166 protein-coding genes, 2 tRNA genes, 1 pseudogene and 1 riboswitch are annotated in these 190649 nt (G+C 36.9%); of the genes and pseudogenes, 84 read left to right on the plus strand and 85 right to left on the minus strand.

The genetic code is table 11. From position 1 onward, the window contains the following. Positions 1 to 630 precede the first annotated feature (630 nt). Both CRT24_RS19705 and CRT24_RS19710 read right to left on the minus strand, forming a co-directional pair. Positions 631 to 703 (minus strand) — tRNA-Phe (locus tag CRT24_RS19705). Positions 704 to 1012: 309 nt separating this feature from the next. Further along, positions 1013 to 1085: transfer RNA gene (locus CRT24_RS19710), tRNA-Phe, on the minus strand. Positions 1086 to 1270: 185 nt separating this feature from the next. Here CRT24_RS19710 and mnmA point away from each other — a divergent pair. Further along, a complete protein-coding gene (mnmA, locus tag CRT24_RS19715; protein ID WP_099372815.1) occupies positions 1271 to 2371 on the plus strand; it encodes a tRNA 2-thiouridine(34) synthase MnmA in 1101 nt (366 codons plus the stop codon). Between the two features lie 64 nt (positions 2372 to 2435). Here mnmA and gap read toward each other — a convergent pair whose 3' ends face one another. From gap to pfkA, 3 genes are read right to left on the minus strand one after another with little or no spacing between them, the layout of a single operon-like run. After that, a complete protein-coding gene (gene gap / locus CRT24_RS19720; protein ID WP_099372816.1) occupies positions 2436 to 3434 on the minus strand; it encodes a type I glyceraldehyde-3-phosphate dehydrogenase in 999 nt (332 codons plus the stop codon). Between the two features lie 5 nt (positions 3435 to 3439). Then, complete coding sequence (locus CRT24_RS19725; protein ID WP_099372817.1) at positions 3440 to 4288, minus strand: BadF/BadG/BcrA/BcrD ATPase family protein; 849 nt, start codon at positions 4286 to 4288, stop codon at positions 3440 to 3442. Positions 4289 to 4292: 4 nt separating this feature from the next. Then, complete coding sequence (gene pfkA / locus CRT24_RS19730; protein WP_099372818.1) at positions 4293 to 5276, minus strand: 6-phosphofructokinase; 984 nt, start codon at positions 5274 to 5276, stop codon at positions 4293 to 4295. 139 nt (positions 5277 to 5415) lie between these two features. Between pfkA and CRT24_RS19735 the strand changes: the two genes are divergently transcribed. From CRT24_RS19735 to CRT24_RS19755, 5 genes are all read left to right on the plus strand, one after another. After that, positions 5416 to 6078 carry an NUDIX domain-containing protein gene (locus CRT24_RS19735; protein ID WP_099372819.1) on the plus strand — a complete coding sequence of 221 codons (663 nt, stop codon included), beginning with the start codon at positions 5416 to 5418 and terminating at the stop codon, positions 6076 to 6078. Between the two features lie 150 nt (positions 6079 to 6228). Beyond that, positions 6229 to 6834 carry a TetR/AcrR family transcriptional regulator gene (locus tag CRT24_RS19740; RefSeq protein ID WP_099372820.1) on the plus strand — a complete coding sequence of 202 codons (606 nt, stop codon included), beginning with the start codon at positions 6229 to 6231 and terminating at the stop codon, positions 6832 to 6834. Next, on the plus strand, positions 6835 to 8157 hold the full coding sequence (locus CRT24_RS19745; protein WP_099372821.1) for a TolC family protein: 1323 nt from the start codon (positions 6835 to 6837) through the stop codon (positions 8155 to 8157). A gap of 14 nt (positions 8158 to 8171) precedes the next feature. Beyond that, positions 8172 to 9230: an efflux RND transporter periplasmic adaptor subunit gene (locus CRT24_RS19750; protein WP_099372822.1), complete on the plus strand. Its 1059-nt coding sequence runs from the start codon at positions 8172 to 8174 to the stop codon at positions 9228 to 9230. 25 nt (positions 9231 to 9255) lie between these two features. Then, a complete protein-coding gene (locus CRT24_RS19755; protein ID WP_099372823.1) occupies positions 9256 to 12426 on the plus strand; it encodes an efflux RND transporter permease subunit in 3171 nt (1056 codons plus the stop codon). Positions 12427 to 12902: 476 nt separating this feature from the next. Here the strand turns inward: CRT24_RS19755 and CRT24_RS20970 are convergent, their stop codons facing one another. Then, positions 12903 to 13070, minus strand: a complete 168-nt coding sequence (locus CRT24_RS20970; RefSeq protein ID WP_180269176.1) for a hypothetical protein — start codon at positions 13068 to 13070, stop codon at positions 12903 to 12905. A 143-nt stretch (positions 13071 to 13213) separates the two neighbouring features. Between CRT24_RS20970 and CRT24_RS19760 the strand changes: the two genes are divergently transcribed. Next, entirely contained in the window at positions 13214 to 14188 is a 975-nt protein-coding gene (locus tag CRT24_RS19760; protein WP_099372824.1) for a YihY/virulence factor BrkB family protein, read from the plus strand. Positions 14189 to 14278: 90 nt separating this feature from the next. Here CRT24_RS19760 and CRT24_RS19765 read toward each other — a convergent pair whose 3' ends face one another. The 3 genes from CRT24_RS19765 to CRT24_RS19775 all read right to left on the minus strand — a co-directional run bounded on the left by CRT24_RS19765 (position 14279) and on the right by CRT24_RS19775 (position 17913). Continuing rightward, entirely contained in the window at positions 14279 to 15286 is a 1008-nt protein-coding gene (locus CRT24_RS19765) for a glutathione synthetase (protein WP_099372825.1), read from the minus strand. Between the two features lie 19 nt (positions 15287 to 15305). After that, a complete protein-coding gene (locus CRT24_RS19770) occupies positions 15306 to 16979 on the minus strand; it encodes a flavohemoglobin expression-modulating QEGLA motif protein (RefSeq protein ID WP_180269177.1) in 1674 nt (557 codons plus the stop codon). Between the two features lie 148 nt (positions 16980 to 17127). Next, complete coding sequence (locus CRT24_RS19775) at positions 17128 to 17913, minus strand: N-formylglutamate amidohydrolase (RefSeq protein ID WP_099372827.1); 786 nt, start codon at positions 17911 to 17913, stop codon at positions 17128 to 17130. A gap of 153 nt (positions 17914 to 18066) precedes the next feature. On the opposite strand from CRT24_RS19775, the gene CRT24_RS19780 reads away from it, so the two are divergent. Both CRT24_RS19780 and CRT24_RS19785 read left to right on the plus strand, forming a co-directional pair. After that, complete coding sequence (locus tag CRT24_RS19780) at positions 18067 to 18513, plus strand: DoxX family protein (protein WP_099372828.1); 447 nt, start codon at positions 18067 to 18069, stop codon at positions 18511 to 18513. Between the two features lie 161 nt (positions 18514 to 18674). Beyond that, positions 18675 to 19544, plus strand: coding sequence for a pirin family protein (locus tag CRT24_RS19785; RefSeq protein ID WP_099372829.1), 870 nt, complete (start codon positions 18675 to 18677; stop codon positions 19542 to 19544). A gap of 73 nt (positions 19545 to 19617) precedes the next feature. Here the strand turns inward: CRT24_RS19785 and CRT24_RS19790 are convergent, their stop codons facing one another. The 9 genes from CRT24_RS19790 to CRT24_RS19830 form a co-directional block, all read right to left on the minus strand. Next, positions 19618 to 21915 carry a multicopper oxidase domain-containing protein gene (locus CRT24_RS19790; RefSeq protein ID WP_099372969.1) on the minus strand — a complete coding sequence of 766 codons (2298 nt, stop codon included), beginning with the start codon at positions 21913 to 21915 and terminating at the stop codon, positions 19618 to 19620. Positions 21916 to 21950: 35 nt separating this feature from the next. Next, positions 21951 to 22793, minus strand: a complete 843-nt coding sequence (locus CRT24_RS19795) for a DUF3347 domain-containing protein (protein WP_099372830.1) — start codon at positions 22791 to 22793, stop codon at positions 21951 to 21953. 94 nt (positions 22794 to 22887) lie between these two features. Further along, positions 22888 to 23259, minus strand: coding sequence for a hypothetical protein (locus CRT24_RS19800; protein ID WP_144034623.1), 372 nt, complete (start codon positions 23257 to 23259; stop codon positions 22888 to 22890). A 166-nt stretch (positions 23260 to 23425) separates the two neighbouring features. Continuing rightward, complete coding sequence (locus CRT24_RS19805) at positions 23426 to 23629, minus strand: hypothetical protein (RefSeq protein ID WP_099372832.1); 204 nt, start codon at positions 23627 to 23629, stop codon at positions 23426 to 23428. Between the two features lies 1 nt (position 23630). Further along, on the minus strand, positions 23631 to 24221 hold the full coding sequence (locus tag CRT24_RS19810; protein WP_099372833.1) for a methyltransferase domain-containing protein: 591 nt from the start codon (positions 24219 to 24221) through the stop codon (positions 23631 to 23633). A gap of 91 nt (positions 24222 to 24312) precedes the next feature. Continuing rightward, on the minus strand, positions 24313 to 24765 hold the full coding sequence (locus CRT24_RS19815) for a GNAT family N-acetyltransferase (RefSeq protein WP_099372834.1): 453 nt from the start codon (positions 24763 to 24765) through the stop codon (positions 24313 to 24315). A gap of 15 nt (positions 24766 to 24780) precedes the next feature. Then, positions 24781 to 25875 carry a DUF695 domain-containing protein gene (locus CRT24_RS19820; RefSeq protein WP_099372835.1) on the minus strand — a complete coding sequence of 365 codons (1095 nt, stop codon included), beginning with the start codon at positions 25873 to 25875 and terminating at the stop codon, positions 24781 to 24783. Between the two features lie 105 nt (positions 25876 to 25980). Continuing rightward, entirely contained in the window at positions 25981 to 26385 is a 405-nt protein-coding gene (locus CRT24_RS19825) for a DUF5606 domain-containing protein (protein WP_099372836.1), read from the minus strand. A gap of 21 nt (positions 26386 to 26406) precedes the next feature. Beyond that, positions 26407 to 26865, minus strand: coding sequence for a peptidylprolyl isomerase (locus CRT24_RS19830; RefSeq protein ID WP_099372837.1), 459 nt, complete (start codon positions 26863 to 26865; stop codon positions 26407 to 26409). A 146-nt stretch (positions 26866 to 27011) separates the two neighbouring features. On the opposite strand from CRT24_RS19830, the gene radC reads away from it, so the two are divergent. Together radC and CRT24_RS19840 are read left to right on the plus strand one after the other, a co-directional pair. Beyond that, entirely contained in the window at positions 27012 to 27707 is a 696-nt protein-coding gene (gene radC / locus CRT24_RS19835) for a DNA repair protein RadC (RefSeq protein WP_099372838.1), read from the plus strand. Positions 27708 to 27782: 75 nt separating this feature from the next. Continuing rightward, positions 27783 to 28496 carry a pirin family protein gene (locus tag CRT24_RS19840; protein WP_099372839.1) on the plus strand — a complete coding sequence of 238 codons (714 nt, stop codon included), beginning with the start codon at positions 27783 to 27785 and terminating at the stop codon, positions 28494 to 28496. A 57-nt stretch (positions 28497 to 28553) separates the two neighbouring features. Here CRT24_RS19840 and CRT24_RS19845 read toward each other — a convergent pair whose 3' ends face one another. Continuing rightward, entirely contained in the window at positions 28554 to 28931 is a 378-nt protein-coding gene (locus tag CRT24_RS19845) for a hypothetical protein (RefSeq protein WP_218962669.1), read from the minus strand. 154 nt (positions 28932 to 29085) lie between these two features. Between CRT24_RS19845 and CRT24_RS19850 the strand changes: the two genes are divergently transcribed. Beyond that, positions 29086 to 29460: a single-stranded DNA-binding protein gene (locus CRT24_RS19850; protein ID WP_099372841.1), complete on the plus strand. Its 375-nt coding sequence runs from the start codon at positions 29086 to 29088 to the stop codon at positions 29458 to 29460. Positions 29461 to 29524: 64 nt separating this feature from the next. Here the strand turns inward: CRT24_RS19850 and CRT24_RS19855 are convergent, their stop codons facing one another. Beyond that, complete coding sequence (locus CRT24_RS19855; protein WP_099372842.1) at positions 29525 to 30934, minus strand: alkaline phosphatase; 1410 nt, start codon at positions 30932 to 30934, stop codon at positions 29525 to 29527. 129 nt (positions 30935 to 31063) lie between these two features. Between CRT24_RS19855 and CRT24_RS19860 the strand changes: the two genes are divergently transcribed. Next, on the plus strand, positions 31064 to 32392 hold the full coding sequence (locus CRT24_RS19860; RefSeq protein WP_099372843.1) for an OmpA family protein: 1329 nt from the start codon (positions 31064 to 31066) through the stop codon (positions 32390 to 32392). 106 nt (positions 32393 to 32498) lie between these two features. Then, positions 32499 to 32786, plus strand: coding sequence for a hypothetical protein (locus tag CRT24_RS19865; RefSeq protein WP_218962670.1), 288 nt, complete (start codon positions 32499 to 32501; stop codon positions 32784 to 32786). Here the strand turns inward: CRT24_RS19865 and CRT24_RS19870 are convergent, their stop codons facing one another. Beyond that, positions 32787 to 33323 carry a lipocalin family protein gene (locus CRT24_RS19870; RefSeq protein ID WP_099372845.1) on the minus strand — a complete coding sequence of 179 codons (537 nt, stop codon included), beginning with the start codon at positions 33321 to 33323 and terminating at the stop codon, positions 32787 to 32789. A gap of 60 nt (positions 33324 to 33383) precedes the next feature. Between CRT24_RS19870 and CRT24_RS19875 the strand changes: the two genes are divergently transcribed. Beyond that, on the plus strand, positions 33384 to 33863 hold the full coding sequence (locus CRT24_RS19875) for a DUF4268 domain-containing protein (RefSeq protein ID WP_257214106.1): 480 nt from the start codon (positions 33384 to 33386) through the stop codon (positions 33861 to 33863). Positions 33864 to 33874: 11 nt separating this feature from the next. Continuing rightward, a complete protein-coding gene (locus tag CRT24_RS19880; protein WP_099372847.1) occupies positions 33875 to 34666 on the plus strand; it encodes a S1/P1 nuclease in 792 nt (263 codons plus the stop codon). A 343-nt stretch (positions 34667 to 35009) separates the two neighbouring features. Here the strand turns inward: CRT24_RS19880 and CRT24_RS19890 are convergent, their stop codons facing one another. Together CRT24_RS19890 and CRT24_RS19895 are read right to left on the minus strand one after the other, a co-directional pair. Next, on the minus strand, positions 35010 to 35378 hold the full coding sequence (locus CRT24_RS19890; protein ID WP_099372849.1) for a hypothetical protein: 369 nt from the start codon (positions 35376 to 35378) through the stop codon (positions 35010 to 35012). Then, positions 35368 to 36009, minus strand: a complete 642-nt coding sequence (locus CRT24_RS19895; protein WP_099372850.1) for a hypothetical protein — start codon at positions 36007 to 36009, stop codon at positions 35368 to 35370. The genes CRT24_RS19890 and CRT24_RS19895 overlap by 11 nt, the downstream gene beginning before the upstream one ends. 135 nt (positions 36010 to 36144) lie before the next feature. On the opposite strand from CRT24_RS19895, the gene CRT24_RS19900 reads away from it, so the two are divergent. Continuing rightward, the gene (locus CRT24_RS19900; protein WP_180269179.1) at positions 36145 to 38148 is read left to right on the plus strand and encodes a M13 family metallopeptidase; all 2004 of its coding nucleotides are present in this window, start codon (positions 36145 to 36147) and stop codon (positions 38146 to 38148) included. 51 nt (positions 38149 to 38199) lie between these two features. Here the strand turns inward: CRT24_RS19900 and CRT24_RS19905 are convergent, their stop codons facing one another. Further along, positions 38200 to 38532: a YegP family protein gene (locus CRT24_RS19905; RefSeq protein WP_099372852.1), complete on the minus strand. Its 333-nt coding sequence runs from the start codon at positions 38530 to 38532 to the stop codon at positions 38200 to 38202. 75 nt (positions 38533 to 38607) lie between these two features. Next, positions 38608 to 38937 carry a YchJ family protein gene (locus CRT24_RS19910; protein WP_257214107.1) on the minus strand — a complete coding sequence of 110 codons (330 nt, stop codon included), beginning with the start codon at positions 38935 to 38937 and terminating at the stop codon, positions 38608 to 38610. 212 nt (positions 38938 to 39149) lie between these two features. Between CRT24_RS19910 and CRT24_RS19915 the strand changes: the two genes are divergently transcribed. Then, on the plus strand, positions 39150 to 39677 hold the full coding sequence (locus CRT24_RS19915; RefSeq protein WP_099372853.1) for a lipocalin-like domain-containing protein: 528 nt from the start codon (positions 39150 to 39152) through the stop codon (positions 39675 to 39677). 88 nt (positions 39678 to 39765) lie between these two features. Continuing rightward, on the plus strand, positions 39766 to 41676 hold the full coding sequence (locus tag CRT24_RS19920) for a class II glutamine amidotransferase (protein WP_099372854.1): 1911 nt from the start codon (positions 39766 to 39768) through the stop codon (positions 41674 to 41676). A 217-nt stretch (positions 41677 to 41893) separates the two neighbouring features. Here CRT24_RS19920 and CRT24_RS19925 read toward each other — a convergent pair whose 3' ends face one another. Then, positions 41894 to 42679, minus strand: a complete 786-nt coding sequence (locus CRT24_RS19925; protein ID WP_257214108.1) for a murein L,D-transpeptidase catalytic domain family protein — start codon at positions 42677 to 42679, stop codon at positions 41894 to 41896. A 73-nt stretch (positions 42680 to 42752) separates the two neighbouring features. Then, positions 42753 to 43793 (minus strand): L,D-transpeptidase, encoded by a 1041-nt coding sequence (locus tag CRT24_RS19930; protein ID WP_099372855.1) that lies wholly within the window; start codon positions 43791 to 43793, stop codon positions 42753 to 42755. A gap of 96 nt (positions 43794 to 43889) precedes the next feature. Between CRT24_RS19930 and CRT24_RS19935 the strand changes: the two genes are divergently transcribed. Together CRT24_RS19935 and CRT24_RS19940 are read left to right on the plus strand one after the other, a co-directional pair. Next, positions 43890 to 44303 carry an NUDIX domain-containing protein gene (locus tag CRT24_RS19935; protein ID WP_099372856.1) on the plus strand — a complete coding sequence of 138 codons (414 nt, stop codon included), beginning with the start codon at positions 43890 to 43892 and terminating at the stop codon, positions 44301 to 44303. Between the two features lie 122 nt (positions 44304 to 44425). Then, positions 44426 to 44857, plus strand: a complete 432-nt coding sequence (locus CRT24_RS19940) for a hypothetical protein (RefSeq protein WP_099372857.1) — start codon at positions 44426 to 44428, stop codon at positions 44855 to 44857. 64 nt (positions 44858 to 44921) lie between these two features. Here CRT24_RS19940 and CRT24_RS19945 read toward each other — a convergent pair whose 3' ends face one another. Together CRT24_RS19945 and CRT24_RS19950 are read right to left on the minus strand one after the other, a co-directional pair. Beyond that, positions 44922 to 45515, minus strand: coding sequence for an outer membrane beta-barrel protein (locus CRT24_RS19945; RefSeq protein WP_099372972.1), 594 nt, complete (start codon positions 45513 to 45515; stop codon positions 44922 to 44924). Positions 45516 to 45826: 311 nt separating this feature from the next. Next, entirely contained in the window at positions 45827 to 46402 is a 576-nt protein-coding gene (locus CRT24_RS19950) for a Crp/Fnr family transcriptional regulator (RefSeq protein ID WP_099372858.1), read from the minus strand. Positions 46403 to 46485: 83 nt separating this feature from the next. On the opposite strand from CRT24_RS19950, the gene CRT24_RS19955 reads away from it, so the two are divergent. Continuing rightward, positions 46486 to 47697, plus strand: coding sequence for an MFS transporter (locus CRT24_RS19955; protein WP_099372859.1), 1212 nt, complete (start codon positions 46486 to 46488; stop codon positions 47695 to 47697). 86 nt (positions 47698 to 47783) lie between these two features. Here CRT24_RS19955 and CRT24_RS19960 read toward each other — a convergent pair whose 3' ends face one another. Continuing rightward, the gene (locus tag CRT24_RS19960; RefSeq protein ID WP_099372860.1) at positions 47784 to 50447 is read right to left on the minus strand and encodes a heavy metal translocating P-type ATPase; all 2664 of its coding nucleotides are present in this window, start codon (positions 50445 to 50447) and stop codon (positions 47784 to 47786) included. 134 nt (positions 50448 to 50581) lie between these two features. Here CRT24_RS19960 and CRT24_RS19965 point away from each other — a divergent pair, with 134 nt between their 5' ends. After that, positions 50582 to 51871: a Gfo/Idh/MocA family protein gene (locus tag CRT24_RS19965; RefSeq protein WP_099372861.1), complete on the plus strand. Its 1290-nt coding sequence runs from the start codon at positions 50582 to 50584 to the stop codon at positions 51869 to 51871. Here CRT24_RS19965 and CRT24_RS19970 read toward each other — a convergent pair. Then, positions 51868 to 52470, minus strand: a complete 603-nt coding sequence (locus tag CRT24_RS19970; protein ID WP_099372862.1) for a hypothetical protein — start codon at positions 52468 to 52470, stop codon at positions 51868 to 51870. The genes CRT24_RS19965 and CRT24_RS19970 overlap by 4 nt on opposite strands. Before the next feature lie 2 nt (positions 52471 to 52472). Continuing rightward, on the minus strand, positions 52473 to 53288 hold the full coding sequence (gene panB / locus CRT24_RS19975) for a 3-methyl-2-oxobutanoate hydroxymethyltransferase (RefSeq protein ID WP_099372863.1): 816 nt from the start codon (positions 53286 to 53288) through the stop codon (positions 52473 to 52475). 119 nt (positions 53289 to 53407) lie between these two features. On the opposite strand from panB, the gene CRT24_RS19980 reads away from it, so the two are divergent. From CRT24_RS19980 to CRT24_RS20000, 5 genes are all read left to right on the plus strand, one after another. Beyond that, positions 53408 to 54151 carry an RluA family pseudouridine synthase gene (locus CRT24_RS19980; protein ID WP_099372864.1) on the plus strand — a complete coding sequence of 248 codons (744 nt, stop codon included), beginning with the start codon at positions 53408 to 53410 and terminating at the stop codon, positions 54149 to 54151. 2 nt (positions 54152 to 54153) lie between these two features. Further along, on the plus strand, positions 54154 to 54771 hold the full coding sequence (locus CRT24_RS19985) for a TlpA disulfide reductase family protein (protein WP_099372865.1): 618 nt from the start codon (positions 54154 to 54156) through the stop codon (positions 54769 to 54771). Positions 54772 to 54776: 5 nt separating this feature from the next. After that, positions 54777 to 55610 (plus strand): orotidine-5'-phosphate decarboxylase, encoded by an 834-nt coding sequence (gene pyrF / locus CRT24_RS19990; RefSeq protein ID WP_099372866.1) that lies wholly within the window; start codon positions 54777 to 54779, stop codon positions 55608 to 55610. 84 nt (positions 55611 to 55694) lie between these two features. Then, positions 55695 to 56441 carry a hypothetical protein gene (locus tag CRT24_RS19995; RefSeq protein WP_257214109.1) on the plus strand — a complete coding sequence of 249 codons (747 nt, stop codon included), beginning with the start codon at positions 55695 to 55697 and terminating at the stop codon, positions 56439 to 56441. Positions 56442 to 56447: 6 nt separating this feature from the next. Further along, positions 56448 to 57047: a hypothetical protein gene (locus tag CRT24_RS20000; RefSeq protein WP_099372867.1), complete on the plus strand. Its 600-nt coding sequence runs from the start codon at positions 56448 to 56450 to the stop codon at positions 57045 to 57047. Positions 57048 to 57178: 131 nt separating this feature from the next. Here the strand turns inward: CRT24_RS20000 and CRT24_RS20005 are convergent, their stop codons facing one another. From CRT24_RS20005 to CRT24_RS20030, 6 genes are all read right to left on the minus strand, one after another. Continuing rightward, the gene (locus CRT24_RS20005; protein WP_099372868.1) at positions 57179 to 58354 is read right to left on the minus strand and encodes a metallophosphoesterase; all 1176 of its coding nucleotides are present in this window, start codon (positions 58352 to 58354) and stop codon (positions 57179 to 57181) included. Between the two features lie 97 nt (positions 58355 to 58451). Further along, entirely contained in the window at positions 58452 to 59723 is a 1272-nt protein-coding gene (locus CRT24_RS20010) for a chloride channel protein (RefSeq protein ID WP_099372869.1), read from the minus strand. A gap of 136 nt (positions 59724 to 59859) precedes the next feature. Continuing rightward, positions 59860 to 60072 (minus strand): DUF2945 domain-containing protein, encoded by a 213-nt coding sequence (locus CRT24_RS20015; RefSeq protein WP_099372870.1) that lies wholly within the window; start codon positions 60070 to 60072, stop codon positions 59860 to 59862. 3 nt (positions 60073 to 60075) lie between these two features. Further along, the gene (locus CRT24_RS20020; RefSeq protein ID WP_257214110.1) at positions 60076 to 60612 is read right to left on the minus strand and encodes a DUF488 family protein; all 537 of its coding nucleotides are present in this window, start codon (positions 60610 to 60612) and stop codon (positions 60076 to 60078) included. After that, positions 60593 to 61300, minus strand: a complete 708-nt coding sequence (locus tag CRT24_RS20025) for an SMUG2 DNA glycosylase family protein (RefSeq protein ID WP_099372872.1) — start codon at positions 61298 to 61300, stop codon at positions 60593 to 60595. The genes CRT24_RS20020 and CRT24_RS20025 overlap by 20 nt, the downstream gene beginning before the upstream one ends. Positions 61301 to 61346: 46 nt before the next feature. Beyond that, the gene (locus CRT24_RS20030; RefSeq protein ID WP_257214111.1) at positions 61347 to 62405 is read right to left on the minus strand and encodes an acyloxyacyl hydrolase; all 1059 of its coding nucleotides are present in this window, start codon (positions 62403 to 62405) and stop codon (positions 61347 to 61349) included. A 203-nt stretch (positions 62406 to 62608) separates the two neighbouring features. Here CRT24_RS20030 and CRT24_RS20035 point away from each other — a divergent pair, with 203 nt between their 5' ends. The 9 genes from CRT24_RS20035 (at position 62609) to CRT24_RS20075 (ending at position 72990) form a co-directional block, all read left to right on the plus strand. Next, the gene (locus CRT24_RS20035; RefSeq protein ID WP_099372873.1) at positions 62609 to 63523 is read left to right on the plus strand and encodes an AEC family transporter; all 915 of its coding nucleotides are present in this window, start codon (positions 62609 to 62611) and stop codon (positions 63521 to 63523) included. Between the two features lie 100 nt (positions 63524 to 63623). After that, the gene (locus CRT24_RS20040) at positions 63624 to 64589 is read left to right on the plus strand and encodes a formylglycine-generating enzyme family protein (protein WP_099372874.1); all 966 of its coding nucleotides are present in this window, start codon (positions 63624 to 63626) and stop codon (positions 64587 to 64589) included. Positions 64590 to 64630: 41 nt separating this feature from the next. Next, the gene (locus tag CRT24_RS20045) at positions 64631 to 65944 is read left to right on the plus strand and encodes a Gfo/Idh/MocA family protein (RefSeq protein ID WP_099372875.1); all 1314 of its coding nucleotides are present in this window, start codon (positions 64631 to 64633) and stop codon (positions 65942 to 65944) included. Positions 65945 to 65946: 2 nt separating this feature from the next. Next, complete coding sequence (locus tag CRT24_RS20050) at positions 65947 to 66954, plus strand: FAD:protein FMN transferase (protein WP_257214113.1); 1008 nt, start codon at positions 65947 to 65949, stop codon at positions 66952 to 66954. A 28-nt stretch (positions 66955 to 66982) separates the two neighbouring features. Continuing rightward, positions 66983 to 67909, plus strand: coding sequence for a hydroxypyruvate isomerase family protein (locus CRT24_RS20055; protein ID WP_099372877.1), 927 nt, complete (start codon positions 66983 to 66985; stop codon positions 67907 to 67909). Between the two features lie 105 nt (positions 67910 to 68014). Continuing rightward, a complete protein-coding gene (locus CRT24_RS20060; protein ID WP_099372878.1) occupies positions 68015 to 69268 on the plus strand; it encodes a nucleoside permease in 1254 nt (417 codons plus the stop codon). 13 nt (positions 69269 to 69281) lie between these two features. Continuing rightward, on the plus strand, positions 69282 to 70967 hold the full coding sequence (locus tag CRT24_RS20065; RefSeq protein WP_099372879.1) for a GMC oxidoreductase: 1686 nt from the start codon (positions 69282 to 69284) through the stop codon (positions 70965 to 70967). A gap of 18 nt (positions 70968 to 70985) precedes the next feature. Then, the gene (locus CRT24_RS20070; RefSeq protein ID WP_099372880.1) at positions 70986 to 72410 is read left to right on the plus strand and encodes a Gfo/Idh/MocA family protein; all 1425 of its coding nucleotides are present in this window, start codon (positions 70986 to 70988) and stop codon (positions 72408 to 72410) included. A gap of 10 nt (positions 72411 to 72420) precedes the next feature. Then, a complete protein-coding gene (locus CRT24_RS20075) occupies positions 72421 to 72990 on the plus strand; it encodes a gluconate 2-dehydrogenase subunit 3 family protein (RefSeq protein ID WP_099372881.1) in 570 nt (189 codons plus the stop codon). Positions 72991 to 73033: 43 nt separating this feature from the next. Here the strand turns inward: CRT24_RS20075 and CRT24_RS20080 are convergent, their stop codons facing one another. Then, a complete protein-coding gene (locus CRT24_RS20080) occupies positions 73034 to 73741 on the minus strand; it encodes an acyl-[acyl-carrier-protein] thioesterase (protein ID WP_099372882.1) in 708 nt (235 codons plus the stop codon). Between the two features lie 74 nt (positions 73742 to 73815). On the opposite strand from CRT24_RS20080, the gene CRT24_RS20085 reads away from it, so the two are divergent. Further along, entirely contained in the window at positions 73816 to 74130 is a 315-nt protein-coding gene (locus CRT24_RS20085; protein ID WP_257214114.1) for a hypothetical protein, read from the plus strand. Positions 74131 to 74233: 103 nt separating this feature from the next. Here the strand turns inward: CRT24_RS20085 and CRT24_RS20090 are convergent, their stop codons facing one another. Next, positions 74234 to 75382, minus strand: coding sequence for a calcium:proton antiporter (locus tag CRT24_RS20090; RefSeq protein ID WP_099372883.1), 1149 nt, complete (start codon positions 75380 to 75382; stop codon positions 74234 to 74236). 412 nt (positions 75383 to 75794) lie between these two features. Between CRT24_RS20090 and CRT24_RS20095 the strand changes: the two genes are divergently transcribed. Both CRT24_RS20095 and CRT24_RS20100 read left to right on the plus strand, forming a co-directional pair. Then, the gene (locus CRT24_RS20095) at positions 75795 to 76082 is read left to right on the plus strand and encodes an antibiotic biosynthesis monooxygenase (RefSeq protein WP_099372884.1); all 288 of its coding nucleotides are present in this window, start codon (positions 75795 to 75797) and stop codon (positions 76080 to 76082) included. Between the two features lie 21 nt (positions 76083 to 76103). Then, entirely contained in the window at positions 76104 to 77579 is a 1476-nt protein-coding gene (locus CRT24_RS20100) for a hypothetical protein (RefSeq protein WP_099372885.1), read from the plus strand. Between the two features lie 10 nt (positions 77580 to 77589). Here the strand turns inward: CRT24_RS20100 and CRT24_RS20105 are convergent, their stop codons facing one another. Genes CRT24_RS20105 through CRT24_RS20125 form a run of 5 tightly spaced genes read right to left on the minus strand, consistent with a single transcriptional unit; the run spans position 77590 to position 82011 of the window. After that, positions 77590 to 78774 (minus strand): class I SAM-dependent methyltransferase, encoded by a 1185-nt coding sequence (locus CRT24_RS20105; RefSeq protein WP_099372886.1) that lies wholly within the window; start codon positions 78772 to 78774, stop codon positions 77590 to 77592. Further along, the gene (locus CRT24_RS20110; RefSeq protein WP_099372887.1) at positions 78767 to 80035 is read right to left on the minus strand and encodes an aspartate kinase; all 1269 of its coding nucleotides are present in this window, start codon (positions 80033 to 80035) and stop codon (positions 78767 to 78769) included. Before CRT24_RS20110 ends, CRT24_RS20105 begins: the two co-directional genes overlap by 8 nt. Positions 80036 to 80040: 5 nt before the next feature. After that, positions 80041 to 80892, minus strand: coding sequence for a DUF3298 and DUF4163 domain-containing protein (locus CRT24_RS20115; RefSeq protein ID WP_099372888.1), 852 nt, complete (start codon positions 80890 to 80892; stop codon positions 80041 to 80043). Further along, complete coding sequence (locus tag CRT24_RS20120) at positions 80873 to 81322, minus strand: GNAT family N-acetyltransferase (RefSeq protein ID WP_180269180.1); 450 nt, start codon at positions 81320 to 81322, stop codon at positions 80873 to 80875. Before CRT24_RS20120 ends, CRT24_RS20115 begins: the two co-directional genes overlap by 20 nt. Further along, on the minus strand, positions 81322 to 82011 hold the full coding sequence (locus CRT24_RS20125) for a YggS family pyridoxal phosphate-dependent enzyme (RefSeq protein ID WP_099372890.1): 690 nt from the start codon (positions 82009 to 82011) through the stop codon (positions 81322 to 81324). Before CRT24_RS20125 ends, CRT24_RS20120 begins: the two co-directional genes overlap by 1 nt. 76 nt (positions 82012 to 82087) lie before the next feature. On the opposite strand from CRT24_RS20125, the gene CRT24_RS20130 reads away from it, so the two are divergent. The 3 genes from CRT24_RS20130 (at position 82088) to CRT24_RS20145 (ending at position 89596) form a co-directional block, all read left to right on the plus strand. Beyond that, positions 82088 to 82819: a DUF4296 domain-containing protein gene (locus CRT24_RS20130; RefSeq protein ID WP_180269181.1), complete on the plus strand. Its 732-nt coding sequence runs from the start codon at positions 82088 to 82090 to the stop codon at positions 82817 to 82819. 3 nt (positions 82820 to 82822) lie between these two features. Beyond that, complete coding sequence (locus tag CRT24_RS20135; protein WP_099372891.1) at positions 82823 to 85201, plus strand: endonuclease MutS2; 2379 nt, start codon at positions 82823 to 82825, stop codon at positions 85199 to 85201. A 1176-nt stretch (positions 85202 to 86377) separates the two neighbouring features. Further along, positions 86378 to 89596 carry a carboxypeptidase regulatory-like domain-containing protein gene (locus CRT24_RS20145; RefSeq protein ID WP_180269182.1) on the plus strand — a complete coding sequence of 1073 codons (3219 nt, stop codon included), beginning with the start codon at positions 86378 to 86380 and terminating at the stop codon, positions 89594 to 89596. Between the two features lie 86 nt (positions 89597 to 89682). Here the strand turns inward: CRT24_RS20145 and CRT24_RS20150 are convergent, their stop codons facing one another. Next, on the minus strand, positions 89683 to 90312 hold the full coding sequence (locus CRT24_RS20150) for a hypothetical protein (RefSeq protein ID WP_099372894.1): 630 nt from the start codon (positions 90310 to 90312) through the stop codon (positions 89683 to 89685). Positions 90313 to 91079: 767 nt separating this feature from the next. After that, positions 91080 to 91784 (minus strand): TIGR00730 family Rossman fold protein, encoded by a 705-nt coding sequence (locus tag CRT24_RS20155; protein ID WP_099372895.1) that lies wholly within the window; start codon positions 91782 to 91784, stop codon positions 91080 to 91082. Between the two features lie 211 nt (positions 91785 to 91995). On the opposite strand from CRT24_RS20155, the gene CRT24_RS20160 reads away from it, so the two are divergent. Both CRT24_RS20160 and recR read left to right on the plus strand, forming a co-directional pair. Beyond that, positions 91996 to 93273: a Gfo/Idh/MocA family protein gene (locus CRT24_RS20160; protein ID WP_099372896.1), complete on the plus strand. Its 1278-nt coding sequence runs from the start codon at positions 91996 to 91998 to the stop codon at positions 93271 to 93273. Positions 93274 to 93370: 97 nt separating this feature from the next. Next, positions 93371 to 93985: a recombination mediator RecR gene (gene recR, locus CRT24_RS20165; protein WP_099372897.1), complete on the plus strand. Its 615-nt coding sequence runs from the start codon at positions 93371 to 93373 to the stop codon at positions 93983 to 93985. On the opposite strand, the gene CRT24_RS20170 is transcribed toward recR, so the two are convergent. The 6 genes from CRT24_RS20170 to CRT24_RS20195 all read right to left on the minus strand — a co-directional run bounded on the left by CRT24_RS20170 (position 93982) and on the right by CRT24_RS20195 (position 100365). Continuing rightward, positions 93982 to 95202 (minus strand): MFS transporter, encoded by a 1221-nt coding sequence (locus tag CRT24_RS20170; protein WP_099372898.1) that lies wholly within the window; start codon positions 95200 to 95202, stop codon positions 93982 to 93984. The genes recR and CRT24_RS20170 overlap by 4 nt on opposite strands. 21 nt (positions 95203 to 95223) lie before the next feature. Beyond that, entirely contained in the window at positions 95224 to 96189 is a 966-nt protein-coding gene (locus tag CRT24_RS20175) for a metallophosphoesterase (protein WP_099372899.1), read from the minus strand. Next, the gene (locus tag CRT24_RS20180) at positions 96164 to 96928 is read right to left on the minus strand and encodes a 5'-nucleotidase C-terminal domain-containing protein (RefSeq protein WP_257214116.1); all 765 of its coding nucleotides are present in this window, start codon (positions 96926 to 96928) and stop codon (positions 96164 to 96166) included. The genes CRT24_RS20175 and CRT24_RS20180 overlap by 26 nt, the downstream gene beginning before the upstream one ends. A 104-nt stretch (positions 96929 to 97032) precedes the next feature. Then, positions 97033 to 98268 carry an ROK family protein gene (locus tag CRT24_RS20185; RefSeq protein WP_099372900.1) on the minus strand — a complete coding sequence of 412 codons (1236 nt, stop codon included), beginning with the start codon at positions 98266 to 98268 and terminating at the stop codon, positions 97033 to 97035. Positions 98269 to 98565: 297 nt separating this feature from the next. After that, positions 98566 to 99825 (minus strand): PQQ-dependent sugar dehydrogenase, encoded by a 1260-nt coding sequence (locus CRT24_RS20190; protein WP_099372901.1) that lies wholly within the window; start codon positions 99823 to 99825, stop codon positions 98566 to 98568. 27 nt (positions 99826 to 99852) lie between these two features. Then, positions 99853 to 100365, minus strand: a complete 513-nt coding sequence (locus CRT24_RS20195; RefSeq protein ID WP_257214117.1) for a YqgE/AlgH family protein — start codon at positions 100363 to 100365, stop codon at positions 99853 to 99855. Positions 100366 to 100553: 188 nt separating this feature from the next. Here CRT24_RS20195 and pdxH point away from each other — a divergent pair, with 188 nt between their 5' ends. From pdxH to CRT24_RS20210, 3 genes are read left to right on the plus strand one after another with little or no spacing between them, the layout of a single operon-like run. Then, a complete protein-coding gene (pdxH, locus tag CRT24_RS20200) occupies positions 100554 to 101204 on the plus strand; it encodes a pyridoxamine 5'-phosphate oxidase (protein ID WP_099372903.1) in 651 nt (216 codons plus the stop codon). Between the two features lie 2 nt (positions 101205 to 101206). Next, positions 101207 to 101698 carry an NADH-quinone oxidoreductase subunit C gene (locus tag CRT24_RS20205; RefSeq protein WP_099372904.1) on the plus strand — a complete coding sequence of 164 codons (492 nt, stop codon included), beginning with the start codon at positions 101207 to 101209 and terminating at the stop codon, positions 101696 to 101698. A 5-nt stretch (positions 101699 to 101703) separates the two neighbouring features. Then, positions 101704 to 102897 (plus strand): NADH-quinone oxidoreductase subunit D, encoded by a 1194-nt coding sequence (locus CRT24_RS20210; protein WP_099372905.1) that lies wholly within the window; start codon positions 101704 to 101706, stop codon positions 102895 to 102897. Between the two features lie 609 nt (positions 102898 to 103506). Here the strand turns inward: CRT24_RS20210 and CRT24_RS20215 are convergent. From CRT24_RS20215 to CRT24_RS20230, 4 genes are all read right to left on the minus strand, one after another. Next, a complete protein-coding gene (locus tag CRT24_RS20215) occupies positions 103507 to 103824 on the minus strand; it encodes a GNAT family N-acetyltransferase (protein WP_099372906.1) in 318 nt (105 codons plus the stop codon). Positions 103825 to 104045: 221 nt separating this feature from the next. Then, the gene (locus CRT24_RS20220) at positions 104046 to 104903 is read right to left on the minus strand and encodes a hypothetical protein (RefSeq protein ID WP_099372907.1); all 858 of its coding nucleotides are present in this window, start codon (positions 104901 to 104903) and stop codon (positions 104046 to 104048) included. Positions 104904 to 104905: 2 nt separating this feature from the next. Beyond that, a complete protein-coding gene (locus tag CRT24_RS20225) occupies positions 104906 to 105517 on the minus strand; it encodes a hypothetical protein (RefSeq protein ID WP_144034624.1) in 612 nt (203 codons plus the stop codon). 916 nt (positions 105518 to 106433) lie between these two features. Then, positions 106434 to 108206: a long-chain fatty acid--CoA ligase gene (locus CRT24_RS20230; RefSeq protein ID WP_099372909.1), complete on the minus strand. Its 1773-nt coding sequence runs from the start codon at positions 108204 to 108206 to the stop codon at positions 106434 to 106436. A 245-nt stretch (positions 108207 to 108451) separates the two neighbouring features. Here CRT24_RS20230 and CRT24_RS20235 point away from each other — a divergent pair, with 245 nt between their 5' ends. Continuing rightward, positions 108452 to 110227, plus strand: coding sequence for an aromatic amino acid hydroxylase (locus CRT24_RS20235; RefSeq protein WP_306473193.1), 1776 nt, complete (start codon positions 108452 to 108454; stop codon positions 110225 to 110227). On the opposite strand, the gene CRT24_RS20240 is transcribed toward CRT24_RS20235, so the two are convergent. Further along, positions 110213 to 111109, minus strand: a complete 897-nt coding sequence (locus CRT24_RS20240) for a flavin reductase family protein (protein WP_099372910.1) — start codon at positions 111107 to 111109, stop codon at positions 110213 to 110215. The two genes, CRT24_RS20235 and CRT24_RS20240, sit on opposite strands and share 15 nt — an antisense overlap. A gap of 20 nt (positions 111110 to 111129) precedes the next feature. Continuing rightward, entirely contained in the window at positions 111130 to 112116 is a 987-nt protein-coding gene (locus tag CRT24_RS20245) for a fumarylacetoacetate hydrolase family protein (RefSeq protein WP_099372911.1), read from the minus strand. Between the two features lie 336 nt (positions 112117 to 112452). On the opposite strand from CRT24_RS20245, the gene CRT24_RS20250 reads away from it, so the two are divergent. Genes CRT24_RS20250 through CRT24_RS20260 form a run of 3 tightly spaced genes read left to right on the plus strand, consistent with a single transcriptional unit; the run spans position 112453 to position 116011 of the window. Further along, entirely contained in the window at positions 112453 to 113616 is a 1164-nt protein-coding gene (locus tag CRT24_RS20250; protein ID WP_099372912.1) for a homogentisate 1,2-dioxygenase, read from the plus strand. Between the two features lie 13 nt (positions 113617 to 113629). Beyond that, positions 113630 to 114757 (plus strand): 4-hydroxyphenylpyruvate dioxygenase, encoded by a 1128-nt coding sequence (hppD, locus tag CRT24_RS20255; RefSeq protein WP_218962671.1) that lies wholly within the window; start codon positions 113630 to 113632, stop codon positions 114755 to 114757. 24 nt (positions 114758 to 114781) lie between these two features. Beyond that, entirely contained in the window at positions 114782 to 116011 is a 1230-nt protein-coding gene (locus CRT24_RS20260) for a Glu/Leu/Phe/Val dehydrogenase dimerization domain-containing protein (RefSeq protein WP_099372914.1), read from the plus strand. A 59-nt stretch (positions 116012 to 116070) separates the two neighbouring features. Here the strand turns inward: CRT24_RS20260 and CRT24_RS20265 are convergent, their stop codons facing one another. Then, positions 116071 to 116466, minus strand: coding sequence for a (deoxy)nucleoside triphosphate pyrophosphohydrolase (locus CRT24_RS20265; protein WP_099372915.1), 396 nt, complete (start codon positions 116464 to 116466; stop codon positions 116071 to 116073). Positions 116467 to 116504: 38 nt separating this feature from the next. Next, positions 116505 to 117830: a DUF3472 domain-containing protein gene (locus CRT24_RS20270; protein WP_099372916.1), complete on the minus strand. Its 1326-nt coding sequence runs from the start codon at positions 117828 to 117830 to the stop codon at positions 116505 to 116507. A gap of 211 nt (positions 117831 to 118041) precedes the next feature. On the opposite strand from CRT24_RS20270, the gene CRT24_RS20275 reads away from it, so the two are divergent. The 5 genes from CRT24_RS20275 to CRT24_RS20295 all read left to right on the plus strand — a co-directional run bounded on the left by CRT24_RS20275 (position 118042) and on the right by CRT24_RS20295 (position 124776). Then, a complete protein-coding gene (locus CRT24_RS20275) occupies positions 118042 to 120639 on the plus strand; it encodes a phosphatidylglycerol lysyltransferase domain-containing protein (RefSeq protein WP_099372917.1) in 2598 nt (865 codons plus the stop codon). Positions 120640 to 120833: 194 nt separating this feature from the next. Then, entirely contained in the window at positions 120834 to 122579 is a 1746-nt protein-coding gene (locus CRT24_RS20280) for a helix-turn-helix domain-containing protein (protein WP_099372918.1), read from the plus strand. Positions 122580 to 122694: 115 nt separating this feature from the next. Then, positions 122695 to 123483, plus strand: coding sequence for a DUF695 domain-containing protein (locus tag CRT24_RS20285; protein ID WP_099372919.1), 789 nt, complete (start codon positions 122695 to 122697; stop codon positions 123481 to 123483). Between the two features lie 30 nt (positions 123484 to 123513). Beyond that, entirely contained in the window at positions 123514 to 124197 is a 684-nt protein-coding gene (locus CRT24_RS20290; RefSeq protein ID WP_099372920.1) for a hypothetical protein, read from the plus strand. Between the two features lie 3 nt (positions 124198 to 124200). Continuing rightward, entirely contained in the window at positions 124201 to 124776 is a 576-nt protein-coding gene (locus CRT24_RS20295) for a hypothetical protein (RefSeq protein WP_099372921.1), read from the plus strand. A gap of 90 nt (positions 124777 to 124866) precedes the next feature. Here CRT24_RS20295 and idi read toward each other — a convergent pair whose 3' ends face one another. The 3 genes from idi to CRT24_RS20310 form a co-directional block, all read right to left on the minus strand. After that, positions 124867 to 125391 carry an isopentenyl-diphosphate Delta-isomerase gene (idi, locus tag CRT24_RS20300; protein WP_099372922.1) on the minus strand — a complete coding sequence of 175 codons (525 nt, stop codon included), beginning with the start codon at positions 125389 to 125391 and terminating at the stop codon, positions 124867 to 124869. Positions 125392 to 125447: 56 nt separating this feature from the next. Continuing rightward, a complete protein-coding gene (locus CRT24_RS20305) occupies positions 125448 to 126473 on the minus strand; it encodes a low specificity L-threonine aldolase (protein ID WP_099372923.1) in 1026 nt (341 codons plus the stop codon). Between the two features lie 100 nt (positions 126474 to 126573). Further along, positions 126574 to 127269, minus strand: a complete 696-nt coding sequence (locus tag CRT24_RS20310; RefSeq protein WP_099372924.1) for a DUF937 domain-containing protein — start codon at positions 127267 to 127269, stop codon at positions 126574 to 126576. Positions 127270 to 127335: 66 nt separating this feature from the next. Here CRT24_RS20310 and CRT24_RS20315 point away from each other — a divergent pair, with 66 nt between their 5' ends. After that, positions 127336 to 128439 (plus strand): DUF2891 domain-containing protein, encoded by a 1104-nt coding sequence (locus CRT24_RS20315; protein WP_099372979.1) that lies wholly within the window; start codon positions 127336 to 127338, stop codon positions 128437 to 128439. Between the two features lie 184 nt (positions 128440 to 128623). Here the strand turns inward: CRT24_RS20315 and CRT24_RS20320 are convergent, their stop codons facing one another. Further along, on the minus strand, positions 128624 to 128881 hold the full coding sequence (locus CRT24_RS20320; RefSeq protein ID WP_099372980.1) for a 5-oxoprolinase: 258 nt from the start codon (positions 128879 to 128881) through the stop codon (positions 128624 to 128626). Between the two features lie 63 nt (positions 128882 to 128944). Further along, positions 128945 to 129039, minus strand: a riboswitch (SAM-I-IV-variant riboswitch). 44 nt (positions 129040 to 129083) lie between these two features. Continuing rightward, positions 129084 to 130547 carry an RNA polymerase factor sigma-54 gene (rpoN, locus tag CRT24_RS20325; RefSeq protein WP_099372925.1) on the minus strand — a complete coding sequence of 488 codons (1464 nt, stop codon included), beginning with the start codon at positions 130545 to 130547 and terminating at the stop codon, positions 129084 to 129086. Positions 130548 to 130773: 226 nt separating this feature from the next. Between rpoN and CRT24_RS20330 the strand changes: the two genes are divergently transcribed. Together CRT24_RS20330 and CRT24_RS20335 are read left to right on the plus strand one after the other, a co-directional pair. Next, entirely contained in the window at positions 130774 to 133113 is a 2340-nt protein-coding gene (locus CRT24_RS20330; RefSeq protein WP_099372926.1) for a transglycosylase domain-containing protein, read from the plus strand. A gap of 163 nt (positions 133114 to 133276) precedes the next feature. Beyond that, positions 133277 to 136285 carry a DPP IV N-terminal domain-containing protein gene (locus CRT24_RS20335; RefSeq protein ID WP_257214118.1) on the plus strand — a complete coding sequence of 1003 codons (3009 nt, stop codon included), beginning with the start codon at positions 133277 to 133279 and terminating at the stop codon, positions 136283 to 136285. Positions 136286 to 136345: 60 nt separating this feature from the next. On the opposite strand, the gene CRT24_RS20340 is transcribed toward CRT24_RS20335, so the two are convergent. Then, complete coding sequence (locus CRT24_RS20340) at positions 136346 to 136669, minus strand: hypothetical protein (protein ID WP_099372927.1); 324 nt, start codon at positions 136667 to 136669, stop codon at positions 136346 to 136348. A gap of 111 nt (positions 136670 to 136780) precedes the next feature. On the opposite strand from CRT24_RS20340, the gene CRT24_RS20345 reads away from it, so the two are divergent. From CRT24_RS20345 to CRT24_RS20370, 6 genes are all read left to right on the plus strand, one after another. Further along, entirely contained in the window at positions 136781 to 137554 is a 774-nt protein-coding gene (locus CRT24_RS20345; protein ID WP_099372928.1) for a LexA family transcriptional regulator, read from the plus strand. 106 nt (positions 137555 to 137660) lie between these two features. Next, positions 137661 to 138125: a ribosome assembly cofactor RimP gene (rimP, locus tag CRT24_RS20350; protein ID WP_099372929.1), complete on the plus strand. Its 465-nt coding sequence runs from the start codon at positions 137661 to 137663 to the stop codon at positions 138123 to 138125. Between the two features lie 2 nt (positions 138126 to 138127). Further along, entirely contained in the window at positions 138128 to 139366 is a 1239-nt protein-coding gene (gene nusA / locus CRT24_RS20355; RefSeq protein WP_099372930.1) for a transcription termination factor NusA, read from the plus strand. 102 nt (positions 139367 to 139468) lie between these two features. Beyond that, entirely contained in the window at positions 139469 to 142588 is a 3120-nt protein-coding gene (infB, locus tag CRT24_RS20360; protein WP_099372931.1) for a translation initiation factor IF-2, read from the plus strand. Between the two features lie 92 nt (positions 142589 to 142680). Next, positions 142681 to 143760: a ferredoxin--NADP reductase gene (locus CRT24_RS20365; protein WP_257214120.1), complete on the plus strand. Its 1080-nt coding sequence runs from the start codon at positions 142681 to 142683 to the stop codon at positions 143758 to 143760. Between the two features lie 27 nt (positions 143761 to 143787). Beyond that, the gene (locus tag CRT24_RS20370) at positions 143788 to 145425 is read left to right on the plus strand and encodes a PNGase F N-terminal domain-containing protein (RefSeq protein WP_218962672.1); all 1638 of its coding nucleotides are present in this window, start codon (positions 143788 to 143790) and stop codon (positions 145423 to 145425) included. 24 nt (positions 145426 to 145449) lie between these two features. On the opposite strand, the gene CRT24_RS20375 is transcribed toward CRT24_RS20370, so the two are convergent. From CRT24_RS20375 to CRT24_RS20395, 5 genes are all read right to left on the minus strand, one after another. Continuing rightward, positions 145450 to 146325: a DUF72 domain-containing protein gene (locus CRT24_RS20375; RefSeq protein WP_099372934.1), complete on the minus strand. Its 876-nt coding sequence runs from the start codon at positions 146323 to 146325 to the stop codon at positions 145450 to 145452. Between the two features lie 90 nt (positions 146326 to 146415). Continuing rightward, positions 146416 to 147375 (minus strand): glycoside hydrolase family 43 protein, encoded by a 960-nt coding sequence (locus tag CRT24_RS20380; protein WP_099372935.1) that lies wholly within the window; start codon positions 147373 to 147375, stop codon positions 146416 to 146418. Positions 147376 to 147530: 155 nt separating this feature from the next. Beyond that, positions 147531 to 147968: a nuclear transport factor 2 family protein gene (locus tag CRT24_RS20385; protein WP_099372936.1), complete on the minus strand. Its 438-nt coding sequence runs from the start codon at positions 147966 to 147968 to the stop codon at positions 147531 to 147533. Between the two features lie 311 nt (positions 147969 to 148279). After that, the gene (ygiD, locus tag CRT24_RS20390; protein ID WP_099372982.1) at positions 148280 to 149164 is read right to left on the minus strand and encodes a 4,5-DOPA dioxygenase extradiol; all 885 of its coding nucleotides are present in this window, start codon (positions 149162 to 149164) and stop codon (positions 148280 to 148282) included. Positions 149165 to 149261: 97 nt separating this feature from the next. Beyond that, complete coding sequence (locus CRT24_RS20395) at positions 149262 to 150092, minus strand: helix-turn-helix transcriptional regulator (RefSeq protein WP_099372937.1); 831 nt, start codon at positions 150090 to 150092, stop codon at positions 149262 to 149264. 451 nt (positions 150093 to 150543) lie between these two features. Here CRT24_RS20395 and CRT24_RS20400 point away from each other — a divergent pair, with 451 nt between their 5' ends. The 6 genes from CRT24_RS20400 to CRT24_RS20425 all read left to right on the plus strand — a co-directional run bounded on the left by CRT24_RS20400 (position 150544) and on the right by CRT24_RS20425 (position 159382). After that, on the plus strand, positions 150544 to 153615 hold the full coding sequence (locus CRT24_RS20400; RefSeq protein WP_099372938.1) for a TonB-dependent receptor: 3072 nt from the start codon (positions 150544 to 150546) through the stop codon (positions 153613 to 153615). An 11-nt stretch (positions 153616 to 153626) separates the two neighbouring features. Next, positions 153627 to 155162: a RagB/SusD family nutrient uptake outer membrane protein gene (locus tag CRT24_RS20405; protein WP_099372939.1), complete on the plus strand. Its 1536-nt coding sequence runs from the start codon at positions 153627 to 153629 to the stop codon at positions 155160 to 155162. A gap of 339 nt (positions 155163 to 155501) precedes the next feature. Further along, positions 155502 to 156821 (plus strand): ammonium transporter, encoded by a 1320-nt coding sequence (locus CRT24_RS20410; RefSeq protein ID WP_099372940.1) that lies wholly within the window; start codon positions 155502 to 155504, stop codon positions 156819 to 156821. Positions 156822 to 156949: 128 nt separating this feature from the next. Next, on the plus strand, positions 156950 to 157180 hold the full coding sequence (locus tag CRT24_RS20415; protein WP_099372941.1) for a hypothetical protein: 231 nt from the start codon (positions 156950 to 156952) through the stop codon (positions 157178 to 157180). 102 nt (positions 157181 to 157282) lie between these two features. Next, complete coding sequence (locus CRT24_RS20420; RefSeq protein ID WP_099372942.1) at positions 157283 to 158494, plus strand: carboxypeptidase-like regulatory domain-containing protein; 1212 nt, start codon at positions 157283 to 157285, stop codon at positions 158492 to 158494. 90 nt (positions 158495 to 158584) lie between these two features. Next, a complete protein-coding gene (locus CRT24_RS20425; protein WP_099372943.1) occupies positions 158585 to 159382 on the plus strand; it encodes a sulfite exporter TauE/SafE family protein in 798 nt (265 codons plus the stop codon). Here the strand turns inward: CRT24_RS20425 and CRT24_RS20430 are convergent. From CRT24_RS20430 to CRT24_RS20450, 3 genes are all read right to left on the minus strand, one after another. Further along, the gene (locus tag CRT24_RS20430; RefSeq protein WP_099372944.1) at positions 159379 to 161025 is read right to left on the minus strand and encodes a PepSY domain-containing protein; all 1647 of its coding nucleotides are present in this window, start codon (positions 161023 to 161025) and stop codon (positions 159379 to 159381) included. The two genes, CRT24_RS20425 and CRT24_RS20430, sit on opposite strands and share 4 nt — an antisense overlap. Positions 161026 to 161714: 689 nt before the next feature. After that, a complete protein-coding gene (locus tag CRT24_RS20445) occupies positions 161715 to 162416 on the minus strand; it encodes a hypothetical protein (RefSeq protein ID WP_099372947.1) in 702 nt (233 codons plus the stop codon). A gap of 3 nt (positions 162417 to 162419) precedes the next feature. Beyond that, positions 162420 to 164849, minus strand: a complete 2430-nt coding sequence (locus tag CRT24_RS20450; protein WP_099372948.1) for a TonB-dependent receptor — start codon at positions 164847 to 164849, stop codon at positions 162420 to 162422. Between the two features lie 478 nt (positions 164850 to 165327). Between CRT24_RS20450 and CRT24_RS20455 the strand changes: the two genes are divergently transcribed. Continuing rightward, entirely contained in the window at positions 165328 to 167109 is a 1782-nt protein-coding gene (locus tag CRT24_RS20455; RefSeq protein WP_099372949.1) for a DUF4091 domain-containing protein, read from the plus strand. Between the two features lie 108 nt (positions 167110 to 167217). On the opposite strand, the gene CRT24_RS20460 is transcribed toward CRT24_RS20455, so the two are convergent. Beyond that, complete coding sequence (locus tag CRT24_RS20460) at positions 167218 to 167631, minus strand: hypothetical protein (protein WP_144034625.1); 414 nt, start codon at positions 167629 to 167631, stop codon at positions 167218 to 167220. A 206-nt stretch (positions 167632 to 167837) separates the two neighbouring features. Here CRT24_RS20460 and CRT24_RS20465 point away from each other — a divergent pair, with 206 nt between their 5' ends. Both CRT24_RS20465 and CRT24_RS20470 read left to right on the plus strand, forming a co-directional pair. Then, positions 167838 to 168554 carry a basic secretory protein-like protein gene (locus tag CRT24_RS20465; protein WP_099372983.1) on the plus strand — a complete coding sequence of 239 codons (717 nt, stop codon included), beginning with the start codon at positions 167838 to 167840 and terminating at the stop codon, positions 168552 to 168554. Between the two features lie 4 nt (positions 168555 to 168558). Then, on the plus strand, positions 168559 to 170865 hold the full coding sequence (locus CRT24_RS20470) for a GH92 family glycosyl hydrolase (protein ID WP_099372951.1): 2307 nt from the start codon (positions 168559 to 168561) through the stop codon (positions 170863 to 170865). A 72-nt stretch (positions 170866 to 170937) separates the two neighbouring features. On the opposite strand, the gene CRT24_RS20475 is transcribed toward CRT24_RS20470, so the two are convergent. The 6 genes from CRT24_RS20475 to CRT24_RS20500 all read right to left on the minus strand — a co-directional run bounded on the left by CRT24_RS20475 (position 170938) and on the right by CRT24_RS20500 (position 176121). Then, positions 170938 to 171594: a hypothetical protein gene (locus CRT24_RS20475; protein WP_099372952.1), complete on the minus strand. Its 657-nt coding sequence runs from the start codon at positions 171592 to 171594 to the stop codon at positions 170938 to 170940. Positions 171595 to 171687: 93 nt separating this feature from the next. Then, complete coding sequence (locus CRT24_RS20480; RefSeq protein WP_099372953.1) at positions 171688 to 172197, minus strand: STM3941 family protein; 510 nt, start codon at positions 172195 to 172197, stop codon at positions 171688 to 171690. A gap of 106 nt (positions 172198 to 172303) precedes the next feature. Then, positions 172304 to 172690 (minus strand): DoxX family protein, encoded by a 387-nt coding sequence (locus tag CRT24_RS20485; RefSeq protein WP_099372954.1) that lies wholly within the window; start codon positions 172688 to 172690, stop codon positions 172304 to 172306. 67 nt (positions 172691 to 172757) lie between these two features. Continuing rightward, a complete protein-coding gene (locus CRT24_RS20490; protein WP_099372955.1) occupies positions 172758 to 174101 on the minus strand; it encodes an ankyrin repeat domain-containing protein in 1344 nt (447 codons plus the stop codon). Positions 174102 to 174106: 5 nt separating this feature from the next. Then, positions 174107 to 175300, minus strand: coding sequence for an ankyrin repeat domain-containing protein (locus CRT24_RS20495; RefSeq protein ID WP_099372956.1), 1194 nt, complete (start codon positions 175298 to 175300; stop codon positions 174107 to 174109). Positions 175301 to 175317: 17 nt separating this feature from the next. After that, positions 175318 to 176121, minus strand: coding sequence for a hypothetical protein (locus CRT24_RS20500; RefSeq protein ID WP_144034626.1), 804 nt, complete (start codon positions 176119 to 176121; stop codon positions 175318 to 175320). A gap of 371 nt (positions 176122 to 176492) precedes the next feature. Between CRT24_RS20500 and CRT24_RS20505 the strand changes: the two genes are divergently transcribed. Further along, the gene (locus CRT24_RS20505; protein WP_180269184.1) at positions 176493 to 177206 is read left to right on the plus strand and encodes a phosphatase PAP2 family protein; all 714 of its coding nucleotides are present in this window, start codon (positions 176493 to 176495) and stop codon (positions 177204 to 177206) included. Between the two features lie 2 nt (positions 177207 to 177208). Here CRT24_RS20505 and CRT24_RS20510 read toward each other — a convergent pair whose 3' ends face one another. Both CRT24_RS20510 and CRT24_RS20515 read right to left on the minus strand, forming a co-directional pair. Next, positions 177209 to 177715 (minus strand): hypothetical protein, encoded by a 507-nt coding sequence (locus CRT24_RS20510; RefSeq protein WP_099372959.1) that lies wholly within the window; start codon positions 177713 to 177715, stop codon positions 177209 to 177211. Positions 177716 to 177762: 47 nt separating this feature from the next. After that, positions 177763 to 178452, minus strand: coding sequence for a prolyl oligopeptidase family serine peptidase (locus CRT24_RS20515; RefSeq protein WP_099372960.1), 690 nt, complete (start codon positions 178450 to 178452; stop codon positions 177763 to 177765). A 208-nt stretch (positions 178453 to 178660) separates the two neighbouring features. Between CRT24_RS20515 and CRT24_RS20520 the strand changes: the two genes are divergently transcribed. The 4 genes from CRT24_RS20520 (at position 178661) to CRT24_RS20535 (ending at position 183720) form a co-directional block, all read left to right on the plus strand. After that, complete coding sequence (locus tag CRT24_RS20520) at positions 178661 to 179059, plus strand: c-type cytochrome (protein ID WP_099372961.1); 399 nt, start codon at positions 178661 to 178663, stop codon at positions 179057 to 179059. Positions 179060 to 179067: 8 nt separating this feature from the next. Continuing rightward, entirely contained in the window at positions 179068 to 179343 is a 276-nt protein-coding gene (locus CRT24_RS20525; RefSeq protein ID WP_099372962.1) for a SelT/SelW/SelH family protein, read from the plus strand. Positions 179344 to 179446: 103 nt separating this feature from the next. Beyond that, a complete protein-coding gene (locus CRT24_RS20530) occupies positions 179447 to 180673 on the plus strand; it encodes an exonuclease subunit SbcD (RefSeq protein WP_099372963.1) in 1227 nt (408 codons plus the stop codon). Positions 180674 to 180675: 2 nt separating this feature from the next. Beyond that, a complete protein-coding gene (locus CRT24_RS20535) occupies positions 180676 to 183720 on the plus strand; it encodes an AAA family ATPase (RefSeq protein ID WP_099372964.1) in 3045 nt (1014 codons plus the stop codon). 104 nt (positions 183721 to 183824) lie between these two features. Here CRT24_RS20535 and CRT24_RS20540 read toward each other — a convergent pair whose 3' ends face one another. Beyond that, positions 183825 to 184355: a DUF4148 domain-containing protein gene (locus tag CRT24_RS20540; protein ID WP_099372965.1), complete on the minus strand. Its 531-nt coding sequence runs from the start codon at positions 184353 to 184355 to the stop codon at positions 183825 to 183827. A gap of 359 nt (positions 184356 to 184714) precedes the next feature. Here CRT24_RS20540 and CRT24_RS20545 point away from each other — a divergent pair, with 359 nt between their 5' ends. The 4 genes and pseudogenes from CRT24_RS20545 to CRT24_RS20560 all read left to right on the plus strand — a co-directional run. Then, positions 184715 to 187807, plus strand: coding sequence for a TonB-dependent receptor (locus tag CRT24_RS20545; protein WP_099372966.1), 3093 nt, complete (start codon positions 184715 to 184717; stop codon positions 187805 to 187807). 2 nt (positions 187808 to 187809) lie between these two features. Next, positions 187810 to 189600 carry a RagB/SusD family nutrient uptake outer membrane protein gene (locus CRT24_RS20550; RefSeq protein ID WP_099372967.1) on the plus strand — a complete coding sequence of 597 codons (1791 nt, stop codon included), beginning with the start codon at positions 187810 to 187812 and terminating at the stop codon, positions 189598 to 189600. Between the two features lie 170 nt (positions 189601 to 189770). Further along, a complete protein-coding gene (locus CRT24_RS20555) occupies positions 189771 to 190235 on the plus strand; it encodes a hypothetical protein (RefSeq protein WP_144034627.1) in 465 nt (154 codons plus the stop codon). A gap of 185 nt (positions 190236 to 190420) precedes the next feature. Next, positions 190421 to 190649: pseudogene (locus CRT24_RS20560) on the plus strand (transposase); the annotation flags it as partial.

Below are 190649 nucleotides of genomic sequence, written 5' to 3' on the forward strand. Positions count from 1 at the left end.
AATGCCAACGACCTGCTTGAGTGTTTTCATGTTAATTTTTTGATGTGAAACTGAAAAATCAATAGTGAAACTTCCCTTGGACTTGTCTCCTGATGGATATTCAAGCTGGACTGTAATTCCGCCTTACATTCTGTTCTGTCTTAGGAAGCGAAAAAGAGGAAGGCCATCTCTAAAAATCAGTATGCTAAAAAAGCTACTAAGACAGCCCTAGGCTCTCCCTCTTTTCACTAAATACAGCAAATCTATAAAACAAAAAATGTCTCCTACATTTGCTTGACACAAACATAGGAGACAGCCCCATACTTGTTTAACAAAAGCCAGAACGGCTCAGATGAAGATTTTGTGTAGGGAACACAGCACTTCCATTATGATAAAAATTTTGAAACGTCTTTAGTGAAATTCGGTTAATTAATTTCTTGGTTTTATTTGTCTAATTTATACATGAAAATTGAAATAATGTATACCTATTTTGTGGTATTTTAAGAAATTGTTAATGACTTAAGTTAATCAATTGGAATTCAGTGTGATAAATTTTATTTAAGCGGTTTTGTGGGAAATTCAAGGAGTGATAATAGGATCTATTTATAGAAATCAGCAATAAAAAAGCCCATCGTTTGATGGGCTTTTTTGTGGTGCCAGCTGGATTCGAACCAGCGACACAAGGATTTTCAGTCCTTTGCTCTACCAACTGAGCTATGGCACCTTTTAAGATTTTATTCTGTTCTTATCAGGTCAGTTATCTCGCTATTTGCTTGACAACGGTACAAAGGTAAGAAAACAATATTCATATGCAAATAAAACTTTGTTTAGAGCTTGTAAAGAGGTTATTTTCACGGGAATAAAATTTAAATTGTATTTGTGTGTATGTGTTGTGCTTTTAGAAATTTTAATAAACTAAAAAAATTTGAATTTAGAGAATTCTTATAAAAACGATAAGTTTGAGAATTTATAACGTAGATATGAATGGAAATCGTTTAAACAAAAAAACTCAGCGATTACTGAGTTTTTTTTGTGGTGCCAGCTGGATTCGAACCAGCGACACAAGGATTTTCAGTCCTTTGCTCTACCAACTGAGCTATGGCACCTTATTTTACAGACCCGTTACCGAACTTGCGATGCAAATATACCGTCCTTTTTCGAATTCTAAAACTTTTGCAGGAATTATTTTTGAGGTTTTATTCAAAGTCTTGATTTTGATTGAGATAAAATTACATCAAATAAACATTGGGAATGGGCAAATAACGGTATCTTTGCACTTCAATAAAATACTATGAGTAAAAAAGGAAGAGTTTTGGTAGCGATGAGTGGGGGAGTTGATAGCTCCGTTGCTGCTGTCATGCTACACGAACAAGGATATGAGGTCATCGGCATCACGATGAAAACATGGGATTATGCTAGTTCCGGCGGCTCTTCAAAGGAAACGGGATGTTGTAGTTTGGACAGTATCAATGACGCAAGAACATTGGCTGTGAACTATGGTTTTCCGCATTATATCCTAGATATTCGTTCTGAGTTTGGAGATTATGTGATCGATAATTTTGTGGATGAATATATTGCCGGAAGAACTCCGAATCCATGTGTTCTGTGCAATACCCATATCAAGTGGGAGGCATTGATGAAACGCGCTGATAAGTTGGATTGTGAATTTATTGCAACCGGTCATTATGCTAATATTAGATTGCATGATAATGGTCGTCACGTCATTTCTAAAGGGAAGGACGAAAATAAGGATCAGTCTTATGTACTATGGGGAGTGTCACAAGAAAATTTAGCTAGGACACAATTTCCTTTGGGAAGTTTCACCAAGAAGGAAATCCGCCAAATGGCCTTGGATATGGGTCAGAAAGAATTGGCAAATAAATCAGAGAGCTATGAAATCTGTTTTGTGCCTGATAACGATTATCGTTCATTCTTAAGACATAAACGTCCTTCGCTTGATGAGGAGATCGGACCAGGGAACTTTATCCTTTCAGATGGAACAGTAGTAGGTCAACATATCGGGTATCCATACTTTACGATTGGACAGCGCAGAGGTTTGGGTGTAGCTTTAGGAAAGCCCATGTTTGTGATCCAAATTCTACCTGAGTCAAATTCAGTAGTGTTGGGAGAAGAGCACGAATTGGAACGCAGTAAGGCATTAGTAAAAAATATCAATTTGGTTAAATATGCTTCTCTGGAAAAACCTATGGAAGCAATTACCAAGATCCGCTATAAAGATTCTGGGGCTATTTCTACCTTGACTCAACACGGAGATATTATGCAAGTGGATTTCGTACATAATGTAAAAGGTATTGCTCCAGGTCAATCTGCCGTTTTTTATGAAGGTGATGATTTGATAGGTGGTGGTTTCTTAATGAAAGAAGAGAAATAGAAAATTAAATATATAAAAAGGCGATGTAAAAATACATCGCCTTTTTTTATGAATTGAATATCAATTAAGATAATTTACCAACTTCTTGAGCTAAGTCAATGATTTTGTTTGAGTAACCCCATTCGTTGTCATACCAAGATACAACTTTCACGAAGTTATCATTCAATGAAATACCAGCTTTAGCATCGAAGATAGATGTACGAGCATCTCCTAAGAAATCTGTAGAAACTACGTCATCTTCAGTATATCCTAAGATACCTTTCAATTCACCTTCTGAAGCTTCTTTCATAGCTTTTTTGATTTCTTCGTAAGAAGCACCTTTTTCAAGACGTACAGTTAAGTCAACTACTGAAACGTCAGCTGTAGGAACACGTAGAGACATACCAGTCAATTTACCTTTTAATTCAGGTAATACTAGACCTACTGCTTTTGCAGCACCAGTAGAAGAAGGGATGATGTTTTGGTAAGCACCACGACCACCTCTCCAGTCTTTTACTGAAGGACCGTCAACAGTTTTTTGTGTTGCAGTAACAGCATGTACTGTAGTCATCAATCCTTCTACGATTCCGAATTTGTCATTCAAAACTTTAGCAATAGGAGCAAGACAGTTTGTAGTACAAGAAGCGTTAGAAACGATATTGTATTCTGGTTTTAATTCTTTGTTGTTTACACCCATTACGAATGTAGGAGTATCATCTTTAGCAGGAGCAGACATGATTACTTTTTTCGCACCAGCATCGATATGTTTTTGAGCTAATTCTTGAGTCAAGAAGAAACCTGTAGATTCGATAACTACTTCAGCACCTACTTCATCCCATTTTAGGTTTGCAGGGTCTTTTTCAGCTGTTACGCGAATTGTTTTGCCATTTACGATTAAGTTTCCGTCTTTAACTTCAACTGTACCGTCAAATTGACCGTGAGTTGAATCGTATTTTAACATATAAGCTAAGTAATCAGGCTCAACTAAGTCATTGATCCCTACTACCTCAATATCACTGCGTTTTACAGCAGCTCTGAATGCTAAACGGCCAATACGGCCAAATCCGTTAATTCCAATTTTCATTTTTACTAATTTTTATTTATAAAATATTTTACAAGATTCTGTACAGGTTCTCTTATAATGGTTCCCACTGCCAAATGGTTCTCTTTTGCAATTTCCCGGAGCCAATCAGCATAGTTGTTTGCCACAGAACCTGTGAAATTCAATGTTGAGTCCGGATAGGTTTCTGAAAGCGGTATAAGATAAGTTTTAACATATGTTTCCAGTCCTTTCCTGATAATCCCTTCCATATACGGATCATCTTTGTTTTCAAGGATAAAGTCCGCAAAAGAAGTTAAAAAGATGTTCGGGTTCGGGGTATTATAAGTTTTGTCTAATATGGTTTTTCGATCCATATTATGTTTGTGCAAGAGTTTTTCCCGAAATCCCTGCGGCATTGATTCAGTCAGGAAGTCTTTCAATATCTGGCGTGCTTGCCAATTTGTTGAAGCTTCATCAGCTAAAATGTATCCCAATCCATAATTGTTATCGACAATCTTTCTGCCATTGTAATAGGCGGCATTTGAGCCACTGCCTATAATTCCGATGATGCCTTTTTCATTTCCAAAAGTTGAAATTGCGGAAGCCAGCATATCATGTGATACTTTGACTTTTGCATTTTTAAAGAATTGAGAAAATACTTTTTCAATTTTTTCTTGTCTTTCTTTGGATGATGCTCCGGCTCCGAAAAAATAAATTTTACGGATCCTTTCGGCATTATTGATGAGTTGGGTGTTTTTGTTCAGGAGTTGAAAGATAAATCTTTCATCTTGTATATAGGGGTTTATGCCGGAAGTTCTGAATCCATGTAGGACTCTTCCTTTTTCGGCAAGTCGCCAATCGGCGTATCTTGATCCACTAAATACGACTGCAATCATAAGTTTAAATGTTCATTACTTCTGCAATAGTGACCAACTCCTCGTCCAGTTTGAATTCTTTGCCACGCAAAGCTTCTTCTAGACTTGTAGCTACCATTTTGCTTCCACGGATACCCACAGTTGCACTTCTATTGCCTTTTACTAGTTCATTGACCGCGAAGTATCCCATACGGGTTGCAAGTACTCGGTCAAAGCTACTTGGGGACCCTCCACGCTGTAAATGTCCTAATATACTAACTTTTGTGTCATAAAAATCAAATTTTTCTTCCACACGTTTAGCGACATTGTAAGCACCACCATTTTTATCCCCTTCAGCGATGATTACGATCATTGAAGTTTTGTTTCTATCTTTCGCTACTTCAAGCATTTCGATCAATTCATCGATAGCAGTTTCTTTCTCCGGCAGCATGATAGCTTCAGCACCACCCGCAACTCCAGCATTCAAGGCTATACATCCTGAATCTCTTCCCATTACTTCGACAAAGAAAAGTCGATTGTGAGAAGCTGCTGTATCTTTGATTTTATCAATGGCGTCAATAACTGTATTGTTGGCCGTGTCAAATCCTAGTGTATAGTCGGTTCCATAGAGGTCATTGTCGATTGTACCTGGAATACACATCACTGGGATATCATATTCTTGGGAGAAGATTTCTGCACCTGTGAAGGTACCATCTCCGCCAATAGCAACTAAAGCGTCAATTCCTGCTTTTCTAACATTTTCATAGGCTTTTTTACGGCCTTCGGGAGTTCTGAATTCGGGACAGCGAGCTGATTTTAGGATGGTTCCACCTTTTTGTAGGATGGAACTTACCGATCGACTTACCATTTCGGTAAAATCACCCTCGATCATTCCTTCATATCCTCTAAATATACCGGTTACTTTTAAGTCATTAAACAGTGCTGTACGAACTACTGCGCGAATGGCAGCATTCATCCCTGGGGCATCGCCACCTGATGTATAAACGCCAATCCTTCGTATCTTGTTCATTAGGTCTTTCGTATTTTTGTTTTACGAATATAATGTGTATTTCTTACACTATTAAATTTTTTTGGTAATTTGTTTGTGTAATTGTTATTATTGTTGAGGTTTTCACGAAACAATTGATCAATATAAATAAATTTAAATTTTGCAGACACATTTTACAATAGATTGCGTCATTCTAACATTTGATGAGGGCCAATTAAAAGTATTATTGGCAGAAAGGAATGAATATCCTTATAAGGATTGGTGGGCTCTGCCCGGCTATTTTGTGAATAAGTATGAAGAAATGGAAGATGCCGTTGCTCGTATCTTATTTGAAATGACAGGGTTAAAAGATATTTATATGGATCAGCTGGCAGCCTTTGCCGGGGTGAAAAGACATCCAGAAGGAAGGATCTTAACTGTTGCTTATCTTGCTCTTGTGCAGATGGAAGAGGTGAAAAATAAAATCTTTTCAGGGTCCAATTATATGCGGCAATTGAAATGGTTTCCTGTAACAGACTTGCCAGATCTTGCATTTGACCATAAGGATATTATAGAGCTGAGTCTTGACAGGCTCAAAAAAACAGTTACATATTCGACAACACCTTATGAATTATTGCCTGCAAAGTTCACTCTTACCCAATTGCAGCAAGTGTACGAAGCTCTGCTGAACAAGCAACTCGATAAAAGAAATTTCCGGAAGAAAATCAACAACCTAGGCTACCTTAAGGAATTGAATGAATTTCAAAAAGGAGTATCATACCGTGCAGCCAAATTATATTCTTTCGATAAGAAGAAATTCCACAAAACTTTCAGTCAAGAATAAAATACCTTCTTTTTTGATTATCTAACTGATATCATTCCGTTAAAAAAGTGTTAAGCGTCACTTTTTTGACAAAGGGATGATATTATTTAATTTCTATTCTTTACTTTTGAACAATTTTTAGAAAAAGTCAAAAATAAAAAAAGGTAAAAAATGGAGAATCGTAAGGATCAAATCATTGACGCAGCGCTAAAGCGCTTCTCACATTTTGGTTTTCACAAAACCACGATGAATGAGATTGCGGATGATCTGCGAATTACTAAAGCAAATTTATATTACTACTATCCAGATAAGTCAACATTTATTGTTGATGTATTAATAAAACTTGCCAATGATGTTTATGCAGGAGAGAAGGAAATTGTGGAGAATTATTCTGGTGATCTCATGAAAACTATGTATGAGATTTTGGAATACCGTTCGGAGTATACTCGTAAATATTATGTTCTGCATATCTGTGAAAATCTGGATTGGATAAAAGGCTTAGATATCAATGAAGTTATGCAGGATTTTTATAAGCGTGATGTTTCCTTAATGAAGGTTTTATATCAAAAATCTGTTGATCGAGGTGAGTTAATGATGGATGATATTGAATCATGTGCCTGTACCATTGTTGAGATCCAAAAGGGATTGGGCATTATTCACACCATCTCAGATGTAATCACTGGTATTCCGAATGAGTCCAATGTGGATATGATTCTAGAGAGTCAAAAAAGAGCGTTAAAATTAATTTTCGAAGCACGAATAGCTAGCAATAAATAAATGAATAGAACTAAACTTATGGCCCTTATGGTGGCAGGTATGCTGTCAGGATCATTGTTACATGCACAAGAAACCTTAACTCTTCAGGAGGCGGTGAAATTTGCATTAGAGAATAAAGCGGAAGCCAAAAAGGCAAAGCTTGACCTTGAAAATTCTGAATATCAAATTGACGAGGTTAGGGCAGGAGCATTACCACAAGTCAATGCTTCAGCAAATGTCAAATATAACGCGATCATTCCAAGTATGCCAATTGATTTTGGTGGCGAGACACAGTATATTAAAATGGGTCAGCCTTGGAACTCAACCGCAGGAATTTCCGTAAACCAGCAAATTTTCAATCAATCTTTATTTACAGGATTGAAAGCAGCAAAAACTACACGTGAATTCTATCAGATCAATTCACAGTTGACTGATGAGTCTTTGATTGAAAAAGTAGCGAATGCATATTATGATGTATACACAACACAATTACAATTAGAGACCATCGATAATAACCTGGAGAACACAAATAAAACAAAAAGTGTTATCGAAGGGTTAGTTACGGCGGGAATTGCTCGTCAGATAGATTTGGACAGGATCATTGTTAATATAAATAATCTTCAGGCACAAAGACAGATTGTTGTCAATGCCCTAGAATTAAAGGAAAATGCTTTGAAATTTGCAATCGGGATGCCGATTGAAACTGACATTGAATTGCCAGCTGAGACTTTTAATATCAAAGCTGAAATGGCAGCTGCAACTACAATGGATCTGTCTGGTAGAACTGAAATCAAAGTATTGGAAAAACAAGCTGAGTTACTAGAGTTAAATCGCAAAAGTATGAAAGCAGCTTATTATCCTTCACTATCGTTTGGCGGTGATTTAGGTTACCAAGGTTTTGGTAGTGGAATCCCGGGATCAAATGATTTCAATTGGTTTGCTACTTCAGGTTTGGGATTAAACTTAAGCATTCCAATTTTTAATGGTGGTTCTACTAAAGCTAAAATAAACCAGGCTACCATTCAGATTAAACAATTAGAAGTTGATATCGAAGATGCACGCCTAGGATTGAACTTAGCAAATGAGAACGCTAAGGCTCAGATAAAAAACAGTTTGTTGACTGTAGATGCTAACCGCAGAAATGTTCAGTTGTCTAGAGATGTTTTGGATGATACCCAAAATAACTACAGAAATGGTTTAGCAACTTTAACAGAACTATTGGACGCTGAGAATGCATTGGCTACGGCAGAAAATAACCTGAACACATCTTTATTAAACTATAAGATTGCTGAGATTCAGTTGATCAAAGCAAATGGAGAATTAAAATCATTAGTAAACGAATAATAACAACCACATAAATGAAACGTACAATAATTACCCTAATTGTTATCCTTGCTGCAGGAGCTGGTATCTACCTTATTCTACAGAAAAATAAGGCTAAGAATGATGCAGATACTGCTGCGGTAGCTGAGAAAAATGCTGCTGTTGCTGTTCGTATCGATACTGCTATCAATAGTGATTTAAATTTAGATTATTTAGCTAACGGTACCTTTATGCCTAAGCAAGAAGTAACTGTTGCAGCTGAGACAGGAGGCCGAGTAGTTCGCGTATTAGTGGATGAGGGTTCGAGAGTTTCTCCAGGACAGACCTTGGCTGTCGTAGAAGGAGACAAATTAAATGTAAATGTTGCAAATGCTCAAGCATCTTATGATAATGCACAAGCGAATTTACAACGTTATGAGAATGCGCTTTCAACAGGTGGTGTTACGCAACAACAAGTTGATCAAATGCGTCTTCAATTTGAAAGTGCCAAAAACAACTTGAAAAGTGCGAAACTAACTGCAGGAGATGTTACTATCAAGACTTCTGTCGGTGGTATCGTGAATTCACGTAAAATTGAGCCAGGAGCATATGTTAGTCCAGGTACGCCTGCATTCGATATAGTCAATGTAAGTACTTTAAAATTAAGAGTAAATGTTGATGAGAAAAACGTTGCTTCTTTGCGAGTAGGTCAATCTGTTAAAGTTCAAGTGAGTGTATATCCAGACAAAGAATTTTCAGGTAGAATCACTTTTATTGCTCCAAAGTCTGATGGTAGTTTGAATTTCCCGGTTGAGATTGAAATTGCAAACAATCCTAACAATGAGCTTCGTGCTGGTATGTATGGCACAGCAGTATTTGGAGGCCAAGGCACTTCAAGCGTATTGGTAGTTCCAAGAACAGCATTCGTAGGAAGTATTTCAGACAATAAAGTTTTCGTATTGAAAAATGGTAAAGCGGTAGAGTCGGAAGTAGTTGCAGGTAGAAGCTTTGGTGATAACATTGAGGTTATCAGTGGCTTGCAAGCTGGAGATCAAGTGATCGTTTCTGGTCAAATCAACCTGTACAACAATTCTCCTGTAGAGATCATCAAATAATATTTGCTAAGAACGAAATTATAAAATGAAGATTACTGAAATATCGATAAAACGCCCAAGTCTAATTATAGTATTATTTATACTATTGACTTTAGGCGGGATATTCTCATATTCTCAATTAGGATATGAGCTGATACCAAAGTTTGAGGTAAACGTAATTACCATTCAAACAGTGTATCCTGGTGCCTCACCTTCAGAGGTTGAGAGTACTGTAACGAAAAAAATCGAGGATGCTGTATCCTCTTTGGAAAATATTAAAAAGCTTGAGTCAACATCGTTAGAGAACGTTTCGATTGTAATGGTAACCTTAAATGATGGTGCCGATGTCAATTTCTTGCTCACCGATGCGCAACGGAAGATCAACGCTGTGTTGAATGACCTTCCGGATGACGTTGAAGCGCCATCTCTTAATAAATTCTCATTGGATGATATTGCTATCATGAGTCTAGCGGTTACATCCAACCAATCAGAGAAAGAATTATATGATCTATTGGACAATAAAATCCAACCTATTTTCGCACGTATAAGCGGTGTTGCGAAAGTTGATATGGTTGGTGGTGAAGAACGTGAAATCCAGGTTTCTGTTGACCCTGAAAAGGCTGAAGGATATGGTATTTCTATTTCTCAAATACAGAATGTAATTGCTCAGTCCAATTTAGATTTCCCTACAGGTAATGTGAGCACTAGGGAAAATAGAACTACGATCCGTTTGGCAGGTAAGGTAGTAGATGTAGAAGAGTTAAGAAACCTTCCTATTACGACTCCTGCAGGTATTACAATCTTTTTAAGAGATGTTGCTGATGTTCAGGATGGTATCAAAGAGATTGAAAAAATCGCTCGTTTAGATCGTAAGAATACAATCTTATTGCAGGTATTCAAACAATCAGATGCCAATGCAGTAGAAGTTTCAAAATTAGTAAAAGAAACAATTGAAACGGTTCAAACAGATTATAAAGACGATGACGTAAAAATCTTGGTAGCAAACGATTCAACAGATTATACCTTGAATGCGGCAAATAACGTTATGCATGACTTGATCATTGCGATTGCTCTTGTAGGTTTTATCATGTTGTTCTTCTTACACAGTTTGAGAAATGCGGCCATTACCATGGTAGCAATTCCACTTTCCTTGATTGCAACTTTTATTGGTCTATTGTTGATGGGTTATACCTTAAACTTGATGTCTTTGTTGGGATTATCATTGGTTGTGGGTATCCTTGTCGATGATGCTATCGTTGTAATTGAGAATATTCACCGTCACATGGAGATGGGTAAGAATAAAGTTCGTGCGGCCTATGATGGAGCAAAAGAAATTGGATTTACAGTATCAGCGATTACTTTGGTAATTGTCGTTGTATTCTTGCCAATTGCTATGTCAACAGGATTGGTTGCCAATATCCTTGCACAGTTCTGTGTTACGGTTATTATCTCGACTTTATTGTCTTTATTAGTATCCTTTACTGTTGTTCCTTGGTTATATTCTCGTTTCGGTAAAATAGAACATATCAATCCAAAATCATTTATTGGAAAAATCGTTCATGGTTTTGAGGCAGGTTTGACCAAGTTTACTCACTGGATTACTGGAATATTAGAGTGGTGTTTGAAAAACTGGAAGACTAAGCTTTCGACACTTTTGATTGCATTAGCACTTTTCATAGGTTCATTCTTCTTAGTTGGCTTAGGATTTATTGGAACCGATTTCTTCCCAGCTTCAGATAAAGGTGAATTTATGATTCAGTTGGAATTAGAGAAGGATGCTTCTTTAGAGAAAACAAACTTCTTAACTCAAAAAGCAGAGTCTGTAATTGAATCAAAACCTGAAGTTGAGAGAATCATTACTACTGTAGGTCAATCCTCAGATGGGGTAATGTCTACTGCTGGTTCCAGATATAAATCAGAGATTCACGTAATCTTAAAAGATACATATACTGAAAGTTCGAAAGTTTACTCGGCGAGGTTGAAACGCGAATTGGAAAATAAACTAGTAGGAGCTAAGGTTACTGCGGTGAACATGGGTCTAATGGGTGCAGAACAGGCTCCATTAAAATTAACAGTGATAGGTTCAGATATTGAAGATGCTCGTCAATTTGCTATTAAAGCAGAGGAGCAATTGCGCAATATTCCTGGAGCTACAGGTGTAAAGCTTACATCTGAAGATGGTAACCCTGAGATCCGTGTACAAGTTGACCGTGATAAGATGACTTCTTTGGGACTTAATGTAGCAACTGTTGGTATGACTATGCAGACTGCATTCTCAGGAAATACAGATAATAAATTCCGTGCCGGTGATAATGAGTACGATATTAATATCCGTTTCTCAGAAAGCGGTAGAGCTGATATCAATAATGTAAGAAACCTTAAGTTTATCAATAATCAAGGGGCAACAATTTCATTGGATCAATTTGCTACTGTATCTTACGGTTCAGGACCAACCCTATTGGAACGTCGTGACAAATCACCAGCTGTTTCGGTTCAAGGTTCGGTGGTTGGTAGGCCAATGGGTACTGTAGCTCAGGAATGGGAAGCAGAATTCTCAAAACTTGAGCGTAAACCAGGAGTTGTTTATATCTGGGGTGGTAATATGGAAAGTCAACAAGAAGGTTTTGGTACCTTGGGTATCGCCTTGATCGCTTCAGTATTATTAGTGTACTTGGTTATGGTGGCATTATATGATAGTTTCTCGACTCCATTTGTCGTGTTATTCTCAATTCCACTATCATTTATCGGAGCCTTGTTGTTATTGGCATTGACAAACCAGACTTTGAATATCTTTACAATTCTAGGTATTATCATGTTGATTGGTTTGGTTGCGAAAAATGCAATCTTATTGGTTGACTTTGCTAATCATAGGAAAGAACATGGTGATAGCACACATGATGCCTTGGTAGCTGCCAACCATGCTCGTTTGCGTCCAATCTTGATGACTACGATTGCCATGGTGTTTGGTATGATTCCTATTGCAATGGCATCGGGAGATGGTGCGGATACCAACAGAGGTTTGGCAATTGTAATTATTGGAGGTCTATTATCGTCATTATTGTTGACATTAGTAGTGGTACCAGTGGTTTATTCAATCTTCGACAGTTTTGGACGTCGTTGGGGTAAGAAACAAAAAACTGATTACGCTACAATGATGGAGGCAGACTACGTTCCGAATGAACATTACATTGATGAAATGGATGTGAAACATAATTAACAAAGAACAATTAATTTTCTAAATATAAAAGGTCTGGGATTCTTCTCAGGCCTTTTTTTATTGTGTAAAGTTCTACGAAATTCACACGAAAAAAATCTGAGAGACCATTATTTTATGTCTTTTTATAAAATGATCGGGAAAAATTTATGCCTTAATCTGATAATAAAACTAAGAAATTAATGGAAATTTAATTAAAAATTGTTGGTTAAACATTTATTGAAATTATGTTAAAATCGATGTTTAAACTTAGATAACGCATGTTTGTAGATATGTTGTATACAGATTTATAATTTACTTTTTTGAAATATAGATTCAACATAAGTGAATTTTCCCGTACTTAGTAATTAAGAAAATCATCGAAACCAAAGGATAAAATTATACAGGTTTTTATGATTTCAATGAGCCACGTATCACACACTAACTATTATATAAATTGGCCTGGAAGTAAAATATTCCAGGCCATTTTAATGTTATGATTAATCTTCGTGATCATCGACTTTGTTAGGATTTGGAGGTAGAGGATTAGTATCTTCTTCAGGACGTTTACCAGTGTCAGATTGAACTTTTTCATTTTCTTCTCTCGGTTTTCCAGTTTCGTCTTTTTCTAAATCTTCATTTTTGATATCTTTTTGTTTACTCATCATAGTTAGTTTTGAATTTAAAATTTCTTTTAGTTACTGTTGTAAGAACAATATTATAAGAAGAAAGTTCAATGGGATTGTTAAATGCTATTCCAAACATTTTTAGGAAGTCTATGTTAATTACACAACAGTGATTTAATATTTATATGGAAAAACAAGAAAGCAAAGGATTTTTTAAGGACACCTTCAATATTTTAAAAAATACCGTGATGGGCTTCATGAATGAAGACAGCATGAAATATAGTGCTTCATTAGCTTATTATACTATATTTTCACTTGGCCCAATTCTGGTCCTTATGATTTCCTTAGCAGGTATTTTCTATGGGGAAGATGCAATCAAAGGGAAATTGTTTGGTGAGTTAAACGAACTGGTAGGTCTTACAGCAGCTAGACAAATCCAAGATGTTATTAAAAACTTGAGTTTATCCGGAAAGTCCAATCTGGCAATGATAGTGAGTATCATCACATTGATAATTGGTGCCACAACGGTTTTCGGAGATATGCAGAATTCTATCAACAAGATATGGCATGTCAAAGCGAAACCTAAGAAAGGCTGGTTAAAAATGATTATGGATCGGCTATTATCTTCTTCATTGATTATAGGACTTGGTTTCTTATTAGTTGTAACCTTGGTGGTGAATGGTATTATCCTAGCAATGACTGATAGACTACTGCGTTTCTTTCCTGACATGACAGTTTATGTGATGGATGGCATAAATTTCTTATTAACATTTGGAATTACATTTATTTTGTTTGCAGTGATTTTTAAGGTTTTACCAGATGTTAATATCAATTGGAGACCAGTAAAAGCTGGAGCTTTATTTACAGCTATTCTTTTTGCAATTGGTCGATTTGGAATAGGTTTTTATCTTCAATCTTCAGATACAGAAAGTACTTATGGTGCTGCCGCATCTATAGTTTTGATTCTTTTGTGGGTTTACTATACCGCTGCAATTTTATATCTAGGAGCTATCTTTACTAGAGAATATGCTACTTATCATGGTATCAGCATTGAGCCTTCGGAATATGCTGTTCATGTTGAACTCAAAGAAATCGAAAGGAATGTAAATGAGATCCCTCCAGCTCCTCTAACTGAGGAAGAAAAGGTAATAGAAAAATAACAACATTGAAAAGGTCTACTTTTGAATAACATTAATTTTCAAAATTAGACCTTATTCATAAATTGATTTTAATCAACCCGTGATCAAATTCTATTTATTGTAATATGCTTTGACTTTGTTTTCGAGATCAATAATAATAGCATTTGCAAAATCTTTACCTGTTATTTTGGTTGCATGAAATAATGCCCCAGGGCTGAAAACATTTACTTCCATGATTTTATCCCCAACTATATCCAGCCCAACAAGATACATATTATCATCTTTAAGTTGTTGAGATACCTTTTTTACAAGTGAAAGGATTTGATCATCAATGATCGCTTCTTCAGGTTTTGCTCCTTGATGAATATTACTTCTAATTTCATCTTCTTTCTGAACCCTACGGACAGCAGCATATTTACCATCTACAATTAGTGGTTCTCCATCCATCATAAAAAAGCGAATATCACCCTTTTTAGCTTCAGGTAAATATTCTTGAGCAATTACATACCCATCTCTCGAAATAGCTTCCACTGTTTGTTTTAGGTTTTGCCTTTCTTTGTAATCGATCATAAAAACATTTTTACCACCTGATCCTTTCAACGGTTTCAATATGATCTTATCTTTCTGTTCTTCCAAGAATCTAAGGACATCTTCGTGGCTTCTTGTCACCAAAGTCTTTGGTCTTACAGATTTTGGGAAATTTTCGAGATACAGTTTGTTGTTGGCTTGTACGAGGTAGTCCGGGTCATTGATTACTAATCGGCCATTCTTTTTGACCAGTTGTGCAAACTGAATCCCAGCTGCTGCTGCCCAAGGTCTATTTATCATATCTAGTGTAGGGTCAAACCTCAACCAAAGTATGTCCACCTCATTTAGATCTACTAATGTTTTTTCGGCATCTTTGAGATATTTGACAAAGTCAGCTCCATTGGTTAATCCATGGCCTGGAGTAATGACTCTGCAATGGGCAGAGACAGATTGCTCATCTTCATAGACAAAATCTGCCAAACCGATGTACAGAACAGTATGACCTCGCTCAAGGGCTTTTAAAGCGAGCATAGTAGTGGTAAATCTTTCCTCTTCTTTATGAGATTGATTGATTAAGATTGCGATTTTCATATATCTATCTTGTAATATTTTATTGTATTAATTTGAAGATGCTTCCTTTTCTCTTGACGTCTTTCCACTGAGGACTAAATTCTGGAAATAAATAGCGTGGAGTGACAGCAGGAGGGATTAGGATTTCTTTTTGCAAGAGATCTTTAATAATTGGTAGGTAGTCTTTTCTGATTTTTCCCATCATTAATAGATGTACATTGTTGCCATCTTTTAGATAAGTGATAAGTTCCATCAATCCTTTGAGGTATAAAGCATCCTTCGTAAGACCTCCACCTCTATAAACTCTCATGACAATCGTAAATGCTGTTTCAGGCAAGAAATTATATTGGTCTACGAGCATAGAAAACGTGTCAATGAATGAGTTTCCCAAAAGCATATTTTGAACGGCGATGACACGGGCAGCAATGATTCTTAAACGATCATTATTTAATCCGCCCACAATATATTCAGCCAGTACCGCCAAACCTTCTTGCAATTCTTCGTACCCCGGAACTCCTAGGCTGAAAATGCTCAATGGTTGTTGTCTCCCATTAAAGTAAGTGACTACGTGTGTACCTATTTCGTGTTGTATCAATGCTTCTGCTCTTTTTCTGGTGACCTTATATTCCTTACTGATATTCAGAACGCCTCGATTGACCATGACGCCTGAGATATCTTCACGAACGCGGACAGGGCTGTTAAATTCAGCATTTTGCCTCTGTAAAAACTTAACCTCGTCACGTGCCATTTTTGCAAATTCGTTCGCAGAAATATAGTCATCAGCTTTTTTTATAGGTTCTTCAGGTTCGGTAACCATCAAAATAGCCATCGCAGATTTATAAAGTTTCTCAGATACATTCCCGAATACCTGGAGGCTTCCATGTAAAAAATCATCTTTTCCACGATCAGCTATCATGCTGACCATATTATCTAACTCGGTCCTTTTGTCCCTAAAGATATAGGCCATAGTAGGGTCATAAATATCTTCGATCCGAAGGTTATATAATCTTCGTTTTACAAGATCAGGGTCAACATGAAGTGGACGATAAAGAAACTTCGGAGTTTTCCAATATTTATCTTTTTTAAATTGGAGCCAAGCTTCATGAGCATTCAAAGGAGTAACCATCAACAGAAAATCAAATTTGGTGCTTTCCTGAGCTAATGATTTATCTATTTCATTCATCAATGGGGTTAACTCTTGATGAAAGTTCAATCTTTGAGCGGTTGCATTTAAATGGGTATAAACTCTTAAAAACTCAAAGAATAACCTTGAAAGACATTTTGCTAGAGTTTCCCGATATAACCTAATCAGCATGGGCAAGACTAGATCGTCAGAATCAACATAGTTTTGTTTGATGGATATTCCCATCAATAGGATCTGTTTATTCTGTAATTCCTTTTTACTATATAAAATAGGAACACCAATAGGTTGTGGAATATTAAGATCCTTTGCAATGGAAACAAAAATTTCCCTAGCTTCTTTTTTAATGTTTTTTTGGAAATATTCGGCTAGTGGGAGGAGGTCTTTTTGACCTACATGGATCATAATATCTTCTTTTTGATTATGATCAGCTACCCACGCTTCTACCAAAAGGCATGCGCCAAACTCTTCAGCTAATTTTTGAGCAATAGGCTTCAGCCATTCTTCTAAATTGAAGTCATATGATTTACATACAATACTGGCATTCTCTGTCTTTGCCAAATCAGCAAGCATTTTATCCCGTTTATCAGGACTCGGAACCCTATAAATAAATATATAAGGAACTATTTTATTGAATATGAATTTTCCAATATTTGGAATTTGGTAGTGTACAGGACTCCGCTTATTAATAGCGCTTAATATTTTTTGAAGTGCTTTATTTTTATCCGGCGTCATAATGGAAATAATGGTTTAAAACCTGTATTGAATTCATTAAAAGTTGTTTGCAAGCGACAATTTTATGTAAATCTGGAGTTCCGGTCCATTCGTCCATAAAGTCTTTTCGGAATTCAAATGATATTACACATCCATGCGCTGCAAGTTTTTTATTTATCAATTGAGATAAATATCCTCCCTTAAATTTAATATTTTCTTGAATATCAATCGGTTCACCATATAGATTTTCTTTTCGTATATATGCGACAAGCTCTTGCACGAGAGGTTTCCATTTTTCAGAAATATAGGCTGTTCCTAGATTTATTTGGGGATTTTTAATAGTGTCAACCACCTCTTCTGGTCCTTCTCTTTTCGCATTATAACTATGGATGTCAAGAATTACGAAAAAACCAAATCTGTCGATTGTTGCCTGAATTAGTTCTTCAATCTCTTTATAAATATTTTCATGGTCTAAATACAGTTCTGTAACAATATCCTCAGGCAAATCCAATTTCCAAACATTCAATCCCCAAGCTTGTTCAGGTCTCAGGTAAACTGAATCATTAATTGTTCTATTAAGATCTAATTGAAATCTAGATGAACCAACAATAAATTGATTCATCGGAAGTTCTGCCATTACAGAGGTAAAAGGATCCTCTTCACGCAATCTTTCAGTATCGTTTAAGTTCAAGAATGGGGCGATTTGTTCATCAATCTGGTGCCCGTCATGAATTGCAAATGCCCAAAATGGACTATTGTTTTCCTTAATGAAATATTTGGTGAATTTTGCCATAAAACTTGATTTCTAATCTAAAGAACAAAGATTTAGAGAATTAGTTTTGGTGAGAACCAATTCCAAGATTAATTGTTTTTATTTTATAAATGTAATACTATCAGAGTGTTTTACAACGTTGTGAAAGTATAACCAGTTAAAAAGGAGGTCATTATGAACCTAATTCAACGCATTGAGCATTGGGGAGATGCCCATCATCCTAGATGGATTGATTTCATCAGAATAGTTCTCGGAATTCTGATTTTTGCAAAAGGTATAAGTTTTATTATGGATCGGGATTCTGTCGCTGCATTGATAGAGCGGACGCATTTTCAATTATCCATTTGGGGTGCTGTTCACTATGTAGTATTTGCACACTTGGTAGGCGGAATATTCATCGCTTTAGGGCTATGCACCCGTCTGGCTGTAGCACTGCAAATACCTATTCTGATTGGAGCTGTTTTCTTTGTAAACATCACAAATGGATTTAGTTTTTTGAATTCAGAATTTTGGTTATCCCTAGTGGTTTTGCTGTTGCTTATTTATTTTTTGATTGTCGGTTCAGGACCGATGTCACTAGATAAGGAAATGAATAAGCCTGGATATAAGAGACAGATTTAGTAGGTGATTCCTACTCAAATTTCTTTTTATTATGTGGAAAGGCCTTGCAACGCAAGGCCTTATTTAATATACGTTAGCAAAATTGAGGAACAGTTCTTACCATACATCAATGCTATCCGAATTGCTGTAGTATACCTTTGTATTATAAAAAGGAACATACCATGAAAACAAAACAAATTGAAAGAATTATAAAACCTGGTACTCCACATTTTGTAGGAGATGGTTTTAGAGTACATAGTTTTATTCCATCTGCTATATCGATGCAACGAATGGATCCATTTTTAGTATTTGATTACAATTCAACATATAATTTTCCTGCAAGTGAAATTCCTAAAGGTGTTGGTGTCCATCCGCATAGAGGATTTGAAACTGTGACTTTGGCTTATAAAGGCAGAGTAGAACATGGCGACAGTAGTGGTGGCGGAGGTATAATTTCTGAGGGTGATGTGCAATGGATGACTGCAGCCTCTGGTATTTTGCATAAAGAATTTCATGAAACTGAGTGGAGCAAAAAAGGTGGCGAGTTTCAAATGGTACAGCTTTGGGTCAATTTGCCAGCACAATACAAAATGTCAAATCCAAAATATCAGGCCTTGGAAAATAAATCAATCCCTAAAGTGAATATTGCTGAAGATAAAGGATTTGTAGAAATTGTGGCAGGGGAATATAAAGGAATAAAAGGTGCAGCATCTACTTTTACTCCTGTAAATATGTACAATGCTAAATTGAAAGCAGGTGGTAGAGCTGAGTTTGATTTTCCTGAGAATTTTAATACAGCCATGTTGGTGCTTGAGGGTACTGTAAAAATCAACGGTACTGAGATTTCTACTGATTATTTTGTACTATTTGAAAACAGTGGTGAGCAAATAGCGGTTGAAGCAAATGAAGATTCTGTAGTTTTAGTTTTGAGCGGACAGCCGATAAATGAACCCATTGCAGCTTATGGTCCATTTGTTATGAACACAGAGGATGAAATAAAACAAGCATTTAGAGATTTTCAAACTGGCAAATTTGGATACCTTCAAGATTAACTAGATTTGAAATATCTAAAATAAAAATGCGCCTTCGCAGATCTACGATGGCGCATTTTTATTTTTAAAAGGATTAATAATTTACAGATAAACCAACGCCGAATCCCATATCGGAATCATAATGAGTTCTGATACCAAAATTTTTGGTAAGGATATACCTCAGATCACCCATATATTCCATATCTGAATTTACCATTACTCCAGCTCTTAACCGTCTTGTAATAGGAATATCTTCTCGCATTAATTGCAAACGAACATTCCCATCATGGTAAACCTCAGCTTGAAAACGCACCAACATAGGTAGCATATAGGCAAATCCAGCAGAAAATAATGCTCTTTCATTTTTGCTGTTTCGCTGGCCAAAAATATTCTTTTCCGGACCATGTTTTTCCATGTTTCGATATCTATAATCAAAACCTATAAAAGGCATAAACCATTGCATTTTCCCAATATAACGACCAAGGTGGGTTTCAACTTCGTAGCCATGCATATCATGATAACCTAATCGCCATTCAGTGGTTAAGCTATAACGAGTATTATGGAACATCATTTCGCCATCGTTACCATTGCTGGCAAAATCATTCTGGAACATAAAATGAATCTGATTGCTTTCTTTTTGTAGTTCACGGTATCCCCAAGCTTTATCAGGTAAATAGGGGTTGGGTTCTTGCTGGTCCGTACTAAAAACTCTATTCATCCCTGCCATCATGTGATAGAGAATATGACAGTGGAAGAACCAATCTCCTTCTACATTAGAAACAAATTCAATTGTATCCGTTTCCATTGGCATAATGTCAAGTACATTTTTCAATGGCGCGTAATCTCCCTGTCCATTGATAACCCTAAAATCATGGCCGTGCAAATGCATGGGGTGTCGCATCATGGAATTGTTATACAAAATTATCCTAAGTGCTTCACCTTGCTTTATTAGAATCTTATCACTCTCTGCAAGAACTCTATTATCCAAACTCCAAACATATCGATTCATATTACCCGTCAGCTCAAATTTCATCTCCCTTACCTTGACGTTTTCAGGGAAATTAGTTTTGGTTGGAGATTTGAGCATAGCATAATTTAAAGTAACAATATCACTTGAACCATGTTGGCTATGATCCATTCCATTGTCCATATTATGGCTTTGATGTTCCATATTATGGCCTTGATGGTTCTCATTCTCCATTTTATGTGATGAATGATTTTCTTTTTTGTCAGGCATATTATGGTTAACCTCTGGATACATAACAGTATTCATGTCCATTTTTTGAAGACTCATTTTCATGCCCATATCGTCTAGGTCACCATTCATCTTCATCATGTCGTTCATCATTTTCATGCCCTCAAAATATTTTAATTTTGGAAGCGGACTGATCAGTTGTTTTATTCCTGAACCTAAATACATAGATACATTTTTGGTTCTGTCTTCTGGGGTTGCCATAAATTCATAGGAAAATCCATCTTCAGGAATTGTTAATACGATATCGTAAGTTTCAGATACGCCTACAATTAACCGATCTACTTCAACAGGATCCACATCATTACCGTCATTAGCAACAACTGTGATTTTACCTCCGGCATAAGTAAGCCAGAAATAAGAAGATGCACCAGCATTGATTACCCTTAATCTGACTTTATCACCAGCTTTAAATTCAGGAAATGTTTGCTCTGAAGTTCCATTCATTAGAAATCGATCATAATACACATCAGATACGTCCATTGCGAGCATTCTTTTCCATTCATTGGTGATCTTGGTCTTGAAATGACCTTCTTTGATTGCTTCTCCATAACTTTGGACAGCATTTTTTTTAATAGCAAACCAATCATTTGCATTGTGAAGCATCCTGTGGACATTGTCAGGATTTAGATTAGTCCACTCACTCAGCACTACAGGGATGCTCGGTAAATCGTCAATTCCTTTCCTGAACTTTGGATCATCGGGTCGTTTGTTTAGGATCATCGCACCATACATCCCAATTTGTTCCTGCATTCCAGAATGACTGTGATACCAATGGGTCCCGTCCTGAATTATCGGAAATCTATACGTAAATGTGCTATTTGGTGCAATAGGTTTCTGAGTTAAAAAGGGTACCCCATCTTCCTTGTTCGGAAGATAAACACCATGCCAATGGAGCGAAGTCCCTTCCTTTAATTTATTGTGAACATGTAATTCAGCCGTATCTCCTTCTGTGAAATTTAAGATAGGCATTGGAATCATTCCGTTCACAGCAATTGCCCTTCTTTCCTTTCCAGCATAATTTACCATGCTGTCAGTAACATATAAATCATATCGGACTACCTTCTGTGAAAAACCTAGGTTCGCTTGAAATACGATGAGACTGAATAAAAGTAATTTTATGATTTTCTTCATATTCATCATTACGTGTGAAATAATTTAATCGCCTTTTTGTTTCAGATTTTTTCTTTTACTTCTCCGCAAGTCATCATTTTAGACCCGTAATAAGGATTTTTCACTGAATTTTCTTTGCTGATCCAATAGGCGCCCTTGTTGTTGTTAGCCATAGGGCAGAACTGATAATACAATTCAATCTCTGTTTCAGAATCTTTTGCTAATTTGTAAATCAGGTCAGATAATCCAATAAATGAGGATCTTTGATTTTCGATGTTTGAATCAGAGGATATTTGTAATGCAGATTTTTCCAGATCTGTCTTTACTTTCATCCAAGTTTTATGTTCAGTTTCGCCTAACCCTGCCATATCAACCTTCTTAATCTCGCTAGCTAGCTTCTTTGCAGCATCAGCTGCTAATTTTGAATCCGTAGCCACCAAAGCATCTTTAATAGATAAGTAATTGGTGAGAACTGCATCCAGTCCATTTTTCTGAACTTCATGTTTGCCATGATTCATATCTTTATGATCCTTGGAATTCGCGTGAGGTCCCTTATTTGCTATTTGGTGTTCTCTGTCATATTTACAGCATTCATGTAAATTTTCATAAACATCATCTGGTGCACGAAACTTAGCATTGTCATAACCTGCTAATGCAATTTTTTTTAAAATTGTTTCTTCGGAAGTTTTGGTGCTATCATAGGTGATTTCAGCCTTTTTAGTATCGATATCCCAATTTACATTTGAAATTTTTGGCTCTGAACCATTGCTATCGATGGTTTTTTTGCACATTCCACAATTACCATTTATTGCTACGGTAATTGTTTTTTCGTTCTTTATTTGTGCTATAGTTGTATTTAATCCCAAACCCAAGATAAGGGTTAAGAAAAATGATATCTTTTTCATTTTTTTTTAATTTTTATAAATAGTAAAATCATAGCAAAACATCATTCTGCTATTAACGAATTGAAAAGCTCCATGGAGCAATATTAGAATACGATTAAACTATTTTGGGAGGGATAAAAATCGATGAGAAACCAGTGGTTTCATGGAAAACCATCAATGTAGAAATTTCATCTTTAGGATGTACAGCACTGAATTTAAATTCGAAAAAGGATGTGCTGAAAAAGCAACAACTATGGTTTGCCATCATTGGGCAATTACAGTTGCTAGATTCTCCACATGAATCGTTACCATCATGAGATTGATCTTTGAAATCTTCATTACAGCAACTATGTGGATCTTCAGAATGATGTTCTTTATGACATGATGTTTCTGCCGGTTGCTCCTGATGCTCTGAACATGCCAGACCTAGCTTTGGACTGACCATAGCTAGAAAGGTGAAACATAATATATAGATAAATCTCATCATAAATGTTAACTACAAAACTATAGAAAATGTTCTAGTAAATCTAAAATAATGCTATTAAAGAAGTAATTATGACAATTCAATAAACAAGAAGGCCCAAGTTGAGGACTTGAGCCATTCTTCACTAACTATTATTAATTATACCTATCTAATTTTAAAAAAGCAGAAATTAATCTTTTCTACCTTTAGGTTGAACCTGGCAAGATCCATTTGCCGAGCAACCCATATTGAATAAGGGCATGATTGAAAATAAAATCCCGAGAGCAACGATCAACCACATTTCTGCCTTAACACCTTGGACAATTATTATTATTCCCATAATTAAACGCAATAAGCGCATGATATTCCATTGAGCTAAATAATGCTTAATCATTTCAATTTATCCTTCTTAATTTTATAAATAATTCAGACCCTTCCCTAGGAGCGATGCTATTATAGCATGGTTCCATTATCTCGATCACAAAAAGTTTGTCAAACAATAACCTGTAATTATTAATAGATCCACCAAATGGGGGTCCCTCACTCTCAAATTCTTTTCCAAACAACAATCCCATAATTTCACCGCCGTCGGCAAGTAACGAACTTGCTTGGTTGACATAATCAGAGCGTAATTTGGGTTCTAATGCACAAAAAAAAGTTTGTTCAATCAATAAATCATACTCACCTTTATGTTCAAAAAAATCACCATGAACAATGTTGATCTGTGGATTATTTTTAAACTTTTCTTTCACATTCTGAATAGCAATAGGAGCTATGTCAATTAATGTCAGATTCGTAAATCCATTCTCCAAGAGAAAAGCAGCTTCGTAAGCATTTCCGCAACCTGGTATCAGAATTCGAGCATCTTTATTTGGATACTTATCCATAAAAGTAACAATGGGAGTAGAAGCATAGCCAATATCCCAACCAGTTTGTTGGTTCTTCCAACGCTGGTTCCAGAAGTTTTGATCGAGTGATGTTTCCATCGCAGTGATTTCCTTTAGAAGTGTGTTACTCTTATCTTTCGAAGAATAACACAAAATTGAAAATTAAAATTTTTTTCCTGTGTATCTTTTGTTACACTCCCTGATATTCCATTAAAACCATATCATATCCTTTAGACCAATAATCCTTGATCCGATTCACTTCTTTAAATCCTTGTTTTTTGTAAAATCCGTCAGCAAACTGAGAAGTTCGTACTATTAATTTCAAGATATGTTTTTGGCTTAAGACATGGTTAATTCGATATTGTGTAAGAACTGATCCAGCACCTTTCTTATGAATGTTTTTATCCATAAAATCCCAGCTTAATCGAGCAGTAATTAAATCATTATCATAATTTATTCCACCAGCTCCAATGATTTTTCCATCCTGAAGGATTACTAAATAATCCTCTATTTCATTTTCAAGATAATGTTTGAGATCATCAGATTCTTCAGGGGCAAAGTAATATGGAACATTTGATTCAAAAACCTCAAGGACGGATTGAAAATCTTCAAATTCGTAAGGTCGTATTAAAAAATCACTCATCACTTGAAAACTGGATTAATCAATCTGATATCTTTCAAAGGATTGCCAATACTTGTCTTTGTAGAATTCGAAATTCATAATCAATTCTTGGCTATATTTTGTCTGCAATTGATCAATGACTTGTGTTGCTTCTCTAAATTCTCTACAAGCAATGAATGTTTCCCTAAGTCCATCAATGGTTTCAGAACCTAAGAAAATATAACCTTTTTCGGCAGGGAGTTGTTCTTCTATATCATCTTCTAATTTCGCTATGCTATTGTAGGTTTCACTACTTGGAAATCCATTTTCATTCTCAGGTTGGTAGTGAATCATGATTACCAAAATCCATGGGTGAGAAGCTTTAAATTCCCAATCTAGGATTGAGGTATTAAAAGTGGATAATATAGTTTTGTTACCTTCAACGGTGCCCTCGAATGCTGCGAAGCTATCATTACTTGGATCATGTCGTACATCTTGGTACTTTTCTACAAATTCTTTCTCTCTCCAAATTAGGTAATCTTTTAATTTATCCAATGGAATTAGCTCTTTATGAACATTCTGTGGACCTAATACATCAATTTTATCAATGCATTGAATCATTGTTTCTTCTCCCAGGAAATTATCCAAGAAGATGAAAATTCCGTTCAAGATATCATCGTGAGATTCTTCATGATAATGGTCATAGACAAATTTGAGGTCAATTTTATCTGGGTAAGCTTCATGAATGACTGGATAGAACTTGATATTATCTCTATCAAAATTCAGGTCATGCATTCTTATAGCGAAGTTTATGTTATTTGAGGCAGGTTTTAATGCTCTAAACTTCCAATTAGGGATCTCTGGTGCTGAATTAGCAAGTTTTTCTGCCCATAGTACATTCTGAATTCTTCCATCAGGAGTGAAAATTAATTCTGCCATTTGATCATCCTCAATTCCTACCAGAAAGAAAACCTCAGGTTCTACTTTTGTTAATTCCGGTGCAAATACGTTTATAAAACGTTCTTCAACTTGATTTCCAGATTTTATTATTTCGTAAAATTCTTGGGCATGAATCTCAAACCAGTTCCAAAAGGTTTGGTATGTATTGTTGTTTTTAGATGTTGAAAGTGCCAAATCATCAAAGATACCCATATTGCATTTGTTTAATTGTCATCAATTTCCCTAAATATAAGGATATAAAAAAACCTATCCTATTATTTAAAATAGGATAGGTTTTCAAAATATTGTATTCTAATACTAAGAAAGTGGCTCTGGTGCTTCTTCTTCGAACAAAGGAAGGTCTTTGATAATATTGTACCAAGAAATGATTTTCTTGATATCTGAAGAATATACTCTAGCCTCATCGTGATTTGGAGCTACTTCTCTGAAATATTCTCTTAAAGTATTGCCATCAGCTTTAACATCAGGAGTGTTACCACCATTGTTTTTAATGGTTTCGAAAACATCTAAAAGTCTGATTTCATCTTCTTCACCATAAATAGTGATATCCTCTAGGGTCGCCATTTTTGTAGTAGAAAGATTCACTACAGATTTAATTTTGCTGCCATCTAAAGATTCCAATACAAATCCACCTTTGTTTTGACCTATCAATTTAAATAATCCTGGTTTACCAGTAACTGATACTAATCCTCTTAAATTCATTTTTTACTTTTTTTATAGGTATTAATCTTCAATAATTTCAACACCTAGGATACGATCACCTTGACGGATATCATCAACAACATCAACGTTTTCGATAACTTTACCAAAACAAGTGTGATTACGGTCTAAGTGAGCAGTATTGTTGCGGCTATGGCAGATAAAGAATTGAGAACCACCAGTATTTCTTCCTGCGTGAGCCATTGATAATACTCCACGGTCGTGATATTGGTTCTCCCCAGTTAATTCACAATCAATTTTATATCCTGGTCCACCTGTTCCAGGCATACCTGTTGCACCTTCGCGAGTATTTGGACATCCGCCCTGAATTACGAAATCAGGAATTACACGGTGAAATGCTAGTCCATCATAATAACCTGATTTAGCTAGTTTTATAAAGTTAGCCACTGTATTTGGAGCATCCTCTGTGTAAAATTGCACAGTCATGTCACCTTTTTCTGTTTTGATTAATGCTTTGCTCATTATTTCTATCCTTTTTGTTGTAATAGCCTACAAAGATAAGGTTTCTGACCTAATTCTAAAGCTGTATAATAAGTTGTTGAATGTCAATGTCTAATGGTAATATGATATTGTTATATTTACTGAAACGATAAATATTTTCAACAAAAATGTCATTTCAAAAATTAGTTATTCGAGAATGGGCAGAGTCAGACCGTCCAAGAGAGAAATTATTGGAGCATGGTCGAAGGTCAGTGTCTGATGCAGAATTATTAGCAATTTTAATAGGTTCAGGATCAAAAGATGAAACAGCAGTTGAATTATGTAAAAGACTGTTGAATTCAGTAAACAATAATCTCTTTAATCTCAGTAAATTAGAAGTGAATGATTTATGCCAATTTAAAGGTATTGGTGAAGCCAAAGCAGTAACCATTATTGCAGCTATGGAAATCGGTAGGAGAAGACAGGGTACAGAGGTGGAGGAAAAGCCTGTATTAAATAACAGTAAAAAAGCTTATGCTTATCTAAAACAAATGTTGGAAGATCTCAATCACGAAGAATTCTGGGTGATCTTTTTAAATACTAGCTGCAAGGTGATCGATAAACAAATGATTGGAAGAGGAGGGAATGATTTTACCCCTGTAGATGTACGCATTATCCTAAGGTTTGCACTGTTAAATAAGGCAAACTCAATTATATTAGCCCACAATCATCCTTCTGGGACCTTAAAAGCTAGTGAACCGGATAAAATATTGACCAGAAAAATTCTAGAGGCCGCAAAATTAATGGATATCCATGTTCATGATCATCTTATTATTACGGATGATAATTATTTAAGTTTCCGTGATGAAGGCCTTTTGACTTAGATTTCTTATCCTATATCAATGTATCTTAAAACCGCATTCAACATCTTTGTGTTATAAATAAAGGAGAATGACATTATGGCGAAATTTTTTTATCACCCAGCAGATTCTAGAGGCCATGCAGACCATGGTTGGCTAAAATCTAACCATACATTCAGCTTTGCAGGTTATATGAATTCTGAACGAATGAACTTCGGAGCTCTAAGAGTCTTGAATGATGATTTTGTAGAAGGAGGGATGGGTTTCGGGAGACATCCGCATAGCAATATGGAAATTATTTCCATTCCTCTAGAAGGGGAATTGGCACACAACGATAGCATGGGCACAGGATCAGTCATCAAAAAAGGCGATATCCAGGTCATGAGTGCTGGTACAGGAATTGAACACAGTGAGTATAATAACAGTGAATCTGAACCTGTAAAATTCCTACAAATTTGGGTTATCCCTAATAAACAAAATGTAGAGCCGCGCTATGACCAACAATCTATTGATTATGAGGCTGCCAAAAATAATTTCTTACAGATTTTATCACCCGATCCAGATGATGAAGGAGTATGGATCCACCAAAATGCATGGTTCCATATTGCAGAATTTGATGCTGGATTTGCAAGACAATATGTGATGAAAGATCCAGAAGATGGACTTTACATATTTGTTCTGAGTGGAGAACTGAATGTAGAAGGACAAAATATGAATAGCAGAGATGGGCTTGGTATAGCTGGAGCTGGAGATATTAAAATAAAAGCAGTTACAAAAGCTGAATTTTTATTGATGGAAGTACCCATCCAATAGTAATGAAATTTCAAAATTTCAATTATATAGCATGTGAAAAGGTTTTACATGCTATTGTTATTTTGCAACTTTGTTTTCTTTTTGTTTGCTTTTTACTATCAATATAAAGTCATTCCCTAGATCTAAATAACCAAATTCATAACAAAAGACATATTCATTTCCTTTAGATGTGCAGATTCTATGAGTATGGTAATCTAAAGCATATCCTTCGGCCAATAATTTGGCCTTATTAGATTTATACATTTTTTCCTCTCCAAGAATCATTTGAAGAATTTTCCTGTTTCTTTTTAGCTGATTGTTGATTTTCTTCATCAGGTTGTTTTCTTTACTATTAACTCTGTTATTAAAAGCATTTCTACAGCTATCATTACAAAAGCGCTTATCGGTTCTCCCTTTAAGGACTTGTTCGCATTCCTGACAGTATTTTACCTGCATGATTGAATTAATTATAAGCGTTTAAAAACGTTTAGATTCGATTTTAAACAATTGTTTTACGAATATAACTATGGTTCATACAGAACTTTGTTTCAGTTACTTAGCTAAGATAAATTAATTAAAAGAAAAATAAATATCTAAAATTGAAATATTCATGAGCACGTTAAAAAATTCAGTTCAGTTATTAGGAAGACTTGGAAAAGAACCAGAAATTAAAATGAGTAGTACTGGAGCACCATACTGTTTTGTTAATCTTGTAACAAATGAATACGGCACCAAGAAAAATGGTGAACAGTTCGAAAAAAGCCAGTGGCATAGAGTTGCAGTTTGGGGTGATATGACCAAGATAATTCAGAAAAAAGGTAAAAAGGGTAGTCTTTGGCTGGTACAAGGTTCAATTGTATATCGTCAATTCGAAGGAAGAGACGGAAATCAACATTATACCTGTGAAATTAGAGCCAATAGGATAATGTTCTTAATGGATCCAATGGCCATGAATAAACCTATGGCAGAAAAAGTAGAAGTTTAATCCATAAAAAAAGTAGGTGGTATTATTCCACCTACTTTTTTATTTTAATTGAATTATATATTCATTATGGATGAGACCATCCAGCTACTTTAGAAACGGTCCTTGGGATATCTACGTTATCCATTTTTTTATGGAATTCTTCTGATCCTACTCCAATCGCATAAACTGGAATATAAGCAGCAGAGTGACTGCCAGATGCCCAACTAACAGAAGAAGCTTTATTGAGAGCTTTAATTGCTAAGTCAGCGATTTTGTCAGAGGTTGCATAAAGGCTTTTGCTAGTTTCATTTTTATGTTCAACGAAGCTTTTCTCATAGGCCTCTTGCAAATCTTCAGTAAAATCTTCACTTACCTTAATGTTTTTCCATAATCCTAGATTTTCACCTAAAAATTCTTTCAATTGATCCCAACTTGCATTAGGATTTTTTGTGCGAAAATCATTTACTAATAATGACAAGGCTTCTTGTGAAATTTTCTGGTTCTCTAAATTCTTGATTCTAAGGGTTGAACTTCCATTTCCTACACCCATACCTCCAGTTTCATGATCAGCAGTAACAATGATCAAAGTTTCTTCTGGATGTTTTTGATAGAATTCATATGCTTTTTGAACAGCATTGTTAAAGTCCAGAACTTCGTGAATTGCAGCTGCACCATCATTTGAGTGACATGCCCAATCAATTTTTCCGCCTTCTACCATTAAAAAGAATCCCTTATCACCTTGACTTAATGACTCTATGGCTGCAGAAGTGATTTCAGATAGATTTAAATCTCCAGGTTTTTGATCAATAGCAAATTTTAAGGATACTGGGTTAGTTCCTTTATTATTCATTAAAATCAATTTATCTGATTTGTTTGCTTTTTTATAGTCATCCAAACCGTATAATAATTTATAGCCAGCTTTTTCTAACTGTGGGAAAAGCGAGGCAACTTCTTCTTTTTTTGCATTTGTTGTAGGTTTTAAGAAACCAGAACCAGCAAAGAAATCAAAGTTTGATTTTATGATATCTAATCCGATTTCATAATACATGTCGCGATCTGGTTGGTTAGCATAAAAAGAAGCAGGTGTTGCATGGTCAATACTCACCGAAGTGGTAATACCTACTTTCATTCCCTTTTCTTTAGCTAGATAAGCAATACTTTTATATGCTTTTACACCAGCGCTATCCATTGCAATCACTCCGTTTTTGGTTTTATAACCTACCGCTAAGGCTGTTCCTCCAGCACCTGAATCTGTTACTCCGTGAGATTGAGAATGTGAAGTCGCAAATGTTGCATATGGAAATTGACTGAAAACTGTTGGATAAACCGTATTCTTATTGTCCAAAGAAGCTTTGTAGATTTCAGCAGCTTGAACTTGGTTCAGACCCATACCGTCACCTATCATAAAGAAAATGTACTTCGGTTGTTTTTGAGCAAAGGTTGAGCCTATAAATAAAAATAAGGCAATTAATAAATTGAAAAATTTAATATTCATACTATCTGAATTAGTTTATTGACAAAAGTAAGGTTTCAGTATTAAGATAATGTTAATTAAGAATTATTGAGTGTTGCAAACAAAATGTTACATTGATTGTTTTTCAATATGTACTTATAAACTAAGGTTATGGAAAACAATTTAATAGAACTTGCTCGTTCCTATTTTACAGAGCATTCTTACAGTACACTTGCTTCTCAAGAAAATATTTCACAAGAGCAGGCAAAGAGAGGAATAGACGCTGTTATTCCTTCGTTATTTTTAGGTTTACAAAGGAAATCCGGCCACGGATTGGGTAGCCTATTAGACACATTAAAATCAAGTTTTTCTGGGTTTGACTTCTCAGATGTACTGAGATTCAGTCCGCCTGTACAAGACGTTCCTCAACAAGGCGATACGACTCGGACAGTATTAAGCTCTCTATTTGGAAATTCTTTTGATCAAGTTATTCCGAATACTGCTAATTTCTTAGGATTAAATACAAATAGTTTAATCCGATTATTCTCAGCAGGTATTCCTGCGGTTATTGGGGCATTGACCAGCAATGGTACTCGATGGGATACAACTTCTATTGAAGCTGATTTAAACAATAACCGAACTAACTTCTTAAAAGCATTGCCAGTTGGTTTACCTTTAAATATTTTGGGTGATGAGCCAAGAGGACCAGTCCTAGCTGAAGATGAGGTAATCACGAGGGAGACCATTGTAGATCCAGCTCGTGATGTCTTGGTTGAAGATCCTATTATCCCTGCGACAGCAAATGTGAGACGCGAAGACCCACCTGCTGCATTGCCTCCAGCAGATGAAGAACGCAGAAAAGGTGCCGGATTATGGTGGATATTGATTCCAATTATCTTATTGCTGTTATGGTTTTTCTTTGGAAAAGGCTGTAATAGAGAAGAACCACCAGTTACTGATGCTCATGTAGATTCGCTGATTACAGACTCTGTGGTAAATGAGGATACTGTACCTACCACTGAAATCGTAAGAGAAAGTATCATGGTAACTTTGCCTAATGATACTGTTATCAATGCCTACAAAGGAGGGATTGAAGATCAGCTGGTTCAATTCTTGAATTCTGATTACAAAAATCTTTCAGATGAAGAATTAAAAGACCGTTGGTTTGATTTCGACAACTTGAATTTCGCAACTGGTACCGCTAATATTCTGCCTGAAAGCCAAGTTCAATTGGACAATTTGGTAGCAATATTGAACGCGTTTCCAGATGCAAAAGTAAAAGTAGGTGGATACACTGATAAAACTGGTGATGAAGCAATCAATAAAAAATTATCAAATGACCGTGCAATTGCTGTTAAGAATGCATTTGATGCACAGGGTGTTGGTAACAGAGTCATGGCAACAGAAGGTTATGGATCTCAATTTGCCGAATTCCCTGCGGACGCTCCAGAATCTGACCGTGTGAAAGATAGAAGAGTAGCTATTAGTGTTAGAAAATAATAACAGATAGATTAGATTAGTTTGAGCAGTCCAAATTTATTGGACTGCTTTTTTATTTTATTTAGATTGCTATTTTTGTTTTATGTTAACTAATACCCAAATAGAAATGATTCAAAAGGATTTTGAAAAATATTACAAATCCTTAAAAACTAAAGGTAAAAGCCTCGATTTCGAATTATTCGGCGAGTATGCTACTTCCATTCTAAATTTTTATTTGGGAAGTTCTGTGTTAACTATAAACGTCAAACCTGAAGCAGCTAAAATTCTTGTTAATCTTTTTAACGCTGGACTAGGCAATGTCATTAGTAAAGAAGATCAAAAAGAAATTGCTTTAGTAATACAGCAGGATAACACATTAGACTATTCAGTTATTCAGCCTATTTTTGAACTTTAATTAGTCCTCTTGTACTGTCCATATTAATTTTGAAAGATCATAGCCACAGTCTTTAGCATATTTTAAGTAGTGAGCTTTTCTATCTTCATTAATAGATTTGGTTCTGGAAAGGATCCAAATATAATCTAGATTGTCACCAAAGATTAAGGCATCTTGATAGTCATTATCAATCATAACAATGTTATAGCCAGAATAAAACGGGCCGAAAAATGAAACTTTTAAAGCACCTTCATTAACATTTCCAGCGTACTTAGCTTTTCCAATACTCGTTTTGGTTTTTTCGGTAGTGATATTGACACCTTCATTTTTAACCTTCACCGAACCATCTTCATTCATACTATATTCAGCAGTAACATTCTTTAAGTTCTTTTCCCAGAAAAAATCAAACCGAGCTATTTCATACCATTTTCCTAAATATTTCTGTAGATCAAAATCTTGGATAACTTCTACATTTGATTTGACCGGTTTTAGATAATTATATATTACTGATCCTATGGCTACAGCAGATAGGGTTAGTAATGTTTTCTTTTTGTCCATCGTAATTTTTTTATATGAAAACAGCTTAAACAGCTTAAATGTTTAAATAGATTCCTAGTTTTGCATAAAATTAAAGAATTGTATTCAAGAGAAGAAGCAAAGAAAATCAAGGAATCCTTTTGGACATCATTCGGGATGTATATGTCGCCGATACCAAGCGCTGATGGCGAAAAGGTAACCTGGGTGAATTACAAAACAGGTATTCGATATCTATTCTTTAGAATGGAAGCAACCAATAAGATCGCTCAAATCGGTATTGAGATTGCAAATCCAGATGAAGGAATTAGAGCCTTGATCTTTGAACAATTCAAAGAGTTTAAAGCTGTGCTGGAAGCAGAATTGGAGGAAGAGTGGATCTGGGATGAACTGTCCTATGATGAAAATGGCAAAGCAACAGCAAGGATTTATACAGAAATAAAAGGAGTCAGTGTCTTCAAAAGAGAGGATTGGCCTGAATTAATTTCTTTTTTTAAACCAAGGATTATTGCACTTGATAGTTTTTGGTCCTCCGCACAATATGGATTCGATCTTTTTAAATAATTACAAATAATATGAAACTAGTAGGGAAAATTCTAGTGTTTTTTATGTTGCTGACACAATCTCAAAATGTTTTAGCTTGGGGAATGACAGGGCACCGTGTTATTTCAGAAATTGCAGAACAACACTTGACAAGAAAAGCTAAACGCAATATTGAAAAATTAATTGGTCACCAAAAATTGGCTTACTGGTCAAATTGGGCAGATTTTATTAAATCTTCACCTGATTCCGTTTTGCTAAAAACAGGATCATGGCATTTTTTAAATACGCCAGGAAACCTTACTCATGCTCAATTTTTAGTAGAACTTCAAAATTCGCCAGAACAAAATTTATATAAAGCCTATCAGAGAGTAAGAAAAGATGTAGTGAATAAGGATCTCTCCTTAGAAGAAAGACAAAGAGCACTATATTTTATGGTACATCTATTGGGTGATGCACATCAGCCAATGCATGTGAGTAGGGCAGAGGATTTAGGTGGTAACAAAATTTCAGTTACATTCTTTGGAAGGGGATCAAATATTCACCGTGTTTGGGACAGTGATTTGGTCGATAATGAAAAATGGTCATACACAGAGTATGCACGAGTTTTAGATTATGAAAAACATTTTTTCAAACAATATACCAATTCAACCTTTGAAGATTGGCTTTATGAATCACATGAGTTGGCAAACCTAATTTATGATGATGTAGCAAAAAATAATAAGCTCTCTTACGACTATATTTTTCGATTTAAAGACCCTATGGAAAATGCTTTACTTAAAGCTGGTTTGAGATTAGCTAAAGAGCTTAATGCTGTCTTCGGTTAAAATCTATAAAACCGCTTTGGAGTTGATGTATGAAATTGCTTATTTAGAAAATGATAAATAAATTATATTAATTATTAAATAAAAATACCTTCATAAAATGTTATATTTGGTTGAGAATCAATTGTTAACATTTTATATTTTCTGAGATGGATATTTTAATTAATAATTTCAATATTTTTTATTTTATCGCGGCTTTGAGTGTGGTATTTAAATTGGTTATCTTGACAAGGAACACCATTTCTAAAGATTGGGAAGCATTAAAAGCGAATTCTTTGATCTTGCTGATCATGTTGTTTATTATTTCAATAATAACTTATTATATAGAAGTTTATAGATAGATCGTTTAATTGTTAAGAGTCCAATCAAAATATTTTCCAGTTGCAAATAGTTTACTTCCATTCATTATAAATTGGAAGTCTATATAATCGTTGCTACAACTCTCCATATCCGAACAACAGAATTTTCTGTCAATTTGAAATTTTAATCGGAAAGATCCACTAAGGTGATCAGGATTTATCTTGAAATTTGAAATTTCGATATTTCCAATCTCTGGACTGCCATCCTTATCTCCCAATACATCAAAAATAAACCAATTCAGTTTATCCAATTCGGGTTGGGGAATTGAATCCAGGAGTTTGGTAGGATGAGTTTCAATAACATTCAATTCCTGAGACTCTAAATCTATTTCAAAATTATAGTCTTTAATTTCCATGCAATAATATTTTTTCCAATTGTTTTCTATCTGAAAATTCTCTTTCTACTTGTTCAAGGTGCCCCTTCTGATTACCTGAGAATTCCAATAATGCCTTCGACATTAAATAGTCATTGATTTTCAAGCTCAATGATATATTTTTTTTATTTATGGTCAACTTAGAATTCGAAACTAAAAAATAACTCGATTTTAAATTCTTAAAACTTATATCATTTACAAGAACATGAAATCTCTCTTCCCACTTGGCAATTAAATCATATATCGTTTGCTCAAAAATAGTTTCCCTAATTTTTTCTTCTAGCTTGATTCGATTTTTTATGTTGAAATATGATTTAGAATAATAAATCATATTATTTTTCAAATATGGAGCTGAATTTCCCTGAATCAATGTCTTAACTGGATACCTTAGGTCAAAAAGATCTACTGTGAAAAATTCCAGATTTTCTAATTCAGATTTTGATTTTATAGGCTTCCTTTTCGAAAATTGCTTAACATAAGCTGAAAGCTCGTCGATAGAAAGTGAAGTATGAGCATAGATAACTGGTAGTTCTGGATTGTTTAAATCTATTTGAATAGTATAATCGTTCGTGCCAATCAATTTGTAATCCTTGTCTTCTATCTGGATAATCATGTAGGCAAATTAATAAATCCTACTAATTTATTTCAAATTCCTTCAATTATATAAGAATAGTTACTTCATGTTTTTTTGAAGATTCATTATGTTTGCATATGAACTTACCATAGTTCTAAACAAAAAAGGTTAATTATGAAACAATATGTATTAATGGCTGCATTACTTGCTAGCTCTGCCTATGTTATAGGTCAAGAGCATCAAGCAATCAATGTATCTTACATGGACAAGACAGTTCGTCCACAAGATGACTTTTACAATTATGTAAATGGAAATTGGATGAAAACTGTTGAGATTCCATCAGACAAAGCTCGTTGGGGATCATTTGATCAATTAAGAGAAAATACCGACGAAGCATCTCTTAAAATCCTTAAAGAATCACTTAATACCAAATTTGAAAAAGGTACTGATGGTCAAAAAATTGCAGATTTATATAAATCATATGTAGATTTTGACACTCGTAATCAATTAGGTATAACTCCGATCCAACAACAACTTAAGGATATCGATCAAGTAAAAAACCTACAAGGACTTTATGATTACTTTCTAAAGTACGGTGCTGTAGGTGGTAACCCGTTTTTTGGTGCTTATGTTTATGCGCACATGAAAAACAGTAATATGAACGCCGTTTATTTGGGTGGCGGAGGATTGGGTTTAGGCAGAACTTACTATCAGAAAGAAGATGCTAAAAACACAGAAACCTTAGGTAACTACAATAACTATATAAATTCATTATATGGTAAAGTAGATCCAAAAACGCGTGACCTGAAAGGCCCCAAAGTTATTGAGTTTGAAAAATTAATAGCTTCAAACTTAAAAACAGTAGAGGAGCAACGTGATGCTCAAAAGCGTTATAACCCAGTTGCGGTAAAAGACCTTAATAAAATGGTTAAGAACATGGATGTTGCAAAATACATTCAGACTTTAGGTTTTAAAGCAGACACGGTTATTATTGGAGAATTGAAATATTATGAGAACCTAGACAAGATCGTAAATGAAGAAAACTTGCCTGTAATCAAAGAATATTTGAAGTTCCATGTAATGGACGACGCTACTAGTTATTTAACAAAAGAATTGGACGAATTAGCGTTTGATTTTTATGGAAAGAAACTAAGAGGTCAAAAGGAACAACGTGCCTTGGATAAAAGAGGTTTGGAATTCGTGAATGGCAGTGCGGGTGAGTTATTAGGTAAAATTTACGTTAAGGAATATTTTCCTGCAGAAGCAAAAGCGGCCTGTGAGGAATTAGTTCAATATTTAGTTAAATCCTTTGATCAACATATTAAGGATTTAGCTTGGATGTCTCCAGCAACAAAAGAAAAAGCTTTGGAGAAATTGTCAAAATTCAACGTGAAAATTGGATACCCTGATAAGTGGAAAGATTACTCGAATCTACAGGTTGGGTCTTCATTGATTGAAAATGTGAAGAACCTTCAGCGTTGGAGTTTTGAAGAGAACCTTGCAAAACAGGGTAAACCAGTGGATAAATCAGAGTGGGGAATGACTCCACAAACTGTAAATGCTTATTATAGCCCATTATTCAATGAAATTGTTTTCCCAGCAGCAATCTTACAACCTCCATTTTACGATTACAAAGCTGATGCGGCTGTAAACTTCGGTGGTATTGGTGCTGTTATTGGTCATGAATTATCACATGGATTTGATGATTCAGGATCTCAATACGATGGTAATGGGAACTTGAACAACTGGTGGACAGATGAAGACAGAGAGAAGTTTGAAGCTGCAGCTGATGCTTTGGTTGCTCAGTTTGAAGCTTATGAACCAGTTCCAGGGGTATTTGTAAACGGAAGATTTACTTTAGGTGAAAACATTGGAGACCTTGGTGGCTCCTCAGTAGCATTCGATGCGCTGCAAATGTACCTTAAAGACAAAGGAAATCCTGGATTAATCGACGGATATACTCAAGATCAACGCTTTTTCCTTTCTTGGGCAACTATTTGGCGTACAAAGACAACTGATGAGTTTGTAGTGAATCAAGTGAAAACAGATCCACACTCACCAGCACAATACCGTGCTACAGGACCGATTATCAACCTGGATGCTTTCCATAAAGCTTTTGAAACAAAAGAAGGTGATAAGCTTTATCTTCCAAAAGAAAAGAGAATAGTAATCTGGTAGTAGAAATAAAAAAAGCCGCTTTTAGCGGCTTTTTTTATTTTATGTCGACAGTTAAACTGATGTATCATCAACATTTGCGTCGGGTGCATTTTCTTGAACAGATTTTATGCCGTTACTTCTGCCAGCTTCACTTTCATACATCTCACTAGTTCCTATTATTTGGCCATTCCCAGCTTTAAGATTGAAATAAAATTTCCCGTTTTTAGCCGTTATTTTGTCGAATTTGGCAGAATCCTGTGAATTCTTCTTTACAGAGGCAATCCCATTCTCGCATGCCGCCTTCGTGGTATAACCTTCGCTGCTTAGGATGACCTGTCCATTGGCAGCTTTTAGGTTGAACTGGAACTCTCCATTCTTCCTAGTCGAAATTACAAACTTTCCCATAGTTTAAATATTTAGTATGTACTAATTTACTAAAATTCAATAAAAAGTATGTGTTGTAATCATTAAAAATTTTAATTAAGCCAATACTTTGCCGTCAAGATAATACCATGTTCCATGTAATTTCTGAAATCTTGACTTCTCATGATGATTAAAATCATTGCCTGCTGAATCTAGATAAAAGGCCCTAAATTCAACCGTATTTTCTGTCGCCTTGATCACATCTAATCCTATCCATTGGTTCTCTTTACTCCATTGTTCTATTTCAGCTTTTTTCTGAAATCTACGGCTGGTAGGATGAAAAGTTTCATATAAAAAATCTACCATATGTAATACAAACGCAGAATATCTGGCTCGCATCAATTGTTCGGCACTATCAGCATTTTTGTAATTATCATGTATAATCATACAGCACTTTTGATAGGGCATATCATTGCCGCAATAACAATTCCCATTCATATTCAGAACATTATCCATTAAGTGTTTTTTATGTTAAATGTTGGTCTAATACTTGTTTTACGAAGATACTGATGTTTCCATTGTCATGGAAATATCTATATAAGCATTGTTACAAACTATAAAGTCAAAAACGCCGTTATACAAGCAAACAAGTACCCTAAATGACAACATTGAAAAATGAATTAGTAGGAACATGGCAACTACTATCCTATATAGAAGTACCAATTAATGGTACAGACTCAAAATTTCCAATGGGACAATCCCCAAAAGGTTTATTAATATATGGTGCTGATGGATATATGTCCGTTCAGATTGCAGACTCCGAAAGAGAAAATTTCAGCTCTGAAGACAGATACCTGGCTAATGATCAAGAAATACAATCCCAAATTAGAGGCTTTATTGCATTAGCAGGTTCATATAAAATCGATAATACCAATGCAATTGTCCAGTATTCAATTACTACCTCTTCTTTCCCGAATTGGGAAGGTCAATTTCAGGAACGAAAAATTGATTTTGAAGGCGATATTCTTTATCTGAAATCTGTAACTCCAATTCTGTCTAATGGAATAGAGGTAAACAGCTATATGACATGGAGAAGAATTGAGAAGGAAGAATTCAGCTCAAGGAGGGAGCGGTTCATGGAAATAACAAATGCTGGGCGCTCAAAATCGCGGTTTGAAGACTTTTAATTAGTCTTCGGATACGGTAATTTTTTTACATTTATATGTATCTGATATTTTTTCAAAATTCCGTACCTTTGTGCCATCAATTCAAGCTATGAGTGATTCTATAAAACACGAGTGCGGAATAGCACTTATCCGACTTTTAAAACCCCTATCTTATTATCAAGAAAAATACGGTACGCCCTATTACGGAATCAACAAGTTGTACTTGCTTATGGAAAAGCAACACAATAGAGGCCAAGATGGAGCCGGTATTGCTACTATCAAGTTTGATGTAAAACCTGGAAACCGCTATATTTCTAGATATAGAGCAATGGGGTCAACTGCTGTTGCAGAAATCTTTGAATATGTTCAAAAGAAATTCGCCGCCGTTAACAAGGCTTATCCTGAAGAATCTAAAGATACACAGTGGTTGAAAGATAACGTAAGTTTTACAGGTGAAGTCCTGTTAGGTCATTTGCGTTATGGTACTCATGGTAAAAACAGCATTGAAAGCTGTCATCCTTTCTTAAGACAAAATAACTGGATGTCCAGAAATCTAGTTGTTGCAGGAAACTTCAACATGACCAATGTCGATGAACTGTTGCAACAGCTCTATGATTTAGGACAGCATCCAAAAGAACAAGCTGATACGGTTACTGTACTTGAGAAAATTGGACACTTCCTAGATGAAGAAAACCAAAAATTATTTGATCAATTCAAACAAGAAGGATATTCAAATATCGAAATCTCTGCTCAAATCGCTAAGAATATCGATGTTTCTAAAATATTAACTCGCTCAGCGAAAACTTGGGATGGCGGTTATACGATTGCTGGTATTTTCGGACATGGCGATGCATTCGTTATGAGAGATCCAGCTGGTATCCGGCCAGCATTCTACTACCAAGACGACGAAGTATTGGTCGTAGCATCTGAAAGACCTGTTATCCAAACAGCATTTAATGTTCCGTTGAATTCTGTAAAAGAAATAAAACCAGGACATGCCTTAATCGCGAAAAAAGACGGAACAGTTTCTGAAGAAATGTTCAGACAACCTGTTGAGCAAATGTCATGTTCTTTCGAGCGTATCTATTTCTCAAGAGGTTCTGATGCTGATATTTATCAAGAACGTAAATCATTAGGTAAATTGTTGATTCCTCAAGTACTTAAGAGCATCAATAATGATATCAAGAATACAGTCTTTTCATTTATCCCTAATACAGCAGAGGTTTCCTATTATGGTATGATGGAAGGCATAAATCAGTATGTAAGAGATTGTCAGAAGGAAACATTGTTAAATCGCCTTGATAAGATTTCTGATGAGGAATTGAACGAAGTGCTAGACCTTAAGCCTAGATTTGAAAAACTGAATGTGAAAGATGCAAAACTGCGTACTTTCATCACTCAGGATGCTGACCGTCAAGACATGGTTCAACACGTGTATGATACCACTTATGGTATTGTAAATGATCACGAAGATACAATAGTGGCTATCGATGATTCAATCGTAAGAGGTACTACCCTTAAGCAAAGTATACTTACAATCCTAGATCGTTTGAATCCTAAAAAAATTGTTATTGTTTCTTCTGCTCCACAAATTCGTTACCCTGACTGTTATGGTATCGATATGTCGAGAATGGGTGAATTCGTCGCATTTGAAGCAGCAATATCTCTATTGCGCAAGAATGGATTAGCACATATAATCGATGAAGTTTATCAAAAATGTCTTGCATCAGTAACAATGCCTAAAGACCACGTGGAAAACTACGTCAAAGCTATATATGAGCCATTCACTGATGAACAGATTTCTGAAGAAATATCAAGAATTGTAAAACCTCATAACCTAAAGGCCGAGCTAGAAGTAGTATTCCAAACATTGGACAACCTGCACGTTGCCTGTCCTAACCACAAAGGAGATTGGTACTTCTCAGGTAACTACCCAACACCAGGAGGCAATAAAGTCGTAAACCGAGCATTTATGAACTGGATGGAAGGTAAAAATGTGAGAGCGTATTTTAGTAGTTAGATATGAGATATGAGATGTGAGATTTGAGAAATGAGATAGACCCACAATTTCAAGTCCTAAAAATAAAAAGAGCCGTGAAAGATTAATTTCATGGCTCTTTTATTTTTTAACTTGGATTTTTTAAATCAGAATGGAATTAAATTTAATTTACCTCCCTAATTTCAAAATATCAAATTTAATATCTCATATCCCACATCTCATATCCCACATCTAAATCTTAGTTCAACACCGTCTTTCCTTTAATACTTTCTTCAGCTTCTTGCGTTGCGATAAGAGTAGTTGAAGGCATCAAAGGAGATTTCTTAACGAATTTGGTATTTGCAAGGTATTCTTTGTTACCTGCGTAGATAAACATCAGGCTCCCACCTTTGATAGTATTGATGATTGGTTTTGCCAATTCACGTGGTAGGGCAGGGCAGCCGTAGCTTCTTCCAAGTCTACCAGTTGATTTGATGATGTCTGTACTGCAATAATCTGCACCATGAACAACAATAGCTCTTGGTCTTGCTTGATCATTGATTCCTTTTTCTAATCCATCAAGTCTGAGGGAATAACCATTTCCGCCAAAGTAAGTTTCTGAGGCATAATAGAATCCTAAAGAACTTTGAAAGGATCCATTCCTATTAGAGAATGAGGTGGCATAATTTTCACCACTATTTCTTCCATGAGATACTACGGAATGGTACAAAAGCTTTTTAGCTTTCATATCCAAAACATACATTCTCTTGTCAGTAGAAGGCAGCGTAAAGTCGATGATCGTCATGATGTTCCTGTTTTTTGGACTCAATTGGTTGTAACCTTGCATAGCTTGCTCGAAGGCTTCCCATTTGATGGTCCCTTGTAACTTCATTTCGTCATACAACTCTTTAACCGGATCTTTTACTAATTCTTGTTCTGTTTGTTTGATTTCGATTGGGGCTTTAACTTGCTGAGTGTTGTTTAGGTCTCCAGTCATGGTGGAGGTCGCAATGGCCCATAATGAAATAAGCAATAGTTTATTCATAAGCACTTTTCCTAGTCTACGTTTACAAATACAAAGCTAGGAAAAATATGACAATCAAAGTGTTAAATAACGTTTAATCAATAACTACGACCAGGGATTTGAAGGGTTTTGACGTATCATAAACAAATTTAGCATGAGATGACGCATTTCTGACACACATATGTGACCTTGGGGTCGTACCCAAAGACCAAGAATACTCAACGATCTTCCCTTTTGGATTATTAACCGGAACACCATGAATATAGCCCCCATTGGTGAATCTAGACGCATATGGCGCAAATCCCTCAATCGTTTTGGTGCCATCGCCAAAATAAAACATCTTCGATTTCTGCTCTTGAACCATAAAAATACCAACAGGCGTTTCCATCTGATGTGGTGGCTTATGTAGACCCGAAGTAGCAGGGTTCATACTGCGAATTTTCCACTCATTTTCACCAGTTCTTTCTACGGTCATTATATTTTGGTTTGTAACATCCACGAAGTTAACATGAGTGATTTTTAAAGAATCACCGATTGCTTTCACATATCTTTTAGGTACAAACCATGTTCCTTCAAATGAAATCCCGTTCACTTTTACCATCTTCACAGTATCAGAGCTTTCCAAACTTACAAGAGATCCATCACGACCATAAATAGATGGCTTTGCGCTGTTCTCTTCTTGATATAAGGGTGCAGATTGATATTTTTCAGTTCCCAATGTATCTGATACACGTTTATAGGCATTTCTAACAAAATGCTCTACAACTGCTGCTTCGCCATTGCGATTTTTATAGTTTTGAAGAACTCCATAATTATGTGGGGCTCTTTGAAAATTCTCAATAAATGCCAGCTTTTCCTTTATTTTCTCAATCTGGAATTGACGGGTAGTATCCTTATAGGGATATGTTTCCTCTAAGGTATGTTGGTCGTAGGCAAGGTCTTTTTCAAGTTTTATATCTGCTGCAGTCCTTGGACGTTCCCGTTCAGCTTTCTCAGCCTCTTCTTGAGCTTTCTTTACTCTCTCTATGGAATCTTGCTTTCTTTTTTCAGCTGCACTAATGTTTTTTGACGAGTTCTTACAAGATGCGATAGTTAAAAAAGCGATAAGTAAGGACCAGAAAAAGTATTGTTTCATTCGTTAGTTTGGTGTTTTTAATCAATATCACCATAATGATATTAAAAATCATTCCATTATTTCCGATTTTTGCAAAATATTTCTATTATTCGTCAAATGAAGCTAAATAACTACATAACTATAGCAGTAGGTATTATAATTAATGACCGGAATGAGCTTTTAACTGTTCAGAAAAAGGGGTCATTGTATTATCAATTGCCAGGAGGGAAGATTGAAGTCGATGAAATTCCGATGGAGAGTTTAATCAGGGAATTGAATGAAGAATTAAATATACATTTCACTGCAGCAGATTGCCAATTGATCGGAGTACATGAAGCACAAGCGGTAAATGAGGTAGGTAAAACGGTTAAAGGATATGTGTTTAAGTGCCAATATTCTGAAAAATTAGAAAATCTTCAACCTTTAGCTGAGTTGAATGAAGTGAGATGGGTGAAGAAGTCGGAGATTACAGAAATAAAATTAGCAAATCTGTTAAAACAGTTTGCTTTACCAATATGGATGGATGAATAATATTTCTATTAGATTAAAATAAAATATATTATAGTTATTTAATTTAAATAATTTAGTTTATTTTTAACTAAAATTAAATTTAACTTAATTATAACCAATACTTTAATTTAATCTTGAAATTTATGAAACTATGGATTCAGAATGCTTTGCGCTTATTGGTAGGAGCCTCCATTTTATGGTTATTTCTGCATTTTACTTTACCTAAAATGCCAAAATCATTAATGATTGTTATCATTTTACAATTCTTACTTTATATGGAATTGTTAATTAGATATAATATGAACCTAAGGCGATGGAAAAATCAAGATCAAGATTTGAAATCAGCAGGATTAGTTCCTAGCTTTAAATTTTTTGGGATAAAGATAAAACTCCAATGGATATTTTATTTAATTAGCATAATAACTATGTTAGGCGCCTTATGGTTTGAATATGATATCTCTGCTTTTGATAATAGATTTTATACAACATTAATTGTCCTAGCAGTAGGAATTATTTTGATGGAGATTATTATTTATTATTTCTATCAAAGAAGACAATTCCCTGCAGAAGAATAGATAGGAAAATAAGAAAGCCTCGTTTTCAAAAACGAGGCTTTCTTATTATTGAACTACCTATTTATTAAAAGTGGAATGTTACACCAACTGTTGGCGCTAATGAGTTAACATTTAATCCGTACATATCAGTTGTAACTTTTGTATCAGTTGATTCTTCTGTTACTGAAGAATTATTGTAGAATAATCCTCTTACTTTAAATTCTACTCCGATATTTGAAGTTGGGAAGTAAGCAATACCAGGAGCAAGTTCAACTCCGTAATTGGCCGTTGTAGCTGTTTTAGTATCATCTGTTTTTTGAGTTCCCCATGCCATTGGAACTGATAACTGTCCAAAGAATTTAACAGGTCCATCATTTTTGCTATACATTCTTCCAAATGGAGTTAGAACAAATGCTGACTCTGTTCTTTCAGGATAATTTGCCTGTTCAAATTTTGACCATTCGTAACCAATACCGGTACCGATAGCAATATTATCAGCCACAAAATAACCAACATTAGGATTAATAATTAAAGAATTGTTTTTGTTATCTGTATCTTTAACTGAACTGCCGTGGAATCCAACTTGACCGCCAACCATAAACTTGCCTTTTTCAGTTTGTGCGTTTGCTGCTAATCCTAAAACTGCTACTGCAGATAATGTAAGTAATAATTTCTTCATGATTTTAAATAATTTGTTTGACTTTATTGTCATATATGGTCAATAAGTCAATACCTGTGCCAAAGTATATTGTCAATAAATGAGTTTATTTATGTTTTTTATGGAATAAATGTGTAAACAGCTGATGGTTTGTAAGTTATAGGATTGTCAATTAAGTGTAAAGCAATATTGATGACAATAAAACAACAATTTGAAGTTTGTGTACAGCCAACTGAGGGTATTTTTATTAAAAGTCTTAGCCATACTGGCAGTCCGATTACAGAATAATGACTGACATTTCAACAATTATGCTGACATAATATTTTAATATGTCATGCATTGATTCTTTTTCGTATTCTACTTAAAGCTTGGGGGGTGATACCAATATAGGAAGCGAGATATTTTTGCGGTATATTTTGAATAAGATGAGGTTGTTCTTTTAATAATTGTAGGAATCTCTCTTCAGCATTTAATTTCAAAAGAGATATCTCACGTTGTGTTTTTAACACAAATAATACTTCAGATGCTCTTCTTCCAATTAAATTTCCTACTGAAGAATTTTTATACACATCTTGTAAATCTGAATATGAAATCCTTAGCATGCTAGTTTCTTGTAAAGTTTCAGCAGAATAATAGGAGGGCCCTTGTGTTACGAAAGAATCATAAACACTGGTGAACCAATTGTCAAAGGCCATATAAACGGTAGTGTCATGTTCGGGCCCGGGAATATAAAAACGGATAATTCCCTTTATTATAAATGATAAATATCGTTCCGTTTGGCCTGCTTCAATCAATCTATGTTTTTTCGGAAATTCTTTGAAAATTAGTTTGGATTGAAAATATTCCCAATCTTGGTCCGGCATTTTTGCTTGGATCAGTTCCTCCATTGCTGTCCTTAAATTTTCCATAGAAAGGTTTTATTACAAAACCAATAAAGGTTATTATTGTTCATTTCTTACACATTCTTTAGATTTACAATCAGAAAAACTTTATGGAAAACTTCGGGCGCCCCAAACTTACATCTGCACTCTTATGGTTAATGACCATTGTATCTGGGGTAGTCGTTGCAAACAACTATTACAATCAGCCATTATTAGCAGAGATTGCTGCTGAATTCAAAGTAACAGAAGCTGAAGTCAGTAAAATAACGGTTCTTACACAATTGGGCTATGCCTTTGGTTTGTTGATGATAATACCACTTGGAGATAAACTGTTTCGTAAGAAATTAATTCTTGTAGATTTAGTAATCGTATTTCTGGCACTTATCTGGATGGCTATTTCTAAGGAACTTTGGATGATGTCCATGGCCAGTTTCTTAATAGGATGTACCTCTGTTATCCCCCAATTATTTGTGCCTATGGTGGCAGATTTGTCTAATTCTGAAAATAGATCCCAAAATATTGGAATGGTGATGTCGGGATTGTTGCTTGGGATATTACTGTCAAGGTTCATTGGTGGAATTGTTGGCGATATTTGGGGTTGGCGGAGCATTTATTGGGGAGCAGCTATGATGATGGTAGTATCTTGGATATTTATTTATAAGATGTTGCCTGAGATGAAACCGAATTTTCAAGGTAATTATGCTTCCTTGATGAAATCTGTTTGGCATTTAGCAACAACAGAACCTATACTACAGCTGGCATCCTTTAGAGGTGCTGTAAGCTTTGCATCCATGTGTGCCGTATTTACAACGCTTGCGTTCCATCTAGAGCAACCTCCGTTTGAAGTTGGACCTTCCGTCGCTGGTACATTTGGTTTAATTGGTGCTGCTGGGGCGCTAGGAGCTGTCCTAGTCGGTAAATTAAATAAAATATGGAGCCGTTACAAGATCATAACGGTTTCACTTATAATACTTCTTTTAAGTTGGGGTTTTATATATTTTATGGGCAACACCTATATTGGTTTAGTGATTGGTATTATCCTAATTGATCTGGGATTACAATCTTCTCATATTATGAACCAGTCGGATTACTTTGCAATAAAAACTACAGCCACGAGTCGCCTGAATACTGTTTACATGGTTTCATATTTTATAGGAGGCTCCTTTGGTTCCTGGATTGCAGCTCAAGCTTGGGGAATTGCAGGATGGACTGGGGTGTGTATAGTAGGAGTGACCTTTGCTTTATTAGGCATAGGGTCACATTTACTGTTGGGCAATAAAATTAGACTGGCCAATGAAACAACCGGCCAGAACATTCAATAAACACCGTGGTTACAGCCATGGTTGGTGTCCCCACCAACCATAAAAAATATTACCACCGTGGTTGGTGTCTCCACCAACCACTAATATTAATCCAACTTTACAGTATTCAATCTCAACGAATTCAAAATAACTGAAACCGAGCTCAAGCTCATAGCTGCTGCTGCAATCATAGGTGACATCAGGATGCCAAATGATGGATATAATAACCCTGCAGCAATTGGGATTCCTATGACATTGTATAGAAAGGCAAACAAAAGGTTTTGTTTGATGTTCCTGAGCATTGCTTTACTTAATTTAAATGCTTTATGTACTCCGACAAGATCTCCCTTAATTAAAGTAATTTCAGCACTTTGGATTGCAACGTCTGTACCTGTACCCATTGCAATACCAACATCAGCTTGGGTTAAGGCAGGAGCATCATTGATACCATCTCCGACCATGATCACTTTTTTGCCAGATTCTTGAAGATCTTTGATACCTTTAAGCTTGTCCTCAGGAAGCAAGCTACCTTTAGCATGTTTGATACCAGCTTCTTTTGCTACGATATCTGCTGTGTTTTGGTTGTCTCCCGTGAACATGTAAACTTCCACTCCTTCATCCATAAATCTTTTTATAACCTCAACGCTACTTTTCTTGAGCGCATCAAATGCAGCCACAAGTCCTGCGATACTGCCATCGATTGCAAGAACAGAAACAGAATTACCTTTCTTTTGTAGTTCTTCGATTTTCTTTCTCATTTCTGGACTGATTTCAACCTTTTGTTCTTCCATCAATCGTGGTGTTCCTAAGATTGCTGTCATATGGTGAATCTTACCTTTAACACCCTTTCCTGAAATATTCTCAAATTGGACAACATCTAATAGATGAACATTATCATCCTTAGCTTTATCTGTCATAGCTTGGGCAAGTGGATGAGTACTGTTTTTATTCACAGAGGCCGCAATCTGTAAGATGTCTTTTTCAGCGAATTTATCATTTGCAGAAACTACTTCTGAAACAGAAGGTTTCCCTTCAGTGATCGTTCCGGTTTTATCAACGACGAGAACGTTGGCTTTCTCAAGTTTTTCGAGAGCCTCCGAGTTTTTGATTAGTATACCGTTTTTAGCTCCCTTGCCAATCCCAACCATAACAGACATAGGTGTTGCCAATCCCAATGCACAAGGACAAGCCACGATTAATACGGCAAGCATATTGGAAAAAGCCAAAGCTGTACTGCTGGGAACTGATGAAATATTCCAAAGAATAAAAGTTAAAACAGCAATGGCAATTACCGCAGGAACGAATATCTTTGAAACACGGTCAGTTAATTTTTGAATTGGGGGTTGGCTACGGCTGGCATTATTGACCAACTGAATAATCTGTGCCAATAAGGTTTCAGAACCAATGCGTTCAGCTTTTATCAAGATCTCGTGATTTCCATTAATGGTACCCCCAATAACATGATCATCGATTGATTTTTCAACAGGAATAGGTTCTCCCGTAATCATTGCTTCATCTATCGACGTATCCCCCTCAGTGACTATTCCATCAACCGGTACTTTGTCACCCGCTCTTACTCTGAGAATATCACCAAGCTTAACATCATGAATAGATATTTTTCTTTCTTTTCCATTTTCAACAAGAATAGCCTCAGCGGGGCTCAATTTAATAAGCTCCTTAATCGCTGAATTTGTTTTTGAATGAGCTTTAGCTTCCATGACTTGCCCTAAAAGAACTAGCGTTAAAATAACAACTACCGATTCAAAATAGAGGTGAACCTCGCCATGATGGCCCTTGAGTTCTGCAGGGAATATCTGTGGGAAAAAGAAAGCAAGTAAGCTAAATATAAAAGCTGCTGCTGCACCTAAACCAATCAAACTAAACATATTTAGATTCCATGTTTTGAAAGATGTCCATGCTCTTTGGAAAAACATCCAACAAGTATAAAATACAACAGGAAGGGTTAAGATCAATTGAATCCACGCATTTACTTTGTAAGGGATAACTTGGCTTACTGGTTGGCCAGGCAACATATCGCCCATGGACAAAATAAATACAGGTACCGTACATGCTACAGAGATCCAGAATTTTTTAAGCAGACTCTTGTAATGTTGGTCATCCTCTTCTGTAACTTGGTTAGGGACAAGTTCCATTCCGCAAATTGGACAATTTCCAGGATGATCTTGTACAATTTCAGGATGCATCGGACAGGTATATTCAACCTTGAGATTAGTATCTGGAATTTTTTCCAAATTCATCCCACAGACAGGGCACGAACCAGGCTGGTCATAAACCTTATCGCCTTCACACATCATAGGACAATAATACTTGCCAGCATTATTTTCATTTTGAACCGGTTTATGATGTTTATGGTCCTGGTGAGAAGGAGCATTGAAATCTACTTTTTCAATTGGTCGCAAATGCATATTACATACGGGGCATCTACCAGGCTCGTCATAAATCTTATCCTTCCCTTCACAGAACATGGGACAGATATATTGTCCACTTTCAGAAAGCTCTTCCTTGTGTTCGTGATGAGATTTAATTTCTGATGATGTATCATCATGAATTTGATAATGACCACCTAATTCATCCAGTTTGTCCTGAAGATCAGTGGCTGAAACAGGTGTGTCTGATTCTATCTCGGCTTCCCCCTTTTCAAGATTGACCGATGCGGTAACACCGGGGACCTCATTAAGTTTCTTCTCAACATTGGTTCGGCAACCATTGCAGGTCATTCCAGTAACTTTATATGTGTGATTTTCTTTCATCTTAATTCTTTCGATTAATATTAATACAAAATTCGATAGTATTGGGTTCAGAATTGTTACATAATTTCAATAAATTGTTATAAAATTATGCTGAATTTGCAATAACATCGTACATTTATATAAACCTAAAACGAATGACTATTTCCAGAAGAGAGTTTATTTATAAGTCTGCTTTATTATTTCCGGCCTTACATTTTTCATCTTTATTTGCAAAAACTAACCTGCAATCCACTTTGAGAATCGGTGCGATTGGGATCAAGGGTATGGGCTGGTCAGACCTTAATTCTATCCTTAAAATATCTAATGTTAGCTGTACTGCTATTAGTGATATCGACGATTCTGTTATTCAGGATAGATTAAAAAACTTAAAAGAATTGGGGCAAAATCCCAAAGTTTACAAAAATTATAAAGATCTCTTAGCTGACAAAGAAGTTGATGCCGTGATAATAGGAACTCCTGATCATTGGCATTGTTTAATGTTGGTAGATGCCTGCAAAGCCGGTAAAGCAGTCTATGTTGAAAAACCAATTGGGAATTCAATAGTTGAATGTAATACAATGTTGGAGGCTAAGGATAAATACAATAGTATCGTTCAAGTAGGCCAATGGCAGAGATCTCAAAAACATTTTAAGGATGCCATTGATTTTGTCCATTCTGGTCAATTGGGAAAAATAAGATTAGTAAAGGCATGGGCCTATTTGGGATGGAAAAAGAGGGTGCCAAAAGAACCTGATGGTCCAGTTCCAGCAGGTGTGGATTACAAAGCATGGTTAGGACCAGCAAAGACTCGACCTTTCAACCCTAATCGCTTCCATTACAATTTTAGATGGTATTGGGATTATGCAGGAGGATTAATGACTGATTGGGGAGTCCATTTATTGGATTATGCCCTGTTGGGTATGAAAGTGTCTGATCCGAAATCTATTATGGCAGCAGGTGGTAAATTTGCCTATCCAGATGATGCCGGAGATACCCCGGATACCCTGACAACAGTATATGAATTTGACGACTTTAATATTCAGTGGGAGCATGCTACAAGTATCTCAGGTGGACCTTACAATCGTGAACATGGAATAGCTTTTATCGGTAATAATGGTACTTTGGTTCTAGATAGAAATGGCTGGGAAGTTATTCCTGAAATGGATAGAATGAAGGCTGTACCATATCAAAAAAAGGTGGACAATGGCCTGGATTTACATATGGAAAACTTTGTCGAAGCAATAAGAACTAAAAATCCAAATTTATTGAATGCTCCATTGGAAGTAGGCAGCCATATTGCTAAATTTTCCCAAATGGGTAATATCGCATATAGAACAGGTAAAAAGATCTATTGGGAAAAGGAAAAACAGAGATTTAAAGAATCAGAAGCCAATAAATTACTGGCTGCTGGCTATCACAATGGATACAAAATCCCGAATGTTTAGATAATAGGAAAAAGTGATGACTTAGGGTCAACAGGATAGTTTTCTTTAAGGGTTTTAAAGAAACGAGTGTTGAGCGGATTATCTTCTAAAATAAAAGGTACATAAATTTGGTTATTATGGACAGAGATCTCATAATAACCAAATAATATCTGGTTGTTTTTCTGAACCGACTTCACAGCTTTAACCTGTTGAACATCAATTAGAATGTTAAAAGTAACTGTATTCCCGCTCAACCATTCTATCATAACCACATTCGTATTCGGATTGAACCAAATATGTTGATCTTTGGCGTATTTTAATTGATTGTTCAACAAAAATAATTGACTCATTAAATAAAGGCTGATTGGTAGCATCAAGAGGATGATTTTAACTTTCAGCGCTAAAAAAATAGTAATGATAAATAATACCACACCGATCCCAACACTAAACAACGTGTTTTTTATGGTCTTTTGAATTATTGAGGCGCCGCTTTCTATCAAGTAATAACCTTGCTTATTGCTTTTTTGAATGGACATAGATTTCCCTTTCATCATCACCCTTCGGGATAAGAAATAGATCAATATTCCAACAAGTATTACAATAAGTAAGATTTTGTTCATGATTAATACTGCTCAGATTCGTTAGGATAGTCTTGTGATTTTACATCAGAAATATATTGCTTTACAGCATTATTTATTTCCTCATTCAAGTTTAGATATTGTCTTAAGAATTTCGGTTTGAATTCCTGTGTTATTCCCAACATATCATTTACGACCAGTACTTGTCCGTCTGTCTTATTTCCAGCACCAATACCAATCGTTGGGATATCTAACATCTTTGAAACTTCTTCGGCTAAGGTTGCAGGGATTTTTTCCAAGACGATTGCAAAACAACCAGCCTCTTGCAAAGCTAGGGCGTCTTCTTTTAATTTTGCCGCTTCTGCATCTTCCTTGGCACGAACACCGAAATCGCCAAACTTATAAATTGACTGAGGTGTCAATCCTAAGTGACCACAAACAGGAATGCCTGATTGCACGATTTTTTTAATATTATCGATAATCTCCGTTCCGCCCTCTAATTTTAATGCATGTACACCTGATTCTTTCATCATTCGTACCGCTGCTTTATAAGCATCTTCGGTAGCTCCTTGGTACTCGCCAAAAGGTAAATCTGCAATCACCATAGCACGTTTAGCACCTCTAGCAACAGCCGAAGCATGATAAATCATATGGTCAAGTGTAATAGGAAGGGTGGTTTCATAGCCCGCAAAGACATTGGCAGCAGAATCCCCAACCAGAAGTACATCGACTCCAGCATCATCTAAAATCCTTGCTGTAGAATAATCATAGGAGGTTAGCATACTTATTTTCTCACCTCTGTTTTTCATATCGCGAATAATAGACGTCGTAATTCGCTTGATGACTTTGTTTACTGACATGTTAGATTGCTTTTATTGCAAAAGTAGGCATTTTATTAGGAGTATCAACCTGAATCTTAACCTATTGCTTAAACTGCACTGAATTATAGAAAATTAGCAATTATTCTTATTTTTGCGACATGGCTCAACAAGAGAAAAATCTATTTAAATTTCCAAAATTCAACGAATTGATCATCCATGAGGATGATAACCTTATTGTTATCAATAAACCTCCTTTTGTAGCATCTTTAGATGCCAGAGGTGGTGATGAGGTCAATATCCTTCGTTTGGCAAAAAATTATTTCCCCGATGCGCAAGTCTGTCATCGATTGGACAAGGATACCTCGGGAATACTTTTGATCGCCAAAAACCCCGAAACATACAGGTTGATATCTATAGAATTTGAAAAACGAAGGGTAGACAAAACATATCATGCAATTATTGGGGGAACTCATATATTTGAAAATCTTGTTGTGGACCTACCTATCTTGAACCAAGGAAACAAGAATGTTACTATCGACAGGTATAATGGTAAACCAGCGGAGACCATTTTCAATAGTTTAAAATATTTCAAGAATTATACGCTGGTGGAATGTAAGCCTATTACAGGTAGAATGCACCAAATACGTATTCATTTGGCAACTCAGCATGCTGCAATTGTAGGTGATGCCATGTACAGGGGAAAACCAGTTTACCTTTCACAGATCAAAAAACGAGGATTTACACTGTCAAAAGATCAAGAGGAACTGCCGATTATGAAAAGATTTGCATTACATTCAAAGGCAGTGAAATTCACATTGGATGGCAAAGAATATGCTTTTGAAGCCGATTATCCGAAAGATTTTGCTACTTTGTTAAAACAACTAGAGAAATTTGACTCCTAATCATGGCTGAAAAAAAGAATTCAACAAAAAATATCCTTTCATGGGTTTTAATAGTCGTTTTAGCAATCCTCGTAATCACGCCGACAACTAGAGTCGCCATCCAAAGAGGACTGATGAAAATTGGACTCTTTAAACCAGATGTTCCTGAACAACCTACGCCAACACCATCAGCTGCCAACAGCGAACAATCTGCATCACCCATGGTGATGACCGAAACAGTGACCTTGTCTGACGAAACAGGCAAAACCGTTCAAACGCATAACCTCCAAGGTAAAGTAGTGTTTATAAATTTTTGGGCAACTTGGTGTGGACCTTGTCGAGCAGAAATGCCATCCATCCAAAAATTATACGATAAATATAAAGACAATGAAAAAGTGGTCTTTATGTTGGTCGAAATTGAACATAACCTAGAGGGTGCTAAGGAATTCTTGGCAAAAGAAAAATTGAATATGCCAATTTACTTTCCAGAAAGTGATATACCATCAACTTGGTTGAGCAATTCTATCCCATCGACTGTTGTGTTGAACAAACAAGGTCAATTAGCATTTGACCATAAAGGGATGGCAGATTATTCCACTAAAGAATTCGAAGATTTCTTAATCTCCCTAATCAATCAATAAAAATAATGACTAAGCAAGAGCTAATCGAAAACATAAAAAGTAAAAAGAGCTTTTTATGTGTAGGTTTAGATACCGATATAACTAAGATTCCTGAACATCTTTTGGATGATGAAGACCCTATTTTCTCCTTTAATAAAGCCATAATCGAAGCAACATCAGATCTTTGTGTTGCCTACAAGCCAAATATCGCTTTCTATGAAAGTTATGGTGTTAAAGGTTGGGAGTCTTTAAGGAAAACTTGTGAAATTCTTCCGAAAGATTGTTTCAGCATTGCTGACGCAAAAAGAGGAGATATTGGCAATACCTCCAAAATGTATGCTCAAGCATTTTTTAATCCGGAATCTTCAGGTTTAAATTTTGACTCGATTACCATTGCTCCTTATATGGGCGAAGATTCAGTAACTCCATTCTTGGATTTTGAAGGTAAATGGGCAATAGTGTTGGCATTAACTTCAAATCAAGGCAGCTTGGACTTCCAAAACTTTCAGAATGCGCAAGGAAAACAGCTATTTGAAGAAGTTATTGATAAGGTAAATACTTGGGGAAGTTCAGAAAACATCATGTATGTAGTGGGGGCAACTAGAGGCGAAGCATTTACAAAAATCCGTGAGCATGCACCAGACCATTTTCTATTGGTTCCTGGAGTTGGAGCACAAGGAGGGTCTCTGTCGGATGTCTGTCAATATGGGATGAATAAAGATTGCGGGTTATTGGTAAATAGTACACGTGGAATCATTTATGCATCCAAAGGCAGAGACTTTGCAGAAAAGGCTAGGGAAGAGGCTGTTTCTTTACAAAAAGAAATGCAAGAGGAACTTGAAAAACATGGAGTTATCTAATCTTATCTAAATTAAATCTTACTTTTTGTTAAATTCTGCATCTTTGGCATAATAATTTGTGGAGATGCAGGGTTAATGTGTTTTATGAATAAAGTAAGGTTCTCATTATTTTTTACAGGAATGCTGGCAAGTGTTGCTTGGTTCAGCAGCTGTAGTTCAGTTTATTTGCCAAATGTTCCGGCAACACCCATGTTCAACAATAAAGGCGAGGCTTATATAGCTGCCCACGTCAACACCAAAGGAAATGTAAGTGGTAACCTTGGCGTTGCAGTTACAGACCATGTTGCCCTCATAGGAAATGGATCCTACCTAAATTATAAATCAGACAACAATGATTTCAAACAATACCTTTATGAAGGGGGATTAGGCTATTATACTGTCGTTGGCAAAGCTAAACGTAGTGTGTTGGAATTCTATGCTGGCTATGGCGTAGGAGCAACAACAGATGTCGATAAAAGAGCAAGTACAACAGGTAGTGATCCTGTCGAAACCAGAGACCTGGATTTCAATAAAATATTCGTCCAAGCAAATTTTTCGTCAACAAGAAAAAACAAGATTAATCTTTTTGGTAAGAAAAGGACTCTAAACTATGGAACTGCAATCCGCATGAGTCGTGTCAAGATGGATAGATTTGAATTAAATGGCGTTTCCAGTCAATTGGAAGAGAATTTATATATCGAACCTATTTTCTTTACAAGACTTGAATTGAATAAAGGATTTCAGATCCAGTATACAAATGGATGGAATATTGGATTGATGGACAACCAATATCTAAAACCGGGAAATGCAGTATTTACCCTTGGTTTGACTTATAATTTTGGTAGAAAATAAAAAAATATGAAAAAAATTATTGGAATAATAACAGTATGTGCAGTAATGATGTTGTCTGGATGCCAAGTGAACAAAAAAGCACAGATCAAAGCACTAGCAGATTGTGAATATGATGTAGAGTCTGTTGATCAAGTAAAATTCAATGGCAAATCACTGGATTCTTTCAAAGGTTCAGATGGAAACTATAATATGTCTTCCATTGCAAGCTTAGCCATGGCGCTGTTTAGCAAAGAATTACCATTAGAAGGAAAAGTTAACTTGAAAATCACTAATCCTGAAGTGCAGAAAGCAGCTTTTAATTCATTCAAATATGTAATTGAAATTCAAAATTCACCATTATTTGAAGGTACAGTAGATCAAAATGTCAACCTAAATCAAGGTGAAAGTACAATCGTGCCAATGACATTCAAAGCTAATATCTTCAATAAAGCAAAAGAAAATGGATTCGATAAATTCTTTGATGAATTGCTGAATAAAAAGTCAGAAGGGTTTATGGTACTTAAAATTAAACCTTCCATCCGCATAGCCGGACAGAATATATACTACCCATCCTATATTACGGTAGATAAGAATTTCGGAAGTAAGATTTTTAAGTTGTTCAAATAGGCAAAAAAAGAGCAAAACCTGAGTTTTGCTCTTTTTTTGCCTAGATGTGAGATATGAGATATGAGTATTGAGAATTTTCGGAAAGACTTTTTGAAAAGCACATCTCACATCTCACATCTCACATCTCACATCTAATGTCTAATAGCTTTCTTCCCAACCACCACTTCCTCTATCATTTTTCCTTCTTGGTTATAGATTTTAAAGGTTCCTTGGTTTTGGTCAAGGTTTACTTTGATGAGGTTGACATTCGAGTTGATGATTACAGGGAAATTAATATCCTGGTCAGGTTTCAGGATTTCATGTCGGTGCATATGGCCACTCAGCATAATTTGAGCACCAGCTTTGTTTAATATTGGAACAAATTTATTGCGGATATCTTCCATGCCATGCCAGCCCAGTACAGGTGGAATATGGCAAATTATAATCTTATACTTGGCGTTTTTGTAGGCAGGGCTGCTAACAGCTTTCTCAAGCCATTTTGCTTGTTCCGTTCTATAAGCGTCCATATCCACGATTCCACTGTATTCGATATCGCTGTCAGGTTTATCCTCGCCACAATCCAATACAATAAAGCATGCATCCCCTTGATTAAACATATAATACAGTTCTCCTGAGCTCGTCGGGAAATATTTCGGATAGGAAGTTGCAAATGGACCTCGAGTTTCGTGGTTGCCACGTGAATAGTACATGGGCTTTTCACTTGCAAAGAGTTTTATGGCAGTATCCATGAAACCGTTGTACATCTGTTCTTCACTTAACAGATTGTCAACCATATCACCATTGAAAACAATAAAATCTGTGTTTTCTAAATCTACTTGCTTAATAAGGCTTGTCATCACATCATTTTTACCGTGAATATCATTGATCACAGCAAAAGATACGTTGGATTTTGGTCCAGGAGTAGAAAAGGTCAGTGGTTTTTCCCTATAAACATTTGTTGCAGCATACTCACCATATTGGACACTCGTTCCCTCATGTTTCAATACTTCTTGGTTATAGACACGATATCTATACTTAGTACCTGGTTTTAGACCTTTTAAATCGACCTGATGAACAGTTCCTACGTTTTTAAAACCATATTTCCCTGAGAATATCTTAGGACGTTCCTGCTGATAAAAATGAGTCTTATCATCAGGAGCCAGTTCAACCCAGCCAATAGCATCCTTATTGCTGGTCCAAATAATGGAAACAGTAGAGTCTGTCAAAGCTTGGATATAAGGTAAATGACTGATTTTTATTTTCTCCTGGGCATTTAATGAAACAATTGATAAGCATAGAGAAAGTAGTAATATAAAATTCCTTTTCATAGGTTTCGATAGAATTAAGGTTAGGTTGTTAAAATTTTAGACAAGTTAATAAACAGATTTATCTGAATCAATTTGTCTATATGATTTTTACGTTAATTTATGCGATAGATTTTTTAAGGTTTTCCTTATACATATCATAAGTGTAAACATTATATGGGAGTAATTTATTTGCAAAGAATTTAGATAACAGGCAACAAACTATTAATGGAATAAATAATGTATAACCATTTGGAGTAATGTTGCAGATAATTATTATAGCAGTAAATGGAGCATATATTGCAGCAGAAAGTGCTGAACCAGCACCAATCAATGCATAATTTATAGGACTAATATTCATCCCTAGGATTGACTTGCAAAAAATTGCAATGGACAAGCCTAAAAAAGCACCTGCAATAATACTTGGTGCAAACACACCACCGTCACCACCAGCGCCAAGAGTGAGAGAAGAAGCTAGAGGTTTTAAAAGAATCAGTAATAATAAATAGCCAATAGAAATAGATTCTGTATTCAGTACTTCATTTAAACCATGATAACTGTCACCAAATAATACTGGGAAATAAAAGATTAATAACCCAACTGAGATCGCTCCTAAGTTTACACGGACAAAATTGTTGTTAATATTTCCAAAAAAAGTCTTGGTATAAATCACCAATAAGGTAAAGCCCACTGCTAAAATACCAGCCAAGCAACTTATGATCAAAAAGAAGGGTATTGATTTCCATTGCCAATCAATGAGATAATTTGATATGATAGGACCTTCTCCAAATGAATAGATAAACAACGAGGCGACAAGGGTTGATGCCAAACAACTTATTAAAATCGTTTTTTTGAAATTGCGACTGATAACTTCAATTCCAAACAATAACCCCGCTAATGGACTTGAGAATAATATTGCCACACCTGCCGCAGATGCTGCACAAATTAATTCCCTTTTGTAAAGTTTAGCAGAGAAATTTTTCTTGTAAACTTCATTTCCAATGGTTGCGGTAGCAACGACTGTAGAAACCTCAATACCTGAAGAACCACCGAAAATAACAGTCAAAAAACCATTTAAAAAGTGAGAAGGGATTTTAAAAAGCGGCAAATGATCTTTTCTACGGTCCAAAGTATTATAGATTTCCGTAATTCCTTTGTTTTTCCTCCCTTTAAAAGCATATTTCCTCAAGAAATATATCATGGTAATTCCAATCGTAGGAAAAATTATAAATAGATAAGGATTTGTTCCAGAGATAAACTCAAAGACTTTATGTTCAGTCTTTTCTGTAATAAATCTTAGTATAGTCGCTAGTAGAGAGCTTAATAATCCGACAAATAGTGAAATGCCAAAAAGCTTAAAGTAGTTTTGTTGAATGATTCTTTTTCTATTCATTTCGAAATGACAAGTTATCAACGCTCACTAAAGGTTGATCTTTTGATTAGAAATAAGGAAATTTGAGTTCGTCAAAGGTAGGTATTCTTTAACGAAATGGATAAGTGTATCAAGGCAAATGTTACAGGGAATAGCATTATTCTTCTAAGGTCAATGCCTTTCCTTTATGGGCCGCTATATGATCTGTTTTATTACTTTTAATTTCGTATTGAGGGTCTTCAGGACTTGCATGGTGCGTATATCCTTTGTAATTAAAATCTTTAGTGTGAATATTAATGATCGTGCCAGAAACACGCCCAGCTTCGGAATTCCAACTTACCTGATCTCCAATTTTGAATTTCTTTTCCATGTTCTACGAATTAAATAGGTTTATATCCTCGTAATTCAATTTGCCATCAATAATTTTGGCAACTGATGTATAGGGATGTTCAACAGATTTCTGAACCCCCATAATATGCCATACAGTCCAACCCTCAAGTTTCAGATAATCGGCAACCATAGATCGATGACAACTCCACCATACGGCTTCTGAACACATAAATGCAGTTTTTTGTTCGATCGCAAGATTTTCCAACTTTTGTATTCCATCAATAAATTCCTCAGATTCCATATAATCTGCATAACCACGGAATGACAGATTCCTCCAACCTGTGTTTCTACTGTCTTTATTTGGCCTTCTCCTACCTCCCAATTCTCCTAAATGTAGATATTCAATCTGATGGTTTTTTAATACATCCAGCAAATTATCCTGATTGTACTGTGGATATTTTCGTGAACCAGGATGTCTCCGAATATCAACAAGCAAAGTGATTGCGAAAGATTTTAATATCTCCAGGAATTCATCGATGGGATGAGTGGAATGACCAATGCTATAAATTTCCTTTTTCATCCTCATTCAATGCTAATAAATATTTGTCAATGTAGAAGTGCTTTTCTTTTGATTTATACTGTTGGATAAATCGAGGATGTTCTAATATTACTAGGTTTTTGAACAAACTTGTTTCCTTATTTAATTTATCAATAAAGGTGGCGTTTTTCTTTCCCAGGATATAAACTTCATCAGTCCTAAGACCCAGGTCAATATGTTTCTTTAACGATTCAATCATGAAATCTTTCACCATTAAAAAAAGTTTGGGGTCATCGTAATAATTAGCATTTACAAATTGGCCGGGTTTCAATTCTCTAATAATGGCAAGGGGAAAAGGGGAGTTGATATAGTGGTTTTTATAAAAAAGTTCAGGACCACCGTATTCCTTGATCATGTCGTATATATACACTGATGATATTTCATGAGTCCTCGCGCTCAGCATTGGAATTCCACATTCACTTTCCAGTCTTTTAGTATCCGTAAAAGGAACCCCGGTTACTCCAGCGCCATGTCTGCTGGGATTGATGCCAATTATAAATTTACGCTCAAGATGATCATCATAAAATTTATGGTAGAATTGACGCATTACCTGCATGGTTTCAGGGTTGTCAAAAAATGGGTTCAATACATGGAAACCTTCAGGCAGCTCGCCTGAATAATGCAGATGTTGATTGAAATCAATGATTTTGTCAGCAAACGTTTGCGGCATAAGGTGCTTTTCTCAAAGCAACAATATAAACTCACAAAAGTTTAATTTAATTGGAACTGTCCCTGTTAAATGTGTTTCCAACTGTCCATTCAATAAAATCTGCCTTACCCATATGTGCTTTAATGGAAACGCCTGCATTTATGTTTTTATAAACATAATATCTAGCGCCTGCCCTAAGGAAAATTCTTTTTATCTCACCATTGAAACGTTGGTTGTGCAAGTAATAACCGACATTTCCATTCAATACCAAGCGCTCATTCAAAATATGGGCTACATAAAAGGAGGGTCCACCAGAAAGTTTAGAACTAAGTTTTCCGGATTTGTCTCCTGCGATTTCCGCATCATTTCCTGATGAGGAATAGAACAGATCAAAACCGCCGCCTAATCTCCATTTATAAGATACATGTCTGCTCGCATAAGCACTCAAGGTTGTTTTGAAAAATCTTTCATCCGAATCGTCCTTTAATTGTTTGAACCCAGCACCATAATTTATATGATAGAGAATTTTCTTAGAAAATGGTTTTAAAACGGAATCCCTATTTATCTTGAGTTCAGGATTCAATTGATAATTTACAGAAACAGTCAAGGGAACTAGGTTTACACCTTTGTTTGGTAGGCGAAGGGCACCATTTGAAAAATGGTGGAAAGCCAAGCCAACACCTGCTTTCCAATGTGGGTTGATTTTATATTGAGCTCTAATTCCCAAGTCGATGAACACATTGTTTTTTGACCCTATGACCAAATTCAATGGATTTTCATTTTCATTATATGGTTTAAAGTTAGCTGACAAGCCTAGTCCGATCCTATAATCATAACTCCAACGACTATCTTCTTTGGGTGAAATCGGTGTTTGGACAAAGCCATAAACAGCAAATGGGCTTCCGAGAATATCAGTGTTGAACGTACTGGAATAAATTCCAATACCGTAAATTGGATAATTGTATATCTGATAGTATTGATCTCTTTTTGCTCTCTGTTTCCAGCCAATTTTAAAATTCAGACCGTTGTAATAGGCACCTTCATAGGTAGTGGATTTCAAGCCTTTTTGAGCTAATATGCCACCATTTTCAGTTTCTAACTCAAAAATAAGTGGACTTGATTTCAATTCTTTTTTAATTTCAGAGATCTGACTTTTTGCAAAAGATGGTATAATAAGTATTAGAAAAATAAAATAAAGCCTGATCACAGAATAATAGTTATGGATTTTACATTAAGTCGTCAAAAATAGTAATAACTTTAACGCATAAAACGTAGGCAATGTCATATTTGTTTCAAATGAGTATTGCAATTCGTTAAAACTTAATTATTGTGTCAAACTTTATCCTTATCATTTTTTGCCTGTCCGCTGGAATAATCAGTAGAAAATTCAATTGGGTAGCCAAAGATGGTTTCAAAGCATTGAACGCTTGGGTTCTTTACTTCGGATTACCTGCAATATCTTTCAATTTCCTTCCTAAACTTCAGTGGGACAATAGTTTGTTGTTCACGATGTTAGGGCCAATATTGGTGCTTTCTGGATCAATTTTATTCTTTTATATCCTGGAAAAAGTCACTAAGATCTCTAAACGAACATCGCACACCCTGATGTTAATTGCTGGACTCAGTAACACTTCTTTTGTCGGTTTCCCTTTAATAACGGCATATTTTGGAGTCGAGGCATTGCCTATTGGAATCGTAAGTGACCAAATGACTTTCTTTTTGCTCTCAACAGTCGGGGTCATTGTTGCAATGAAAGGAAGCCTTAAGAAAAACAAAAAAGTTGATTTTCTTTTTATCTTGAAAAGAGTATTCACATTCCCACCATTGATAGGTTGTTTGTTGGCATTATCGGTCCCGAGGGTTATCGATCTCAGCAGCTTAGACGAATTCTTTAGAATTTTGGGATCCACAGTTTCGCCTATAGCGTTGTTCTCAATTGGACTACAATTGAATTTTGCTATTGTAAAAACCGAAGTTCCAAATATAATTTATGCGCTACTTTATAAATTATTAATCGCGCCGGGTATTGTAGCTTTAATAGCAATATGGTTGGGATTAAAAGGTGAAATTCCTCAGGTATCAATGTTTGAGATGGCAATGCCTAGTTTAGTGGCAACCAGTATTATATTAAATCAGTTTAAGTTAAATTCGAAAGTTGGAAACAGTGTTATTGGCTTGAGTATTCCAATAGGACTTTTGACCACATACATGTGGCACCATCTATTAACAACTTACTTTTTGTAACCTAAATGTTATCGAAATATTTTGGGAAATGCTTATCTTTATTGCTATTAATTCAACGAAACACGGATTATTTTTAGATTTTAACATACTTAAGTAGTTTATGAAAAGAGTTTTATTCTTTGCCTTGTTGGCAGGGATTCAGTTGTCTAATGCTCAAGAAAAGCACGAGCGTTATACACAAAAGATTGAAGGGACGAGTTTAGAATTTACGATGGAAGCCATTCCGGGCGGAGAATTCAATATGGGGAGTGCAAAATCTTCCAATGCTGATGAAAAACCAGTTCATAAGGTAAAAGTAGATCCATTCTGGATGGGAACATATGAAGTTACATGGAATATATTTGAACCCTTCCTTTATAAAGACTTTGAAATCACGAAATCAACTGATGGTAAAGTTCCTGCAGAAGTAGATGCAGTAACCAGACCAACAAAACCATATTTAGATATGACATTTGGATTTGGTAAAGATGGGCAACCGGCATTAGCAATGACGCATTATAATGCCATCCAATATTGCAAATGGTTATATGTAAGAACAGGAGTATTTTATAGACTCCCAACAGAAGCTGAATGGGAATACGCTAGTAGGGCGGGGTCGGAGACAGAATATTTCTTTGGTGATGATGTTGCTCAATTAGGTGAGTATGCTGTGTACAAAGAAAATTCCTCCGGTAAAACAACAAAAGTTGGTACCAAAAAAGCAAACCCTTGGGGCTTATTTGATATCTATGGAAATGTAGCTGAGTGGACTTATGATCAATATGATGCCGAGTTCTATAAACAATTTGAAGGGAAAGTAGCTGATAATCCTGTGAATGTGCCTACTAAACTATATCCACATGTTGTACGTGGTGGATCTTTTGAGAGTGAGCCAGCAGATTTACGTTCAGCATCAAGAGGAGCATCTGATCCTTTCTGGAAACAATTGGACCCTCAAATTCCAAAATCAAATTGGTGGTTCCCAGAAGCACCATTTGTAGGGATGCGCTTAGTACGTCCTGTGAAGCAACCATCACATGACGAGATCATGGCTTACTATGACAAAGCGCCAATCAAGGATTTTTAATAATATAAACCGAAAATAATACTCAATTTAAATCTATATTCATGGAAAGTTTAAAACGTAGGGATTTTATTAAATCTTCCTCAGCTTTAGTGGGTGCTGCTGCCTTAACCAGTAGTTCTGTGAGCAGTGTGTTTGCTGCAGGTTCTGACGTGATTAAAATTGCCTTAATTGGTTGTGGTGGTCGTGGTACAGGAGCTACATTTGATGCTTTTGCATCTGGTCAAAACATCAAGTTAGTAGCAATGGCTGATGCATTTAAAGACAATCTGGATTCTACTTATGATACGCTAAAAGAAAAGTTTGGTGATAAAGTAGACGTGCCTGATAGCCGAAAATATGTCGGTTTTGATGGTTATATCAATGCTATTAAAGATGCCGATGTGGTTTTGTTAACAACTCCTCCGGGATTCCGACCATTACACTTCGAAGAAGCTGTGAAACAAGGAAAACACGTGTTTATGGAAAAAGCGGTAGCTGCAGATATTCCTGGTGTCAGACGCGTTTTAGAAACTGCCAAAGAAGCAAAAAGAAAAAAATTGAATGTTGTAGTAGGATTACAACGCCGCTATCAAACAAACTACCGCGAGGCAATCAAGAGAGTTCATGATGGTGCAATCGGGGATGTTGTTTCTGGACAGGTATACTGGAACAGTGGTGGTGTATGGGTGAGACCGCGTAAACCAAATCAAACTGAAATGGAATACCAAATGCGTAACTGGTATTACTTCAATTGGTTATGTGGTGACCATATTGTAGAACAACACGTTCACAATATTGATATCGCAAACTGGGTAAAAGGAAAATATCCGGTATCAATCCAAGGAACAGGTAGCCGTGCACACAGAACTGGAAAAGAATATGGCGAAATCTACGATAACTTCGCTATTGAATTGACTTATGATGATGGATCGGTGGTTTATAGCCAATGCCGTCACTTCGAAGGTATTCCAAATAGAGTAGATGAAACCTTCCAAGCTACTAAAGGTAGGATGTACCTTTCTGCTGGAAATCAAGCAGTTCTATGGGGTCCTGATGGAAAAGAAATCTATCGACATGACTCAAAAGGAAATCCAAACCCTTATCAACAAGAACACAAAGAATTATTTGAAGCAATTGCTAAAGGTGAATATAAATTCGATAATGCTGAATACGGTGCTTACAGTACGTTGACAGGTATTATCGGTAGAATTGCTGTTTACACAGGAGAAGTGATCTCTTGGGATAGAGCATTAGCTTCAAATATCGATTTGATGCCTGAAAAATTTGCTTGGGATGCAAATCCGAAAGTAATGCCAAATGCTGAAGGATTTTATCCTGTGGCAGAGCCAGGAATCAACGTAGAGAAATATATCTAACAGTGATAAAATTCTGTAATTTTATCACATTGATGGTAATTGGTTGCTGGGCTTTTGCGCAGCAACCAATTTCTACTTTACAGAAACACGAACTTTTTGGAAGGGCACAAGGAACAACCTATACCATTACCTATTTTGCCCCAACACAAAGTATCTCACAATCTTCCATCGACAGCATTTTTAATGTTATCGATCAATCCATGTCGCTATACAAAGCTGATTCAGAAATCTTGAAATTCAATGATCCCAAAACTTCGAAGCTTGTTTTGGACCCGCATATGTTGAAGGTAATCAGGGAATCCTTTAAGATGCACAAAGAATCAGATGGTCTCTTTGATATTACGGTGATGCCATTGGTGTCTCTGTGGGGCTTTGGACCCAAAAAGACCGAAGGTATTCCAGATTCCTTAGAAGTCAAAGAGGCTTTGAAAACTGTAGGAATGGACAAATTAAAACTTAGAGGAAAAACCTTAAAGAAAAAAGTGAAAGGTGTAGAGATTGATCTCAATGGGATTGCTCAGGGTTATACCGTAGATGTTCTTCATGATTTTTTGTTAGCCAATAAGGTACAAGATTTTATCGTTGAAGTAGGAGGAGAGATTCGAGCGCATGGAATAAAACCTGATGGAAGTACATTTAAGGTTCTAGTTCAACGGCCAGAGGAGCACTCACAAGGAAAAGGTTATATCTTGAATCTAAACAATAAATCCGTCACTACCTCAGGAAGTTATGAGAAGTTTCGTAAAGTAAAAGATTACAGGTTTTCACACCATATGGATCCAAAAACTGGTTATCCATTAAAGTCACAAACTATATCGGTAACAGTAGTAGCGAATACAGCAATGGAAGCTGATGCTTATGATAATATCTTTATGGCTATGAAACCGAAGGATGCAATTTCATTTGCTAATTCAAAAAATATAATTGATATTTATTTAATGTATCTAGAAGATGGCCAAGTAAAAGAGGCTCAATCTTCAGGTTTTCAGAAGTATTTGCTAGCCGATTAAATACTTAAATTTTTAAACTTATTCCTAAATGAAACGTTCAGATTTTTTAAAAAATAGTTCTCTTTTGGTAGGAGCTTCCTTGTTTTCGAATGGACTATCTGCCAAAGACCAATCCTCAAACGTTATGGATACTAATGCTGCGAATCAACCATTCAAATTAAATTATGGCCCACATCAAGGGATGTTCAGTGCATCTGCTGGAAAGAATTTCCTAGATGAAATTCAATATATGTATGACTTAGGTTTTCGTGGTATCGAAGACAATGGTATGCCAGGCAGATCGGTAGATGAACAGAAAAAAATAGGTGATTTATTGGCAAAATTAGGGATGACGATGGGCGTCTTTGTTGTTCCAAAAGGCGGGAACGGTGCCAACTCATTGGCAGCAGGTAAACAAGAGTTTGTAGATATTTTTACAAAAGGATGCCGTGAGTCAGTAGAAATTGCAAAACGATGCAATGCGAAGCATGTGACCGTAGTGCCAGGAGATTACGTGCGTAATCTTCCAATTGGTGTGCAAACCGCAAATGTAGTCGAAGGATTAAGAAAGGGAGCAGAGATTTTTGAACCTCATGGGATAACAATGGTGTTGGAACCCTTGAGCGATACACCAGACTTGTTTCTGAGATTTACTGATCAAACTTATGAAATATGTAAGGCAGTAAACAGTCCTTCTTGTAAGATCCTTTATGATGTATACCACCAACAAAAAAATGAAGGAAATTTAATTCCGATGATGGATATTTGCTGGAGTGAAATTGGATATATTCAAGTAGGAGATAATCCTGGACGGAAAGAACCAACAACTGGAGAGATTAATTACAAGAACTTATTTAAGTGGTTGTATGAGAAGGGATATAAAGGAGTGGTAGGAATGGAACATGGTATGTCCAAATCCGGAAAACAGGGAGAAGAAGCATTGGTGAAAGCGTACAGAGAGGTGGATTCCTTCTAATGCTAAAGGGTTTTAGTATTGAAACAATTTCGATATGAAATTTTGATATTAGCATATTATATCTATCTTTAATTACATGATTTTAATAAACCTGTAAAAATAAAAATGTCTTCATCTATTAAATTTAAATTATCTCTCATGATGTTCCTCGAATTCTTTATTTGGGGAGCTTGGTTCGTTACGCTCGGAACATTTTTAGGAAACAACTTAAAGGCTTCTGGATTAGAAATCTCAAATGTTTTCTCTACCCAGTCCTGGGGTGCAATCGTTGCACCATTTATTATCGGAATGATTGCCGATAGATATTTCAATGCTGAAAGAATCCTTGGAGTTCTTCACTTGGTCGGCGCTTTTTTGATGTACCAACTATATCAAAGTGATTCTATCTCTACCTTCTTTCCATATGTACTTGGTTATATGATTCTTTATATGCCAACATTGTCATTAGTGAACTCTGTATCGTTTAGACAAATGAAAAACCCTGAAAAGGAATTTTCATTCATTCGTATTTGGGGTACAATTGGTTGGATTGTAGCAGGTTTGTCCATCAGTTACCTCTTCAAATGGGACAATGCACAAGGCCTACAAGATGGATTGTTGAGAAATACCTTTATGATGGCTTCAATAGCATCATTAGTATTGGGTCTATTCTCTTTTATGCTGCCAAAAACTCCACCAGTGAAAGCTGGAAAAACAGGCGAAAAAGAAAGTATATCCAAAATTTTAGGATTGGATGCTATCAAATTATTGAAAGACCGTAATTTCTTGGTATTCTTTATATGCTCCATCTTAATCTGTATTCCTTTAGCCTTTTACTATCAATATGCAAATCCTTTCCTTACAGAGATCGGATTGGCGAATGCTACTGGTAAAATGACGATCGGTCAGATTTCAGAAGCATTATGTTTGTTGTTGTTGCCTGTTTTCTTCACAAGATTCGGATTTAAAAATACCATCTTATTAGGGATGTTGGCATGGGTGATTCGCTATGTATTATTTGCGTACGGTGATGCTGGTCAACAAACTTTCATGCTCCTCTTAGGGATTGCATTACATGGTATTTGTTATGATTTCTTCTTTGTATCAGGCCAGATCTATACAGATTCAAAAGCTGGAAAAGACAATAAAAGTGCTGCTCAAGGATTGATTACCCTAGCTACTTATGGTGTAGGTCAACTAATCGGATTCTGGGTGGCAGGATACGTAAGTGATATGTATGTTGATATTAAAACTACAGATTTAGCGCTCTTCTGGAACAAACTTTGGATTGTCCCTGCAGGAATTGCATTTGTGGTTATGATTATATTTTTGTTGTTCTTTAAAAAAGAAACAATACAAACTCAAACAGAAACTAATTAAAATTTAAAAGATAATGGTAGAAAATAATGTATATGATGCAATTGTTATCGGATCCGGAATCAGTGGAGGTTGGGCAGCCAAAGAACTTACTGAAAAGGGTTTGAAAACAATCATGTTGGAGCGTGGTCGCAATGTGGAGCACGTAAAAGATTATCATGCCAACAAGGACACTTGGGAATACCCACATAGAGGCGGTAGAACAGTACAGATGGAAGAAGATTATCCTGTTCTAAAACGCGACTATCCATTGAATGAAAAGAACCTTGATTTTTGGGTTAATGAAAAAGAAAGCCCATATACCGAGACCAAGCGTTTCGATTGGTTTAGAGGATATCACGTAGGTGGTCGTTCATTGATGTGGGGACGTCAAAGTTACAGATTGGGGGACCTTGACTTCGAAGCGAATATCAAAGACGGACACGGAGTGGATTGGCCAATCCGTTATAAAGATATTGCGCCTTGGTATAGTTATGCTGAAAAATGGGCAGGTATCTCGGGTAACCGTGATGGATTAGATGTCCTCCCTGATGGAGACTTCATGCCAGCTATGGATTTCAATGTTGTTGAAAAAGACCTTGCTGAGCGCTTGAAAAAAGAATATGGCGGAGCTCGTCACTTTATCATGGGCCGTACTGCAAATATTACAAAACCTCATACTGGTCGTATCAATTGTCAATATCAAAATCAATGTTGGTTAGGATGTAATTTTGGTGCTTACTTCAGTACACAATCATCAACATTGCCACCAGCAATGAAAACTGGAAACTTAACGTTAAGACCTTTCTCCATTGTTAGTAAAATCATTTACGATAAGGACACTAAAAAAGCAAAAGGTGTTGAAATCGTAGATGCAGAAACAAATAAAACATACGAATTTTACGCTAAAGTAATCTTCGTTTGTGCTTCAGCATTCAACTCAACATGGGTATTGATGAATTCAGCGACCGATGTTTGGGAAGGTGGATTGGGAAGTAGCAGTGGCGAATTAGGTCACAATGCAATGGACCACCATTTCCGTTTAGGTGCCGGAGGTAGAGTTGAAGGTTACGAAGATAAATACTTCTTTGGTAGACGCCCAACAGGATTATATGTGCCACGTTTTGTGAATATTCCAAGCGACACTAAACAACGTGATTATGTACGTGGTTTTGGATACCAAGGCTCCGGAAGTCGCGGAAGATGGTCTGGTGAAATTGCCGAAATGCAAGTTGGCGGGGCATGGAAAGATGCTCTGTGCGAACCAGGAAATTGGAGCGTAGGCTTTACAGCATTTGGTGAAATCCTCCCGTACCATGAAAACAAAATTTCCTTGAATAAAAATGTCAAAGACAAATGGGGATTACCTGTATTGGATATGGACATGGAAATCAAGGACAATGAGTTGAAAATGCGTAAGGACATGACTGAAGAAATGAAAGAAATGCTAGAAAAGATCGGCGTTAAGGATGTGAACACTTATGATAGCGGTTATAATTTCGGTATGGGTATCCACGAAATGGGAACTGCGAGAATGGGTAGAGATCCAAAAACTTCGGTATTGAATGGCAACAACCAAGTATGGGATGCGCCAAATGTATTCGTAACAGACGGTGCTGCCATGACTTCAGCAGGATGTGTAAACCCTTCATTGACTTATATGGCATTGACGGCAAGAGCAGTAGATTTCGCAGTAAGTGAACTTAAAAAAGGTAATTTATAATAGACTAAACCCAATATTATGAGTAAGAATAATTCGAGAAGAGAATTCATCAAGAATTCTGCAATCGCAGCAGCAGGAATCAGTATTGTGCCTAGGCATGTTTTAGGAGGATCTGGTTTCATCGCGCCAAGTGACAAATTATTAGTAGCAGGTATCGGTGCTGGAGGTAAAGGAGAAAGTGATATAAAATCTTTCGCTGATAGCGGTAAAGCTGAAATCGCATTTTTATGTGATGTTGATGATCGCAGAGCTGCAAATTCAAGAAAACGTTTCCCGAAAGCTAAATATTATAAAGATTACCGTGAGATGTTGGAAAAAGAACACAAGAATTTGGATGCTGTTTCTGTTTCAACACCTGACCACAACCATGCTATCCAAGCATTGGCTGCAATGCAGTTAGGTAAGCACGTGTATGTTCAAAAACCATTGGCTCACGATGTGTGGGAAGCAAGGGTATTGACTGACGCTGCTAAAAAATATAAAGTAGTAACACAAATGGGTAACCAAGGTGCATCTAACGATGGACCGAGACAAGCTCGTGAGTGGTATGAAGCTGGATTGATTGGCAATGTGCATACCGTATACTGTTGGACAGACCGCCCTGTTTGGCCTCAAGGTATTCCTTGGCCATCTCAAGCAGCGCAGATCCCTTCTGAATTAAACTGGGACCTGTGGCTAGGTACTGCTCCGCAAAAAGATTTCGTAGACAAATTAGTTCCGTTCAACTGGAGAGGTTGGTGGGATTATGGTACAGGCGCTCTTGGAGATATGGGATGTCACCTTTTGGAACTTCCTTTCAGCGTATTAGGACTGTCTTACGTTCAAGATGTTCAAGCATCGGTAGGATCAGTATATGTGGATGAGTTTAAACGTGGATATTTCCCTGATAGCTGTCCTCCATCAAGCCATGCTACTATGACTTTCCCTAAAGCAAAAAGAACAACTGGACCTGTGACTCTTCACTGGATGGATGGCGGTATCCAACCGGCACGCCCTGAAGAATTAGGACCTAATGAAGTTTTTGGTGACGGTGGTAATGGAATCCTTTTAATCGGTGACAAAGGTAAAATCCTTGCCGATACGTATGGAGAGAACGCAAGGTTATTGCCAACATCTAGAAAAGAAAATGTAGCACTGAAATATGAACGCGTACCTGGTGCGGCTGGTGGCCACTATGCACAATGGGTAGAAGCTTGTATTGCTGGATATGGCAAAAAAGAAGTCAGCGCACCATTTGAAATCTCTGGCCCATTGACTGAAGCTTTATTAATGGCTAACTTAGCAATCCGTGGTGCTGATTTGCGCGTTGATGGTAAATATCCTGGACGTAACTTGAAGTTATTATGGGATAACCAAGCAATGAAAGTGACTAACTTTGATATCGTTAACCAATTCGTTAAACGTCAATATCGTCAAGGTTGGGATGTTAAATATACACTCTAATTAAAACAAAATGAATAGAAGAGAAGCATTAAAAAACGTTGCATTTATCGTTGGTGGTTCTGTTATCGGAGCTAACTTATTCTTGCAAGGTTGTACAAGACCAGCTTCAAAGGAAGTTGCATCTTTATTCGAAGGCGATACACCTGATTTCTTGGGTGAATTGGCTGAAGCTATTCTTCCGAAGACATCTACTCCAGGTGCAAAAGAAGCAGGAGTGGGGCAGTTTATTCCTGTAATGATTCGTGACTGTTACGTAGAGAAAGACCAAAAAGCTTTCTTGGACGGACTGAACAAAGTGGATGACCGCGCACAAAAAGAATTCAAAAAAGGTTTCGCGGAACTCTCAGCAGAAGAAAAACTGCAATTTGTAAATAATTACGACAAAGAAGCTAAAGAATATCAAAGCAATAAAAAAGAAGATGATGCCAATCATTTCTTTACCATGTTGAAACAATTGACTTTGACAGGATTCTTTACTTCAGAAGTAGGAATGAAACAAGCATTGCGCTATGTTAAGATCCCTGGAAAATTCGACGGTAATTATCCTTACAAAAAAGGAGATAAAGCTTGGGCGATTTAAGCTCAAACAATTCATAAAAAAAAGCCCCAAATCGGGGCTTTTTTTATTTCTTAATCTGCATCAAAAAATGGGTCTTGCCATCTTTTTGTATACAATAGGTTTCATCATTAAATTGCTGTATAGATACCTCATCCCCATAGTTGAGTTCTTTGAGAAAATTCATTTCTAACCTCTTCATCGAACCATCCAAGATCGTTTTAGGATCCATCGCATCAAAGCACCATTCCATATATTTAACATTGTTTGCATGGTATACAATGTCCAAATCTGAAAGTTTCACTTTATATTCCGTCATCAGGTTGAATTCCACATTGCCATCAATTTTATCAACCGGTTTTTTAGTCGCTGTTCGGTCTCTATAAAATTCCATGTGATCGGTGCTCAGAGCAAAAATATCCGCCCTTCTTGACTTGATATTGAAGACTACCCATAAGCTGCTCGCAGTTATCAAAACCTGATCATCCAACAATAACTCGAAGTTACGGATAGCTCGAGTCCCTGTAAAATCTTGAAGCCACGTGCGAACCTTAATAGTCTGTGTATATTTCGGCAAAGCATCAATTTCAATCAACATCCGTGACAAAACCCATGACTGATCGACAGCTATCATTTTTTTGTAGCCAAATCCCAATGACTCCGAATGATCACTCCCTGTAATCTGAAGGATATTGTTTAATTCACTGTATTTCAACTGTCCATTAGGATAACATTGAGTGAAATTCAATGTCCATTCCCTTTCGAATATGCCCATCTCCGTTTTTTGAATATTACGCAAATGTAACTAATTTAATATTCTGCACTAAAATCTTGCTGAAATATATATTAATGTCTAAATTAACGTTAACCTTAGTAAACCTCATAATTGATTCAAGAATGACAGGAACATTAATTGAAAAAGAAGACGTCGATAAATTCAGAATTATCCCCGCCGAAGTTGATAAGACCATAACATTCTCAAACAAACTTCAAGGTGCAGTACGTTTGGGAAATGAGTTCAAATCTAAAACTACCATTGTTTTTAATACAGAGGACGGTCCAAAAAGAATTGAAACTACGGTTTGGTCTCTTACTGATAAATATATTCAGATAAAGCATGGGATCTTAATCCCTTTGAAATCGCTTATAGAAATTGATTATTAAAAAATCTATTAAAGAATGAGCACGTTGTTAGGGATAACAAACGTGCTCTTCTAATTTACCCAGTTCTACTTAATAGTTGTTTTCATATCTTCCTGCCCTAGAATTAGGGATTAAAGATCAGCATGACAAACACCACGAATAATACCAAGTGCATTATTCCTACAATCGGAGCGGTTCTTTTCCCCGAAAATGATAGCATGCTCAATATCAATGTAATTACGAAAAGGATAGTTTCTGTTGATGTCAATCCAAATCGAACTGTTTTATTCGCTATTAATCCAATAATCAATACTGCCGGCACCGTCAATCCAACAGTTGATACAAAAGCTCCATGGCAGAGATTGATCGCGCGCTGGAATTCATTGTTCATTGCTGCCTTGACCGCAGTCATTGACTCAGGTGTAAACACTATTATCGCAATCAGGACTCCTCCCAATAATGGTGGCAGGCTCATTACCTTAATGCCATGATCAACCAGGACTGCCAAGTTATGGGATAATAACACAATCGGTAAAATCATAGCTATAAGCAACAATGTTCTTAAAACTATTTCCTTCACACTGATTGGTCCTTCTTCATGCTCATCAATCACTGTCACTTTATTCCTATCTTTAAAGAGGATTTCCATATTCCCTGGAGCCGGCTGAACATACAGATGTTTGTGTCCTTTGACTTGAAAATATAAGAACAAAGCATACAGCGCAATTACTAAACCTGAGATTATACTAGCTTGGATAGCTGTAAACTCACCATTTCCCTGTCCTGTAATGTAATTGGGCAACATCATCGAAATGCCGCCCAACATAATGATCATAGATAGATAAGTCAATGTCCCTTGAGCATTATATTCTTGTTCGCCATGCTTTATTCCACCTAGAAGTATACATAAACCCAAAACCAAGTTCATAATGATCATCATGACCGAAAAGATTGAATCCTTTCCAATAGTTGGGTTTTCTTCAGGTCCAAACATCATGGCTGCAATCAAAATAACCTCAATAGAAACAATGGATAGGGTCAATATCAAGGTCCCATAGGGCTCACCTAACTTATGCGCCAATTCATCAGCCTCCTTCACAACACCAAATGCAGCAACGATAATCGTCAGCAATACCAATAAAAAAATGCCAATCGCAGCAAAATCATTGCTGTACATCCCCTCAATACTTTTACCAAAAAACATAAATAAAAAGACCACCAACCAAATTAGAATTAATCGAATTATTGAGTTTTTTGTTAAAATATTATTCATTTATTTACCTCACCTTTTATATATAACTAATTGATAATTAGTTTTTATTTTGCAAAATTCCGCATTATTAATAACAAATGTTTTTACATATGTTAAAAAAGGTACCACTCTTGCTAGCGCAAGTCTCCGACTTGTGTTTCTATGCTAGCGCAAGTCTTAGCGCGTTGGATTGCTGGGTGGCCTGACTTGTGCCTTAGACTGACTCGTGTTTTTGCCTTGGCTGGTGGTGTCCCCACCCTTCACGCCATGGCTGGTGTCCCCACCAGCCAGCAAGCCAGCTTAATTGATTATTTACGATCAGGCTACTGACAAACACCTGTCATTAATTGTTGTAGTTTTGAATAGTTTAGTGGTCGGTGGGGACACCGACCATGGCTTAGTCACCAGTATAAACAAAAAATAAAATCAAATTATGTTTGCAGTAAAAGTAGAATTCGAAGTTCATGAGAATTATATTTCTCAAAATAAGGAGAGAATAACTGCCTTTTTAATGGCATTTAAGGAAATGGATCAGTCCAGATTTAGGTATTCCGTATTTCAAGAAAAAGATACCAATAAATTTATTCACCTCTCCGAATATCAAGATGAAGAAATTCAGAAGGAATTGTTATCCAATCCGGTATTTCTTAAATTTCAAGAAGAAAGGGACAAGAATTTAAAAACCCAACCATCTATAGCTTGGTTAAATTGTTTATTTTAGTTCTGTCAAATCACTTACCTTATGATCAAAAGACTAACTACAATTCTTCTGGTATTAACCATATCTTCAAGTTCGGCTTCCGCTCAGGATCTGGATGGACTTTTTAATAAAGTAAAAAAAGGTGCTAAGAGCATTTCAAAATCACTTTCATGGGAGCCAGGGAAGGCCGTGTCAACTTCGCTGAAAGATACATTAGCAGGATTTTATTGGATGAATGATCAGTTGAAATCAAGAATTCCAGATACTCTGTCAACATTCCACCTGAAACCCGGCTATTACAAAACTACACTCAGGTCTTATTGCCTGCATGCTGGAACTTACGGACCATCAAGAGGCTCTGGATATCAATTGGCAAATTTCGAAGGTACCCAAAAAAAACTTATTATATCCATTTTAGAAAAATCTACCGAACATCCCAATATCAGTCAATCTGATGTGCAAACCTTAATTTGGGGAATTGAAGCCGGTAATAAATTCTCATCATATCCAACAGATTTTCAAGCAAGAGTAAAACCATTACTTTCATTAAAAGATATTGCAATAATGGAAATTAATGTAAAGGATATTGTAGAAAGTAATCTTCCCTCTGAAGTACAGCGATTGATGAATACCTACCAATCGCTAAGGCAAGAGATGCAGTCTGCTCAAATGAGCTTTGATAAATTGGAGGATATTGCTGTCAAAGTCGGAGCGCCACCAATAGGCGTAGGTAGTATAACAATTGATGAAGGAAAATGGTCTTATCTGAATTCAGGCTATTTTATAAAAGTCGATCCACAATCCTATTCCACTTCGGACGTAACATTGTACCGACCTAGTTATGCAGATGTTTCTTATGATAGCCAAAACAGAATTTCATCATATACGAATGATGGATATAAATTGACCGTAAATTATAAGGATAATGGAACTCCGGTTCAGCTTGGAGATTATACCGCAAATGTCCAACAAATAGAAAGTTATACCGTTGAAGGACCAGGTCAACCAACACAAACCGTGCCTGCTGAAGGAGGGAAGTATATTGATTTTGGAATGGACTTCGTAAATGATGCGCTGCAAGGTGCCAAAGATTTCAATCTTGATCAAATGCTTAAAGACAATACAAATCTGTCTCTCGACCAGTTGCAAAATGCCTATAACGATATCAAAAAATGGAAAGGCCGTTATGATGACTTAAAGAATATCCATGATGACTTTAATATGGATCAAAATCCACCCCAAGATTTAAATAAATATATCAAAGACAGTTATGTAAACGAAACCATCCAAAAGGCGATGGAGGTTTCTTTAAATCCTATAGACAAGAAAGGCCAAAGTGAATGGTTGAAAAATCATTTCAAAATGGTCGGTGACTTCTTCTTTTATTCAATTTGTAAATTGAGAGGTGATGACTGCAGACCTGATAATGACCCTAAAAACCCTAAACTTCCAGATTATATCGCCCAACCCGGAAACACTAATGCACAGCGACTTGGATTAAGTGAATATAAAAAGTAATAGGACCGAGTTAAAAGATCCTATTGCATTCAATCACAATCAATTGATTATTCACATCGGTGGTAAAGAAAAGAAATGTTTTGCCACCGTCTTTGATCTTGTGTTTTTTACGGATTACATCGACTTTTTCAGGAAAATTCCGAATAGCAATGTTTGCTTGGGAAAAAGGATTGTTCTTTTTAAGAACAGAGTAGGGAAGGACCTGTTTAATTTCAAAAATTCTCCCCGGAAATTCTGGATACAAAGTGTCTGAAGTATAGAGATGCGCATGTTGATGGATTTTACCTAACCCAAATGCTTTACCAATACTTTTAAAAGCTCCTGCTTTATTTATCGCAACATCGGGGTCATAGAGATAATGTTTCGGCAAGGAAAAACGGCTCAGCGTTGCTCGTTCCTCATCATAAGTGAATTCAAAACTTTGTAGCTGGTCCGCAAATAGTCGAATAGCCAAGATTTTGGTTTCTCCGAGATACCCTCTTTCTTGAATGAACAACAATTCCTTGCAGTCATTGTCTAAGCTAATTACATAAACAAATTTTACGTGTTTTAATGATGATGATGCCGTACTGATGTCCAACAGGGGAGAAAGTTTACTGATTACATATTTTCCCTTCCTGAAAAATAGATCTTGGTTTGCAACGACATTCGGCTCACAATCCTCCAATAGAAAAACTTTACCTTGGTTTATACGACGTGATGGATCGACATAGATATAGTCAAAAGACTTATCTTCGCTTTCCTCCAAAAACTTAATACCATCGGTTGCTTTACAAATCAAATTAGGTACACGTAGGATTGTTGCATTATAGGCGACAATCTCAGATAGCTTCTCGTTAAGTTCACAATGTATAACCTCATGTGCCTCTTGAGCTAGGTAGCAGCTGTCCACTGAAAACCCGCCTGTAAGATCTATGACACGGCTGCCTTTTGAAATTAGAGTTTGTTTGATAAGGGCGGTATGCTCCGAAGAACACTGCTCCAAATTGATTTTATCAGGATAATAAATGCCTTCACTGTATGCCCAGGTAGGTAATTTTTTGACACTGCGCTGCCAGCCATCGATCTGGGAGGCTAATTCTGCTGAGCTCACATTGGGAAAAGGGCTTTTCTTCAAGGCTATCTCCGTCGGCGATCTCTCACGGTTGGCCTTAATGAATTGTTGGACTTCCTTCTCTAATATGAATCTATTCATCTTTGTTTTTCACAAGCATTTGGCAAGTGTAACTATCCTTAAGTTCGCGAATAATTTCCTTATTTACCAATACCCTGTCAATTGTTTGTTGATTGTAATAGCGAATCGTAATCAATTCAAGACCCGCAGCAACAGAAACCTTGTATCTTTTGTTGAGTTGTTCCAGCAAATTCAGTACATTTTCTCCTGTATCATCAACAGCAACTGAAAAACTGATCGCCGAATTGTGCATCATGTTGATCTTGATTCTGTTTTGATGAAATGAATCAAAAATATGACTCAAATTGTCCTCAACGATAAACGAAAAGTCACGCGGTTGTATATTAATGAATACTTGATTTACCTTGAATATAAATGACGGTACAGGTAATGTTTGGTTCGTTGTTTTAATCTGTGTACCCGGTTCTTCAGGATTAATGAATGAACGAACATTCAGGGTAATCTTTTTGTTCTGAAGGGGTTTGATGGTTTTTGGATGAATAACAGTAGCGCCATAATAAGTTAATTCTATGGCATCGGTATATGATAATTCGGGAATCAGTTCGGTTTGATCGAACCATTTAGGATCCGCATTCAAAACACCAGGAACATCTTTCCAAATAGTGATATTCTCTGCGTTTAAGCTTGCTGCAAAAATGGCTGCAGAATAGTCAGAACCCTCACGACCTAAAGTTGTCGTAAAATTCTCCGAAGTAGACCCAATAAATCCTTGCGTAACTACAACATAATCATCCAATATAGTAGGTAAATCCTTTCTTATTTTGTCCTCGGTTTTTTCCCAGTCTACCTTTCCCTCACGGTAAGTATTATCTGTAAGAATAAAGTCCCTTGCATCGACCCATTGTGTCGGTACGCCTTGGTAAGAAGAGTAGGCAGCAACAATCTTGGTCGAAAGAAGTTCTCCAACAGATACAATCTGATCGTATAAATAATCATAATCATCTTGTGGTTCTTCCTCAAGAATCCATTCGATCTCTACAAAAGTGTTCGCAATATCATCATAAACAGGATGAGTAGGATCAGGAAATAATTCATTCAAAATATTAAAATGTTCCTGTTTTAATTGGTCCAATAGTGCAAAACATTCCCCGTCTTGCTTCAAATAACTTTCAGTTATTCTGACCAATTTATCCGTTGTCTTTCCTATGGCTGATACAACGATCAATAATGATGAATCTCGGTGTTTTTCAACAATAGAAACTACATTTTTAATATTCTCTGCACTTTTAACGGAGGCACCGCCAAATTTAAAAACCTGCATTTATGCTACTGAATTGAATTATAATACTCTTTTAATTTTTTTATGTAATTCTTTCCAGTTTGGGTCATGCAATCCAGAATGTCTTCATAAGGAATGCTAAGATAAGTAGGTCCCTCAGCATATGGTTTGATTTCATAAGAATTATAGTAGAATATAATACCTTCCTTAGAAATACCATAGTTAGCTGCCAAAGCAAATTCGTCATTCTCGAAGAAATATTCATCCTCCAAACTGGCCGTATCTGCTAGACCTTCTTCTCTACGAAAGAATCTTTCTGCAATTTTAGTAAATTCTTTCATCTTATTCTCAGAAATAAATGTATTCAGTTCTAATTTTTCATAATTATGAACATCGTAAACACTCCAAATGGTAAATGAATTGCCATGGGCACCACCAGAAAACTCATAGGTGGAACTGTTCAGCATAATTAGATCTGGACTGTTCAATTCTACTCTTACAATAGTTTCTTTATCCCAAGCTAGATTATACTTAACATTATTTTCTTCAATAAAATTCCCATAGCTTTCTATAAAATTCCCAAGATAAACTTCAATTGAAGGCTCCCCATCCAATAGAATGTTAGCCTTAACAATGTTGTTCATGGCGCTGTCTGAAAAGATAGGATAAGTAATTTTAGCATATGTCGTGTCTGCATTTCCATCATTTTCAGCAAAATATGGGCTGATTTGCATAATGGAGGTATCCCTGTAGGATAAAGAATCCGTCCTTGGACTGATGTTTTGTTTATGGGTTTTGGAACCATCAGTTTTATTACTTTGGCATGAACTTGCATTGCCAATTAAAAGGATCGTCCCTAAGAATAATATTTTCGCTGTTTTAAAAATCGATACTAACATTTATCCACTCCTCATCTAATTTCGTGTCGTATTTCTTGTAAAAGTCTATGGCAGGTTTATTCCAATCCAATACTTGCCACATCATTCCAGAAAAACCATTTTCTTTAGCATAGCTTATGGTATGGTCAAGAAGTTCTTTACCTATTCCCATTCCACGCATTTCTTCTGTAACGATGATGTCCTCTAAATAAAGACGGCGTCCTTTCCAAGTTGAATAACGAATATAGTATAAGGACATGGCAATAATATGGCCATTATATTCTGCTACAAAAGCCCACCAAACAGGGTTGCTTCCGAAGCCCGAATCTTCAAATTCCTCCATGCTGACGGTCACTTCCTGTGGCGCCTTTTCAAATAATGCCAATTCTCGGATCAATTCCATTAGTCTTGGACAATCTTCAAGAACAGCATCGCGAATGGTTAAACTCATTATTGTGCTTTATAATGTTTGATGACTCTTTTTCCAAAAATAGTACTGCCCAATCGTACCATGTTACTGCCCTGTTCGATGGCAATCTTATAGTCCGAGGACATACCCATAGACAAGATATTAAAATTTTCGTCTTTACGGAAATACGTCGTTTTGATGCCATCAAAAAGCATTTTCAATTCGTAAAATTCTTCTTTTATGATTTTTTCGTTTTCCGTATTGCTGGCAATGCCCATCAATCCTCTGATCCTAATATTCTTAAGGGATTCATACTCCTCACTGCGCAACAATTCTATAGCTTCTGCATGATCAAGCCCAAATTTTGTGTCTTCATCAGCAATAAAAATCTGCAATAAACAGTCTATTGTTCGATCATTCTTCAAAGCATGCTTATTGATCTCGGTTAATACTTTCAATGAATCTACAGAATGGATAAGGCTCACAAAGGGTGCTATGTATTTTACTTTGTTGGTTTGAAGGTGACCAACCAAGTGCCATTCTATATCTTTAGGAAGTTCTTCATATTTGGCAACGAGGTCTTGAACTTGGTTTTCACCAAAAATTCTCTGACCTGCATCATAAGCTTCCATAATGTCCTCGTTAGGCTTAGTTTTTGAGATGGCAACCAATGTAACGCCAATTGGGCTTAGTTCTTTTTGTAATTCTGTAATATTATTAGCTATACTCATGATGAAAAGGGTTCGCATTGATGAATTTAAGAAAGCTATGTGCAAGCTTTTCTGTATTTTTGTACAAATTTACAAAATGCATCGATTAATACTTGGATTACTTCCGTTGTTTTTTATTAGCATTTCTTGCAAAAAGAAGGTTCCAGAAGGGATTTTACCTCAAGATGATATGGTGGAGTTAATGACAGACGTCCATATCCTCGATGGATATATCTCAAACATCCCTGTAGATAGTGCCAAAAAGGTTATTGACCCTTTATATGAGGAGCTATTTGCAAAATATGGACTCGATTCAACATCCTTTAACAAGAATGTCAACTATTACTTTGGTGATCCAAAGTTAACAGTAAAAACATACGACCAAGTGGTTAAAAGTTTAGAAAAGAAAGAACGTAATTTCTATAGTACTGACTCCTTGCAAAATGCGATCTCTCAAGATAGTATTCGACGAGTGACTCAACTGCAAAACAATGCCTCCATAATGACCAACATGATCATGAATGCGAAGGCAGATACCTCAGAGCTGACAATAGCAGAAAGAACACGTAGATTTTACCAACCAGTTGGTTTAATGCCATTTTGGGAAAAGAATATTTTTGAAAAAAGAGGGGCTGCAACTATTGGAGACAGCCCGGTGCCGACGATTCAGCAACCGAATCTAGAAACAGTACCTGATACGTTAAAGCCTCTACCAAATCCAAATGAGTTAACACCACTGGAAAGAATAGATACAGTACCATTTAATCCGCGGAATCAAAAATTAAAACCGGTAAGAAGACCGAGAGAAAGACCCGCAGTTGTACAATAAGAAATGATTTATCCACAGAACGCAGTAGAAAAGTTAGGGTTTACCGAAATAAAAGAACTTATAAAGGCAAAATGTCTCAGTGAGCCAGGAAAGGAATTAGTGGACAAAATCCAACCGCAAGTAAAACTGGAATTGATCGACCGTTTCTTGCGACAAGCAAATGAATTCAAAGATCTGTTGGTTCATGATGCACCTCTTCCTGTAGACCATTTTTACCCCATAAAAGCAATCATTGAGAAAGCAAAAGTGGAAGGCTCCTTTCTCTTAGAAGAGGAATTCCATAGAGTATTACTTTCTTTAAGGACCGTTTACGCAATTATACGTTATTTCAACGACCGTGCTCAACAATATCCAAACCTTGAGCTATTGTTTGAACACCTGCCAATTGAAAAAAACATCCTCCGAAGCATCGAACAGATTATAGATGAAAGAGGGAAAATAAAAGACAATGCCTCAAAATTGTTGCTGGAGATTACCTCACAGATTTCAAAAGCAGAACAAGAGGCCAGAAAAAGATTAGATACTGTTTATAAGCAAGCCCAGCAAAATGGTTGGACGGCTGATGGTAGCCTGACTATAAGAGATGGAAGGTTATGTATCCCAATCCTGGCTGAAAACAAACGAAAAGTCAAGGGCTTGATACACGATGAATCTGCGACAGGACAAACAGCTTATATTGAACCCGAAGAAGTATTCCATTTAAACAATAAAGTCAGGGACCTGGAATTTGAAAGAAGAAGAGAAATCGTCAGAATTCTAACTGCCTTGACTACAGAGATACGTCCGCACGTCCCTTTATTGTTTGCATACCACGGCATGTTAACAAAATTGGACTTTGTAAGGGCAAAAGCTCTTTTTGCTTTGGATATCGATGCTCAGATGCCAGAACTTTCCAAAGAAGCAGAAGTGTTTCTGGTAAATGCTAAACATCCATTGTTATATCTGGCTTCAAAACAAGAAGGTCATCATTCCGTTGTCCCTTTGAACCTCAAAATAGATGATATTGATCGTGTATTGTTGGTGTCAGGACCGAATGCTGGTGGAAAATCGGTCTGTATGAAAACGGTAGGTCTCTTGCAGTTGATGTTTCAATCTGGACTGCTGATTCCATGTGAACCGACTTCTAAATTGGGAGTATTCAAGCAATTTTTCGCTGATATTGGTGATGATCAATCAATTGATAGTGATTTGAGTACTTATAGTGCCCATTTGTCAAAGATGAAGCACTTTACACAATTTGCAAACGCCAGGACCATGGTGCTAATTGATGAGTTCGGTACAGGTACAGATCCCCAATTTGGTGGACCAATTGCGGAGGCTGTATTGGAAGTGCTCAACAAAAAGAAAATCCGAGGTGTCATTACCACTCACTATTCGAACCTAAAGGTATTTGCAAGTAACACGGAAGGAATAGAAAATGCCTCCATGCTCTTCGACAATGAAGCAATGAAACCTCTCTATATCTTACAGACAGGAAAACCAGGCAGTTCCTATGCTTTTGAGATTGCCCAAAACATTGGTTTACCTAAAGAGGTTATCCATCTTGCTAAACAAAAGATAGGTGTCCAACAGAAAAAAGTAGATACACTGTTGGTTGATCTGGAGCGTGAGAAAAAAGAAGTTTATGATACCAAGGTTGCCATCAACCTACGTGAAAAAGAAATATTGGGACAACAGTCTGAACTCAACGAACTGAAGACCTACTTGGAAGAAAATAAGAGACAATTGCTCAAAGATGCCAAGGAAGAAGCAAGGCTGATAATCAAAAATGCCAATAAGCTGGTTGAGAACACCATTGCTGAGATCAAAACTAAGCAAGCAGATAAAGAAGAAACTAAAAAACTGAGGGCTGGATTGCAGCAAGCTTCTGAAAATCTTAAGGAAAAACAGGTTAAGGAAGTTAAGAAACCTACAATAGTAGCAGCAGAAAATGCTGAAGTAGAAGTAGGGGATTGGGTGAAGATCATAGACACTGGAAATGAAGCCCAAGTAATCGAAATTGCAAAGAATAACCTAATTCTAGCTCTTGGTGATTTGAGGACCGTTGTCAAGAAAAACAAAGTTGAAAAACTTAGGGGCAAGGAGAAATCAAATGCTGCCAAGCGGTTCAAATCAGTTTCATCTGGCAGTGTTGCTGATTTCAGTCCGGAAGTAGATGTGCGAGGAATGAGAACGGAAGATGCCCTAGGAAAAATAGAGCAGATCCTCGATCGTGCAGTTATGATAGGGTATCCATCTTTAAAGATCGTTCATGGTAAAGGTGATGGAATCCTCCGAAAGTTTATCCGAGATTACCTTGGAAAATACAATCATGTAAGTCGCTTTGAAGACGAGCATGCCGATAGAGGCGGAGACGGCATTACCTACGCATACCTGGACTAATGCGCCGTGGTTGGTGTCCTCACCATCCTTGCCGGTATGCCAAAGCCGGTCCCTGAGCGGAGCCGAAGGGCAGGCTTTGGCACAAGTCAGACCATTTCACGCCGTGGTCGTTTTCTCCACCATCCTTGTCGGTATTCCAAAGCCGGTCCCTGAGCGGAGCCGAAGGGCAGGCTTTGGCACAAGTCAGACCATTTCACGCCGTGGTTGGTGTCCACCCCTTCCTTGTCGGTATGCAAAAGCCGGTCCCTGAGCGGAGCCGAAGGGCAGGCTTTGGCACAAGTCAGGCCATTTTACGCCGTGGTCGGTGTCCTCACCATCCTTGTCGGTATTCCAAAGCCGGTCCCTGAGCGGAGTCGAAGGGTAGGCTTTGGCACAAGTCAGACCATTTCACGCCGTGGTTGGTGTCCACCCCTTCCTTGTCGGTATGCAAAGCCGGTCCCTGAGCGGAGTCGAAGGGCAGGCTTTGGAACTAGTCAGGCCATTCACGCCGTGGTTGGTGTCCTCACCATCCTTGCCAGTATGCCAAAGCCGGTCCCTAGCGGAGCCGAAGGGCAGGCTTTGGCACAAGTCAGGCCATTTTACGCCGTGGTTGGTGTCCTCACCTTCCTTGTCGGTATGCCAAAGCCGGTCCCTGAGCGGAGCCGAAGGGCAGGCTTTGGCACAAGTCAGACCATTTCACGCCGTGGTTGGTGTCCACCCCTTCCTTGTCGGTATGCAAAGCCGGTCCCTGAGCGGAGCAGAAGGCTAGGCTTTGGCATAAGTCAGACCATTCTAAGCCGTGGTTGGTGTCCCCACCAACCACCAACCTTCATCCAACTCAACTCTAAATTCAAAGAAATTAAGGAATTAAACTTCAATGTTAAAACCCTAATTTTTTGCAATTACCCATACATAGTTGTCATGGAAACTGTTAAATCCACAGCAAAAGGAAAAAACTTTTCCACATTTTGAAAAATGTTAAAATTTGTTAAACTATCAAATTTCAATCGTTTTCATTGCAATATTTTCAATCAACTAAGGTAGTTGTTTATAAAACTATTCAACTTTTAAAAAATCGCTTACTCGAATAGGACAAATAAATGCAAAAACGTGGTTGTGAGTATATTAAGTTTATGTTAAGTAACTCTGAAAATCAATATGTCTTTTTACTTTTGTTCAGAATTAATAACAAACCGTATGAAGAAATCTTTACTTTTCTTTGCTCTGGTACTTGCAAGTTATGGAACTATCCAAGCGCAGGTAACCACAAGTAGTATGTCCGGGGTAGTAACCCAAACCAATGGTGAAAAAACTACCGGCGCAACAATTAAAGCTATCCACACTCCTTCAGGAACAGTTTACACAAGTTCATCCAATGAAACTGGTCGTTTTAGTTTGGCAGGTATGCGTGTTGGTGGACCTTATCGTATCGAAGTGACTTATGTGGGTCAAGAGCCAGTTGTTTATGAAAATGTTTTTTTACAACTAGGTCGTTCATTTGAATTGAATCCTGTATTTGGTGATAGTTCAAATTTAATTGATGAAATTACAGTTACTGGCGTTAAAAAAGGCCAAAGTTTAAAAACTGGTGCTTCAACTAGTATTTCGAACAGAACAATCCAAAACTTACCAACTATCTCTAGAAGTCTAACTGACTTTACAAGATTAACGCCTCAAGCGGATGTTAAAGGAGATGCATTATCAATTGGTGGTATGAACAACCGTTTCAACCAGTTGACAATCGATGGTGCTGTAAGTAATGACGTATTTGGTCTAAGCAGTGCTGGTACAAATGGTTCAAGTACAGGTGTTTCTCCAATTTCATTAGATGCTATTGAAGAAATGACTGTCCAAATTGCTCCTTTTGATGTTAGAGCTGGTGGTTTCGCTGGTGGTGGTATCTCTGCTGTAACTCGTTCAGGTACTAACCTTGTGCAAGGATCAGCGTATTACTTTACAAGAAATCAAAACTTAACAGGTAAAACTCCTTTCGGACTTCTTAAAGATGATCAAGAAAGAACTAAATTAGTAGATTTCAGTGAGCGTCAATATGGTGTTAGAGTAGGTGGTCCAATCATTAAAGATAAGTTGTTCTTCTTTGTAAACTATGAGAGAACAGATAATAATACGCCACTTGGATTTGCTCCAGGATCTGATGGATCAAATTTTACAGTTGAACAATTGCAAAGAGTTGCTGATAAAGCTAATCAATTAGGATATAATCCTGGTAGTTTTATGGGCCAAGAAGCAAACAATAAATCTGACAAGATCTTTACTAGATTTGACTTCAACATCAACGAAAAGCATAAATTAACTGCGAGATATAGCTATGTTAATGGATCTGCAACTGATTTAGGTCGTTCTCAAAACTCAATTACTTTTGAAAATGGAGCAGTATTAAGAAAAAGTACTACTCAATCGGCAGTCCTTGAGTTAAACAGTAGATTTTCAAATGTGTTATCAAACAATCTAGTTGTTGGTTATACAAATGTTACTGAACCTAGAACTACTCCAGGTAATCCGTTCCCACGTGTATTTATTGATTTGGGATCAAGTACAAACATCAGTTTAGGTGCTGAACCATTCTCAACTGTTAACCAATTGGATCAACAAGTATTAACACTTACTGATAACTTAACTTTATATAAAGGTAACCATACATTGACTTTTGGTACTCATAATGAGTTCTACAAAATGTACAATGGTTTTATTGGTAGTGCATTTGGTAACTATACTTTCCGTAATTCACCTACTTCAGATATTAATCCAGCTACTGGTCAACCATATACAGCGATTGAAAACTTTGAAAGAGGAAAAGCGGCAAGTTTCCAATATAATTACAGTAATACTGATGACCCTAAACAAGGAGCTGATTTCTCAGCAATGCAATTAGGGTTTTATGTTCAGGATGAATATCAAATGTTCAGCAACTTGAAATTAACAGGTGGTCTTCGTGTTGATATTCCTATTTATTTAACTGATCCTCTTGAAAACCAAGATTTCAACAACTCAATCATTGCTCAAAGATATGATGTAATGACAAACAGAATGCCTAAAGCTACTTTTATGTGGTCACCTAGGTTAGGATTTAACTGGGATGTTAAGAGCGACCGTTCACTTATCTTACGTGGTGGTGTTGGTATCTTTACTTCTCGTTTCCCATTCGTTTGGTCTGCAGGTGCATATACTCAAAGTGGTGCTTTATTGGGTGGAAATCAGCTTAATGCTGGTGCTGGTGCTCCAAACATTGATTTTATTGCTGATCCTAATGGTCAACCAAAAAATCCAGGAGAAGTTAAGCCTTCAGGAAATATCTCCGTATTGGACAAAAACTTAAGATTACCGCAAATCGCAAGAACTTCATTAGGAGTTGATTACCAATTGCCTTGGGGTGTAATGGGTACTGCAGAATTCATGTACTCTAAAAACTTAAGCTCATTCCGCTTTAGAGATCTAAACCAAAAAGATCCTATCGGACAATTAGAAGGGGCTGACAATAGATTATTGTATGCGCCATCGAAAGATGCAAAAGTTCTTCCAAACTATACTCAAGTAGTTTATATTGATAATGTAAACAAAGGCTACTCTTGGTCAGCAACTGCTCAATTGTCAAAATCATTTAGCAATGGATTCTTCGGTTCATTAGCATATACTTATACTGAAGCTAAAGATTTATTCTCAGGTTCTTCATCTCAGAATCAATCAAATTTCTTCAGAACGGCAACTGTCAATGGATCAAACAATGTAACTTTAGGACATAACCCATTCAGCACTGGTAGTAGAGTGATTGGATACGTTTCTTATTCTAAAGAATATTTGAACCACTTAGGAACAACTCTTTCATTAGTTTATACAGGTCAATCTGGTGCTAGATTCTCTTACCTTATTGCAGGTGACCCAGGAAGATATACAGCAGGTAGTTCAAGTGACCAATATTCATTAATGTATATTCCAAGAGATGCATCTGAAATTAAATTTGTTCAAAATGGAGATGTTACTCCAGAACAACAATGGAATGCATTCAACGAATTTATTGAAGCAAATCCTTACTTGAAAAATAGAAGAGGACAATATGCTGAAAGAAATGGTGACAAAGCACCTTTTTCACATAGATTCGACTTCAGAATTTTACAAGATGTTTTCACGAACATTGGTAACACCAAAAACAAAATTCAAATCTCATTAGATGTTATGAACGTAGGTGCGTTGATCAACAAAAAATGGGGTGAGCAATATAGCGGTGGTGGAAGTTTCTGGGATAACTCATTTAGACCAATTAACTTCGATAGTTTCCAACAAAACACAAATATCCCTCAATACAAATTGGGTAATTTGAATGAAAACACTCCTTATTTCGTGTCTGATATTCCTTCAAGATGGTCAGCTCAATTAGGTGTTCGTTATATCTTTAATTAAGATTTAACTTTATTCTAAATATAAATCCCTCGCATTCGCGAGGGATTTTTTTATGATCTTAAATCAGAAGAATCTAGAAGGGTTTATTACCATAGTTTTGTTGAGATCTCAGAAACCTTAAAGGCTTTTCCAAAATTATTATTGTCGTGAGTTACTGTAAGCGTAATATCTTGCCATTTAAATCTTTGAGTTGTTCCATTTGTTGCTTTTGCTATTTCATCCATTTCAACCTGATGTTTCAAAAATTCCTCAAATTTATCTTTCATAGAATTATCATTATATGTTAGTTCAATTCCGCTGGTAAAGAAATATTTGTCACCTTCTTTTCGCAAGTAAATTTGCGGACCGCTGGGAATGACTTCTTGGATTAACTCTATCTGAAAAGGTTCTTGGCCAGTATATTTCTTTTTGGATTTAATACCTTTGAAATCCAACCAATAAGCAGATCCATCATACATTATAGGTTTGCCCTTGTTTAAATTTACCTCCGCTTTGACCACATAATAATAACCTGGTTGTCTTTCCATAAATCCCTGTAGATCATATTCCAGCTTACGTTTGCTAGGCCATAATAATGGTTCGTCACCCTTAGCGAGATATTTGTGGTCTAAAAATACCTCAATTTTTTGCCCATGATAGAACCCCATAGGACCAACATCTTCCTTGCTACAAGAATTCAGAACCAATGCTGCAAGAATTAAATAAATTTTTTTCATAATCAGTTGTTGTTAATATACTTAACTGTTACGAATTTAGTTGTTGTAACGCTACATGATATTAAAAATTAATAAAAAATTAATGTAAACTTAATAACCGCGTTAACTAGGTTTAAAATTTGATCTCTATAATAGTTACATCCCTACAGGGTTGGTTGCGCTGGTTGATCTTTTCTATAATAGTTGCACCCCTACAGGGTTTGATGGCGCCTTATGTCTTTTTCTATAATAGTTACACCCCTACAGGGTTGCGTTTCGTTGTATAATCATTTCTATAATAGTTACACCCCTACAAGGTTAAATGACATTTGCATATTTTGAGTGGCTGGTGGGGACACCAGCCACGGCGTGCGGGCGTTGGTTGAAGTTGGTCCATGAGCTTCGACCTTAGGCTTCGTTTCCTGGGCTTCGGCTCCGCTCAGCCACCGGTTAAAGGTGTTCCCAGATTATCGGTCCCTGAGCGTAGTCGAAGGGCGGCTCCGCTCAGCCACCGGTTAAAGGTGTTCCCTGATTATCGGTCCCTGAGCTTTGTTTCCTGGGCTTCGACTACTGAGCCACCGGTTGAATGGCAGCTGTGTTCAATAACAGCAATGATAATCAGCCCTCGGCTGCCATACAATAATTCAGTAAATTCTGTAAATTCTATTTATTCTGTTCAATCCTGTTCAATCCTGCTGAATTCTGTAAATTCTGTAAATTCTGTAAATTCTGTTCATCCTGCTGAATTCTGTTAATTCTGTAAATCCTGTTAATCCTGCTCAATCCTGTTAAAAGTTAGGTTTCAACAGATACTTATCATAGAATCTAAAGATATGTTCGGTAGCTTCTTCGGCGCTGTCGACCATTCTATAAAGATTAAGGTCTTCTTCGCTGATATATTTATTGCCGAGCATGGTATTTTTGATCCAGTCGAAGAGGCCGTTCCAGTATTCAGAACCTACCAATACAATAGGGAAGCGGGCGATCTTACCCGTTTGGATCAGTGTAATTGCTTCAAACAGTTCGTCCATAGTTCCGAAACCACCTGGCAGGACGATATATCCTTGGGAGTATTTCATGAACATTACTTTTCGAACGAAGAAATAGTTGAACTCCAATAATTTATCACGGTCGATATACTTGTTATGGAACTGTTCAAATGGTAATTCAATATTCAGTCCTACGGATTTCCCACCGGCATTATAAGCACCTTTATTTGCTGCTTCCATTATTCCTGGGCCACCGCCCGAAATAACACCGTACCCGCGGTCCGCTAAGAGCCTCGCGATCTCAACAGTCATCTCATAATATTTGTGCTCATCGGGTGTCCTGGCAGAACCAAAGATCGAAACACAGGGACCAATCTTAGCTAACTTCTCAAAGCCATCTACAAATTCTGACATGATCTTAAAAATCTGCCAAGAGTCTTTTACTTTTATTTCTTGCCAAGTTTTGTTGGCAAATGAATTTCTGATTTTATCATCTTTAACCATACGGCTCAATTAATTTTATTGCTTGCAGGTCATATTCCTGCTGTTTTCGATGTAATATAGGATTTTAAATTAAAATTATCGAAAGGATGTTTATTGTTGTGATTTTCATAAAATTCAATAATTTTTTCAATAAAATTTTGAAAGAATAAACTGTTTTTATAAATTTAAACAACGTAAACCTATTTACTGCTGTAAATTTCATAAACCGAAAATGAATAGACGGAATTTTATTGCTAAAACCGCATTAGGTGCAGCTGCCATTACCATCTTGCCAAGGCATGTCCTTGGAGGAAATGGATTTCTGGCTCCAAGCGACAGGATAAACCTGGGTTATATCGGTGTGGGAAAGCAGGTTCCGACATTATTGAACGGACTGATGAAATTGCCTGAAACGATGGTTCTAGCAGCTGCAGATGTTGACAGTACCAAACTCAATAAATTTATTGGAGATGCCAATAAATTGAATGCGGCCAAATCAGGACATCAAGTGGAGGGATACGGCAATTATCGGGATCTTTTAGCTAGAAAGGATATTGATGCGGTTGTAATTGCTTCACCTGATCATTGGCATGCAATGCATGTTATCGATGCAGCAAAAGCTGGAAAGGACATTTATTGTGAAAAACCGTTGGCTTTGACGATAGACGAGGGTAGAGCCATGGTCAATGCCGTAAGAAAATACAAAAGGGTATTGCAGACAGGTAGCATGCAGCGTTCGCAATACAATTTCAGACAAGCAGCCGACTTGATTCGCAATGGTTATATAGGTGAAATTAAGGAAGTTAATGTGTCCGTTGGTGAGCCCGTAAAGGAGTGTGATCTACCTTCATTGCCAACACCTGCACATATTGACTGGGACTTCTGGATAGGACCTTCCTTATATAGGGGTTTTAGTCCAGTACTTTGTCCGCCAATCGGAGCGCCAGAATGGGCAATGTGGAGATTGTACCATGGATTTGGTGGCGGTTATATCACGGATTGGGGAGCTCATATGTTTGATATCGTACAATGGGCATTGGGAATGGATCATTCAGGACCAGTATCTTTTACGCCTCCTGACATCCCTCAAGCCAAAGAAGGACTGTATTTCACTTATAAAAATGGTGTGAATGTCCACCATAAGAACTGGGGTGCTGGAAATGCAATTCAATTCTTGGGTACCGAAGGTAAGATTGAAGTGTCACGCGAATTCCTCAGATCAGATAAAGATAATCTTCCGAAACTTGAAATAGCAGAAAAAGACAGAAAAGTATATTACTCCGAAAATCATTATAAGGATTTTGTGGACGCCATCAAAAAACGTTCTAAGCCTATCTGCGATGTAGAAATTGGGCATAGAACCGCAACAGTCTGCAATGCCGCAAATATTGCGTACCAGATTCAGAAACCTATAAAATGGGATCCAAAAAAAGAAGTATTTGATAATCCATTTGCCAACAACCTCAAGGGGAGGGCATACCGAGGAAAATGGGATTATCTCGATTTTTAACTTAGGCACACATAGATTTGTTTCATAAACCGATGCGCCAGATATTCGAAAGAATTCTGGCGTATTATTTTGCTCATTATTTTCGTAATTTTGAAGAATGAACTTTTCATCAAAACTATTAGAGCAAGCAGTTGAGGAATTCGGTAAACTTCCAGGGGTGGGTAAGAAGACAGCTTTACGATTGGTATTGCATCTTTTGAAACAACCCGATGCGGAGGTCAGCAGGTTTACAGAGTCCTTGGACCGGTTAAAGCGTGATATCAAATTTTGCCGTACTTGCTTTAATATTTCAGATTTGGAACAATGTGAAATCTGTGCTTCGATCAAAAGAGATAAAGGGTTGATTTGTGTGGTCGAGGACACACGAGATGTTATGGCCATTGAGAATACCAATCAGTACAGCGGTGTGTACCATGTACTAGGAGGTTTGATTTCACCGATGGAAGGCATTGGACCAGCGGACCTGAAAATTGAAGGGTTAATCGAACGGGTTCGTACAGGTCAAGTCCAAGAAGTCATTTTGGCCCTAAGCGCAACAATGGAAGGTGATACAACCATCTTTTACCTCTATAGAAAACTGAAAGAATTCAATGTTCAGATCAGTACCATTGCGCGTGGTATTGCCTTTGGGGGTGAATTGGAATATGTTGATGAAATTACTTTAGGTAGATCGATTGCAACCCGAGTTCCTTACGAACGTAATGTGGGTTAATTTTCTGTTTTCATTTTTGAGATAATCCAATAGAAACCGATACCGCATATTATTAGAATCAATCCGGCTGCCGTCCAAAGCGTATTATAACCATAATGTTCAGCGGTGTATGTACCTAAGAAAGGTGAAAAAATATTGGCCGCTGCAAATGCCAATGAATTAAAACCCATATATGCGCCTTGATTGCTTCTGCTTGCTCTGCTGATTGCTACGGTTGCCGTAAATGGAAGTGTCAGCATTTCTCCAGTTGAAAGGAAAAACATAGCAAGAAACAGCCAAGCTATGCCAAAGTTGCCCGTAAGCATGAGATAGGACATTCCAGATATAGCTGTACCCCAAAGCATAATCTGCCGAACAGAAAACCGATGCTCAACGACGTGAACCAACACCATCTCAAATAAAACAATAACCAATCCACTGAATCCCAATAATAATCCAATTTGATCGGGGTGTAATAGATGTACTTCCTTGTAATAAAGAGGAAGTGTGCTCAACAACTGGAAAAATGCCATCGAAAATAAACAACATAGCACATTAAAAACTATAAATAATCCATCTGTGTAGGCATTCCTTACCGGCTTGTCATCAATCGGTTGGTCTGAAGGTTTTATTTGACCCACTTCAGTCCGGGCTTTTCTGTTTCTGAAGAAATAAATAAAGACTATCGCAGCGCATGCTGCAGCTATTGCGTTACCATAGAAGATCCAGTTATAAGAAAATTTCGCCAAGAAACCTCCCAAAGCAGGACCGATCGAAAACCCTAAGTTCACAGCCATCCGATTTAACGAATATGCTCTTGTAATATTTTCGGGCTTTGCATATCGGGCAACAGATACAGAATTGGCAGGACGGAATATATCCGCCACAAGCGTCAAAATGAAAATCATCAAGGCCAATCCCTCAAAAGTCCTAAATTGTGGAAGAACCAAAAATAAGGGAATAACCATGATCAAACTCCATGTTTGGACCTTAAAATTCCCGAATTTATCCGTCAGCCAACCTCCCAGCCATGATCCGCAAACTGATCCCAAACCAAAACAACCCAATACCAATCCAATCTGAGTTTTGCTGAAACCCAATTCTGAAGACATATAAATCCCCAAAAAAGGAATTACCATAGAACCAGCACGGTTGATCAGCATAACCAATGCCAATAGCCAAGCGGCAGGGGATAATCCCTTATATGAATTAATATAAAGTCGTAATAGTGCTTTCAATATCTCTTAAAGTTATTCGGTTTAAGCCGTTAGCATTTTTTTCTTATCTAAACTGTTGTCAATGCGGTAAGTCGTAGCAATGCTTTTTTTAGTCCCTCTTTTTTTGTCCAGGATAAAGTCGATTCTTCCAAGGTTAACCCCAGAAAATCCAGTTTGGTTGACAAGTGTTATTTCATTGTCCAGGTTTTTTACCTCTGTAGGTTTTTCTAAGAATGTGTGGGTATGCCCACCAATAATTAGATCGATATTCCTGGAGTTTTTCGCCAATAATAGGTCCGATACTTTGTTCGTGTCATATGAATAACCAATATGAGAAAGACAGATGATTAAATCACATTTTAGTTCTTTCTTTAGCTTTTCGGTATACTTGGCAGCAGTTTCTATAGGGTCTGTGATTTTTACGCCTTGATAACTTCTTGGGTCTACCATTCCATTTAGGTCAACACCAACGCCAAAAACGCCAATTCTGACACCATCGCGTTCAAAGATCAAGTGATCCTTGGTCTTGCCTTCCATAATAGTGCCTGTAAAATCATAGTTAGAGGTTACAAAAGGAAAGTTCGCCTTGTCAAAGTGTTTTAATAACCCTGGCAATCCATTGTCAAATTCATGGTTTCCAAATGTTCCTGCATCATAGCCTAGTTTTGACATGAGCTCGAGTTCAACCTGCCCATCAAAAACATTGAAATATGGAGTTCCTTGAAACATGTCGCCAGCATCAAAAAGCAAAACGTTCTTTTCCTCAGACCTTATTTTCTGTATCAATGTGCTTCGACGTGCCACACCTCCCAAACCTTGAAGTCTAGAACCATCCATAGGGTAGGGCTCGATCCTGCTATGTACATCATTCGTATGCAAAAAAGTAATCTTTACTTCTTTGGATTTGCTATATCCAGTAAATGGAATGGAGCTAAGGGTCGCCGTAGCACCGATCGCTGCCAAGCTCTTTATAAAGCTTCTTCTATTCAATGATTTTAACTCTTCCATCTAATTTTGCTTCTACTTTTTTACCTTCTTTAGTTAATTGCTGTACATATGCTATCAGACCTTCACGAACACGTTCAGAAGTCGTAACTCGACTTACAGGATTGCCAATTCCCCTGACCAAATCCCCACCGTTGGCGATGAAGTCATATGTAGCTAGTTTATATGTTTTATTGGGGTCAATATCTTGGCCTCCAATCTTGAAACTCTGCAATTTCTTGTTTTTTATTTGCGTCACAACATTTCCCACAGGCTGACCATTAGTTTCGGCAATAAAATCTGCCAATACCTGCACGTCTGTGCCTTTTAGTTCAAGGATAGTGATATAATTTTCGAAGGGCATTACTTCGAATATCGATCCCACTGTCACATCTCCCTGTTTTATTCCCGCACGGATCCCATCTTTGGTTGCTAGGGAAAAGGAAACCTCAGGGTCTACTTTGCGACCGATGGCCAAAAGAGCGTCAGCGAAGAAATTACTCAATTGAGATTCTGGAAGATTACGGTTTTTGATCAAAGCTTCAGGAGCATATCCCAAAACCTCGTTCATCTTATCTTCAAGTTGATTCTTATAAGGCAAAATATAATTACGGATTGCTGTATCTTCTGGAACCTTATTGTTGATTTCCAGCATTTGTTTGTTCGTTACAGCAGATTGGTAATAAGTGGTCTTGCAGGAGCCGAAGACCAAAAGCATAGATATCCCTAAAAGGATACTATACTTCGATAGCTGTGTACTCATATCATGAAATTATACGCAAAGGTATTAAGATTGCCCTGAATCCAAAAGCATTTCCATGATAAATAAAACGATTTGCTAAAGATTAATCTTTAGGTAATTTTAAATTAATTTTTCCCGATTCTTTCCTCAAAATAGCAGTTTACGAAATGCTTGCTCAAGGCAAACAATTGGCCGTTTGGACCCATAGTAGAGACCTGCAAGCTGCAACCTGATGATATTTTGCTCATGGAATAAGTTTGGATCTGTTGCTGAATAGGTGTGATCATCAGCATAGAAGATCTTGCGAAGCTGCCGGAAAGAACAATGGTTTCTGGATTAAAAACCTGCATAAATAAGGAAATAGCACGCCCTAATTTGCTGCCAAGCTCCGAAATTAATTGAATTGCATATTGATCGCCATCCAAGGCAGACTGAATAATATGTTCAGGAGTTAATGGCTTGTCACCAAATTTGCTGTAGATTAGGGTAGGAATCCCCAGCTCAATATCTTTAGTTGCTTTATTGACTAAGGCAGTACCAGATACCAGGGTTTCCAAACATCCTCGCTTCCCACAATAGCATAATTCACCCTCATTCACAAAACTAATATGTCCCATTTCTCCTGAAAAACCATCTTTGCCCATATAGATCTCTCCATTGGCAACAATCCCTAAAGAGATGCCCCAATCTAAACGGATGACCAAGGCATCCTTTCTGTGTTTCAGTTTGCCGTATGCCTGTTCCGCCAATGTTGCAGCCTTCGCGTCATTAACAATTATGGTTTTTTTGTTGAACTCATGCTCAATATGTTTCTCTAAGTTGAAACCAGCTTCATAAAAATAGGTGTAATTCTCACCGCTGTTTCGCTCCACTAAACCTGGCATGGAAATACTGATGCCCGTAATGAGCTCTAAATCCAATTTATGCTCCTTAAGATATCTTCTTACGATAATTAAGAAAGCAGGAAGTTCGCTTAAATCTGTTGATATCTCAAACTGATAGGTTTGGGGTTCATTAAGTATATTGCAGTTGTTATCAAGCAGGGCAATCAAGACTGATTTTCTGTTGATTTCAATGGTCAATACTTTGAAGAGATTGTCATTAAGTTGGTATAAATTAGGTTTTCTCCCACCGAGTGACTCCCCACGCTCATGCTGAATCAGATATTTTCTCTCCACCAAATCCACCATTAAAGTGTTCAGAGTAGGGAAACTTAAGGCTAGGCGTTTCATAAGATCGTTTACAGATGCCTTATCCATCTCATAGACAGCCTTTAATAGGTGAAACTTTTTCTTTGCAGACTTGGTCGTTTTTTTAGATAAACCTGTTGGACTTCCTAAAAGCTTTTCAATAAATTTCATGCTCGGATTATAAGATCTCTTGGTTAATTTTTGCCGTTAAACCTTACAATCAATTAAGATTTAATACGAAAAAATAAACTATTGAATAAATATTTAAATTGAAATCTAAAATAAATAAAAATATTAATATTCAAATTAAATATTAAGCGAAACTTATGTAAAATATTAATTTTTTATATTAAAATTATTTGTTCAGATAATTTTATTGAAAAATAACTTCGAAAATGTCGTAAACAAAAAAGCATCCTTAGCCAAAAGCTAAGGATGCTCAAAATTTATTTTCCTATTAATGATTTTTTACTTTTTGTCTACTTTGTAAAGTTTACCTCCATCAGTAACGGAATAAAGAGCGCCATTTTTACCTTGGATGACGTCTCTGAAACGTTCACCTTTGTCGCCCAATAATCTCTCTTCACCAACAACTTTGTTGTCTTTGATCACTAGTCTGGCAATATGTGTGCTGCTCAACCCACCAATGAATAAGTTGTTTTCCCATTCTGGAACGTTGGAGCCTTTATAGAAAGTCATACCACTAGGTGACAATACAGGGTCCCAATAGTAAACAGGTTGCTCCAATCCATCCTTTTGTTGGATAGGAGGGTTTCCAATTTCGCCACCACTATATTCAATACCGTAAGTAATGATCGGCCATCCGTAGTTTTTGCCCGGTTTCACTAAGTTGATCTCATCACCACCGCGTGGTCCGAACTCTGAATCCCACAGTTCTCCTGAAACTGGGTCAAAGGCTAGACCCTGAACATTACGGTGACCATAAGAATAAATTTCAGGCTTTGCATCTGCTTGTCCTTCAAATGGATTTCCTGCTGCTGGTTTACCGTCTTTTGTAATGCGTACGATTTTACCCAATGCAGAGTTCAGCTGTTGTGCCTGTGGTCTCGTTTCTAAGTCCGAGCGTTCTCCAGTTGAAACGAAGATATTTCCATCTTTGCCGAACAAAATCCTACCGCCGTAATGTAGTTTGCCATTGTAAGTTGGCAATGCTTGATAGATTACAGTAGCACCCTCGATACTTTTTTCGTCTTCAGACAATTTTCCTTTTGCCACTGCGGTGTGATTTCCGCCAGAAGCTGGTTCTGAGAATACCCAATATACCATCCTGTTACTTGCGAAATCAGGATCTAAAGTCACTCCCAAAAGACCTCCTTGCCCTTGTGCATCTACTTTTGGAATACCCGTGATGGCTTCACTTGTAGATTTTGCAGTAGGATCCACAATGCGCATGGTTCCTTCTTTTTCCGTAATCAGTAATCTTCCGTCAGGAAGTTCAGCGATTCCCCAAGGTGATTTCAATCCTTCAACAACTACTTGTCCTTCATAAGGAGTTGTAGTCTTTACTCCTGCAATCCTGGTTTGACCTTCGAATGCAGGTTTGTAATTTGTATTTCCCGGTTTTGTTTCTACAGGTGGATACTTCGTGGTATCTTGACTGGTCGCTGTTGAGTCTGATGGCTCGTGACCATTAGAATTCGCACCAGAACATGAGATAAATGCCGTAGCAGCTGCAAAAAACAATACGTTTGAAAAGTGTTTCTTCATGTTGGTTTATGTTTAATTTATTTTTTTCTAGTTGAACTCAGGCCTTTTTGGAAAATTAGCAACATGAGCATATTTGGGCCCCATACTGATCAAGGCTTCCTTCCAAAGGTTCTCCCCATCGGTAATAAAAGCCAAGTCGATATTGAATGAATTGTGAACAGCCCAAGAGTTCTGTTTGATTTCTTCATCCAATTGCCCAGGACTCCATCCTGAATAGCCCAAGAATATTTTAACTTCCTCAGAACTTATCAAGTTTTCGTTAATCAGGTATTTTAATTTGTCAAAATCTCCGCCCCAGTAAAGGTCATCGACAATATGTGTACCACTCTGTAACTTTTCATAGGCTTTGTGCACGAAAAATAGAGCATTACCTTCAACCGGACCACCAAAATACAAAGGCATCTCCGAATTTTCAACATCTTCGATAACATCTGATAATAGGAGCATAGAACGGTGATTTAAGATCAGCCCTACAGTTCCATCGTTTTCATCATGCTCGCACAATAGAATAACCGAACGCTCGAAATTCTGATCCAGCATGAACGGCTCGGATAAAATAAGACTGCCTCGTTTTGGAATATATTCGTTGAACATAAGAGGAATAGATGTGTTTAATACCAAATTTATAGAATATCCTTATTATTCTACTGTAAAATAGCAATAATTTTTCATTTCAGTTTCTATAAAAAATGGATATTATGTTAAGTTTGTAGGAAATATCCTTAGCCATGTCCATTGAACACAAAGAAATCGCTGCCATTCGTGAAGACTATGCTAAAAGCAGCCTGAGCGAATCCGATGTACTTCAGAATCCTATAGATCAGTTTAAGAAATGGTTTGCCGAAGCAATGACTTCGCAGGTCACAGAACCAACCGCCATGGTGCTGTCCACGGTAGCAGAAAATGGACGCCCATCTTCCAGGGTTGTCCTACTGAAGGATATAAAAGCTCAAGGCATTAGTTTCTTTACAAATTATAATAGTAGGAAAGGGCAGGAGATCATTCAAAACCCACATGTGTCGGCTTTGTTTTTTTGGCCAGAATTGCAACGTCAGGTCCGATTTGAGGCAGAGGTTGAAAAACTGCCGAATTCCGATTCTGATGAGTATTTTGCAACCCGTCCTCGTGGCAGTCAAATCGGGGCGATAGCATCACCACAAAGTTCTATCATCTCTGACCGGGAAGCACTTGAAAACCGTGTGGCTGAAGTAGAACAAGAAATGGATGGTAAGGAAGTACCAAGGCCCGAATTCTGGGGAGGCTTCTTATTGAAGCCCGTAAGAGTTGAGTTTTGGCAGGGAAGAAGTAGCCGACTGCACGATAGGATAGTTTATAACAATGAAAATGGTCAATGGACCATAAACCGTCTAGCACCATAGTTATGATACAGCAATTGATAAAAGACATTGAAGAACATATAAATCCTAAAGCCGTACTGGAAGTTCAGGAAATTGGCCTTCAATCTGCCTTGTATATTGATCCCAGCTATTTAAAGGAGCTATGTTACTTCCTTCGTGATGACCAAAAGTATTACTTCGATTTTTTGGCCAATATAACTGCGGTAGACTATTTTCCAGAACATTATTTTGAGGTTGTTTATAACCTTACTTCTATTCCTTATCAAAAACAATTGACCTTGAAGGTTAAAGTTGAAAGCAGCAGGGAGCTGGATTCTCTACCTGAGGTACCCTCGGTTTGTGAAATCTGGAGAACGGCAGACTGGCATGAGCGTGAAGCCTTTGATCTGATGGGAATATTTTTTACAGATCACCCCGATTTGAGAAGAATCTTAATGCCAGAAGATTGGGTAGGGTATCCATTGAGAAAAGACTATCAAGATCCAGAAACATATCATAACATTCCGGTGAAATAAGAAGCATGAACGAGCGATATCAACAAGCAAATAAAAATTATCTAGATAGAATTAATGCTGTTTCTTCCCAAGAGATGGTCATCAATATGGGACCTCAGCATCCTTCTACTCATGGTGTATTAAGGCTGGAGCTGATAACTGACGGGGAGATCGTTAAGGAAATCATCCCTCACGTGGGCTACCTTCACCGTTGTTTTGACAAACATGCTGAATCCATGAACTATGGAAAGACCATCCCATTTACCGATAGATTGGATTATCTGGCTTCGATGAACAATGCACATGCATTCGTCATGGGAGTAGAAAGAATGCTAGGTATTCAAGATAAACTTCCAAAGCGGATAGAATATATCAGGGTTTTGGTAACCGAGTTAAATAGGATAGCTTCTCACTTAATAGCCGTCGGTACTTATGGGATTGATATAGGTGCCTTTACGCCGTTTATGTGGTGTTTTAGGGACCGTGAACATATTATGAATATGTTGGAATGGGCGTCAGGATCTCGAATGCTTTACAATTACATTTGGGTCGGAGGTCTGTTCTATGATATACCTGTTAATTTTGAAGAACGCTGTCAAGAATTCATTGAATATTTTAAACCAAAACTGGTAGAACTGGATGAGCTATTGTCGAATAACCAAATATTTATCCAACGTACAGCTAATATTGGGGTATTGCCAGCTGATGTAGCCATCAATTATGGCTGCTCGGGGCCTATGCTGAGAGGTTCAGGTATCAAATGGGATTTGAGACGAGTCGATGGGTATTCGGTCTATCCAGAATTGGAGTTTGAAATCCCTGTTGGAAATGGTGAGATGGGGACAAAAGGAGATTGCTGGGATAGATATAAAGTTCGGGTAGATGAAATCAAAGAATCTGTCAAAATTATTGAACAGTGTTTGCCGAGATTGATGCAAGATTTTAAGAGAACACCTGATTTTGACCCGCGAGGCATGGTTCCCAAGAAAGTAAACCTAAAGGCACAAGAATATTACGTAAGGGCAGAGAATCCAAAAGGAGAGCTAGGCTTTTATTTCGTAACGCAAGACAAAACAGATATTCCAAGGCGTGTAAAAGCAAGAGGACCAAGCTATAACAATTTGTCGGTCCTTCCCGAATTAGGAAAAGGAGTCTTGATCGCTGACCTGATTGCCATATTGGGATCTATCGATATTGTGCTTGGTGAGGTCGACCGGTGATTTAAACACGCATGAAAACGCAAAAAATATTAGGAATAATCGATTTAATAACTATATTTGCTATCTCATAATTTAAGTTTATAATTGGTTAATAGTTAGGGGAGCAATTGCCAGATTGCTTCCCTTTCTTTTTTTATATCTTTTGTTCAATTTAGTCGACTAATCATACTTTAAATCCACAAAACACTAACAAATAGATGTGATTTAAAACTCCTGTTCTGTACCCTCTTATAATAGTTTGAATACTAAGTTTTGGTTTTTCATTTTTTCTACTTTTTATGTACTCTTCTTCCACTCTCCGTCCTCTTTCGTTCGGACCTCATTCGGACCTTGTTCGGGTGTTTTCCGAAGAAGCTCCGAACGAGGTCCGAACAAGGTCCGTACGAGAGACGAATGAGAGTATACTGAGATAATAACAAGAGTAAAAGGAAAGACAAAAAGGACCACATTAACGGCTGAAAAGCTAGATTTGAGGTGTAATCACCTATTCTGACAGATCAGGGTAGTCTGATGTTTGGCTTTGTCGGTTTGTGCGGTTTTGGAAGAAATAAAAAAGCCTCTCATTTGGAAAGGCTCTTGTTGTATTTATAGAATTTTCAATGATGATTTTTACAGTTCGTCATATTTTGGAAATCTTTGGGAAACCAATTCTTTCCATTCTGGGTGCTTTTTAATAAATGCAAAAACGTATGGACAATATGGAGAAACCGTTTTTCCTGATTCCTTGATTAGGTTGAGGGTTTTTTCAACCAATGCTGATGCAGCCCCACTACCAGCAAGTTCGGCAGGTGCTTCCGTATGGATCAATGCTACTGTGCTACTTGTTTCTTTATAATCAATAAATGCAATATGTCCATCGACATCTAATTCATATCGATTCTTTTCTTCGTTTTTCTTAACCTGAAGGTTGTTGAATTTTTCTTTCATATCCAATAAACAATAATGTGTGACTTGAGTTTGTACTATGTTGTTTTTTTAATTTCTTTTAATAGTCTTGATAAAAATTCTGATGCCTGTGTTTTCTCATAATCAATGACAGCATGATTACTAACAAGAGCACTTATTTCTACAATTAGTCTATCACTTATTGGAGTAAAATTAAACGTTCTGCTTGAGGATTATCTTGATATATGATAAGATTTTCGTTTTTATTTTAATGGCGTGTATACCATGTCACCATCGTTCAAATTTATTCCAGAGGTCCAAATAGGTCTCAGAAAGTCATTTTCGGTTATTGGTGCGGAGATATATTCTCGTATGACGTCAAATGGATCACCTGTTGCGAGTCCTGTTTCATTGTAATCCAAGATTTGGAAATGTATGGTCGAATTGGCTATTATTGATTCTTCCTGATCTGTCAGGGTTTTTTTTTCATATTTCTTCTGCACTAAGGCCTCAATCTTTTCATATTCTGCATCTGATTCTATGAAAATGGTTGCAAATCTTCCAAATGATAACTGTTCAACATACATCAAATCTTTTGGGTCTAGTCCTTTCAATGCAGGATGTGCTTTTGCTTTCACGATATCAGTTTGACAATTAATGGTATAGATCATATTTGTAAAAGTGGCAACATAGAGTGACTTTGATTTTTTTGACTTTGGATTCACGGCCAGCATGATTTCAGGATTTATCCTCTCGCCGAATACAGCTCCCAATTTTTCATACGATTCTACCTTCAGCACTTTAGGATAACCTGTGCTGACGATAGTAGACAGGTCTTCGCCTTTAATTTCTTTGCGGATAAAATCTCTCATCGAACTCAGGTTGGGAGTCATCGGAGGGACATCTTTGTTGATCATGAGATAAGTTACTTGCGGCAGATTAGATCCTTCAACAATTTCATATTTGTCTTTATCAAGAGAACTGATCTTTAGGATTGCTCCGAGGTATAATTCTTTTGGATTCTTATTGATAAATATCCTGTTGGTTTCATCTTGAATTTCTTGGGCTATCGAATTTAAGCAAAAGAGGCTAAGGAACAGGACTAGTAATTTTCTTTTCATGGTTAATTCTTTTCAGGTGAATAAATGGTATTGATCTTCAGCCATATCGTTTTCATGTCAGCACTGCTTTGGTCACTCAGTATGTCATGGATAGAAATAGGGTTATATAACTGTCCTGTACGTACTGCATTTGAGTTGGCACTTTTCAATTCACTGTTGTATAGAACTATATTCAAGGAGAGTTGGTCCTTGTCATTTTTGTCGGCAAAATGTTTCCAGGATTTGTCTTCATCTTGGTAGATCAACAATTTTTCATTTTCCCATTTTATTTTATAGGCTTCTTGGTAATCTCCAAGTTTTGAAATGAATAATGAATCATTTTTGAATTTCATGGTTTGTGGCCGGAAGTACTTTGGTCTGTTTTTAAAGAATTTACTCTGCTCGGTAGCTTCAAACGATGATTTGGATTGGTCCTTATGGTAAAGATTAAATTCTTGAATGGTTTCAGAACTGTAGGAATATGATAAGTTTTTTTCGGGTTCAGGTTCTGGCTTTGGTTCTGGTTCCGGTTTTACTTTAGGTTCTTCAGGAGCTTTCTTTGTACAGGATTGAAGGTTTGTGAATCCAATAAAAAGCAGTAGCATGATGCATAACTTAATAGTAGTAGATCTCATAGAATTGGTTTAAAGAAATTTAACATAAAATTTACTATTTGTTTATTTGGTGTCGTTAGTTGTAGACTAAGATATGGTTTTTATGATAAAGTTAATAAAATTTCTTTAGGTAGGGCTGACATAGACAGTAGACATAAGACATAAGACATAAGAATTGGTAAAGTTTATAGGAATAAGGCATACTTGGTCGGTGGGGATACCGAGCACTATTTTTGAGGTTAGGGCTTTTTAGATTGATAAGTTGCTGGTTGGTGAGGACACCAACCAGGGCGGGGGCAATGTCATTAAGTTAAGAAAAAAATAGGGACATACACCCCAAAAACCCCATCGGGGTTAAATGCCGGAGGCATGAAATATCTCTTAAATGCCRKCGGCATGMMATATCTATAGAAGTGAAAATCGCCTCAAAAATCAACGYCGTAGGTGTGGCATATTTGTTAAATTCCCTTAGCTTAATGACATTGGGCGGGGGGATGGTCCCTGGGCTTCGACTCCGCTAGCCACCGGTCGAAGGGTGGTCCCTGGTCTTCGACTCCTGGTTTCGGCTCCGCTCAACCAACGCAGCCACCGGTCGAAGGGTGGTTCCTGGGCTTCGGTTCTGCCTTCCACTGAGTCGAAGATCGGCTTTACTCAACCAACGCATCCATCGGTCGAAGTCGGTCCCTGAGTCGAAGGGCCACTCCGCTCAACCAGCATAGCCAACGAAGCGACTGGCTTGGGCATTGATAGTGAATTATATCGCATCAGGTTGTCCTGAAGATGACCTGTCTCTCAGCCTGCGCTTCGGCTCCGCTCAGCGACCGGCTGAGAATCCGCTCAACCAACGCAGCCACCGGTCGAAGTAGGTCCCTGGGCTTCGACTCCGCTCAGCCACCGGTCGAAGGGCGGTCCACCTCCCACATCTCACATCTCACATCTAATCCACCCTATACAACTCTTCAAATTCTTTCTTGTATTTTTCTAGGATGACTTTTCGTTTCATTTTTAGGGTCGGTGTCAATTCGCCGCTTTCAATGGTGAATTCATCGTTTAGGATGATAGGCTTTTTGATCTGCTCCCAGTTTCCGAAATGTTGGTTTGCAAGCTGAACTTCCTTATTGATTTTTCGGACCACTTTCGCTTCATGCAGAAATTTATCCTTTGGCATTCCTTTTAATTCTGGTGCTTCATTTTTTGACCAGTCTTGTAGGTGTGCATAGTTGGGAACGATAAATGCCGATGCGAATTTTTGTCCGTCACCAATGACCATAGCTTGTTCGATATAGTTTGATTCCAGCAATTTCTTTTCTATAGGTTGTGGAACAACGTATTTACCACCAGAAATTTTGAACATTTCTTTCTTGCGGTCTATGATTTTCAAAAAGACACCATCTTCCCATGTCCCGATATCGCCGGTATGTAACCAGCCATCGATAATGGTTTTATCCGTTTCTTCTTTGTTCTTGTAGTATCCTTGCATGACGTTAGGGCCTTTCACAAGGATTTCCCCGTCATCAGCGAGTTTAATTTCAACATATTTTACGGCCAATCCAACTGTGCCGATACGGATTCCTTTCAAGTAATGATTGACAGAGATCAAAGGGGAGGCTTCGGTCATTCCATAACCTTCATAAAGTGGTATTCCTGCTGCGAGGAACACTCTGGCAAGCTTAGCCTGTAAGGAAGCACTGCCGGAGGCAACAGTCAAGAGATGTCCGCCCAATGCATCATACCATTTATCAAGAACTAATTTTTTGGCAAGTTTTAGTTTGAGGTTGTATCCAAAAGATCTGTTTTCAGGATTCGGATCATACTTTTCTGCAACCTCTACGGCCCAATCAAAGATTTTGCGTTTCACACCCGTCAGTTCCAGTCCCGTTTTCATGATCTTCTCATATACTTTTTCTAAGATTCGAGGGACTGCAGTCATGATATGAGGTTTCACTTCGCCAATATTTTGACCGATTTTGTCAAGAGATTCTGCGATATAAATGGTGATTCCAATATACATGTAAGTATAAATTACCATTCTTTCATAAGCATGGCAAGGGGGCAAGAAAGTAAGTCCGCGGTCATAAGCTTTACAAGGCGTGATTTCTCTGGCAGCTTCCACATTGGAAATTATATTGTGATGCGTTAGCATCACACCTTTTGGCTTTCCAGTTGTACCGGAGGTATAAATCAAGGTCGCAAGGTCAGTATGTTTGATATTTGCCCTCAGTTCTTCGATCTTAGAATCAGGGATATGTGCACCTACAGTTTTGAGCTCATCCCAATTGCGTATACCTTCATGTTTATCAATGCAGAAAATATACTTGAGTGTATATATGGATTCTGTTAATTGAGTAAGACGATTGAAGAGATTTTTATTGCTAACGATACATAATTTGATTTCAGCATCATTAAAGATAAACTGATAATCAGAATCGCTGATATTTGGATAGATGGCAACCACAATTGCTCCAATCTGTTGGATTGCGAAGTCAACGATGTGCCATTCAATACTGCTGTCAGCAATTAATCCTACCTTGTCATTAGGTTTTACGCCCAACTCGATCAGTCCTTTGGAAATAGCATTTACTTGCTCCAAATATTCTACTGAAGTCAGGGTTTTCCATTCACCATCCTTTTTATGAGCGAACATATTTAGGTTTGGGAACAGGTCAACTTGCCTAAGGGCAAGGTCAAAAAGTCTAAGATTTTCCTCCATAACATATAAAATCCTGTCTTTCAAGATTATCGACAGGAATCTTAAACTCCATAACACACAGGTGAGTTAAGAAGTTTTGCAAAAATATGAAATTGTTGGGGTTCAAAATAAATAATTTACCATAGGCCGATATAATTTAGGGGATTTTCAGAGTTTGGTACGGCAACATAATAATTTGTCATTTTATTGACAGTAGGTTGTTTTGTTTATGTAGTTAAAAGTTTTAAGTTTGTTTAAACTTAATTATGATGAATACGTATAATAATCCCGTTCTGGAGCAATTGCCTAAACATTTGCAAAGGTACGTGGTGGAGCAGAATTACGACCGTTACAGTACATTGGACCAAGCAATTTGGCGTTATGTGATGCGCCAGAACTACGCATATTTGAAGGACATTGCATACTATCCTTATATACCTGGTTTGACAAAAGCTGGTTTGACCATTGAACGGGTTCCAAACTTGCAATCCATGAATGACAGTTTGCAGAAGATTGGTTGGGGTGCAGTGAAAGTTGATGGATTTATTCCACCGGCAGCATTTATGGAGTTTCAAGCGCATTGTGTTCTGGTTATTGCCGCGGATATTCGTCAGATTGAACATATAACTTATACTCCAGCACCTGATATTATCCATGAATCATCCGGTCATGCTCCAATCATTGGGGAACCTGAATATGCTGCATATTTACAATATTTTGGAGAGGTAGGTTCGAAGGCCATGAGCTCTGCTAAAGATTTTGAGCTTTATGAAGCAATCAGGGCATTGTCTATCGTAAAGGAAAAAGAAGATGCAAGCGAGGAGGAAATAAAAATAGCTACTGAGCATTTCAATAATATTTCCACTAATATGGGAGAACCTTCTGAAATGGCTCTGTTAAGCAGGTTGCATTGGTGGACGGTAGAATATGGGTTAATAGGTACTGTTGAAGATCATAAGATCTATGGTGCAGGGTTATTGTCATCGATAGGTGAAAGTGCTACCTGTATGCAAGCAGATGTCAAGAAGTTGGATTATAATTTAGATACTCTTCAGTATTCTTATGATATTACAAAACCACAGCCTCAATTATTTGTAACGCCAGATTTTAAACATGCCTACAAAGTTTTGGATGAAATTGCTGAGCAAATGGCATTTAGAAAAGGAGGGATGGAAGGGTTGGAGAAAGCTATTGACAGCAAGAATGTATGTACGGTAGAACTTAGTTCTGGACTTCAAATATCTGGAATCTTTACTTCATTTTTTATGGATGAAGGATTGTTTGCCATCAAAACAAACAGCCCAACTGCCTTAGCATACCATAATAAGCAGCTTTCAGGCCATGGTAAGAATTATCATAAAGATGGGTTTAGCTCACCTATAGGAGAGCTATTGGGAAAAAGGAAATCATTGGAGGAATGTAAAATAGAAGATTTGAAGGAAATGGGTATCGAAATTGGAAATCCTTCGACGTTATATTTTCGATCTGGCATAATGGTTACTGGACAAGTTAAGGGATTTGAGTTCAATGAATTGGGTCATGTTTTGATCATCAGTTTTGAAGATTGTACAGTTTTACATGAGCCTACTTCTGAAGTGATTTTTCAACCAGAATGGGGCATATTTGATATGGCTGTTGGAAGTTCCATAAAGTCGGTTTTTGCTGGTGCTGCAGATAAATTTGCATTTGAACCTGAAATTTCGATTTCGGAGGTTAAAACTGAAAAGCTGATTTGGACTGAAGAGCAGAAAGAGCTTCACCAGATTTATCAAGAAATACGTGACTTGCGGGAGCTTGGACATTCAGACCGAACGATATCACAATTGGCTGATATCCTAGATCGCAAATTTTCACAAGATTGGCTGGCGACGGTCGAATTATATGAACTTGCATTTAAAGATGATGATTCAGAAATGCAGATTTTACTGGAACAGCGGCTAAAAGAAAAGGCCAGGAAAAATCCTGACCTTAACAAATTAATTTCTGATGGTATCTTTCTTGCGAAGACCCAACCCATCAATTTGGAATTAGTTTACCAATAATACTTGCCAAGCTTCGTCTACCATTCCATCATCTAGGAATTTTGCGGCGTATCTTTGCAGTTCGTTATTGAGTTGGACCTGGTCTTCTGACCACATGGAAAGAAGGCTGACGATATGTTCATCATTTTTTGTTGATTCATCCAATTCTGGCAAAACTTCAATATTAGCCAACAATCCTAATTGGTTGCCAGTTAGGATGGATGAATTACGGATATGTTCTGGGAGTTGATCTACTCCAATTCCTAATTTTCTGAGAGGTTTTGGGACTTCAAATAAGTTGTCTTTCGTAACTCTGCAATACCAATTTCCACCCAATCTAGCCACGAGATCAAGAGCAGCTTGGTCAATATTATCGTTATCATCAAGGTATTGTCCTTGGACATGCATGCATACTACTTCTGCTAGGACCAAATTGCCAGTTCCTCCGCCTTCTTGGATAGTGATGATGTCTCGAACTTTACATTCCAACTGTACGGGAGATTCAGCGACACGTGGTGGTTTAATGAATTTAGATGGAATGGCGGTCAAGCCAGACTTGACAAATTCGTCTACTTCTTTAGGATAGTCTGTACTTGCTAACGAAGTCTGTTGAACAATATCATAATTTACGATATTGATAACTACTTCATTGACTTCCCTGATATTTGCGAGGGTATGTTTGTCCTGTCCATCCCTCATTTTTGTCAGGGGAGAAAATACGCATACTGGCGGATTTGTGGACATAAAATTGAAATAGCTAAAGGGACTAAGGTTCACATTGCCATCCTTATCAATCGTAGATGCGAAACAGATTGGTCTTGGAGCTATGGCAAATTTGATCATGCTATCGAATAGCGATCCATGAGTTTTTTGGTCAAATGTTTTCGTTTCGTTGAACTGCATATATAAGTTTATAAAATGATTTATTGTTCTGATTCTTCATCGAGGAAGACTTTGTTTTCTAATGTTCCCAATCCTGTCACTTCCATTTTGATAACATCATTGGGTTGTAACCATTGTTCTTGGTGCTTAGGGTCTTTTCTTTTTGCGGTTCCGTTTAATTCCAAAAAGCAACCAGTACCCACTGTTCCTGATCCGATTATATCACCTGGAAATAAAGTTACTCCATAGGATGCCCTTTCTATAATCTCTGCAAATGTCCAATGCATGCTGGCTAGTGTACCTTCAGAAAGCAATTCGTCATTTACCCAACATTTCATTTTTAGATCATAGGTATTTCCGATATGGCCCTCGATGGTTTTAGTTTTGTATTTTTCCAGTTCATCGAATGTGACGAGATAGGGACCGAACATACTTGCGAAATCTTTTCCTTTGGCCGGGCCAAGGTTTAGTTTCATTTCCTGCATTTGTAGATTTCGAGCACTAAGGTCGTTTAGGATCATTATCCCTGCAATATAATTGTCAGCATCTATTGCTTTTATGTTTCGACCTTTTTTATTTATTACGATGGCAACTTCGAGTTCAAAATCCATTTTGTCGAAATGCTCAGGCATGCAATAGACAGGTCCCGGACCTTGTATCGCTTGGTGGTTAGAGAAGTAAAATACTGGGAATTGATCAAATTCAGGTATCATTTCGAGGCCGCGATTGAGGCGTGATGTTTCGACATGTTGTCTGAAAGCATAGGCATCTCTAAAAGATGTTGGGTTAGGGAGTGGGGCTGCCAATCTTATTTCAGAGAAATTCAATCCTTCATTTTGATAGCCTTCGATTTTTTGGAATTTCTCCAATTCATCTTGGGTAATTTTTAAGCCTTGTTTTCCAAGTTGGATGAGTTCTAATGTTGAATTGGGGATTTTATTGGAGATCATATGGCTCGGAAAGACTTTGTCTTCTAAGACGAAACCGAGCTGTTCCTTGCCATTTTCAAAGTATGTTACAATTTTCATAATGAATTTTTGAAAGCTTTGCTTTAAAATTTACAATGGTTATAATATTATGGATATAAGAAATTAAATATCATAATACCATATTTATTTTCTGTAAATCCCTGTAAATATAGAATTATAAAGTTTATCTTTGAAATAATTGATACCCAATATGAACTTAACCAACATGAATCAGAAGAACCTTCCGAAAGGTTTGATGCCTTATATCAAGGCATTGATTGCTGATGTTGTTTTTGCACAATACTAATTTTCCAATTTCATTTTTTTAAGAATTGATATATGGCTTAGGCTATGTAACTCAATTATTATTCAATCATTTTTTATAAACTTTTAATTATGCCACTTTATCATCAATTGGGAAGAATCCCTCAAAAACGACACACCGTTTTCAGAAAGGACGATGGTGAGCTTTATTCAGAAGAACTTGTCTCCACCCATGGGTTTTCGAGTGTATATTCCTTGGTATATCACTGCTATCCACCGACGATCGTAAAAGAGATCAAGGATCCTTATGATGTTTCGCCCAAAGTAGCTAGGGAAAAGCATCTGAAGCACACAAGTCTGAAAGGATTCCAGATGAAACCAAAAGCAGACTATTTAGAAAGTCGAACTCCTGTTTTGGTCAACTCTGACCTTCATATCTCTTTGGCAGCGCCACAGGATTCCATGAACGATTATTTTTACAAGAACAGTCAAGCTGATGAAGTTATTTTTATTCATGAAGGAACAGGTACTTTGAGGACTGGATATGGAGAGATAAAATTCAGCTATGGCGATTACTTAGTTATCCCTAGAGGGGTAATCTATCAAATAGATTTTGATACGGATAAAAATAGATTATTCATTGTAGAATCCTTTGAACCAATCCGTACTCCCAAGAGATATCGAAATGAATTTGGACAATTGATGGAGCATTCTCCTTTCTGTGAGCGCGATATCAGAAAGCCACAAAACCTGAAAACATACGATGAAAAAGGTGATTTTGAGGTTAAGATCAAAAAACAAGGATTGATCTATCCATATATTTATGGAACTCATCCATTTGATTTTGTAGGATGGGATGGTTATCATTATCCTTGGGCATTTTCAATTCATGATTTTATGCCGATTACAGGGATGCTGCACCAACCACCTCCCGTTCATCAAACCTTTGAAACAAATTCATTTGTCCTTTGCAGTTTTTGTCCAAGGATGTATGATTACCATCCTCAATCTATTCCCGCTCCCTATAATCATAGCAATGTTGATTCCGATGAGGTTCTTTATTATGTAGATGGAGATTTCATGAGCAGGAATTCTGTAGAGAAGGGGCAGATTACCTTGCATCCGGGAGGTATTCCGCACGGTCCTCACCCTGGTACCGTTGAGAAAAGCATTGGACAGACCAGAACGGAGGAACTCGCAGTGATGATTGATCCTTTCAGACCTCTGATGTTAACAGAGGAGGCTGTAAAAATAGAGGATGAGGATTATTATAAATCATGGTTAGACTTAAAATAAACATTAAAATATTATGACACAAACATTTGCAGAGAAGATTGCCAAGGCACAGGATTTTTTGCCTATCAATGGAACTGATTATATAGAATTTTACGTAGGCAATGCGAAGCAGGCGGCTCATTTTTATAAGACTGCTTTTGGTTTCCAATCGGAGGCTTATGCTGGTCCTGAGACTGGAATTAGGGATCGGGCTTCTTATGTTTTAAGGCAGAACAAAATCAGAATTATTCTGACTACTGCATTAAAATCTGACAGTGCGATTTCAGAGCATGTTAAGAAACATGGCGATGGAGTGAAGGTGCTTGCTTTATGGGTTGATGATGCTGAAAAATCATTGCAAGAAACGGTGAAGCGAGGTGCCAAAGTGTACCAAGAGCTAGAGGTAAAACAAGATGAGCATGGTGAAGTACGCACTGCTGGAATCTATACCTATGGGGAAACGGTGCACATGTTTGTTGAACGCAAGAACTACAATGGGCCATTTATGCCAGGATATATAAAGTGGGAGAGTGACTATCAGCCAGAGGAAACGGGTTTATTATATGTTGACCACTGTGTTGGAAATGTAGGTTGGGACAGGATGAATGAAACTGTACAATGGTATCAGGATGTATTGGGGTTTGTGAATATTTTGTCTTTTGATGATAAGCAGATCAATACAGAATATTCTGCCTTGATGAGTAAGGTGATGAGTAATGGTAATGGTTATGTTAAATTTCCAATCAATGAGCCTGCAGAAGGAAAGAAAAAGTCACAGATAGAGGAATATTTGGAGTTTTATGAAGGGGAGGGAGTTCAACATGCGGCATTGGCCACCAATGATATCTTGAGTACCGTAAAAGCTTTGAAGGCACGTGGTGTAGAGTTTTTGGGCGCTCCACCAGAGGCATATTATGATATGTTGCCAGAACGTGTTGGTGAGATCGATGAGGAGATCAAAGCCATTCAGGAACTGGGGATTTTGGTTGATAGGGATGAAGAGGGTTATTTGCTACAGATTTTCACGAAGCCAGTTGAGGACCGTCCTACCTTATTCTTTGAGATTATTCAGCGCAAAGGTGCTCAGAGTTTTGGTGCAGGGAATTTCAAGGCCTTATTTGAAGCGATTGAAAGAGAGCAAGAAAAGAGGGGTAATTTATAATATATCCAGATGAACCTATTGATAATGAAAGAATTATTGCAAGAATTTGAGCAAAAACAACCGGAGATTGTTTTTGAATGGAAGGATACGGAGACAGATGCTGAGGGTTGGGTTGTTATCAACTCATTGCGTGGGGGAGCTGCCGGTGGTGGTACACGGATGCGTTCAGGACTAGATCGTAATGAAGTGGAGTCGTTGGCAAAGACGATGGAAGTAAAATTCACCGTTTCAGGTCCTTCAATCGGCGGTGCAAAATCGGGAATTAATTTTGACCCTGCCGACCCCAGAAAGCATGATGTTTTGCAACGTTGGTTTAAGGTAGTGACTCCATTGTTGAAGAATTATTACGGAACGGGTGGTGATCTCAATGTAGATGAAATCTATGATGTAATTCCTTTGACTGAGCAGTTTGGTTTATGGCACCCTCAAGAAGGTGTTTTGAATGGTCATTTTGATATTCGTGAGAATGGCAGGATTCATCAAATTGGTCAATTGAGATATGGAGTTTCCAAAGTTTTGGAGGACTCACATTATAGCCCAGACCTTAAGCGCAAGTTTAAGGTTGCTGATATGATCACAGGATATGGTGTTGCTGAGTCAGTAAAACATTTTTATAATTTATTTGGCGGTAGAATCTCTGAAAAACGCGCCATAATACAAGGCTGGGGTAATGTAGCTGCATCGGCTGCATTCTATCTGAGTAAGATGGGTGTTCAGATTGTGGGGATAATCGACAGGGTTGGAGGATTGCTGAATCCTGATGGTTTTACGGAGGATGAGATTCGCGATTTGTTTTTAGGACGAAAAGGAAATTCTTTATTTGCTGATTCCATGTTGAGTTTTGAGGAGATTAATTCTAGGATTTGGGAAATGGGAGCTGAGATATTCATCCCTGCGGCAGCATCGAGGTTGGTATCAAAGGAGCAGATTCAGCTGATGGTTGAAAATGGACTGGAAGTGATTGCTTCAGGTGCAAATGTTCCTTTTGCTGATAGGGAGATTTTCTATGGTCCAGTGATGGAATACGCAGATCAGCATGTTGCGGTTATTCCAGATTTTGTGGCCAATTGTGGTATGGCTCGGGTATTTGCATACTTGATGCAGCCTAATATTGAAATCAGTGATGATTCATTGTTCCAAGATGTTTCAGAAGTAATCTTAAAGGCTTTGAAAAACATCCATGAATATATGCCAGAAACCAAAACACATATATCGTCCAGGGCTTATGAATTGGCTTTGAGACAATTGCTTTAGGCAATAAAAAAGCATGGTGAATTGAGTTTCACCATGCTTTTATTTTTTATGTCTTATTATTATACTTCTTCTCTTCGGGTACGGATATATTCTTCTACGATTGGGAGATCTGCATTTGCCCAATCAAAGCGGAACAGTTCAGTTCTATCAACCCATAACACTTGTTCATGTTCGTTTGCATTAATTTCACCACCAATTATGGTGCAAACAAATGGATAAAGGGTCAGTGAGAAATCTGGGTAGTGGTATTCTACCTTTGTGAGTTCTTCAACGATTTCAATTTTTAGATTGATCTCCTCCAACACCTCTCTCAACAAGCACTCTTGCAGGGTTTCACCATCTTCCAATTTTCCTCCCGGGAACTCCCATTTTAGGGGGAGTTTCATATCAGCAGATCTTTGACAAATCAATAACTGTTGATCTTTTTCAATTAAGGCACAGGCAACATGTATCATCAAAGTAAATATACTAATTTGGGTGAATAATAATGTACTTATGGTAACGAGTTAAAGTCAATTTGTGGCGCTTGGCTTATATTATCGAAATTAAATTTCGTGCCGGGGGTAACCAACTCACTAAAGAAACCGCCATTTTTCAGGAAATAACCGTTATTGTTTTTACCTCCAATGGCGTCAATTCTTTGTTTTGACCTGTACGTATTATCTACTGTGAATTTTGCTTCTGAAACTTTTTCCCAATTTCCTGAAGTTGTTCTAACCCATTGGTTTTTATAGTCTGCAGTTCTTGCTAAGTGTCCTTGGTTAGGGTTAAAGTTCTCTAGGAAACTATGGAAATTTGTGAGATATTTATCTGTTTTAGGTCTTTTAAAACTTGCTATCAGTCTCCATTGCCCTTGTTCTGGAGCATAAAACCATGCTGTATAATCTGTTTTTCCAGTTCCATCAGCTTCACCTTTTAAAAGGAATTTATAGGTTGTTCCTGCTTTCCAATTGTACCTTAGAAAACTCTGACCACCAGAACCTTCATTGCCAAATTCTCCGGTTTGAACTTCTGGACCTTTTTTGTTCAGTATTATTTTATGGTCATCCGGAATTGAATTTGGATCATCAGTATTAAATGGACTCCAAACAGAGAACAAAATTCGTCTTTCTGTATCTGAGTTTACTTGAAAACCAAAATACCCTTCTCCGAATCCATTCGCCATAAAATATGAACCATGAGGGTCTGATCCTTGAGGGACTTCAATCTCTGAATAGTAATAATTCACTTTTTCGGTTGTTGGAACGGTATAAGCGAGATGACAAGAAGGTCCTCTTCTGGCCCAATAATAGAATTCAGGATCATTGCTATAAGTTACTCCATTGCTAACGGCATCTCCTGTAATGGTATAGCTTGTTACATCTGCGAAATAGGCACCAGATTTATCGATTCCTTGGAGGTCAATCTTCACATAGCCTGTGTCCACTGTGAAATCACCAATTGGATATTCATTTATTTCAGAGTTTTTAAGATCGATCGTTTTACTATTACCATTGACAGTAACTTTTACTTGGCTTGAATTCCCGTCAGGTAATACTTTGGCATTTAATCCAAGTTTTATAGTTCCAGCTTTATTCACCCGAATGTATGAACTGATCACTGTATTTTCATTTGACCAGTTTGTTAGTCCATTGTTGCTGATTTGTTCAGATGAGCCTGATTCTTTCGAGGTTATGAATGCATTGCCTGCCAAAGGTAAGGTATAAGTGCTGTCAATGCTTTTATTTTTGGCCGCTGTATAGGTTTGTTTAGAGCAAGCTAAGGTCAGCAAAACAAACAGCGTCAAAGGTAAATAAAATGAATATGTCAATTTTTTCATTTGGTTATTTTATAGATTCCTTGAAGATATATAAGGTTTGTTTGAATAAAAAATTTTGAATGCAATCAAACGATTGACTAAAATTCTAATTCAGGGTTTTGTGCTTAGCGCTATTAGTGATTTATTTATAATTAGATTATAAAATTTTAACTTATTGTAAATAATAGAAGTTTAGATTTACTCTAATTGTTGCGATAGTATTTTAATTTTTATGTTAAAAGTCCTGATCAGAAATCTGAGGAGATTTAAGCCTTTACGTTATTGGAAGGAGTCATTAGGTATCTTAATTATTTTATTGGTTTTTGTTTTTTTTCGGGACCAGCGGAAAGAGATTGAGCAAATAATTCCATTAATGGAGCAGTGTAATATTCCATGGCTATTTATTGGGGTATTATTGACTGTTGCTTTTGTGTTTATACAGGCTTATATATATATCGCAAGTTTCCGAGCGATGAATCTTCGGATAAGTTTGAGAATTGCTTTGGATTTATTTTTAAAAAGAAATTTTCTGAGTGTTTTTTTGCCTGCCGGCGGCATTTCATCATTAGCTTATAGTACTTCCCAATTGAGGCGAATGAACCTGAACAAGACTCAGATTCATCAAGCCAGTATCTTATATGGATACGTTGCGATGTTTTCTGTTTTTCTCATTGCTGTACCTATCCTGATTTATACGAGTTGGAAGAGTGACCAATTTGATAATTTATTGGGTCCATTATTGATTTTAGGATTGATATTGGGATTATCGTTTTATATAATTTATTGTTTTAGATATAAAACTCGATTATACTATTGGTTTGAGAAAAGATTTCCAAAGGCTATTGGTCAATTTTCAAATCTATTTTCAAGTCAGGTTAACAAGCGACATTTGCTCTTAGCATTGTTTTACAGTACGGTAGTAGAGTTCTGTGGTGTTTTCCATATTTTGATTGCGATGTATGCCCTTGGTTTGCCAATGTCTTTTGAGGCAGCATTAATGGGTTATATCATTTCCACCTTATTGATGATTGTTTCCCCGTTTTTAAGGGGTTTGGGAGCGGTTGAGCTGTCGATGTTTTTGATTTTTAAAAAGTTCGGTTATAGCCATGAGGCTGGTTTAGGGATCACACTACTTTATCGTGTTTTTGAGTTTTGGTTACCATTGGTATTTGGCTTGATTGCTTTCAGTTTAAAAGGCGCACAACTAATTACCAGAATTGGACCTGCAGTAATGATTTTCTTATTGGGATTGGTCAATATTATTTCAGTTATTACCCCGCCATTGGCGAATCGTTTTCATCTGGAGCGATTTTATTTCCCAGCAGAAGCTCTTTCCATTTCGAAGTTATTGGTGCTGATTATTGGTGCGGGGCTTTTGGTGAGTTCAACATATTTGTTTCGTGGCTTTAGAGCAGCTTATTGGTTTGCCTGTATTTTTTGCACGATTTCAATATTAGGACATTTAATCAAGGGATTCGATTATGAGGAATCAATTATTTCTGCCATTACCCTGGGGTTTTTAATCTTTAATCGCGAAGAATATAGAGTTCAGACCAATAAGTTTTGGTTGAGAATAGGTGTGTTTACATTTTTGTTTTCATTTATTGGAGTATTGCTGTTTGAAACTGTTAGTTTCTATATTATCGACAAAAGGCATTTTGGAATTGATTTCACTTGGGAGGAATCATTCGGTTTTGCATTAAAGGAATTTCTACTATTTTCTAACAACGAGTTACAACCACAAACGCAGTTTGGTAAGGAGTTTTTGCAGATTAGCAATGTTTTGGGATTAATCTGTTGGATTCTATTCTTCTATACGATCTTAGTTCCTAAGAAATATACTCCGATTAACAATGGTCAGGATGAGTTGGCCATGGCCAAGACATTGTTGGATAAATTTGGAAATTCTTCTATGGACTATTTTAAGATTTCAAAGGAGAAGGAGCTTTATTTTTCCAGGAATTCATTGGGGTTTGTTTCCTACCGGGAAGCCAATAAATATGCTGTAGTATTGGATGAACCGGTTTGTCATTGGACAGATAAGGAAGAAATAATCAAAGAGTTTGAGTGTTATTGTCTTAAGAAGGGGATGAAGAGTATTTATTTTCGAGTTTCTGAAGATAGTTTACTGAATTTTCAAGGGTTAAAGAAAAAGAAACTGTTGATCGGGCAAGAAGGCGTGTTGGATATTCAGCAATTTAACCTTTCTGGGAAATCGAGAAAGTCTTTGCGTAATGGTCTCAATTATTTGGATAAGAATGGTTATAAATCTGTAATTCATTACGGTCCCCAAACAAAGGAATTCTTAGTTAAACTCAAGTCTGTTTCTGATGAATGGCTACTGGAAAACAATCGTAAGGAGGTGGTTTTTTCTCAAGGTCAGTTTGATATATCTGCCCTAAGGTCTTTGGACATTATCACGATTGAAGATGCTGCGGGACAGATTGTGGCTTTTCTGAATGTAATTCCTGACTATGCGATGGATGAATGTACTTACGATTTATTTCGGAAAGTCTCGAATGCACCTGGATCATGTATGGATGGCTTAATAGTCAAATTGATTGAATATGCTAAAATCCATGATTATAGGTTCATTAACCTTGGTATGGTGCCGTTGATGGGACTCGATAGACCAGATAATCCGGCAGAGCATATCATGAATTTCGTATCGACAAAAATCCCCAAATATCGTAAGTACCAGAATCAAAGAGATTTTAAAGATAAGTATTCCAATAAATGGGAGAAGAGATTTCTATTGTTTGATCATGATTTTGATTTAATTCAATTACCCGTGGTAATGAAAAAAGTCATGAGTAGCAAAAATTCCTAATTATGATTAATATAGATTATCTGTTAAAACACTTATGTTTTATCGCAAAAAACTAACCTATTTATATAGGTTTTGCCCTCATAATTGTTAAAAAAAATTATATTTACTTAAATGATTGAGTTGAGTTAAATGTTCATTTCATTAATTTAATTATTCAATCATATTCCTATGATTAACTAACTGATGGTCAGTGAATGAGAAAAGATATTTCGTTTAGGTATTGCATTGTTTTATTATTCTTATTACTTCAAGGTTTTGTTACAAATGGGCAAGACCAATTAGATAGTTTGAGTAAATATTCTCATGATGAACTTTTTGACCGTGCATTTGAGACTCGGTCAACTTTATATTTGGAATATCTTGAAAATCAGAAATTATCCCAAGAGGAGAAGAAGCAATTATACCTTTGGTTTTATTATCTGACGGCAGCAAATGGAAAATTGGATATAACACTGAATTATCTACAAAAATTAGATTCCATTTCTGTTTTGACAAAAGATCCCAAAAATCGATTTTATGCAAAATTGGGTTTAGCAGAAATCTACTACAAGAAATCGGATTATGAAAAAAGTAAACTAGCATTCGAGAGTGCTGAGCAATATATTAGGGATTTTCCAGAAGGTATAACACGGATCTTGGCGACAGCAGAATATTCTTATTTCTATTATCTAAGCGGAAATTTTGATGTTTTTAATATAGAAATGGAAAATGCCATCAAAAGCTTGAACGCTCTTAAGTCTGACAATCTTGAAGAATATGATCGCAGGTATTTGGAGAATGCTAAGGCCACGATAGCTATTAATTTGGCTTGTGGATATATTATGAAGGAAGATTTTGATCAAGCTGCTGAAGAGTTGAAATTGGTTGATCAGATTTATGATGAGAATTTCAAGGGAGATGTGAACACTAATTCTGTTCATACGATCTTAGTTAAGGGTAAATATCATTTTTTCAAAAAGGAGTTCGAGAAAGCCATTCCATTTTTTCAGGAAGTAATTAAAATCAATGATAACAAGGAATTCCAAGAAGACGCTTATATGGCTGAAGTTTTTCTTGGAATTATTTATTATCAATTAGGGGATTATAAATCCTCTTTATCCCATTTGGAAACCGCCATTAAGAGTCCAATGGTAGTTGCTGACTATGTAAAGTATGAGATGGAATCTTACCGTTATGCTTATTTGGCCAGTAAGCAATTAAATGACACAGAGAAATCATTGATGTACTCAGGATTGTATATGGAACAGGATGAGCAACTCAATGATAACGAAAGATCAAATTTTATTAATTCATTCATCAATAACCTAGAAGTTGGAAAACTTCAAAAGGACCTTTCAGCAAAAAATAACACTAACTTTTTATTGAGGTATATACTTTTTGGCTTGGCTGTGTTGATTGCTGGGTTGGGGATAATCTTGTTTTATCAATTCAAAGAAAACAAGAAAAACAAACAAAAAATTGCCGATTACCTGGATCAATTGAATGCAGACAAGAAAAAGAAAGTGGATAGTTCAAGTGCTAAGAAGGAGGCAATTGTTCAAGAAAACAATGCTATAGCGCAAACTCAAGAAATGGATGAAAAAACCGTTCGTATTTTGGACAAGCTTGAGGAATTTGAAGAAGGAGATCTTTTCGTAGACAGTAAAATGAGTTTGGCTTATCTAGCGAGTTATTTAGGTACGAATACGATTACACTCTCAAAAATAATCAATACCTACAAGGAGATGAATTTCAATGATTACATTAATGGTTTGCGGATCCGTTATATCATTGAAAAAATCAAGAATGAACCGAAATTTGAACAGTACAAAATTTCCTATTTAGCGGAGGTCAGTGGGTTCTCATCCCACAGTATCTTCAGTAAAGCATTCAAGAAAAGTACTGGTGTAACGCCTTCACAATTTTTGGATTACCTAAAAGAAGAGCCTGTAGGACAGTAATTTATGTATTTCTATCTACCGCATTTATATAATTTGACAAAACCAACATTCTAATACCTTCCATATGAGTCTTACATTTGGGTAATACATTTTTTGTTTTACTAAATCGTAAGAGATGTTCAAATCCTTGTTCAGAAAAAAAATAGAGATTCCAAATCATGAGGAGAATTGGCAGGTCTATTTTTCTCGAATCAATAATCAAAAGGCTTCGGTGATCGTAGATCTGAATGTGGCAGATATTGCTCCAATAAAAGACCTTCCTTTTGTTTTTTATTTGATTGTTCCTTATGATTCTGCGGCGGAAGACGGTCTACCAACTATGGAGAGTTTTAAGCTCATCAATGAAGTTGAAGATAAGATTGCTGAACTAAGTGATAAATATGCAAAGAACCTACTGCATGTTGCAACGATAAGTATGAATGCAGAAAGGTTACAAATGTATTACTGCCATAGAATTTCTGATACTGAGGCGTTTTTACATCAGGTAGACATTGCATTCGGTGAACGCTTAACTTACCAGACCGATTATCGCGAAGACTTAAAATGGGATGATTTTTACGATCTAGCATATCCATTGCCTTTTCAGCTTGAAATGATCAAGAACAGAAGTGTCGTAAAAATGCTAATCGAGGCAGGGGATTCATTATCCCAAGCACGGCTGATCCACCATTATTTGAATTTTGTGGAGGAAAAAGATGTTACTGACTTTATGGAATTTGCAGAGAAGGAAGGGTTTGCAATACAATCCAAAGAAAAGGAACAGGACGGGTGGAAAGTGAGTATATCCAGGTCAGATTATATTTCCTATGAACATATAGATGATTTATGCTTACCCCTTTGGGAAAAGGCAAAAGCACACAACGGCAAATATGATGGATGGGAATCGCAAGTTATCTCAAATTAGAATTATTAATCACATTAAAATAATATAACAATGTTTATAAGTGTCCAAAGAGTAGAAGAAGCTTCATTTTCAGCAGACCATCTTCAGAATCCAGTTAACCCCAATAATTTAATGGTTTTAGGTTTTTACAGAAATTATATGGGTACTGCATTCACCCAAAGTTACACTAAGAAAGCTGCGCCAATTTATTGGGATACCGTAACAGGGAAGACAATTTCTAGGAGGAAATGGACGGCAGAAATGAAATCTTATGCTGAAAAGTGTGCTACAGAGGTTCCTCCTGCTCCATTTAAGTTTAAATTAACTGTTGTTGGTTATATTTTTATGGCTGCTGTTGTAGCTTTTTTCGCATATTTAATTTATGATTCTCTTAAACCACCTGCAAATCCTTCTGCTATTGGTCCAACCGTTTTTAAGGAGAAAATAATGGCGGGAGATATTTTTTATGGTAGATTTATAGAAATGGATACTGATTCCAGATTTTCGAAAAGGGCAGGATTCGGATGGTTCAAAGTCTCAGATGCTGGCGACGAAATAGTGTCAATTTCGTTGAATAAAGAAATGAGCACTGCACACAAGCCTTCAGCTGAAATGAATAGTACTGATTTTGAATCTGAAGCCATTCCTATGAAAATTAAAAGTCAAGAAGATTATCAGATTGATCTAGTTTCGGAAGATGGAACTATTGAAATGAGTTTCTCGGAAAAGAAATAAATTATGGCTCCTAAAAAGGAATTATCTGCAAAGCGTGTGGTAAAAATTGTTTTAATCTGTATTGTGGTTGGTTTTTTCTTGTTTGTGTTTTTCCTATTTCAAACTTGCAAGACTAAATCAACCAACATCGGAAATAAAGATCCATTCAAGGACTTGATAGGGAAGGAGCTGGTCTTGAAACGGCCAGTGCGATTATTTATGGAGAAATATCCTACAAGGAAGGAGTTTCCATATGTCATGGCAGATACGAATCTATATAGCTGGCAGAATTATACCGCCGCATTACAGGCAACAGAACCAGAGATTAAGTTAAGCGATTCTATCCAGAAGAATTCAAAGGTTGTTTTTGAAAAGGCTACACAGTATACTCCTGGGGTATCTGGCTTTTCAAGATCTAAATTGTTCGGGACATTAACTAGCACAGAAGGCAAAACATATAAAGTTGAGATGCAGTGGGGAGAATTGAATTCTAGTCTACCTTGGAAAGGTTCGGATAAGGCTTATCGATTTGAATTGGCCCCTTGGCAGACAGAAAGAGATACGGCTTCGTATTATTTGCCAACAGCACAATGGTGGTAATCATATCTTAGTTCGTATGTCTTATGTCTTACGTCTTATGTCTTATGTCTACTGTCTACTGTCTACTGTCTTACGTCTACTGTCTACTGTCTAAAGAACGTCCTCAAAATCCATTTTCCCAAAAATCAGCTTAAACCAAAATGTGTAATTTTCTGGGTTTTGTTGAAGGTCTGTTTTTAGGTCATCCAGGCTGATAGATTTAATATCTTTAATTTCTTCGGGATTTAGATTGAAGTTGTTTTGGAAATATTTTCCAATGAAAATATGATCATATTCATTTTCCCATAGGCCATTTTCTAGTTTCTCTTCGTAACTAATCTGGAACACTTCATGAATGTCCACCTGTATTCCCATTTCTTCAAATGTTCTTCTTTTAGCAGCGTTTATGGTAGTTTCATTTGGTCTAGGGTGTCCGCAGCACGCGTTTGTCCACAGGCCTGGGCTATGGTATTTTGAATCAGCTCTTTGCTGCAATATCATGTTGTTATTCTCATCAAATAGAAATACCGAAAATGCTCTATGTTTTTTATTGAGCACATGAGCTTCTTGTTTTTCCATTTCACCGATTTCTTGATCATTCTGATCAACCAATATCACAAATTCTTCTGGAGCCATATTATAGATTTGGGTTAATTTCTAAGATATAGATAATGGGCTATTAAACCTAAGTTCTATTGGATATCTTCAATAAATTGATTTATCCATGACTCTTTTGTTGCCCAAGAAGTAACTAATCTTATAACCACATTTTGTCCATCTAGTTTTTGCCAAATATAGAATTCGTATTTTTCCGCTAGTTTTTCCGCTAAAATCAGGGGGATTATCGGAAATATTTGGTTACTGACAGGTTCTGTTGCAAAAGCATAACCATTGGTCTTGAAAGCGCTTGCTAAATTGGAAGCCATAACATTGGCATGCGTTCCTAGCTCATAAAAAAGGTTATCCTTGAACAATGCTAGGAATTGGGCCCCTAATACACGGCCTTTAGCCATCAATGCTCCCTTTTGTTTCAAGTAATAATCGAACCCTTGAGAAAGCTTATGGTCTTGGAAAACAATGGCTTCGCCTAATAGTGCTCCGTTTTTTGTACCCCCAATATAGAATACATCTGAGAGGCTTGCAATATCTTTGAGGGTTAAATCATTTGCAGAAGAGGTTAGGGCAGTTCCCAATCTTGCACCATCGATAAAAAGTAGCAAATTATTTGATTTGCAGCAATTTGAGATTTCCAAGAGTTCAGCTTTGCTGTAGATGCTGCCCAATTCTGTACATTGTGAAATGTATACCATAGCTGGTTTAACCATATGATTGTCGGTATGTGCATCCACAATAGCTTGGATACCTACAGAATTTATTTTGCCTTCGCGACTTGGAATAAGGTTTATTTTATGCCCTGAATTTTCTATTGCTCCCGTTTCGTGGACTTCAATATGTCCAGTGTCTGCTGCAATAACAGATTCATATGGTTTCAAAAGGTGACTGATAACAAGGAGGTTTGCTTGAGTTCCCCCTGAAACAAAGAATATTTGAGAATCGGGGTTGCCGGTTTCTTTGATGATATATTCCTTTGCTTGTTTGCAGATGCTATCTGCTCCATATCCTGGCTCTTGAACTAGATTTGTTTGGATTAGGGTTTCGAGGATTTTAGGGTGAGCACCTTCGCTATAGTCGTTTTTAAAACTGATTTTTGATTCCATGCGTAAATATAATTGTTTTCGCACATCAACCCTATTAAAACAAAAAAGAGGACAATTTAATCATAAACTGCCCTCTGGTTGTTGTATAAATATAGTTCAATTATTTTCCAAACATTCCGGCTAAGCTATCTAAGATGCTGCCTTTAGTATTTTTGTCGTTCTTTTGGTCGAAGAATTGTCCAACTAGATCACCAAGACCACCAGAGATATTCGGTTGTGAAGAATTTGTAGGAGCTTGGTCATTTGCTTGAGATCCACCTCCCAGTACACTACCAATTAGGTCTCCAATTCCACCACCCGAAGAGCCTGCATTCGATGATCCACCACCTAAGATATTTCCTAATAAGTCGCCTAAACCGCCTCCAGATCCTGACTCTCCTTGAGATTGTTTTTGCTTGTTCAAATAAGCCATTACCAATGGAGCCAACAAGGCAAGGATTCCGCCAATTTTACCTACACTGATTCCTGATTTTTCAGATAGAGATTCTTTTACATTATCAGTGTTTTTACCAAAGATATTGTTCACCATTTGATCCTCATCTTCTGTTGGACCTTGGTTAAACAGTCCGGCTAGGTTTTCCAAGATGCCACCAGAACCTTTGGTGTCAATAGCTTGTTGAATGCCTTGAGCCCTTTCAGGACTTTTTTGTGCATTATAATTTAATGCAGACATCATTAATGGAATTGCGGCAGAAACTACCCACTGAGTTTGGTTTTTATCAATCCCCAATTTTTCTGATATACCTTCAGTAGCTTGCGATCCGATGCTGCCTGAAATTAAGTCACTAATGTTCATTTTGTAGAATGTTTTAGTTTATAAATGTTATTTTTAGAACTCAAATATATTGCCAAAATTTTCTGTATGAATAAATTATGTTTAAACATTTTTATAGTTGTAGCGTTGTTGCTCGCAGGATGTAAAAGTGGAGATAAAACCAATGAAAAGATTACTGTTGAGGAAATTAAGTTGGACGAAAATTTATCTAAGATTATTTTCTCCATGCCGACTCATTGTATCGAAGTGGAGTATCCAAATAAACTTGGTCAGGTATTAGGGTCGGATGCTGACCTGAAAAGTCCAAAAAGTTTAAGGCCAATTTTTTATGGCTGTTTTGACTGGCATTCCTCAGTCCATGGTTACTGGTCGATCGTAAAATTGATGAAGCAGTTTCCAGGTCTGGACGCTGACGGAAAGGTAAGAGCGGCATTGAATCAGCATATTACGCCAGAGAATGTAGCTGTGGAATTAGCCTTTTTCAATGATAAAAATAATTTGAGCTTTGAAAGGACCTATGGTTGGGCTTGGTTGTTTAAATTACAGGAAGAATTGTCTACTTGGGAGGATGCGGATGCCAAAAGATGGAAATCCTCACTTCAACCACTGGTCGATCTGTTGGTTACTCGCTATAAAGAATATCTTCCAAAGTTGGTCTACCCGATCCGTGCAGGACAGCATGATAATTCAGCCTTCAGTCTTTCGTTATCCTTGGATTATGCCAATACAGTAGGCGATGATTCTTTTAAACAAGCATTAAAGGAAAATTCTATTCGATTGTTCAAGGATGACAAGAATTGTAATCTAGCTTATGAACCTAGTGGATACGACTTTTTATCACCTTGTTTGGAAGAAGCATATTTGATGAGCAAAGTTTTGGATAAATCAGAATACATTACGTGGTTGAAATCTTTTATGCCTGATTTATTCAATGATGAATTTAAATTAGAACCTGCAATAGTGAAAGATAGGAGTGATGGTAAGTTAGTCCACTTGGATGGGTTAAATTATAGTAGAGCGGCTTGTCTTTTTGGGATTTCGAAAATGGACCCTGCATTGGAGCACTTGAAAAAAGATGCTGTTGAACATTTCAATTTCTCCATTGGAAATTTAAGCGCAAAAGATGATTATATGGGAAGTCATTGGCTTGGGACTTTTGCTTTGTATGCTTTAGGGAGATATGAGATGTGAGATGTGAGATGTGAGACTTTAGACATAAGACATAAGACAACAGACAAAAAAACATACTACAATATGCTTAAGACTATTGAGCCTTAGACTGCTAAAACGAAGACAATAGACAATAGGCTATAGACATTTGTGGCGTCATACCATTTTTTATGTCTAATGTCTATTGTCTAATGTCTATTTCTACCTATTCCGGAATGAGTCTATTTTCTGATAATCTGACTGGTACTCGTTGTATTTGAGTAAATCCATCTTCGGTGCTGATTATTGCGGAGAGATCAATTCCTCGTTTAGATAGGGTGCTCAACAAAGCAGTTCTGAAAGCTGTTTTATTTTTGCCCCAGTTTGATCTAACCAAGTCATTGTTTAGAATTACCAATTCATTGGTGCTGTAGTGGTGAAATTGTTCCACTAGGTGTTGTTGTAAGGGTTTTGTGTTGGACATACAATTAATGTTTAAAGGGTTTAACCATAATTGCATTCAGAGGAGTCTATTTTAAGACCTTGCAATATTCTTTTATTTTGGCTTGCCGCCCGTATCGATTTACCACCGCGGTGTCTTTCACTCGGTTGGTATTGCTCGTGCAATTCTGAATACTCTACAAACTTAGTAGATTATATTTTAATATGCAAGTGAAAATAAAATTTTATAATTCTTTTCTTAAACGTGCTACCGGTATGTTCATTGCTTCACGGTATTTAGCAACAGTACGCCTTGCGATTGAATAACCTTTTTCCTTCAGGATTTCGGTTAATTTCTCATCTGCTAAAGGTTTTCTCTTGTCTTCATTAGCAATACACTCTTCAAGGATCTTTTTCACTTCTTTGTTAGAAACTTCTTCCCCAGATTCTGTCTGAATAGCTTCTGAGAAGAATGATTTTAATAAGAAAGTTCCGAATTCTGTTTGCACATATTTAGAGTTGGCAACACGGGATACAGTTGAAATATCCATTTCGATCTTGTCGGCTATATCCTTTAAGATCATTGGTTTAAGCATTCTGTCGTCGCCAGTTAGGAAGTAGTCATATTGATATTCCATGATAGCATTCATGGTTTTCAAAAGAGTCTGTTGTCTTTGTTTAATAGCATCGATAAACCATTTTGCGGAATCAAGTTTCTGTTTAACGAACTGAACTGCTTCACGCATTTTTTTGTCGTTTTTTTCAGCTTTTTCGTAATGCTCAAACATTTCTTGATAGGACCTTGAAACCCTTAGTTCAGGGGCGTTTCTGCCATTTAATGTCAAGTGAAGGACACCATCATTATTGGAGATATGGAAGTCAGGGATAATCTGCAATTGTTTTCCTGCAGCTGCACCTGAATCACCTGGCTTAGGATTCAATTTCAGGATTTCATTGACGATTTCTTTCAGCTCCTCAGAGTTTACACCTAATTGCTTTTCGATTTTATCGTAATGTTTCTTCGTGAATTCATCAAGGTAATTTTCCACGACCATCATTGCTTGTTGGATAATCGGGTTTGTGAGATCTTTCTTTCTTAACTGGATTGCCAAGCATTCCTGAAGATTCCTTGCTCCAATGCCGGCAGGGTCAAATGATTGAACAATCTTGAGCATTTCTTCGACGTCTTCTTCTTCCACAATTACATTTTGTGAAAACGCAAGGTCGTCGATCAAAGATAGGATAGGTCTCCTTAAGTAACCATCGTCATCAAGAGAACCGATTATTTGTTGACCAACTATATAATCTTTATCAGATAGTGCTAGTAGGTCAAGTTGATTTTGTAGATTTTCGTAGAAGGAATCTTGTACTGCGATTGGGATTTCCTTTTTTCCGTCTTCATCATCATGGTCATATCCACCGCCATAGTCTTTGTAATCATCTTCTTGGATATATTCATCAACACTGAATTCATCTTCATAGCTGTTTTCTTCCATGTTGAAGTCATCATCCGGATCTTTATCGGGGTATTCTTCTACAGGGTCGTTCATGTTAGTCAAACTACCGTCCTCCAGCGCAGGGTTTTCTTCTAATTCTTCTTTTATGCGGGCGTCCAATGAAACTGTTGGCACCTGTAGCAATTTGATGAATTGAATTTGTTGCGGTGAAAGTTTTTGTAATAGTTTTTGCTGTAAAGTTTGTTTTAACATGTCCCCAATAATAAATCACGTAAAAATAGGTAAATATATTTAATAAGGTAAAGTTTATGGTAACAAAAACTGTTTTAGGTACAGTTTTTGCTATTATAATTGTCGGATAAACAGCCTAGTTAAAAACCAAAAAACTCATTTGTTAAAATTCGTTAATTTTCTGGTAAAGCTTCCTTTTTAGGCGAATTGATGTAATTTTTTCCAAAGTTTTGTTCATATTTACCGTATGTTTAAACGTGTTCGGAACAAATTTTTGCGCATCGCACTGATTGTTATTTACTTTGTTATTTTATTTACGTGCGCAGTTCAAATTAACTTTCTAGGCTTGTTCGGTTCTTCACCGACAAAAAAAGAAATTTTATTACCCGAACTAAATGTTTCTTCTGAACTATATACTGCAGATTCTGTATTGATCGCTAGATATTACAAACAGGATCGGGATCCAGTTCCATTTGACAGTATTTCTCCCAATATTATAAATGCTTTGATTGCAACCGAGGATGTTCGCTTTATGAAGCATCACGGAGTTGATTTCTTGGGTTTGTTTGGTGGTATTTTTTCAACCTTAAGTGGAAGTGACCGTGGCGCCAGTACTATAACTCAGCAACTTGCAAAAAATCTATACAGAACAAGGTATCAAGATTCCCAAGGTTTATTGGGTAAAATCCCAGGGATAGGTTTGATCGTCACAAAATATAAAGAGTGGATGACCGCTTTTAAATTGGAAAGCAAATATAGCAAGGAAGAAATATTGACAATGTATCTTAATACGGTTTCCTTTAGTAACAATGCTTACGGGATCAAATCGGCATCCGTTCGTTATTTTGACAAATACCCGAGTGATATAACGGTTAATGAGGCTGCTGTTTTAGTGGGTATGCTCAAAGGTACTACTTTATACAATCCAATCAGAAACCCTAAAAATGCCCTCCAACGAAGAAATGTTGTTTTGGGTCAAATGGCAAAAGAAGGTTATTTGAAACAAGAGGAAGTTGCGAAGTTGAGCAAAGATTCACTAGGTCTTGATTTGAATAATCAAGAAGTGCGAAATTCCAATGATTCATATTTAAGGAATGCCGTTGAAAAATGGTTGGAAGACTGGGCAAAAGAAAATGAGGTTGATATCTACACCAGCGGATTGAAAATATATACTACGATTGATTCAAGAATGCAAAAAATTGCTGAGGATGTCGTAGCTGTAAAAATGAAGGAGCTTCAGCAAAGATTAGATAATGTTTGGGGGAATGATTTGCCTTGGAGAGACAAAGAAGGGAATGTAGTACCAAATTTTTTGGAAGATCATGCCAAGAAATTACCAATCTATGCCTCCTTAATGAAAAAATATAAAGATGAGGCTAAGGTTTTTGAGGAGCTGAATAAGAAGAAGGACATGGAAGTTTTTACATGGGAAGGAATGGAAAAGGTAAATTATTCTACCATGGATTCCTTGAAACATTACTTGACTATGTTGAATACAGGAATGATGGCCATGGATCCATACAATGGAGATATCAAGGTTTGGATTGGCGGAATCAACCACAACTATTACAAATTTGATCACGTGAACCAAGCGAAGCGCCAAGCTGGATCTACATTTAAACCATTTGCCTATGCTGCTGCATTGGAGTCTGGTATGACCCCATGTGATAAATTTGAAGATAAACCTGTTAAGATTGAGTTCATCAACAACAAGGGTGAGCACGAAATATGGGAGCCTAAGAATGCGGATTGGTCATTTTCTCACAGTGAGCTGTCGCTAAGACATGCCATGGCTCGTTCATTGAATACTGTTACCGCTCAAATAACTGAGAAGGTTGGTTGGGATAAAGTAGTAGAAATGGCTCATTTATGTGGTATTGACAGTAAGTTGGAATCAGTTCCTTCTGTTGGATTAGGTTCAAATGATGTTTCGGTCTTTGAGATGGTGCGTGGGTACAGTACATTTATGAATGAAGGTAAGCGGACTGAACCGGTTTTGGTTTCTAGGATTGAGGATAAAGACGGCAAAGTGATTGCTGAATTCAAGACCTCAACTAAACAAGCTATTACACCAGAGAATGCTTGGTTAATGGGATACATGTTGAGAGGCACTATTGAAGAATCAGGTGGTACTTCTCAAGCGTTGTGGGAATGGGATCTGTTTAAGGATGAAAACCAAATTGGTGGTAAAACTGGTACATCATCAGATTATGTGGATGGTTGGTACATGGGTGTTACCAAGGATTTAGTTGCTGGAGTTTGGGTTGGTTGTGATGAGCAGAGTATTCATTTTAAAAGTTCTGCTACGGGAGAAGGTTCGAAAACTGCATTGCCTATTTATGCGTTATTTATGGAAGAACTCTATAAGCATCCTGAACTAGGTGTTACATTGGGTAAATTTCCGGAAGCCAAGGTAGAGGTTACTAAGAAATATAACTGCCCAGGACCAAGAATCCGCGTTCGTCAGGATAGTAGTTCGGATGAAGGTCTAAATCCAGATGCTGAGATGCCAAACATAGTTTTGCCAGATTTATTGAACCGAGGAGAATCTAATCAACAACAAGAGGAACAAGAGGAAACGAATTAGCCCTTTTAATTGAATTGATTTTATTATTTTTATTGACTAATAATTAGTTATGAGATTTAACCGTCAACTCTTTGCAAGAATATTTAGTTTAAGCCTTGTATTCACCATTTTGTGGACCTTGTTTCCGAATCAATCGGAAGCGCAGTATTTTGGTCAAAATAAAATGAGGTACAAGAAATTGGACTTCAAGGTGTATGATACGCCGCATTTTAACATCTATTATTATTTGCAAAACGATTCAATGATGAATTGGTTTGCTAAGGAAACAGAGGTGTGGTATGAATTGCACCAGCAAGTTTTCCAGGACACTTTCTTGAGGAAGAACCCTATAATTTTATACAATAACCATCCTGAATTCCAGCAGACTACGGCTATTTCCGGTGAGATAAGTGTTGGGACAGGTGGTGTTACCGAGGCTTTTAAGCAACGGGTAGTGATGCCGATCATGCAGATCAATCAACAAACTAGGCACGTACTTGGCCACGAATTGGTGCATGCATTCCAATATAGGGTATTGATCGAGGGAGGTGATTCTACTCGATTAGAGAATATTGCAAACCTGCCATTATGGATGGTTGAGGGGATGGCGGAATATTTTTCAATTGGTAAAAAAGATGCATTCACATCGATGTGGATGCGTGATTCATATGCTCGAAATGATCTGCCAAGCTTAAGGCAGATGACGGAGCAATCCAACAAATATTTTCCATATCGCTATGGTCAGGCATTTTGGTCATATGTAGGTTCTACATATGGCGATACGGTGATTATGCCTTTGTTTATTGAAACGGCAAAATACGGGTATGAGACAGCAATACGAAGAGTGTTTGGCTATGATGCACAAACGATGGGAACTCTATGGAAAAATAGCATGGAGAACTCCTACAGAAATCTCGGAAAAGATACGACTTCCAATCCTATCGGTAAATTATTGTTGTCGACCAAGAATGCGGGCAGGATGAATGTTTCGCCGGCAATCTCTCCAGACGGTAAATATGTGGTTTTTCTATCGGAGATGGATTTGTTCAGTATAGATCTGTTTTTGGCAGATGCGGAAACGGGAAAGGTTGTTCGGAAATTGGGTAGTCGACTCACCAACAAAGATATTGATGAATTCAGTTTTATAGAGTCTGCCGGTACATTTTCTCCCGACAGCAAGAAGTTTGCATTTTCGGTCTTCAGTGAGGGTAAGAATAAATTGATGATTGTTGACATTGAAACAGGTAGAACCCTGTCAGTGGAGGCAATGGGAGATATTACTGAATTTACAAATATTACCTGGGCTCCAAATGGTAGTTTGGTAGCATTCTCAGGTCTTAAAAATGGACGAAGTGATATCTACACTTATGATTTAGAATCGAAGAACCTTAGTCAATTGACAGATGATAAATATTCGGACTTTCAACCAAGTTTTTCGAGAGATGGTAAGTTTATTGTTTTCAGTACAGACAGAATGTCTTTGGAGTCATCGAGCAGAAGTGTTGATATTCCAATGGGCTTAGCGGTAGTTGATGTTGCGACAAAACAAATCCGCGAGATTCCTGTCTTTCCAGGGGCTAACAATTTGAATCCTCATTTTTCATCTTCTGGCAAGGAAATCTACTTCTTGTCCAATAGCGATGGATTCAGAAACATGTATAAGATTGTAATCGAAACGGCCCAAGTTGAGAGAATGACTGATTTCTTTACGGGTATCAGTGGTATTACAGAATATTCTCCAGCGATGAGTGTTTCGGCCAATGATGATATTATCTATTCCTATTTTAAGAATAATGCATTTACAATCTATAAAGCGAAAAGTTCGGAGTTTGAGTCTGTTCCTGTAGATGCAAGTACCATTGACCTTCAAGCGGCGATGTTGCCTCCGGCACAAAGTAGAGGGGTGGATGTGGTCAATACAAATTTGAATAATTTCAATGCATATGGAAGAATATCTAATTCTCAGATTTCAGAAATCCCATATAAGCCGAAGTTCAAATTAGATTATTTGGCGAATAGTGGTGTGGGTATGTCTGTGGGATCACGTTATGGGGCAGGTATTGCCTCTGGGGTTCAAGGGATGTTCTCTGATATCCTTGGGTATAACCAGATATTTGCTGCTTTGAACATCAATGGAGAAATTTATGATTTTGGAGGGCAAGTAGCTTACATTAACCAGAGGAGCCGATGGAATTGGGGTGGTTCGATTTCCCATATACCTTATCGTTTTGGGTTTTTTAATTATGACCAACGTGATTTAGGAAATGGAGTAGAACCTGTATTAGACCAATATTTAGTACGCTCGTTTCAAACTCAGGTTGATGGGTTTGTAGCATATCCTTTTAATAGGCACCATAGGTTTGAGACAGGTGCCGCGGCATCGTATAACTCTTATCGTGTAGATAGGTTTACCCAAAGTTATTACAACTACTATGGAACACGTGAGCGCGTAAACAATGATGAGGCAGCACAAGCATTAGGAGTTTCCAATCTGGATCCATTCAACTTGATGCAAGTGAATGCTGGATTTGTGGGTGACAATGCGGTGTTCGGTATTGCTGCGCCGCTTCAAGGTTTCAGATACAGGCTAGGAGCAGAGCAATATTTTGGAACATTTAATTTTACAGCTCTAAATATCGACTTAAGGAAATATCAAAGGATAAAACCGGTTACTGTTGCTGCTCGGGTTTACTCTTATATGCGTATGGGAGATGATGCGGACAGATTGTACAATATGTATATCGGCTATCCATATATGATTCGTGGTTTTGAGGCGAACTCATTCGGCCCTAATAGTATGATTGGTTTCAATGACCTGTCAGGTTCTAAAATGGTTGTTGGGAATTTGGAATTAAGGTTGCCATTCACAGGGCCAGAGAAATTGGCTGTCATTCCTTCAGGTTTATTGTTCTCTGATCTGAACTTATTTATTGATGGAGGTTTGGCTTGGAGAAATGGAAGTACGATTAGATGGAAAAAAACAGATGCTGACAAAGTATCTGAAGTAATCGATGGAGTAACTTATACAGGATATAACCCAAATGTGACGATGCCGGTATTCAGTGCTGGAGTATCGCTAAGGGTTAATTTGTTCGGTGCGATGATATTAGAGCCTTATTACGCTATACAATTGAATAATCCTACTAGGGATAAATTCGGAACGTTTGGATTAAACTTTGCGCCAGGTTGGTAGTCTAAATTATGTGAGGTTGATTTAGTGTAGGGTAAGGTTGTTAAGGCCGTTGTTTATAGCTTATGCATAAACAACGGCTTTTTTATTAGATCTTATTTTTGGTGTATTCGGACATAAGCTCAACCAGTTGGGGTTCGCTTTGCGGATCAACCTTTCTTTTACAATTCTGCCCATTGATGACAATTCTTTTAGTCTCTTTTCTGCATCAGATTGAGTAAGGTATGTTTCTACCAATACAATCCTGTTCAACATGGCATATGAAAACAATGCAGGTTCATGGCTATTTTGCAAGTCATGGTAAACTGAGTTTAAGTCTTGACTAATACCAGTTTGAAGGAACCTACGGTTCGAATCTGTTGCGATGTATGTATAGTATTTATTCATTTTATTCTTGTTTTAGCTAAATTATTTGGTAATTTGCAGACGTTTTGCTAATTTTATTGGTACAATAATACTAATAAATTTAGTAATTCAAAAATATATTGAAAAAATATTATGGCAAATATCTCATCAAATCTCAAGTATCTTCGCAAGAAAAAAGGTCTTACCCAGCAACAATTTGCTGATTTAATGGAAATTAAACGTGCTTCTGTAGGGGCTTATGAAGAGGATAGGGCGGAGCCAAAATATGAGCTACTAAAAAAAATAGCAGAGTTCTATGATTTAAGTATGGACGAATTGGCTAATGATGAGATTGATGATAAGTGGAAACCTACGCCTAAGAGCAATGCTTCAAATTTAAGGGTATTAAGTGTGACTGTTGATTCAGATGACCGCGAAAATATTGAGCTTGTTCCTGTGAAAGCTAGTGCTGGATATTTAAATGGTTATGCTGATCCTGAGTATGTGAGCGAATTGCCGAAATTCTCTTTACCGATGTTTAATCAAGGGACCTTTAGGGCATTTGAAATCAAAGGAGATTCTATGTTGCCATTGCCATCTGGATCTTTGATTATTTCAGAATATGTTGAGAACTGGCATGATATCAAGCCTGGGCAGACATACATTGTTGTGTCGTCCAATGATGGAGTTGTATATAAAAGAATAGGGCAGAAGTTCAAGGAAGATAAAGGTCTTAAATTAGTTTCGGACAACAAGACATATGAGCCTTATTGGGTTCCAGCCTCTGAGATTTTGGAAGTCTGGAAGGCAAAGGCATTTGTTAGCACGGAGCTTCCTGAGCCAAACCCTGAACCGACTTTAGAAGCATTGTCATCGATGATGGCTCAAATGCAAAAGACTATTAATTCTGTTGTTGACAAAAATTAACGTGGATTTAATATGCTTTGCAATTAATAAATAATTTTTGTACCTTTGTACTATCTGAAAGGAAGGGGGCATGGTATGCCCCCTTTTTTAATTCATTTTTTAAAATATGCAGGTTGAAAATCGAGTAATCGAATTAGTAGAAGAAAAAATTGCCGACAGACCGGATTTATTTATTGTTAGTGTTCGCTTTCTGAACAATGGCGTTTTAGAAATTCTTTTGGATGGTGATAATGGGATTGCGATTGAGGATTGCGTACAAGTAAGTCGTCACGTTGGTTACCACTTGGAAGAGGAGAATGTGATAGATAGAGCTTATCGTTTAGAGGTATCATCTCCGGGAATTGACTCTCCATTGTTGTTGAACAGACAATATGAGAAAAACGTGGGTCGTGATGTTAAGGTGAAGTTGTTGGATGGTAATAAAAAAGAAGGTCAATTGCTATCGGTTAGTGACTCAGCAATCAGCATCGAAGAAAAAGTAAAAGAAAAAGGAAAGAAAGCTGTTTTAGTACAGACGGAAATTCCATTAGATCAAATAAAGGAAACAAAGGTGTTAATTTCATTTAAATAAGAATGAGTACTAATATAAACTTGATAGACTCGTTTCAGGAGTTCAAAGACTTCAAGAACATTGACCGTCCAACAGTTATTACTGTATTGGAGGAGGTGTTCCGCAGCATGATTCGTAAACGTTTCGGAACAGACGAAAACGTGGACGTAATTGTAAACCCAGATAATGGTGACTTAGAGATTTGGCGTACGCGTGTTGTAATGGAAGATGGTTTCTCTGAGGATGATGATTTGGAAATTGAATTGGAGGAAGCTCATAAATACGATCCTGACTTAGAGGTGGGAGATGATTACATTGAGCAGATTACTTTGGAGAGTTTTGGAAGACGCGCAATTTTAGCAGCACGTCAGACATTGGTTTCCAAGATCCTTGAGCTTGAAAAAGATGAGGTATTCAAGAAGTATAAAGACCGCGAAGGTGAATTAGTTATCGGAGAGGTTTATCAGATTTGGAAAAAAGAGATTCTTGTATTGGATGAAGATGGCAACGAATTGATTCTTCCGAAAAACGAACAAATCCCAGCTGATTACTTCAAAAAAGGAGATAGTATCCGTGCGGTTGTGGACAAGGTAGACATGATGAATAATAATCCTAAGATTATTATCTCACGTACAGCACCTGAGTTCTTGCAGAGATTGTTTGAGCTTGAGGTTCCTGAGATTTTCGACGGTTTGATCACGATCAAGAAAATCGTCCGTGAACCAGGAGAGCGTGCAAAGGTTGCTGTAGAATCGTATGATGATCGTATTGATCCAGTAGGAGCATGTGTTGGTATGAAAGGTTCCCGTATTCACGGTATCGTTCGCGAGTTACGTAATGAGAATATAGATGTAATCAACTTTACTACTAACCACTCATTATATATTACACGTGCATTGAGTCCTGCTCGTATCACATCGATCAAGATTGATGAAGACAACAAAACTGCTGCGGTTTATTTGAAGCCGGATCAAGTATCCTTGGCTATTGGCCGTGGTGGTCACAATATTAAATTGGCTGGTAAATTGACTGGCTATGAAATCGATGTTTACCGTGAGAGCGGAGAAGAAGAGGAGGATGTGGACATTGAAGAATTTGCAGATGAAATCGACGGATGGATTATCGACGAATTTAAACGCGTTGGTTTAGATACAGCAAGGTCTGTATTGGCATTGTCCGAAGAAGAGCTTATAAGACGTACCGATTTAGAGGAAGACACAATTCGCGAAATCGTACGTATTTTACAAGCTGAATTCGAATAATAAAATATTCGGGTTAGAGGGTTTAACAATTTATAATAAATTGTTAAATCCTTGTAAAAAAACATATTTTTGTAGTACGAAATTATATTTAGAAGATAGTAGATGACAGAAGGTAAAAGTATAAACTTGCTTAAAGCTGCGAAAGAGCTCAACATTGGAATAGGCACAGCGGTAGAATATTTGGTTAAGAAAGGGTTTGATGTAGACTCTAAGCCAAGTTCTAAGTTGAGCCCTGAGATGTATGGGGTTCTTTTGAAGGAATTTCAGGGTGATAAGATTGTTAAAGACGAGGCTAAACAAATAGTTATCGGCAAGATTCGCCGTGAAGAAGGTCCAGCCACAGGCACAGCAAGCTCAAACCCTGAATCTACTGAAGAAAAGGAAAGTCCTGCTGAGGTTAAAGAAATCTTAATTAAGAATAATGCATCAACAGAGTCTACACCTGTTGCTGAAGAACCTAAGAAGGAAGAGGGAGGATCATCTCCACTTAAAGTAGTTGGAAAGATCGATTTGGATAGCTTGAAGCGAGGAAAACCTGCACCAAAAGCGGAAGAAAAAGTCGAGAAACCAGCAGAACCTGCTCCAAAGGCAGAGGTTAAGAAAGAAGAAGCTCCTGTTGCGAAACCAGTAGAAGAACCGAAAAAAGAAGAAGCACCGAAAGTTGAAGAGAAGAAACCTGTAGTTCAGGAGCCTGCAAAACCTGCACAACCAATACAACAAGCAAAACCTGTTCAACCGGAGAAAGCTGCTCAGCCAGAGAAAACTGAGCATACTGAAAAACCTGAGAAATCAGAAAAGACAGAAAAACAACCTGTAGAGGTGAAAAAAAATATAGAAGTTGAAAAGCCTGCTGCAAAAGCAGAACCGACTGACGATGTTATACGCGCTCGCTCGGAAACCTTAAGTGGCCCTAAAGTAGTTGGTAAAATCCAATTACCTGTTGCAAAACCACACAAACCAGTAGCTTCATCATCGAACAACGCTGGTGGAAATCAAGACAACAAGCGTAAGCGCAAGCGTACTAACAAACCTAATACTCCGCATGGAGGACAAGGTAACCAAGGTGGTTATGGACAAAACCAAGGTCAAGGCCAGGGTCAAGGTCAAGGTAACAGACAAGATGGTGGAAACCGTCCTCAACACCAAGGTCAAGGTCAACAAGGCAATAGACAAGATGGTGGAAATCGTCCTCCTCACCAAGGTGGAAATAGACCAAACCGTGGTAATCATCCTAACAATGACCGCCATGGAAACAATAGAGGTCGTAACGATAGAAACAGAAAGCCTGATACTCCGAAGGAAGAACCTTCAGAAAAAGAGATCCAAGATCAAATCAAAGCAACACTTGCTCGTTTGAGTGGTGCTGGTAAATCTGGTAAATTCGCTCAACGTGCGAAACTTCGCCGCCAAAAACGTGATGATATAGCATTGTCAGCAGAAGAGGCAGCAATGGAGCAAGAAGCACAATCTAAAGTATTGCGCGTAACAGAATTCGTTACTGCCAACGAATTGGCAAATCTAATGGATGTTCCGGTTACTCAAGTTATTGCTACTTGTATGAGCTTAGGAATGTTCGTGTCGATCAACCAACGTCTGGATGCAGAAACTTTAGCAATCGTTGCTGATGAATTTGGATTCCAAATAGAATTTATCAAACCGGAGGATGAAGAGACTACCGAATTGGAAGAGGCAGACAATACTAGCCGTCTAGTTCCAAGAGCTCCAATCGTAACTGTAATGGGTCACGTTGACCACGGTAAAACATCATTACTAGATTATATCCGTAAGGCGAATGTTACTAAAGGTGAAGCGGGTGGTATTACTCAGCACATCGGTGCATATGCAGTACAATTAGAAGGTGGTAAAAAGATTACATTCTTGGATACACCGGGTCACGAAGCCTTTACAGCGATGCGTGCTCGTGGTGCTCAAGTAACAGATATCGTTATTATCGTTATTGCTGCGGATGATGCCGTGATGCCTCAAACAAAAGAAGCAATCAACCACGCTATGGCTGCAGGAGTACCTATTGTATTCGCATTCACTAAAGTGGATAAACCAGGTGCAAATGCTGATAAGATCCGTGAGCAGTTGTCAATCATGAATATCTTGGTTGAAGATTGGGGTGGTAAATACCAAGCTCAAGAGATTTCAGCTAAAACAGGTGAGAATGTTGATCTGTTGCTTGAAAAAGTATTATTGGAAGCGGAATTATTAGAATTGCATGCTGACCCTGAAAAACGTGCGGCTGGTTCTGTAATTGAAGCTGCATTAGATAAAGGTAGAGGTATTGTAACTACTGTATTAGTTCAAGGTGGTACTTTGAAAATTGGAGATCCAATTCTTGCAGGATCATACTCTGGTAAGGTTAAAGCTTTGACCAATGAGAGAGGTGAGCGTGTGAAAGAAGCAGGACCTTCGATGCCAGTTCAAATCTTAGGTATGTCTGGTGCTCCAACAGCGGGTGATAAACTTTACGTAATGGAAAGTGAATCTGAAGCTCGTCAAGTAGCAAACAAACGTCTACAACTTCAGCGTGAGCAAGGAATGCGTGCTACGAAACACATCACATTGGATGAAATCGGAAGACGTCTTGCAATCGGAAACTTTAAAGAACTTAATATTATCGTTAAAGGTGATGTGGATGGTTCTATCGAGGCATTGTCCGATTCATTATTGAAACTTTCGACTGATGAGATACAAGTTAATATCATTCACAAATCAGTTGGTGCGATTTCAGAATCCGACGTATTGTTAGCTTCAGCATCTGATGCGATCATTATCGGTTTCCAAGTTCGTCCTACTCAAAATGCTCGTAAGCTTGCTGAGAATGAACAAATCGATATCCGTCTATATTCAATCATCTATGATGCGATTGAAGAGATCAAATCAGCGATGGAAGGTATGTTGGCTCCGAAACTTGAAGAGAAAATCGTTGCGGAAGTTGAAATCCGTGAGGTGTTCAAGATTTCCAAAGTTGGCTCAATTGCTGGATGTATGGTATTGGATGGTAAAATCAACCGTAACAATGAGATCCGTATAATCAGGGATGGTGTTGTTATCCATACAGGAAAGTTAGCTTCATTGAAACGTTTCAAAGACGACGTGAAAGAAGTATCTCAAGGTTATGAGTGTGGTTTGAGTATTGAAAGATTCAATGATATTCAAGAAAAAGATATCGTGGAAGCATTCGAACAAGTAGAAGTAAAACGTAAGCTTTAATAAGTTTACAACAAAATAAACACAGAGGTTTAGTCTATGGCTAAACCTCTTTTTATTATGCCTAATTTTAATATCCTATCAACTCTTTCTATTTGAAAAATCTCTTTGAAGGTGGTATCTTTAGAACCATGTTTACATTCAGGATATCCGAGATTATTCAACAACCTAATCATAATATTTCCATTCGCTTTAAGGATGAATCAGGAAATTTTCCAGCCTATAAGGCAGGTCAGTTTCTGACCCTGGCTTTTGAGTTTGGTGATCGGGAAGTGAGGCGTTCGTACTCGTTTTCGAGTTCACCATTTATTGATGAACCATATGAGATTACAGTCAAAAGAGTGGACAATGGGGAAATATCGAGATTACTCCACCACAGAACTGAGGTAGGAGCGGAAATTCAAGTAATGGATCCACAAGGACTTTTTACTTACGAACCATCGGAGAAGAATACAAATACAATATTTTTATTTGGCGCTGGAGTAGGCGTGACACCACTATATTCCATTTTGAAATCCGCGTTGGTTGCTGAAAGCAATAGTAAAGTTGTTCTGGTCTATAGTAATAGCTCAAAAGAACAGACAATTTTCTATGAGGAGCTATTAAAATGGCAAGAGAAATATCCAGATAGGTTGCATATTGAGTTTATTTGGTCAAATACCAAAAATCTTATGAAAGCAAGATTGAATAGGGAGTATATCATCGATCTTGTGAATGCGCAATTGAATGGTTCTACAGATGCTGTTTTTTATACCTGTGGGCCTTTGTTCTATATGGATTTGGTGCGGTTTACCTTGTTGGGTATGGGCTTTCCGGAAGATACTATCAAAAGAGAAACATTCCATTTTCCAGAAGAGGAAGACGACGACGATGAAAAGGAAGAAGAACCTGTAGACATGACCAGCTATGATATTGTATTAAAATTTCAAGGCAATGAATATCCGCTAACCATTCCATATAATAAAACGGTATTGGATGTAGGCTTAGAACATAAATTGAAACTTCCATATTCTTGTAAATCAGGAATGTGTAGTACCTGTATATCGCAAGTTACCAATGGTGCAGTGCGAATGGATTATAATGAAGTTTTGACAGATAGGGAAGTAGATAATGGTAGATGTTTGATTTGTACCTCACATCCGCTTGAAAATGGGACAACTATAGAAGTATTTTAGAAAATGATCAGAGTTTTAATTTGTTTAATGATATTATGCTTGGGCAATACAAGTCTTGCACAGGAAACATATAAGATTACTTACCATTATTTCAGAGATGGTGCAATGATCAAGCAAGACCCTATAGTGGTATTTGCAACAAAAGGTAAATCTTTTGTAACTCGTGAAAGTCAAGTTTCAGGTCAACCAAGGTATCCCTTAGAAGTCTCTAGTTATGATTATACGAAGGATCTGGTTTATAGAATTTCTTATTTGTCTGATTCCAAGATGATCAGCACAGTTGACAGCAATACGTTAAAAAAGTATCAGTATGAAGATGAAGGTCAAGGAAAAGAAATCCTGAAACACAAAACCAAGAAGGCAGTGACTTCGGTTAATTCTAACAAGATTGAATTATTATATACGAATGAATTGAAGATCAATGCTGCTCCAAACGATCTTGGTCAAACCTTGGGGTTGGTTTTAGAGTATCGCCGAAATGGAAATTCTGGCTTATTCGCCGCTTCAATTGAAAAGTTAAAATCATGGACAAAGGATCTTCCTCAAATTAATGCGAGTAACCTTTTAGATGAGTTAAGTTATCGAGATGTTTTATGGAAGAGCAAATTTATTCATATTCCTATTTTTCAGGACGCACAGATTTGTTTCCAACCGGGTATTAAGTCAGATTCTATTCTGCGATTTGCTGAAGGAACCGTCATCATGAAAAAGGTAAAAGTTCCTTCGGTTGAGAATGGAGCTCAAGCATTTATTCAGCTGATTGAAAAATCTAATGGAGACGCTTATGATAGGACGGGTTCTGTTTTCCTAATATCCGAGGATCAAAAGACTACATTTTTAGATGGCATGAAAAACGGAATGGAAACCTTGCCAGCTTATGTAGATTCTGCAGGTACAAAATATCCAGGCATGGTTCGCACAGATAGTTTTTCGCCGGTTTTGGAACTGATGCGATTTTTCACGCCTTTTGGTGTTTCACATTTCAATGATAGACTGAAATTAAAAGGTAAAACTTGGCAAGATAGCGTGATTTATAGACAAGATGTTTCTGAATTTTTATCGGTTATGGCTGGTAAAGAAATTTACATAGGTACATACATTGGTAACTATGACAAAGGTGGGCATAAAGTGAGTTTAGAGTTAACCATACATCCTGGAGGTTCGAATTATGCTGATGGCATGAAAATCCTTCCACTATTCAATACTACAAATGTTATGGAAATGGGAGGTCAGACTTATCCAACAATGTTTGCATTTGAGAAAGGGTTGGAACTGAAATTCACTGTGCCAAATGATATAAAAGGAGCTAAATTACGATATATCACTACTGGCCATGGAGGTTGGGGTAATGGAGATGAGTTTGTCCCAAAACCTAACCGCATATTTCTGGATGGTACTTTAAAAACGCAATTTACTCCTTGGAGGCTGGATTGTGGAAGCTATAGGTTGTACAATCCTGTAAGCGGAAATTTTGACGATGGTTTATCTTCTTCAGACTTGAGCCGTTCGAATTGGTGCCCGGGAACCATCACAAACCCAGTATTTATAGAGTTAGGGGATTTGGCCGCAGGAGAGCATACCATTCGAATTCAAATTCCTCAGGGACCTAAAGAAGGAGAGAGCAGCAGTTTCTGGAATGTCAGTGGCGCACTGGTCTATCAATAAAATTTCGAAAAATAATAGGCGTTTTTAAAGCGCCTTTTTTTGTGCAATTGGGAGTTTGCATCCCAATTGTTCATTCAGTTCTTTTACAAAATCAGTAGAAAGAAATGGCGTTTCGGGGTCAATCTTTTGGTGTACAAAAAAATAAACTTGCTTTAAGCCTGCTTCTTTCCATTCCTTTATTTTAGTAACCCATTCAGATAATCTAAGCTTATCGATTACATCAGTTGAAGAAACAAACCTAATAAAGGCAACAGGTGTTGTCAATTGAAAATTTAACATATCTCGGCGACCCGGTGTGTCAACAATGATGTTCGTGGTATTCGTTTTCTTCAAGAGCTTAAGGTAATTGTTTAATGTTTGGTCGTCATTGTACCATTCCTCATGCCTTACCTCAAATGCTAGAGGATATCCTTTGGGAAATCTATTCAGGAAAGCTTCAAGTCTATCAAATGCTTTAGGCCTAAAGTTTTCTGGCATTTGAATAAATCCCATGCCTAATTTTTCTTCAAATAACACCGTTGAATCTACAAATGCAGCAACCTTTTCATCCGTATTGTTTAATCGGGAATAATGACTGATACTGTTAGTGAATTTAGGACAAAACTTAAAATCATCTGAAGTTCTGTTTTTCCAAATCAGAACCTGCTCCTTACTTGGAGACCTGTAAAACGTACCATTGAATTCTACGGAATTAAATTCTTCTGAGTAATAGCGCAATTCGTCTTTCGTTCCTCTTGGGTAGAACCCTTTAAGGTCAGCTTTAGACCATTTGGGATAGCCAATATTTATTTCGAAATCTTCATCACTTTTATATTTATTCAAGAATTGAATAGTTTCTTTTGGTGTATCAGGCAATGAAAAATCTATTTGACTTGGATCTTCTACTTTTCCGAATTTCATAAGCTATTTGTTGAGCAGCTAATATAAGATATTTAAAAAGAAAGCCATTTCTGCGCTTCAGAAATGGCTTTCATATGGATATCATTCAGTTTATTTTAAAACATGTTTAACGCCTTCAAAGGTCATTTTTACAGGTTTGATATGGCCATTTTGATCAAAAACCATTTCATCTATACATGTTTCTCTTTCGAAAGATTTTTCCTTGTCAAGAGGTCTTCTGTGGTAGACAATGTAATATTTATCCTCATTAGGGATTTTAATCACGGAATGATGACCTGCGCCTTTAGCAACATTTGGATCTTTTTCTAGAATTGTACCTATTCTTTTAAAAGGTCCTAGGGGATTGTCGGCAATGGCATAGGCAACTTTATAATCTGGACCAGTCCATCCTCCTTCTGACCACATGAAGTAATATTTTCCATCTTTAATAAACATCGTTGGGCCTTCAACATAGTTTTCGGGAGTAACCTCCTTATAAATAGTTCCATCCTCGAATGGTACTAAGCTTTTAAAATCATCAGCTAATTTCACCACATTACAATGACCCCAGCCGCCATAAAACATATAATGCTGACCATCTTTGTCTCTAAATACATATTGGTCTATTGGTTGAGCACCATGTACAATATCATTAATCAGAGGTTTTCCCAATAAATCCTTGTATGGTCCTTCAGGTTTATCAGCAACAGCTACACCAATACCGCCTATTTCACCTTCGTGAACATCATTGGCTGCAAAAAAGAAGTAATATTTTCCACCTTTTTCAATAACGCTTGGAGCCCACATTGCTTTTTCAGCCCATTTCACTTCCTTATTGTCAATGATACTCGGATGTTTCTTCCAGTTCACCAAATCTTTTGATGAAAAGGCATCAAAATGAGTCTGTTGCTCATAAGGAGCTGAATATGTTGGGAAAATCCAATATTCATTATTATAAATTATTGCTTCAGGATCAGCATACCATCCTTTGAAAACAGGATTCTGTTGAGCCTCACAATTACTGGTAAATAACAAGCCAATGGTCGTGAGAGATAATAATATGTTTTTCATTTAAAGTAAAAGGTTTATGAAGCTTGAAAATAAGAATTATTATTGAAATAATATCCTTTCCTAATTGGTTTTAGCAAGAATGTTACGCATAAAAAAGGTATAACTCCTCGTTATACCTTCAGATAAAAAACTATTAAACTAAACTTATGAAATATCTATTTTCCAGGATAAGTAACGGTTACATTACTGATTTTCCAACCATCTTTGCTGTTGCAAAGAGTGACGTAATCGAACCTTTGGAACTGTCCGAAATCGGTTGTAATTTTTACTATGCTGCAATCTTCGTTTTTTTCAACGAATGCATATTCTGTTTCAGCATCTAACTTAACACCTTTATTTTTCTTTAAATATTCGATCAATGCTGTGCGTCCGATCATCTCACGTTGGCCATTGTTTGGAGTAGCATATTTAAAATCATCGGTAAAAAGATGCTTAAGCATAGAAGTTTCACCGTTATTGGTAGCATCGATGTAATGGTCGATAATAGTTTCTACCTTAATGAATTTTACAGGTTCTGGTTTTGTACTTGCGAATACAAATGAACTTAAAAGAGTGAAAATTGTAGTTGCGATTAGAGTGATTAGCGTTTTCATGACTTATAATTTTTTTGTGATTGATTATGTTAATTGTTTGATTCAAAGGTATATGTAATATCAAATCGCGAACATAGAGACTAGGCAAGTCTCTTTTAAAACTCGGTAAAGACCAATATTAATTCGGTGAAAACTTGTGGAATTATTAATCTTCGGTGAAAAAAATTAATTTTTGGAAATTATAGTATTTGTGGAACACAAAACACGGTGTTGACGAAGAATTTGTTTTTGCAATGGTTAAGAACTTCTAAAAAGAAAAGCTGCCAGATATTCCGGCAGCTTAGGTAAAAGTAATAGGTAGTGTGATATCTTTATCCGATTTTAAATGACGTCATCGTCAATGCACCAGCTACTGCTGCATCATTGAAAATCATCAAATCTTCGTTTTTTTCTTGTAATGCCAATGCATATATCATGGGTAAATAATGCTCTGGGGTAGGAATCGCCATATCAAAGGCGGGACCTTGTTTATCGAAATCTATTAAAGGCTGGTGGTTACCATCCAAAATGTAACCTTTCATTTTTTCGTTTGCTTCCTGAGCCCAATCAAATGCATAACCTACGGTGTTCAGATGTTTCCATGACACCATTCTTAAGTTGTGGACATTATTACCAGAGCCAATGATCAATACTCCTTTTTTACGCAATGCTGCTAATTCCTTGGCCAAAGCATAATGATGTGAAGCTGGCATGCTATAGTCAATACTCATTTGTATAATGGGAACATCTGCATTAGGATACAAATGTTTAACAACGGACCATGAACCATGATCTAAACCCCACTTGTCATCCAAATGAACATCTTTGCTCGTAACGATATCCTGGACAGCAGCCGCTAATTCTGGTGATCCTGGTGCTGGATATTGAACATCAAATAGTTCTTGTGGAAACCCTCCAAAATCATGGATGGTAACCGGATTTTCCATTGCAGTAACAAAGGTACCTTTGGTTTCCCAATGAGCTGAAATAACCAATATTGCCGTAGGTTTTTCAATCTCCTTACTTATGTTCTTAAATCCTTGTACAAATTCGTTATCCTCAATAGCATTCATAGGACTTCCATGTCCAAGGAATAAAACCGGCATATTGCTCGTATTATTCAAACCATCAATAAATTTATTTAATGATTTCAGTTTAACGGCAGCACCTGCCAATGGCAATGTCGCTGCTGCTGCTAAAAATTGTTTTCTAGTCATATCATCCATAATGATAAACTCCTTTCCAGTTTATAATACAAATATCGGAAGGAAAGGAGTGTAGGAGGTATGAAAATTTGGAAGAAAAGTATAAAAATTAGGAAATGAGTTTTCCCATTTCCTCTCTAAACTCAGTTGGAGTTTGTCCGGATTTCTTTTTGAAAACACTTGTGAAGTATGCCTTGTCAGAATAACCAAGTTCAAAGCCTATTTCTGAAATAGTCTTATTCGTGCTAAGGAGTAAATTCTTTGCCTCAATAAGTTTTCTTGTTTCAATAATTTCGGAAACTGATTGCTGCAAGATGCTTTGTGTGATGCTATTTAAATTTCTAGCGCTCATAAACAGTTTCTCAGCATAATAATTTACGCCTTCTGGACGCTTGTAATTCTCTTCAAGAATATTCAAAAAGTTCTTAAAGGTGATATCCTGATTTTTATAGAGGTTTTGATAGTCTGGGAATTGCTTTTGCCTTTCAGATTCTATCATGGCAAATAGTGTTGTTAATAATTCTCTCACAACTGCCAGCTCGGGTTTTGCCTGCGTCATTTCCTCTTGGATTATACTGCATAGTAAGTTTATTCTCTCAAAGCAACGGCCTTGCTCGAATTGAAGGTTAGCATGGTCATGGAAATATGCATATAGATTAAATGTTGTTTCTGGAATGAATTCACTCTTGAACCTTAAAACCCAAAAGTCGCAATCCCCATTTTCGAGTAGGGGTACAACACGGTGAATCTTTCCCCGACTCACAAAACTTGCAAATGGAGCTACATAGGTTTCACTTTTAAAATCTATGAAATGATCGATCTTGCCTTTGATGCCAATAATCAATTCCTCAAACTCATGATGATGTGGATCATTGGCTTGAGATTGAATATATTCTGCCTCTCTATTGTCTATTTTATAAATTTTGAATAATTCATTCATATGTTAGATGTAAGATACAATAAAATAATTCCTCAAATTTATCTTCCTCCAAAATTAACCTTCATAATTAAGCTATGCATGATTGTTATGGTGCTCCTTGAAAATTAAATTATTTATTTCTTGTTATGGATACGCTTAAAAATAAAGAATTTTTTGTTGTTAATGGTTTGATAGATGATGCAAATAGCTCAATTCTTGTTTGTTAAGCGCCATTAAGCGCATGAAAGTACAGGATAGTGGAGTAATATTAAAATAATAGTTTTATCAAGTAAATTATAAACTCTTGTTGAGTGTAAACTCAATTTGATATCCAACATAAACCTAGGAAAGCATTACATAGATTGAACAAATTCAATTCGTAATACCTGAATTATACCAAATTCTTTGGAATGATTTCTTGTGAGTTATAGACTAAACATTAACTTTTTATTTAAACATAACCTATACTTTTATGAGAAAAACCTACTTAAAAAAGGTTCCATTTATTATTATGATAATATGGACTTGTTTGCTGAGCTTTGGATATGCTCAGGGGCTACAAGAAATCAAAGGTACTGTTAGGGATAGCGACGGTCCACTCGCAGATGTTACTATCACCTCCATTAGTACTGGTAAATCAACTAAATCTGACGCTTCTGGACAATTTACTATAGAGGCGCCATTAGACTCGGATTTAAAAATTTCTTTAATCGGATATCAGGTTTCAGTTGTCAAGATCACATCTCAAAACCTCAATGTAACACTTCAAAAAGGAGATGAGCAAATCGACGAAGTGGTCGTTGTCAGTTATGGTACTCAACAGAAATCAAAAATCACAGGTGCAATTGCTGAGATGGACGCAGCAAAAGCAAAGGACCTGCCTGTAGGACAATTCACACAAAAACTTCAGGGTCGAATCGCAGGTGCTCAGGTTACTCAAGTAAATGGTAGACCTGGACAAGGTATGGCTGTGAGAATTCGTGGTGCAGCCTCCATGAACGCTGGAAATACGCCTTTGTATGTTGTGGATGGACAGGCTATTACTGGAGATATCAACAATATCAACCCAGATGAAATTGAGTCCTTTTCGGTATTAAAAGATGCTTCTGCAACCGCATTATACGGTTCTAGAGCAGCAAATGGTGTTGTTCTTATCACAACCAAAAAGGGTAAATCAGAAGGCGTAATGGTAGATTTTAATACCTATTACGGAGCTCAATACCTTCCAAATAGAGGTAGACCTGATGTTATGAATGCAACAGAGTTTGCGCAATGGCAAAAAATGTTCTACGAGGATAAAATCAAATATGAGAAATGGGTTCTTCCCGCAACTGGAAAAGCTGAAATCCCTGATGACTACAAAAATCCAGAACAATACGGTGAAGGAACCGATTGGTTTGATGTTTTATTCGACCCAGGAGCACCTATTCAAAATTATTCACTATCCGTTTTGGGAAATAGTGAAAAAGTAAGTGTGGGAGTTACTGCCGGATATTTCAACCAAAAAGGTATTTTGTTGAACACGGGTTACCAAAGATATTCATTCCGAGCTAATACAGAATATAGACCGAACAAAAGGGTCACTTTAGGCTTTAATGTGGCTCCATCTCTTCAATTAGATCACAATACATTGATCAATACAGATGGACAACGCCAGGTTATTGATGGTGCATTTATTACTAGTCCTATTTCTCCTGCCATAAACGCTGATGGATCATTGCCATTGACTACAAATACGTATGGTATGTTTGCTAATCCTAACTGGTTAAGAGTTTTACAAGAGAAACAAGATAACTATAAAAGATTTAGGATCCTGGGTAATGTATCTGCAAAAATCAATATTTGGGATAACTTAAACTTTGCTACAAGAGCGGATTATGACTTGGGAAATAATGTTCAACAGAACTTCGTGCCATCAACAGCTGGTGGAGGACTTTTCGTAGCTCCACCTCAAAAAGCAACTGGTGCTTATAATACAGGTAACTACTATTCTTGGTTGAATGAAAATGTATTGACATACAACAAATCAATTAATGACCATAATTTCGACGCACTAGTTGGTTATACCACTCAACGTTATATGACTCAAGGTGGATGGTTGAGTAAAACGGATTTTCCTAACGATGACATTCCATGGTTGTCTGCAGGTGCAACAGTAACTGGTTCTGTAAGTAACACCGCTTCTTGGACAATTGAGTCCTTGATCGCCAGATTAAACTATGATTATAAAGGAAAATATTTGGTATCAGCAGCGATGCGTCGTGATGGTTCTTCCCGATTTGGTGCTGATAAAAAATGGGGTTCATTTCCTTCAGTCTCTGTGGGCTGGTTAGTGTCCAATGAAGACTTCTTGAGGGATCATCCTACAATTTCTATGTTGAAATTAAGAGCTAGTTATGGTCTGGTTGGAAACAACAACATTGGTAACTATACTTCTATAGCTATGATGGGTACTACAAACTATGTGTTTGGAGGAGCCCTAAGTCAAGGTCTTTCTATCACATCTTTAGGTAATACCTTATTAAGTTGGGAGAAAACTGATCAATGGGATATTGGTTTTGATTTGTCTTTATTCCAGAACCGAATAAATCTACACTATGATTATTACCACAAGGTAACTGATGGTATGTTGTATCCTGTAGAGTTACCAAGAGCTTCAGGCTTTTCTGCAATTTCAACAAACGTTGGTGCATTTAAATTCTGGGGACATGAACTGTCAGTTGATGCTAATATCATCAATAGAGGTGACTTTACATGGAACTCAGATTTCAATATTTCTTTCAATAGAAATGAAGTAGTGAAATTAGGTACTAATGATACTCCAATTGGTGGCTACAGTAACCAAGGTGATTTTAACCGAACGCAGGTTGGTCACCCTATTGGTCAATTCTATGGATATATTTTTGATGGTGTTTACATGAACCAAGAGGAATTTGACTCTCAACCAAAGCATATATCTTCAAAAGTTGGAACTGCAAGAATGAAAGATTTGAATAACGATGGTGTTATTGATATCGATGATAGAACTTTCTTGGGGGATCCTAATCCAGATTTCATTTTTGGTTTCAATAATACTTTCCGTTATAAAAGCTGGGATTTAGGTATCCTTTTCACTGGGTCAGTTGGTGCAAAAACAATGGCAGCGACATTCGAAAATATCGAAAATCTAGATGGGGTGTTCAATATGCGTAAAGAAATGCTGCAAATGTGGAGATCTGAGGAAGACCCAGGAAATGGGCAAGTGCCAAGAACATTAACAGGTACCACTGAATTGTATAGATTTAATAATTCGCGTTGGGTATTTGATGCGGATTATCTAAACCTTAAGAACATTACCATAGGTAAATCATTCGAGTTCAAATCTGATTACATCAGATCTCTGAGGGTTTACGGAAGTGTACAAGAAGCATTTTTGTGGACTAAATACCCTTATGCTAATCCTGAAGTAAGTACAAGTGGTATTAATCCATTGTCTTTGGGTATTGACCAAACTGCTTACCCTATTCCTAGAACATATACTATTGGATTAAATGTTGGATTTTAATTATTAAAATTATGAAACTTAGATATATTTTATTCGCTACTGCGCTGGCATTTACATCATGTTCAGATGACTTCTTAAATCTTACTCCGGATTCTGAATTAAGTGCAAACGATTTTTTTGAAACTGAAGAACAGTTTAACCAGGCATTATCTGGAGTATATGCTGTGCTGAGAAGCACAGTCGGGGAAAGTGGTTTTTTAATGGGCGAAATGCGTTCAGATAATACTCATTACGATTACTACGCTCCTGATAGGGGCATTCATATTGTAAGAAGGGAAAACATAGATGATATCTTAGATGATTCCCAAAATCAATGGACCAATGGTTATTTTAATACTTGCTATGCAGGAATAGCACGTGCAAATACGATTATTGACCGGATTGCCGAGGCTAGTATTGATGAAGCCGCTAAGAACAGGATTCTTGGTGAAACCAAGTTTTTAAGAGCATATTTTTATTTTAACCTTGTTCGCTATTTCGGAGAAGTTCCACTCTATTTAACAGAAGTGAAAAAAGAGGATGATGCTTTTTTGGCGAAATCATCTGTTGAAGATGTTTATAAGGTAATAATTGAGGATGCTAAAGACGCAATAGCGAAATTAGACAACCCTAAATTTCCCCAAAATGGCCGGGTTAGCAAAGGTTCTGCAAGCACTCTGTTGGCTGAAATCTATATGACGAGAAAGGATTTTACAAATGCATTGCCTCTTTTAAAATCTGTAACAACAATGGGGTACTCATTGTTGCCAGTGTACTCAAGCATTTTTGAGACCAGCAATAAAAACAACGCTGAGTCAATCTTTGAAATTCAATTTATGATGGGCGACCAAGGTCAACAAAGTATGTTTTCATATTGGTTCATTCCAAAATCAAATAATGTAGAATTAATCACTGGAGTAGTCTCAAACACACTAAACTATGGTGGATTCAATGTGCCTACAGATGATATGATGCGTGCTTATGAAAACGGTGATACAAGAAAAAATGCTTCCATTGGTATAGCGGAGGGTGTAATTGGGAGTGACGGAAGTTTTGTTATTCAAGCTGTAAAACAAAGCGAAGGATATGTGACCCCAGCCGGAAAAATCTCCAAGCCATTTATTAAGAAATATCTGCATGCTCATAGCCGAGAAAGAAATACAGATGATAACTGGCCTGTGTATCGCTATTCAAATGTATTGTTGATGCTGTCAGAAGCTCTGAATGAAACGGGAGCCAGTGGAGAAGCATTGACTTATCTGAATATGGTTCGCAAACGTGCAGGAGCCGATCTTCCATTAGTAAATACGACCAACAAAACACAGTTAGCTAATGCCATTCAAAAAGAAAGGAGGGTCGAGCTTGCATTTGAAAACCATAGGTGGCATGATCTAGTAAGAACTGGCAAAGCAATAGAAGTGATCAACGCACATGGCGTAGAAATGAAGGCGAAGTACGGCTATCTTGCTAGTAATTCCTATAACTTAAATCAGGATAGGTTAATTTTTCCGATTCCATATTTAGAACTACAGTTGAATAAATTGTTGACACAAAACAAAGGATATTAATAGAAATTATAGAATAGTAAATAGTTTGTTTAGTGTGAAGCCCGGATTTTCAGCAAAAAACTGAAATCTGGCCTTCTTTTTTGGAATCCTAATAAGGAAATATTAAATGTTAGTTGTTATTCTCGCTAATTGTCAAAAAATATAGGTTATAAATATGTTTTTACTGATTTTTTCATCAAATAAAATATAAATAGCCACAATTTATCTAGTTTTTTGATTTTAATATTGGTGTTTTAATACTAAAAGTCTTTAATTTTTCATATTTATTCAAAAAAATTCAATTTTTATTTTGATAATTTCAATTAAAATGTAAATTTGTTTAAACTAATCAAAATAATTATGGTTCTATCGGGTAAAAAATCTTATGTTCCTCTAGTTTTTATGGGGATTTTGGTGATAATTTCACTTCTTTTTTCAAAAACACCTCAAATTCACTCTGGTTCAGAGTATAATTATGCAGATGTTGCTTGGATGTTGACTTCTACGGCGTTGGTTTTGATCATGACGCCGGGTCTTGCATATTTTTACGGTGGAATGGTTAAGAAAAAGAATGTAATTTCCACCATGTTGCAAAGTTTTATCTGTATGGCAGTTGTAGCTGTTCTATGGGTTGTATTTGGCTTTAGCCTAGTGTTTGGAGATTCTGTGGGTGGTGTTATCGGAAATCCAACTACATATTTTATGTTTAATGGAGTCTTGGAACGAGCGCCATGGGATGGTGCGCCTACGATTCCATTTGCATTATTTGCTATTTATCAGCTCAAGTTTGCAATTATCACTCCAGCTCTGATAACTGGAGCTTTTGCAGAAAGGATACGGTTTACCTCTTATGTCTTATTTATATGCTTATTTTTTATATTCATCTATGCACCATTGGCACATGCTACTTGGCATCCAGATGGGGTATTATTTAAAATGGGGGTATTAGATTTTGCTGGAGGAACTGTAGTTCACATGTCTGCAGGTCTTACGGCGCTGGCATCAGCTTTATATCTTAAAAAGGGCAAAGATATGTATGTCCATACGCCAGCGCGTATTACTTATGTATTGTTGGGAACTGGCTTACTTTGGTTTGGATGGATTGGTTTCAACGCAGGATCTGCATTTTCAGCCTCGGAACTTGCTGCAACAGCCTTGATCACCACTTCAACAGCTTCAGGCGCAGCAGCACTGACCTATATTTTCCTGGATGCCTCAAAAGGAATAAAGCCTTCAGCAATGGGTGTTTGTATTGGAGCTGTTGTCGGACTTGTAGCCATTACACCAGCCGCTGGATTTGTAACCGTTGGGCATTCCCTGATCGTAGGGGCCGTAGCAGCAGTCATTAGTAGATTGGTAATTGCTTGGAGAACTCGCTCTAGAATTGATGATACATTGGATGTGTTCCCAAGTCATGGAGTAGGAGGTATGGTCGGCATGCTCTTGACTGGCGTATTTGCAACTGGGGCCATCAATTCTGTTGTAGCTGATAACGGCTTATTTTATGGAGAATGGAAATTGTTCTCTGCACATATCATCGGACTGATAGGTTCAACAGTGTTTATTCTAGTAATGGCTTTTATCTTGTTGAAAATCACAGATATGATTTCTTCATTGCGAGTTTCTGATGCTGATGAAGAAGTGGGACTCGATATCTCCCAACATGGAGAAAAACTTTAAAGACCTTTATTAACTCTTAATAACCTAAATTAGACCTGATCTTACTTGTAAGATCAGGTTTTTTTATAATGAAATCCAAACAAAAATAATTCTGAAGGGTTTATAATAAAAATCAACATGACAAGCATATGAATAAGTTTAAAATATTAATTACTGGAATTTTTGCCATGGGATTAATGACTATGATAAGTTGTAATAATAATAATGATAGCGAGAATACAGAGACAGATGCTGAGGAACTTCCAGATCCTCAAGAAGGAGGAAATCAGGAACGCTATAATATTAATGCACCCGATGAAGAGATTATTAAATTAGATTCGTCGGCAGCAGATACAACTTTACCACCACCTGCCCAATAATCACATTCTTTTATATTTTTGTTAGTCAAAAGCCTGTTCTTTCCAGAATCAGGCTTTTTTAGTGAAAGGTAAAAACCATATATTTACGAAAATATCGTAACCATGCGTAGGGCCTTTTTATTTTTAATATTAACAGCTATTTTCCAATCCTTGGCAGCTCAACAGCTAATCAAAGGAAAAGTAATAAATGCAGACAATAGAAGTCCCATTGCAGGAGCATCTATTTATATCAATAATTCTTCTCTCGGCACCAGTTCTAATAAGGAGGGACAATTTACACTGAATACCTCCAGCAATTTAGTTGAATTGGTAATTACCAATATGGGGTTTGAAAAGAAGGTCTTACAGGTTCAGTTACCTTTGGAACAAGAATTAACAGTGGTACTATTCGAAAAGTCCACTGCAATTGAAGAAGTGGTAGTTACTAATTATTTAAAGGATGGATGGAAAGAGTGGGGAAGATTTTTTATAGAAAATTTAATTGGAATTGGGGACTTTGCTGACGATTGTAAAATCACCAACCATGAGGTAGTCAAGTTTAGATATGACCAAAAAGCAAAAGTGTTGACAGCTATTGCAACTGAACCTTTACAAATTAGAAATAATGCTTTAGGATATGACTTAGTTTATGATATGGGTGCTTTTAAGATGGATTTTGGTACCAATATGTTTTATTTTGAAGGCTATGCTTTTTTTAAAGACATCGGCAAAGGAAAATCAAAGTTTAAGAATAATCGAAATGATGCCTATCAATTATCGATGAATAAATTTGTAACCAGTACGTTCAACAAGTCTTGGGAAAAAGACGGGTATATAGTTCGGAAATTGGTAAAGAAAGATAATGAAGTTCGATTAGAGGCAAGAGCAAAATATAAAGATATTCTAGACGCTGTTCAAAAGAAATATAATGGGAATTGGAAACTATTCTATGCTTCGCAAAATGAGGTCAGTGAAGATCAATTGAACACAATCAGAAAACAGATGGGGCAACCTGAACAAATCAGTTATTTAATGGGAATTATGAAACCGGAAGAAATAATTGAAGTAGAAGATCCAGAATCGAACCTAAAAAGAATCAACTATCAAGACTTCCTTTATGTTATCTTTCCTGCCGAATTTGAAAAGTCAAAGAGCAAATTGTTAAAAAAATCAGCATCCCAGGTGTCTGAATTATTTTTGGTGGACAAAGAAGGCATAATAATCGAACAACAGGGTGCTTATTTCCCGCCTGCAAATTGGATTTTGAGTGGCTATGCAGTTGGATATTCCAAGTTAGCCTATCTGCTACCTTTGGATTATATCCCAGGCGAATAAATATAGATCCATTATTGTATCCCATTAATTTCTGTTACTTTTACAGCGAAATAATATAAGAGCACACTGATTTAACCAATTAAAAAAAGTATGATTATTCTTGGCTGTATCTTAGCAATTATTGTAGGAATAACTTTAGGGTTAATTGGTAGTGGTGGTACTATTTTAACGGTGCCAATCTTAGTTTATATCATGGGAGTGGATGCTGCCCTCTCAACAACTTATTCATTATTTGCTATTGGCATCACTTCTTTTATAGGTGCGATCCGAGGAATTTACAGAAAGGAAGCAGATCTGCCAAAGGTCCTTAGTTTTGGTGTTCCTTCCCTTATTGTTGTCTTTATTACCCGATCATTTATACTTCCTTTAGTTCCGGAAGTAATCCATATAGCAGGATATGACTTTCATCAAAATGTCCTTTTGATGATTCTTTTCTCCTTTGTCATGGTAGCATCTTCATTGAGCATGATTCGTTCTGCAAAAAATGGCATTGAACTTCCAGCTGAAAATACAAAAACTCCGATTGAGGTAATAGTTTTACAAGGTGCTTTGGTTGGTCTCGTAACAGGGTTGGTAGGTGCAGGTGGCGGTTTCCTAATTATTCCGGCATTGGTGAATTTTTACCGTTTGCCCATGCGTCGCGCAGTTGCAACATCGTTGATTATAATTACCATCAATTCTTTCTTTGGAGTCATGGGGGATCTTGAAAAATTTGAATTTTTCGACTGGAACCTTTTATTGGGATACACAGGAGGAACAGTATTGGGAATATTCATCGGATTCTATTTAGCAGATAAAATCCCAAACAAATCTCTAAAAGTTGCTTTTGGATATATGATTTTATTGGTGGGTCTGTATATCTTAGTAAAAGAGACATTGTTGTCTTAGACTTTTTTAATTTTCGTTCTTAGGTTGTTAAAATAACGATTTGATTGATAACAAATTATTAATCCTATTAGGCCTATAATTACCCAAAGTAAGTCCACTACAAAAAGGTCAATTTTTCCTTCACTAAAACTTTTCCAAATCCAATTTCCAGAATAAACTCCATTTGCAATAGGAACACAAATTCCAATAATACTTCCTAGAAATAAAGTCTCTCTATTAGTTCGATTTAAATTTTTGCGGAGAATATAGTAAGTACTTAAGATCAACCAAGTCCAAAAGTAAACTTTGTAAATATATACTTGATCGACCTGCTTTCCCATTTTTACAGCTATGAAAGTTATGGCTGTAGTAGGAAACATGCTTAAACAAATTGCCAGGTATACATTTGCCAACCAGAAATTAAATTTTCTTTTAACAGGCTTAACATTGTTTTTATCCCTTGCGACTAGCCAAATCATAATGCCAGAAGAAATAACTAAGCAACCCATTACCCCCAGAATAAAGGATAAAAACTTTAGCGGATAACCTGCGTAATCTCCAAAATGAAGTCTGTACAACAAGCTTTTAACATGGTCCACAAAAGTTGCATCCTGCATAGGTGACTTTTCCTCAATAACCTGGTTATCTTTTACTCTTACATTGTATATTCCATAGCCAGGGAAATATTGAGCATAAAGTGGCCTAGACTCTAGCACAATTTGCATGTTGGCGTCACCATAATTATGAACAGTTATCCTTGTCAGTTTAGATTCTGACCACTTTTTGCCAACTTCATTCACGTATTTTTCAATTTTAGGAATAAATTCCAATTCTGAATAGGAGTATTCTAATTTTTTACTGTGATTATATGCTAATTCAGTATACATCTTTTCAGAGTCTCCTTTATAAAGTATTTTTTCAAACGGAATGGCCAGGACCGAATTTAATATCAAAAAAACTCCAGTAATAGCATATACCAATTGAAATGGAAAGCCAATAACACCTAGTGCAGTATGCATATCTGTCCATACGGATTTCCATTTATTAAATGGTCGGAAAATAAAAAAATTGGAGACAATCTTGTCCCAGTGCAACAAAATGCCTGTGATCAGTGCGAACAGAAATAAAAATGAAGTCAATCCAGCAACAACGTATCCAAATGGACCAATGCCTATATTGATAGGAACTTCATTGAGTTGGGCTAAAAAATGTAGTCGATATAAGAATTCTGCTAAATCATAATTTTCTGAATAATTACCTGTCTTTTTATTCACAAAATTATATCCGAAATATTTTGCATCACTATTCAGCCAATTATTACGATCTTCAATTCCAGCATTTATCTTAGCCAAATTAGATTTATTTTCAAGACTGTCTTTAGAATCTGAATAACTCATGTATGATCTAGCACCATCGTGATAAAGAGAAAAGGTGATGTCACGGCCCTTTAAATTAATGGTCTTTCCAAGGGAGTCTAAAAGGTAATCGTAATTAATTTCTTCTTTGTTGAAAGTTGAAAAAGATTCACCCTGTTGCCAAGCGGCTAAATCATTTCTAAAAAAGGAAAATGAACCCGCAAAGAAAATCACATATAAAAAAGCACAAATTATTATACCACTTATAGTATGAGTATTGAAATAGATGTTGTAATTTCTGATATTCATTTAATCAGGTTTAAAATAGGTAGGGAATAGAAAATATGAATGCTAGTAATAGATAGACTAACCAAACTATCCAACCGTTTTTGCCTAAAATGGCAATTAAAAGTAGGCAGGCCCATAAAAAATATCCAGTAAAACCAGAAATAATAACTACGTCCCTCTTGTCAAATATCAATGCCATGAAATTATGAAATGATATCATTAATATATATCCACCCACAAAGCCAGATGAAATCTTCAGAATCCTTTGCGTTGGTGAGCTTAAATATTTTTTATTTGCTGGCATAGTGAATTAAGATTTGGTTTTCATAGCATAGTTCGAGAAACAAGATCACAATGAAAATTATGATTAAATGTTTCCAGGATAGGATTTTATAAGGTATTAGTAGGATCACTAGACTCAGAGATCCCATTATATACACTATTAGTGCATATGCACCTGCCTCAAGACCTTGATATTTCAAGGTAAAAATTCCAGCAATTGATAGAAATATTAATCCCAGTGGTTTCAGGTATTTTAACGGAATTATTCTTAAAAAGGTGTTTTCAACATTATGGGTTTTGATCATTTTGTTACTACTGCAATAGATCAAATAACTACCTGAAAATACCAATAGGAATATAAAGCTGATCATGATTTAAAATAAAAATCCCGCACATCAAAAGCGTGTTGATGTGCGAGAAGGATTAAATTATTTTACTTGAATTGCTATTGTTGTACCTCGCCAGATTTTGTCAATCTTTTGGTTATTCCAATTCTCGGTTTTCTCAACAGTTTTTGATGCTTCAATAATATACTTTCCTGGAATCAATGGTTTGAAACTTACCTTGCCCGAAGCATCACTATGTAATGTTTTTGTCCAACCTTCGGGACCCATAATAATAACTTCTGTTTCCTTTAGGGGAATAGAATTGTCATATACTGCCAAATTGATTTCAGAACCTAATTTTTTGCTATCATTTAGGCTTTTCAAATGAAAGGGATGTTCTCCAGTCATTCCTTCTTGTTTTCCTACCTTTACAAATGCGATTGAAGAGAACTCAAATCTCATAGTCTCATAAGCCTCTTTTGCTCCATGAATGACCGAAATAGTATAGATTCCATCTTCTGTGGGTACAAATTCTGAAACAAAATGATCAGAATTTGTTTGCTTATCTAGTTTAATTTTATTCCCCTTTGGGCTTGTCAAGAAGATTTCGAAATCTTTGACATCAGAATACCAATTGTCAATAGAATCGATTAATTGTTCTGCATATTCACCATAATATACCTTTACAATGTGTTTTTTATTTAATTGTCCTTCTGAAGACGTTTCTATCCAAAGTGCATGTGCTTGACAAAGACTTGCAGCAACGAAGCTGATAATGAATGTTAAGATTAATTTTATTTTCATGATTTAAAATTTATATGAGAATGAAAGTCTATAATTTCTAGGTGCGCCTGCTTGCCAAGAGTAAACTGCTGTATTGAAATAATCTGTGTAAAAACTACCTCCGTCGATGAGGTATTTGTCAAAAAGATTCTGGACATTCAGGTTGATACTAAATTTGTCTCTGCGATATCCCATACCAGCATCAAACCTGAAATAATCTTCGATATTTCGCTCCTTGAATTCTTGAGAATAATATTCAGTTGCTCTGTCAATATTAGAATAACCACCCAATTGGAAGGCTAGACCCTTAGCGTTACCTTGACTTATTTCATAATCCATCCAAAGATTGGCTATATGTTTATCCGCACCATCAAGAATTTGTCCTACAAAAAATTGATCGACACCTTCATTTACTTTGCTAACTTTTCCATCTGTATAGGCATAATTCGCTATTAGGTTCAGTCCTTTTGTGATTTCTCCTCGGAGATCAAATTCGATACCCTTTATTTTTTTCTGACCAACTTCAACAGACATTTTTGGGTCGGGACCATAGGAAGTTATCTCGTGATTTTTAGTGATTTGATAGAAGGAAAGCGTACTGTTCCATTTTCCACCAAACCAATCACGCTTCAAACCTAACTCGTAATTGTTTCCTGTAATAGGTTTTACCTTTGAACCGTCAAACAAAATCCCTTGTTGTGGGAGGAATGTTTGATCTAATAACCCATAAACACTCGTATTTTTGTCGATTGAATAGGAAACACCAACTCTAGGGGTAATTTTGTCATTTTTAATAGGTGTTCCGCCCCATGTTCCTACAGCCATTGAAGTATAGCGTGCAGCTAGGGTCAGTCGCAATTTGTTGTCGAAAAATCCCAGCTGATCCTGAACATAAACAGAACTATATTTGGTATTCATGCTTCCACCACCTCTTGCTGCTCTTTCTTCTAAGGATAAACTTCGGTCAAAAGATTGAGGACCGAAATCAAACCCATAAACTGGATTCTTAGGGTCAAATTCGCCACCGTTTAAGCTGTCTAATACGATACTTTGGTTCCAATCGGCAATATAATCCTTACTTCCTAAGTCGATTCCTGCTAAAACTGAATGACGAACAGATCCAGTCTCAAAGTCTCCATTTAGAAATGCTTGTGCTAAAACCATCGTGCTCTTAGCATCCCAGATGTCTGATTTACGAATTACTTTCCCATCAGGGAAAATATCTTTTGGCCAACTGCTAGCACCGGTCTGATTGTAGTTGAAATAAGATCCTTGTGCTGTGAATTTCCAAGAAGAACTTAATTGGTGCTCGATAGTTAAAAAAGTCGAATGCTCGTCCACATTAAAAGGTTGTGTTCCTTTTTGGATAAAAGTGGTCTCTCTGGGAAGACTCTTAAAACCATTAGGTGACATAACATAGCCCGAACCTACATCAGTCATCTTGGCTTTCTGATAGGTGTACTCAAAAGTAGCTATTGTCTTGTTGTTGAGCTTATAGGATAAAACAGGAGCTATAACCAATCTTTTATTGTCCTCATTCGGTCTAAAAGATGCTTTAGAAGATCCTGCAATATTTAAACGGTATAGTAATTTCCCGTCTTTGGATAGTTTCCCATCTAGGTCCAATGTGCTTCGATAATTTTCGAAACTCCCTAAGCTCATCGTCACTTCAGCATGTTGGATACCGGTTGGCTTTTTTGTTACCACATTGTATATCCCCGCTGGATCACCACTAGACATCATAAAACCAGCAGGTCCCTTCACAAATTCAATTCTTTCTACAGTAGCCATATCTTCAGATAGTGGGCTCCAAAATGATGAAACAATGTTCATTCCATTCCTGAATGCTTGAATTTGGGAACCACGCATATGAATATTGACATACATATCATTCCAGTGCGTTTGCCTACTAACACCGCTAATATTCCTGAAAACCCCATCGGAAAGATTGAATGCTTGTTGCTTCGCTATAACCTCTGAATTGATGGTCTGCACATTTTGGGACAATTCCAAAAGCGGAACCTGAACTCGAAGCGAATTTGATAATTGATGTTCCACAATTGGTTTCTTTGCACTCACTAGGACTTCTTGAATAGTTTTTTTGTCATCTTCAAGAATAAAATCCAAAATCCTGGTTTCACCCGCTTTCAAATGGATAGTAGAAACCTGACTAGCAAAGCTGATATGCTTTACCGTAACCTCGTAAGATTTTGCTTCTAGATTGTGAAACTCATAGCGACCCAAAGAATCAACTTCTTTCTCTTTGCTTCCATTGAGCTTGACAACGACATTTTTTGCAGGTCTATTGTTTTGAGTATGAATCGTTCCTTTAATTATACCGGTTTGAGCAAATGTTGTCGATGTTAAGACGCTCAATAAGAAGGTCAATATTATATTATAGGAAATTTGGAGATGAATCTCTCGATGCTTATTAGTTAAGGTTATGTACTTCATAAAGTTTGTTAATGTTTAATATTCATTAACTGTTTATGAAAGAAAAAATCAAGATAATAAGGGGCATAGGTACCCAAAATTTCATATCTTGCAGGTCCTTTCATACATACAGTGTTAAAGGTGATCAAGCTCTAAAACTTGATCAACTAATACCAGTTACAGCTGATATTAGATTTTGCGTCATGCTTTGATTGCCGTCTTAGCATGACGTATTTTTTTTAATCCAAACAGTTATCATTCATTCAAAGACAATTTATTACCGGTGAATAAATTACTCAGAAATCACTTTATTTATTTAGACTCATTAAAAACAAGTACAAATATAGAATGAAAATAATCGTTTGCAACAAATTTTATACAATTATTTTTATGTCTCTTGATTAAAGTAAAAACTCTATTCTTAATTATATGCCGTATATTGTATCTCATATTCTAGGAATCACAATTCCTTTTCCTTAGCTCAACTAAACTTATAGAAATGAAATTCAATAAACCTAAATGGGTTATTTTACTTGCCATTACTGTTTCCTTAACTTTTAATCAGGAGGGATATGCACAATCCAAAGCTGCATTATCTGAAACTTTTGTTGAACTTCCTGACCCTACCGAAGATGTGAAATCTGATTGGTCCAAAGTGCCTTCTGGACTTCAAACTTCATTTGTAACGATTGATAGAAGATTTGCAAAATCTCTGTCTCCAGATATTGACAAACAAACCAGGGTAAAGATTGAAGGTTGGAAAGGTGAAAAACTTTCTGCGCAGATATTGTTGTGGTCAGGTACTGATATTTCAGATGTCCAAGTAAAAGTTTCTGATTTAGTATCAAAAAATAAGTCCAAGATTGCTAGCTCTGCAACAGATGCTCGCTTTGTAAGATATGTTATGACTGATGAGTTCGGACCAGGCTGTGGACATCGCAAACCTGAAGATTTTGCTGCTTCCTTGTCACCAGATATGTTGGATAATCTAAAATCATTTGACATACCATCCAAGACTTCCAGACCTGTTTGGTTAAGTGTAAAGATTCCATCAGATGCCCAAGCAGGCTTGTATACGGGAATTGTAACTGTCACTGCACAGGGGCAGCAACCTCAGCAATTAGCGCTGGATCTTGAAGTAATCGATCAAACATTACCACCTTCTTCCGAATGGTCTTACCATTTGGACCAGTGGCAGCATCCTTCGGCAGTCGCAAGGGTAGAAGGGGTGGAAATGTGGAGTGATGCACATTTTGAAGCACTAAAACCGGTCATGCAAATGCTAGCAGATGCAGGGCAGAAAGTAATTACCACCACTTTAAATAAAGATCCTTGGAACGTTCAAACATATGATCCGTATGCAGACATGATCACCTGGACTAAGAATAGTGATGGATCATGGACGTATGATTATGCTGTCTTTGATCGCTGGGTGCAGTTTATGATGGATCTTGGGGTAAATGAAATGATCAACTGTTATTCTATTATTCCTTGGAACAATGAAATCCATTATACAGATGCTGCCAAAAACAAAGTAGTTAATGTTGTAGCAAAACCTGGAACGGAGATTTTTGAAGAACTATGGACTCCTTTTCTAAAGGATTTTGCTGAACACCTGAAATCAAAAGGTTGGTTGGAAAAAACAAATATTGCCATGGATGAAAGAGAAAGAGAACAAATGGATGGTGCCTTTGCTTTGTTGAACAAAGTTGCTCCTGAAATTGGAATATCCTATGCCGACAACCAGAAAACTTATCAAAGATTCCCAGATTCTGAAGATATCAGCATTTCTGTCGGACATCCATTCTCTAAAGATGATATTATTGACCGCAAAAATAGGGGACTAAACAGTACCTTTTATATTTGTTGTTCAGATGGATTCCCTAATCAATTTACGTTTTCTGAACCTGCCGAGTCCACTTATTTGGGTTGGTATGCTTTGGCAACAGGATTTGATGGGATGTTGCGTTGGGCTTATAACTCCTGGGTGGAAAAACCATTGCAAGACTCCAGATTCAGAACTTGGCCTGCTGGGGATACTTATATCGTTTACCCCAAAGGAAGATCTTCTATACGCTATGAAAGAATGTTAGAGGGGATTCAGGATTTTGAAAAAGCACAAATAGTACTGAAGGCTCTAAAAGATAAAAATGACCAAAAGAGTTTAGATGCATTTCAATCTGCAATCCATAAAATGGAGGCTAATCAAAGATTCGATGGGTGGAACGAAGAATTGAATAATGCCAAATCTCTCATGAATGAAATATCTAAAACTCTATAAATAAAATTATTAAAGGCAGTATTTTTCCAATACTGCCCTATTAATAAACCTCGCATTCCGATAATTTTAACAGGATTCGCTAATTGTAAAATCCTACCCATGAAAAAATTATCTATTTGCCAGTAATCCAATTCCCAAAGAAATCATACAGGTAGTAACTAAAAGTATTGCCACAATAATTAATGATGCCCATTTATTTGTGTTGGTTCTCCCAGGACCCATTGCACCAAAGAAAAATCCTGCTGAAATAATAACTGCCGAAGCTATAAACCCAATCCTTAAAAACCAGGACATAGATTCAGCATAACCAGCATGATCAATCAAAAGCTGGCAAATCAATGCTATAATCGTAAAAACTCCAGCATGTGAATGACCTGACTTAAACATGCGTTGTTGAAAAGGGGTAAGTTGCAAGTGCTTATATTTTCCCTGCATATACCGCAATAAGAAATGTCCACCAAACTCAATCGTGGGAAAAATAAACATAATTATTGCACTCATTAATTTTGCATCTGAACTCATATCTTCTTTTTTTATTAAAGTTACAGCATGATTTCCCACGAAAAATGAACCTGGGTTAATAAATTCAACTAGATTATTACAAGAAAATAAGGTGTTTTACTAATTCTTTTAAATATCTTTGATACTAAGATTAACGTTTTAGTTGTCTGTAAATGCATTATTCTTATGCTGAGGCAATATACTTTTTGAGTAAATCTAAAATTAATATGAGAAAACAATTTATACCTCTTTTTGCTGCCTTGGCCTTGGCCTTCTCATCGAAAAATTTGAGTGCACAAAGTTGGGAACACACCGATGAAGACCGCAAAGTCGCCGTTGAGGTTGATACCTTAGAAAAGAAAGGATTTACCTTGATTTGGATTAATAAGGACAAAAGCTTTAGTCCAGAAACTAAACAACAACTTATTGATGCTTATTTTACAAATTATCCTAAGCTAGCTAAGAAATTCAACAAAAAAACGCGTAAGGAGGTCACCTTTGTAATTGATCCTGAATACGATGGGGTTGCAGCAACGGCCGGTGGAATAGTTCGTTATAGTCCTGCATGGCTCCTCAAAAACCCTTATGATATCGATGTGGTTACACATGAGGTCATGCATATTGTTCAGGCATATCCAAATGGTTCAGGTCCTTGGTGGGTAACTGAAGGAATCGCTGATTATGTCAGATTTAAATTTGGTGTAGCAAATGAAAAAGGAAACTGGAGATTACCTGAGTTTAATGAAAAACAAAAATATACCGATTCTTACCGAGTTACGGCAAGATTTTTCCATTGGATAGAAACCAACAAAAAGAAGAATTTCATCAAAAAATTGGATAAAGCGATGCGTGATAGAACTTATAATGAAGAGTTTTGGGCAAAACAAACTGGAAAAACTATTGATGAACTTTGGTCAGAATATGCCTCAAAACCTGTAATTTAATAACATGAAAAAAAGATATCTTAATCTAACCAAGTTTCTGATTCTAACCTTATTGCCTTTTTCGGGTCATGCTCAGGAAACCAACCTAACGCAATATGTAAAGCCATTGATTGGAACGGCCAAAATGGGGCATACATTTCCAGGTGCCACGGTTCCATTTGGTGCAGTACAATTAAGTCCAGAAACAGACACAATACCTTATGCTGTAAATGGACAATATACTGGAGATGTTTATAAGTATTGCGCCGGTTATCAATATGATGATCCTACGATAGTTGGATTCAGCCACACACATTTTTCTGGTACGGGACATTCTGACCTTGGTGATATTTTGGTAATGCCTACTCAAGGGAAGGTTCAATTAAACCCTGGAACAGCAGATCGACCACAGGATGGATATAGATCACCATATAGTCATGATAATGAGACTGCAGAGGCCAATTATTATAAAGTTAAACTTGATAAACATAATATCCTTGCAGAACTCACAACAAGTGCAAGAGTTGGGATGCATCGATATACATTTCCAGCATCTGATCAGTCGCACCTTATTTTGGATTTGACTTCAGGTATCTACAATTATGATGGCAAGAACGTTTGGACATTCGTCCGGGTATTAAATGATTCAACAATAACGGGTTATAGGCAAACTAATGGATGGGCAAGAACTAGAACAGTTTATTTTGCTATTAAGACCTCTAAACCTTTTAAGAATTATGGTGCCAAATACCTTGATAAAAATGTTCAATATAAAGGTTTTTGGAGGAAATTCAACCAAGAAGACAATTTTCCTGATTTAGCAGCTCATAATATCAAAATGCACCTTGATTTTGATACTAAAGAAGGTGAACAAATAATGATGAAAGTAGCTTTGAGTCCAGTGAGTCAAAAAAATGCATTGGAAAATCCACAGGCAGAAACTCCAAATTGGAATTTTGAAGAGGTAGTTTCCAAAGGTAAGGCTGATTGGAAAAAGGAATTGCAGAAATTTAAGGTCGAGATGTTGAATAAAGAGGATTTAGTGAACTTTTATACATCTGTTTACCATGCTAACCTAATGCCAACGGTTTACATGGATGTCAATGGAGAATACAAAGGTCTGGATCAAGAAATACATAAAGCTGAAGGGTTTACGAACTATACTTCATTTTCATTATGGGATACCTTTAGAGCATTTCACCCTTGGTTGAATCTCGTAGATCCTAAACGAAACGCCGATATGGTCGCATCTATGATGGCACATCACCAACAATCTGCTTTAAATATGTTGCCGATTTGGTCTCATTATGCCAATGAAAACTGGTGTATGAGTGGGTATCATTCGGTTTCTGTAGTCGTGGATGCTATTATGAAGGGAGTCTATAAAGGGGATGCCGAAGCAGCACTAAATGCCTGTGTGCAAACTGCAACAGTAAGACGATATGAAGGAATTGGTGACTACATGGATTTAGGTTATGTACCTGATGATAGAAATGGGACATCAGTATCTAATACATTAGAGTACGCCTACGATGACTGGTGCATTGCTCAATTAGCTGAGAAATTGGGGAAAACAGAAATCGCTGATGAGTTCAATAAACGCGCTCAAAATTGGAAGAATTTGTATGATGAACGAATAGGTTTTATGCGTCCGAAAGATAGTAAAGGCGTATTCAGGGAGAAATTCGATGTGTTGGATACACATGGACAAGGATTTATAGAAGGCAATACATGGAACTATTCCTTATATGTACCCCACCAACCTGTGGAATTGATGGAAACTATGGGGGGACAAAAACGCTTTGAAAATTACTTGGATTCTTTGTTCACTATGCATTTGCCTGACAAATACTTTGAAAAAACTGAAGATATAACCCGTGAAGGTATTATTGGTAACTATGTGCATGGTAATGAACCTTCCCATCATGTTGCCTACCTTTACAATATGACTAATAGTCCTTGGAAAGCTCAAGAAAGAGTCCGTCAGATCATTCGAAACCAATATCATAATGGACCAGCAGGACTAGGGGGGAACGATGATTGTGGACAGATGTCAGCATGGTATCTGTTTAGTTCGCTTGGATTTTATCCCGTTGCACCTGGTGAAACTATGTATTGGCTAGGAAGTCCATTGGTGAAATCAGCTGAAATTCAATTAGAAAATGGTAAAACCCTAAAGGTTATAGCCAAAAATCAATCTGAAAAAAATGTTTATGTCAGTAAAGTGCTGTGGAATGGCAAAGAGCTTTTAGGATATAAGATTTCTCATGATGATATTTCTAAAGGAGGAGAATTACAGTTTGTGATGTCAAGCAAGAAAAGGAAAGGATAATTTTAAAATTATATTAGATCTATAAAAAAACAGGTTGGTGTATTCACCAACCTGTTTTTTTAATTAGATAAATTACTCCGGTAGATTTCCAGTCCCAATTTTATCCATCAGATCTCCCACCTGATCAATTGTATAACCTTTGCCTTCCATACTCATTAAATATCTCTTTTTATGGATCCATTCAATTTTAGAAGTGAATTCATCATCATATTTTTCTTCAGTCAATTTTGCACGCTGACCTTTGAAATCTGTTGTTCTTTCTTTGGTGTTTTCCGTAATTTCTTCAGAATCTGTATTGTAGCCGTAAAAAGCAAGTCCTGTCAATGCGCTTGCTGCCTCGCCTGCACCATCCATTATGGAAATATCTAGGGTTTTAGAACCATCTTCATTTTCATAGGTAGCATTTGCTGAAGAAATTCCCAAAGAGGAATTCTCGCCTACACGAATTGACATTCTTTTTAAGCCATCTAATGTCTCTGGTAAGACATTCTTTAAGTCGTCATTGCTTACTGGAGTTTTGGCCTTAAGGGCGTTGGTTTGTGCTTCCACGTCCTTCATGGCTTTTTCTAGACCCGAAAGCCCTTTTACAGCCTCTCCAACATTGCTAATGTTTTCAACAACACCAGGCTCTTCTGCTTCAGATTCATCAGTATTTTTCGTAGAACTTCCACAAGCAAAAAATAATGAACATCCGATAAGTAATGTAGGGATTAATAGTTGTTTTTTCATATTAGGATATTTGTTGTAGTAACAAATCTAACTTTTTTGAAACAACCCTGCTATTAATTGTTAAAATTACCTGTAAATGGGTATTGATTTTGGTTAAGGATTGATATTATGAGCATATTTACTCAAAGCATCAGCTAATTCCTTCTCCGTGTATTCAATTTCTGATAACGAGATTCGTATAATTCCTTTCATGCTTTTAAGGTAGGTGTCTCTGACGAAGAAATTAGACATTCTATCAGCGAATTTTTGTGGATTATGAACTTCAATATCCAATTGATTTCCCAAAAAGTGAACATTTGTAATATCTGTCCATGCAATTAATCCTGCCGCTTTTGCAATAGGAGTTGTGTCTCCTTTAATTCCTTCTGGGCCAATGCTTAATGCTGTAACCCCACTCTTGTTTCCAGTAAACTTCATGTAGATAAAAGAACCAATACCAAGCAAAGCAAGAAAAATACTTGCTACTTTGCCCATCAGGAATTCCCTGTCCGCTAAAAACCAGATATAATAGGTTGCTGCAATTCCTGCAATTCCAATTAGTAAAAATTTCATGGCCATCGAGCCTCTTTTCTTCTCACTGTACTTGAAGTTTATTGTATTCATATTTAATTAATTTTTGATACATTCAAATTTAGTCATGACCGCGCTTATTTGCTAAACATAGTTTTGTCGATTTATATAATTAACACATTAAACAAAGAATTTTGCCTTAATCCTTATCGATGGAATATTTTCCAGATCCAGTGAAAAATAAAGTAGCTGAAATAAATAACATAGCTAATGCTGGTGTAGTAGCTTCAATACTGTCACCATTAGGTAGGTGAACCATAAATATGGCAATCAAGAAATTGATAAACATAATCATTGCTGCCCATTTGGTTTGCCATCCTACTAACAGGAAAAAACCACAGAATAATTGAACAGCAACAGATAATATTGCAGAAACAATGGGATAAGGGAATTTGTGAGCTCCGAGGAAACCCGCGAATTCTTGCATTTTTTCCCAATTGATTACATTGTCAATTACCCCATAAATTGCTCTTCCACCAATGAAAATTCTTAAAATTAAAAGTCCTAGCGCAATATTTCCCATCATAATTTGGTTTTATATCTAGGTATTTAACGCAAAAAAAGATAGTAAATTATCGAATTATTTGGGATTTTTAACCAGCTAAGATCTTGCTTTTTTCTTCATTGAATTCCTCTTGTGTAAGAATGCCTGCATCTAAAAGCTCTTTCAGGTCCATCAACGCTTTTTTCTTGTCGATAGGGGCAGCCACAGTTTCCGATGTCGGGCTATTTAAAGCTGTAGGAGCATCGTTCTTGGCCTTTGGCGAGCCGAACTCGATCAAAAGGGCGGTTATTTCGTTTAGCCCCTTTATATTCGAGTAATCAATAGCCTTTTGCTCCTTCACATTGACTAGTTGCGGATCTGCATTGTTTTCAAGAAGGTATTTTATCACATCTTTCTTGCCATTTGCTGCAGCATAATGTAATGCCGAATTGCCTGATTCATCTTGGATATTGATATTGGCACCACGCTCGATTAGTAATTTCACCATGCTCAAATGACCATTTTTAACAGCATGATGTAAAAGGCTTTCTCCGCCTTGGGAATCCTGCACCCTAAAGTTGAATTGAGCATCAATAGATAGGTTATTGCTTGTTTCCACAAAATCCAAATAACCATATATCGCTTGGTCATTGCCCGTAATAGGTCTACTATGGTTCACATCTAAGCCATTGTCAAGCAATAAGGTCACAATTTCTTTCTGATTATGTGCACAGGCATACCAAATAGGTGAGACACCAATTGAATTAGTTATACTTACATCGGCACCATTGTCAAGTAATTTCTTTACCATTGCTTTGTTACCTTCGTAACATGCAACCAATAAAGCAGATTCACCAGATTCATTAACATGGTTTACATTTGCGCCGCTATCAATTAATAAATCAACCATTGGTAATTGTCGGTTTCTAACAGCGAGCAGCAGTGGTGAATTCTGCACTTTATTGGTACTGTCCGGATTTGCTCCTGATTCAATTAAGGCTTTTGCAGCTTCCAACCTCCTTTTCAATACAGCCAGAAACAATGGCTGTTCAGCATTATTATTGTCAGAGTTTACATCCAAACCTTTTTCTATCAATACTTCAAGAACGTCAGACTGACCTGTAGATGCTGTTAAATGCAATAAGCTGTTGCCTTTAAGGTCGTTAATATTTACTTTGGCGCCTTCTTCAATTAAGTATAGTGCTGTTTGTTTTTGTTTTTGTAGACAGGCGAAAAATAGAGGAGTTTCACCCTGATGATCTTCATAATCTAAATCAGCACCTTCTGCAATCAGAATCTTTACCAAATCCAAGTAACCTCGATGAGCAGCATAATGAAGGGCAGTTCGACCTTTTTCATCTGTATAGGTTACATCAACTTCTTTATTGGTCAACAATAATTCAGCAATTTTTCTCTTTCCGCCTTCGCAGGCTATTATAAATGAAATGGACATAGTTTCTATCTTTCTTTTTGTTCTGCAATCAATAATAACTCAACCGTTTTCCCCTTTAGATTGTCTTCAGATGCAAGCATCATCGCTGTTTTTTCCTGGTTGTTCAACATACTAGCAGATGCACCGTTGTCCAACAGGAACTTGACCTTTTTGTAGGTTTCTTTAGCAACATTTTGATCATGGTTGGAATCTTTTACAACAACCAAATGAAGCAGAGTATTACCTAGATCGTCCTGCTCGTTGATGTCCGGTCCTGCGCTATTGAAAATCCTTTGGAAAGATTCAGCGTTCTGTTGAGCAATCCAATACCAACCTGAATATGCATTGTCATAGTGCATGCAGGTGCTCTTTAGATCAACGCCATCCTCAATCATTTGAAGGATCAAATCCACACTATGAGAAAACCCACTTGTGTTTTTCAAAATATTATGTAGAGCTTTTTCGCCACGTTTATTTGTTTGTTCGAAATCCATGGTATCATACTCACCTAATTTCTTGTAAAGTTCAATATCTCCTTTATGAGCAACTGCTATGAAAAAGGCTGAATTTCCTTCATGATCCTGCTGATTTGGATCAGCCCCATTCTGAAGCAATAAGTCCAGAATATTTGACTTATTGCTTTCCATCGCAATATGGAGAGCAGTTTGGCCGATTTTATTTGGTTCATTAATATCTATCCCTTCATTTGAAAAGGTTTCAACATAACTGATTAACTCATCGCCTTTTAAATCATGTTTCTTAATGGATATATTTATCAGATTGTTTTCTGAATTATCCTTGAAATCTACTCTGCATCCTGCATCTACCATTGCTTTGATAATCGACGAATCAACCTTGGATTGGATAGCGTAAGATAACAAAGTTTCTCCTGATACCTCATCATTTATATTATCGCTTGAACTTATGAAATCTTGTAAAAATGCCACGAAATCCTCGTCCGGATTTCTTTTTTTTATGATGGATGAATAGATAGATCCATCAATTTTATCTAACATATAGATATCTTTTTCAATTTCTCCATTTTCTGACATCAAATTGATAAGTTCATATCCCTTATTCCTAAGCAATGTGTCATAAAGTTGGTTGTAATCATAAGAATGTTGGCTATGAGGAATTCTTTCTCCTTGTTGATATAATTCAATAGCACTTGTCATATCGCCTTTGTCAATAGCTTGTATCAATGGGGTTTTTTCGAACATAATTCTTCGGTTTTAATCTAGTGTTTTTTGTTAATTGAATCTGAAAACATTTGAAGTTTATCTTTGCTCCACGGACTGTAAATAACTAATATATTGTTGTTTATTTTAGGTGTATCAGAGATAATATTTATTATTCTTTTGTTTATTATTAATGCTAATGGCTCTTTTTGAAGATTCGAGAAATGATGAATTATTTTATTTTGATCCTTATGGTCTAATTCAATGATAATTTGTTGGCTTTCGCTTTCAGAAGTTCTAGATAATAAAAAGTCAGAACCTTTAATCAAGGGTTCTTGGCTAATCTGAACGTTTTGGGGAAGATAGCTGTCAAATGCTGATGCAATATAAAGACCATTAGGTTTGTTAACAGTGAAAAACTCAAATGGACGCGACTGGTTTGGGATTCCTGTAATCTCGATTCCAGATAGCAGTCTGTTTCCTTCAATATATTGATCGTCGAATAGCTTTTCGATTTTCTTCTCAAAAGATTTGAATTTTTCCTTATCAAGATCAACAATAGCATCTGCATCCAAATCCTTCATTTTAGATAACTCTTCCTTGCTATAAGTTTCTTTAATGAATTGTACCACATTCGCTTTAATTGCTTCTGTACTGTACTTATTTTGAAATTCTGAAACAGAGTTGTCCAGATTCTCTTTATCTAATTGGAAGAGGGGAGCAAAAGGCTTAGAACTTTCTATAAATTGATCTACAAAATCAAATTTTTTCAAAAAAATCAAGGCATCTTCATCCTTGTAATTCTGACTGCTACATGAAATGCTGCCCATTATCATCATTAGTATAGTTGGTAAAATCTTCATCAAATTTGTCATTCCCTAAAACTACTTTAAGAAATCTTAATCCAATAGTATTTAACAAATCATGTATGGTTGAATTATATAAATAGATCAGGTTTTAGCAATTTAAAGGGCAAAAATTTCCTTTTTGAAGATGTTTTTGTGTTCAAACTAAACTTGGACTACAAACCTAAAAATACTCAATGTTAGGTATTTTATTTATTGAAGGTTAGTAATATTTTAGAATTATTAAATAATAAGAATTATGTAACGTAATTGTTAAAAAATTTAATAAATGAATTGACTAACCACCAATATTAACAATGGAACTCCTTAGTTTACTGTATTTTATCAAGATAAGATTGTACTTTTTGTTGCTTTTAATGTTTCATTTTTTGATTTGTACTGGGCAACAAGATAGTATCTTAACTCGCTCCATAAATCAAAATAAAACCTTTGGCCAGCAGATATTAAGGACAGATCTGATAGCCCCAGTGACCTTTTTGACCTTTGGCATTGTTTCAGTAAAGAACCCTTATATTAAAAACCAAAATGAGATAATAAAAAACAATCTCCAATATAATCACCCTGGGAAATTCCCTGTTGATGACTATACACAATATTTGCCTACTGCATCCTTTTTAGCTTTAGATTTTATGGGAGTGGAGGCTAAGAATGATTTTAAATCAAGATTAATTGTTGGTGCAGTTTCGCACGCCTTAATGGCTGGAACCGTGAACTTAATGAAAGGAAGCATTCCGGTAATGAGACCAGATTTCTCTGCCAACAATTCCTTTCCTTCCGGCCATACGGCGACAGCATTTGTTGGTGCCGAACTCATTTGGCAGGAATACAGACACCAGTCTATTTGGTATGGAATAGGAGCATATGCAATTGCTTCAGGTACTGGATTTTTCAGAATGTATAATAATAGACATTGGTTCTCCGATGTCGTAATGGGAGCAGGAATAGGGATTTTAAGTACTAAAACGGCCTATTGGTTATTGCCAATGATCGAAAGTGGATTTAAGAAGAAAAAACATCCTTATCTTTTATATCCGAGTTATAATGGGCAACAGGTGATGTTAAGTTTTAACTGTGTATTATAAATTTACATATTGATGCTATCATAAGCCCAATGCAAAAGTGCCTGCCTTTGTTTGGGACGACACTGTAAATCGCCATAGTGGCAGTTATTCTTCACTTGAGCAATATGTCTGGACATAGCCTTCCACCTTTTTATTTGTCGTTCATCATCAGCGCTTCTTCTACCTATATAATATCGGCAGTACCATTGAAACCAACCTCTCGGGTCCTGAGGGTTTATCCAACCTTTTCTCTGCCACTCTTTCAAGGACTGAGAGGCTCTAACCTTAAAGAAATTAAGACTAGCATCTCCTTCGGAATTGGTGCCGGTATAGATTTTGGCATTTTCAAACCAATCTATAGGAAATTCTTCCTTGCAATCGTTGAGATATTTGCCGTTAAAAACACCGATTTCCAACATTTCTTTTGGGGTAAGTTGGGGCTTGAAATCAGGATGAAAGTTGGTGCCTTTAGATTCTGTTAATTCATAGGAATAACCTTTTTGCATACTGTCATTGACATGAATCATCATAATCGTTAATTAATTAAATAGGTTAGGTAAAATATATAAAACCTTATTTAAGAGTCTTTTGAGTATCTGAACATAAAATCATATATTTTCTCCCCATGGAATAACCTTTCAACACTTCCATGAGTTCCTCCCGGTATAATGGTTAGTGTTGCATCAGCTTTTTTGTTGCACTTTTTGATGGCATTATATATCTTCTTGGATTCAGAAGCAGGAACAGCCCGGTCGGCGCTTCCATGCTGTATCCATAATGGTACTTGGGTAAGGTTACATGCATAGCTTGCTGTTCCCCCTCCACAAATGGCAACTGCTGCAGCAATTCTATCGGGATACTTACCAGCAACATCCATTGTTCCATAACCTCCCATACTCATACCGCATACATAAACGCGATGCTCATCAGCAGGGTATTCTTTCAAAACTTGATCCAACACATCAATGACTTTATCTGGATCCCAACCATTGGACGTCTGTGGGGCAACGACTATCGCATCCAGATCCTTGCCTTTTTCTATAGCACGTAAAACACCATACCGTTTTACACGATTTAGATCATGGCCAGAAAGACTGCGACCATGCAGAAATATTATGACAGGCAATTTTTCTTTTTTATTAATGTTCTCAGGAGTTCTTACCCAATAAGAATAACCGTTTTTGGCTTTTACAGCTTTTAATTGTGCTGCCGCAGAAAATGTAAATCCTGCAAGCAAGGCAAGGAGCATTAAAAAGTTTTTATACATAGCTATAATTTCATGTTTTGCTGATTCATAGGTACTCAGCAGCAGAAATATTTTAAAATCAAGGCTCGCAAGATAAAAACATTGAGGTATTTAACAAAATAGAGTTATGTAAAATAATGAATATCAATCAAATATAATTTTACATGACATTTCCATTACAATTCAAAAATTTTTATTAATTTGCTATACCAACTATAAGTAAAGAGAAATGAAGAGAAAAATCAGCACACTATTAAGTTTGTTTGCCGTTGTATTGGGCTTAAGTGCCTTTCATGTAGGCGGACAGGAGGAGAGACCTCAAAACCTAAAAGTACTCCCGAAAAATATTACCAATGAAGAACTAGATAGCACGATGAAGTCATTCAACATGGCATTGGGAGTAAAATGTAATCATTGTCATGCTCCAAAAGCTAACGGAGAGAAAGGACTTGACTTTGCTTCTGATTCTAATCCTAAAAAAGATGTGGCTAGATGGATGATTAAAATGACAAGCCAGATCAATAAAAAGCATTTTAAGCATGCACATGAGGGCGTTTTACATCAGATTGCATGTAATTCTTGCCACAATGGCAAAACAGAGGTTTTTACTGTTGAAAAACATAAATAAACTACAAATTGAAACCTACAGTACGCATCACATATTGTCCCAAATGTGGTTGGCTATTACGAGCCGCATATATGGCTCAAGAATTACTGACCACCTTTGTGGATGATCTGTATGCTGTACAATTAGAACCTAGCGAAATATCGGGTCGTTACACAGTATTTGTTGATGACAAGATAATTTTCGACCGTAAACGAGAAGGTAGATTCCCCGAAATCAAAGAGCTTAAACAATTGGTTCGCAATCAGGTAAATCCGCAAAAGGACTTAGGACATTCTGACCGTTAATGATACATAAGTACCAATAATCACCGAAATCTTTCACATTTCTTAACCAATTACAAGAATAAAAATCTGTATTTTTAAATTCACCTTAACAGATTTATTGTAAATGCGGATATTACATACAGCAGATTGGCATCTGGGTAAAAAACTTGATTTCTATTCTAGAATGGAAGAACAGAAAGAAGTAATGGAAGAGATTTGTCAGATTGCCGATCGTGAGGATGTCGACCTTGTAGTCGTTTCTGGTGACCTTTATGATACATTTAATCCACCAGTTGAAGCGACAGAATTACTTTATAGAACCTTAAAGAAATTATCCAAAAATGGCAAAAGACCAGTAGTTGCAATTGCTGGCAATCATGATTCCCCAGATCGGATTGACTCTCCGGATTCTTTAGCCAGAGAATTGGGAATATTCTTCTTTGGACAACCCCATTTAAAAATAAACCCAATCACCGTTGAAGGTCATTTCGATGTTTTACGTGTAGACGAAGGTTTCCTGGAGATAAAAATCCCTAAATATTATTATCCTATCAGAATATTGAGTACTGCTTTTGCTAACGAGATCCGCTTAAAACAGTTTTTGGGGTTTGAGGATAAAGCGACCGAATTGCAGGAAGTATTGAAACAAAAATGGCAAGGCCTTGCAGGGCAATATTGCGATACCTATGGCGTTAATCTTTTGGCAACACACCTTTATATGTTAAAAAGGGGTGGTGAAGTATTGGAAGAGCCAGAAGGTGAAAAGCCTATCAGATTGGGCTTCGCAGATCTTGTCTATTCGGATAGCATTCCATCACAAATCCAGTATACAGCTCTTGGTCATCTCCACAGGTTTCATGAAATTGGGCAAGGATCCGCGCCCGTTATTTATCCTGGAAGTCCATTAGCCTATTCTTTTTCGGAAAGTGGACAGAAAAAACAAGTGGTGATCGTAGACCTTGAACCTAATAAAATAGCACAATATAGAAATGTACAGCTAGAAAAAGGTCGCCCACTTGTTAGAACTAGGTTCAGGGAAATTGATGAAGCTGTACGCTGGTTACACGATAATAAAAATGCTCTAGTAGAACTTACTATTGAGTCTGATAATTTTTTGACAGCCAGTGATTTAAAAAGAATACATGAGGCTCACGATGGGATAATTCATATTATACCTGTGGTCAGTAAAAAACAAGAGTTTCTCAGTAGCGGATCTACTGTTAATTTAGATCAAGACATGAAAGATTTGTTCAAGGATTATTTCAAATCTAAATATGGACAAGAACCTAATGAAGAATTATTGACCTTATTTGATGAGGTCGCTACAAATACCTTAGAAAAAGAAGATTAAGCATGCTGCCACTATATTTAAGTATAGAAGGACTATATTCCTACCAAGAAAAACAAAGCATAGATTTTACAGAATTGACCCAAGCCGGATTGTTTGGGATTTTTGGTTCTGTTGGATCAGGTAAATCATCCATATTAGAAGCCATAAGTTTTGTGTTGTATGGTGATACCGAACGATTGAACAAAACTGATAAGCGTGCATATAACATGATGAACTTAAAGTCTAATCAGACGATGATAGTCTTTGAGTTTCTGAATTTCGAGAAGCGCAAATTCCGATTCGTTGCACAGTGGAAAAGAAGAAAAAATTTTGATGATACTACGCCAATAGAGCGTACAGCATATGAATGGATAGATGAAAAGTGGGTGCCGATGGAATCTGCGGATGGTGCATTGGTGACCAACCTGTCATATCCTAACTTTAGAAGGACCATCATTATACCTCAAGGCCAGTTCAAGGAATTTTTGGAACTGAAAGGAAAGGATAGGTCTGAAATGATGAAAGAAATCTTTTATCTAAATAAATTTGATTTAGGACCTAAAGTCGGTTTCTTGCAATCCAGCAATAACCGGAAGCTTGAAAACCTCAAGGGTGCATTATCAGGGTTCGAGAGTATTTCTACTGAAGCACTGAATAAGAAAAAAGAAGAAGTTGAGGATGCTAAAAAGACATTGGCTCAAACGAAAGAGGATTTTCAAGATCTCCAAGCCAAAGTCCGTATTCTGCAGGAGTTTAAAGATAAGTCAATTGAGCTACAACAAAAAGAAGGACAGTTTAATGAATTGAATAGCAAGAAAAGCCGTGTGCAGCGGCAGGAGGCTGATTTAAACCGCTATGAAAAAACTTCTCAAGCTTTTAGAGAGCCATTAAATTATTTGCAATCCATAAATATCGAACGGGAAGGTTTGATTCATAAAATTGAAAACTTCCGTTCATTCAAAGAAAGGCAATTGCAGGAGATTGATATCGTAGAAAAGGAAATTGGAGCAATCCAGCATGATTATCTAAACCTTAATTCTTTCAGAGGACAGGTAGAAGATTATAAATTATTGATTCAAATAAAGGAAAATGCCAAAAAGGAAAAGGAGCTAGAGACAAGATTGATTAAAGGGACTCCTTTTGTTGAGCGAACTAAAGAGGCGGAGCATACTTTAATGAAGAAGTTGGAGGAGACGGAAGAGAAATTAGAGAATTTGAAGTCTGAAAAAGTTGATACCTCGCAATTGATCGAAATGGAGAAATGGTACCATCGTAAAGATACCATTGTTCAGCAGCATAGCCAATCCAATAAATTATTAGATCAGTTAAGTGGGGATATTGAGGTAGAGCAATCACAGATCAATAAATTGGGCTACACCGAGGATAATTGGGAACAGATGATCGGCAATGAACTCAAATTGATCGAAAATGAGTTCAATAAATTAAGAGAGCAAGAAACACAGTTGCAGGTACAAGCTAGGTTGAGCAGTTTTGCAACCGATTTACAGCCCGGTATGCCTTGTCCATTGTGTGGTGCACTTGACCACCCTGAACCGATGGTTGCCAATCATGTGCAGGAGGAAATTCAAAAACTGAATCTTCAGAAAGCAGAATTGGAAGAAAAACGTGCGGAGTACCAAAAATTAAAAGAACAGGTTTCCAAAGCATGTTTTGGCCTTAACAACAAAAGGGCTAGCTATGAACAAATTCAACAAGAAGTAAATGCTCAGGCAAGTAATTTGGAAATACATATCTCTGAATTTACATGGGTAGGCTATTCAAGTGAGGACGTGGGAGCATTTGAAGCTCAAAAAGAAAAAATAAAACAAAGTGAACAAATCACCAATTCTTTGGAAGCCGAAGTCAAACAATTGAGATTGGACTTGCAGAAAAATAAGGACAATATCCAAAAATTTGAAAAAGAATTAGATAGCATAAAAGCTGAGATCGCTGTTGTGCAAGGTGTAAGTGCTCATAGCAAAAATGCTTTGCAACAATTCAATTATAAAGAATTTGAAGAAATTGAATTGGACGAAGTACGAAGATCTAAGTTGGCTTTAGATCAAAAAATTATTCAGATTGAAAGTGGTTATTTGACCTTAAATCAGAAACTCAATACCTACAAAACTAAACTTGCTGAAATTGCTGGACAATATAGCTCTGCAAAAGATCAATTAAGTGGCTTCAATCAACAAATTAAGGTCAGACAAGAGCAATTGGCAAAATTACTGCGAGAATTTAAATTTGCTGATATCACTCAAGTGCAACAGATCATCCAAAGACCAATGCCGGTAGAGCAAATGCGTAAAGACATACAGCAGTTCTACGTAAGGTTGGAAGTGTTAGAAACTCAAATCGCATCCTTAAAGGATTATTTGAAGGATAAAGAGTTTTCGGAGGAAGATCTGGAAACAACAGCCAAATTATTCGAATTCAAGAAAGAAGAACTAGAATTGCAGTTGTCTTTAACAGGAGGTCTAGAAAAAGAATTAGCACATTTGACTCTGGAAATAGGCAAAAAGGAAAAATTGATCGAAGAATTTGATCTATTGAATGCCAGGGCTGCAAATTTAAAGGTAATGGAGAACTTGTTTAAGGGAAATGGATTTGTTAATTATGTGTCCAGTATCCATTTAAGACAAATGTGTGAAATGGCCAATGAAAGATTCCATCGCTTGACAAGAAATCAATTGAGTTTGACGATAAACGACAACAATGAGTTTGAGGTAGTGGATTATCTGAACAATGGATATAGACGGTCTGTTAAAACATTGTCTGGTGGTCAAAGCTTTCAAGCCTCTTTATGTCTAGCATTGGCATTAGCAGAGAATATTCAATCATTAAATAAATCTGACAAGAATTTCTTCTTTATTGATGAAGGTTTTGGAACTCAGGATACAGAAAGTATCAATACAGTATTTGATACGCTGCAATACCTACATCATGAAAATAGGGTAGTAGGTGTTATTTCACATGTTGAAGAGTTGAAAGAAAGGATACCAAGGTCGGTTACGGTAGAGAAAGATTCGGAAGCAGGTAGTAAAGTAAAAACCTCTTGGGGTTCTTAAAGCTAAAGTAAATAGAAAAGCCTATAAAAGATGAAAGGTCCCGCGAGCGCGGGACCTTCATCAATTAAACATATAACCACTAACTAATAAATTCTTAACTCTAATTAGCTATTTGAACTTTCTACATTCACAGTTTCTTCAGCCTTTTTTTCCACTGGCTTGCGATCCATATCTCTACGTTTGAACTGACGATCTTTTCTGTCGCCACGTTTGAATCCATCCTTGCGGTTTTCAGCCATTTTATTCTTTAACGTTTCTTTCTGCTCTGGTGTTAACAGTTTCAAGAATTCCTCACGTTCTGCTTTCATCTCGTTTTTACGAGCTTCACGGTCCGCTTTTCTTTCTTCAGACTTAGCTTTCCATTTCTTTGCTTGATCTAAGTGGTAAGCATAAATATCTTTCTTTTGATCTTCGGTGAATTTCAATTCCTTGTCCAAACGATCAGTTTTCATTTTTGCGATATCCTCTGGAGTCTTGTTGTCCATACGGCCCATACGATCTCCACGCATATGCTTTTTATGTCTCATCTCTTGACGAACTTCAGCTCTATCTTTCTTTACAGAATCTTGTTGTTGTGCAGAAGCTGCAAAGCTTAAACCAGCAAATAAAGCAGCAAATGTTAATATCTTTTTCATAGTCTCTTTAATTTTGATGTTCTTATTTATTTGAGCAAAATTCTTATAAAACGTTTAATGCCTGTTATGTTAAAGAATGTTAACGACTTAGGTGATTTAATGTCCTATTTTTCGTTTTGCTTATTGGTAAGATGTAGTTTCCATCAAATGGTTTATTCTTGTTCTGTTAAAAATTGTTAATGCAACTATTTGGGGGTGGTGGATTGTGGATAAGTTTTAAAAGACAGTATAATTTTATTGAAAATGGTTTGTTAATTTTATGTTAACAACCGGAACTTAACCTTATTTCTTGATGATTCCTTAACGTTCAGGAAATATTATAGACCGACTTTTACAACTTTAACTTAAAACCATTTACCATGAAAAAACGACTCTTGTTGTTTTGCACCTTAGGTATTACTATGGGTGCATGGGCAGGCAATTCTAATGTGCTGTCCCATCATGATTTTCTTGTAAACAAGAAAATCCTAAACCAAACCGAAATCCGAGGTAAAATTGTTGACAGCCAATCTCAAGCCTTAGTAGGTGTTACTATTACAAATGTTAGAACTGGCCAATCCGCACAAACCGACCAAAATGGGGATTTTACAATTGCGGGAAATGTTGGAGATAACCTAAGAATCCACATGATAGGTTATGCAGACAAAACGGTTCCAGCCAGTTCTGGCGCTATGAGAGTTTCTTTAGAAGCATCTGATGAAAATATTGACGAAGTGGTGGTTGTGGGCTATGGCACTCAAAAAGCCTCAACTGTTACCGGATCAATTGTGGATGTCAAAGGTGATGTCCTGCAAAGAGCACCAGTAGTAAATTTTTCAAATACACTAGCAGGAAGGCTTCCGGGCTTGGTAGCTGTATCAAGATCAGGTGAGCCTGGTAGTGATAATGCAACATTAAGAATCCGTGGTGCAAATACGTTGGGTGATAATTCCCCACTGATAGTAGTCGATGGAATTGCTAACCGTAGTTTAGAACGATTGAACCCTCAGGATATTGAAAGTGTAACTGTCCTTAAAGATGCCTCTGCAGCAATTTATGGATCTCAAGCTGCTAACGGGGTGATTTTGGTAACCACTAAAAAAGGACGCACAGGAAAACCACAAGTGAAAATAAGCCATAACCAAGCCTTTACACAACCAACTGTAATCCCAAAGGTAACTGATGCAGCAACCTATGTCGAAATGTTAAATGAAATTAGCGTTTATGCAGGACAATCACCTAAATATTCCGCAGAGGAAATAGAATTATACAGAAATGGTTCTGATCCTTGGGGTCATCCTAATACGGATTGGTATAAGGCAACATTTAATGATGTGGCTCCACAACACCAAACTAACCTGACCATAAATGGCGGGTCTGAATACGTAAATTATTTTATTTCAGGTGCATTTGATAAACAAGATGCCATCTATAAAAACTCAGCAACTAAGTATAGTCAATATAACTTCAGATCTAATCTTAACGGTAAATTCAATGATTATATTAAATACGGTGTAAATGTTGCACTCCGTGAAATAAACAGGAATTATCCGACCAGATCTGCTTCTGATATATTCGTGATGTTAAGACGTGGAAAACCAAATATGCAAGCTTATTGGCCGAATGGATTTAATGGGCCAGATATTGAATATGGAAATAACCCAGTCGTAATAACAACAAACCAAACGGGATATGACCGTAATAAAGCAATGACCTTAGAATCAAAGGCAAATCTAGATATTACCATTCCATGGGTGCAAGGCATGTCCTTGAGTGGGAATGTAGCATTTGATAGAACAGTTCAGAACAATAAATTATGGAAAACCCCATGGTATCTTTATAACTGGGATGGAACATCACTTGATGACAGTGGAAATCCATTATTAGTAAGAGGTCAAAAAGGGTTTACTGGCCCAGAATTAACTCAAGATTTTGCAAACAATGACCTCCTAACATTAAACTCATTGTTGAGATATGAAAGAACTTTTGGTACAAATCATAATTTCAACGGATTAATAGGGGTGGAGCGTATTTCAGGGAGTGTAATGTCATTTGAAGCTTTCCGTAAGTTTTTCGTTTCAACAGCATTGGAAGAACTTTTTGCTGGGGGCGACGCTGAAAAGAATAATACCGGACAATCTTCTGTACAGGCAAGATTAAATTATTTTGGACGCTTGAATTATGATTTTGCCAATAAATATTTATTCGAATTTCTATGGCGATATGATGGGTCATATAAATTCCCGAAAGATGGCCGTTTCGGGTTTTTCCCTGGAATATCTGCAGGATGGAAAGTATCAGAAGAAAAATTCTGGCAAAATATCAAACCTGTTGTTAGTGATTTAAAAATCCGAGGTTCATGGGGCCAAACAGGTAATGACCGTATTGCAGATTACCAATTCCTATCAAGCTATGGATTCCTAACAGGTACCTCAGATATCTATGTTTTTAATGAAAATGTAGAACAAAAAGTGTTGAATGAACTCCGTATTCCAAACCCTAGGGTTACTTGGGAAGTTGCAAATCAATCCAACATAGGTTTGGATGCTAAATTCCTGGATAATAAATTGTCATTGACGGCTGAATATTTTTATAATATCAGGACTAATATTTTATGGAATAGAAGTGCATCTGTGCCAAGCTCTACTGGATTGACGCTTCCAAGGGAAAATATAGGAGAAGTTGTCAATAAAGGATTGGAGTTTCAGGTTGGTTACCAAAATGCGATCAACGAATTTCAATATGCTGTATCTGCAAACATAGCGACAAACAAAAACAGAATTCGTTTCTGGGATGAAACACCAGGAGTTCCCGACTATCAACAATCAACTGGTAGGCCAATGAATGCTGATTTATATTATAATGCAATCGGTGTATTCAGAGATCAAGCTGCGGTAGATGCTTACCCACACTGGGCAGGAGCAAGACCGGGAGATATAATGTTTGAAGATGTAAATAACGATGGTAAAATTGATGGATTGGATCGTGTGCGTCAAGAAAAAACAGATCTTCCAACTCTAACAGGGGGATTGAACATCGATTTGAGCTACAAAGGATTCTACACAAGTATATTCTTCCAAGGTGCAGCAGGAGCAATCCGTAACAATTATTATGAAATGCAGGGTGAAGTTGGTAATTATTTAATCCAAGACGTTGAAGGGAGATGGACAGAAGCAAATCCAGATGCATCTAAACCTCGGATTTGGAATCGTTACAGTGAATATTGGAGATCAAATAGTAATACCTATTGGTTGCAAAATTCAGATTATTTCAGATTGAAAAATTTTGAATTTGGATACTCGTTCCCGCTGGAGTGGTGCCAAAAATTAAAACTTGAAGGAATTCAAGTTTATTTCACTGGTCAAAATCTATTAACATTCACAAAAGTGAAAGATTTTGATCCTGAAACAACATCTGCAACGGCTTACCCGCTTAATAAAGTTTACAATTTTGGTTTAACCCTAAACTTTTAATCATGAAAAAGAGATTTATATTATACGCTATATTCGTTTCAACACTATTAGGTTCCTGTAAACAGGATTTCCTAGACACTGATCCAGCAACTGAATTTTCTGACAATACGGTCTGGACTGACCCTGCCTTGGTAGGAACATTTATCAACCAAATTTATTTCCGCTTAGATGAGCCTCTAACTGATGGCCGTTTTAAGGCGAACTTAGTAGATGAAGGTCATTATCGCGGAAACGCTGCATCCCTCAACTTCAACAAAAGTTTGATGACGCCGGATGGCCTAATGGGTTGGACAGTCTCCAGATATAGAAGTTGGGCAGATATGTACAAAACCATAAGATTTTGTAATATATTCTTTTCTAAAGTCGACGAAGTCCCATTCATTGAAGATAATGTCGATGGAAAATCCACAAAAGACAGAATGTCGGGAGAAGTTCATTTCCTAAGAGCTTTTACATATCATAACCTTGTTAGCATATATGGTGGTGTTCCTATAATCACTGAAGTATATGGTCTTGAAGATGAATTTTTAAAGGAAAGGGATACATACGCTGCATGTGTAGATTTTATGGTATCAGAGTTGGATAAAGCTGCTGCATTGCTACCTGAAAAACATTCAGGAGCTAATCAAGGTCGTGCTACTAAAGGAGCAGCATTGGCATTAAAAGCTCGTGTCTTACTATATGCAGCCAGCGATTTATATAATACTACGATTTTCCCTGGTTATGAAAAACAGGATTTGATCCGTTATACCTCAGGAGATAGAAGAGCAAGATGGACGGCAGCCAAAGATGCAGCTAAGGCAGTTATCGATTTAGGAGTGTACTCTTTATACAAGGGAAACCCGTCAGCATCTGAAAATATACCTCAGAATTTGACGGAAATATTCTTGAACAAAAGTACAGAGGAGGATATTTTCATAAAATACTTCACTACGCCAATGGGACAGCGAGCAGGTTTATATACTTCTCCAAATGGTTATCATGGCTGGGGAACCAATGCACCATTGGGTGATATGGTTGACGCATTTGAAATGAAAGATGGTACTCCATTCTCATGGTCTAATGCTGCTGCTGCCGCTGATCCTTATGCTAATCGCGATCCACGATTCTATTCTACTATTTTGTATAATGGTGCAGAATGGAGAATCAGACCAGATGATGCTAAAGGTTTAGACCCACTGAACAGAATCCAAACCGGACGATGGGAAAAATGGAATGCTTCAACAAACAAGATGGAAGTAGTATATGGTGTTGATACCAGAAAAAGCACTATTGAGGACTGGAATGGAGCCTATACAGGTTATTATTTGAGAAAATATATAGATCCTAATGTTGATGCACAATACGTACGTCAGGCAGTGACTTGGAGATTTATCCGTTATGCTGAAGTTTTATTGAACTACGCTGAGGCTTGTATTGAATTAGGAATGGAACAAGAAGCAAGGACTTACTTGAATATGATCCGTAAACGTGCGGGTATGCCAGATATTACAGAGTCAGGAGCTGCATTAAAAGCAAAATACAGAAATGAAAGAAGGGTAGAGCTAGCTTTTGAGGAGCATAGGATTTTCGATGTACGTCGTTGGGCAATAGGACCTGAGGTTTATAATATTACTACTAAAGTAGCTGATATTGTTTATCCGATGAATTCTGACCACACAACGGCAACAAAGCCAATTGTTAAACATATAGACTTCGAAAAATATGCTTGGAGCAATAAAGCCTATTTCCTTCCAATCCTAAGAGATGAAATGAACAAAAACAATTTATTGATTCAAAATCCGGAATATTAGAAACAAAATGATTTAAATAATAATAGATCATTATTTGACAAATATCCCTACTGAAAAGTAGGGATATTTTGTTATAAAAACCTTTGATAAAATATATAAAAAAAATTAACCTCTTTGATAATTATTTTATATTTTCACCGCTCAAATCACATAATTTTAAACTTTTATTTATGCCTAAATACTCATTTAGTATTATTTTAATTTTAATGGTTTTAAGTACCATTTGTTTTGCTCAAAATTCAAAGATTTCTTTGGGGATTAACTCAGACTTTCAATTAGAATCGCCGATCCATATTTATTATGGCGCTCAAGGACATTATCAATTCAATGACAAACATGCTGTTCAATTAAATCTAGGATTGATAAGTAGGACTAATGCAGGATATATTGGTGCAGATTATCTGTATATTTTATTTCAATTAAAACAAGTCCCTTCCATTTTTATTGGGGCTGGAGGTGCATATGAATTTGCCACAAAAGGTGCCGGTCATGAAATAACATTCAATGGTCAAGTTGGAGCGCAATTCCAAATCGGGAGGTTTGTTCCATTTATAGGATTTAAAGAGAAGTTTTATTTTGAGGCAGAGAGCTTTGATTCAGGAAACTTATTTTTAGGAGTAAGGTTTGGGATTTAGGTTATTAGGGTAGCCGAAGTCCCATGGTAACCTCGATAAATCTCTTGGATGCTGGTGAAAGAACAGCGCCCTCAGCCGTGGCAGGTGTCCCCACCTGCCACTGAAAACACAACTATGGATCAAGCTGAATTCTTGGGGGGAGTGTTAAAAATTTCTTAGTTTAGCGTCCTTAATACAAATATCCCTTGCAAGAAGCCGAACGTAAATTACTATCCTTATTGATGCCGGAAGGGCTTTTGGAATACTTCCAGATTTTAGAAGTCGATCAGGTCGACAATCAACTCCATATTTATTTAGATGAACTTAATATTGCTCCGACAGGCTATGAGAACAGCAAGTTGGAGTCAAAGGGTTTTATGCCTTCTACTGAAATTTCAGACTTTCCCATTCGAGGCCAGAAAGTTACGCTACATA

The organism is Sphingobacterium sp. 1.A.5, assembly GCF_002734235.1.
In the GTDB taxonomy this organism is placed as follows: Bacteria; Bacteroidota; Bacteroidia; order Sphingobacteriales; family Sphingobacteriaceae; genus Sphingobacterium; species Sphingobacterium daejeonense.

Bases quoted from the DNA above. Each gene is read 5' to 3' on its own strand.
- mnmA (WP_099372815.1), top strand. From the start codon at position 1,271: ATGAGTAAAAAAGGAAGAGTTTTGGTAGCGATGAGTGGGGGAGTTGAT.
- gap (WP_099372816.1), bottom strand. From the start codon at position 3,434: ATGAAAATTGGAATTAACGGATTTGGCCGTATTGGCCGTTTAGCATTC.
- CRT24_RS19725 (WP_099372817.1), bottom strand. From the start codon at position 4,288: ATGATTGCAGTCGTATTTAGTGGATCAAGATACGCCGATTGGCGACTT.
- pfkA (WP_099372818.1), bottom strand. From the start codon at position 5,276: ATGAACAAGATACGAAGGATTGGCGTTTATACATCAGGTGGCGATGCC.
- CRT24_RS19740 (WP_099372820.1), top strand. From the start codon at position 6,229: ATGGAGAATCGTAAGGATCAAATCATTGACGCAGCGCTAAAGCGCTTC.
- CRT24_RS19745 (WP_099372821.1), top strand. From the start codon at position 6,835: ATGAATAGAACTAAACTTATGGCCCTTATGGTGGCAGGTATGCTGTCA.
- CRT24_RS19750 (WP_099372822.1), top strand. From the start codon at position 8,172: ATGAAACGTACAATAATTACCCTAATTGTTATCCTTGCTGCAGGAGCT.
- CRT24_RS19755 (WP_099372823.1), top strand. From the start codon at position 9,256: ATGAAGATTACTGAAATATCGATAAAACGCCCAAGTCTAATTATAGTA.
- CRT24_RS20970 (WP_180269176.1), bottom strand. From the start codon at position 13,070: ATGATGAGTAAACAAAAAGATATCAAAAATGAAGATTTAGAAAAAGAC.
- CRT24_RS19760 (WP_099372824.1), top strand. From the start codon at position 13,214: ATGGAAAAACAAGAAAGCAAAGGATTTTTTAAGGACACCTTCAATATT.
- CRT24_RS19765 (WP_099372825.1), bottom strand. From the start codon at position 15,286: ATGAAAATCGCAATCTTAATCAATCAATCTCATAAAGAAGAGGAAAGA.
- CRT24_RS19770 (WP_180269177.1), bottom strand. From the start codon at position 16,979: ATGCTTGCTGATTTGGCAAAGACAGAGAATGCCAGTATTGTATGTAAA.
- CRT24_RS19775 (WP_099372827.1), bottom strand. From the start codon at position 17,913: ATGGCAAAATTCACCAAATATTTCATTAAGGAAAACAATAGTCCATTT.
- CRT24_RS19780 (WP_099372828.1), top strand. From the start codon at position 18,067: ATGAACCTAATTCAACGCATTGAGCATTGGGGAGATGCCCATCATCCT.
- CRT24_RS19785 (WP_099372829.1), top strand. From the start codon at position 18,675: ATGAAAACAAAACAAATTGAAAGAATTATAAAACCTGGTACTCCACAT.
- CRT24_RS19790 (WP_099372969.1), bottom strand. From the start codon at position 21,915: ATGAATATGAAGAAAATCATAAAATTACTTTTATTCAGTCTCATCGTA.
- CRT24_RS19795 (WP_099372830.1), bottom strand. From the start codon at position 22,793: ATGAAAAAGATATCATTTTTCTTAACCCTTATCTTGGGTTTGGGATTA.
- CRT24_RS19800 (WP_144034623.1), bottom strand. From the start codon at position 23,259: ATGATGAGATTTATCTATATATTATGTTTCACCTTTCTAGCTATGGTC.
- CRT24_RS19805 (WP_099372832.1), bottom strand. From the start codon at position 23,629: ATGATTAAGCATTATTTAGCTCAATGGAATATCATGCGCTTATTGCGT.
- CRT24_RS19810 (WP_099372833.1), bottom strand. From the start codon at position 24,221: ATGGAAACATCACTCGATCAAAACTTCTGGAACCAGCGTTGGAAGAAC.
- CRT24_RS19815 (WP_099372834.1), bottom strand. From the start codon at position 24,765: ATGAGTGATTTTTTAATACGACCTTACGAATTTGAAGATTTTCAATCC.
- CRT24_RS19820 (WP_099372835.1), bottom strand. From the start codon at position 25,875: ATGGGTATCTTTGATGATTTGGCACTTTCAACATCTAAAAACAACAAT.
- CRT24_RS19825 (WP_099372836.1), bottom strand. From the start codon at position 26,385: ATGAATTTAAGAGGATTAGTATCAGTTACTGGTAAACCAGGATTATTT.
- CRT24_RS19830 (WP_099372837.1), bottom strand. From the start codon at position 26,865: ATGAGCAAAGCATTAATCAAAACAGAAAAAGGTGACATGACTGTGCAA.
- radC (WP_099372838.1), top strand. From the start codon at position 27,012: ATGTCATTTCAAAAATTAGTTATTCGAGAATGGGCAGAGTCAGACCGT.
- CRT24_RS19840 (WP_099372839.1), top strand. From the start codon at position 27,783: ATGGCGAAATTTTTTTATCACCCAGCAGATTCTAGAGGCCATGCAGAC.
- CRT24_RS19845 (WP_218962669.1), bottom strand. From the start codon at position 28,931: ATGCAGGTAAAATACTGTCAGGAATGCGAACAAGTCCTTAAAGGGAGA.
- CRT24_RS19850 (WP_099372841.1), top strand. From the start codon at position 29,086: ATGAGCACGTTAAAAAATTCAGTTCAGTTATTAGGAAGACTTGGAAAA.
- CRT24_RS19855 (WP_099372842.1), bottom strand. From the start codon at position 30,934: ATGAATATTAAATTTTTCAATTTATTAATTGCCTTATTTTTATTTATA.
- CRT24_RS19860 (WP_099372843.1), top strand. From the start codon at position 31,064: ATGGAAAACAATTTAATAGAACTTGCTCGTTCCTATTTTACAGAGCAT.
- CRT24_RS19865 (WP_218962670.1), top strand. From the start codon at position 32,499: ATGATTCAAAAGGATTTTGAAAAATATTACAAATCCTTAAAAACTAAA.
- CRT24_RS19870 (WP_099372845.1), bottom strand. From the start codon at position 33,323: ATGGACAAAAAGAAAACATTACTAACCCTATCTGCTGTAGCCATAGGA.
- CRT24_RS19880 (WP_099372847.1), top strand. From the start codon at position 33,875: ATGAAACTAGTAGGGAAAATTCTAGTGTTTTTTATGTTGCTGACACAA.
- CRT24_RS19890 (WP_099372849.1), bottom strand. From the start codon at position 35,378: ATGGAAATTAAAGACTATAATTTTGAAATAGATTTAGAGTCTCAGGAA.
- CRT24_RS19895 (WP_099372850.1), bottom strand. From the start codon at position 36,009: ATGATTATCCAGATAGAAGACAAGGATTACAAATTGATTGGCACGAAC.
- CRT24_RS19900 (WP_180269179.1), top strand. From the start codon at position 36,145: ATGAAACAATATGTATTAATGGCTGCATTACTTGCTAGCTCTGCCTAT.
- CRT24_RS19905 (WP_099372852.1), bottom strand. From the start codon at position 38,532: ATGGGAAAGTTTGTAATTTCGACTAGGAAGAATGGAGAGTTCCAGTTC.
- CRT24_RS19910 (WP_257214107.1), bottom strand. From the start codon at position 38,937: ATGATTATACATGATAATTACAAAAATGCTGATAGTGCCGAACAATTG.
- CRT24_RS19915 (WP_099372853.1), top strand. From the start codon at position 39,150: ATGACAACATTGAAAAATGAATTAGTAGGAACATGGCAACTACTATCC.
- CRT24_RS19920 (WP_099372854.1), top strand. From the start codon at position 39,766: ATGAGTGATTCTATAAAACACGAGTGCGGAATAGCACTTATCCGACTT.
- CRT24_RS19925 (WP_257214108.1), bottom strand. From the start codon at position 42,679: ATGAATAAACTATTGCTTATTTCATTATGGGCCATTGCGACCTCCACC.
- CRT24_RS19930 (WP_099372855.1), bottom strand. From the start codon at position 43,793: ATGAAACAATACTTTTTCTGGTCCTTACTTATCGCTTTTTTAACTATC.
- CRT24_RS19935 (WP_099372856.1), top strand. From the start codon at position 43,890: ATGAAGCTAAATAACTACATAACTATAGCAGTAGGTATTATAATTAAT.
- CRT24_RS19940 (WP_099372857.1), top strand. From the start codon at position 44,426: ATGAAACTATGGATTCAGAATGCTTTGCGCTTATTGGTAGGAGCCTCC.
- CRT24_RS19945 (WP_099372972.1), bottom strand. From the start codon at position 45,515: ATGAAGAAATTATTACTTACATTATCTGCAGTAGCAGTTTTAGGATTA.
- CRT24_RS19950 (WP_099372858.1), bottom strand. From the start codon at position 46,402: ATGGAAAATTTAAGGACAGCAATGGAGGAACTGATCCAAGCAAAAATG.
- CRT24_RS19955 (WP_099372859.1), top strand. From the start codon at position 46,486: ATGGAAAACTTCGGGCGCCCCAAACTTACATCTGCACTCTTATGGTTA.
- CRT24_RS19960 (WP_099372860.1), bottom strand. From the start codon at position 50,447: ATGAAAGAAAATCACACATATAAAGTTACTGGAATGACCTGCAATGGT.
- CRT24_RS19965 (WP_099372861.1), top strand. From the start codon at position 50,582: ATGACTATTTCCAGAAGAGAGTTTATTTATAAGTCTGCTTTATTATTT.
- CRT24_RS19970 (WP_099372862.1), bottom strand. From the start codon at position 52,470: ATGAACAAAATCTTACTTATTGTAATACTTGTTGGAATATTGATCTAT.
- panB (WP_099372863.1), bottom strand. From the start codon at position 53,288: ATGTCAGTAAACAAAGTCATCAAGCGAATTACGACGTCTATTATTCGC.
- CRT24_RS19980 (WP_099372864.1), top strand. From the start codon at position 53,408: ATGGCTCAACAAGAGAAAAATCTATTTAAATTTCCAAAATTCAACGAA.
- CRT24_RS19985 (WP_099372865.1), top strand. From the start codon at position 54,154: ATGGCTGAAAAAAAGAATTCAACAAAAAATATCCTTTCATGGGTTTTA.
- pyrF (WP_099372866.1), top strand. From the start codon at position 54,777: ATGACTAAGCAAGAGCTAATCGAAAACATAAAAAGTAAAAAGAGCTTT.
- CRT24_RS19995 (WP_257214109.1), top strand. From the start codon at position 55,695: ATGAATAAAGTAAGGTTCTCATTATTTTTTACAGGAATGCTGGCAAGT.
- CRT24_RS20000 (WP_099372867.1), top strand. From the start codon at position 56,448: ATGAAAAAAATTATTGGAATAATAACAGTATGTGCAGTAATGATGTTG.
- CRT24_RS20005 (WP_099372868.1), bottom strand. From the start codon at position 58,354: ATGAAAAGGAATTTTATATTACTACTTTCTCTATGCTTATCAATTGTT.
- CRT24_RS20010 (WP_099372869.1), bottom strand. From the start codon at position 59,723: ATGAATAGAAAAAGAATCATTCAACAAAACTACTTTAAGCTTTTTGGC.
- CRT24_RS20015 (WP_099372870.1), bottom strand. From the start codon at position 60,072: ATGGAAAAGAAATTCAAAATTGGAGATCAGGTAAGTTGGAATTCCGAA.
- CRT24_RS20020 (WP_257214110.1), bottom strand. From the start codon at position 60,612: ATGAAAAAGGAAATTTATAGCATTGGTCATTCCACTCATCCCATCGAT.
- CRT24_RS20025 (WP_099372872.1), bottom strand. From the start codon at position 61,300: ATGCCGCAAACGTTTGCTGACAAAATCATTGATTTCAATCAACATCTG.
- CRT24_RS20040 (WP_099372874.1), top strand. From the start codon at position 63,624: ATGAAAAGAGTTTTATTCTTTGCCTTGTTGGCAGGGATTCAGTTGTCT.
- CRT24_RS20045 (WP_099372875.1), top strand. From the start codon at position 64,631: ATGGAAAGTTTAAAACGTAGGGATTTTATTAAATCTTCCTCAGCTTTA.
- CRT24_RS20055 (WP_099372877.1), top strand. From the start codon at position 66,983: ATGAAACGTTCAGATTTTTTAAAAAATAGTTCTCTTTTGGTAGGAGCT.
- CRT24_RS20060 (WP_099372878.1), top strand. From the start codon at position 68,015: ATGTCTTCATCTATTAAATTTAAATTATCTCTCATGATGTTCCTCGAA.
- CRT24_RS20065 (WP_099372879.1), top strand. From the start codon at position 69,282: ATGGTAGAAAATAATGTATATGATGCAATTGTTATCGGATCCGGAATC.
- CRT24_RS20070 (WP_099372880.1), top strand. From the start codon at position 70,986: ATGAGTAAGAATAATTCGAGAAGAGAATTCATCAAGAATTCTGCAATC.
- CRT24_RS20075 (WP_099372881.1), top strand. From the start codon at position 72,421: ATGAATAGAAGAGAAGCATTAAAAAACGTTGCATTTATCGTTGGTGGT.
- CRT24_RS20080 (WP_099372882.1), bottom strand. From the start codon at position 73,741: ATGGGCATATTCGAAAGGGAATGGACATTGAATTTCACTCAATGTTAT.
- CRT24_RS20085 (WP_257214114.1), top strand. From the start codon at position 73,816: ATGTCTAAATTAACGTTAACCTTAGTAAACCTCATAATTGATTCAAGA.
- CRT24_RS20090 (WP_099372883.1), bottom strand. From the start codon at position 75,382: ATGAATAATATTTTAACAAAAAACTCAATAATTCGATTAATTCTAATT.
- CRT24_RS20095 (WP_099372884.1), top strand. From the start codon at position 75,795: ATGTTTGCAGTAAAAGTAGAATTCGAAGTTCATGAGAATTATATTTCT.
- CRT24_RS20100 (WP_099372885.1), top strand. From the start codon at position 76,104: ATGATCAAAAGACTAACTACAATTCTTCTGGTATTAACCATATCTTCA.
- CRT24_RS20105 (WP_099372886.1), bottom strand. From the start codon at position 78,774: ATGAATAGATTCATATTAGAGAAGGAAGTCCAACAATTCATTAAGGCC.
- CRT24_RS20110 (WP_099372887.1), bottom strand. From the start codon at position 80,035: ATGCAGGTTTTTAAATTTGGCGGTGCCTCCGTTAAAAGTGCAGAGAAT.
- CRT24_RS20115 (WP_099372888.1), bottom strand. From the start codon at position 80,892: ATGTTAGTATCGATTTTTAAAACAGCGAAAATATTATTCTTAGGGACG.
- CRT24_RS20120 (WP_180269180.1), bottom strand. From the start codon at position 81,322: ATGAGTTTAACCATTCGCGATGCTGTTCTTGAAGATTGTCCAAGACTA.
- CRT24_RS20125 (WP_099372890.1), bottom strand. From the start codon at position 82,011: ATGAGTATAGCTAATAATATTACAGAATTACAAAAAGAACTAAGCCCA.
- CRT24_RS20130 (WP_180269181.1), top strand. From the start codon at position 82,088: ATGCATCGATTAATACTTGGATTACTTCCGTTGTTTTTTATTAGCATT.
- CRT24_RS20135 (WP_099372891.1), top strand. From the start codon at position 82,823: ATGATTTATCCACAGAACGCAGTAGAAAAGTTAGGGTTTACCGAAATA.
- CRT24_RS20145 (WP_180269182.1), top strand. From the start codon at position 86,378: ATGAAGAAATCTTTACTTTTCTTTGCTCTGGTACTTGCAAGTTATGGA.
- CRT24_RS20150 (WP_099372894.1), bottom strand. From the start codon at position 90,312: ATGAAAAAAATTTATTTAATTCTTGCAGCATTGGTTCTGAATTCTTGT.
- CRT24_RS20155 (WP_099372895.1), bottom strand. From the start codon at position 91,784: ATGGTTAAAGATGATAAAATCAGAAATTCATTTGCCAACAAAACTTGG.
- CRT24_RS20160 (WP_099372896.1), top strand. From the start codon at position 91,996: ATGAATAGACGGAATTTTATTGCTAAAACCGCATTAGGTGCAGCTGCC.
- recR (WP_099372897.1), top strand. From the start codon at position 93,371: ATGAACTTTTCATCAAAACTATTAGAGCAAGCAGTTGAGGAATTCGGT.
- CRT24_RS20175 (WP_099372899.1), bottom strand. From the start codon at position 96,189: ATGGAAGAGTTAAAATCATTGAATAGAAGAAGCTTTATAAAGAGCTTG.
- CRT24_RS20180 (WP_257214116.1), bottom strand. From the start codon at position 96,928: ATGAGTACACAGCTATCGAAGTATAGTATCCTTTTAGGGATATCTATG.
- CRT24_RS20185 (WP_099372900.1), bottom strand. From the start codon at position 98,268: ATGAAATTTATTGAAAAGCTTTTAGGAAGTCCAACAGGTTTATCTAAA.
- CRT24_RS20190 (WP_099372901.1), bottom strand. From the start codon at position 99,825: ATGAAGAAACACTTTTCAAACGTATTGTTTTTTGCAGCTGCTACGGCA.
- CRT24_RS20195 (WP_257214117.1), bottom strand. From the start codon at position 100,365: ATGCTGGATCAGAATTTCGAGCGTTCGGTTATTCTATTGTGCGAGCAT.
- pdxH (WP_099372903.1), top strand. From the start codon at position 100,554: ATGTCCATTGAACACAAAGAAATCGCTGCCATTCGTGAAGACTATGCT.
- CRT24_RS20205 (WP_099372904.1), top strand. From the start codon at position 101,207: ATGATACAGCAATTGATAAAAGACATTGAAGAACATATAAATCCTAAA.
- CRT24_RS20210 (WP_099372905.1), top strand. From the start codon at position 101,704: ATGAACGAGCGATATCAACAAGCAAATAAAAATTATCTAGATAGAATT.
- CRT24_RS20215 (WP_099372906.1), bottom strand. From the start codon at position 103,824: ATGAAAGAAAAATTCAACAACCTTCAGGTTAAGAAAAACGAAGAAAAG.
- CRT24_RS20220 (WP_099372907.1), bottom strand. From the start codon at position 104,903: ATGAAAAGAAAATTACTAGTCCTGTTCCTTAGCCTCTTTTGCTTAAAT.
- CRT24_RS20225 (WP_144034624.1), bottom strand. From the start codon at position 105,517: ATGAGATCTACTACTATTAAGTTATGCATCATGCTACTGCTTTTTATT.
- CRT24_RS20230 (WP_099372909.1), bottom strand. From the start codon at position 108,206: ATGGAGGAAAATCTTAGACTTTTTGACCTTGCCCTTAGGCAAGTTGAC.
- CRT24_RS20235 (WP_306473193.1), top strand. From the start codon at position 108,452: ATGATGAATACGTATAATAATCCCGTTCTGGAGCAATTGCCTAAACAT.
- CRT24_RS20240 (WP_099372910.1), bottom strand. From the start codon at position 111,109: ATGCAGTTCAACGAAACGAAAACATTTGACCAAAAAACTCATGGATCG.
- CRT24_RS20245 (WP_099372911.1), bottom strand. From the start codon at position 112,116: ATGAAAATTGTAACATACTTTGAAAATGGCAAGGAACAGCTCGGTTTC.
- CRT24_RS20250 (WP_099372912.1), top strand. From the start codon at position 112,453: ATGCCACTTTATCATCAATTGGGAAGAATCCCTCAAAAACGACACACC.
- hppD (WP_218962671.1), top strand. From the start codon at position 113,630: ATGACACAAACATTTGCAGAGAAGATTGCCAAGGCACAGGATTTTTTG.
- CRT24_RS20260 (WP_099372914.1), top strand. From the start codon at position 114,782: ATGAAAGAATTATTGCAAGAATTTGAGCAAAAACAACCGGAGATTGTT.
- CRT24_RS20265 (WP_099372915.1), bottom strand. From the start codon at position 116,466: ATGATACATGTTGCCTGTGCCTTAATTGAAAAAGATCAACAGTTATTG.
- CRT24_RS20270 (WP_099372916.1), bottom strand. From the start codon at position 117,830: ATGAAAAAATTGACATATTCATTTTATTTACCTTTGACGCTGTTTGTT.
- CRT24_RS20275 (WP_099372917.1), top strand. From the start codon at position 118,042: ATGTTAAAAGTCCTGATCAGAAATCTGAGGAGATTTAAGCCTTTACGT.
- CRT24_RS20280 (WP_099372918.1), top strand. From the start codon at position 120,834: ATGAGAAAAGATATTTCGTTTAGGTATTGCATTGTTTTATTATTCTTA.
- CRT24_RS20285 (WP_099372919.1), top strand. From the start codon at position 122,695: ATGTTCAAATCCTTGTTCAGAAAAAAAATAGAGATTCCAAATCATGAG.
- CRT24_RS20290 (WP_099372920.1), top strand. From the start codon at position 123,514: ATGTTTATAAGTGTCCAAAGAGTAGAAGAAGCTTCATTTTCAGCAGAC.
- CRT24_RS20295 (WP_099372921.1), top strand. From the start codon at position 124,201: ATGGCTCCTAAAAAGGAATTATCTGCAAAGCGTGTGGTAAAAATTGTT.
- idi (WP_099372922.1), bottom strand. From the start codon at position 125,391: ATGGCTCCAGAAGAATTTGTGATATTGGTTGATCAGAATGATCAAGAA.
- CRT24_RS20305 (WP_099372923.1), bottom strand. From the start codon at position 126,473: ATGGAATCAAAAATCAGTTTTAAAAACGACTATAGCGAAGGTGCTCAC.
- CRT24_RS20310 (WP_099372924.1), bottom strand. From the start codon at position 127,269: ATGAACATTAGTGACTTAATTTCAGGCAGCATCGGATCGCAAGCTACT.
- CRT24_RS20315 (WP_099372979.1), top strand. From the start codon at position 127,336: ATGAATAAATTATGTTTAAACATTTTTATAGTTGTAGCGTTGTTGCTC.
- CRT24_RS20320 (WP_099372980.1), bottom strand. From the start codon at position 128,881: ATGTCCAACACAAAACCCTTACAACAACACCTAGTGGAACAATTTCAC.
- rpoN (WP_099372925.1), bottom strand. From the start codon at position 130,547: ATGTTAAAACAAACTTTACAGCAAAAACTATTACAAAAACTTTCACCG.
- CRT24_RS20330 (WP_099372926.1), top strand. From the start codon at position 130,774: ATGTTTAAACGTGTTCGGAACAAATTTTTGCGCATCGCACTGATTGTT.
- CRT24_RS20335 (WP_257214118.1), top strand. From the start codon at position 133,277: ATGAGGTACAAGAAATTGGACTTCAAGGTGTATGATACGCCGCATTTT.
- CRT24_RS20340 (WP_099372927.1), bottom strand. From the start codon at position 136,669: ATGAATAAATACTATACATACATCGCAACAGATTCGAACCGTAGGTTC.
- CRT24_RS20345 (WP_099372928.1), top strand. From the start codon at position 136,781: ATGGCAAATATCTCATCAAATCTCAAGTATCTTCGCAAGAAAAAAGGT.
- rimP (WP_099372929.1), top strand. From the start codon at position 137,661: ATGCAGGTTGAAAATCGAGTAATCGAATTAGTAGAAGAAAAAATTGCC.
- nusA (WP_099372930.1), top strand. From the start codon at position 138,128: ATGAGTACTAATATAAACTTGATAGACTCGTTTCAGGAGTTCAAAGAC.
- infB (WP_099372931.1), top strand. From the start codon at position 139,469: ATGACAGAAGGTAAAAGTATAAACTTGCTTAAAGCTGCGAAAGAGCTC.
- CRT24_RS20370 (WP_218962672.1), top strand. From the start codon at position 143,788: ATGATATTATGCTTGGGCAATACAAGTCTTGCACAGGAAACATATAAG.
- CRT24_RS20375 (WP_099372934.1), bottom strand. From the start codon at position 146,325: ATGAAATTCGGAAAAGTAGAAGATCCAAGTCAAATAGATTTTTCATTG.
- CRT24_RS20380 (WP_099372935.1), bottom strand. From the start codon at position 147,375: ATGAAAAACATATTATTATCTCTCACGACCATTGGCTTGTTATTTACC.
- CRT24_RS20385 (WP_099372936.1), bottom strand. From the start codon at position 147,968: ATGAAAACGCTAATCACTCTAATCGCAACTACAATTTTCACTCTTTTA.
- ygiD (WP_099372982.1), bottom strand. From the start codon at position 149,164: ATGACTAGAAAACAATTTTTAGCAGCAGCAGCGACATTGCCATTGGCA.
- CRT24_RS20395 (WP_099372937.1), bottom strand. From the start codon at position 150,092: ATGAATGAATTATTCAAAATTTATAAAATAGACAATAGAGAGGCAGAA.
- CRT24_RS20400 (WP_099372938.1), top strand. From the start codon at position 150,544: ATGAGAAAAACCTACTTAAAAAAGGTTCCATTTATTATTATGATAATA.
- CRT24_RS20405 (WP_099372939.1), top strand. From the start codon at position 153,627: ATGAAACTTAGATATATTTTATTCGCTACTGCGCTGGCATTTACATCA.
- CRT24_RS20410 (WP_099372940.1), top strand. From the start codon at position 155,502: ATGGTTCTATCGGGTAAAAAATCTTATGTTCCTCTAGTTTTTATGGGG.
- CRT24_RS20415 (WP_099372941.1), top strand. From the start codon at position 156,950: ATGAATAAGTTTAAAATATTAATTACTGGAATTTTTGCCATGGGATTA.
- CRT24_RS20420 (WP_099372942.1), top strand. From the start codon at position 157,283: ATGCGTAGGGCCTTTTTATTTTTAATATTAACAGCTATTTTCCAATCC.
- CRT24_RS20425 (WP_099372943.1), top strand. From the start codon at position 158,585: ATGATTATTCTTGGCTGTATCTTAGCAATTATTGTAGGAATAACTTTA.
- CRT24_RS20430 (WP_099372944.1), bottom strand. From the start codon at position 161,025: ATGAATATCAGAAATTACAACATCTATTTCAATACTCATACTATAAGT.
- CRT24_RS20445 (WP_099372947.1), bottom strand. From the start codon at position 162,416: ATGAAAATAAAATTAATCTTAACATTCATTATCAGCTTCGTTGCTGCA.
- CRT24_RS20450 (WP_099372948.1), bottom strand. From the start codon at position 164,849: ATGAAGTACATAACCTTAACTAATAAGCATCGAGAGATTCATCTCCAA.
- CRT24_RS20455 (WP_099372949.1), top strand. From the start codon at position 165,328: ATGAAATTCAATAAACCTAAATGGGTTATTTTACTTGCCATTACTGTT.
- CRT24_RS20460 (WP_144034625.1), bottom strand. From the start codon at position 167,631: ATGAGTTCAGATGCAAAATTAATGAGTGCAATAATTATGTTTATTTTT.
- CRT24_RS20465 (WP_099372983.1), top strand. From the start codon at position 167,838: ATGAGAAAACAATTTATACCTCTTTTTGCTGCCTTGGCCTTGGCCTTC.
- CRT24_RS20470 (WP_099372951.1), top strand. From the start codon at position 168,559: ATGAAAAAAAGATATCTTAATCTAACCAAGTTTCTGATTCTAACCTTA.
- CRT24_RS20475 (WP_099372952.1), bottom strand. From the start codon at position 171,594: ATGAAAAAACAACTATTAATCCCTACATTACTTATCGGATGTTCATTA.
- CRT24_RS20480 (WP_099372953.1), bottom strand. From the start codon at position 172,197: ATGAATACAATAAACTTCAAGTACAGTGAGAAGAAAAGAGGCTCGATG.
- CRT24_RS20485 (WP_099372954.1), bottom strand. From the start codon at position 172,690: ATGATGGGAAATATTGCGCTAGGACTTTTAATTTTAAGAATTTTCATT.
- CRT24_RS20490 (WP_099372955.1), bottom strand. From the start codon at position 174,101: ATGTCCATTTCATTTATAATAGCCTGCGAAGGCGGAAAGAGAAAAATT.
- CRT24_RS20495 (WP_099372956.1), bottom strand. From the start codon at position 175,300: ATGTTCGAAAAAACCCCATTGATACAAGCTATTGACAAAGGCGATATG.
- CRT24_RS20500 (WP_144034626.1), bottom strand. From the start codon at position 176,121: ATGAAGATTTTACCAACTATACTAATGATGATAATGGGCAGCATTTCA.
- CRT24_RS20510 (WP_099372959.1), bottom strand. From the start codon at position 177,715: ATGATGATTCATGTCAATGACAGTATGCAAAAAGGTTATTCCTATGAA.
- CRT24_RS20515 (WP_099372960.1), bottom strand. From the start codon at position 178,452: ATGTATAAAAACTTTTTAATGCTCCTTGCCTTGCTTGCAGGATTTACA.
- CRT24_RS20520 (WP_099372961.1), top strand. From the start codon at position 178,661: ATGAAGAGAAAAATCAGCACACTATTAAGTTTGTTTGCCGTTGTATTG.
- CRT24_RS20530 (WP_099372963.1), top strand. From the start codon at position 179,447: ATGCGGATATTACATACAGCAGATTGGCATCTGGGTAAAAAACTTGAT.
- CRT24_RS20535 (WP_099372964.1), top strand. From the start codon at position 180,676: ATGCTGCCACTATATTTAAGTATAGAAGGACTATATTCCTACCAAGAA.
- CRT24_RS20540 (WP_099372965.1), bottom strand. From the start codon at position 184,355: ATGAAAAAGATATTAACATTTGCTGCTTTATTTGCTGGTTTAAGCTTT.
- CRT24_RS20545 (WP_099372966.1), top strand. From the start codon at position 184,715: ATGAAAAAACGACTCTTGTTGTTTTGCACCTTAGGTATTACTATGGGT.
- CRT24_RS20550 (WP_099372967.1), top strand. From the start codon at position 187,810: ATGAAAAAGAGATTTATATTATACGCTATATTCGTTTCAACACTATTA.
- CRT24_RS20555 (WP_144034627.1), top strand. From the start codon at position 189,771: ATGCCTAAATACTCATTTAGTATTATTTTAATTTTAATGGTTTTAAGT.